A 188,854-nucleotide genomic window follows, 5' to 3' on the forward strand; every position below is an offset into this window, starting at 1 on the left:
AATCAGGTCACGGGAGAGCACTCTTTTCGGATTTTGCATAAACAAGTTCAATAGTTCGAATTCCTTCGCTGTCAGCTCAAGGCGTTTCCCGTCACGCAGCACTTCGCGTGAGTCATTATCCAATATAATATCTTCGTAGACGAGCCGGTTATCCGGCGTTTCTGCAATATCCGATTTACGACGCAGCAAGGCGCGGACACGGGCCAGTAATTCTTCCAGTGCGAATGGCTTCACCAGATAATCATCCGCTCCGGTATCCAGGCCAGTCACCCGGCTCTGAACCTCGTCCTTCGCGGTTAACATGAGCACAGGTACTTTGCTTCCTGCTTCCCTTAAACGGCGACATACTTCGAAACCGTCGATCTGAGGCATCATGACATCCAGCACCACTACATCCGGTTCCTTATCCATCAATTTACTGAGACCCTCAGCCCCATTGGAAGCAGTCTGTACCTCATAACCTTCAAACGCCAGCCCCCGGCGGAGCATGGACACGATTTTTTCATCATCATCCACAATCAAAATAGTTGAGCGCATGGTCTTTCTCCTTTATTCTCACATTTTAATCTCATTGTAACAGCCAAAAGCCCAGTCTGCATCTTGGCCGCATTTTTCGCTTCTCCAAGCCTTGCTTGGTATCATAATCATGCCTTCATTAGGACAAAAAAAGCGAAAGGGCCCTCAAACCCTTCCGCTCTTCTGAATCTCGAACCACCATTCAAGTTATGGTTGTGTTTGTTGCTGTTGATCCGATGTTTGTGAAGTATCATAGTCGTTTTTGTTGCCGATTTTGATTTTGATATCCATCTTCTTGCCATCGCGCACCACATTCAGCGTAACTTCGCTGCCGATTTCCTGGGTTTTGATAAAATCAATCAGGTCTTGGCTTGTGCTGTACGGCGTTCCATTCGCACCCGTGATGATATCATAAGCACGCAGATCGGCTTGGTAAGCCGGAGATTGATAGATGGTGCTGGCTACGACAGAACCTTCAGTAATATCCGTTCCCATTTGTTTCGCTACTTCAGGCGTCAGCGCCATCAGGGACGCACCGATAAACGGTACCGGCTCTTTTGGAACTTCTTTGTTTTCTTTCAGATATTTTACGGCATCCGATATGACGCTTGAAGGGATCGCAAATCCAATACCTTGCGCATCAGCGCTAACAGCTACGTTCATACCGATGACTTCACCGTTAAGGTTAAGCAGCGGACCACCAGAGTTACCTGGGTTAATCGACGCATCGGTTTGCAGAAGATGGCTGTATTCGCGGGTTTTACCTGTTTCTTCGTCCGGAATGCTGATTGTACGTTCTTTGGCACTCAGTACACCTGCAGTAACAGTGTGCTCGAACCCTTCTGGGTTACCAATGGCAACAAGCCATTCACCAACTTGTGTGCTGTTTGAGTCGCCAAGCGGAGCAACAGGGAAATCATCGTCACCGCTGTTTTTCTCGATTTTCAATACGGCAAGGTCAAGATCGAAGCTGCTTCCCAGCAGTTTGGCTTCGTAAGGTTTGCTGTTGTTCTCCAGTGTAACCTGAATGACATCTGCCCCTTGAACAACGTGCTGGTTTGTCAGGATATATCCTTCTTTGTCAAAAATAAATCCGGAACCAATGCCGAGCGGCACAAGCTGATTGCTTCCCTGTTGCTGCTGCTGTTGGCCTTGGTTGCTATCCGTTCCGCCGCTTCCGTTACCTCCATTACCGAAGAAGTATTGATACAACGGATCACTCATCGTGGATCCACCTTGGCTTCCACTGCGTGTGGACTGCTTAGCCAATGTTTCAATCTTAACAACCGCAGGACTTGTACTCGTCACTACAGAAGAGACATCCTCTTTACCTGTTGGCAGAAGCGATGCAGTTACATTATTGCTGCTGCCCGTATTCGTAGAAGTCGATTCCTGATTTGTGCTTTGATTCTCTGCACTTGTTAAGGCTTCTTGCGGAGTAAACATGTTCGTGCGGTCTGCCGTGTACATCAGTACTGTAATGACCAACATCCCTGCTATAAAGGAAAACAATAATGATCTGACCGAGGAGCGAGGCTTACGGTTGTTGTAGTTCCAGTTTCCATTACCGTTTTTGCCACCGTTGCCACCATCTCCACCGTTTCCGGAACCGCTGCCTCCGTTGCCGCGGCCCGCCTGTTCGGAAGATCCGTTATTATAATACATCGGAAGCGGCTTGACAGGATCGGGTCTTGTAATCTGTACATTACCCTCTTCACGCTCGCTAGAGTTCACATGACTGCTTGCTGTATCTTCCTGATTCACGGACTGAAAAGGTCCATAAGAATAATAGTAAGAGGATTCGTCCGTTCCGGATGTATTGCGGTTATCCGCTTGCTTTGTTTGGTCTTCCTCGTCTTGACGGTTCGGTCTGTAATTACGTTCGTCCATGCTTTCTACCTCCCAATCTCTTCTTCACAAGAGATATTCTTTAACTGTCCTTATTTTGTACTTTAAACCTTAACCGTACCTTAAAAACAATTAAAAAGGAGATAAAAGCACGCAATAATAGAACATTTTTCCCGTTAAATCAGCATTTTAATCCTTGTTCTTCACCCAACCCTGACGATGCGCATAAATGGCCAGTTGTGTCCGATCATCCATTTCACATTTCATTAACAGGTTGCTTACATGTGTTTTAACGGTTTTGATACTAATATGTAGTTCTTCTCCAATATCTTTGTTGGTTTTGCCTTCTGCAATGAGCAAAAGAACTTCCTTCTCCCGTTCGGTCAGACCGGATTCGTTCTCTCTCGCCGTGCGCTGCCTGATTCCCCGGGTTAACGCCTGGGACACATCTCCCGTCATGACAGGCATTCCCCGATAGGCTCCCTGAAGCGCATAGATTAGTTCTTCAGCAGATACAGTCTTCAGGACATAGCTAACAGCTCCCGCCTCAATGGCCTGCACCACCAGATCATCCTCGAGAAAACTTGTAAGCATAACTATTTTGGAACCCGGAAATTCACTCATGATGGCTTGCGTAGCCTCGGCCCCGTTCATAACAGGCATCATCAGGTCCATCAATATAAGATCAGGCATCTCACTCTGATCCAGCTTGCGGAGCTGGTTAAGCGCATCCTGTCCATTTCCCGCTTCTCCCATGACATGAAATGTCGGCTCAAGCATCAAGTACGTTTTTAAGCCCATTCTCACCATATCGTGATCGTCCACAATCATTACATTCACTTTTCCGTTCATTCCGTTTCCCCCTCTGGTTCATCCGGGAATTTCGGGATAAGCACCCGTACTGTCGTTCCCGCTCCCGGTTTCGAAATAATCTGGACATCCCCGCCAAGCTTTTCTGCCCGTTCACGCATGGTGGACAATCCATAGGATCCTGGCCGCTCAACTTGCTGCATGAAGCCCTGACCGTCATCGCTTATGCTCATGCTGATCTGATGCTCGCTCTCCCTTATGGACAGACTAACAAGGCCAGCCTCCGCATGTTTCACTACATTGGCAACGGCCTCCTGAATAACAAGAAACAGCTGGTGCTCGATGGCATCGGAGACGCCGCCATCCAGTTCCAGCTCTTTCACTCCCTTTAATCCATTCTGTCTGCAATAATCAGGGAACCATCGATCCAGTGCCTCAGCCAGGTCCCTTCCTTCAAGTTCCACCGGACGAAGCTGTGCAATAAGACCACGCATCTGACGTTGTGCAATATGCGACATTTGGATTAATTGGTCCAGTACTTTGTTTCCGTGCTCCGGATTCATCTCCAGCAGTTTGGGCAGGGAAGACGCTGACATATGAATGGCGAACAACTGCTGGCTGACCGTATCATGCAGGTCCCTCGCCATCCGTCTGCGTTCTTCAAGAACGGCTCGTTCGGAAGCCTGTTCTTTCTCGATCACTTCCTGCTCACCCAGACGCTGGAGCAGTCTCATTTTTTTCTCAATCGAATCCATCATGACGTTAAACTCCTGGTATACCCGGCCGAAAGAGGCATCATCTGCCTCAGGCATGCGAACGGCCAAGTTCCCCTTGGATACTTTCAGCATATTCAGATCAAGCAGGTCGATTTTGCGTTGGAGCCGCAGTGCAGCAATATATCCGGTAACTACAGTTGCCAGCACAACAACAGCCACATACATCCATGCACGCTGTCGTCCTGTTCCCATCAATACCTCTCCGTACAGCAAGTAGAACCCGCCCAGTGTAATCAGCCCCGTCAGGGCAAAATACATCATTAGTTCCCACTTGTTGGCTTTGAGAATCGTTCGAATCATGCGTTAACCCACCTTATTTACTTTGACGTCTCCGATAAATACACTTACTACGATCCGCACCTTTTTTCCTGCTTCGCGGTAATGGGAAGTTTCCGCCTGGGCACTACTGAGGAATCCACCCCGTTTTTGGTTCAACAGCGACATATCTCCTATAAAAGAGTTCGTCGTGACAGTGACTCCCAGATCCATGTCTTCCGGCACGAATACCTTTACATCCCCAATAAATGAGGAAATGTTGATTTTGGTTTCGCCATAAGGGATCTGTGCCTTCGTCAAGTCAATAACCGTATCACCGATAAACGCCGAGATATTCATCGGTTTAAGGGTGAACACTTCCTGTCCCATGTAGAGATCACCGATAAATGCTGATTTGTTAACGGTATTTTTGCTGCCGTAATCTTCATATTCACTACCGTATCCGCCTCCGCCATCACCATAGTGGCTTCCATACCCGTTTCCATCTGGACCATGTGAATGAGTATGGCTATGGGAATGAGAATGATGCTTTTTCTTATGCTGCTGTCCCTGATGCAATTCATCTTCAGCCGCATTGGCGTATGGATCGTAATGGTTGTTTTTTGGCTCCTGTTTGGGTTTCCCAAACGTCTTTTCGAATTGCTCGTCAAAAGAAGAAGGCATTTCCAGGTCCTCGGAAGACAAGGGCTGGTAAGGTTCAGGCGGCGGAGGTGGCTGCATTTTGTCCTGATGTTTGCGATCACGGCGACGAGGCCCAATCAGAACAAACAACCCTCCTCCAATCAACATGATTGGAATGAGATAACGAATGAATTCACCCATGGAATAATCAATCCAGCCGAGATTTCGTGACAGGAAGTATCCGCCTATAGCTAGTACAATGACAGGTCCAATCATGGCATAACCGCCATTGCGACGAATTTCAGTCACTCCTTTTACGCCCCACCAGATAAGAAACAGCGGCCAATATGTTCTAAATATATATCCTATATCAATGTCATAACCCAATTGCCGAAACAAAATGATTGCACCAACGGCAATCAACGGTATGCCAACCCACCAGCGGTCTCGCATAGATCGTTTCATCGCTCATGTCTCCTTCGTCTGTATTCTGTATCCAGTGTACCTCAGACAAGGGTTCGATAACAGCGGCGGCAGGTGGAATTCATCTCGGTCTACAGACTGAGGGCAGAGGATATTTATGTAAAATTTATTGAAAACTAAAAACACCCTGGAGCGCTTGCTCCAGGGTGCCTTGAATCATTATTTATTTTTGAAATTTGCCTGCACGGCCCACTTGGCCTGTTTGTCCAGTGTTTTCTACACCGAACTCTGCATTGTATTTTTCATCAGGTGTTTGGAAATTTTCTTGTACTTTGTTTTGCTCGGATTGTTTCACTTTGCTTGCCGCAGTTTCTTGTCCAAACTCAGCATTGTACTTCTCGTTTGGCGTTTGGTACCCTTGTCCTTGTGTTCTTTTAGCCACAACGAATCACCTCTCTCTTCATATTTACGCTGCACTGCTGCTGCGCGGGGTTCGTCCCCAGTCAATATTATGTGAAGAGAACACTTCAGTTATTCATCCTTAACATCCCAGATTAAACGGCCTTGTCTAACCATGAATCCGGCACGGATTTATACACATCGATTGCTTCAGACAACTCGTCCAGCATCTTTTCCGTCAACTTTCCGTCGCCTTGTTTAATCACCTGTACCTCGACGTCCTTTTTGCCCCATTCCTTATACACTTGCTTCGTGGTCGGAAAATAAAGGTCAATTTTATTACCCTTGATGGCCGAACCTGTGTCCGCCACGATACCGTAACCATACCCGGGAATATAGAGAATGGAACCAAGCGGGAATAATTTGGGGTCAGCAGCAATGGTTGACACCGTCTCTTTGTCTCTTCGCACCTTCACTCCGGAGTAAGTAATACCATACTGAGGATGTTTTGGTCCTTTACCGGTTGACTCTACACCTGCCGTATAACCCGTCGCGGTCACCTTTTGGGTTCCCAGTACCTGTTCTGAGCGCGGCGCCATCACAGGCATGGATGGGTCGAGTACAAGCTGCTTGCCTGGGACATCCGGCTTAGGAATGACAATGGGCTGTGGAGACCACAATAAAGCCATATAGACCATCGTCGTGACCTGTACCTGATCACTGTATTCATAATCATGGATCGATACCTCGGACTGACTTTCAATCTGGCGCGTTGCAGCTTCATCCTGCCGCTTGATTACATACAGCACTTCATTTTCCTCTTCAAATGTATACGCCTCTGCCTGATTCCAGGACAATGCCAACCCAATGGACATGACCATAATTGAAATCAGAACCCGTAATTGTTTTGTTTTCATTGCGTTTTGCTTTTTCATTTTAAAACCTCCCCCTTACTGCAAAGGTTTTCCAAAAAGCAAAATGCTTATACATTTTCTACTCCACTAGGTTCCAGCACGTGAATAATAGCAAAAAAACCGTCCAGGAGCATGGATTAGGCCATGCCCTGACGGTCTTTTTCAAATGCATATATTTATATTGATCTTGTGCTGATTTCTTCTTTCAGTTGAGCTACGATTTCATCCACAGGTTTCATGCCGAGATCGCCTTCTCCGCGTTTACGCACAGACACTGATTCGGCACTGCGCTCATTCTCCCCAACAACAAACATATAAGGCATTTTTTCAAGTTGTGCCTCACGGATTTTGTATCCAAGCTTCTCGTTACGCAAATCAGCCTCAGCAGAAATTCCCGCGCGCTTCAGTTTCGCTTCCACTTCACGTGCGTAATCGTCGAAGTTTCCGGATACCGGAATGACTTTTGCTTGAACAGGAGACAGCCACAGTGGGAATGCTCCCGCAAAGTTCTCCAGCAAGAATGCAGTGAAACGTTCCATTGTACTGATTACGCCGCGGTGAATAACGACCGGCCGATGTTTCTGTCCGTCATCTCCGACATATTCCAGTTCGAATCGTTCTGGAAGCAGGAAGTCCAGTTGTACGGTGGACAATGTTTCTTCCTTGCCCAGTGCTGTTTTGATCTGCACGTCGAGTTTCGGACCATAGAATGCTGCTTCACCCTCTGCTTCATAGAAAGGCAAGTCGAGTTCTTCCACAACTTCACGCAGCATACGTTGGGACATTTCCCACATTTCATCGTTTTGGAAATATTTCTCGGTATCCTGCGGATCACGGTAAGACAGGCGGAAGCGATATTCATGAATACCAAAATCCTTGTAAACCGTTTGGATCAATTCAATAACACGAGCGAATTCTTCCTTGATCTGATCTGGACGACAGAAAATGTGGGAGTCGTTCAAGGTCATCGCACGAACGCGGTGCAAGCCAGTCAGTGCACCAGACATCTCGTACCGGTGCATCATGCCGAGCTCGGCAATCCGGATCGGCAGGTCACGGTAGCTGTGCATGCTGGACTTGTACACCATCATATGGTGCGGGCAGTTCATCGGACGGAGAACGAGTTCTTCGTTATCCATTACCATTTTAGGGAACATGTCCTCTTGGTAGTGCTCCCAGTGTCCGGATGTTTTGTATAATTCCACATTACCGAGAACCGGTGTATATACGTGCTGGTATCCAAGACTTTCTTCCAAATCCACAATGTAACGCTCCAGCGTACGACGCAGTTTGGCGCCGTTTGGCAGCCAGATTGGCAGACCTTGTCCAACCAGTTGGGAGAACGTGAACATTTCAAGCTCTTTACCCAGCTTGCGGTGATCGCGTTTACGTGCTTCCTCCAGGAAGTGCAGATGTTCATCCAGCTGAGCCTTTTTCACAAAAGCTGTACCGTAGATACGCTGCAGCATTTTGTTTTTGCTGTCACCACGCCAATACGCACCAGCGACATTCATCAATTTGAACACTTTGATCTTACCTGTGGAAGGTACGTGAGGTCCACGGCACAGATCGAAGAACTCGCCCTGCTCATAAATGGTAATCACGCTGTCTTCTGGCAGATCACGAATCAATTCGAGTTTGTAAGGATCGCCCACTTCTTCAAACGTTTTGATTGCTTCAGCGCGGCTAACTTCCTTGCGTACAATTGGCAGGTTTTCACTTACGATACGTTCCATTTCCTTCTCGATCTTTTGCAGATCTTCCGGGTTAAGCGGGTGTTCCAGGTCCATATCATAGTAAAATCCGTCTTCGATGACAGGTCCAACGCCAAGGTGAACCTCTTTGCTGCCATATAGGCGTTTCACAGCTTGAGCGAGCAAGTGAGCTGTACTATGGCGCATCACTTCAAGTCCGTCTGGTGAGTCAAAAGTTACGATCTCTACCAATGCTCCCTCGTGAAGTTTGGTCGACAAGTCCACCACAATTCCATCCAGTTTCCCAGCTACGGCGTTTTTACGCAATCCGCTGCTAATGGATGCTGCTACATCCTCAATACTGCTGCCATCGGCGTACTCACGTACTGAACCATCCGGTAGTTTAATGTTAACTGCCATTTGTCTCATTCCTCCTGTAAATGTAACCTTGTCCATCAAAATCATGGACTGATGATCTATTGCTATTCCTGCTGATTGGCAAAGAACGCAAAAAACACCCGTCCCGGCAAAGGGACGAGTGTTGTATACTCGTGGTTCCACCCTAATTCAGCTGCTTCATTTCTTGATTGAAAATACAGCCCTCATTGGCATGACGGTAACGGGCATGACCCGGCATATCCTTACTCACGGAACGATTGCATTCATCTCCGTTTTCAAAACTGCAGCTACAAAGGGGTAAACCAAACGTGGCATCCGGAGGAAATTTCAGCCTGGTTCCCTCTCTCTGCACCGACCGTGCGTATGGTCCTTGTCTTTGTCAACGCTTTTGCTTATTAGTAAAAGTTCATCCATAAAAACATGTTCGTTAATTCATGGATCAACAGTTATTATAATTGCCGAGATCACTTGCGTCAAGGCCTGACAGCAGCCCGGAACGAAGCACTTCACACTCCGGGCAATGATGGCATAATTGAACCTTGTCCTCGAAGATCTGGCGAATCGTCGATATAATCGGCAGATCGGGTGTGTTGGTATGAAGCATCACTTTTTCGGGAGATATCGATATAAGTGTGCTTACAATCATGTCTTCAATATCCATTTCCAGTTCAAGACCAGGCATCTCCACAACGACTTGCTCATCTTTTTGTACAGGGAGCTGGTTAAGCCCTGCATCCAGAACCTGAAATTCATGCGAGCCTTTGTGCACCAGATGAACCAAAGGAACTTTGGCTTCCTGAAAGAACACAAAATATTTTAACAGTCCCATGAATTCTTCGTATTGACGATCCATCCAGAATTCATCCAGTGCATACTCCACCAGTTCGTGCAGTTCCTGTTTGTATTGCTTCATTCGAAAATGAAGAATGCCTTCCAGGTGAAAGAAATGAACCTCCTCCAGATCATGTCTAAGACCATTTGCGAGGGTTAAGCGCCGTTTCTCTCGAAGCCCTGGTTGATCCAGATCACCGTTGAATAACAAGGGCATGCAGATCCGGTGTACCTTCTCAACTTCATATTCATCCATAACGGAACAGGCCTTGGAAATCATGTTTTCTACAATGGAGTGCTCCCGGGTATCCATAATGAAATCAGCCAGTCCTTTGGCAAGCAAATCACTGATCTGAGGCAGCCACTGCTGAAAATCCACGTGATTTTCATTCCCTCTGCAGACCCAGGCTGCTTTGCCGTCATTATGTTTGAAGGTGAGCCGGAAACCTCTTTTGCTTATATGTAAACCTTTGGTTTTATCTTTGATGCAGCGATAAAATTGATCTGCTTCCTCTTGCCCTGACACATCGGTCCATACGGCGAACAGCTCCACAAGAATCACTCCTTTCCTTCCTGTTCAAAGTATATGGCAAGGCCGATGGGGATATACGAAGCGGATTGATGGAAAGCGTGTCATCATTTCTCAGTATATTTGTAAAGAGGTTTGGAGTTCAGACAAAAATGTGTTATTATTTTGATAACAGTATGTTTCACGGAAAAGGGGGGAAGCCAAAATGAGACAACAACCTAGAATGCTCCGCAGTGCTTTTATCATCATTTTGTGTTTGTTCCAAGCTTTGTGCTTTCCTATTCCGATGCAGACCGAATCCGCTGTTGGGGTATCCGTTGATGCCACTTCCAATAAGGAAGTGTTATTGCAAATACCCGAAACTCAGCAAAAACCTGCTATCCGCAAATACTCGCAAGTCATGGTCAAGCTGATTGCAGTGACGAATAACAAGCCTGTATTTTTGGTGCTTGCCTTATTGCTGATGCTGCGAATTCCTACTCCGCGTCTGCCCTTTAAACCGTTGATTTGTCTGTTTAAGCGCAGATTATTTCTGCTACCCATTAAATTCACCAGTATGTATTTGTCCCTCGCCCCTCATGCACCAAGATACGTAAACGCCCTTCACTAGGCGTTGCACCGTATGTTCGGTTGCCATGCATAGAGACATCTCTGTCCAACGGACGGTGTACTTGTGCATAACTTATAACCCTTTAAGCAAACGTTAGTTAACGACAAGGTTAACCGTGTGTCACGATGTTGTATTTGTCATATCCATTTTTATTCAAAATTCAATGTATACGGCTGTGTGTCAGGAGTACCTGGCTCTGTTTGCCCGCATCATTTAATGTTCCTTCCAAATACAGATCATTCTATTTTCGGGAAATAAGCCTGTCTTCTGTGGCCAGCCCCTAATTTAAGGAGGCATACTATCCATGGATGTACGTGAAACAGATTTGCCAGGAATCGGCAAGAAGTTCCAGATTGAAACGAGCAGCGGAGATAAAATTGTGATCATTATTCATGATGATGGACGGCGTGAAATGTACCATTTTGAATACGACGATCCGGATCAAAGCATCTCCATGATTACGCTCGATGATTATGAAGCCAGACAAATTGCCGCTATCGTTGGCGGATTGACCTATAAGCCGAAACAGCTTGAAAATATTGAAGTTACTTTTGACGATCTGATTATCGAATGGTATAAAGTCGAATCCTCTTACGGAAGTATCGGTAAGTCCATCGGTGAATTGGATGTACGTCAAAACTCTGGGGCAACGGTTATTGCCGTTGTAGAGAAAAACCACAAAAAACATATCAGCCCCGGTCCTGAGGTCGTGATTACTGCTGAGTCTACAGTTGTCGCCGTTGGTGAACGCAATCAGCAGAAACTCTTCAAATCCCTCCTCCTGACCGGAAGGGGGTGAGTCGATGGATCATCTGATATTTGAAGTAGGTCTGGCGCTCGTTCTTATTGCAGCCGCTGGCCTCTTATCTGCCAAATTGCGTTTTTCGGTCGTCCCGTTTTACATTCTGATCGGGATGGCCGTCGGACCACATGCCATGAAAATATGGCATCTGGACTTCCGCTTTATTGAAAGTCAGCCATTCATCGAATTTATGGGCCGGATTGGTATCTTGTTCCTGCTCTTCTATCTCGGATTGGAGTTCTCGGTTGGACGACTGATCAAGTCAGGTAAATCGATTGCCGTTGGCGGCTCCATATACATCGGGATTAACTTTACCCTTGGATTGATCTTTGGTTTTGCTGCGGACTTCCCTCCTGCAGAAGCACTTGTTATTGCAGGTATCACAACCATATCCTCCAGTGCCATCGTGGCCAAAGTATTAGTTGATCTGAAACGAACGGCAAATCCGGAGACGGAAATGATCCTAGGTATCATCATGTTTGAAGATGTGTTCCTTGCCGTATATATTTCCATCTTGTCTGGTCTTGTGCTCAGTGATTCATCCTCGATTGGAGGCGTCATTGTATCAGCACTCATTGCACTTGGATTCATGCTCATTGTTATTATACTTGGACGGAAAGCCACACCACTGCTTAACAAGCTACTCAAAATTCGCTCTAATGAATTGTTCTCCCTAGTCGTTTTTGGAGCACTCTTCCTCGTAGCCGGATTCTCGGAAACGATTCATGTTGCTGAAGCAATTGGTGCATTACTTGTTGGTCTGGTCCTGGCAGAGACAGAACATGCCAAACGGATTGAGCATCTAATCCTGCCGTTCCGTGACTTCTTCGGAGCCATCTTCTTCTTCAGCTTCGGTTTGTCCATTGACCCTCTGTCCCTTGGCGGAGATGCCGTATGGCTGGCTTTGATTGCTGTGGTTATTACACTATTTGGTAACTTCCTGGCAGGCATGCTGGCCGGACGCAGTGCAGGACTATCTCCAAAAGCTTCTGCTAATATTGGTTTAACCATTGTATCCCGCGGTGAATTTTCGATCATCATGGCCAACATGGGTAAAGCCGGTGGACTCTTGCCGCTTCTCCAACCTTTTGCCGCGCTGTACGTACTGATTCTGGCCATTCTTGGACCACTATTAACCAAAGAGTCCAAACATGTGTTTAGAATTTTGGATAAAATATTTAAGTTCAAAGATCCCCGGAAGAAGAAAGAAGAACCGAAGGTTTTACAGAAAGAAGGATAAAACCTGTGTCTGTTCACAACAGGCACATGATCGTAACCGCGGCTCTTCGCTGATCTTTCTGTGATGAACCCAGGGAGAATGGCTCGCCAGCCGCACAAAGGAGGATGACGTATGAAAGCACCTCTGATATCGGCTAATCCGGTGCCACAAACCGCTAAAACCAGAATATCATCCACGCGCCGCTTCCTGAATCTTTTGCTGGTGATCGTAGGCGGGATTCTGGCCTCCGTGGGACTTGAATTATTCCTGCATCCCAATAAGATTATTATTGGAGGCATTACAGGCATATCTTCTCTGTTCGCCCATTGGACGGAGATGAGAATTGGATTGTTCCTGTTTTTATTCAATGTTCCATTTATATTTTTATCCTACAGGCTAGTGCAGAAGAAATTCGTACTCGTTACTGTCCTGGGTCTGGTTGTCTTTTCGATTGGTGCCATCGTGCTTCATCCCATGCCGCCTCTGGTTGAACATCCGCTGGCTGCCGCCATGTTCGGCGGACTATGTCTGGGTGTTGGAATCGGACTTGTGGTGCGGTATGGCGGGACACTGGATACGCTGGAAATCGGTGATCCGTCCTCCCGGCCACCTGAAAGGGTATTTAGCGGGAAACGGATGCTTATCGAAAAAATAATCATGCTGCTCAACTTGCTGATTCTGACAGCCGCTGGTGTTGTCTTTGGTTGGGATCAAGCGATGTACTCTGTTATTGCCTATCTTATTGCATATGAAACGGTCTATATCGCGTTCCGCGGATTTACGACCACTCGCAAATTGTACATTCTGACTACCCAAAGCTCGCAGGTTGAAAAAGCCGTTCGCAAGCGTCTGCGACGGGAACCCGGATCTCCTGTACCCTCTTCAGAATCTGCTTCCTTATTGCCTGCTGAAGGATGGATTCATCACATTCCGGGGGCATTGTACTATGAAGTTCACTTTCTGGAGATGATCTGGTTGAAATCCATTGTGCGCCATATTGATCCGCACGCTGGTATTATCACCCATCCGGAGAAATGACCCAACGACTTGAACCCCAAAAACCTCTCTCTAGCCCTGTGATAGAATATCACTTCAGGTTAGAGAGAGGTTTTTTTATTCCTGCTTTTTATTCCTATTTCTTTATTTCCGATACCCTACACTTCTACAGTTCAACTATAGCTTTCACCACATGTGTTTCTGGGAGCAACCACTTGTCCATGGCGAAAGGAAGCTCACTTAAAGGCTCCCGATGCGTAATGTAGCCATCCATGCTGAGCTTTTTCTGCCGCAAAGTCGATATCACTTGCTCAAAATCCGCACGCGTTGCATTACGGCTGCCCAATATGCTCATCTCTCGCTTATGAAACTCAGGATCATGAAACGTAATATCGGCTTTGACCAATCCCACATAGATCAGTTGTCCGCCATGAGCTACATACCGAATGGCCTCATTCATGGACTGTACATTACCTGTTGCATCAAATACGGCAGTAGCGTAATCCCCTCCTGTCACTTCAGCTACCTGCTCCACCACTTGGTCTGTTGCCTGTATTACAACATCTACCCCAGCCCAGGTGCGGCTTAGTTCCAATCGGTCCAGGTTCCGATCAATGGCAATTACTCGAGCCCCTGCCTGTTTCGCAAAAGCCATGACACCAAGTCCGATCGGTCCTGCTCCGATGACTATAATCTGCTCCCCAGGCTGCACACCTGCTCTTCTTACGGCATGAGCACCGATACTGAGCGGTTCAACCATCGCTGTTTCATCCAGGCTCAGTCCTTCTGCCTTAATCAAATGGGAAACAGGCACGCTGATTCTTTCGCGCATACCTCCATCCACATGTACTCCCATAACCTGCATGGATGCACAGCAATTGGTTTTCCCTGTTCGGCAGGCAATACAGTGACCACAGTGCAGATAGGGAATAATGCTAACCGGATCTCCAACTTGAAGGCCAGCAGTATTCGGCCCAATGTCATCAATGATCCCTGACAGTTCATGTCCCAGAATACGAGGATAGGTAAAATAGGGCTGGTTGCCTTTATAAGCATGTAGATCCGTCCCGCAGATGCCAATCCGCTTGATCGATACAATGGCCTCATGTTCAGCTCGAATCGGTTCGTCGGTATCCTGTATTGTCAATTGATTGATCTCTTCACACACCACAGCCTTCATCCCTGTTCCCCCTTCGCTGCTCTCTGTTGTGGATCGTTATACTCGGGACGACCACTTGCCCACGTCACGTTATGAACGGGTGCCAGAATGTGCAGTACCTCTGCCAAAAGCTCTTCATCGAGCGGTTCATCTACCCACTCCGCATTATGACGGATGTTATTTACACTTGCGCTGCTCACCAGTGTGGTTGGGATCTGTTCATTTGCCGTTGCAAATTGCACAGCCAGCTTAGCAATATTCACACCTTGCTCTGCACAGAACTGCGCAGCTTCAAGACAGACTTGTTTGACACGTTCATCTGCCGGATGCCAGGCGGGCGTTCCTCTTGTACCTAATAAGCCCATGGACAGAGGCGAAGCATTAACGAGGCCAACTCCCTCTTTTTCCAATAAAGGCAGCAAGGACAATAATGAGGTATCATTCAATGCATAATGACAATACGAGATGATGGCATCGGCATCAATCTGCGGCAGCACTTTCTCGAACAAGGGCAGGGGCAGACCACAGACTCCCGCATGACGAATTACACCCTGCTCTTTCAGTTCCAGCAAGGCTGGATAGGCTTCTTCAATAATGATCTCTGCTGGTGCAAACTCAATATCATGCAGGAACAGAATATCGATATAATCGGTGTGCAATCGATCCAGACTTTCCTTGACACTGTCCTGAATGCGCTTACGGGAAAAATCAAACTCATTCTCTCCGTATCGTCCCGCCTTGGTTGATAAAATATATGAACTGCGCGGCTGGCTTCGTATCGCTTCTCCCAGTACCGTCTCTGCCTTGGTTAGACCATAATAGGGTGACACATCTATATAGTTCATTCCGGCATCCAGAGCTGCATGTACCGTACGAATACCTTCCTCGCGGTCAATATCGCGAAATACCGAACCTAGGGAAGACGCCCCAAAACTCAACACAGGTACATCGAGACCGGTCCTGCCAAGCATCCTTCTCTTCATTCACTTGCTCCTCTCCAGCATGTCTGTTGCTCCGTTTCTTTCATTTTAACAGTTCAATATCATTATAAAATATCGCCATATGCGTAATATGTACTCTTTCATGACCTCGGAATAGCCCATTAAGGCAAGCATCCAACAAAAAAAACACGGATTACCCTTCAATGGGCAACCCGTGTCTTCATTCTAATATCTAGATATAGATAAATTATTCTCTTATTAGTTCTGCATGACAAAATCTTGCTGCACAGAATTCTCTTCTTCATCAAACATCCGCAGAATATCGTATCTTGTATTACGCTGTGCGGGAATGTAACCCGCCTCACGAATAAGCTGAAGAATCGAGCCAATATTGACTTTGTATGTAGCACCCGCAGCGGATACGACATTCTCTTCAATCATCGTGCTGCCGAAATCATTACAGCCAAATTCAAGCGATTTCTTACCGATTTCAGGACCCATGGTTACCCATGAAGATTGAATGTTTTTGATATTATCAAGTACAAGTCGGCTGATCGCTACCGTCTTCAGATATTCTTCCGGAGTTTGGCGCTCCAGTTTCAGATTCGTATTATCCGGTTGGAATGTCCAAGGAATAAATGCCAGGAACCCTTCTGAGTCATATTTGTTTGCAATACACTCATCCTGGGCTTCACGTACACGAAGCAGGTGAAGTGCACGCTCTTCCATCGATTCGCCCAATCCGATAACCATTGTTGCGGTTGTGTTCATCCCGATCCGGTGAGCTGTCTGCATAACGTCCATCCAGTCGCGCCATGAACCTTTCAGACGGCTGATTTTGCGGCGTGTACGGTCATCCAGAATCTCAGCGCCTCCACCTGGCAAGGAATCCAGTCCTGCTTCGTGAATGGCACGTACAACCTCTTCCAGCGTAAGACCGTCCGAAACTTCTACCATTTTCATAATCTCCGCTGGTGAGAAGGAGTGCATGGTAATGTTCGGGAAACGTTCTTTGATTGCTTTTAACAGATCCGTGTAATAGCTGAAAGGCAGGTTGGGATTCGTTCCGCCTTGCATCAGAATCTCAGTACCATTCACATCTTGTGTTTCCTGAATTTTCTGGAAAATCACTTCGTCCGGCAATACATACCCTTCATCTGATCCAGGTCTGCGATAGAAAGCACAAAAACGGCAGTACACATCACACACGTTGGTGTAGTTGACGTTACGCCCAATGACAAATGTTCTGTATGGCTCAGGGTGCATACGCTTCATAATAACATTGGCAGCTGCCCCGATTTTGTCGACTTCATTCGATTCAAACAGCTGAATTGTGTCTTCCAGGTCTAATCGTTCGCCCCGAAGGGCTTTATCTAAGATACGGTCTACCGTACTCATCGTAAAAAGCCTCCCTCATGAAGAGAAATATGTTCACGATCCGTCCCGACTTGTATATATGCCAGCCTTGTGCATGATTGGTTGGTTCCAAACGATTGCGTAGAAATAGAAATTCTAGATGGATTGGAACCTTTCGATCCATTCTGGGTTATTGAAAAAACGGCTCATTGAATCTATGCATAAGACGCATCGCTTGCAAGTGCTGGTGGCAACATCGCATTTCTGTACTCTGTCTATCGTAACACAGGTTACATGTGAAAAAAAGCACCTTATGGAAAGGTGCCCTAAATTTAAGTAAAAATATTGACATATTCATTCTATTATAATTGCAGCTTTTTTAGACTGATTTATTGATTGTTCGGCTAGCCAAAAAAATGATGATTATGATTCCTGAAGCGCCTGATCCAGATCAGCAATCAGATCGTCGATATCTTCCAGCCCGACTGAGAAGCGCAGTAGCCCATCGGTAATGCCCCGTTCAAGTCTAACCTCTGCAGGCATTGCAGCATGGGACATCATCGCAGGATAGGACAGAATACTCTCCACAGCACCCAGACTGACTGCCACGATTGGCAGTTTCACCCGGTTAAGAACCGCTTTGGCACGGTCACCCGAGCCTACGTCAAATGAGACAACCGCTCCATAACCCGTGGATTGGCGCTCGTGAGCTTCACGACCCGGATGCTCCAGCAATCCAGGATAGTATACTGCGGTAATATCGCTGCGTCCGCTAAGCCAGGCAGCCAGCTTCGCCGTGCTTTGTTCACTGTGTGCCATACGAGCTCCAAGTGTTTTCATGCCGCGCATCAGAAGCCAGGATTCTTGAGCACCGAGTACGGTACCAAGCCCATTTTGAAGCTGTTTGAGTTGTCTCCCCAGCTCTTCGGTACGGGCAACGGCAAGTCCGGCAAGTACGTCACTATGTCCACCAAGAAACTTGGTTGCACTATGTACAACAATGTCCACGCCGAGCTCAATCGGGCGCTGATAATATGGCGTCATAAATGTGTTATCAAGAATGGTGATCAGTTCATGTTCCTGTGCCCAGGATGTGACGGCAGCAATATCCGTGATCCGCAGGGTTGGGTTGGAAGGTGTCTCCATATAGACTGCCTTCGTATTCGGCTTAATGGCCGCCTTCACCTCTTCAATATTGGTCATATCCACAAACGTCGTCTCAATTTGCATTCTGCTAAGAATGGACGTGAGCAGGCGGTATGTTCCTCCATACACATCTTCTGTTACGATCATGTGGTCGCCTGCCGAGAACATCAGGAACACACTGGAGATTGCAGCCATTCCTGAAGAGTAGGCGAATCCTCGAGCTCCACCTTCAAGCAGTGTGATGTAATCCTCCAACGCTTGACGTGTCGGATTACCTGAACGGCTGTAATCATGCTGTGGTGGATTAAAGATATCAAAATGATGGAATGTGGACGCCTGGTAGATCGGTACGCTGGAGGCTCCGGTTGTTTTATCCACTTCATCACCAAAATGCAGCAGCTTGGTATCAAACTTCAATTCGGATTGCTTGTTGTTCTGCTCACTCATGATGTACACCTCCTTCAACTTCACGCTGCGCAGCTTCCAGGGCATTTCCCAAATCCGCAATCAGATCGTCTGCATGCTCAATTCCTACGGAGAATCGCAGCAAGCGGTCATCTACACCTACGGCGTCGCGTATTTCGAGCGGGATATCTGCATGCGTCTGCACCGCAGGATACGTCATCAACGATTCAACGCCGCCAAGACTCTCGGCAAAAGCAATTAACTTGATATGGCGCAGCAAAGGTTCAACTAAACGGGCATCTTTAACTTTGAAAGAGAAGATGCCTGTATTTCCTTTAGATTGTTTCTTCTGCACTTCGTATCCAGGGTGATCTGACAAACCAGGGTGATATACCTCCCCCACGGATGGATGTTCCAGCAGATACTTGGCAATGGTAAGTGAATTATACTCATGACGCTCCATACGAAGCGCGAGTGTCTTCATGCCTTTCATCAACTGATAGGAATCACTTGGAGATAGTACCGCACCAATGGAGTTATGCAGGAATGCCATTTCAGCTGACAATTCCTCGCCCTTGGTGATAATCAATCCGGCAAGCACATCGTTGTGTCCACCCAGGTATTTAGTTGCGCTATGAACAACGATATCTGCTCCGAGCTCGATAGGACGTTGGAAGAACGGCGTCAGCAGTGTATTGTCAACAATCGTCAACAGGTTATGGCTTTTCGCCCAGGAGCTGACCGCTTCAATATCCGTAATCATCATAAGTGGATTGGTTGGCGTTTCGATAAATACAGCTTTGGTGTTCGGCTGACGAATGTCTTCCATGGCCACCAGATCATTCGTGTCCACGTAGCTTGCCGTTACGCCAAAACGGGAGAGGATACGCTCTAGAAGACGATACGTTCCCCCATACAGATCCAGCGAGACAATCAGATGATCTCCCTGTCCAAACATGGCAAAGATCGTTTGCAGCGCTGCCATGCCCGAGCTACAGGCAAAACCGGCATCACCTGATTCCAAAGCGGCTGCAGCTTCTTCCAGTACCTTACGCGTTGGATTGGTCGTACGAATGTAGTCAAAGCCTGTGCTCTGCCCGAGCTTTGGATGGCGGAACGCCGTTGATTGATAGATGGGGAAATTCACGGCACCAGTTCCCGGCTCATTGACGGATCCGATTTGAGCCAAGCGGCTTTCGATTTTCAACTTATTGTCTTCCATTGCAGTATCCTCCTGTAATCTCGATTAGATTTGCGGGCCAATATCGTAAGGCGTCTCCTGATACACATAGTAATTGAGCCAATTAGAGAATAATAAGTTTGCATGTGCCCGCCAGGTTGCCGGAGGAACACGGGATGGATCGTCGTTTGGAAAATAGTGTCTTGGCAGTGCGATGTCCAATCCTTTGGATGCATCGCGGTCGTATTCCCATTTCAAGGACAATGGATCATACTCCGCATGCCCTGTCACAAAAATTTGTTTGCCGTCTTTGGTGGCAACCAGGAAAATGCCAGCTTCCTCCGATTCGGCCAAAATTTCGAGGTTATCGTTCTTCTCAATATCCTCACGCCGAACTTCGGTATGACGGGAATGTGGGACATTGAACACTTCATCAAATCCGCGAAGCAGCTGTACATGAGATTTGTTGATCGTATGTGGAAATACGCCAAAACACTTCTCTTCCAGCGGTACCTTAGGTACACCGAAATGATGGTACAGACCAGCCTGAGAAGCCCAACAGATGTGCATGGTCGATGTGACGTTGGTTTTGGTCCAATCGAAGATCTCCTGGATTTCCTTCCAATAATTTACGTCTTCGAAATCCATTTGCTCAACAGGGGCACCTGTAATGATCATCCCGTCAAAACGGCGGTGTTCAATCTCATCAAAGGTTTTGTAGAAAAGATTCAGATACTCCTGTGATGTGTTCTTCGATGTGTGAGACTTGGGATGAACCAGAACGATATCGACCTGTATTGGGGTGTTCCCCACCAAACGAAGCAGTTGGGTTTCTGTTGTTTCCTTAGTAGGCATCAGGTTTAATATAGCAATGCGTAGTGGACGAATATCCTGCTGGTAAGCATGTGTCTCGTCCATTACGAAGATGTTCTCACCTGCGAGGACTTCCTTGGCAGGCAGTGCGTCTGGAATTTTGATTGGCATGATGTACAACTCCTCCTTGTGCATAGATAGATGCAGCCATCACAGGTTTGATGTTTTCACATCAATACTGTTCTAGACTGCCATGAGCTTGTCTATAGGTGGAGAATTGCAAAAAGCGCAGCGCTCTAACCTGACAAACTCAAGTTCCATAGCGAAAATCAGTGCTGAGAAGTCGGTGCATATAACAAAGACCTTCCTCGGATTCCGAGAAAGGTCATATGTAAATAGATATGCGCCTCTCTCATCTCTCAGTTACAACAGTGCCTCAATGGACACTTAGTCGCTGCAAGAATTAGCACCGTGCGGTATACCGCCGGTTGCCGGGTTTCATCGGGCCAGTCCCTCCACCTACTCTTGATAAGATTTCGCCTTATTCAATTGTGTATTTAGTGTACTTCACCGTCTACTTTAAAACATTAATCCTCTCACGTCAAGCATGTAGTTTTATGTCTGTTCATGTAGACCGGAACCGTTTGTCTATCGCTGTCATACACTGCTTCAGGGCGCGAAATAGACACATTTTTGCGCTTGAAAGCACCATGTACCAGCGGTATACTAAACAAGTGTTGCAAACCCTTATGTGAGAGGTGACATATTCAATGGATGGCGACCCGAGGCCTGACTGTCAGCCGTATTCCGACAAACTGCATAGAGAATTGACATCAGCATGCCGGCAGCGGGACGTTATTTCCGTTTGGTTATAGAGCGAACGCACTCCTGACTTCCAGGCTCCGCTGCCGACCGGCTGATCTGTTCTTTTTGCGCCCATATTGATGAAAATCCGCCTGTTTGGCGGGTGCAGAAGGAGTGGATGAACGATGAAAATCCGGTTGGTAAACAACGGTGTATTTATCCCGGTGGACGATATTGAGCAGGCGCTAACGCCACCAGCTGAGGGATTTTACTGGATTGATGCAGACGTTGATGATCTGGCGGTACTTCAGCCGCTGTTCATGATGCATGATCTGGCTGTAGAGGACTGTTTGAGTGATGAAGAGCAGCGTCCGAAGATTGAAATTTATGAGAGCCATTATTTTATTGTCGTAAACAGCATTCGTTTTGATGATGAAGAGATCTTTTTGCGTGCGGTTAACCTGTTTCTAGGGAGACACTATATCATTAGTGTTACGAAGCAAAAGGTCAGCGAACTGCGGACCTTGAAGCCTATTCTGTGGGAACAGGAAGTCAGCACCCCGGATCGTCTCCTGTATCTGTTGGTCGATTTGATTGTGGATAACTACTTTACCGTCGGCGACCGGATCGAAGCACGCATTGAGAAATTGGAAGAAGATATTTTGATGCATACGAAAAAGTCCCATTTGAATGAAATTATCGGGCTGCGCAGTGAAATTCTGTGGCTCAAAAAAGTGCTCGGACCTCAAAAAGAGGTCATCAACACGCTGAATAAAAAAGACTTGCGTCTGATCGATGATCAACTGCAGAAGTACTTCAGTGACATCTATGAGAATGCTGTGAAAATATCCGAGACATTTGAGACTTATCGAGACCTGATGGGAAACTTGCGAGAAGCTTACCAATCCAGTATCGCCAACCGGGCGAACGAAATCATGCGCGTGTTTACCGCCATTACAACGGTGTTCATGCCCCTGACAGTCATTACCGGCATCTATGGGATGAACTTCAACAACATGCCTGAGCTGGACTGGAAGTATGGATATTTTGTAGTCATTGGCCTGATGGTGACCCTCGGCCTGAGCATGTTCTTTATTTTCCGCAAAAAAGATTGGATCTGAACGTATTCATTCAAAAAGACGAAGCACTCCATCCAGGGAGAAACAGCTTCGTCTTTTTTTCTGTACTCAAAAACTTCTCTCAAAACGATATGGGGTGTCTAGCCGACGTTCTGCTCTGTTTCTAACTGTCTTCGGAATCGAATGCGGATCATGCGCAATCTCTCGTACACTTGCTCCAGATTACCGCTAACCGGTTTATCCCCGCCGTATACTCTATGTAATACAGGTTTCAGGAAACTGTCTCCCAGCTCCTCGTATGCACTCCAGACCGCCTCCTGTTCCTGCTCAGGCATGACCGCAAGCTCTGCATCCAGGAGGCTATCCGTATCATAACCTTCCGTATCGAGTGTCTCCAGCAGTTCAATCAGCTCTCTGCGGGATAGTCCGGAGCGGTTCACAATCTCTTCAAGCGTATACCCTTCCTTCATACCCTCAAGCACCTGCTTGCGAGTGGTGAATTTGTCCAGCTCCTGCTTATACTTCTGTTCTTTTTGCTTGTACAACCAGCTCTCATATTCATCTTCGGACAATACCGTTTGTACCCAATCAAGTGGAAAAGCCGTAGAACGCTCTACTCCGCTTGTTAGCTCCATCCACTCCTGACCGTATTCACTTGCCTTGCTCTCCCCAACACCTGGTAACTGCATGAGTTCATCCATGGTTTGTGGTACGAATGCACTGATCATGCGCAGCAAACGATTCGTTGCAATAAAGTATGGGGCCTTCCGGTCAGACGCAGCCCTTCTTCTCCGCCAAGTGCATAGATCAGCATATAATTCTTCATTGCCGTAGCGTTCACTATAACAATGAAGACGCTGTCCACCATAACTGCGTAATTTCAGATCATCCGTCTCATGAAACAGTCCCTGAATCAATGGCCGGTAACCTTCACTCATTCGAATCGCCAACTGGTGGCGATAAATATGGAGCAGTTCTTCCCATGAGCTCCCCTCATACCAGATGCTGTCTTCGCGATCTCCTTCCTCATAATGGCTCCACCCGAGATGCCAGGCTCCTTCCTCCTCACCAATCCACAACTGAGCGTGTTCTTCATGTTGACCTGACAATTTGGATAATCTGTTCATGAAAATGACTTCCATTGTTTCCCCTCCTTAATATTGCAGCCTATTCACAGTTAGATGAGCCGCCTCCAGGCAACAAAAAAAGCACCTCTCCTGCAAATTCATTGCAAGAGAGGTGCTTCCTCATTAACCGTAGTATGCTGTTGCTCATATCTTACCACAATGGAAAAATTCGTCAACCACTTGTGATCAATTGAATTACTTGTTCAAAGCCAATTTGGCCAAGGCCAGCGATCCGCACAAACCGGCATTGTCACCAAGGCCTGGCGGAACGACATACTCGTCGATCCCCGAGTGAAGGGCCGGATGCTGAACATATCCATTTAACAGCTCCTGCAATTTGCTGCGTACCATAGGGAACAAATGCTCCTGCTTCATGACCCCACCACCCATCACAATTTTTTCCGGAGTGAGAATCAGTACATAATTCATGAGTGCATGCGCCAGATAATGTGCCTCAATCTCCCAGGCTTTGTGATCTGCTGGCAGCTCATATGCCGGCTGGTCCCAACGTTTATTGATAGCTGGTCCCGCTGCGAGCCCTTCCAGACAGTCCCCGTGGTATGGACAAAAACCTTCATATGTATCCTCAGGGTGTCTGCGTACAATAATATGTCCCATCTCTGGATGAGATAAACCGTGAACCATTTTACCGCCTACGACTGCTCCGGCACCAATACCTGTTCCGACAGTGATATACAGACAGCTCTCCAGTCCTTGTGCTGCTCCCCAGGTTGCTTCTCCAAGCGCAGCTCCGTTTACATCCGTATCAAACGTCATCGGCACATCAAAATGTTCCTTGAGTTTACCAATGATATCATATTGCCCCCAATGAGGCTTCGGTGTCGTTGTAATATATCCGTACGTAGGACTTCCTTCAATCGGGTCAATTGGTCCAAAAGAACCTACGCCCAAAGCTTCAATCCCTTTGCCTTCAAAGAAAGCGATAACCTGCGCCATCGTTTCTTCCGGTGTCGTTGTAGGAAAACTTACCCGTTCAAGCACCTCACCATTTTCAGTTCCAATCCCACATACAAATTTGGTTCCCCCAGCTTCAATTGCGCCTAAAATCGTCAAGTTAGTCACACTCCCAAGTTAGTTTAAAGTGAAATTCATCTTTGGTTCTGGACGATGATATGTTGTGAATCTATTGCCCGCTCTCCAGCTTATCCAAACGTTTCAACAACGTTTGCCTCCAGCTATCTGACAGCGATGGAATAGCCAGTAATGCACGCATGCCGGTGGCATCCTTCTTGCCCTGATGCATGACCCGGTTGGCCTCCAGAATGGTCATGGATGCAGGGTCTGTGCGGATACGCCTGAACGGAGAGTCAGGAGCGACTTCTCCCTCCTCCAGCACGCGAAAATAGAAGCCGGTAAAGCCGCTTTCCTGAAAATATACAGGCAGCTCTTTGAAATCATACCGGGCAGCGAGCTTGAAGCAGGGTTGTCTTGGCTGGCTAACCTGAACCAAGGCTCCGCCCAGTTCATATACATCACCAATCCGGACTTGATCCTCGGAGCAGCCTTCCACCGTTAAATTCTCACCACAAGCTCCCCAGTCCAGCTTGCGTTCCATCAGCTGTTCCAGTACGGAATACCGACTGTAATCGTATACACAAACAGCCTTATCCGGTCCGCCGTGATTCTCCAGGTCCGCCTGGCCATCTCCTGTCATTCCAGTGAATGACAGGAAAACCGGGCCGGATACGGGAAGTTTGACAATGCCGCTCAGCACTTCACGTTTCTGGCCAGGCAATGGCTGAGGCTGGCCCACATTAATGGCAAGAACAGATGTATTACGTTCTGCTGACTGTTGATCATGTGCGATTGTCATGTGCTTCATACCTCCCATACGATTAGTACTTTAACGGACTGAGCCGCCAAAAACGAGTGTATTACTTAACAGCCGCCCTGGTGAAGTTAACATCTTCCCACCTGCATACAAGCCCGAGGAAGCTCCACCATCCAGATTCATGGCCTGCTTGGCACCAAGCTTCTGCATGACTGCCGCCCATTCCTTAATGGTGGCTCCCGACACAGTTGCAAGCATTACTGAACCGTCAGCCATGATTGCGATGCCGCTTCTGGCACCCGAGGCATTCAGAATCTTGGTATCCTTGAATCCTTCGCTGGTTGGGTTCACGGCGACTTTACCGTCTTTCACAAGACGAGGACCAGCACCAACAGCAGTTACTACGTCTTCCCAGGGAATCTCTTTGCCTGATGCATTGGTATATTTATAGTTCATTTCTACAGTCGAACCCACGGCGAAGCGATCTGCAGTAGATTTCTGATTGCCTGTAAAGACCAATACAGATCCATTCTTCGGAATCGCTACATTGTTATTGGCTACTTTTTTGGTGACAATCCCTTTCTCCATCACAACTGCAGTACCACCCTTGAATCCAACTTTTGGGCCGCGCTCCGGAGTATAGAGCATTGATATGCTCGCATTCGCAGAAGGTGTACGGTTAATGAATGTTGCGTACCAGCTGCGTGACTTACCTGCTGAATCGGTAACTTTACCTGTAAGACTTACCTGAAGTGAATCCATAATTGCTGTTCCATCTTCCTTGAAACCTATCGTTGTTCCGTATCGTCCAATATGTATTACTTTTCCATTTGCTATCAACATGCCATAAGGATCTGGTGCTCCATTATACGCTTCAAAAAATGCCCCATTAATGGCTGCTTGAGCACCGTATGATTTTACAATGGAAGGCAATGTTGCCGTTTGTCCTACCTGTTTCTTGGCTAACCCTACAGTCACCGGTGTTCCTTTGGGGATGCTTACCGTTTGTACGGTAAAATTTCGTCCTGCTGCTTTTACTTTCTGTACTTTGGTGCTAATTGCCGCTTTTGCATCAGCTGTTTGCGGAGCGCTTACTGCGCCTGATAGTAATACCGGCAAAGCCAGGACGAGGGCCATAGCCCCTGTCCACCACTTTCTACCGGCACGTTTTGTCTGCATGTTGCTCACCCTATTGCCACTCCCATCCAAGAGCCCAGGCTCTTCATCTCAAGTTGTTCGAACTTGTCCATCACCATATCCGGATCAAGACGCAATTCACATACATCCAGTGCACAGGCTACCGGAACAGCGCAGTGAATCTCTGCCAGTTTACGGGACAGATGCAGCATGTCGAGATCATTCTCGATTTTTTTACGTACCGATGGCGTGAGTTTATCCAGATTATCCAGAATACCCTCAATGGTGCCATATTCCTGCACGAGTTTTAGAGCTGTTTTCTCACCGATTCCACGTACTCCAGGGTAATTGTCACTTGCATCCCCCATCAGACCTTTCATATCAATGACTTGACGAGGAGTCAACTGCTTCTCTGCCATGAGAGATTCCGGCGTATACACCATGTAATTGCCGTGACCTTTTTTCATAATAATAATGCTTGTCCGGTCATTGATCAGCTGCAGCATATCATGGTCACCGGTCAGAACCATCACGTTCATATCCGTCTGCTCCGTATAATACTTGGCCAGTGTACCGATGCAATCATCAGCTTCATACCCTTCTGCTCCAATATTCGGAATACCCAGGCTGTCCATGACTTCACGGATCAATGCAAACTGGGGAATCAGATCATTCGGTGCTTCAGGACGATTGCCTTTGTATGCCGCGTACTCTTCACCGCGAAACGTCTTGCCACCCATATCCCAGCAGCATACCACATGACTTGGTCCGAAAGTCTGAACCGCATCCCAGAAATAACGGATAAATCCGTATACCGCGTTGGTTGGCAAGCCTGCCTTTGTCCGTCTGATATATCCGCTTGCAGATGTCGCATAAAATGCACGGAACAACACCGCCATACCGTCTACCAGCAACAAAGTAGGTTCATTACGTTGATTCACTTGATTTTGTTCTCTCCTATCTGTATATAGCAAATAAAATATCGAAACTAATTCTATCATTATAGCATAGTTCCGCCAAGCATCGTTCAGCCAAAAAAGCCCTGAATATTGAACATTTCAGGGCTGCTAATCGGCTTCATTTATGAATGGACAGACACGTCACTCAGCCTATTGCTAAGCGTTCTTCCATTCCTGCTCATACGTCTCTTCCTTGAATCCTACGGTCACCTGTTCCCCATCCGTTACGATTGGACGCTTAATCAGACGGCCATTGGAAGCAAGCAAACGAATCTGTTCTTCAGCAGACATGCCAGGCAGCTTGTCCTTCAACTGCTGCTCCTTGTACACTTCTCCACTTGTATTGAAAAACTTCTTCACTTCAAGTCCGCTCTTCTGAATGAGGTCGGTTAATTCTGCCTCGGACGGGGGTGTGTCAAAAATGGGGAATAACTCCAGCTCATGGCCTTGAGCTTCAAGCCATTTTACTGCTTTGCGACAAGTTCCGCACTTTGCATACTGGTATACTTTCAGTTTACTCATTACATTTCCTCCTAAGTGCTCCGGTTTCAGGTTGCTCCGGTTTCTATTTCTCGCTTTCCTTGGTTTGCTTCGCAAATCCAAAAGTCGCTCAAAATTGATACCATCGCAACGTAGTTGTTGTTAGAGCACATCACTTTTCTCAAAAAGACCCTCAGGCTAACGCTGCATTTCTCTAAGAAATTGCTGTCTTCTACATTATTGAGTAGAGTAGGTTAATTCCATTATCCTTCGTTGATTCATTTAGTTTCCGCATAGCAGCTCTTCCCTTGGCTTTGCCTCGGTATCTAAACGTTTCTCCAGCGCAGCCATATCTGAAGGAAGAGGTGCATGGAACGTCATGCGTTCCTGTGTAAGTGGATGAACAAACGACAGCTCGCAGGCATGCAATGCCTGGCGATCGATCCACGAGTCCCTTTCTTCTCGCATGGCAGCCGTTTGTTCGTCAATCTCATCCTCAGGTAGTGTCTTGTACATTCGATCACCGATCAAGGGACATCCGACAGAAGTCATATGTACACGAATCTGATGCGTTCTGCCACTCTCCAGCTTCAGGCTGACCGCACTAGCAGTCCCTCCGTTCCACCGGGTTACCGTGCTGTACAACGTTCTTGCTGCGTAGCCGTCAGGTGTGACAATACGGCGATGAGGCTCCTCCGGATCACGATCAATAGCGCCATCAACGGACCCCTGTTCAGGAGCAGGACTCCCATGCACAAACGCAATGTATTTTTTATCTACGGTTCCTGCGATCATTTGTTCAGACACATGCTGATGCACATATGGATTTTTGGCAATAGCCAGCACCCCGGAAGTCTCCTGATCCAGACGATGAATGGGTCTAAACCGGAAAAGCTCTCCCTTGGACTTCCAGTAATGAACAACCCCATTCGCCAACGTGCCTGTATAGTGTCCATGTGTCGGATGCACAATTACGCCGGCATCCTTGTTAACAATAAGCAAATGCTCATCTTCATACAAAATGGAAAAAGGAATGGATTCCGGCAAAATGTCATCCGATTCCTCCTGTTCCATCCGAATCTCCACGATATCTCCAGCCGATACCTTCACGCTGATATACACGCGTTCTCCATTTAACATAATTCCCTGCTCCGTGATCTTCAGCCTGGACAAGAGCTTGCGCGATACCTGCAGCCGCCGCTGAAGCACGGTTTTCAGCAGCCAGCCATCTTCATGTTCGGGAACGGTGTAGACAATCGGCGAGTAATAGCCGCTCATTCTTTGCGGCGGAACACTTTTTTGCTCCGTACATATTCAATATCCGACACCTGCTGTCTGGCATTGGCGGTCCGTGCTACAACGAAGAAATAATCAGACAGACGGTTCAAGTAACGTCGTACCGAAGGATTAATATCCGTATGCTGTCCCAATGTTACCGTGCGGCGCTCTGCACGGCGGCACACCGTACGGCACACATGAAGCGCTGAAGACAGCGGGCTGCCTCCCGGGATAATGAACCGTTCCACTTTCGGGTTCTCCGCATCATACTGATCAATCCATTGTTCAAGCCGGGTGACCATGTCATCCCGCACTTTGTATTTGGTTTCGCTGATTTTCACAAATGCCAGGTCCGACCCGCAATCAAACAATTCTTGCTGAACCTCCAGCAAATGTTCGCGCAAATCCTCGAATTTCCCCTCTGTATCATCGATCAGACTGATTGCCTGGCCGACAAAACAATTCAGTTCATCGATGGTACCGTAAGCTTCAACGCGGTCGTCATCTTTGATCACCCGTCCTCCGATGACCGAAGTTTGCCCTTCATCACCTGTTCGTGTATAGATGCCCATTTGCAATCCCTCCAAATGTTTAATTTCATTCACATGGCAAAACATCGGTTAATTATTAACATGCCTGCCCTTCTAATCTCAACTTAACCAGTATACTTGACCTCTGCTTGATACGGAAATGCATTTTTTTCAGAAACCGCTTGTACCCTTTGCGCGTATATATGAATTGGCGTGCTCTGCCCGAGTATACGTCAAATTCAGGTAAATCAAAAGTAGAGGAGACGATTATGCAAAACTGGATAACCGATTTCATGGAACAATACGGCTACATAGGCATCGCACTCATTATTGCGCTCGAAAACGTATTTCCTCCCATTCCTTCGGAGATTATTTTGCCTTTTGGCGGATTTATGACAACGTACACCAGCCTTACTCTTCCAGGTGTTATCATTGCGGCTACTATCGGTTCTGTGCTGGGTGCAGTGATTCTCTATGGAATCGGATTGCTGATTGATGTGGAGCGTCTGGAGAAAATTGTAGATCGCTGGGGACATATTCTGCGAATCAAAAAAGAAGATATCCACCGTGTTGATGCATGGTTTGACAAATATGGAATGTGGACTGTACTATTCTGCCGCATGGTGCCACTTGTTCGCAGTCTCATCTCCATTCCGGCAGGCATGTCCAATATGAAATTCGGTTTATTCGTCCTCTTCACCACCATCGGGACACTCGCCTGGAACATTATTTTGGTCTCGGTTGGGGCCGCGCTTGGCGCTTCTTGGGAAAACATTTTGCACTTTATGGACGTCTATTCATTGGTGGTATATGCGCTGCTCGCCATTATCCTGGTTGGATGCGCAATTTGGTGGATCAGACGTATGAAAAAAAGCAAATAGAACCGGCGTCTCACGCAGCTGAATTGTAATCATACATTTCTAAATATAAATAAGCCTCCGTACCACAGTTTGTGGTACGGAGGCTTTTGTTTTGCCTGTTATCTTGACCTATTATACTCAGATATCGTGGTACCGTACTTCTCGCTTCTTCAAATCAATGGCTAGTCCCGATACCACCATGTACATGCGTTCCGAGTGAGACTGCAGTGCACGATTCACCGAAGCCATCCTTGCGGCAAAAATACGCTCCTCTTCCGATGGATATAGGGAACCCTGCATTTCATTGGTAATGACCAGCAGCTTGCCCTGATAAGATAGTAAAGCATCAAGCAGCTGTTGTGTATGTACGCGTTGTTGATCAAGATCATCCGTTGCTCTAAATCCGGCAGCCATCCACGATGTCAGGCTGTCTACTATGACAATTCGCTGATCAGCCAGAAACAAATTCGATTCCCGATTGATCTGGTGAATGACTTCCGTCAGGTGATGGCCATTTCCGGCTGAAATGGCTCGATAATGAGCGGATGGCAGTTCCGGTATCACCGGATCATGATCGCCTGTGGATAAATAGATTCCTTCCCGGCTGATTTGAGCTGCATAACCTAGGGCAAACCTGGTTTTACCACTACCTATCCCGCCAGTGACCGTAATCAGCAATCCGCTCCCCTCCTTCAGTTACCATACTTATACGCTATTCTGTCAGCGCCTTCAGCACTTTTTTGGATTCTTCAACATTGGCAGCCGATAGCGGAATGGTAGCAAACAGATTTTGGGCGGCATATTCCACATCCTTGAACATCTGCATATCTTCGAGTGGGATGCCATAGAGATGGGTTTCTTGCTTCATATCGGTGCCATTGTCTCCCTGGCCATCCTCAACTAACACCCCGCCCTCAAATACACCACGCTCATACTTCTCAGGATCAAATGTATCATCCAGTGGAATATTGGAACCATTGCTTCCGTATTGTTTCATATCTGCCTCTGGCAAAATAAAAATATCATGACTGCCTGCTGCGTATTCTACCATAATTTTCTGTACATCATACATGGCGCTTGTAATGACTTCCACTTTAGGTTCCTCACCCAGTTTTTGCTGCAGATTGGCCTGTAACTGTTCTCCGATTACCGATGGATTACCTTGATTATCAATGATAAAAATGGTAAATCCGTCTTTATCACCACATCCAGCGAGCAGAAAAATCAATGATACGAGTGCTGTTAGCCCCCAAAATCTCTTCATTCCAGTTCCCCCTTTAGTCTCCTTAGTACAATATATCACAATTGTTCCACGCAAAAAAATAGCCCTTACAAATATGAGATTCTTATTCCCACCAAAAAAAGAAGACCCTAAAGGTCTCCTTTAACATTCATATGGGTAACGTTTTCGTAACTATCAATTTATCTCCCTTTTATCGGGTTAGCTTTCATATATTCATTGATCTTCAGATCCAATAAACTGCTGATTTCAATCACAATTTCAGAAGTAAAGGATTTCTCCTCCATAAAAATCTGTTCCATCTTGCGACGAAGCATGTGGATCTCATCTTCCAAGGAAATGTCATGCAAAGATTCGTGATCTGGTCTCACCGACCATCGGTCGCCTTGATCGCCTTCAGCCAGGTATTGCCCACGATTAGTCGGTAAATCATATTCTACACAAAACAATGCTAACCCCTCCTTGGAAAATTAGTTTCCAAATATATGAAAAACATATTTCAAATTGAAATTATATCACAATATTTTGTAAATGAAAGTTATTTTTTTCTAAGTTGCAAAATGTCCACATTTCCGAGAACGCCTTACTTCTAATTAACCCTCTTTTTGCAGTTTGTAAACAAAATTTCCGATTCGTTCCAAAGCTTCATTCAATTGGGTCACTGAAGTGGCATAAGAACAGCGCAAGAAACCTTCTCCCTGTGGGCCAAACACGTTACCAGGAACAGCAGCAACTTTATTTTCGGTCAGGAGACGTTCGGCAAAAAGATCAGAGTTCAGGCCCGTATTTTGAATACTCGGGAATGCATAGAAGGCTCCCTGAGGTTCATGGCAATCCAGGCCGATGTCTCGGAATCCCTGTACGATAAGACGTCTGCGCTGATTGTAGGATTCGACCATGCGGTCTTTCTCTCCCAGTCCATTCGTTAACGCCTCAAGCGCTGCGACCTGTCCCATCGCTGGAGCACACATTACGGTATACTGGTGGATTTTCAACATGGCTGCGATAAGTTCCGGATGACCGCACATATAACCAATCCGCCAACCCGTCATGGCAAAAGCTTTGGAGAAGCCGCTCACAAGAATCGTCCGCTCCTTCATATCGGGGATTGAAGCGAAGCTGACATGTTTTTGAGTATACGTCAGTTCTGCATAAATTTCGTCAGCAATGACGATCAGGTCATGCTTTTTGATGACTTCTGCGATGGGCAGCCAGTCTTCGTACGTCATAATCGCACCGGTCGGATTGCTTGGATAACACAAAATCACCACTTTGGACTTCGGTGTGATGGATGCTTCCAGCGACTCTGCAGTCAATTTAAATTGGTTTTTGGCATAGGTTTCGACACCCACAGGAACTCCTCCGCCAATTGAAGCAATTGGTGAATAGGCCACATACGAAGGCTCCGGAATGAGAATCTCATCTCCTGGCACAATCAATGCACGCAGAGCAAGGTCAATCGCCTCACTGCCGCCAACCGTAACGATAATTTCATCCTTGGGATCGTACTTGGTATCAAATTGAGTATCCAGGTAATTACTGATGGCCTCTCTCAATTTGGGCATCCCAGCGTTGGATGTATAACTTGTCATACCTCTCTCGAGGGAGTATACGCAAGCTTCACGCATGTGCCAAGGGGTAACAAAGTCAGGTTCTCCGACACCGAGCGTAATTATATCCTTGTTGTCACCAACCAGGTCGAAAAACTTCCGAATCCCGGATGGGGGTATCTGCTGAACCAGAGGTGCCAGATACGAGGTCATCTTCTTGTTGTTCCCTGTTGTCTGTTCATTCACTATCATGACACATCTTCCTTTACGGCGAGATCATGAGACGGTTATCTTCCTGATGGTCTTCAAAAATGATCCCGTCCTGTTTATATTTTTTAAGAATAAAATTGGTTTTGGTTGAAAGCACAGAATCGATTGGAGACAGCTTCTCTGATACAAAGTTAGCGACTTCACGCAGGTTGCCACCTTCTACTTCTACGAGCAGATCGTATGCACCTGACATGAGATAGACGGATTTCACTTGTGGATACAAATAAATGCGTTCGGCGATGCCCTCAAAACCACGACCACGTTCCGGTGTGATCTGTACTTCAATCAGGGCTGTCACTTTCTCATCGTCGATTTTGCTCCAGTTAACCACCGTAGCATACTTTACAATAACGTGGTCCTGTTCGAGCTGGGCCACAGCGTTCTTGATCTTGTCTTCTGACTCCCCAAGCAGTGTAGACAGCAGCGCCGGAGACCTTCTTGCGTCTTCCTTCAACAGATCCAGAACTTTTAATTGCAGATCGTTCAAATCTTTCATGACTTTCCCTCCAGCGTCATCCAGGTTCCTGAAAATGAATTAATACTTATATTACATGAATTTAACGTCTGTGCAAAGCTAAAAACCGCCTGCCCTCAATTCGGGCAAGCGGTGGTATGGTCTGGACAATCTATGCTTCAATCCTTATTTCTCGGTTATGCTTCAACCTGTTCGCAAAAAGGTTACATGTAATAAGGGTTACCGTAATTAGGTTGATGCTGAGGCACATTAGGCGCCTGGCTGTATGGACTGGAAAGGGTATTCTTTTCCTGAATGAACTGATGACACTTCTGCTGCGTTTGTTGTGCAGACTGGATCGATTTGTCCAGCTCGCTCCGAGAGGCTTTGGAAGAAGCAGAATACATGTTGTTCTGCTGCATCAGGTTAAACAGCTCTCCTTGCAATCTAAGGGTATCGTTCGTCAGATCTGTAAACATTCTGCGGGTAACAGGGCAGGAAGATTCAGTCGTTGCTGTAGTGTATTCACGGGAAGTTCGTCTTAAATCCGCAAGAATCGACTTCAGCAGATCCTGCTCCTGCATAAAATTTCCACCAGATGACAAAGATTGAGAGTACACGCGGTTTCCTCCTATACATTTAATATCTTGGGACTACCTAAGACTGTGTTGGTGCAAGGGACTGATGCTGCTGAAGAGCATTGACGAGTGTGTTCAGATGCTGTTCATGTGAACGTACATACTGGTTCAGAGCTTGCTGGATTTGCGGGTTATGTGTGATGGAAGCTGTTGCTGCACACTGTTTGATCAGCATTTCTTCATTGGAGATCGAATCCGCAATGTAGTTCAGTTCCTTGGGGCTAAGCGCCTGCATCTGCGTATTTTGCATGTGCTTTTTTCCTCCTTAACCTAAAGTTTATGCGAATTTATTGTTACCTTGTCCTGCAAAAGTATACTTATTTAACAATCCAAACCGAGGTGATTCATAATGGAACTTATTAATGGTAATACGTTCTGGCCAAGTACCTTTACATCCCCATACAGTTATCCTGTTCTAGAAGACGAGATATCCTGTGACTGTCTCATTATCGGTGGTGGTATGGGAGGAGCACTGTCCGCCAAACTATTAACCGAGAGAGGTGTGCGTACAGTCGTTATTGATAAGAGAGAAATCGGTCATGGCAGCAGTATGGCAAACACCGGACTACTTCAATATTCCAATGACAAAACGCTTACCTCCTGTATACATACCTTTGGCGAACAACGCGGGGTACGTTTTTATGAACTATGCCGTACCGCCATGAAGCAATTAGAAGAGACCGCTTCGAGTCTTGATCTTGATCCTTGGTATATCCCTCGTAACAGTTTGTACTGTGCAAGCCTTGAAGAAGATGTCGCTCTTTTGGAAGAAGAATACCATACACTCAAAACCCATGGCTTCGATGTTGAGCTGTGGAACCGGGACAAAATTAGTGCGAGCTTCCCATTCAGCAAACCGATGGCGCTGTATACCCAAGGAGATGCCGAAGTTAACCCTTATAGGCTAATACACGGCCTCCTTCTGTCCGCTTCAAAAGAAGGAGCTCAAGTTTATGAACGGACTGAGATGATCCATTGTGAATATGGTGAAGAAGGTGTCCTCTGTTACACTCCGAACGGAACAATTCGTGCCAAGCAGGTTATCTTCTCTACCGGTTACGAGACGCAGGAGATCAAAAATGACCGTGGCGCTTATCTAAAGAGCACCTATGCGATTGCAACCAAGCCACTGAAAGATCTTAGCAGCTGGTACAACCGAAGCTTGATATGGGAAACGGCGCGTCCTTATTTATACATGCGGACCACCCCGGATGGCAGAATTATTGCCGGGGGCCTCGATGAGGAAATTCCGCGTGAAGACCAGCGTGCAATTCGGGCCGAGCATAGGGCTGAGGATTTACTTAAAAAGGTAGCTAACTACTTCCCACTTCCGGATCTGGAAATAGACTATGCCTGGGAAGCTGTATTCGGCAGCACCCATGATGGGCTTCCGCTGATTGGCCCTCATCCTGAATACCCGAACTGTTACTTTATCGAAGGATATGGGGGCAACGGAACCGTATACAGCATGATTGCTGCATCCATTCTTGCGGATGTGATTACTGGGAGCCATAACGAAGACATGGAACTGTTCTCTCTGACCAGAACCACTAAACCTTCCCCCGTGTAAAATAGAAAAAGGTGCAGATCAGGAATGGCTTTCCTGATTCTGCACCTTTTTTCTGTTGTGACCAAACGGATCAGGACCCTGGCTTACCCTGCTCCGTCCTTACTAACATTTTACGCATAAATAACCAGCCGACCAATGGGAAAGCTCCCAAAACCACGATGAGCCAGGTTAACGTACGAAGCGAAGGGCCATTCATTACAATAATGATAAACACGGCAAGACCAGCTAGGCGGCCTGTCATCAGACAGAGCTCCCTTAAAACGACAAGTTCAACCCTTTTCTCTACATTTTCGCCGCTCATGCCCATCAAGTCGAATCCTGCCGCAATCATGGGAAGCATGTATAACGGCATGGCGACCGCTGAGCCAACCCCCATAATCAAAAGCGTGCCATAGCTTACTTTACAGATGAGAGGCAGAAGAACGAGAAATAATATAATTGCCCCCGTCAACATACCTTTCGATCTATAATGCGGTTTGAACCACTTGCCCGCCATCCAATAACTGACCAAAGCTACAGCGGATGTAATTAACGAGAATTGACCCAGCTTGTACTCCTGTTCCGTGGCTACATAAACGAGCAATGCAATTAGAAAGGCGAATACGCCCTCCCTTACACCCTGGGCAGCCAACCCTAGCCCCAGCGGTCTCCACTCGCTGCCTGATCTTGATAATTGCTGCCAGGGTTCCGACCAGCGGTAGGTGCCGCTTACTTTTCTCTTTTTCAAGAAAAAGCTGAAGACAACGGCAATCACGTATATCACAAGTGACACGGTAAAAATGAGCCGATAACCTGAATTATCCGCCATTTTCGAGATTATCAATCCCGAGAACCAGGGACCAATGATTCCTGTCATGGAGCCCAATAACCCGACCCATCCATTGAACAGGTCCCGGTTCTCCCGGTCTGTAACTTCAAAGTACACCACATTAAAAGCAATCCAGAACAGACCCAGAGCACATCCGAGCAATATGCCGAGTGGCCATATCCAGTCCACCGCTCTTGGTCCAGCCCACAGAACAAGCATATAAAAAATGCCAGACAATGCTGTGCCTAGACGCAGCGCACTCATTTTATTATGTTCTTTAACCCATTTACCAGCTAACCAGAATGTCAATCCAAGTGCAAGCTGTTGACTTACCGTAAACCATCCCAGCATCGCATAGTCCGGACGACTCTTCCATAGATATACATTCAGAAACGTCCCCGACAAAGCTCCGGCTAACACAAACAATCCATTCACGCCCAGAAGCAGAATGGATTGTCGGCCCAGAGATATCTTCATCTGCTCCCTCCTTATTCCGCTTGAAGTCAGCACTTCGCGGCAAGTCTCAGGGTTAACGTACCCCAAGCAGAGGAAAAACATGACGAATCTCAGGAATATTTCATTTTCAGTGAATGGAAATTACTTCTTGGCGCTCAGATTTTGAATCAGGCGCAGACGATCATCTTCAGACAAGCTATATTGAACTTGGAAACAGCCGGAGCAGACATACATTTGTACTGTAAATGGTGCATCCAGCAGGGAATCCGTTCTTGAAACCGCGTTAGCTACAGGAGTGAATGTGTCCTTCGTGGACGTTTGTGTACCTGCGAGAATCATGAATTCACGGCAATGTGGACATTCCGGTACTTCTTCCTGCAGATCCAGCTGTTTCTCCACACCTTCTTCATATAGGATCAGATCATTGCCATCGTCCGCATATTTGGTTAGTGTTCGCAGTTCAGGCAATTTCAGTTCAACTTCATCTCCCCACAATGCCGCGAGGTCAGTGGTTTGATCGCTGTCCTGAGCATCATCAACATCGTAAATATCGCCGACTTCATCTTCATCCTCTTCTTCTCCAATGTTGATGTTCAGCGTACGGTAACCCTTCAGTTCATTGTGACAATAGGGACACTCTTCTTCAGGGCCCAATTCCTCATCCCATACAATCTCGGTGTGACACCACGGACATACTGTTGTTTCCAATTAAATCAACCTTTCTTTTATACAATCTTATTGTCAGGTGTTCATGACGTATATGACACCGATAGCAAAAAACACAATGGAAGCCGCAAACAAAATTCGTATCAATATCTTCATGCCAGGTCCCCCTACATGATGCTCGCGCCGATGACAAATGACAACGAGACAGAAATAATCATGGATATCAAGCCCACTGCCCGGTTATCCCGCTCAATTTCCTTGTCAATGGAGAATACCGGTGTCAAAAACTCAAACAGAAAATAAGCAATCAGCAGTAGAGCAAAGCCCACAAACGACCATGTCATGGCTTCATAGACAGAAGACTTGGCCTGTATGCAGAATCGAAGCACATTGCAGATTCCGAAGATCTTGCCCCCTGTAGCCATGGCAACAGCCACATTGCCTTTCTTGATCTCATCCCAACATTTGTATTTGGTTACAAGTTCAAAACAAGCCAGAAACACAAGCAGCTCCATTATGGCTACCGAGAAAAACCCGAGTACCATCCCCAAGGGATGAGACAGCAATTGGTCAATCGTCCCTTTCACTCACTGTTCCCCTTCCCTGTTCCACTGCCCCTCTCACCTCGCAGTGGAACACCGTTGTTTCAAGGTCCGGCTATTCCAATTCTGCAACAGTTACGCCGTTTCCGCCTTCTCCGTAATTGCCCAGCCGGTAACTTTTAATATGTTTATGCTTACGCAGATAATCCTGAATACCGGAACGCAAAATTCCCGTCCCTTTACCGTGAATAATATAGATCTGACCCAGATTCGCCAGGAAGGCTTCATCGATAAAACGGTCCGTCTCCATCAATGCTTCCTCCAGATTAGTTCCTCGCAGATCCAGTTCACTCTTCACGTTGTCATCACGTGTACGCTTCATGCTAGTGACCGGTTTCTGCTTAGGCTTGACTTCTGGCGCAGATTGCTTCAGTTCGAGATCATCCAGGGATACTTTCATTTTCATAATCCCCAGCTGTACTACAGCTTCTTTGCTGCCCGATAATTCCACGACATGCCCTTTTTGGTTCAAGCTGTACACATGCACTTCATCCCCTGGGCCGATCGCCCGGGTTTTTGGTGCTGATCCCGTGCGCTTCACTGTCTTTTTACGTCTCTCCGGTTCAGCTTCATCCAGCTGTTTGCGGGCAGCAATCAGCTTATGTTCTTTCACGGATGCGCCTTCCTCCATCGCAAGCTGACGCAGGTCCGCAATAATTTTCTCAGCTTCGGCTCTCGCCTTGTCCACGATGTTACGAGCATCTTCCTCTGCTTTTTCAATCCGTCGTTCACGCTGCTGTTCCAGCTTCTCGAGTTCGGACTGGTGACGGCTCCGCAATTTCTCCATATCCTGACGGAGACGCTCCGCATTTTCCCGTTCCTGCTCAGCTGTAAGCCGGTTTTCTTCCAGAGAAGCAATCATGTGTTCGACACGTTGATCCTCTTCCTTCACTTCACCACGAGCATAATCGAGAATGTATCCGGGCAAACCAAGGCGCTCAGCGATCGCAAACGCGTTGCTTCGTCCCGGAACACCGACCAGTAAACGGTAGGTCGGGCTTAGTGTATTCACATCAAATTCCATGCTGGCGTTAATGACACCTTTGCGTTCATAAGCATAAGCTTTCAGCTCACTGTAGTGTGTTGTCGCTACCATGCGGCATCCTGTCTGATGCATATGTTCCAGAATGGAGATTGCCAGTGCAGATCCTTCAGCAGGATCCGTTCCTGCACCAAGCTCGTCAAGCAGCACCAGACTTTTAGTAGTCATATTTTTCAGAATCCGGATAATGTTCGTCATATGGCTGGAGAACGTACTTAGATTTTGCTCAATGCTCTGCTCGTCCCCAATATCGGCATAAATTGCGTCAAATACACAGAGCTGACTACCATCTTCAGCAGGAACGAACAAGCCGGACATCGCCATCAGGCTTAGTAATCCAATTGTTTTGAGTGTTACGGTTTTACCACCCGTATTCGGCCCCGTCACAATAATGGATGTATAATCATTGCCCAGTTCAATGTCGGTCGGCACCACATTTTCGATAGCAATCAGCGGGTGACGCCCTTTTTTGAGCTTAATAAACCCACGATCATTCATGCGCGGCAAGGTGGCTTTTAATTCACGAGCATGCCGTGCTTTGGCGAAGATAAAGTCCAGAGAGCCCAGCAAATCGACATCATACAACAGCCACTCACCCTGCTCACTGACAAGCGCTGTCAATTTCTGCAAAATCACTTCAATTTCGCGTTCTTCCCGGATTCGGGTCTCACGCAATTTATTGTTCATCGCTACGATGGACTCTGGTTCGATAAACAGCGTGGCTCCTGAACCGGACTGATCGTGTACGATCCCGCCGAAGTAAGAGCGGTATTCCGCTTTTACCGGGATAACGAATCGGTCTCCACGAATGGTGATCAGCTGGTCCTGAAGCATTTTCGATACGGTTGAGGAACGGATCATGGAGTCCAGTTTCTCACGGATTCTGGCTTCTCCCCCGCGCAGTTCACGCCGGATCTGGGCCAAAGTTACACTGGCACTATCCGCCACTTCTGCATTGTCATCAATACAGACGCGAATCGCGTCTTCCAGTGCTTTTTGCTCCGACAGCTGATCGCTGATAAAGAACAGGGACTCAATCTTCTCATCTTCGTGAAGAGCGGCAATCTGGCGTTTCAAGCGGCGAGCAGCCAAGGTTGTATTGGAAATCCCGAGAAGTTCATGCGGATTCAGGGTTCCTCCAATTTCGGCCCGTTTCACGGATGCCGTGATGTCCACAATGCCTCCAAAAGAAGGCGACCCTTTCAGACGATCAAAAGTGAAGGCTTCATCGGTTTGTTGGAGCAACCGTTTTACTTCTTCCAATTCACTGATGGGTTCCAGTTGTTCCGCTTTCTTCTTACCCATGGTTGTTTGGGCATAGCTTTGCAATGTATTTAAAATTTTGCGGTATTCCAGTGTGTGTAAAATTTTCGTGTCCAAGTGTACAACTCCTTCCAAACTATATCTGTATTATAACGAAAGAAACTTTACTGCGCTATTTAACGAATCCTTCCACACATAAGTTTTGACATCATGCCGCAAACTACAGGTGTCAGGATTTTGCAACCTCTCCATGTGTGATGGTTCCAAATGCATAATCCGATCTGAACTTAAAGGAGGTAAACACGTTGAACTTCTTGGGACATGTCGTTCGTTTTATCATCGCTGCAATCGTATTGATGGTTGTCAGCTGGATCGTTCCCGGATTCGCTGTCGGTGGTTTCTGGAGCGCTCTGCTGCTTGCTCTGGTTATTGCGCTGCTCGGCTGGATCATTGAAGGCGTCTTTGGCAAAAGGGTCACTCCTTTTGGCCGCGGAATCGTCGGCTTCATTGTCAGTGCATTGGTGATCTGGCTTGGTCAATATATTGTTGACCATGTCGAAGTTAGTTTGCTTGGCGCTATTCTTGCTGCATTGGTGATTGGGATTATCGATTTGTTCATTCCGGTATCCACACCTTTTGAAGCAGGACGAAGCTCCAAGAATAACAACTAAGAAGCATCTAATCATGCAATTGCATGCAACACCTGCGATTTCTCCTTCAACCTCTGATGGCCATATGCCAGATGAGGTTTTTTCATTTCCATAACCTCTCAATCAATCCTCAAGATTAGAGAGAAAATCCTACTGACTAATCTTCAAAAAAACGACATAGCCTTCATGTACAGGCCTTACCATTTTGCGGTATGATGACTTGAGAAATATTTAAAATTTCATCTATATCATGCTTAAGGAGGCTCATGATGAAAAAGACTATGGCTTGGCTTGCAGCCTGCATGTTAATTCTGGTGCTCGCCGCTTGCGGAGGAAACAAGCAATCAGCAGACTCGGGCAGCAGCGGTGAATCCGATGCAGGCGTAACCGCTAGCGAGGAACTCGTCATTAAAGCGAGCAACTATGAATTTGACCAACCGGAATACCATCTTAAAAAAGGAGTCCCCGTTAACATTGTTTACGAAAACGTCAATGGTAATCATGGCATTCTCGTTCCGGAGCTGAATCTTCAGCTGGACACCAAAAACAGCTCTAAAGTCATTACCCCTGACAAGGTTGGAGAATTCGAGATGTCCTGCTCCGTGTTTTGTGGAAGTGGACATAGCAGCATGATCTCCAAAATTATTGTCGAAGAATAAGCCCCAAGACAATGAGCCCCCGTAATGACGGGAGCTCTTTCTGTATTATAACAAATTGTACAATCGTACGATGCCCATGATTTAGTGATGATCTGATGCCCTTAGGTCTGATCCTGTTCAATCAATTCGATCCATTCGTTATATTCCGTCTGCAATTTCGTATATTCATCCCGCAGCTGGCGATACTCCATGTTCAACTGCTCTGCCTTCTCCTGCTCCATTTCGCGTTCAACCTGCAGCAGTCGAAGCTGATTCGCAGCGAGTTCGTAGCGCTCACCAATCTCCAGCAGTTCATTTTCCATCGTTTGTTTCTCTTCTATAGCTTCGTTACGGAGCTTATCAAGCTGCTCACGGTCCTGTTCTAGCGCCTCTACCTTTTCAACACTGGCTGCACTTTCCTTCTGCCAGACATTCAATTCATTTTCAAGCAGGTTCCAGCGTTCCTGCCAGGATTGCTCCTGTACGGCCCATTCATCTGCACGACGCTGCCAGACCTGGTCCTGCTGCTCGGCTTGTTCCACACGAGAGAGTAACCGAGTTTCCTGCTCCTTTAACTCATCCAGTTGTGAGATAAGCTCTTCCTGTTTTGCAGACAATTCTTCATGCTTAATCTGCCATTCAAGTGCTTCTTCCTCTGTCTGTGCAAGCAAGTTTCTTTGTTCTGCGATTTGCTCAGTTAGCTTGGCAGCATGCTCGCCGGATGTTACAATTGCTTGTTCCAGTGCCTGCTTTTCCTGATCCAGTTCAGCAAGTTTGCGCGTGTGATTTTCCTCCCGCTGCAATGCATCCCCATAATCGTTGCGGATTTGTTTATAGGATTCCTGAAGTTGGTTTAGTTCTTCACGGATCCGGTTCAGCTCCTCTTCAAGCTGTTCGCGCTCCTGCTGCACACGACTTGCCTGCTCGTTATAGCGATTCGCTTCTTCTCTGTACCCGCGAGCTTCTTCCTTAACCACGGTTAATTCATCATGAAGGGACTGTACACCAGACTCCAGTGTTTCATTCTGTTCTGCTGCCTCAAGCACCTGAGTCTCCAGCTCTCCCATTTCGACAAGGCGCTGTTCGGCCAGGTCTTTCCATGATTTTTCGCTTTCGGTAAGCGTACTGATTTCATTTTGCAATGTACGTACGGCAGCATGAGCCTGCTCCAGAACTTTCTGCAATCTACGCTGTTCATTCTCGGACTTCTCTTCGGCTTCACGAAGCTTCTGAATATCTTTTTCAAGCAGTCCATGCTGCTCCTGTACTTTCCGAAGCTGTGCTGCAAGGGAAGTTTCTCTCTCCACCGTCTCGTTGTATTGTCGTTTCCATTCCTGCTCCGTTTCACGAGACTTTTGCAAAGCAATTTCCGTTTCACGCAGCTGCTCTTGGAGCTGGGTACTGTCTTCCTTCAGCTGCCCCAACTGCTGTTCAAGTTCCGTTATGCGACGAGCCTGAACTTCCTGATCCTGTTTGCGCTGCGCTTGTTCCTTGCGCAATGCATCCTGCTCAGCGCGTTCCTGCTGGAGCTGCTGTTCCTGATCGGCAGCCACTTCCTGTGCCTCTTCAAGCTGCTTGCGTATATCATTAAGCTGGTTCTCAATTTCCGCTACACGACTCTCGGCTTGTGTGCGCTCGTTTTCCAGCTGCTGCAGCAGTTTCCCGCGTTCTTCCTGTAGTTTGGCCTCAGCATTAGCTGCGGTTTCTGTGAACTGAGAAGCTGCCTCGGCTTTTACTTGTTGCAATTGCTCCTCATAGGCTGCTTCTTTTTCCATCCATTCCAATTCGGCCTGTTCTGAAGATTCGTGGAAATCGGCTTTCAGCTTTTCGATCTCTATTAAGTGTTCCTCTTTCGTTTGTTGTAGCTGTGATGCCCGCTCTTCCTGGACCTTGCCAAGCTGGAATCTTAATTGCTCGGCTGCCTGCTGCTTCGCCTCTTGTAAACGCTGATCCGTTTGGGATTGAAGTTCACGGTATTGAAGCTCGGCCTCTTCCTGAACCTTCTTCAATTGACTCTCAGCCTGTTCCAATTCGGACAAAATCGCAGCCTCGGCTTCTTCTTTGGCTGCTTGCACCTGCTGTGCGGCTTTTGCCTCGATTTTCTGGCGTTCTGCGACAGCACGACTCTCCGCTTCCTTAATCTGGGCTGCTGTCTTATCCTGCAGTTCCTTGTACTGTCCTGCGGCCTTCGCCTGACTCTGCTGCAATTCGGCTGCAGCCCGTGCTTGTACTTCTTTTAGTTGGGCTGCTGTCTTATCTTGTAGTTCCTTGTATTGTCCCGCTGCCTTCGCCTGGCTCTGCTGCAATTCGGCTGCAGCCCGTGCCTGTACTTCCTTCAGCTCCGCAGCTGCCTGAGCCTGAGCCTGTTTAAGCTGGTTGGCCGCCTTCTCTTCTGCTTCTTTCAGGCGCAATTTCATCTTCTCTTCAGCTTCCTTCAGCTGCGCAGCAGTCTGTGACTGCAACTTTTGTTCACGGGCTGCAGCCTGACTTCGTTCCTGCTCAAGCAATGATTTCAGCTTGTTTACTTCATCCTGCTTCTCGGATTGGAGCTTCGCCACGGCCTGCTCTGCCTCAGTCTTCTGCTTGGTCGCTTCAGCCAGCGCCTGATCACGACGCTCCAGCTCCTGCTGATGTTCACTTTGAATTGCATTTAGCCTGTTCAATTCATTTCGAAGTTCTGTCCGTTCACCAGTCAGCATTTTCAGTTCATTACGGATCTCCTGGGTCTGAAGAGACTGCTCAGCCATATGTACAGCCGCCAGTACCGCAATACGCGGGGTATCCAGACGGGAATGGTTCTTGGAAATTGCGCTCATGCGCTCATCCACCAGATTAGCTACTTGTTTCATATAGTCGGCACTGCTGCCAACCAGTTTATAGGAAGTCCCGTAGATCTCTACGGTGACGCGTGTACGATCAGGTGTAGTCACAGTTGTGCCCTCCTTCAAGTCTGTATGTTGATTCTAAGCTGTAATGACAAAAAAGTCACATCGATCCTCTAATGCTAAGGATTCGATGTGACTTCAAGCAATTCCTGCTAATTGTTGTTCAAAAAATTAGCTTCTGTTCTATTTGCGCAATTCTGCTCCGAATTGCTCCTCCAGACGGGCAACCACACGAGCATGAACCTCGGTGATTTCCTCGTCCGTCAGCGTACGCTCGCGGTTGCGATACACAAGCGCCATCGCCACACTCTTCTTGTCTTCACCCAGTTTGCTGCCTGTGAACACATCGAATACCTGTACGGTTTGCAGCAGCTCTCCTGCAGCCTCACGAATCGAGCTGAGCATGGCTCCTGCTTCAATGTCTTTGCTTACGACTACGGCAATATCGCGTTCAACAGCCGGGAAACGCGGAAGCTCACGGTAACGGATATCCACGTCTGCTTCACTATAGATTGCCTCAAGAGCAATCTCTGCAATATACACATCGTTCAGATCATATTGTTGTTGAAGTTCAGGATGCAATTGACCCATGGTACCGATCAATTTACCTTCACCGCCGTCCTTCCCTTCCAAATACACGGAGGCAGAACGTCCCGGATGGAACCCTTCCGGACTGTTTGCAACAAGACGAATGCGTTGTTCCAATCCAACATAGGAGAACAGGTTCTCAAGTGCACCTTTCAGATCGAAGAAGTCCACTTTTTCTACCCCTACATTCCACTGCTGAGCGGCACGATTACCTGTAAGCAGCAAGCTCAGGACCGGAATTTCATGCGGCTGCTTCGTCAGCTTCTCTTCTTCAGTGAAAAACACGCTGCCCACTTCGAATACAGCAAGTGAATCCTGCTTCCGGTTCATGTTGTACACTGCAGCATCCAGCATTTGCGGCAGGACGCTTGTGCGAAGCACGCTGCGATCCTCACTCATAGGCATAGCCAGCTTCACAGCCTTGCTTCCTTCAGTCAATGCCGGGAACAAGGACGCTTTATCCGGATGTACAAAGGAGTAGCTAATCATTTCCTGCCATCCGCTGCCTGCGAGCAGTCCACGAATGGTACGACGCATTGCCTGTGAGCGTGTGTAGGCTCCTGGTGTTGTTGGTCCTTCAATCAATGTGGTTGGAATGTTGTCATATCCATACAAACGGGCAATTTCTTCAAAGAGATCTACGTCGCGAGTAATATCGCCTCTACGCGTGGGTACTTCCACATCAAGCAATCCCTGTTCAGCATCGCCGCATGCAAAGTGCAGACGAGCAAAAATGGTTTTCACCTCAAGCAGTGAAAGGTCAGTTCCCAGATAACGGTTCAGTCTGTCGAGTGACAGCTGGATAACAACCTTCTCTGCCACCTCGGCTCCAGCTTCCACAATGCCCTGATGTACTTGGCCTTCAGCATAGCGCTGGATCAATTCAGCCGCACGGTCCAATGCCGTGATAACAGCCCCCGGGTCAACTTCCTTCTCAAAACGCATGCTAGCTTCGGAACGCAGCCCCAATTGGCGCGACGTTTTCCGAACCGTTCCGCCGTCGAACTTGGCGGACTCGAGCAGCAGATTGACTGTGCCTTCCGATACCTCGGAATTCTCGCCACCCATAACACCCGCAATGGCTACCGGTTTCACGCCATCGGTAATCAGCAGCATATGCGTTTCCAGCTTACGCTCCTGACCATCCAGGGTCACGATCGTTTCGCCTTCCTTAGCCATGCGTACTTCAATATGACCTTTTTCCAGTTTATCTGCATCAAAGGCGTGCAGCGGTTGACCGTACTCCAGCATCACATAGTTCGTGATATCCACGATGTTGTTAATTGGACGGACACCAGCAGCCATCAGACGGTTTTGCATCCAGAGCGGAGAAGGCCCTAGTTTGATGTCTGTTACATAACGTGCAGCATAGTGACTGCATTGTTCCTGCGCCGTGATTTCCACCGAGATATGATCCGCAGCAGCATCACCGACTTCAACCAGCTGTTCTTTCGGATTAGGCAGCTTCACTTCACGACCCAGAATGGCCCCAACTTCATAAGCTGCACCGCGCATGCTCAGACAATCGGAACGGTTTGGTGTCAGGTCCAGTTCAAGCACATGATCGTCCAGACCAAGCACCTGGCTGATTGGTGTGCCAATTTCCGTTTGCTCCGGCAGGACAAGAATGCCTTCCTGCTGATCTTTAGGAAGCAGCTTGTCGTTCATGCCGAGCTCTTTTGCAGAACAGATCATGCCAAGTGAAACGACGCCGCGCAGCTTGGCTTTTTTGATATCCAAACCGCCAGGGAGCTTCGCTCCAACCAGGGCTACGGCTACCTTTTGACCCGCATCCACATTTTTCGCACCACATACGATCTGAAGATCCTCTTCCTGACCGGCGTCAATGATGCATACGTTCAATTTGTCCGCATCCGGGTGCTTCTCCTTGCTCTTCACATACCCTACAACCACTTTGTTTACGCCCTGGTTGCGGTTCTCCACTACATCAATTTCGATCCCTGCACGTGTAATTTTCTCTGCCAGTTCCTGTGGCGTCACACCTTCAAGGGCAATATAATCAGACAGCCAATCTGTCGATACTCTCATGGACGTTCACTTCCTTAATCTATAAATTGGTTTAGCTAACTTGCCTTTAGCGCTTGCTTATTGTAAAGTTTACAGCCGTCCGAATTGCTTCAGGAATGCCATATCACTGTTATAGAAATGACGAATGTCGTCGATACCGTACTTCAGCATCGCGATACGTTCTACCCCCATACCAAAGGCGAAACCGCTGTACTTCTCAGGATCATATCCACCCATTTCCAGCACCTTCGGATGAACCATTCCGCCGCCCAGAATTTCAAGCCATCCGGTTTGTTTACATACTCGGCAGCCGCTGCCGCCGCATTGTACACAGGTTACATCCACTTCAGCACTTGGCTCGGTGAATGGGAAGAAGCTTGGACGCAGACGAATTTCAGTGTGAGCACCGAACATTTCACGCACAAATTGCAGCAGTGTACCCTTCAAGTCGCTCATGCGAATGTTTTCGCTGATGACCAGACCTTCAACCTGATTGAACTGGAAGGAATGCGTAGCATCATCATCATCACGGCGGTATACTTTACCCGGGCAAATGACTTTGACAGGTACTTCCCCTTTCATGCTTTGCATGGTCCGTACTTGCACCGGAGACGTATGGGTACGCATCAACAGGTCTTCTGTTACATAGAAGGAATCCTGCATATCGCGAGCCGGGTGATTCTTCGGCAGATTCAGTGCTTCAAAGTTATAGTAATCCATTTCCACCTCAGGACCTTCCGCTACGCGATATCCCATGCCGATGAAAATATCTTCGATTTCCTGCACCACTTTAGTTAGTGGATGCAGACCGCCTTGACGTCCACGACGTCCTGGCAGGGTGACATCAATGGTCTCGGACTGAAGACGCTTCGCCGTCTCTTCCTTCTGGAACTGCTCCTGCTTGCTGTCGATGACTTCCTCAATGGCACCGCGAACATCGTTGGCCACTTGCCCGATTACGGGACGTTCCTCTGCACTAAGTGCACCCATGCCACGCAGAATTTCGGTCAATGCACCCTTTTTCCCCAAATACTTCACACGCAGATCACCAAGCGTCTGCGGATCGTTCACGCCGGACAATTGTTCCAGCGCTTCAATCTTCAATGCTTCTAAACGTTCTTTCATGTGTAATTGCCCCCTTTATGTGGTGTTAATGCAACAAAAAAAGGCCTTTTCTCCCCAAAAGGGACGAAAAGACCGTGGTACCACCCTTGTTAGACATCCGGTGCTGACTGGCCCTTCCGGCCTGCAACACGTCTGTCTCACTCTGTACGGAATAACGACCGTTAACCGTTTGCCCCTACTGCTGAGCCTCAGCAATTGCTGCCAAGTCAAGTTCAGGGAACCGCTTCGGAGTGAATTTCGGCAGCCTTGTTCTACAGAAACGCTCTCAATCTACGGCGCTTCCTCCCTGTCCAGAGGCACTGCTTACTTGTCTCCATCATCACGTTTGTTAATGAATTAAACCTATATCGACGTATTTATCGATGATCGTTCATAATTATATGCAAATTCAATCGAAATAGCAAGCCAGTCAATCATCTATTTTTTGCTCACATCCTTCCGCCTAAGCTGAATTAACCGCTCTTGAATGTCACGGATCTCAGCGGCTTCCGCAGCTCGTTCTTCAACAGCTTCCGGATGGGCAAGGATATCTAAGCCCGCATTGCTCATGGGAGATAGCAGTTCGGACAGTCGCATTTCCAGGCGTAATCGTTCATCATCCGATTCCCGCTGGCCAAGTGAAGAATCTCGGAGTTTTCTCGACTCTTCCCAATCCAGAACTCCTCCTTCAAATACCGTAGCCTTCCCTCCTGGCTCCAGATCAAGCAAGCGATTTGCCAGCATTTTGATCAGCATTCGGTCATGAGACACAAGTACCAGAGCACCCGAAGCCTGTTTTAATACATTCTCCATCACTTCCTGGGTATCAATATCCAGATAGTTTGTCGGCTCATCCAGAACCAGCAAGTTCGCACCGCCAAAGTATAATCTCAAAAACGCAACTCTGCATTTCTCTCCCATACTCAGGTTCCCGATGCGCTTGAATACATCCTCTCTGGTAAATAGAAAACATCCCAGAATGGTTCGGGCAGCACTCTGAGTCATGGATGGGAGACGGAGCAAACTGTCCAGCAGAGTCTGATTCTCGGGAAGTCCCTCAAGCTCTTGAGAAAAGTAACCGATCTTCAGCTGTGGATGCCTTCTCACCACCCCCTGCTTCGGTTCAAGTTCACCAATCATCAGCTTCAGCAAGGTCGTTTTCCCCGTACCATTCGGTCCACGTACGGCAAGCCGGTCCCCTCGCCCGACGGCAATTCCCAGATTGTGAAATAACGGATGTCCCTCCGGATATGCGAAGCTGACGTCTCTCATTTCAAGCAGCTGGCGTGCCGCTAACGTGTCAACTTGCAATTCCATGTTTAGCTTGACTGCATCGCGAGGTTTCTCTACCCGCTCATTCTCCAGCCGTTCCAACTGTTTCTGTTTTGCATGGTAACGCGAAATGTTTTTGTTGGCTTTGGCTTTGTAAAAGCTCTGAGTGATCTTAACCTCCACGTCCGTTGCTGAATTGTGGGCCTTATGGAACCACTCCTGATAATTGCGAATGGTCTCTTCAAGCGCTTTGCGTTCCAGTTCCTGTTTGCGGTATAGGGTTTCCTGTTCTCGCCGTTCCCTCTCCTTATGAACTTTGTAGTCAGAATATCCGCCTTTATATTTGTTGAGCGCTTGCGGACTAAACTCAATGACACCTGTTGCTACCTGATCAATAAAGGTCCGGTCATGTGAAACAAAGAGCAGCGTGCCGGTGTAATTGGATAGCCATTCTTCGAGCCATCGCATGCTATCCTCATCCAAATGATTCGTCGGTTCATCCAAAATAAGAAATTTGGGTTTGCTGACCAGCAGTCCTGCCAGCCTTGCCTTGGTTTTTTGTCCACCACTCAAGGAGTGATAGGATCTGTTCCAGTGCTCCGAGCTTAAACCCAGACGGGTCAACACCTTTTCCACCTCGGTCTCCCACATGTAGCCGTTCAGCTGCTCATATTGCTCCATGGCTACGGTATAGGCTTCAAGCAGCCGCTGCTCATCTTCTCTCCCGCTCATGCCCATACGCCGTTCCAGTTCTTCCAACTCACATTTCACTTCATAGATCCGGCCACTTTCCTTCCGTACTGCATCCAGCACCTTCATACCTGGGTCAATTTGAGAGCGTTGACGCATGAATCCCCACTCCTTCTGCGGGACGTGGCGTTCAATATGTCCGCCTCCCTCCTCTTCCCCTAAAATGATGCGTAACAATGTGGTTTTACCGCATCCATTGCGACCGAGAATCGCAAGCCGCTCACCTTCGTTAATTTCCAGATTTAAACCTGCAAACAATTCCATCCCGTTCCATTCTTTTGATACTTCATGTAGGCGTACCAATGTCATCATAAGACTTCATCCTTCCTGCGTTAAAAATCAAATTCATCCCGTGCTTTTTCGAGATGATATTTTTAATCTTGATCACGCAGAGCTGCCTCGGCCCGCAGGAAACCTTAGACATCATTTCCTGAACAAAAAAACCGCTGGCATCCGCCGGCGGTCTGGCAATTCAGGTTTGGATAAAGCGTCAAAAAACAAGCACAAGGTACACCCAGGTATGACAAATAAACACCCAAGAAGGGTACACAAGCCACAATACTCGGCTAGCACACACCTGATCCCATAGCTGAATTTGGACACACGAATCCCCTCATTGCTCAGCCGCTTCGGCTGACTGCGTCATACATCTTCTGCAGTTACTGGGGTTCAATTCTTGTGTCTTACTTCATGGGACGTGTGGTTACCTCTCATTCATGTGTAGTATCAATTTCTCCGTTATTGTACCAGAAGTTGGGGTAATTGCAAAGCTTTGAATGAATGTAAAAAAGAAAATACTGCGCTTTCATCACTTTGAGTAAAAAAAGAAAACCCTCTTGTGATGAACAAGAAGGTTTTCTAAATTAAGCGGGTGATGGGAATCGAACCCACGCTATTAGCTTGGAAGGCTAAAGTTCTACCATTGAACTACACCCGCACGATTGACGATCGGGACGACACGATTTGAACATGCGACCCCCTGGTCCCAAACCAGGTGCTCTACCAAGCTGAGCTACGTCCCGTTAAGTTCCTAAGAATCTTAACACGGTTTTTACAAAAACTAATATAACACGTTCATCCGGTCCTTGCAACTTTTAATTCCCATTTTTTCCTTATGGGTCACAAACGAAAAAGACAGAAGCGACTCCCGCTCCTGTCTAATGGCTATCCTGTAGGTTTATCCACATCACGTAAAAACCGCTTTTCGAAATCAGCCGCCACAATGGGTTTACTGAAAAAGTATCCCTGCGCTTCATGGCAATGCTGATCCCGAAGGAACACCAGCTGCGACTCGTTCTCCACTCCTTCGGCTGTCACCTTCAATTGCAGATGATGAGCCATGGACGTAATGGTGGAGACGATCGCTGCATTATTGCGATCCTCCATGACTTCGTTCACGAATGAACGGTCAATTTTGAGCCGGTCAATCGGCAGATCCTTCAGGTAATGCAGCGAACTGTATCCTGTTCCAAAATCATCAATACTGATTTGCACACCAATCTCTTTAATTTTGCGAAGTTGTTCAAACGCACGATCTTTGTCAAATGTCATACTTTCGGTAATCTCCAGTTCCAGCCAGTCCGGCTCCAATCCTGTTTCCCTCAGTATGCCGTTGATGTTATCCAGCAGATGGGAATGTCTGAATTGTCTCATCGAGAGATTGACAGACACACACAGTTTGCGGTATCCAGCTTCCTGCCATTGCTTGTTCTGCGCACATGCCTCCCGAAGCACCCACTCGCCCAGCGGCACAATTAGTCCGCTCTCTTCTGCCAGTGGGATAAACTCTGCAGGAGAAATTGCGCCGCGCTGCGGATGCTCCCAGCGTACCAGAGCCTCCATACCAACGATTAAACCACTTGCAATATTGATTTGTGGTTGATATACAAGATAAAACTGACCTCGATCCAGCGCTTTGCGCAGATCATTCTCCAGCTGCAGTCGTTCCTGTGCCTTCATCTGCATTGCATGAGCATACCGGTTCAATTCGATCCCCTGTTCCTTGGCGTTATGAAGCGCAGTATCCGCATTTTGAATGATTTCCTCGGGTGATCCCCCGTCATGGGGATATATGGCCATGCCAATTCCAACCGTTATATGATAGTCGTTGCCATCAACCATGACCGGCTTTTCAAACAGCTGCAAAATTGATCTTGTTCGGCGCAGAGCATTCTCTGTATTCCAGAAGTCCGTCATCGTGACCACGAATTCGTCCCGGCCAAGACCATACACTTCTTCGCCCGGCAGAGACGATTGCTTCAGACGCTGCCCCACTTGACGAAGAACACGGTTTGCAGCCTGCTGACCGAGGGAGTCGTTAATCGTTTTGAACCGGTTGATATTCAAAACGAGTACGCCGACGAGCTCGTCCTGTTTCACTGCTTCATCCATCAATCTTTTGAGTCTCTGGGAAAGACGGCGGCGATTTGGCAGACCCGTTACATCGTCATGATGAGCAATATAGTTCATTTTGGCTTCAGCAGCCTGCTGCTTCAGAAACGGGGTATCCACTACCGTTGTATATAGTCCTTTTTGTACAAAGAAATATCCTAGGCAATTCATCCACAATGCAAATAACAGATTCAAGTCGCTGACCTGCGTTGCAGAAATTAAGTAGCACTCTCCGTAGAAGAAACACAGGGCTCCACACAGAATAGAAGGCAAATCTCCCTCTTTCCCCTTCTTCCATTTCAAAAACAACACAAATGCGGTGATCCCGTAAAGAAGACCGACCAAGAAGTGAATTTTCATAAACGTTTCGCTTAACACTTCTTGCTGAGTTAATTTGGGCAGCCAGCTCCATTCCTGAATACCCGCTGTGTACAACAGGACAAACGTACCCAGCGTTCCGCTAAATAGTAAAAATTTACGCGGTAACGCAACTTCTTTTTCTCTCACTGCATAAATAAGCAATAAACCCACTGCACAGACCACGGAGCCCAGCGTCATCATTTTGAGCGAAAATTCCGATTCCAACATCGCGCCACTCGGCATCTCTTCCGCATATGAAACGATATGAATTAATTCAAACAGGCCAATCAATAAAAAAAGCGTTGTAATCATGATTCTGCGCAGGGTTAACTTTTGGGTCTGGAACAACCAGCTTTGGTTGTAAATCCCGATACAGGCTGCAGCTGCAACGAATCCGCCAAGTAGCGTCAGCACAGGGTATCCGGATATGATTAGATCAGAGCTTGCAGAGGAACGGTACCATTGACTTACGAGGAAACATAATAAGCCGCCTAGTGCGACCCAACTTACTTTTCTCTGATCTTGCGAATTTGCCTTCATGCCTTGTTTTTCCTTCCCGGGATCACCTATCCTGAATAACCTTTAGCCCTCACCTGTGACGTTCAGGTTTGAAAACTTTCATTATTACACCATTCGACAATAAATATTTACCAACGTTCAATTCACATGCCAATACATGCTATCTGGTACATAATAACATTTAATTCTACGGACGTGAACTAAAAAATAGTTGAAAATAGGAATATGTATTCATAGCCACGTAGAAAAACAAGGCACTAAGAACTAAAAAAACATGAATCTCCAATTGGAGTCCATGTCCCTTTAGTTTGCAACAGCATATCAGACTATTTTCCATACAAAGTGCATTGCGGGGAATCTGATACGTGACCGTTGCTTTTATGATGTTTACCAAAAATTATTTATCAAAATTCACTTCAGGCGTTGTCAATTTATCATAGAAATCCACGACGTTATCCTTCTCGGCTGACGAACGCAGGGCCATTGCCGAACGCGGATGCTCGTCGAGTGCTCCTGTGATCATATATGGCAGGATGTAGCCCCATTCTTCTTTTTCGCGAAGAGGAACCATCAATTGTTCCAATACGCCAAGTACCGGACGCAAGTTATATTTCGTTCCCTTCAGATGCGCCACAAGAAGTTCAGTCGGGCAATTACCTGCTGCACGGCCCATACCATATACGGAAGCATCCAGTAGTTCAACGCCAAGCTCTGCAGCCACAAGCGTATTGGAGAATGCAAGCTGCATGTTATTGTGAGTGTGAACACCGAGACGTTTGTTTGGCAGATGGGTTTTGAACTTTTCAACGAGGTACTTCACGTCGTTATGGTCAAGACTGCCATAAGAGTCAACGATGTACACAACGTCTACGGAGCTCTCTTTAATCAATTCAAAGGCTTCGAGCAATTCGTTCTCCATGACATTGGACAGAGCCATAATGTTCAGTGTTGTTTCATATCCACGATCATGGAATGTTTGAACAAGTGCCAAAGCCTTGTCCACATCTTTGCTGTAGCAGGCTACACGGATCAGATCCAGCATGCTCTCACTGCGCGGCAAAATGTCATTCTCGTCCACACGTCCGACGTCAACCAGAGCAGACAATTTGGTATTTCCTTTTTGCGGGATCACTTTGCGCAGGAAGTCATCATTCAGGAAACGCCATGGTCCTGCTTCTTCGGCACCTTTCAGCAGTTTCGGCGAGTTTTTATAACCGATTTCCATATAATCAACGCCTGCCTCATTCAATCCAGCATATAGCTGTTGAACGAAGTCCACGCTAAAGTCCCAATTATTTACCAATCCACCATCACGAATGGTGCAATCTACAATTTTGCAATGATTTGTCTTCATTTGTCTGCTCCTTTTCTGACCAACTTGTGTATTCCTCTCATGATACTTGAACGTGACTTGAAAAGTAAAGGGATAAACACGTTATTGGGTCTAATGGTTCTATCGGGACTTCCAGTTCCGATCAATCTCGGACATTTCGGAAGGATTCGGAGCTTTTTTGCCATAACGAACCACGTTATATGTCCTTGTTAACATGTCGGAAAATCTCTGCGTATCTTGCTTGTCTGAAGAAGACTTATGATGAAGGATCTTCTCTGCTGCTTCCAGTGGAGTCTGTGCAGCTTCAATTTCCACCCCTTGCTGTCTGGCTTGATCTATCCATTTTCTGTAGTAGTAACGTACACGCTCCGCCTCCTGTGAGGGAGGTGTTTCTTTTTTCCGGAACCATGGTTTGCGTGGTCTCACGGGTGTTTCCAGCGTTTCACTAATATCGATGTATTCGGTCCGCGGCTCGGCACTACGCTCCCTGGGTTCCATCATCCCCCTCAATCGGTCCATAAGACGGTTTATAGTCTTTCTTCCCAATCTGAATATAAGCCATAGAATCAGCGCAGCAGAAGCACCTAGAACGAACCATCCCAGCATGTCCCAGAAAATAGATGGTTCTGACTGCTCTGTCACTCTGCCTGGAAGCTTTGATGGGTCAATACCAGAGTCTGGTGTCATGGGCAGCTGCGGATCGGAAGACGGGCCTATTAATCCTCTGATCCATGCGAGCAGACGATCCCGCAGTGGAGCGAGCCAGGCGGCTAGACTGGGAAATGCTCCGATACCTGCAATGATTAACAACATCCATATCAAACGCTGATGATTCGCTCTGTTGAATTCCCGAAGCACAATCTTTCTCTTGCCATCATTTAATACGGCTCTATCCAGCTGTGAACTGTAGACATTAAGGAGACAAACAACAAAACTGATGAAGCCTGCTGCATATAATGTTCCTCCATAGGTCTGCAAAGGGAATAAGGGCTCGAACCAACGCGAGAAGATACCTCCTATAATAGATCCGACAACGCCGAAGACCTGCCATCTCCACATCAAGGTGGAGCGAAGCGATGGTTCTGGCGCCAATCCTACAAAGGCTGATAACGCCCCCCACAGAAGAGCTGTGATTAATTCCGGTCCCGTAAATCCGTTTATCCAAGCGACGATAAGGGATACAACCACCCCCAGGAGCAGAGCTCCAACTAGCCGAAGCCACATACGGGTTCCTAATCCTTGAAACCTGTGGCCTAGCAGCACGCCAATGCCGCTTGTCAGAGCATAGATAATCAGCAGAAAATAAGGAAAATGACCGTTTGCATAGAATGAAGTAAGGGTCAACAAGGGAAACACATAAACGCCAATTAGCAGTATCGCGAGCAGAGACATCCCTAGTCTGGATTTACTTTCCCAAGTCGGATCACTCATGCACTCACCGCCTTGTTGTTCTTCGTACCGATGTGATCTGCCTCTACAGGCAGAATGGTTACTCGGTGTCCCTGTTCATGCAGGCGAGCAATCTCATGCTCCATGGCAGTAGAAACGTAAGATGTAATTAAAAGATAGCTTCGTGCCTGATGAGCTTCCTCATTGCGCTTCACTTCATCATTCAGGAACTGTTCCATGGGAACCATGCATTTCAACTCGGTTTCAGCCATTGCCTCCAAAAGAAGCTCCAGATGCGGACTGCCATAATCAGGTTCAATTCGAAGCGGATCACGCCCGCCATTCACCCGATAGCCGTTATGAGCGAATCCGGCAGGGAGTCCTCTGCCAATCGCATCGGCTGCAGCCGTTGCAGCATAGCTCAGTGCACGCTCAATCGGCTCAGGTCGGGTTACTACACTCCACATATCCTCCGACTCCTGAATATTCACAATAATCCAGGACTGTGGATCCGCTGTCCAGCCTTGCTTGTATACCTGCAGCTCGCCTGTACGTGCGCTTGCTTTCCAATGAATTCGGTTCATGGGATCGCCTGCTCCGTAAGGACGTACGCCAAGAATAAGAAATGGATCCTCCACGATCCAGCGGGATACCTCTACCTCCCCCTGCCACACCTGATAAATAGCAGGCAGATCTTCAGCAGCTACCAGCGAAGGATATACGATCATGGACAGATGAACAGGGATCGGTTGGGTACTTCGCCAGACGCCAAACAGATCTCCACCTGTCATGGTCACCGTATTCAACGTGTAGATACCACGTTTACTGCACATAATCGGATGCTTGCGTGTAATTCTCGTAAATGGTTTCAAAGTAAATATACTTTTGTGATTCTGGTAAATATCGCCCTGGCTGATATCCATGCCTGAACCACTGCGAAATACAAAGGATCCGGGCATCATTGCCTCAAGTCTCAGCCAGGGGACTGTGACCCGCTTCTCGTTCGCTATCGTCTCCACCATCTCAAGCTCATCGCCTGCGTAACAGCGCAGTTTGCTGAATTCACGTGTATACTTCAGCCTTCGTAATGCCGGGCGTCCAAACCATACACCTTGTAGGCCAATGATAATGCCCCCTACAATGACAAGCCATAATAGTGCCATAATTACCGTCCACTGCCGGTGCCAATGCTTTCCGTTGGCACCTCTGCCTGGCTCAGAATCTCATGAATGATCCGCTCCGCAGCGCCTTCCTGTTGCCTCACCCTGTTACGGAATACAAGTCGGTGAGCCAGTACAGGTTCAGCCAGAACCTTGATGTCATCTGGTAGAACGTAATCCCTGCCATGCAATGCTGCCCAGGCCTGACACGCCTTCAGTAAGGCTTGCGCTCCCCTCGGACTAACACCAAGCGAAAGCTCAGGATGTCTACGTGTCTCTTCCGCAAGACGAATCATGTATTTAAGCAGGTCTTCTTCGACCTGGACGGACTGGTATGTACGCTGCGCCTCAAGAAGCTGCTCACGACTTAATATGGATGTAAGATCGTTAACCGAACGACCCGCTACAGTCCTTCTCAGAATCTCTACACTTTCATCACTGCTTGGATAACCCATGCGAATCTTCATCATGAATCGATCCATTTGTGCCTCAGGCAGCGGAAAGGTCCCCTGATTATCAATCGGGTTCTGGGTTGCTATTACGATGAATGGACGTTCCAGCTGTCTCGTTGAACCATCAATACTGATCTGTCGCTCTTCCATGCATTCCAGCAAGCTTGATTGGGTTCGCGGTGTAGCACGATTGATCTCGTCGGCCAGCACAAGGTTCGCGAACAACGGACCGGCTCTGAATTCGAAATCACCAGACTTTTGATTGTAGAAATGAATTCCCGTCAGATCAGACGGCAGCAAGTCAGGGGTGAATTGTATGCGTTGAAACGTACAATCCAACGATGAAGCTACCGATTTGGCCAGCATTGTTTTTCCTGTACCTGGTACGTCCTCAAGCAATACATGTCCTGAAGCGATAACTGCGGTCATGATCAGTTCTATGGTTCGCTCCTTGCCTACAATCACCTGTCCCACATGATTCGTCAGATTTTTATTCATCTGTTCCATTTCCTGAATATTCATCATGCACCTTCCTTTCGCAAGCTATGAATATGTATCCGCATTCATTCTAACTATAACCCATAATGCTTCCAAAAAAAAACAAAAGGAATCGGCCAACATGCCGATTCCTGCTCATCCTGCACTATTACACTAATGGGAGCATAATCATAAACCGGGTGCCTTCACCCTTTTTACTGTCAACCGAGATTGTGCCCCCGTGGTTTTTGATGATGCGATAACTTACCGAAAGACCCAGTCCTGTCCCGCTCTCTTTTGTCGTGAAAAATGGATCGAACAAACGTACAAGCGTGTTGTGGTCCATACCCTGACCGTTATCCGTTATGGAGATCTGCACATACTTGTTCTCGGTTTCAGTGGAGATTCGTATGAGACCTGTATGCTCTTCGCCTACGCCATCGATGGCATCCATTGCATTTTTCACCATATTCAGAATAACCTGCTTAATCTGCTTAACATCAATGGAGACGTTCATCGGCGAGTCTGCTTTATCTAGGGTAATCTCGCACCCTTTCATCAAGCCTTCGCTTTCCGTTAGTAAGACCACCTCTTTGAGTAAGGAATCCACCGACATAATGGTCTTCTGCGGTGCTGACGGTTTGGAGGAATTCAGGAATTCATAAATAATATCGTTCGCCCTGTCAATCTCCGTCAATATGATCCTGGCGTATTCATCTTTCCCTAATTGCAGCAAATGTGGGCGCAGCAGCTGTATAAACCCGCGGATCGCTGTCAAAGGATTGCGTATTTCATGCGCGATAGATGCTGAAATGCGTCCCAGCATGGCAAGCTTGTCATTCTGATAAGCAGTCTGTTCTATTTGTTTATAATCAGATACGTCCTTGACACTGAACAAAAAATCTCCATCCATCTGATCTCCGTAGGTTACTGTGACCAGCCAGTGTCTGCCATACTCATCAATCAGTTCATGATAGCGCTTACGGTGAAAGATGGTCTCCCGGTAGATACGTAAAATTTTCTTTTTCTTGAATCGGCTCATCTGTGGATGATGCAGCATTTGCATCAGGGTGCAGCCGCTCAACAGACTTCTGGGAAGCTCCAACAATTTTGCCATTTGAACGTTAATAAACGTCAATACACCGTTGCTGTCAAACAACATAATACCGCTATCCAAATGCTCCAGAACATTTTCATATTTGTTGTAATCCAGATGTACAGGCGGGAAACTGTTCGTTGGGTGAGGCGCTGTATCCTGAAATTCACTAATCATGACAGGTTCCTCCTTTTCACGTAAATGATAAACTTGCCATTCGGACATCATATCATCACAGAAACAGGAAGGGCCGATTTATTTTTCATTACCGGTGCCCTTTCGTTGGGGGGCTGAGCCGAAAATATGGATGGCACGTCCGGAACCTTAGCTGGTCTATTCCCGGTAACCAACAATTGATCCGGAAAATAATATAAGTTTGTTTGTTCCATTCAAAACCTTCTCCTATTTCCAAACACGAACATTTTATTTGCTCCGCCTCTTTTGCAAGTCTGTTTTTATCATAGACAAGTTTATAGAAGAGAGTCAATCAGAGAAAGTGTCGAATGGTAATTATTTTAAGAAAAACCTCGAAATACCCGTTTTTCAAAACACAAAAACGAAGCCTTTTCGCAAATATCGCGAATCAGCTTCGTTCATATCCAAATGATTACATAACAATATAGAGCATAGCAATCAAATTAATCTATAGTCCGCTTTTATTGTGCTGAATTTTAAGTCTGCGCTGGCTCATTACGGCTAATCGGCGTTTGAGTTCGCTCTCCCACTTCTCATCCTTCATTTCCTTGGCCAGTCTCAGGAGATCAAGTGACATGTCAATTTGTCGCTGAACAATGACCATCGCATCCTCGCTCTCGCGGTTGACGCAATTTTCGAAGATTGCATCCTCATCCTCCGTCACGTAATCCTGAAAATCAATCTCGGAAGCTCCGTCGCCATGCGCATATTCAGCCAAAATTTCATATTCATTTTCCACTTTGTAATGCACTTCTACCCGGTGGCATACCGGACAAAACAGCAGGGGAACATTATGAACCTGGGTGCGGTAATGCTTCAGCGTGCCCTTTGTTCCCACCATACTTGCCCCACAACAGTAACTCATTTTTGTTCACCCTCCTTATTACGTGCCGGGACCTTTTATTTAGAGATGGTCTCCCTAGCACCTGCAGCTTTTCTAAAAAAGAAGTTGTTCCATCAGTGTATCTCATTCATTACCATATTATCATGGTGATGGCCCGAAAATATTTACGGGGTTTCCATACCCTATTCGCCTCAAAGGCCTTCAATTCCTCTTTCGGGAGATGTAAAAACCTCTCATTCCTATAATACTTCATTAACACGTTTCTTGCCCTGTCTAAACACCCTAATCCAACTTCCAAATTATATTTGGGAAAAAGGGTGCAAAAAGCCCTCAATCCCGAATGGGATGAGGGCTTGAACCACAAACGTTCAAGTTAATCAGCTTACAGGTTGCTATCGCCTGGTTTCCAGTTCATTGCACACAATCCGCCGGATTGCAGTGCTTGCAGTACGCGAAGTGTTTCTTCAACACTGCGGCCTACATCGTTGTGGTTAACCACTTGATATTTCAATTCGCCTTCTGGATCGATGATGAACAGACCGCGCAATGCAACGCCTTCTTCTTCGATCAGAACGCCGTAATCTTTAGCCACTTGCTTCGTGATATCGGAAGCCAGTGGGAAGTTCAATTGACCCAAGCCATTGCTGTCTTTAGGTGTATTGATCCAAGCTTTGTGGCTGTGTACGGAGTCAACGCTCACGCCAAGAATTTCAGTATCCAAAGCTTTGAATTGCTCGGAAGCATCGCTCAAAGCTGTAATTTCAGTTGGGCACACAAATGTGAAGTCCAAAGGATAAAAGAAGAATACGAGCCATTTGCCACGGTAATCGGACAATTTAACGGAACCAAAATCTTGTCCGTCTCCCGATACTGTTTCCATTGCGAAATCTGGTGCTGGTCTACCAACCAAACGTTCTGCCATAACTAAAAATTCCTCCTTTGGGATTATGTAAGCATCCATATGGATTGCTCATCATCAAGAAAAGCGCGGACGCTTTTCCTGTTATTAAAATGGTTTGATACTTGATAACAAGTACAAGTAAAATGTTATCATTCGGACTTCTCAAAGTCAAGATTATAAACGTTATTTTTTTATAATAATTATAAATAAGAAATTTTCGTGCCAAAATCTAAAGTCCAACATATAAAGGAACAGCCCTCAATCTCTCCTATTGGAAAGCTAAGGGCTGCCCGATCATGATGTCTGAATTATGCCTGTTTACGGATCGCTGCAACGATCAGATCGCCCATTTCCGTAGTACTGATGGCTTTGCTCTTATCTACAGCAATATCACTTGTACGGTGTCCTGCATTCAATACTTCAGCTACAGCAGCTTCAATGGCATCCGCACCTTCTGCATAACCAAAGGTTGTACGGAACATAAGTGCAACGGACAGAATCGTAGCAATTGGATTTGCCAATCCTTGACCAGCGATATCCGGTGCCGAACCGTGTACCGGCTCATACAAGCCGAAGCTTCCTTCGCCCAGTGATGCAGAGGCCAGCATGCCGATTGAACCTGTCAGCATTGCTGCTTCATCACTCAAGATATCTCCGAACATATTTTCCGTTACGATGACGTCAAAGCTGGCTGGCCGACGCAGCAGCTGCATCGCACAGTTGTCAACGAGAACGTGCTCCACTTCAACATCCGGATATTCCGGGGCTACCCGGTTTACCACTTCACGCCAGAGTCTAGATGTCTCCAGTACATTGGCTTTATCCACAGAAGCGAGTTTTTTGCGGCGTCCTTGAGCAATTTCGAATGCTTGACGAACAATCCGCTCTACTTCGGTTACATTATATACACAGGTATCCACAGCTTCTTGCCCCTGTGAGCCTTCACGTCTGAATTTTTCACCAAAGTAAATGCCTCCGGTCAGCTCCCGAACCACCATCAGGTCCGTGCCTTCCAGTACTTCAGGTTTCAATGTGGATGCATCCTTCAAGCAGTCAAACACAACTGCCGGGCGCAAGTTGGAGAACAATCCGAGCGCTTTACGAATTCCCAGCAAGCCCGTTTCCGGACGGAGTTCTTTGCTGTTGTTGTCCCATTTCGGACCGCCAACGGCTCCGAGCAACACTGCATCCGCACTTTTGCATACGGTGAGTGTTTCCTCTGGAAGAGGTGTGCCTTTTTCATCGATCGCAATTCCGCCAAACAGTGCGTGCTCGGTTTCAAAACGATAACCGAATACTTCCTCCGTACGTTTAAGTACTCTCTCTGCTTCCGCTACAACTTCCGGACCGATACCGTCACCTGCGATGACTGCAATTTTTTTTACGTCTGTCATGGGTTGTCCAACTCCTTCATTCATTCTCAATCGAACGTGTCATACTTAACTCTCTCTTTTGTATCATATTCAGTGGTCATTTGACCAAGATATACAATCTATGACTTTAATAGATTTTACCTATAAGAGGTTTGGAGGGCTGTTGTTCTGCTCGTCAGACTGGAGTAAAATAATACGTGAAGTCAAATTCAGGTAACTCAGGAGGGATTGCAAACCATGCAATACACGTACTTGGGAAAATCAGGTCTTAAAGTAAGCCGGATTTGTCTCGGCACCATGAATTTTGGGCCCGCTACAGACGAAAAAGAAGCATTCCGTATCATGGATGCAGCACTCGATGCTGGTGTTAACTTTTTTGATACCGCTAACATTTATGGTTGGGGTGAAAATTCCGGCCTTACCGAGGAGATTATCGGTCGCTGGTTCAGCCAGGGTGGCGGCAGACGTGAAAAAGTGGTGCTTGCGACCAAGGTGTATGGTTCCATGCATGATGAAACGGATGGTCCCAACAACGATGCTGGTCTCTCTGCCTATAAAATCAGACGTCATCTGGAAGGTTCCCTTCGCCGCTTGCAGACAGACCATGTAGAGCTATATCAAATGCACCACGTGGACCCGGCGGTTTCCTGGGACGAGCTATGGGGGGCATTCGAAAATGCTGTCCATCAAGGCAAAATTGGTTATGTCGGATCAAGCAACTTCGCTGCATGGCAGATTGCCATTGCTCAAAGCGAAGCCAAAAACCGCCATTTCCTCGGTTTGGTGTCCGAGCAGCATAAATACAGTCTTAACTGTCGTTTGCCTGAACTCGAAGTGCTGCCTGCAGCCAAAGAGCTGGGCCTCGGCGTAATTCCATGGAGCCCACTTGATGGTGGCTTACTGGGTCGCAATGCACTTCAGAAGCTGGAAGGCACACGCAGCGGCGGCATCGCAGAACGCATTGAACATCATAAAACCCAGCTTGAAGAATTTGCAGCACTGTGCCGCGATCTAGGTGAACCACAGGATACGATTGCTTTGGCTTGGGTTGCAGCCAATCCGGCAGTGACCGCACCAATCATCGGTCCCCGTACGCTGGAGCAGTTCGAGACTGCACTTAAATGTCTTGAAGTCACATTGGATGAAGCGGTACTTAAACGTCTTGATGAGATATTCCCAGGTCCTGGTGGACATGCCCCTAACGCGTATGCGTGGTAATCTGCTCTAATTGCAATTTTCCAGATCCGTCCTACTTGATAAACATATCATTCAAGCTATAGCAAAAAGTCTGACCTTAGATCCATACCTAGGGTCAGACTTTTTTAGCTTGCTCAACAAACAGCAGTGCTGTTCGAGTGCTTTGGATGTTTGCTGCGTCTGTTTACAGATTCACGTTAACACGGTTGGTGTATGTTTTACGTTTCTCAATCAGCTGGTTAAGGCCATCCACATAAGCACGTGCACTTGCACCCAAAATATCAGTGCTTACACCGCGTCCCTGAACGGAAACCTGGTTCTGTGTCAATACAACATGAACCTCACCGAGTGCATCTTTACCATGTGTAACGGACTTGATGGAGTAATCGGACAGCGTAACTTCTTCCCCGCTCACCTTGTCAATTGCATTGTAAATGGCATCAACGGAACCATTACCTTCCGCTTGCTGTTCAACGTTGTTACCATCAAGCGTAGCAATACGGACTTTGGCTGTAGGAGTTGATTCATCCCCATACGTCACGAAGATGGACTCCAGTTTGTACACCTCAGGTGCATCCTGCAGCTTCTCTTCGATCACGGCGAGCAAATCCTCATCAGTGACTTCTTTTTTCTTGTCCGCCAGATCTTTGAATTGGGCAAAAGCACGATTCAGTGCTTCTTCATCCAGTTCATAACCCAGCTCAATCAAGCGCTCACGGAACGCGTGGCGTCCAGAGTGCTTACCCAGTACGAGCTTGCTTTCCTTCAGACCAATCGTCTCTGGTGTCATGATCTCGTACGTTGTTTTTTCTTTCAGCATGCCATCCTGATGAATACCGGATTCATGTGCGAAGGCATTCGCACCAACAATGGCTTTGTTTCCTGGAACAACCATTCCTGTCAAACGGCTAACGAGCCGGCTGGTACGTGCAATTTCCGAAAGCTGCAGAGAAGTTTTTGCCTGGAAGAATTCCTGACGTGTCTCCAGTGCCATGGCAATCTCTTCGATTGCCGTATTTCCTGCACGTTCACCGATTCCGTTAATCGTACCTTCGATCTGATCTGCACCGTTCAAAATGGCAGCCAGTGTATTGGCGGTTGCCATACCCAGGTCATTGTGACAATGTGCACTCAGCTGCACTTTTTCAATACCATGAACATTCTCTTTGAGATGCTTGAAAATGTTACCGTACTCATAAGGACTCAGATACCCTACTGTATCCGGAATGTTAACTACCGAAGCGCCTTCCTCTACGGCCATGTTCACCATTTCAACGAGGAAGTCATACTCAGTACGGCCTGCATCTTCAAGAGAAAACTCAATTTTAGAAAATGACTTCTTCGCATAACGAATGGCAGAACGAGCTGTATCCAGCACCTGCGCTTTGTCCATGCGCAATTTATGCTCGCGGTGAATCGGTGAAGTTGCCAAAAATACGTGAATGCACGGGTCCTGTGCACCTTTCAGCGCTTCTCTAACCGCATCAATATCCTGCTCTCTGGAGCGGGACAAGCCGATAACCGTAATATTTTTAACCGCTTTCGCTACTGCATTTACCGCTGCCAGATCGCCTGGAGATGCTGCCGGAAAGCCGGCTTCCATCCGGTCAATCCCAAGCCGCTCGAGCTGATGGGCAATTTCCACCTTTTCACGAGTGTTCAAATTGACTCCCGGGGATTGTTCTCCATCACGCAGCGTTGTGTCGAATACATAGATTTTACGCACGCCTCGCACCTCCTAGACTGTAATGTATGTTTGCCTCTAAACCAGCAATAGCGGCACACGCATAAGCACGGCCGCTATTTCCGGTTAAAGCTGTAAAATTGCTTATCTTAAAAGTGCATGAACCTCTAAGTGCAAATGCTTACTTCTTGATCCAGTGCATCATCTCACGCAATTGTCCGCCAACCACTTCGATTGGGTGTTCAGCTTCGTTGCGACGAGTTGCTGTCAGGAACGCACGACCGGATTGGTTTTCCAGGATGAAGTCACGTGCGAATTTACCTTGTTGGATATCGGAAAGGACTTCTTTCATCGCTTTCTTCGTATCTTCAGTTACAACGCGAGGTCCAGTTACATAGTCACCGTACTCGGCTGTGTTACTGATGGAATCACGCATGCTTGCAAGTCCGCCTTCATACATCAGGTCAACGATCAGTTTCAATTCGTGCAGACACTCGAAGTACGCCATTTCAGGAGCATAACCAGCTTCTGTCAACGTTTCGAAACCAGCTTTTACCAGGGCACTTACACCGCCACACAGAACAGCTTGTTCACCGAACAGGTCTGTTTCTGTTTCTTCGCGGAAGGATGTTTCGATAACGCCTGCACGTGTGCAGCCAATACCTTTTGCATATGCAAGACCGATGTCTTTTGCTTTACCTGTTGCATCTTGCTCGATCGCGATCAGGCCCGGTACACCGAATCCTTCCACGTAGGTACGACGTACCATGTGGCCAGGGGACTTAGGAGCTACCAGCAGAACATCGCTGTCTTTTGGAGCAACGATTTGACCGAAATGAACGTTGAAACCGTGGGAGAAGAGCAATGCTGCGCCTTTTTTCAGGTTAGGTTCGATTTCGTTTTTGTATACAGAAGCTTGCGTTTCGTCAGGGAGCAAGATTTGAACCACATCTGCACGGCTAGTTGCTTCAGCCGGAGACAATACTTCAAATCCGTCATTTTTTGCAGTGTCAAACGATTTACCTTCACGAAGTCCGATGACTACATTCAAACCGCTATCACGCAAGTTTTGTGCTTGGGCGTGGCCCTGGCTACCGTAACCAATTACGGCAATCGTTTTTCCTTTCAATACGCTAAGCTCTGCATCCTGTTCATAATAAGTAGTTACTGGCATGTTTATAAGTCCTCCTTTGTATTGTAAAGAACCCTTCATTAATGAGCGGGTGTCTCAATGGACCGGCATGCTGGCTGTTCCAGCAACTCTGGTCTGATCCGATCCGTTCAGACACCCGCCCTTTAATGCGGGTGTGTAGCTCTCTTTTCAAGCGTTACATCACTAAAATGTTGAATTGCAGCAGATGCAGGATCACGATGTCATTCAAGGATCACCTGCAGTCTGTTGTACTGCTTCTTCTCGTATCCTTCGTTGCTTACCCGATATGCATATTAGACCATAGATTTAGATCTATTGGCAATTATACGTTTCCACGTACCAGTGCAGTTACTCCAGTCCGCGAGAGTTCGCGAATGCCATACGGCTTAAGCAGCTCGATCATGGCGTCGATTTTGTCGGTATCTCCAACAACCTGAACCATTAGACTACTTGGACCAATATCGACAACCGACGCACGGAACGTTTCAACCACTCCCATGATTTCAGGGCGTTCGGAAGGTTCTGCTTTTACTTTAATCAAAGCGAGTTCACGGGCAACCATCGGCTTGAGGCTGAAATCCACTACTTTGATTACGTCAATGATTTTATAGAGCTGTTTCTCAATCTGCTCCAGTGTTTTGTCGTCACCAATAGTGACAATGACCATACGGGACAAGCCCGCTTCTTCTGACTGACCTACCGTAATGCTCTCAATGTTGAATCCGCGTCGACCGAACAACCCCGATACCCGCTGCAGGACGCCAGGCTGATCGTTGACCAAAATCGAAATCGTATGTCTAATCATTCCTCAGCATCCCCCATCAGCATTTGATCAATTGTTGCTCCTTGCGGAACCATTGGATATACATTTTCTTCTTTGCGAACAACAAATTCTACAACGACCGGTCCAGGTGTATCCAGCGCTTCCTGCCATGCCCGTTCAGCTTCTTCCTTGTTCGTGGCACGCAGTCCTTTTACACCATATGCTTCAGCCAGTTTTACAAAATCCGGGCTTCCTGCCAGATCGATGTGACTGTAACGGTTCTCGTAGATGATTTCCTGCCACTGGCGAACCATTCCAAGCACCTGGTTGTTGATGATAACAATCTTGACCGGGATATTATTGATCGCGCAGATTGCCAGTTCTTGTGAACACATCTGCATTCCGCCATCACCATTAATGGAGATGACCAGTCTGTCCGGATTCGCCATCTGTGCTCCGATTGCCGAAGGGAATCCAAAGCCCATTGTTCCGAGTCCGCCGGAGGTTACCCATGAGCGAGGTTGATTGAACTTGTAGTACTGCGCCGCCCACATCTGATGTTGTCCAACGTCAGTAGTTACGATCGCCTCACCTTTGGTTGTATCATTCAACAACTCAACTACCCATTGTGGTTTCAACTCGTCTTCGGAATCCGTATAGCTGTAAGGTTTCTCTTGCTTCCATTGCTTGATCTGGCCTCTCCAAGCATCCGCACGCTCGGCACGCTGCACTTCCTTGTTGGCTATTTCGAGTACCGTCTTCACGTCCCCAACAATCGGGATATCCGTAGCAATGTTTTTGCCAATTTCTGCTGGATCAATATCGATGTGCACGATTTTGGCATGCGGTGCAAAACCGTCCAGTTTACCTGTAACCCGATCATCAAAACGAGCTCCGATGTTAATCAGCAGATCCGATTGTTGAATCGCCTGGTTGGACGTGTATGTTCCGTGCATACCCGGCATTCCGGTCCAAAGTTCATGTCCGCTTGGGAAAGCACCAAGTCCAAGAAGTGTCGTTGTAATTGGGATGCCTGTTTTCTCAACAAATTCGAACAGTGCTTCGTGTCCACCGGAGTAAACGACCCCGCCACCTGCAAGAATCATCGGACGCTCTGCTTCCTGAATGGCCTGAGCCAAACGATCAACCTGAAGTTTGTTTGGCACCGTCCGAGGGTTATAGCCTCTCAGTGTCACTGGTTCAGTACTTGGTTCAAACAAGGTTTTGTTGGCAGAAACATCCTTTGGAATGTCGATTAACACCGGACCTTTACGTCCTGTATTGGCAATATGGAATGCCTCATGAATGACACGCGGCAGATCTTTAACGTCTTTTACCAGATAGCTGTGTTTGGTAATTGGCATTGTAATACCCGTGATATCCGCTTCCTGGAAAGCATCCGAACCAATCAGGCTGGAAATGACGTTCCCCGTAATGACAACGAGCGGTACAGAATCCATATATGCTGTTGCAATTCCGGTTACAAGATTCGTTGCTCCCGGACCGGATGTTGCGATACAAACACCAACTTTGCCGCTCGCACGTGCATATCCGTCTGCTGCGTGAATCGCACCTTGTTCATGCCGAGTCAGTACATGCTTGAAGTCCTCGAAACCGTACATCGCGTCGTAAATGTACAACACCGCTCCGCCCGGATAACCGAATACGCATTCGACACCTTCCAGCAACAAGCTTCTTAGCAGAATCTCAGAACCGCTAATGACCTCCGGCTTCATCCATTTTTCACGTAATTCATCTGTTGATCGTACTTCTGGAATTTGAGCTCCCATCAGTCATCCTCCTCTCGGAATTTACATCATTCTGACATTTGAAGTTACAAAAAAAACCTTTCATCCCTGCAAACAAGTTAATGCTTGCGAGGGACGAAAGGTTGTTGCTTCCGTGGTACCACCCAACTTTGTCCGAAATTTCGCAATAACGGACCTTACCAGGTACAAAAAACGATAGGTCAAACGGACATAGCCGTCTTCCATACCTGTTGTCTGTAACGCAGACATACGATTTCCCCTAATACGCGAGTGGAGTGACATCCAATGCTTTTCAGGAAAACAGCTCCGAGGTGAGCTCGTATATAAGGGATTATGGTGGTGGTTTCAGCAAATCCATCCACTCTCTGAGCAAAAGAGCCCTTAAAACTTCGTCCTCTTCATAGCCGATTAAATATTCTCGTTAAATGTTAGGAACATTATATGATTCCTCCAACCGATAAGTCAATACCTGATTTGGATAATTTTTTTAAACGCCCTTTATCTCGCTACTACGCTACTTAACGTTACCCTATTCCCTTTACTTCATTCAGTCACCTTTTATCTTGCTCCAGGCATAGGATATACGAGCAGCACGACTAGTCTTGAAAGGAGGATCAGCATGGTGATTCGGCAACGCAATTCGAGGCTGGATGATGGCGCCATCATGAGTTTAATTGACTCGCAACTTGTTCCTCTATCCCATATGAGTGCCAATGAAATCAACAAAATACGCAAAGACATACCCCTGCGTATGAACAGGGGCATGACCTTTGTTGTCTCACCGGACCCGAACAAAGAAGCTGTAGCTTTTATACATTTTCTTATGCACGGCGAGTTGTTATATGTCGATATGATGGCAGTTGCTACAAAGGAACAGCGCAAAAGGTACGGTCAGACTTTGCTGCAAAAAGCCGAAAACTTCGCCGCATCACGAGGCTGCAAAAGATCCAAAGTAATGGTCGACGAAGGCAATACAAAAGGGCTGCAGTTTTATCGAAAAAATGGATATAGTACCGTTCGTTATATTATGATTAGCCGCTGTTACGAAATGGAAAAGAATATTTAGATTCTCCTAGAAAAATCCTGGTGGACGCGGTCCGTACGGTCCGAACCCGGGTCCCGGACCATAGCCTGGACCATATCCGGGGCCGGGTTTTGGTCCAGGTCCGTAGCCTGGTCCATACCCAGGACCTCCATAGCCAGGGCCCCCAAAGCCCGGTCCCGGGCCGTAAGCGTAAGGCAATGTGGCGATTGCAAGCAAATCAAACAAAACCAGTGGAAGAATAGCTTTTGTGCGCACTTTTTTGCCATTCACACGCTTTAGCACTAATTTATTGCCGGATACTTTCAACAGCTTCCCCGTAACCCGAGTGCCGTCTTTTTTCACCGCAACGATATTTTTGCCCACGAATTTCAACGCTTCACGACGCGTAACATGTTGTTTCATACTTTCCCCTCCTCCTCGGATCATTCAAAACAGTGTATTCGTCCATCACCTGCTTCGCCTGTTTCTTTGTCCCTACTTGAAAATATGGGTCTCTACCCTGACACAATGGAAACGTATAAATTGCTGTTTGCATAACAAAAAAAGAGCCCGCACGAAGCGGACCCTTTCTCTGATAAAACTTTTTATATTGTTTAATGAATTGCTTACGTCTACCTTTTCCCCGGATCATACGGTTCACCGAGTGCAGACGGAGCTGATGAACGCCCGACTGCCGCGATAAGAACAATAATCGTGAGCAGGTATGGCAGCATATAAATAATTTCCTGGGGAATACTTTGAGACCATTCGAACAGCTGCACATAGTTTCGAATTGCTTGTGAGAATCCGAAAAATACAGCAGCACCAAATGCTCCGATTGGATTCCATTTACCAAAAATCATCGCTGCAATCGCAATGTATCCTTGACCAGAAACCGTATTATGCGAGAACGTGCCTGTTGTTGTAAGTGTGATAGCAGCTCCACCGATCGCAGCCAGTGCACCACTGATCATTACGCCTACATAACGATAGCGACGAACTTTCACACCTACAGTATCAGCCGCGCTTGGGTGTTCACCCACGGAGCGCAAACGAAGGCCGAATGGCGTCTTGAAGAGAATGTAATACGTCAGGAATACAAGAATGATCGCCAGATATGTTGTGGGGTAAACGTTTTTGAACAACGCTTCCCCAAGCAAAGGAATATCCTTGAGAAGTGGCACATCAAACTTGCTGAAGCCCTGCACCAAAGGTGAGTCCCCGGATCCTTCAAACAACAATTTAACCAAATATAGTGTACTTCCTGCTGCCAGGAAGTTGATAACGATACCACTGATAATCTGATCCGCCTTAAACGTAATCGATGCCACTGCGTGAATAAGAGATACGAGTACACCCAATGCTACGGCAACCAAAACACCCATCCAGGCGGACGTTGTACCACCCATTCCAGCTTCTTGGGCATAGTGCGCCCCAATTCCGGCAGCAAACGCACCAAAGACCATAAAACCTTCAAGTCCCAGGTTGGTGACACCGGATTTTTCAGAGAATATCCCGCCAAGGGAAGCAAAAATCAATGCCGTAGCAAAGACAAGCGTCGTATTGATAATTTGCCCAATTGTCAACAAGTCCATCTACAACACCTTCTCTTTCTTGCGCTTGGAGTAGAACGGTTTAAGAACCCAGCGCACGATGCCTTGTGCCGCAATGAAGAAGATAATCGAACCAATTACAATCCGAATAATCTCTGGCGGTACATCCGCAGCAAAGCTCATACCAGCAGATCCATAGGTAAGCGTACCAAATAGCAACGCCCCCAGGAGCACACCAAACGGATGGTTCAAACCTATCAAGGCAACGGCAATGCCGTCAAAACCTGTTCCTGGAGATCCCGACATGACTGTCTGATACTGGAATACACCAAGTACCTGGAAAGCTCCACCAAGACCCGCAAGCATACCACTGATAAACATGGCTTTTACGATATTGCGATTCACATGCATACCTGCATATTCAGCCGCATTCGGGTTGTAACCTACAGCGCGGATTTCATACCCTTGCTTGGTTTTCCACATATAAATATAAAAGAGAACTGCCATAACCAAAGCGATCAATGTGCCCATGTGAACACGGGAGTTGCCCATTAGTTCAGACAACCAAGTCAAGCTGATTGAAGCTGACTCACTAATATCTACCGAACGGTTTTCCCCTTGAAGCAGCAAAAACTGTCGGACAATCAGATTGGCCAAATACAAACCGATCCAGTTCAACATGATACTGCTGATAACTTCGTTCACGCCGCGAGCGGCCTTCAGGTAACCGGCAATGGCTGCCCACAGACCACCGAATACTGCACCGGCAATCAACGCCAGTGGAGCATGGATGTAAATTGGCAGTCCGGCGAACTTAACCCCCACAAATGTAGCAGCTGTCATACCGACGAGAAATTGTCCCTCTCCACCGATATTAAACAGTCCCGCCCGGGACGCAAACGCAAACGCGAGGCCTGTCATGATCAAAGGTGTCATCTCACGCACAGCTTCACCGAAGTTGTACATGTCACCAAAGACTTTTTTAAACAATGCGCCATATGCCTCAATTGGATTGTATCCTCCAATAAGCATAACGATACCGCCCAGAATTAACCCCATGAGGATTGCAACGATAGGCAGGATAAAGGAATCACGGGTAAACCATTTCAATACTTTACTCATGTACAGTACCTCTCTTTTGGGTGCTGCCCGCCATCATCAAGCCGAGCTCCCTGTCATTCGTTTCTTCCGGCAGGACCTCACCGACAATTTGGCCCTCATAAATGACAGCAATGCGGTCCGAAACGTTAATAATCTCATCGAGCTCGAAGGAAATCAGCAATACCGCTTTTCCTTGGTCACGCTGAGCAATCAACTGTTTCTGGACAAACTCAATAGCACCTACGTCCAAGCCGCGTGTTGGCTGAGCTGCGATAAGCAGTTCCGGGTTCTTATCGACTTCCCGTGCAATGATCGCCTTTTGCTGGTTACCCCCAGAAAGGGACCGTGCTTTGGTTTCAATGCTAGGTGTCCGCACGTCAAACGCCTCAACAAGTCGTTTTGCCTGTTTTTTTATCGCATCGAAATTAAGGAATCCTTTACGCGTGTAAGGAGATTTGTAGTAAGATTCAAGAACAATATTTTCACTGACCGAGAAATCCAAAACCAATCCGTGCTTATGTCGGTCTTCCGGAATATGACCTACTCCCGATTCCGAAATATGACGCGGTGAGTGGTTGGATAATTCTTTTCCTTGCAAACGGATCGATCCGCTATCCACTTTGCGCAGTCCAGTCAGAGCTTCAATCAACTCGCTCTGTCCATTGCCATCTACACCTGCAATACCCAGAATTTCTCCAGCACGAACATTCAAGTTCAGTTCATTCAGAACTGAAATTCCCTCTTTGTTTTTGCTGGTCAATTTGCTGACTTCAAGGACATTGGCTCCAGGCGTTGCCGGCTTTTTATCCACTTTAAACGTGACATTACGACCAACCATCTTTTCAGCAAGCTCATTGGGATTGGTTTCCGATGTCTTTACAGAGTCGATGACTTTCCCTCGGCGAATAATGGTGACCGTATCCGAGATCTCCATAATTTCTTTTAACTTATGTGTAATCAGGATAATGGATTTGCCTTCTGCCACGAGTTTTTTCATGATGACCATCAGTTCTTTGATCTCCTGAGGAGTCAGAACAGCCGTTGGTTCATCAAAGATCAGGATATCAGCGCCGCGGTACAATGTTTTTACGATTTCAACGCGCTGCTGCATACCAACTGAAATGTCATGAATTTTAGCATGCGGATTCACTTTGAGTCCATATTGCTCGGATAAACGCTGCACTTCGGCAGCCGCTTTTTTATAGTTAATATTGAGACCTTTCGTTGGTTCAGATCCCAAAATAATGTTCTCTGTTACCGTGAACGGCTGAACAAGCTTAAAGTGCTGATGCACCATGCCGATCCCAAGCTCGATTGCTTTGTTCGGGCTATCGATCATGACAGGCTTGCCATTCACTTCAATGGAACCTTCATCTGGCTGATAGAGACCAAATACAATATTCATCAACGTTGACTTACCAGCGCCGTTTTCGCCCAGTAGAGCATGAATCTCGCCTTTACGAAGCTGAAGGCTGATAGCGTCGTTGGCAACAATGCCTGGAAAACGCTTCGTGATTTGTTTTAACTCAACGACGGGGGTTGCTGCACCCATGTAATCACCCTTATAACTGATATAGTGTGGTTCCGCAAACGTAAGAAAAACGTCTATCGACGTATGTTCAAGGGAAAAAACCGCTTTGTTGCGGTCATTTGTCTTTTCTTGAGATTATCGAATCCATCCAGCACAGCTGAAATGTATACATTCCATAATCTTAAGAAAAGCTCCTTCCGGAGCGTTATTACCAAAAACATTGATTCTGCATTTGGAAGGTTTCCAGCAGTATCCTGTTAACTAGGTACAAATGTTATGATGGCTTGAGCAAATTTTCCTGTCCTGACAATCATAAGGCCGGTCAAGACCGGCCTCGTGATTATTCAATTCGCAAGCGAAGCAATTACTCTGTAGGTACTTTGATTTCGCCGCTGATGATTTTTTCTTTGTATTCGTCCACTTTAGCAAGGATGTCAGCAGAAACATTTTTGGTAGAAGTATCAGCAATACCTACACCGTTCTCTTTCAGAGTCAGGTTTTCAGAACCGCCAGCAAATGTGCCATCGATAACTTCTTGGTTTACTTTCTTAACTGCTTCGTCAACTTTTTTGATCATGGAAGTCAGTGTAACATCATCACCGAACTCCAGAGATTGGTCTTTATCCACACCAATTACCCAAACATCTTGTCCTTGTTTTTTGCGGGCAATTGCTTCGTTGAACACACCGTTACCTGTAGCACCGGAAGAGTGGAAAATGATGTCCGCGCCTTGGTTGTAGATTGTAGCTGCAGCTGCTTTACCAAGGTCTGGTTTGTCAAATGCGCCTGTATAGTTGGAGATCAATTCAGCATCAGGGTTAACTGCTTTAACCCCTTCTCTGAAACCAACTTCAAATTTCTTGATCAGTGGGCTGTCCATACCGCCAACAAAACCGATTTTGTTCGTTTTTGTAGTCAGACCGGCAACAACGCCAACCAGGAAGGAACCTTGCTCTTCAGCAAATGTAACGGATTTAACGTTAGGAGAATCTACAACACTGTCGATGATCGCCAGTTTGGATTCAGGGTTTTGATCAGCAACCGTTTTGATTGCGTCAGCCAATTGGAAACCGATACCCCAAGTCAGGTCATATCCACCTTTAACGAATTCGTTCAGGTTAGGAATGTACTCTTCATCTGATTTACTTTGCAGGTATTTAACTGCCGTACCTGTTTCAGTTTCAGTAGCTTGCAGGGCTTCCCAAGCGGATTGGTTAAAGGATTTGTCGTTAACGCCACCTACGTCAGTAACCATACCGATCTGCAAATCGGATTTTGCTTCAGTGGATTCACCACCTGTTGTTCCACCGGCATTTGTTTCTTCCTTCGGTTTGCTTCCGCAACCTGCGAGCATTACCGATACTGCCAGCAGCATGACCAAAGACAAGCTGAGCATCTTTTTCATTTCTCTTGTTCCCCCTTAATGATATATACCTAATTCCTACCCGGGTCGATATTGAACGATGAACAGATGTCTGATATGACTTTTATGAGGAATGTATGGTTTCTTCGACATAAAGAGCTCATTCACACCTTATCTTTACCGGATCATCTGCCGAAAAACCGAACATTATGACTAGGAGAGAAAAGTTTAGGACTAGCCTACTAGAGGTGATTATACATTCAACCAGTGTTAAAATCCAGATGTTTCATGACTAAAAATCACATATTTTTAGACTTTTATTGTTGAAAACGCTTAAAATTTTAGCAGTTTAACACGCTAACGTTACAACGATGTAATGTTATATAACAAAAATATACCATCATTATCACCATTAGCCAGTAACTCCTAGTTTTCATTTGCATTATATGAACGTTCGGTTTTTATGTATCTGCCAGAGGCTTGATAGCTGTCAACCGCATCCAATCTAAGTTTGTCCTCCCGGACCCCGGTGTATTCGTCCCACACTTTCTGGCGTAAAAAAAGCCGCCATAAGGTACGGCGGCTTGCATGTTACAATTTAGGCGTTGATTTTGCCTTTAGCTACAGTAGCCAAAGAGTTGAACGCATTGATGTCGTTAACGGCCAAATCAGCCAACATTTTGCGGTTCATGTCCACTCCAGCAAGTTTCAATCCATGGATCAGTTTGTTGTAAGACAAACCGTTTTGACGTGCTGCTGCATTAATACGAACGATCCACAGTCTGCGGAAGTTACGTTTAGTGTTGCGACGGTCACGGTATGCGTAAACCAGGGATTTCATTACTTGCTCGTTAGCTGTTTTAAAAATGCGGTGTTTGGAACCGAAATAACCTCTTGCCAGTTTCAAAACCTTTTTATGACGACGACGTACTACAAAACCGCCTTTTACTCTTGCCATATTAAAGAACCTCCCAAATAAATATAAATGTATCCGTGGTATGTGTACGGCCGCAGCCGATCCCCCATACGGAATGTACTAATTAGAATTAGCCTTTCAAGTTAGCCAAACCTTGTTTCAAACGTCTAACATCCCCGGCAGCCATAACTGGGTTACCGTTCAGAACGCGCTTAGCACGTTTGGATTTGTGGGAAAGCAAGTGGTTTTTGTGTGCTTTGTAACGAAGGACTTTACCGGAACCGGTAATTTTGAAGCGTCCTTTCAAACTGCTGTGTGTTTTCATTTTAGGCATTTTGTGTTTCCTCCTCCAATGTTATCAGGCTTTAGGAGCCAGAATCATGATCATACTGCGGCCTTCCAATTTTGGTTGGCGCTCGATGGTGCACAGTTCTGCCACTTCCACCTTAACGCGCTCCAAAATCCGTTGACCAATGGCGGCATGGGCAATTTCACGTCCGCGATAACGAACAGAACATTTAACCTTGTCGCCTTCTTTCAAAAACTTAACTACATTACGAAGCTTCGTTTGATAATCGTGCTCCTCAATATTGGAACGGAACCATACTTCTTTAATGTCAACAATTTTCTGGTTCTTACGGGCTTCTTTGTCTTTCTTTTGTTGCTCATAGCGGAACTTGCCATAGTCCATGATGCGGCATACCGGCGGTTTAGCCTGTGGTGCCACATTGACCAGATCCAAGTTCAGATCAATCGCCATTTGCAGTGCTTCCCGAATGGGCTTGATCCCAATTTGTTCTCCTTCAGCTCCGACAAGGCGCACTTCCTTCGCCCGAATCTCATCATTAATCATGTGATCTTTACTAATAACCGTCCACCTCCAGGTCATTTTGAATACTGTTAAACAAAAATAAAAGGGATGCCGGTCAAGCTACCGACATCCCTGTAATCAACACAATTCTTCATGAGTATACACTTCATAAATTATTGGGATCGTTGACCAGCCAACGTTAATGTTGGTCAGGTGAGAAGTCGGACTTCTGCTTGTGATTCCATTGCTATTCATTTAACGCACTTGAATACTATAACATCTCCATTAACTATAGTCAATATATTTTAGAATATTTTCTATAATCTTTTTTGTGAAGCTGTTCATCATTACCCTTGCTTGCTCTGTACCTCATCCAAACGTACAACACGTGTATGCTGGGTGTGGCTCCATTGTTTGTTGTTCTGCGTGAAGAACGCATAGAACGTAATTGGATACCAGGATAGCAGATAGATCGGGAATACAATCAGATACAGATACACTTTCGCAAAAGTGACTTTCTCCAGTGCCATCGACAGTAGGAACGTAAGAATGTTCAAACCAATAGCAACGAATCCTACCCACAGCGGGAAATATCCGTAGATGTTAGCAATATGCGGGCCGCTGAATACGGCTGTATCCACCCACATAACAGCGGTCATCAGGAATGTCAACAATACAACGTATACGTTAGCACCATATATGGCAAGGTCGAACTTGACCAGGCTTCTTTCCTTAATACTTTGCCACAGCAGCGGGAAGAAATATCTCCGTGCTACCGTAAAGTGACCTTGCATCCAGCGCAGACGTTGTCTGGCCGAAGCTTTGAATGTCAAAGGCTTCTCATCAAATACTTTTGCATCATAGTTAAACACGGGATACACATTACGCTGCACACTGCGCATCGTAAACTCCAAGTCCTCGACCAGACTAGTCGCACCCCAGCCGATTTCCTTCAGCAAATTCGTTTCAAAGCACATTCCTGTACCACCAAGGAAGTTGGCCATGTTCAGGTTATGACGGGACAACTGCCACAAACGGTTAATGTACCAGTATGATACGCCGTAAGCTGCAGTAATCCAGGAATCTTCCGGATTTTTCGTATCGATATATCCTTGAATAACACGCGAACCGTTACACAAGTCGTTATTCATCTCAAGCAAGAAATTGCGATCAACCAGGTTGTCAGCATCAAACATAACAACGGCGTCATACTGACGAGGCAATTTCCACAGATATTTGAGCATCCACTCAATGGCGTAACCTTTACCTCTGAGATCGGCATTTGTACGCACACATGCATTCAAGCCATGATCTCTGACGATTTGAGCCGTACCATCCGTACAGTTATCACAGATAACGAACACATCGTACAGATCTTCCGGATAATCGAGTTGTTTCAGGTTCTCCATCAACGCTCCGATGACCTGCTCTTCATTGTGTGCTGCAACGAGTACAGCGAAAGATTTTGTGGCAGGATAATGTTTCTTTTTCTTTTTCTTATACAGACCGAACAGCGAAAACGTGAATTGGTACACGGCTAGCAGTGCCAGAATGACCTGCATCGTGACGAATATAGCGTCCAACATCGTTCTCTGTTACCCCCTTTTTTTCAAACCCTGTTTACTTTAGCGTTTCTCTACCTGATTCTGCATCTTTGTTTTTTTGTAATGTGCAGAATATGACCCTGGTCTTTTGTTTACTACGCAAGTATTTCAAGCATGGTTGCTTCCAATTTGGCTGCTTTATCGATTTTGGATGCTTTTCAGCTATTTGTCAAAACCGCAATTTCACTTCCTAAAGCAGAAATGTGAACATTAAACGCTGAATTGGCAGTTCGTGATACTGCACCCTCGCATTCATGCCTGTTATATCTTATTTTCAGCCGTTTGCTTGATTTTTATTTCTAAAGTCCCTGCTTTTTTCATTACCCAGTACTGTCCAACCAGAGGCTATACAAAAAATAACGCAAACGAGCACCAAAAAGTTCAATATAAAACTCACATTTTTTTAACCTCATTTCAGCCATGTTGAATCATTGTATCTTTTTTAGCTCGTCCGAGTCAAAAAGTTAAGTTGGATGATTAACCACTCTTTAACATGAATTTTACGTTGTTCACATGTCTTCTTCTTGAAAAGGACAACATTTAAAAATATGATAAACATATACCTGAAATAACCTGAACTTCACGAAAAACGGTTATATAGTAATCAGGACAACACCGGACACAGGAAACATACCGGAAATACTGCCGCCAATTCGGGCGGCCTGACTGGCAGGAGGCCAATATGAGCCGTTTATTCGTTAAGTTTCAAGCGTACGATCGCAATGTGTTTATGTGGATTAATGGTCGACTTCATAATCGATTTATGAATTTTTGGCTGTACTATCTCACCCATCTGGGCGGAGCAACATTTTCTATTGCCGTATCCTTATTGATATGGCTGCTCGCTCCAGCCCCTTGGAATACGACAGGCCTACAGGCATGTATCGCTCTGGCTGTGAGTCATATTCCTGTAGCAATCGCCAAACGGTTGTATCCTCGCATCCGGCCATATCTGGCCATGCCGGAGACGATCACCTTCCGCAATCCCATGACGGACCACTCATTTCCTTCAGGGCATACAACCGCTGTCTTCTCGGTAACTGTTCCGTTTATGACTATGGAACCTATTTTGCTGCTGACGCTACTGCCGGTTGCACTGATTGTCGGATTCTCTCGAATTTACTTGGGTTTGCACTATCCTTCAGATGTGCTTGCAGGTGCCACAATCGGTACTTTAGTCGCACTTGCGACAGTTGCATTATGGTCCTAAAGCAGATATGTTAGACTAAGGAAAACCTAGCAGGAACAGGTGAAGCAAGCGTGGAAAAAAAACGAGTATTATTACTTTCTGAAGGCTTTGGAGCCGGTCATACACAAGCCGCTTATGCACTGTCCAGCAGTTTGAGAAAGCTCTCTCCGGAAGTACAGACCAAAGTGCTCGAACTGGGTAGTTTCCTTAACCCCAGGGTCGCACCACTTATTATTACGGCATACAAAAAAACGGTAACCAACCAGCCTAAACTTGTCGGATACGTATACAGGCATCAATATAAAAAGTCTTTGAACCGATTGACTACACTCGCATTGCACAAGCTGTTTTACACACATACACGTAGTGTCGTACGACAGCTTCGTCCAAATGCCATTGTATGTACCCATCCCATCCCAAGTGCGGTCATATCAAGATTAAAGCGCCTCGGAGTGCAAGTGCCACTCTGCACGGTCATTACCGATTACGATGCGCATGGCACGTGGATCAGTCCCGAGGTGGACTTGTATCTGGTATCTACAGAAGAGGTCAAGTCCAAATTGATGCTGCGCGGAGTTTCCGTGGACAAAATACGAGTTACCGGCATTCCGGTGCACCCCAACTTTTGGGAGCATCCTGGCCGGGATGAGATTCGTGCCAAGTTTAATCTGAAAGATATGCCCACCGTTCTTGTCATGGGCGGCGGCTGGGGAATGCTCAGCGATGAAGTGGTCAATAAGCTTCTGACTCGCTGGCATAACGACATTCAGATCATCTTCTGTCTCGGACGCAATGACAAAATCCGCATCAGTATGGAACAAAACCCGGAGTACCGGAAAGAAAATATTCACATTATCGGATACACCAAAGAAGTGGATAAGCTAATGGAAGTTTCCGATCTGCTGATAACCAAGCCTGGTGGAATGACATGCACGGAAGGACTCGCCAAAGGTATTCCGATGTTATTCCATAATCCCATTCCGGGTCAGGAGGAAGAGAACGTTCAATATTTTACTGCTAGAGGACTGGGCGAACCGATCACTTCGCTTGATGTCGTGGTTAAATGGATGAATAAATTGTTACATAAATATCCCGACATCGTCCGTAAACGTAAACGCCATTTGGCACAGATCGCCAAATATCGTCCGATGGAAAGTGCACAAAGCATCATTGATCTTCTTGACCTTCGGCCGTTCCAGGCTGATCAGGCCAGATTATGATCAAAAGTTCGATAAACAAGCCGCATACACTTATGCGAAGAAAAAAGGTGCCTTCAACCTGAAGGCACCTTTTTTCTTGTCTAATATAAAATGAAATAAATTCAAACTACTGAATGCCCGCCGATTTCAAATATTCCTGCCATTGTTTGGTATACTCGGCTTGTATTTTCTCCAGCCCTGCCTGCTTAGCTTTTTCCATAAATGTATTCAAGCCTGCTTCAACGTCTTCAACCAAGCCAACGTTCAGTGGATACAGATACTGTTTTTCCACTTGCTCAAGCGCAGCCTTCTCCGCCTGAAATGGTGTCCAATCCTCTGCAAATCCGGTAAAGATATCCGGCTTCTTGATTTTGTCCAGCTCCTCGAACATGACGAGTACGTCGTCGAACGATTTATCATAGAGCATGAATTCCGGATTCCGCCAAGCCCAGCCATTCATGCCCTCACGCGGGAATCCATTGGTCTGAGCATCGCCCACCATTTTGTAGTAACCATCCTGCACTTCAAAGTTCTTCCCTTCTACACCATATTCCGTAAGCCAGTTGTAACGTTTGTCTGTTACCAGCTTTTCATAAAAAGCGAGTGCCTTTTCCGGATTTTTGCTGCTTCGCGGTATGGCGAATCCATTGTGAATCGGATGAACCGGCTGTGCAAAACCTTTGGCATTCGGATAAGCGAAGTATCCCAGCTTCCATTCGGGATGTGTAGATTGGACTTTGATCACATCCGCATTAAACTTGTTCGGGTTCTCGCCTGATAGCACGACAGCCGCCTTGCCATTTTGCAGCAGTGAATTCGATGTGTCCTTTACGTTCAGCACGTTTTTCGGGAAAAACCCTTTATCCATCCAACGTTTGTACGTTTTCAGATCCTCCAGATGCTGGGCTGATCCCCAATAGGACGTGATGGTTGACGGCGAATCGTACATAATATCAAGCCCGTAAGGGAGCTGACCAGCGGTATTCACCAATTTGGAGGTTAATTGACGGATGCCGTGAGTGTGATTGGAATTGTTGTCCGCGATTGGAATCATGTTCGGTTCATTGGCTTTGATTCCTTCAAGATAAGCTTCAAGTGTCTCCAGGGATTCCGGTTTGGGCAAATTATACTTTTCTCGCAGGTCCTCACGGTAAGCGATTCCTTCTGTCACATACTCGATCCAGGTCGAAGGCACGGTATAGATTTTTTCATTGATTTTAACAGCATTCCACATGTCATCGGGTACGTGGGATTGCAATGTTGGTGCAGCCTTTGGCAGCAGCTCATCGAGCGGAAGGAATGCTCCTTTTTTGGCATACGATTGATAGAATGTCCAGTCCGCAGTGAAAATCAAGTCAATCGGCTGGCCAGAAGACAGAAGCAGCTTATATTTTTGATCCCAATCCGTCCAGGAAGTGTAGTTGAATTTTACATTGACGTTCAGATCAGCCTCAGCGAGTTTGTTAATCTCGGATTCAATAACAGGCAAGTCTTTGGGCGCGTCCCCAAGCATGTAAAACTGAAGGGTGACCTTCTCACCTTTGTCTGTCGATGAAGCGCCCTCCTCGCTCCCTTGCACCGATCCCCCAGATCCGTTATTACACGCGGCTAATACCCCGGCAAACATCATCAGGGCCAGCACCAGAGACAGGTGCCGAATTATTTTGTTGCGCATACGCATCCTCCCTTTTGTAGGAAACCTTATATGTTAGCCTAAACCGCCAGGACGCGAGCAGAATTAAACGAATAACTTGCTGGCGACCCGAGCATTTTTACGTTCTAACCTTTTACCGCACCAATCGTAAGACCTTTAACAAAATAGCGCTGTACAAACGGGTATAGGAACAGAATGGGGCCCGTCACCACAATCGCCATGGCCATCTTGGTTGATTCCGTAGGCACATCCTGGCTGAGCGTAATTCCTGTGCCGATGGCCATCTGATTAATGAAAGTAATCGTATTCATCGTGTTATACAGGTAAAACTGCAGCTGGTACATATCCGGGTTGTTAATGAACAGGGACGAAGTAAACCAGTCATTCCAGTACCCCAGAGCCAAAAACAAACCTACAGTTGCGATCCCGGGCATCGCCAGTTTCAATACAATGCTGAAGTAGATGCGGAAGTCATTCGCACCATCCATTTTGGCGGATTCAACCAGCTCATCCGGAACAGCAGAACGGATAAAGTTTTTCATCAAAATGATGAGAAATGGTGTCATCAATCCAGGGAAAATCAGTACGGTATACGTATCCGTCAGGTTGAAATAATTTGCCAGCATAATGTACCAAGGCACCAACCCACCGCCAAAGAGCGTGGTGAAGTAAATGAAGAAAGAGAAGGTATTACGGTATTTAAAATCTTTACGCTGCAGTACGAATCCCGCCATCGTAATAAGGAACAGTCCGAGCGCGGTCCCCACAACCGTTGTAAAGACAGTCACTCCGTATGCTTTTAGCACTTGAGTAGGGAATTTGAACACCATTTGATAGCCTTCCAGGGAAAAGTCTGTTGGAAAGAGATGATATCCATCTCTCACAATCGATTCATTGCTGCTGAACGAGCCGGATAGGATTAGAAGAAAAGGCAGCAGACACATGATGGACAAAATCAGAATGACGCCATAAGCGATGATCTGAAACAGCAAGGTAAATTCTGAATCTCTGGCACGGGTAGTATGCATGATGGTTCTCCCTTCTGCCCGTTGGGCGGTTTAGAACAAGGCGTAATCCTCATTCACTTTTCGAATGATATAGTTCACGGTCATGATCAGAATGAAGCCGAATAGAGACTGGTACAAGCCTGCTGCGGTGGCCATTCCGATATCAAACGTCACTTTCAGGGAACGATACACGTACGTATCAATGATGTCTGTGGCGTTATACAGCACGCCGTTATTGCCAATAAGCTGATAAAAGAGATCAAATTGCCCCTTCATAATGCTCCCCAGAGAGAACAGAAGCAGAATGACAAAGGTCGGTTTCAGCATGGGAACGGTGATATACCAGATACGCTGAAAAATATTCGCTCCATCAATACGGGCAGCTTCATAATATTCGTCACTGATCCCGGTAATGGCCGCCAGATAGATCACCATACTGTAGCCAAGATTCTTCCATAGATAAAAGATGATGATCAGGAACACCCATATCCAGGGCGTGTTATAAATATCAATCGGGCCGGCTTCAAAGCGTTTGAGCACCGTGTTCACAAAACCCGATTCATAGTTGAACATGTTGTAAGCGATTACACTTAATAGTACAAATGAGATGAAATACGGTAAGAACATCACGGATTGCGTAATTTTCTTAAAGAGCTTGCCACGGACTTCACTTAACATAATGGCACAGAAAATGGCGAGTCCGTTTCCCAGAATAATGAAAGCCAGATTATAACCCACCGTATTGGTCGTAAGCTTCAGCAGCATGCCGGACTGCCATAGAAACTTGAAGTTTTCCAGCCCTACGAAAGGACTGCCGAATAATCCGCCTTCAAAGTCATACCGGGTAAACGCATAGTAGATACCCACCATCGGAAAATAGGAGTTAATGAGAAAAAAAATCAGTGTAGGCAGCAGCATCAGAAACATGATTTTGTTTTTGTTCAATTCTTTGAGCATGGCTCGATCCCTCCCGGATTTCTTGCAGCACGGTAGCGCCGTGGAGCTCTGTTTTTAGTGTAGACGCCCTTCTCGCTCCCGGATACTGAAGCTTCCCGCCAGAAAATGAACGATATTGCCAAACCGGACATGAACAATGTGAACCAACACTGAAAAGAACTCCAATACGTTCACAAATGTTGATATCGTGCATAACCTGGGCATCGTGAACAATTCAGCGAAAGTTGAACGATATGTACTGAAACAACCTTTTAAACCTTGTACAATATTGATGTAAACGCATACATGATATATAATTTGAAGGGCTATCCTCATCCAAAGCGACCTGCTGTGAAACAGGGCGCAACGCTGTGAAATGAATTCTTTTTCACCCAAAAATGCAGATGTTCAGGGGGAACTGATTGATGCGCAAACGTTCGGAGGACAGTCAAAATGTATTTTCTCGCATACTGATTGGCATCATCGTCAGTACCGTTGCTACCCTGCTCGTCGCTTCTGCCATTCTCTACGTCAACTACAATCGCATTGCTCTCCGCCAGGTCTATCGTACCGATATGAACAGTCTCACACAGACCAGCCGAGAAGTATCCAAAATGACCGAAACGGCAAAATCCTTGTCTTATCAGATTTATCAGGACTACAGCATCTCTGCACTTCTCCTGTACTCTAAACCAAGCATTTATGAAGTCACTCCAGCCATGGAGCAGCTCGATAACTACCGCATGTCCCTTCCCTTTATCGAATCCATCTATGTATACAACTCCAAAAGCAACGAATTCTATATTAGTTCAGAAACACGTAATGGTCAGCAAACCCTAGCCGAATTAGACGATCAGGGTATTAAGGATATTCTCCAGCGATTTCATGAATACAAACCCTTTGTTCCGATCCCGCGTACTTACCGGGTTGGTTCTACAGAAGAAGTTGAAGTGAATAGTTACACCTATCTCTGCTATGACACCATCAATGATAATGCCGAATTAAACTACGCAGTCGTAGTCAATATCAAGGACGATTGGTTAAGTCCCAACATCAATGCAGCGGATCAGCCGGGCAACACATTTATTATCAACGAAGACGGGCAGCTGCTGTCCGATTTTGGAGATCGGACCTTAATGCAGGATCTCTCCAAGGAAGCCTTCATGCACCCCATTCTGCAAAATACGGAGCAATCTGCCTACTTTACCGCTGATGTTGATGGGGAAAAATCACTTATTACCTATACCACACCTGATAATTTGGGATGGCGTTATGTACGAATTACACCTAATCATCTGATCACTTCTGATATTCGCAGCATGCGCACGCACACCGTCCTGTTTTGTCTGGGCTTGCTTATGGCTGGTCTGCTGCTCTCTTACCTGGTTTCTCGGAAGTTATATCATCCCATTGATAAAGTCATTGTTCGAATGCGAGTTATGGAAGCCGAGCGTCGCGGAAGTCTGCACATCCTGCGTCAGGATTTTTTGCGCGGTGCTCTACAGGGGCGAGAGACGGTCTCCGGGGGGATTTTGGAAGAGCGCATGAAGTTTTATGGTTCGTCTGTCCAGATTCATCGTCCGTCCAGACTGGTATTGCTGCGTATTGATCGTTTTGTAGATTTTTGCGAAACTTACCGGGACGATATCAAGCTTGTAAAATATGCGATGATGAACATTTGCGTGGAATCAGCGGAATTTCGCTACCACACGGAAACCGTCGATATGGGCGGGGACATGATTAGCCTTCTTTTCAATCACAAAAATTCGGATCAGCAAAACGCACAGGATGCAGAGGAAGATATGGAGGAACTACTGCGTATGCTGCAGGATGCGGTAATGCTGCATTTGAAATGCTCCGTTTCGTTCACCGTCGGGCCCGAGGAAGCCTCTTTCGAGGATGCGATCGCCGGCTACCCCCACTCAGCGGAGGCTTCCCTGCACCGATTATTCAGCGGTCCGGGCTGCCTGCTGTACACAACCGACATCATGGCGTATCAGGCCAAGGAATATGCATTTCCGGCAAGTAAAGAGCGGCAGCTCATTGATTGCCTCATGACAGGCAAAACGTGCGAAGCCAAACAAATCTATACGGATATCGTGGATGAAACGGCAGCATACCCTTTTACCGTAATCCAATTGGCTCTATCCCATCTGACGATGACACTGAACCACGTACGCAATACGCTTAAAAAAAATAACCAGCTTACACTGAACACGATCTCGGACGCTGCAATGCTTCCTCTCCATGAAGCGGAGGAACTCCGTGAAGTTCATGCCCACTTCTATCGTCTATTTGATGAATTAGGATTGAAAGTGGAGGAAAAACGAACGCTGAGGCATGAGGAGCTCCTACGCCGAATTAACAGCATTATTGAACGGGACTATGCCGACACCAATCTCTGTCTCACCTCCATTGCTGAGGAACTCACCATGTCGCCCATCTATATCAGCAGGCTGTATAAACAACTCACGTTAAAAGGACTAACGGATGTGATTAACGAGACACGAATTATCAAAGCCCAGCATCTGCTGATTGAGACCGAGAATTCCGTTGCAGATATTGCAGAGAAAACGGGATTCACCAACAGCTCCTACTTTTATCGCATGTTCAAAAAGTTCAATGGGGTGACCCCCAATGATTATCGTCGCAAGGAACTGCGCTCCGAGCAAATGTAACGATATCGATATCTTCTAATGATCATGAAGAAGAACAATCAAAAAAAGCGGCACACGAGGTGATGAGTCTCTCCTCCATGTGCCGCTTATTCATTTTACTCTTGGTCTTCTCCGGAATCATCCGAAGCTTCACGTACTTTGTACTTGTCCAGACGCATCTGCTGATACTCACGCAGCGCCTCTTCACCCACAATGACTTCCACACGGTGAATGTTCATGCCTTTGCCCATGAATTTCTGCTCGTATTCTGTCATGACATGCTCTTCATTCAATCCATCACGGTGAAGGTTCAGGGACAGATTAGTCATCTGCAGACCGTAGTCGGCAATCGCGTTGAGCGAAAACTCGAACAAGGTCTCCGAATCGGTTTTAAAATGAATTTGGCCTTTGGCGTTAAGCAGCTCCGTGTATTTCTTCAAAAACCGCGGATGAGTCAAACGACGGCGTGCATGCTTGGCTTTTGGCCATGGGTCACTGAAGTTCAGATAAATCCGTTCCAGTTCAGCCACTTCGAACACTTCCTCGATCTGTTCAATGTTCGCCAGGACAAGCTTCACATTGGGTGGAGTTTCTACATCTGCCTCACTCCACGCATTACGGGCCTTCTCACTAGCCCGGCGCACCAATTCATCATACATATCGATACCGATAAAATTGTATTGCGGATATTTATAACTCATTTGGCTGATAAATTGACCTTTACCCATACCAAATTCAACAAAGATCGGATGGTCATTACCAAACAGTTCAGACCATTTCCCCTTGTACTGTTTGGGTTCCAGAACAACAAGATCCACTTGCTCCTCCAGATTTTCCCGAATCCCTTTTCTGCCACGTAAACGCATTTTATTCCTCCGTTTGTCCATACTTGTCTCAGACTCATTTTGCCGAAGAACCGGCCAATTGTAAAGAGCAATGAAAAAGGAATCTTCGGATCTGCCACTTGGGGCAAATCTCAAAGATTCCCTCTTCGATTTATTTGGAATTGGGGTCCAACTACTTTAATAGTTCATAGTCTACCTTATCTTGGTGTGAAAAATCAAATGTCTTTTCGAAAGCTGTGCGAACTTTTTGTCTTGCAGCCGCTTCCACTTTCGGATTGCCATTAAAACGAACACCTGTCAAAGCCAGTGCTTCTTCTGCCGTCAGTTCAACTGAAACATGATGAAGGTTATTGTTTTTAACTTGGGAATTCATTCATATCACCTCACGGTTTAGTATGGTCCATGACGTCAATTTTGATTCAAATGCTATGATGAATAGTACCCATTGGATGCTGTCTGACGTTAAGTTAAATATAACACAAGGTGTAAACTATAGCAAGAGAAAAACCTTGATAAACCAGTCTATTTTTGAGTTCGAATTCCCCTTTTTTTGCGTTTTTTGATACAATGGTTAAAGTCCATGGAGACACGGATTTTCACAATCCGTTCTATCACGTGAATAGATAAACATCTGTCTCTCCCGAGAGGGAATGCGGCAGCCAAAGGAGCACCCTGAAGATGAATGCACCTGCAATACAGCCTCCTCTTTCCTGGGGAGATAAACGATTCCACACCTGGAATTATGAAATGCGAAACGAGTTCAACAATAAAGTGTTCAAAGTTATGCTTGACGCAGGATTCACTTGCCCAAACCGTGACGGTTCAATTGCCAAGGGCGGATGTACCTTCTGCAGTGCACGGGGATCAGGAGATTTTGCAGGCAGCCGGCGGGATGATCTGGTTACCCAATTTAATACGATTCGGGACAAACAGCACCTCAAATGGCCTACGGCCCAGTACATCGGCTATTTCCAGGCGTATACGAACACATACGCTCCTGTTGAGGAGCTCCGTGAGTATTTTGAAGTAATTTTACAGCAGCCTGGTGTCGTCGGTCTGTCCATTGCCACTCGCCCCGATTGTTTGCCTGATGATGTTGTGGATTACCTGGCCGAACTGAATGAACGTACCTACCTGTGGGTTGAAATGGGACTTCAAACCATCCACGAGTCGACCTCAACGCTCATCAACCGCGCGCATGATACGAAATGTTATGAAGAGGCCGTAGAGAAGCTGCGGAAACGGAATATACGCGTGTGCACACATATCATCTATGGCTTGCCTCAGGAAACGCATGAAATGATGCTGGATACCGGACGCGCAGTAGCCAATATGGATGTGCAAGGCATTAAGATCCATCTGCTGCACCTCATGCGCAAGACGCCGATGGTCAAACAGTATGAAGCCGGGCTTCTTCGATTCCTGGAACAAGACGAGTACATCAAACTGATTGTCGATACACTCGAGATGCTTCCACCGGAAATGATTGTGCACCGCCTCACCGGTGATGCTCCGCGTGATCTGCTGATTGGACCGATGTGGTCCATGAAAAAGTGGGAAGTGCTGAATTCCATAGACCGCGAATTGCGTTTACGTGATTCATGGCAGGGTAAATATTGGAGGGGAGCATAAGATGGGCTTTCTCTCGGTTCTTAGCTGCGCCCATCAATGGGTATCCTCCCGTTTGCAGCCCGGGGATTTTGCCATTGATGCCACAGTAGGTACAGGTGCAGACACCTTGTTTCTAGCACAGCAGGTTGGGAAACGCGGCCAAGTCATCGGTTTTGATATCCAAAATGAAGCGCTAACTCTGGCCCAAGCCAGAATTCGTAAACAGGAAGACGGCTCAAAGCTCGGTTCCATCTCCCTAATGGAGTTAAGCCATGACCGAATGGCTGAAGCTGTTCCCGAGCAATGGCAAGGCCAAGTTGGCGCAGTCATGTTCAACTTGGGATACCTGCCGGCCGAAGGTGCGGATGCTTCTGTTATTACCCAAACGTACAGTACAATTGGGGCATTGGAAGCAGCACTGGGCCTATTGCGACCACGCGGCATAATTACAGCTGTATTGTATCCAGGCCATGAGGGTGGTGCACAGGAGGCAGATGCAGTACTGTCCTGGTGTTCGGCTTTACCTGTTGACCAGGCACAAGTTGTCATGTACCGCCAGCTGCAGCGTGCAGCCTCTCCATTTCTGATTGGCATTGAGAAAAAGTAATTTCCTTTACTCTCCAAATGCCATAAAATAAACACATTAAATAGCACGACATCGCTGTGCATGAATATGGGCCAAGCTCCAACCTCGGCTCGTTTACAATGACGATGCGTGCTTTACATATTTGGCTGCTGCAACCGTATACAATCCGGGATGCACAGGCATGGATTTGATTAAAGCGATTCACCACTTCATATACTAGAGGAGAGATTACGATGTCTAAGCCATACCCACTACAATTTCAACCCGAGTTTAAGGAACGTGTATGGGGAGGTCGGGCGCTGGAGCAATTCGGTCTGACACCACCTGAAGGACATATTGGAGAAGGATGGATGATTGCAGATCATCCTAACGGTACAACCAAAGTCATTAATGGTGAACTTGCAGGTAAAGGTCTGGATGAAGTGCGGGAACAGCTGGGCACTTCGTGGCTCGGAACAAAAGGTGTATCTGAAAAAGGCGGACGCTTCCCCCTCTTGATCAAACTGCTGGACTGCAATGATGATCTATCCGTACAGGTTCATCCGACAGATGATTATGAAGCCCTTCCTCCAGGCGAACTTGGCAAAACAGAAATGTGGTATGTGCTGGACGCGAAACCGGGAGCGCACATCATCTATGGTCTAAACGAAGGAGTCGATCGTGCGGTACTGAAGGAAGCATTGGAGAATGGCACGGTGATGGATACGCTCCGTCAAGTACCGGTTGAAGCGGGAGATACGTTCTTCATCCCTGCCGGAACGGTACATGCTCTGTGCGCAGGAGTAGTCGTTGCCGAGATCCAGCAAAATTCAGATACAACTTATCGGATCTACGATTATAATCGTCCAGGACTGGATGGAAAACCACGCGAGCTGCATGTTGAGGATTCCTTGAATGTGACTGCCTATGAGGGCGCTGGTGCTACCACAATGAAAACGAATAACGCGACACCAGGCGAATGGCTGAAGCTTGCGGAATGCCCTTATTTTGTTGTAGAAAAAGGAATTGTTACGGATCGGTGGGAACTATCTACGCATGCTGACAGTTTCACCATTCTCGTCGTTTGTGAAGGGAACGGAACCTTGGAATGGGACAATGATACTCAGGAAAAAATTGAATTGAGCGCTGGACAATGCTACCTGCTGCCTGCCAATCTTGGAGCTTATACGCTGGATGGCAATACGACAGTTCTTCGTTCTTATCTACCTTAATCAAACCAGTGAAGGAGGGGTTACACGATGCAGGAATCTACGTTTGCCCTTGTGGGTAATGAAGGTACCCGCATTCATGTCTACCGCTGGCTTCCCGATCCGGAATGCCATATCAGAGGCGTTGTACAAATTGCGCACGGTATGGCCGAGACCGCAGCACGATACGCAGAATTGGCCGAGTGTCTTACCAGTCACGGGTATGCTGTCTACGCCAATGACCACCGAGGGCATGGGAAATCTGTCGAGAATCCGAAACTGCTCGGCAATGCCGGAGCAGACGGCTTTCGCTGGATGGCAAGTGATATGATCAATCTCGGTGAGCTCGCATCCAAGGAACATCCGGGAATCCCCTTGTTTCTTATGGGACATAGTATGGGGTCGTTCCTGGTGCAGCATCTGATGTATGCTGGACATGAACGTTACCATGCATTTATATTGTCCGGAACCAATGGGAAGCGTGGTCTTCTCCGATTTGGTGAAAAACTCGCACTCATGCAATGTGGTATCCAGGGTGCGGCACATCCGAGCATGCTGCTTAACGCCATTGTGTTTGGCGGCTTTAACCGTTCCTTCCGTCCAGCAAACACGCCTTTTGATTGGCTATCGCGTGATGCGGACGAAGTTAAACGATTTATCGACGATCCATTGTGCGGGGCCATCTGTACCGCCGGATTCTTTCGTGATTTTTTCAAACTGTTGTTGGAAATCCATACGCCTGAAAACATGAAGCGGATTCCAAAAGATAAAGCAGTGTATCTGTTCTCCGGAGAAATGGACCCTGTTGGACTTAATGGTAAAGGTGTGTATAACCTTGTCTCCCAGTACAGACAGCTACAGATTCAGGATGTAGAATATCGCCTGTACCCCGAAGGACGGCACGAGATGCTGCACGAGACCAATCGTGAAGAAGTATGCTTGCATGTGGTCAACTGGCTAGAGCGTCACACGCCGGGCTCCGAGCAAGACCGCACGAATGACATTCGTGATACACTCGCTGATACGGTCTGACTATCCTTACAAAGCTATAGCAATACGAAAGCCCCTACCTGGAGCACAGCGCAAACTGTGTCCCTTGGTAGGGGCTCTCTGCTAGGTGAATCTATAATGATTGCTAATGTTGTTTCGGTCCGTGTTACCCTTCGATCAGCAAGGATTCTGGATCTTCCAGCAGTTCCTTCACCGTAACGAGAAAGCGTACTGCCTCGCTACCATCGATAATGCGGTGATCGTAAGACAATGCGATATACATCATTGGGCGATTTTCCATACGCTCTGCATCGATCGCCACCGGACGAAGCTGGATCTTATGCATACCGAGAATACCAACTTGAGGAGTATTCAGGATCGGTGTAGACAACAGGGAACCAAATGTTCCGCCATTGGTAATTGTAAACGTACCGCCTTGCAGGTCGGAGAGCGCAAGAGAGTTGGAGCGAGCTTTGGAAGCCAGGTCCGCAATACTCTTCTCAATCTCAGCGAAGCCCAGTCGATCTGCATCGCGAACGACAGGAACAACAAGACCTTCCTTGGCAGACACTGCGATTCCGATGTCGTAATATTTTTTGAGTACAACATCTTCCCCATCAATCTCAGCATTGATGGTTGGGAATTTTTTCAGTGCGCCAACCACGGCTTTGGTAAAGAAAGACATGAATCCCAGGCCGATATCGTGCTTCTCTTTGAACTTGTCCTTACGACGTTTACGAACATCCATGATTGCAGTCATGTCTACTTCGTTAAAGGTTGTCAGCATTGCCGCCGTTTGCTGTGCTTCTACCAGACGCTTCGCAATGGTAGCCCGGCGACGGGACATGCGTTGGCGTTCAACTGGTTTAGCATAAGTAGAACCTCCAGCTGCCGGAGCACTTGCTGGTGCTGCCGGAGCTTTGCTTGCAGGAGCTGGCGTTGAAGCCGGTGCCTGCGTGTTATGACTTTTTACGTCTTCCTGATACACACGTCCAATCGGATCTTTGCTCTGAACCTGATCCAGCTCAATGCCGCGCTCGCGAGCAAGCTTGCGTGCAGCTGGTGAAGCCGTTTTGGTACCATTCTCGGAAGATTCCGGAGCTGCAGCTGCAGGTGGAGTCGCTACTGCTACTGCCACTGCTTCTGGAGCCGGGGCCGCAGCCTGCTGCTGTTCTGCAGCCGGCTGGGAAGCGGGTGCTCCGCTTCCTCCTCCTGTTCCTGCTCCCAGTGTACCAATCGTTTCTCCGATTTCAACCGTCTCGCCTTCCTGGCGAATAATTTTCTCGAGTACTCCACTCTCTTCGGCACTGATTTCGATATTTACTTTATCGGTTTCCAGCTCCAGAAGAACGTCACCCTGATTTACAGTTTCGCCTTCTTTGACAAGCCATCTGGAAACCGTTCCTTCAGTAATCGATTCACCCATTGCAGGTACTTTAATTTCACTCACAGCTGTTACCTCCCCAGTGGAATATTATTCTTCGTCGTTTGCTTCAACGCGGATGTAATAATCTGTTGCTGTTCCATGCTATGCACACTTTGATAACCGCTGGAAGGACTCGCGTGTTCCGGACGGCCTTCGTATCTCACGGTTGTTCCTTCCGGTGCAATAGCGCGCAAGCGAGGTTCCATGTATGTCCAGGCTCCCATGTTTTTGTTCTCTTCCTGAACCCAAACCAGTTCTTTCAGCTTGCTGAAACGTGCAAGTACGCCCTTGATTTCTTCCGCCGGGAACGGATACAGCTGTTCAACACGAATGATGTGAAGCCAGGACCAGTCGGCTTTGTCTTTCTCAAAAGCATCCTCGAGATCGATGGCGATCTTACCACTGCACAGTATGATGCGTTCTACGCGATCCGGTTTGGTTCCAAGCCCTGCTTGTTCAAGTACTGGCTCAAACTTGCCTTCACTGAACGCTGCAGCGGGAGATGCAACACGCGGATTACGAATGAGACTCTTCGGCGACATCAAGACCAGAGGACGTGCATCTTCTGTTTCAGTCAACGAAGCCTGACGGCGCAGCAGATGGAAATACTGGGATGCACTCGTCAAGTTGGCAACCGTCATATTATCTTCTGCACAGAGCTGCAGGAAACGTTCAAGACGGGCACTTGTATGCTCAGGTCCCTGCCCTTCATTGGCATGAGGGAGCAGCATGACCAGACTCGACTTCTGAGACCATTTGGCACGGCCAGCGGATATGAATTGGTCAAAAATAACCTGTGCACAGTTGGCGAAGTCACCAAATTGAGCTTCCCAGATGACAAGCGTATCCGGAGAGTACACGTTATATCCATACTCGAATCCAAGCACCGACTCTTCCGACAGCGGGCTGTTGTAAATGGCAAACGCTGCACGTGCTTGTGGCAGATGATGCAGCGGGCAAAATGTTGTCCCGTTCTCCGAATCATGCAATACCAGATTCCGGTGAGCGAAGGTTGCACGTTCTGCGTCCTGTCCGCTGATCCGAATTGGCTTGCCGTCAGCCAGAATCGTGGCAAATGCCAATGTCTCGGCAAGACTCCAGTCCACTTTTTCGCCCTCGTTCAGGGAAGTGCTGCGACGCTGCAGAATACGCTGCAACTTCGGATATACATTGAAGTTCTCTGGCCATTTCAACAGATCGGCATTAATACTACGCAGATTCTCCAGCGGCACAGCTGTTGGAATAAGTGACACCGCTTCAGGTTGAGTGGCTTTCAGTTGTGACTGCTCATGAACTTCGTTTTTCTTCATTTGTTCATAAGCTTCTTTCAGACGATTCGTTACGGCATCGCGAATGCTGCCAATGGAGGCATCATCAACAACCGCTTCCTGCTTGAGCTGGTCCTGATACAGATGACTCACTGTAGGGTGACTCTTCACTTTTTCATAGACCTTCGGTTGGGTTGTCTCCGGATCATCCGTTTCATTGTGACCATAGCGGCGATAACCGATCAGATCAATCAGGAAATCCTTTTTGAATTTGTTGCGGTACTCTGCTGCCATGCGAATCGCCGCGATACATGCTTCCGGGTTGTCTGCATTCACATGCACAATCGGAATCTCGTAACCTTTGGCAAGGTCACTCGCGTAATAAGTAGAACGGGAATCACTGCTATCGGTTGTAAACCCGAGACGGTTATTCACGATAATATGAATCGTTCCGCCGTTTTGATAGCCCGGGAGTGCTTTGAAATTGAGCGTTTCCGCCACAATGCCTTCACCAGGGAAGGCTGCATCGCCATGCATCAGAATTGTCGCTGCTTTTGTAACGTCCTGTTTCGGATATCCCGGATCACGCCGATCATCCTGCGCCGCACGTGCAAAGCCTTGAACGACAGGGTTAACGTACTCCAGATGACTCGGATTGTTAGCAAGTGTCAGACGAGCCTGTACTGCTTCTCCATCTTTTACAAAGCGGTTCGCACCAAGGTGGTATTTGACATCCCCTGTCCAGCCGTAATTGATTCCTGTCGATCCTTCAGACGGAACCAGATCCTTGTTCGGGGAATGATGGAATTCAGAGAAAATTTTGCTGTATGGTTTACCAAGGACATGAGCAAGCACGTTCAGGCGTCCCCGGTGAGCCATTCCCATCAAAATGTGGCTTGATCCCGAGTGTGCCATAATGCGTACTGCTTCATCCAACATCGGTACGAGCACGTCGTTTCCTTCAATCGAGAAGCGTTTTTGTCCCACAAACGTTTTGTGAAGGAAATCCTCGAACTGCTCCACCTCAACCAGACGTTCCAGCAGTGCCTTCCGTTCATCCTGATTAAGTGGTGCCGGGGAAGTCCGGGATTCAGCACGGCGGTTAAGCCACTCGCGTTCATGAACTTCATGAACATGGCTGAATTCATAAGCGATCGGACCTGTATAGATCTGGCGCAGACGCTGAATGGCATCCCAGCCGTTGGTCGTCTGTCCATCTGCACCTTCCCAGATCAGGGATGCGGGCAGTGCTTTCAAATCTTCTTCATTCAATTCAAAATGCTTCGGTTCCAATAAAGATGTATCTGAATCTTCACTTATGCCAAGCGGATCAATATCCGCGGCAAGGTGACCATAAGTTCGAATATTCCAAACCAGTTTCCCGGCTGTAACCGCTTTCTGTAATAACTGAATATCCACGCTCCCGGAAGCTGTTTGGGCGTTGCCGGAATAAGTGGCTGTATGTGCATCTCTGCCAGGCATCGGCGGAGCACCCCATTGTTCAAACAATTCCCGATATGCGGGTGTAACCGATTCAGGATCTTGAGAGAATAATTCATATTGTTCTTGTACGTATCCCAAATTGGGTCCATAGTAACTTTCCCAGGGCTTCTTGTTGCCTTCCTCGATCGTCATCGACGTTCCCTCCGTCTTGATTTAGTCGTGTTTTTTGACGGAAATCATTGACTAAGCCGTAATTTGCGTTCGTCCAACATTTTAAGCGAAATTTTTCATGAAGTCCAATCATCGTGATGTTGGGGGTAAATAACGTTGTTCCGACGCTCCCGTCAAGGTTTGTCTGCGTTTTCAAAAACATAATAAGAAATAATTGGATATGCCGCCAACGCAGATGTCGAATCGTGTCCGAATCTGGTCGAGGGTTCCATCTAGCTCAATGTAAATCGAATTCGTTTTCTAATGTCTATTCTATAAACTTTTACGCTCAGGAGCATTTCCTATTTTTAGTTCAATTGATGCATAAATTAGATGAATCAGATAAATGAAGCATAAACTCTGCATATCGCAGATAAATCTGTTCCCACGTTTCCGCATTAACCCCCTTTAATATGAATTGTGGTCCATAATCAGCCAAAACAAACCGTCCAGTTAAACATTAACCATTTGAGAACTGATTCAACAAAAAAAGACCGTGAATCGACAGATTCACAGCCTTAACTTCGGTGTACAGTTTCGAATCGGAGTAGCGGGATTTGAACCCACGACCTCACCCACCCCAAGGGTGCGCGCTACCAGGCTGCGCTATACCCCGATAAATCGCAAATTCACGAATTATAATGTGTAGTCTTTTCATATCACCAAATCACTGAATCCTATTACGGGATCCAATCAACATATATCCAAATTATACCTTACGCTCGCTTCACCTGGCAATATATAACATTTTAACTACCTATGGGTTTCTTTAAAAACGCTACCTTACCAATAACAGGGATCCCGATATCCAACTCCCTCTCTTAACTACGTCCATAAATCATATGTAATGCAAATGGGGTTAAGGATAGCTGCTGAACCTGCTCCATTGCAAACCAGGCCGCACCCAATGAATCTTCCCCATCCGGTCCTTTCCTGATCTCACTTGCCTGCTTGTCCGACTTCAACTGCACATCATACAAAATGCCAATATGATGGAGCTCCTCAGGCACCTCCTGATACATCCAATTCACAACAGTGGATTCCGCAGAACGAATGGTCACCAGCACATCTGTAAGTCCCGTTTCTTCTTCAATTTCGCGGTGCAGGGCAGTCTCCGGCTGTTCTCCGAATTCCAGTCTGCCACCAGGAAGATCCCAACACCCTTTATATGCTCCTCGTGCTTTATGAATTAACAATATCTTGTCGCACCATCGAATGAGACCATATACCCCCAAATGTGTATGTTGATTCATGAATGACCCCTTCCTTCATCCGTGAGGTATCTGACTTGTTCCTCCAATTTTCGTATCCGCTTATTCATCTGATAAAACGATGGAGTGAAGATTAACCCCGTTATAATGACGACCACCCAGAGCATACTCAAGGCTTCACACTCCCCTTTTCAGATTCATTTAGCATACAAGGACAAACGAATATCCAGCTCACTTCCTTCGATCAACATGGCCGTTAACCCATGTTCCGAACCGGAACGATGGTTCTCACCGTCCATCCAGAATGCGGCTTCTCCAGCTTGGATAACTGCACGTTCACCCGTTTCACCTTCAACCCAGCCTTCACCTTCAAGCACCAGAAACACCTGCTCGCCTACAGCCGGATGAAGACCCAATTCTCCGCCGCCAGTGAGTTTGAGATAAGACACAAGGCAACCCGAGGTGTTTCGAAGTATTGGCGTAATTTCTGCTCCGCTACTTCCAAAAGCCGTAACGTTTCGCGCATTTTCAGGTGCTACACGATAAATTCTCACTTGTTGCTTTCCTCCGCTAGAGTATCCAAGTCCACCGCCAGGCGGATCATATCCACGCAGCGAATGCCGTCCTCAATAATCTCTTCATCGTAATGTCTTACAAAATAATCCCGATCAACTCCTATAATGCGAAAACCGCAGCGCTGATACAGCTTCAACTGATGAAAACTGGAATTGCCTGTTCCGATCTCGACAGTACGACAGCCCAGCCTGCCTGCTGCTTCAATCGCTTCCTTAATCATGTGCTTGCCGACACCTTGTCCCTGTAATTCTTCCTGAACGGCAATATTAACAATCTCAACAGTCTCGGGCCGGGTCTTAAGCAAAACAAATTCGCCTACCATCTCGCCTTCATATTCGGCGATAAAACATAGACCACGACTTAAATATTCGTCTACTTTGGCTTTGGAGGGATCAGCCATTAGCAAAAGTTCATAGGGCTTCTCCTCTTCCCAATCCAGTATTCGGAACGTTAGTCTCATGCGGATCTCCACCTTTTCATCGTACAATATTCATTTACGGCCCGTTTGCAGAAGCCTATGTATCAGCTTAAACGCTAAATTTGAGATGATTCTCGTCACACGTTGGCACTAGGATCAATAGCGAAATACATCTTGCCCTCTCTATTAATCTGGTCATATTGAAACATCTTATATTCCTATTTACTATAAGTACGTTGATCCATTCTGATTAGAATAATGGCGGACCATCATGCCGCTGGCTCTGCGCATTCCCTGCTTCTGATAGAAAGGCTGCGTTTCGGTATCACATAACAGATCGATCATGTACAAACCCTGAAGCCTCTTCAGCATCCTCTCTGTTAGCGTTGTCCCAATCCCCTTACCTTGGAACTCCGGCACCACTTCCAGCAATGGAATGTATGCACTAAGTACCCCATCCGAAATAGCTTGAATAAAGCCTATGACCTTCCCTGTCTCATCATCCACTGCAAGCTCGGTTGCATACGATTGCTCCAACAGTCTCAAAAAAGTCGCCTTCGACGGTGGATTAGGCCAGCCATCAAAAAAATGTTCGCTCAGTTGTTCCACGCCTATTCCGTCCAAATTCGATCGGTACGAGATTCTCATCGCTCACCCCTCCCTTCAAAAAAAGCAAACCTCATTATATCACAATATATGGATACGTATACATGAAAATGGATGATACATTCTGTTCTAGTCCCTAGTACGCTCTTAACCCTACCGTATTCATGATTTCTTTTGTGAAGTTTTACCGTTTTTCCCCTGCGCTTAGATGCTCATGAATTAACTTCCATTCTCCATCCGGCCCAGCAGCAAACACATTCGTCGCTCGACCGTTCCCGGAAGCCGGCTTCCCTTGGTAAATACCTTCCCAATGATAGGTGTAAATGCAGACAGCCTGTGTCTCACTCACCGCAATCCAAGAGAGATCTTCTGCTGTATATACTTCTTCTTTTACCATGTCCCAAGCCTGTTCAAAATAGGAACGAATGGCTTCCTTTGTGGTGCAGGAGGTGTCTGTAAACCAATACACCGCATCTGCCGAAACCCATTTGCTCACCTCATCAAAATCATGTGTATTCGTTGCTGCGATATATCCCTCAAGTGCTTCTTGGTATCCCATTATGTCATCTCCCTATGGCACTCATAATCATTTTACTGCTCTCTATCTCAATACCGCATCGGTATACATCATAAACGTTTCTTTTAGCGTACGGTTCGTCGACTTTTCCCAAATCAAGCTTCGTTCGAATGTACCTTCTTGAAAGAAGCGCGGGAATCGTTCTGCAAACCAATCCTGCATAGGCAGTTCAAGCGCCTGTTCCACCGGGATCCACAGCAATTCACCTTCAGGTGGATCCTGCAATAATTCACCTTCAAATGAAGTGGCCAGATAATTAAAAACCATATAGCGCAGTCCCTGCTCGGGATCACAAAACTCATCCAACCCTTTGTATGTAATCTCACGGACCTCGAGTCCCGTTTCTTCCTTCACTTCCCTCATGGCTCCGTCCACAATGCTTTCCGGGAAATCCACCTTGCCCCCCGGCGCAATATATCCTGGAAACCCCTTACGATCAGGTCTGTTCATCAACAAAACCTTGCCATTGTGCTTGTCCCACACCATACACGTCGTAAATATGTCAATTCTGGTACTCATCATTATCCTCCTGCCGCTGTTCTCACTTGGTTGTACATTAACATTTCTGGTCATCCCTTGAATTTTCCTGCCTCTTCGCTAGGATAAAAAAACAAAAGCAAAACAGACCTCGAATTTATCTTCGAGGCCTGCTATTAATCCTTTATGATTCAGTCCATACTTGTAATCAATACTCTGCGTTCTTTCCACTCGGCACGACGATAAGCCTGAAGCAGGCCAAATTTGCGAATACTCGCTTTGGGTACCGACTTGTAAGGCAGACCAACTGTGAATTCCTGAGTAAATGGAAAGTAAGAGAGTCCTACTTTATCACCTGAGATCCATTCAGCCCGAATCGGTTCTCTTCCACAGGCATCGAAGGTGCAGCTTAGTCCCTCTGCAAAAAAATCATAGCGCGATGCGGGGGTTCCCGGCTCCTCCATACAGAGAAAAAGGCTTAGCTGATCACAGAATAACATGATCTCCAGGTCACTTTGCAATCTGCGCTTGAGTTCATCTCCTCCGCCGAGCTGCTGCTGCCAATCTTCCTGAAAACGTTGTTCTTTCTTCAAATATTCCCTGATATCGTCATCATCGATAGGGTTAGCACCCAAGGTGTTCTGAAAAAGCTCCGTGTACATCATGCTGCACAATAGCCCGGCATACAGACTTTTTTCACGGACTTCGTCAATTCCTTTTTGGTAAAATACAAAACGCGGACGTAACGGGAAATCCCGAAACGAATACGGGGACTGGCTGTAATCATTCCAAAAAGGTGCGGAATCCAGCTCAATCCAGCCACGGTCGTGTTCTCTTGCTGCAAGTATAAGCTCCTCCCGGTGACGGGAATCAGCAAGCAGTTCATCTTTCCAGTGGGAAGCCATCACGCCGGCTACTTGTCCATGCTCATGCTGTGCGGTCAAAACAAAGTCATGCTCTCTCTCATATACGATCATTTGCTGTCACCCTTCCGCATGGTATACTTCAACTTTTACATATACTGGTATAAATTGTCCCGTTATCACTTCACTTTTTCTTCTTCGCCCGGACGGCATAACAAATTTGCAAATGTAAAGGTGTTGTCAGTTGCCTGAAATTTGGTACACTAAAGATTGTGTCACTGATTACATTACATACAGAAAGCGGGATCTCATGAATTTATACTCTCCTTACATCGAGTTTAACCGCAAGGAATGGGCTGAACTGAAAGAACATCAGACCACCCTTCCACTGACGGAAGCCGAATTGGAACAACTAAAGGGATTGAATGAAGAAGTATCCATTCAGGAAGTGGAGGATATTTATTTACCACTTACCCACTTTATTGACTTATATGCAAGAGTTTCACGTGAATTGAATCGATTAACGGCTTCTTTTTTGAAAAAGGAACAATCTCCCGCTCCCTACATCATCGGAATTGGGGGCAGTGTTGCCGTGGGCAAAAGTACGACAGCTCGTTTGCTCCAGGCCATGCTCGCCAGAGGTAAAAACAAACCCAAGGTTGACCTCGTTACGACCGACGGTTTTCTATATCCCAATGCCATACTTGAAGAGAAAGGCATCATGAACCGGAAGGGATTCCCCGAAAGTTATGATATCAAATCTCTTATTCAGTTCATGGGCGATGTAAAATCGGGAAAACCTGAAGTAAAAGCTCCAGTGTACTCCCACCTTGCTTATGATGTCATTCAAGGAGAAGAGCAAACGATCTGCCAACCGGACATTCTGATTATTGAAGGCATTAACGTTCTGCAGGTGAAAAAGGAAACACCGCTGCTTGTCAGCGATTTTTTTGACTTTTCCATCTATATTGATGCAGAAGAGGAGCACATCCGTCATTGGTACATTGAACGTTTCAAGCTGCTGCGCAGCACCGCATTTCAGAATGCAGATTCCTTCTTCCATGACCGCTTTGCCAACATTGGTGAAGAGGAAGCTGTACTGACGGCCAGTCAGATCTGGCAGGACATTAACGCCAAGAATCTGCACGAGAACATTTTGCCAACCAAGGGACGTGCCAGACTGATCCTAAGAAAAGAAGCCGACCACTCGATTCAGCACATTAAACTGCGCAAACTTTGATTGCTGTCAGCAAGCTGTATCGATGATCAAACTACCCCTCTACTAAAGGAGACAATAGCCTATGCAAACCTTGGTTGTACTCGGTAGTATCATGATGTTTCTCGCCGTAGCTCTCGGAGCATTCGGTGCTCACGCGCTCAAGCGAAAATTATCTGCAGATATGATCAAAATATACGAAACCGGAGTTCAGTATCACATTGCCCACGGTCTCGGATTGATCCTTCTAGGCTCGATTGCGGACCGCCTGGAACAGTCTTCGCTCATTATGGCAGCCGGATGGCTGCTGTTCGCAGGCATCCTCCTATTTTCGGGCAGTCTCTATGCACTAAGCATAACGGGTGTCCGCAAACTTGGTGCGATCACTCCGCTTGGCGGAGTCGCATTCCTTGCCGGATGGGTCATGGTCATCATTGCCGTTCTGTAATACAGAACGGATTGTAAACGAAAAAGAGTGTTCTAGCCGATGTAGATGATCGCTGGAGCACTCTTTGTTGTTTAATCTGTCCATATTCTGCGAATGGAAGGTGGCCCCTGCTCTCCTCGCTGTCGTTCCAGCACATATACATCGGGATTGGTTAGCAGCCTCCACTCTTCATAACCAAAGGACCTTTGATAATGGCGAAGGAGCAGAGATAGTATGTTGCCATGAGTTATAACAGCCACAGATTGCTCCGGGCGACTCCAGCATTCCTCCAGCACTTCCATCCCACGTGCGGTCGCGATGCTTGACGACTCTCCGCCTTCTTCTGCGAAGTTCTCATCCGTATATGTCCGTTCAAGTACTTCCATCCAGTTCTCCAGATGGCGAGTGCTCAGCACTCTTTCCTGAAGACGCTCATCGGTATGTATATGTTGAGATGCAGCTCTGGCGAGCGGGGCTGCCGTCTGGAGCGCTCTTTTCCACGGACTGGACACAATGTAAGCTATGGAATGAACAGCAAGTTTCTCCGCCAAACGCTCTGCCTGACGAAGACCATCATCTGTAAGTTCTGCATTCGGTTCCTGTCCTGTTGCCTTGGCGTGACGAATGAGGTAGATCGATTGCAGGATTCTCCCCTCCTCTGGTACAGCTCATCCGGACATCGTGTCGAGATACCGAAGAGCAGCCTTCATTTTCTCCTGATCTTCCAATTGTCCTCCTGAACTCAAAAATGTAACCTGCTCCTCCGGTCTCTTCCCATGCTGCTCCGTCAACTCTAGCAAATGCTTCAGACGGTTGACCGTGCCTGCGCTGCCATCAATAATCTGTACATGTTCCGGAAGTACAGTCCGGAGGATATGTGAATAGAACGGATAATGTGTACAACCAAGTACAACCGTACCGTATGAATCCAGATCCAGATCAGCCAGTTTCCGGCGAAAATACGCAGCACTTTTTTCCGGATCAAAATCCAGCTGTTCACACCATTCCACCAGTTCAGGCAGTGGCATGGAATCCACACTGTGATGGTCATCCACGCGGGATACAAGTTCGTTATATTTGCTCTGACTCAAGGTTAATGGCGTTGCAAATACAAGAACTCTCCTCCCGCTTTCACGGTTCATCTCTACAGCCGGCTTCACCGCAGGCTCCATTCCGATGACAGGGATATCATACCTGGCACGCAAATCCTTAACCGCTAGACTTGTCGCCGTGTTGCAGGCAACCACGATAGCTTTTACATGTTCCCGCACGATCGCTTCCGCGCAATCAAAGATATGCCCTCTTACTTCATCAGCCGATTTGGTTCCGTAGGGGACATGAAGCGTATCTGCATAATACAAAAACTGTTCTTCAGGCAGCTGCTGCAAAGCTTCATGCAGGACGGTTAAACCGCCGATGCCCGAGTCAAAAAATGCAATTTTCTTATTCAAGGGTTTCACCTCTATAACGTATTCTTTTGGGTACCAGGTCCAGGAACCTGTATTTCCTGCTCATGATGACTGGAGGTGAGGATTGTTGTTGAGAATTACTATTCTTCACTCATTTTATACTGTCTAAGCCAGTCTTTGCCACTGTTCCACTCGTTCACGGAATTCTGCTCCCCGAGCATCTCCGTACTTGCCTGAGCCATAATCCATTCCCTTAGGCCGTTATCGGAGCTGGACTCCAGTTTCTGTAAAAGAACATCCAGCCCTTCCTCACCGGTGTTCAGGATTAATCCATATGCCTCCCGGTTACCTGCAATATAATCGTTAGGATTACTGCTGCTCATGATTACAGATTCATTAACCATCTCCTGCAGGCTGTGCTCAATCATCCCTGATATACTCTGTTCCTCGGTCTGGACCGAGCACGCTCCCACCACAAATACAATACTCAGGGATACCAGGCTGCGTACCAAATGTTTACGTATCATCGGACCACGCCTTTCAACAAAAGTTTAACGAAACAGGGAGCTGCCATCCATTTCCCAGTATCGCTGCTCCTCTGGCACACGATCCAGGAAATCCACATAGGATCCAATCCAGCCTTGAGGCATGTAATGTTCGAAAGACGCCGGCTCGGGAAACATGGAGCAAAACTGCCTTTGGTCAAAATCCACAAGGAATGACGGTACAAACTTCAACCACTCGTCATCTTCTGGATGATGCTTCCTAAATTCATAGAGACAGTCTTGCAGCTCTGCGGCCGTTACCCGCTCGTCCTGAATGGCATGAAGGAATGCTGCAGCGGTTTCCTCGTTCAGTATTTCGATGCCGAACCGTTCCTCCATCTCCACATTCAAAAACCAGTACTCCCGCTCAGTTACATACCAGCAAAACGTTCCACGAAACTGGACTCCCGTAATGGTATTCTGCGCATATTCAGGTTCTGTCTTCATAATTATACTCCTCCCGGTAAATACGGATATGAGCTTCAATGACATGTTGCAGATCCTTTTGTACATATGTCCGAATCACCGGGTTCACCCTCTATGACGAAGTCGTTATGCTGAAATCCATGCCGTATTGATACAGTCCCAGTTTGCGGGCCACCTGCTGCGAGGAAAGATTGTCCCAGGATGTACTGTAGAGAGGAATGCGTCCGCTCTCTTGCACGTGGTACTGCCAGCATTTGACCGTCTCCACCCCATATCCATGTCCTCGGTACGCAGGAATGGTATGCAGACTCGCTTCTGCGCCCAGCTCCGAAGTTCGGGCAGAGCAGCATACGGCTACGGCGGAATCTCCAATAACATAAGCAACTACAGGTGCTTTTGCATGCAATCGCCCGATGAGATCGGGAAAATGCTCTTCCAGCAAAAACGTTTGATGGCGGTCAATAAGCTGCACACGTGAATGCCACTTGTCCCATTTCTCCCGGAAGACAAATGCAGGTCCCATCCATAGATGCTTGACGGGCTTATAAGCCTCGATCGTCCCTAGCAGCTTCGGAATGTCAAGCGGAAGCTTCGCTTCAGTCGCCAGCTGATCCGTAAGGTTTGGCGGCAGGTGCTCATGGTAATAAGGCAGAAGTCCAGCAGAAGTCATGCCAATAAACAAGGCAGGCGCATGCCCGCCTTCCGGTTCGTTAATACCAGTCAGACGCTGCTGCATGTTCATCGTATATAAGGTCTGTGCCTGTATTTTCATCAAGTCAGACGGTTCAATATTGAATAGGCGATCCATATTATTTAACCAGCCTTAGTAATAACCGCTCGCCTTCACTTCGTTTATGAACGGACTTTTCCAGAAACTCGGGCAGTTGCCGCAATTCAGCCGGACGATATCCGGGCCCGCAGCCACAACTATGGTAGGTGAATCCGTGGCGATAAAGAATCGCTACCTTCTTCCATTGTTTCAGATCGCTTTGCTTCGGTGCTCTAAAATCTTGTCCCATGCTAACCATGGGTGCCGCACACTGCGGGCATTTAAATTCAAGCCTTTCATACACTTCAGGAGCGAGATCATGTCTCGATATTTGCTTAAATGATTTGCGGCAGTCGAAACAGGCATATGTGTCTTTGTATGGTCCTGACATGGCATATCTGCACAAAGAACTGCACCTCCCTCATTAATTTCCATTATACGGTATATTCCAGGGAGATACGAATGCAAACTGGTCATTCCTAATGGGGAATATACTGAACTGAATTTTTTGATCCATCATTCACCAGTAATACATTCATCCTGTCTTACCGCCAGCTTCCAGGCTTCACCGAGTTCCATCACGGATGCAAAGCGACGGGCTCGATCAGGATCTACTGCTCGAATTACAACCTGATATAAGGCTTCTCCAGCATTCCACTTGGCATATGAGCGATCCTTCTCTCCACCAAGCAGTACGAATGCCGCGGCACCCATGTTGAATACATTAGTTACTCCATCAATGGGAGCACCGAGCTCAAACTCCTCAGGAGACATGAAGCGGGATGAGCCCCACATGCGTCCCATGGTATTGGTAAGTGAACCCTTCTGATACAGGTCGATATCACAAATCTTGATCCTATTTTGTTCAAAATCATAGATCAGACTGCCATCGTAGAAATCAACAGCCACATACCCTTTTCGTTCCACCTCAATATGAAAATTCAAGATCTGCTCCATCGCCTGAATCTGCATCTTAATAGGGAGTTGCCTGAAACGATAATACGGTGAATGCGGATCTTCATATTTCGCTGGAGCCGGAAAATACCATTGGGAATGCAGACATTCTCCATCCACCCAATCAAATACACAGACATAACCCCGTTCCGTTGCAAAATGGTCTCTTAGTCGAATCAGGGCGTCATGCTTCAAATCCTCGTAGACTGAAACAGAAGACATCAAACTTCGGATGGCTTCCTGCGGACTATTGAGTGTATTCGCATGAATGGTACGTGCTCCCGCATATTTTACAAAGAGCCTTGTTCCGTCCTGCTGCATGATACCAAAGGATATATTTCCGGAATCCTGCTGATCAAATACGCGAAATACCTTGCCCAGTGGCCGTAACCATTCGAAAGAATGGGACTCTTGTAATACGAAGGCATGCCCGTCTACTTCCAGATGAACTGCCTCTATCATATGGAACTCACAGTTGGATAAACGTATGTCATATGGGCTTCATCATAACCTTGTCCCCCAACTTCAAGAGCATAATTCTCTATGCCATACGTTTCGAATCCGTACTTTTCGTATAACCGTCTGGCTGATTCATTTATCGTAACCACGCTTAGATTAATTTGCCTGATGCCCTCCAATGTCTCTCCCCGCTTCAATACTTCTCGAAGTAACCTTGAAGCAAGTCCATATCCCCGATATTGCGGAGCCACGTATACACCCCAGATGAATCCTTTGTGCCTGAGTTTGAGGCCGTATTCTCTCTTGAAACCCATCATTCCAACCAGTGTTCCTTCTGCGGTATAAGCTCCAAGGATGTAATCATCGGGCTCGTTATGTATGCGATCCTGCACTTCATTCATGGGAAGCTGAACGGACAACTCGTATGATGCTCCGAAGGACTCCGGATGATTTTTCAGCGCCTCCAGACGCAAAGACCAGTATTGATCCGCTTCATCACGCCGAATATTGCGAATAGTGAACATGCTCTGCTTGATATCTTCGCTCATTCTTCGATCACTCCTTGCATCTCGTAAGGATAGTCGATCTGCCACTTCACATTCTCGGCTGCCTCCCGTCCGGCAAGCAATCCCAGTACGTAAATTCCGAGATCAATTGACGTCGCGACACCACCGGCCGTAATGACATTTCCGTCCTTGACAATCCGGGCCTGGATGACCTCGTCTGCGTACGGCTGCAGTAGATCATACACATTAGGATGAGTCGTAGCCTTCTTACCAGAAAGAAAACCAGCCGCACCGAGCAGCAAAGAGCCCGTACATACCGACACCTTCATCGGAACCTTCTCCGCCTGTTTCAGCCATCCCACGAAAGCCTCATCAAACCGAAGTTTGCGCGTACCCATGCCACCAGGAACAAAAACCATATCGTACTCACCCAAGTCCGGCTTCACTCGATCCACCTGGAGCGCTAATCCGGATTCGTCCGTGACCTGATCGGTCATCGCGCATGTTTCCCATGTACTGCCCTTGGTTGGTTCAAAGAAATTCAGCCGGTTGATCACATCATAAAACCCTGCAAAATCAAGAAAAGTTAAACCATCAAACAAAACAAAAGCAATTTTCAACGTGAAAACCTCCCATGTTTTTATTTCGACGCGTCTCGTTCCATCGCTTCCTTCACCCAATCACGATAACTTCGAACAAGCTCAAGCCCTCCTGACTTAAATTTATAAGGTCTGCCCTATTTCAGAGCACGCGCAATAATCCACTCCAACCACTTCCACGGAAGCAGCGTTTTGCCAACAATGAGCACACGAGATCCTTTGCCGAGTGCATAGCGGAGCCGGGGTGCACGCATCCGTGCAATACGGGCGATCAGGTCAGCCACTTCCTGCGGATCGGGCGCAGTCTGACCTGCATGTGCAGAATAACGAAGCACCGCATCCAGTTTTTCTTTATAAGGGGAGTTATCATCGCGGTGAATTTCACCCAGTCCTTTATTCCAAATGGGTGTGCGATACGCTCCCGGCTCAACCAGGACTACCCTTACGCCAAATGAAGCCATTTCATGCCGAAGACTTTCGGTGAAACCCTCCACGGCAAACTTGGAAGCAGCATAAGGCGCATAGCCCGGGAACCCCGACAAACCGCTGACGCTGGAGAGATTGATGATGAGTCCCCGCTTCTGTTCACGCATCACCGGAAGCACCGCACGCGTCACTGCAATGAGACCGAAGAGATTTGTCTCCATTTGCCGCCGCCAATCGTCCATGGTTACTTCCTCAATGAAACCACCAATCGCAAATCCTGCATTGTTTACCAGCATGTCAATTCGCCCATACATCTGAAGCACGGCCGCCACAGCCGCCTGTACCGAATCTGAATCCGTCACATCCAGACACATATAATGCAATCGATCCGCAATGCCTGCTTGTTCTGCCAGCTGGACTAATTGTTCATTCCGGCTCAGATCGCGCATGGTTGCGGCAACCCGGTATCCCTGCTTGGCAAGTGTAATCGCAGTAAGCATGCCGAACCCACTCGAGGTGCCTGTAATTAACGCTACAGGTGCAGTCTCCCCCTTAGTGTTCTGTACCATCTCCCCGTCCACCTTCCTCCATTGAATCGATTAGCTTCTCCATTTCTACCATCACATGACTGAACATAGCGGAATATCCGCTTCACTCAAGTCCAAGTTCAAGCACGCTGTCTCTCCACTCTGCGCAGCTTGGTCATTCCCGGTTCGAATGTATAGGGAACATAATCCGTCTGTGGCACAATACACTCAAGCCGCTCCCCCAGTTTCAGCAGTTGACGCTGCACCTCGGTCTTTACCAGCTCGAGATCATCAATATTCCCCCCAAGTCGAAGAGCGATTTCCAATGATCCGTCCATACGCTGAACGACCCGGTAGTGCTCCAGATCCGAAGAAGCGGCAATGACCGCACGGGTGATGAAGTCCGGAAATACAGGTACTTCCTCGCTTGTATCACGATGTGAAAAATAAAGCGTATCATCACAGCGGCCTTCAATCCGCTCAATGGCAGTAAAGGGAGAGCCGCAGTCACATGGGACGGCCGCCTCGGTTAGAATGTCATTCAGCCGATAGCGGATTATCGGCTGTGATGTTCTGGAGAAGTCCGTAATAATGGGGACAAATCGCCGGGAAGCAGGATCAATAAACTCTTTTTCGATATGGACAATATCTTCATTCAAATGCAGTGTGCCAAGACGGCAGGTCGCACCCAGAAAACCCTCTGTACATTGGTAGACTTGATGAATGGTTTGACCAAAGACACGCGCCAGCACCTTGCGATCGAGCGGATCCAGGACTTCGGCCACAGAGATGATTTTCTCGGGTGACACGGTCAACGAACCCGCTTGATAAGCATCGGCCAGCATTCTCAGCATGGATGGGGGAGCTACCCACACGGTAGGACGATACTCTTCCATACGCTCGACCAAGGTATGCACGGGTTCCAGCAGATCAAAATATCGAAATTGCAGCTTGCCCCGCTGCACCGACTCATACAGATTACTGTTAGCCCGCAGGAAAAAGGCTATCTTGGCAGGCTTCCACAGCCCACCAGGCAGCAGTTTGGCCAGCACTGTCCCCGTCCAGGCGTCCTGCTCCCGCTCACTCACAAGAAATAATCCCCGGTTCCCCGATGTCCCGGAGGAAAGACCAACCGTAATGCCTTGAACGGACGGCTTAAAATCACGTGTGTCCTCACTTTCACCTGCGAGGGTCATGGCTTCGTTCTTCGAAATCCCGACCGTGTTGAGCTGATCGAAATGCTGCATCATGATCGTTTTATCGATTATTGGAAAGCTCCTCCAGGTGGATGTTTCAGCATCTCCCCACCACTCTCGGTAAAACGGAGACTGTACACGAACTCGCCCGATATGCCGAAGGATCTGACGTTCCTGCCAGTGTTCGAGCTCCTTACGTGATTTCCATTTTCGCAGTCCACGTGCCAATGCATAATGATAGACTATACGCATGGTGCTCATATGTAATTCCCTCCCGTCCCCCACGCATTCAGCGCTTCCAGGCAGTGGCTGGGTACAATCCGAATCTCGGGAAACTGCTGGTGCAGCCGAACGAGCTTGTCAAAATTCATTCTGTATTCGGAGCGATCTGACATGATGATGCCTGCCAGTGCATGCGGTCTGCGCTGTTCACGGAAAGCCCGGCTAGACCAAACCGCATCCGCGCACAGGAAGTAGTCCTGTTCCCCCGTGCTGAGCAGGATGCCCATCATGCCTTCTGCATGACCCGATACCTCTACACCAAGCAGGCTGCCATCACCAAAAAGATCGTATACCTCAGAAAAAGGGAAGTCGTCTCCCGCCTTCGTCCATCTCTCAGATTGTCTCATCACGGGCAAAGAACGGTCTGCAAAATCTCCCGGCAAAAGTCCGGATAGAAACCCGGCTTTCACTGCAGCAACCGGGCCGAGTGGTCGCACGGCCTCATACGCTTGGGGCAGATAGATGAACTGCGCCTCCGGGAAGTCACGCACCCCTGCGATATGGTCGCCGTGAAAATGGGAGAGAATAATGAAACGAATATCCACCGCTTTTAAACCTAACCGAGCAAGGAATTGTACCGCACTGTCCTCTTCACGATACACCACAGGTGTAATATGTCGATACAACGCATTGGGCAGATGTGCCGTCTCCTTGAAGAAACGGGAGCTGTATCCCGTGTCCAGCAGCATCGGACCATGCACGGGATGAATAATACAGGCAAAGCCTGCAGGAAAGGGCACTGGCCGTAAACTTCCGCCCCGAATGGTCAGAAACTCCGGATGGGTACAGAGGCCTGCCGCCCCCAGATGAAGTTCTACCTTCGTTGTTGTCAGCATGATTCTGCCCTCCACCAATCTGCAAACTGCTGCAGGCCTTCTTCAATGGTTACTCGCGGTGTATATCCTATCCGCTCTCGGGCTTCATGAATATTCAGCGTTTGCGGAATGGCTAACGAACCCACGGTGTATCTGGTTAGCTGCGGTTCGCCAAGCATAGGCAGGAGACGATGCACACTCTCCAGCAGCGATGCTGCTCCATAAGCAGCTCTGTAGGGAATATTTCGGCGATGCAGCGGCATACCCAGTAATTCAAACAGATGACTCACCAGTTCGCGAAACGGCCTCGGGTCGCCATTGGAAATATTGTATGCCCTCCCCAGCGCTGCAGACGGCGCATTCCAGCATAACAGCAGCGCATCCACGACATTATCCACACAGGTGAGATCAATGACAGCCTGGCCGCCGCCAATCATGGGCACACCTGATTTACGGTTAGCTGCAACGATTCTGGGAAAAAGCGTCTGATCATACGGACCGAAGATGGCTCTCGGGCGAATCATGATGGACGGAAGTCCATTCGCATGGGCATGCAATACCACTTGCTCTGCCATTCTTTTGGTCGCTGCATAATGATTCGCTGGTTTGGCTGGCATGGGGTCATCCTCATGAATGTCATACCGGGGTATATAATTAAAATACACACTGGGCGTTGATACGTGGATGAATCGCTGTACCCCCGCTCGCCTGCAACCATCGACCAAATGCTGCGTCGCTTCCACATTGCTGCTGTAAAAGTCCTGGTATTTGCCCCAAGGCGACGATAGCGCCGCACAGTGGAAGACAGCATCCTGATGGGTACATGCCTCGGCTGCTACTGACTTGTCACGCAGGTCACCTTGATAAAATTGAATACCATGGGCTTCCAGCTGCATACCATATTCTTTTTTTCGGCCCATGCCCGTCACTTTCCAGCCCTGTTCTGCAAGCCTTAGCGCCAGATGTCTGCCCAAACAGCCTGTTGCTCCTGTAACCAATGCTCTATTCATGGTTGTTCACCGTTCCATTCTATGTCGTGAGTCAATGCTTCAGTCAGAGATAGCTTGTACTTGCGTGCAAGACGCCAGGCGGATAGCACAACGGCCACTTGTTCCAGCATGGGGCGTCTATCATTCTGAATGTGTACGACATCTCTAGTACCTCGCCAGGCAGTCATCCATGCTCGCCACTTATCCCGTCGTCCCATCTGCTGCAATCCGCTGCCCAGCATCGGCAGCATGAGCATGGCCCTGCTGTGCTGCTTGGGCGTTATCAGGATACCTTCCTTCACCAGCGACTCAGGCGCAGTGATGGCTCGTACCAATTCATCTCCTGGGTAGAAGAGATGGATTCCACTCGTAGCCCTGGGATTACACTCAATTGCAACCACCCGGCCCTCCGTTCCTTCAATAAAATCAAAACCAATCTGACCACTAAATCCGGTAGCCTCTACAAATTGCTGAACCCACTCATATGTACCCTCGTGTTCCACGTGTTCGAAATAGACACTAGCCCCGACACTGCCTGTGCGATAGCGGCTGTCATACGTGGTATGAGCCACCATGTTCCCTTCATGCGCAACGCTGTATGTGCACAATGCTCGCCCAGAAACGTAAGCCTGAGCTACCCAGGGGAGGGCTGATGATATTTCTGCCTCACTCGGAGGAACGTTCCGTGAGCCCGGCATGCGAACTCTGGCGGCAAATCGGGAATATACCGGCTTCCATACCCACTTCCGGTCCGTTTCCAGAACCGATTGGGTTTGAATCCATTCTTCACGGCTGCGAACCAAACGCGTATCCGGTACAGCAAGGCCCATAGATTGCGCAAGCTGGATAAAATGAAACTTGTGATGCAGCTTATGCAGCTGCTCCAGTGGAGAAACAAGAACGTGGCAATACGGACGCAATCTCTCTGCTCCCTGCGCAATATAGAACACTTCTTCACACATCGGAAGTAGCAGGTCGATCTGCGATGCTTGAATAATCCGTTCGAGCTCAGACAGATATTGCGCCGTTTCATGACGCGGGGATGGTACAACAAAGCATTGCTCCACTGCACCGGACAATCTGCATAGATGACGTGATGCACTCTCCGCAACATACACACGATAACCTGCGCGCTTGAGCATGCGTGCCAGATCTAGTGTAACGGGAGCACGCCCCCCAGTGAGTAATACATTTCGGATTGCAGCAGCGTCATTCGATTCTCTCAATCTAGTAATCAAAAATAAGTCCTCCCAATGACAATCCAGCGGCCGTTCCGATCAGGAGCACCCGATCACCTCGCCGAATACGCTGCTGCTTGATCGCCTCATGCAGTCCCATGGGAATGGATGCGGCAATGGTATTCCCATGGTTTCGTGTAATGTCCATAAAGCGGTCTTCGGAAATATTTAATTTTTTGCGGATCAATCTCATGGCCATGGCACTGCCCTGATGCGGAATGACCAGCTTAAAATCTTCCATCCGGTTTCCGGAGGCCTTCAGCATATCGTCCATGAATCCGGGAAGAAGCCTGGAAGCCATCCGGAAGATCGCCTGCCCATCCATGTGAAAAAGGTAAGGCTCCGGCTGATCGGCCACATAATTGGAGGCATGCAGCCGTGTCCCCCCACCAGCAATTTCCGAGAATCTCGCCCCTCGGCTGTAGGTCTTCAGGGAAGCATGCACAATCCGGGAAGATTGCCCTTCTTCGGAACGTTCGATAATGACCGCAGCGGCTCCATCGCCAAAGAGGGCCGCACTCTCCTTATCCGACCAATTCAAACCTGCAGAGGCAATCTCCGTTGCTACGAGCAGTACCCGGCGATAACGACCCGCATCCACCATATAGGAAATGACGTCCAGACCGTTTAGGAAACTCAAACAGGTTGCATCCATATCGAATGCCGGTATGCCTGATTCCTGTTCTCCCATGGCTTGTTGAATGAATACCGCTGTACTTGGCAAAGGCTGCTCCTTCGTACCGCTGGTGCACACCAGACAGTCGATGTCGGCAAATCGCAGTCCTGCGTCGGCAAGCGCAGCTTCTGCAGCCCTCGCCCCCATGAACGAAGACGTTTCCTGACCGGAAGCATAATGGCGAACACCTACGCCCGTGGCTTTGGACACCCAACCTGCCGGCACATTCAAGCGGATATCCAGCTCCTCGTCCGTTACCTTTTGCTCCGGCAGATACTTGCCCGTTCCGGCAATTCTCACTCTTCTAAGTTGCATTTCCCCAACCTCTTTCTGTTTCATCTGACTGATCAAATGACTTTTACTCTGCACCAGAGATCCCGAAACGCCAGCAGACCCGAATCTCCAGAACATACAGCAGAAGGGCAGATCATCTGCCCTTCCGAATGAAACATTATATTCAATATTGTTATTCCGTAATTCAAACTATTTCAGAATCTCATCTAGTGCAGTGTCGAGCGTATCGTATATAAACGTGAACCCTTCCTGCTCTATCCGCTCTGGGATAACCCAGCGGCTTTTGAGGACCAGCTCCGTTTCGGTCCGAATAAATCGCGCTCCTACTTCAAGCATCCAGCGAGGAGAAGGAAGCCCAATGCGGACGCCCATATGACGTCTCAGGCTCTCCATCAGTTGGCGATTGGTAACCGGATGCGGAGACGAAGCATTAAACACCCCTTCAAGTGCTGGATGCTGCTGAAGATAAAGGACCATGCGAAACAAATCTTCAATATGAATCCAGCTGAACTGCTGTGTTCCGGGTCCCTGTGACCCACCCAAGCCAAAACGCACCAGATTTGTAAGCGGCTCCATGACGCCGCCTTTGCCAAGCACAATCGCAATTCGCAAGGCAATCTGGCGGGTAGAAGGCAGACTGAATTCGAAGAAAGCCTGTTCCCACGCCTTGGCAACATCCACCGAGAATCCGGAGCCAATCTCACCTTCTTTTTCTGTCATGGGGCGATCTTCTGCATGTCTGTATATCGTGGCCGTACTTGAATTGATCCATAGTTTAGGCGGATGTTCACATTCAAGGATAGACTCGCCAAGAATACGTGTCGTGCTGGTCCTGGATTCTAGGATAATCCTGTGATTCTCGTCGGTGTAACGACAGTTTACAGATTTCCCGGCCAGATTAATCAACATTTCGGCACCTTCAAGTGCTTGCCTGATACCATCGGAGTCCTTCCAGGCTATATGACCTGGCTGACGTGAGATGATGAGCACCTCATATCCAAGTTTCCTGAATCTTTGTGCAAAATCCTGACCGACAAATCCCGTACCTCCGGCCAATACAACCTTCTTCACGTGATCCCCTCATTTCCATAAGGATAAGACAATCCCTCATATATGGATAAACACGGTTACTGCACGTTTCGTTCGATGTTATCTGGCACCCATGGCTGCAAACAGCCGATCCCGCTCTTGAATAGCCCAGGTGTTTGACGGATTCTGCTCCAGCTGATAACGGAGTTCATCATAGAAATCATGAATCATAAATCCTTCAGGCAGTGTCCCAAGCATGCTTGCAAAATCATACTCCGGCAGGGCCCTCTGTCCTTCCCCAACCTGCTTCAGCCAGGTCATCCACGAGACAAGATCAAGCACTTCTTCCTGCCACAGTTCTGCCTGTAATCCCAGGGCATCCTGAAGCTGCTCATAGGCAGACGGATCAGGGAACTGGCGACAGGCCTTAACAGCCAGGTCATACAGTTCCATTAGAGCAGGCCGAACTTCATGCTTGACGTCCATGTCCAAGCCTTCCGTGAAATCCTCAACCCGGATGCTTGAGCCGTCATCATATAATAATGGTGCTTGTGCAAGCAGGCGTACAATTTCTTCCATGTCGTTCGTTGAAATCTTCTTTTGCTCATAGAGAGCAGGTAACAAATAAGTGGTAATCGTCATTCACTCCTACATCGTTCATCTATTAATGACGTATATTATAACATGATTTGGCTGAGTATCCTTGAATTCACTTGAACAACGACAAAAAGCAGTCAAGCCAGAATCCATTCTGCTCAACTGCTTTTTGCACCATGTTATGAATTTGAACCTCATGAAACTTTTAAATGAATAGAGAAGATAACTCTACATAAAAGCCTTGACCACCGCAAAATACTCACGGATCATGTTGATCGGTTTCAGGTATCCCGGAGACGGGGCAGAAATGCCGTATTCGGCAGCGTAGCCATTTTTGGCAGCCAAGTACTTGGAACGGAACATATGGTAGTCACTGGTGATAATCATGATCTCGGGGTGCTCCAGCCCCGCTTCGTCTATGATTTTTTTGGAAAAGGCCATATTCTCCTGCGTGCTGGTTGACTTGTCTTCCATAATTACCTGGGCTGGCGTAATCCCCTGTTCTACAAGATAATTTTTCATGGCGAGTGCTTCTGGTATAGACTCCCCTGGCCCCTGGCCTCCGGATACAATAACCGGCGTCTGCGGGTGGTTGCGGATATAGTCCAGACTGGCATCCAGCCTCTGCTTCAGCGTCAGTGATAACTCTCTGCCTTTGATGCCTGACCCCAGGATAATGACATAATCCGCCTGCTCCGGATCATTCGCATTCAGCTGTGTAAATACCAGTGCTTCAATAATGACAAAGGAAACGGCACCAATACCGAACACCGTTAACAAAATACGCTTAAGCACCATGTGCTTCTGGTAGTCAATCCGTCGTAGTATGATAAAAGCCACCGTAAGCAGCCCAAAAAACATCACCGCGAAATTTCGGCCCCAGAGTATCAGAAAAACGATAAAACAGGCTACGAAAACAAGATCAATGATCATGCCTTTATCTTGAATAAACTTTTTCATTAACCGGGTAACACTCCTTCTTAAACCTGCACCGCTCGGTTCTCTACGGATCCCATAACCAGGCTGTTGTATACCAAATAAACAAATGATATGAATGTTCGTTACGACCCAAATCTGCCACCAGGCTCCATGGATCGTATGTAAGCATGTTCGCTAGGAGGTCCATTACGACCCCTGAAACTCATCCCTTCACAATTGTGAGCTTCGGCCATTGCTCCTGCCAGCGCTTCTTCTCTACACGCCGGTTGTACTCCATGACATTCTCGTATAATGGACTGCGGCGAACAGTTAACGCATACAGGTCATCTAATCCATGCGGGGCACAGAACCCAATCTGGTCCTGTTCATCCAGCTGAACGCCTATGGCCGTTACGATCTCAGGCCAGTATCGCAGGGCATCTTCTGTAGACTGATAAGGCACTGTGCCATTGCGCAGATGCATTCTCGCCTGGTTTTTCACAGACCACTTGGGATTGCCTGTCGCCTTCCGCAGCTGCTGCTCCAATTGTACATCGCGCCCTTCATCCAGGTCCTCGGGATCGAAGTATACCACATCAATATCGCTGTGCAGTTCGCGCCGAGTATATCCATGGAGAAGATCCAAATGTAATTACGAATATACCCCACACCGATGTAACACTGAGGCAGCTCCAGGCTCCGAACCTGCCGCAAATCAAGCATTAATTTCTCATGTGCCTTAATGGACTGGATGAATCTCTCCTCAAGCAGCACCTGATCCTCTCCTTACTTCTTTGCTCTTTAGGTTCTATTTGACTCTACCTCTTTGAACTCGTCTGACTCCAATATACCATGCTTAAGTACCTTCGATAAAATAGATAAATCCCCTCAGCCCATACCTGGAAGATCATCTTGGACAGATGCTCCTTAAGGTATGTCTCCACTGAGGGGATTTGAAAGGTTTATTTGGAAGCTTCAGAAGCCCGGAACAGCAGCAAGGACATACACCATGTATCCATGACCTGGAATTGGAATCATCCCCACATGCCGATCAGCAGGATTCCACCAAAAATGATGATGGAGCAGAGAATTCGCTTTTTCCCCTGCTGCTCTTTTAACAATAAAATGCCGAGGAACGCCGCAAATACCGTTCCCACTTCACGCAAAGGGCCCAATCTCGCCATGGGAGCCTGCTCTAAAGCAAACAGGAATAACAGGTACGAACCTGGGTTCAAAAGTGCCCCAAGCATAATGGTGGATCGGTTCACTTTCCACTCCTGGCGTAGTTGCCGGGAAGCCAGGAGCGCCGGTGTCAGTCCGGCAACAAATCCGATGTTTGTCACCTCAAGCAACGATAAGGGCGAGATATGCTGCAGGTTTAATTTGTCCACAAATACATAACTGGTCGTGCATAGTCCCACACATAAAGCCATCAATACTGGCTTCAATCCCTGTGTCCGTGAGCCCTGCTTGGCATCTTTTCCTCCTACCCCGCTTAGTACCAGAAATCCACCGAGCATGCAGGCAATCCCGATCCATCCGAACGAAGACAGGGTTTCTCCCAGGAAAAAGACACCGATCAGAGGCACCAGCAAGGTACTCGTTCCCCGCATAATCGGATAAATCTGAGACAAGTCACCAAGCTCGTAGGTTTGGGATAACAGCCAGGAATATAACGCTTGCAGAGCCATCGACAAAACCAACAGGGCATAAGCTGGCATGGTTAAGGGTTCACGTACCAACTCCACAATGAGTACAGGCAGCAGGATGACGGTAGGAATCATCATAATGGACCACAGAAACACACTTTTATTCAAACTTCGTTTGGTGAACATGCTCCAGACGGCATGAGCCATTCCGGATGCGAGCACCAGAAATATCGGTAAAATCATACGTTATTAATTCCTCTCTAATCGCCTTGCTCTAATGAACTCTATTTCGCTGAAGTGCTCTCAGGTTGATGTTCCGACTGTTCCATGACAAGTGATCCGTCTTCAAGACGAATCCAGGTATCGAAGCTGCGCTGACCTGCCTGCAGCTGAATGACCCTTCCTCCGCGCAGCATACCTTCTCTTCCATAGGTATTGTGCCCGCTCGAGCGCCCGTAACAGAGACGAATGCCGTGTAGTTCGCCGTGAAAATCATTCACGTGATCATGTCCGCAGAACGTCCCCATCACATCTCCCATCTCCAGCAGCGCCGAGAACAGACCGGAGTTGACTTGTGCAGCACAGACCGGTTCGTGCTTGCTGCCGTAACATGTCTGAGTGTCCCACATCACTTGATATTCCGGAATCGGGATATGGAAAAACGCCAAGGCTGGAAGCTTCTCCCCGCGGCTGCGGCCGGGATTCACGCGTGTGGATTCAGACATCAGCCACTGGATCTGATTGGGCTGAACCCAACCATAACCGGGGATCTCCGGGAACGAAGAATAGCTTCCCGAATCAAGAAAATACAACACGGCTGCGGGAGTGCCATCCACTCCTGCAATCTCAAGTGTGTAATTGCCCAGGCCTGCAATTTCTCCCGGACCCGGTTCCGTTACCGTATGGTGATGCTCCTGAATGACATCCATCAGACCAGCCGGTGTAATCCGATTTTCGGTATCATGATTACCATACACAAATGCCCACGGAATCCCACATTCCTCCACAACAGATACGGCTTCGCGGAAGGCCTGTTCTGGATACTCGCACGCCTTTTTCCCTGGATCAACGGGTCCTGTGTAGATTACATCTCCCGTAAATACAACCAGGTTCGGCTGCTCTGTTTCGATGACCGTTTTCATCAACTGACGGGTACGCAAGTCTTCAGGCCGACCATCTTTCCAATGCAGATCCGTGAACTGAACAATTTTGAACGTTTCATCCGCTTGAAATGCAAGCTGACGTCTCATATCGGTTCCCCCTAATGGTTCGTTATGTACATACACCACATCTCTGTGGTTTTTTGTGGTTTCATGTTGATTATTTGATCCGATCTTATCTCCACCTCTTCATCCTGTCAATACATTTATTCCGGTCATGCAACAAGCATACTGTAGCTAGAAGTATAAAAATTAACGTAGAATAGAAAAAGTACGAAATGGAATACGGGAGGACATTGTATGTCATTAACCTACGAAGAACGAAGACAGACCATTCTAGCTCAATTGGCCACCCAGGGAAAAGTTCAGGTGCAGCTGCTGGCTGACCACTTTCAGGTATCAACGGAGACCATCCGGCGCGATTTGGACCGGCTTGAAAAAGAAGGAGAATTGCGTAAAGTCTATGGCGGTGCAGTACGTGTGCGCTCAGGAATGATTGAAGACCCTTTTCAGAAGCGTTCATTATTGCAAATGACCGAAAAACAACGTATCGGCGCTGCTGCAGCATCTCTGATTGAGGATGGGGAAACCGTAATGCTGGACAACGGGACAACGACGCTTGAAATCATGCGCCAGCTGAAAAATCGGTCGCAGATCACGGTTATTACCAACTCTGTGCCCATTCTTGCCTGTGCTCTGGAGGATTTCGCAGGTAAGATCATTTTTGCCGGAGGCGATATCAATCCAGCGGTACAAGCCTCGACGGGTCATCTTGCTCATGAATTGTTGAATCAATTCAAAGTCAATAAAGCCTTCATCTCTGCCGGCGGTATATCGTTAACGGATGGCATCACAGATTATATGCTGGAGGAAGCCCTGATCTCCCGTAAGATGATGGAACGTGCGGAGGAATCCATTCTTGTAGCGGACCACACCAAATTTGGACGCTCCACCTTTGCGCAGATTGCACCCCTGGATCAGATCTCCATGGTCATCACGGACGATGGATGTCCCGCAGAGTGGGTAGACACGCTGCACGGAATGGAGATTGAAATGGTTCACAGAATTTGACAATCGAATTGAATTGTTATAATTTGGGGTATAATGATCGTTCTATCTGATTCTAAAGGGAGAGATTGCAGCTATGAGCAGCAAAAAGGAAATGCTGTTGAACGTGGCAGAAAATTTATTCTATCATCATGGATTTCACTCCATTGGCCTGAAGCGGATTATCACGGATGCAGATATTGCTATCATGACTTTATATAATCACTTTGATTCCAAGGATGACCTCATCGTGGAGGTTCTTCTTCGTAGAGAACAGCGATATCTGGAACAGCTGAGACAGTATGCCGATAACAAGGCACAGCCCCTGTTTCTGAATTTAGCTGAAGGGCATGCACGCTGGCTGATGGAGCACGAGTCCCGGGGTTGTATGTTCTTGCGTGCCAAGGAAGAGTTTGGCGGCGATCCGGAACATGTGATTGTTCAAGCTGTGCATACGCACAAAAAACATGTGATGACCCTGATAAAAAAATTGGATGCGTCCATTACGGATCGGGATATGATCCGATTTTCCCTACTCTTGGAGGGCTCCACCGCGCTCGCTGAGACTCAAGATGTAAGTATTGTCTGCCGGGAACTGCTTGACATGACTCGAAACAGTTTCAAGTTGTCCCACACCGGGTGAGTTATAGTTCAACTCACTTTTTTTATTTCAGCAGAAATATAATGATCGTTCTATCTAAAAAGGCGGTGGATATGTTGAAAAGAATTATTTTTCCCGGAATTGCACTTATTTCGGTATGTTATGCGTTTGGAAGATTCAGTTATGGTCTGTTTATGCCGGAAATTTCGGAATCGCTGCAGCTGAATGATACCCAGTCGGGTGCAATCAATTCGGCTACTTATATTGCCTATTGTCTCTCTTTAATCATTGCACCTTTGATTATTAATCGCATCGGTCACTACCCGGTTATTCAAATGGCAGGCATAAGCGCCATACTTGGTTTACTTGGCATCGCCCTTTCTCCAAATGCCTTGGTCCTAACCATAGCCGTATTTCTCGCCGGACTGAGCACAGGCCTGGCTTCTCCTGCCTTGGGTAACACCGTCTATGCGGAACTTCAGCCTGAGCAGCAGGCCCGAGGTAACAGCTGGATTAACACGGGAACAAGCTTCGGCATTATCGTTTCCGGTCCAATTTATCTATTGTTCAGTGAATACTGGCGCTGGTCCTATATTTTTTTCGCCGTTCTTGGTGTTTTGGTTTTGCTGTGGAACAGACGCGTTCTTTCGCCACGCAAAACCGAACCTTGCACCAAATCACTCTGGGCATGCATGAAACCTACTAGACCTGGTATGGCTCTGCTTATGGCTTCCCTATTGACAGGCTTTAGTTCTGCAATCTATTGGACGTTCGCGCGAAGCTTTCTGACGGACGAAAAAGGGGCCTCCGATTCGGAAGCCGTATTGTTCTGGATTGTGATGGGGATTTTGGGGATTTTGGGCGGATGTGCCGGCCGAATTATCGAACGAATTGGAATCGGGCGTTCCTATCATGTCGGTATCCTGCTGCTCGCCATCTCCCTTGGTGTTATTATTCTGCCATCCATGACCGCGAGCCTGACGTCTGCCGTTATGTTCGGGAGCACCTACATCTTCCTGACCAGCGTGTTTATCGTGTGGGCGACCAGACTATTTCGTCCAAATACGTCGATTGGGATTAGCCTTGCCTTTCTTGCACTGGGTGCGGGGCAGTTCTTTGGCTCTTCCATTGCGGGTTACACGATTGATGCATTCTCCAATACGACAGCATTTATCGCGTTTGCGGTGTTGGGGCTGTTTGGATTGCTGATTCGGGTCAAAGTAGCAGATTGACGTCTAGCAGCTATACGGTCGACACATTCGCGGCACATCGGAAACTGATGTGCCCAGTGGATGTATCCGGTGTGTTTGGAATTCTTGCTGCCACTCGGTAACGATTGCAGTAGGAGCGATGGCATAGGTAGGAACCCCCTTTTAACACCTTGCGGACTTCATCGTACAATTTAGAATCAGCCATTACAGGCTTCTCGTGATTTGTGACGTAGTTGTCCGCACACCATTCCCACACATTGCCTGCCATGTTATACAATCCGTACCCGTTCGGTGGAAATGATCTGGATGGAGCCGTACCCGCGTAACCGTCCGCTGCATTGTTTTTGGTTGGGAAAACGCCCTGCCATATGTTGCAGTAGTGCTGGCCTTCAGGCCGCAAGGTATCTCCCCAAGGGTATTTCTTCTGAATCAATCCCCCACGGGCTGCATATTCCCACTCGGCTTCGGTTGGCAACCGTTTACCAGCCCAGTGACAATAGGCGTTAGCATCATTCCAGGAAATATGGATAACCGGATGGTCACCCCTGTCACGGATATGCGAGTCCGGACCTTCAGGGTGTGCCCAATCTGCACCTTCAACAACCCACCACCAGGGCGTTTGCTGAACTACTGTTCGAACTTGTGCTGCCGTTTGCGAAGGGACGAACGCATGGAACACAAAGGACCAGCCAAATTGTTCAGCCTCAGTCTGATAGCCTGTCTGCCTTACAAATCGTTCAAACTCAGCATTGGTGACCGTACAGGCATCCAGGTAAAAGGAGTCTACCTTGACCTCCCTGACAGGTCCTTCTCCATCGGCTGCAAAGGCCTCGGGGTCATTCGTACCCATCAGGAAACGTCCACCTTCAATTAAGATGCGTCCCGATTCCTTCTCACCAGCCGATGGCGAATCAAGCTCACTGGAAGCCAAAACCTCCGATGTGCTAGAAGGAACGGTCTTCTCCTTCAACTGCCCGCCTCGACTTGCAGCACAGCAGCAGGATGATGTGCTTTGGCGAAGCTGATCATGCATCTGAAACATCTCCTTCCGCGGGATTATGGCCTAGTCCTTATTGTACACAGCTGGACGAATATTCGGATACGGAGGTTCTGACATGCCGTCACCCAGATAATAATCCGTCAGGAGGGATTGCATGTATCCTTTTACAGCCAGGCCATTGCGATATGCCGGATTATGCGGCAGTGTGTAGATGCGGACGTCAGAAGGTATCGTTGTTGTGTACAGGCGCAGCTCCTTGAAGTCACTTGTTTCGTAGAGAACCTCTTCTCTCCAGTCTCCAAGCAGATCACCGTACAGAATGGGAGCATTTCTGGAATTCACACGAATATCATCTGCGGTAAACAGACGTATCGTACCATTCTGATCCCAGTCCCACTTTTCCACAAAATTCTTGTCCAGCAGTTCACCCAGCACATCCCCGTCCCACCAAATTCTGAAATTGGTCGAAGGCTGGACTGAACTGATCACTTCGCCGTCCACGTTGTAAATATTGCCTGAGCTGGACCACATCTCAAGCCCGCGGTGCCGCGGATCAATATCGGCCAGTGTCCCCCGTGCAACGTCCTGCGGAAGTTCTCCTGTGCGAATAATTTCGCCCGTTTTCGCATCGGCATAAAACCAAGGAAATTGATTAACATTTCCATTCTCGGCCTGCTGGATACCGAATTGTTCCAATCCCGGCCGACTTGGATCGATATCCGTGATATGGAAACGATCGCCATGAACTACACCAGGCAGACTGTATAACGTTTCTCCGTTATCATCCAGTGCCCAGCCGCCAAAGGAAACCTCGTCCTTCCCATACTCATCGAGATCTAATATGCGAATCTGGTGGAAAAATTCGCCGTCCGCTCCGGCGTGTCTCCAACGCTCGTTCAATGCTCCACCTGTATAGTCATAAGCTGACGTCATATACTGAAAATTGCGACTAAGTGCACGATTCTTAAGTGCTGTAATTAAGCTGGGATGCTCCCCGTCCAGATAGGCAATGCCGAAGTGGCCGCTGAGCGGACCATCGGCTGCATAATCATTGGCAATGGTTGTGCGTGCTGCCTCTCTACCAGTCAATCCATCCACCACAGACACATATTGCGCACGCTCGGCTGAAGCAGAGATAACCTTGCCATCCGCAAAGATCACACCTTCAAAGGTACGCAGCAGCACTTCGGCCTTCCCGTCACTATTGAGGTCAAACACGGTAATATTGTCGTTATCCCGCCACCCGCCAAGTCCTGCAACCCCGAATTCGCTGACGGAAGCAGGTGGCGCGTTATAGGTATCAATGGTTGTAACACTATAGGGACCGAGATCAATCCGCCAGAGAAAGCCTTCGGTCAGGCTGTACGCCTCCACATATTTGTTGCCTCCATTAACAGGGATCCGGGTCACCACAACTTCGTATTCTCCATCGCCATCCAGATCACCTGGCCAGCCATGCTGCACAAAATAATCGGAAGGATTGGACGTTATGTCTTGCAATGGAATACGGAAGTAATTGCGAATCTCAGGGTCGACTGCGAGCTCCACCTCTGCACTTTTCCCTTGCAAAGTCCCACTCACGTAAGACTTCACAATATACGTATGACTCTGGGTTACATCTACATCCTCATCTGTGTAGTTCGTTCCTTGGGCAAGTGGCTGATCATTCAGCTTGATCTCTTCGGACCCAGTACGGCGATAAATATCAAATGTAACCTGCCGTGGCTCGGTACCCAGCAGACGCCAGCTAAGATATACTTTGTTATCACCCAGATATACGGCAGTAAGACCTCTTCCCAGATCTTCAACCAGGCGCGGCACAGACCCTCCTGCAGCATGTGCCCGAGGTATACTGCCTTCCGGTGAAGTTATACCAGACAACACTATCAATCCACCCAAAAGCCAGGTTAACCATACTCTATTTTTTCTTGCTGCAGTCGTTATGGATTTCATCAACGCTTCCCCTCCATTATTTGGATTAACCTACCACTATACATATCGAAAAAGGCAAAGCCTACTACCTCCTCCCCATGACCCAGTCGAGTGAGATCGACTGATCTGGTTTAGTGATAATCGCTTTGCCTCCGGCTGCCCGGTCAACAGCTATTTCTATCCAACCTGTTCTTACTTGTCAACGGGAGAAGTTTTCATTAGGAAATGTCAGTGAGTATTAGAGCAACTATTGCTCTCACGACTCTAACGGCTTGGTTCCTCCACGATCGTAGAAAAACGGGCCCTTCGCCCAGCTAACCGCCAGATGCATCAGCAGCTCCGTCTTCAACTGCTCCCTGATGCTGGCATGCTGCTGTTCTTCATACAGATTCGTCCATTCATGCGGATCAGCAGTCAGATGATACAATTCGCCCCTGGTTTCATGCACTCTGGAAGCAGACTCCGCGACAGAACCTTCAATGTACAGAATAAGCTTCCACTCCGCTGTCCGCCACATATAAGCTGGCGCTGAATGGGGCGCCGTTACACCTTTGCCATGAAATTCGCAAAATGTTCCGCGGTGCCGGAGATTGCCCAGCAAATCCACCCCCGGTAACATCGGGTTCGCGGCAAGTCCTGCTGCTCGCGTTAACGTCGGTACCAGGTCCACCAGCTCCGCTGGCATCCGGTCCATCGTTCCCCGCTTGTCAGGCGGAATGTAGGTACCCGCCAGGATGAGCGGCACTCTTACGCTGCTGTCATACAGATTATATTTGGTGAAGCGGTACTGCCTCTCTCCCAGCATTTCTCCATGATCCGATACAAATACAATCAGTGCATGGTCCAGCCTTCCCAGTTTCTCCAGCTTCTCCAAAGCCTGTCCAAAATAATGGTCCAGCCAGGAGCAGTTTGCCCAATACCTGAGCGTGGTCCTCCGCCGCTCTTCCGGACTTCGTTCCTCCCACACTCTCTTCTTGTCGAGGTACGCATCACGACTATTCCCGTTCAGATCATCCGAAGCTGCCAGATGCGTTGAAGCTTCATCTTTCCATGGCGGCTGAGGAATATCCGGGATGTCCTCCAGCTTGTAGAGTTCTTCAAACTCCCGAGGTACATTGAATCCCGCATGCGGCTTCAGGAAGGACAGATAAAAAAACAATGGCCTTTCCGGGTCTATTCCCTCATCCAAAAAATGTAGTGCCTGCTCGGCTACCCATCCGTCTCGATGCTGATTCATGGGAATCTGGCTCGTAAGACCCGTGTAGCCGTTGACGTTTTCCTCTCCGCCACCAAAGTCCTTCGTCTCCTGATGGTAAGCTTCAAGCGCTTCAGGATGAGAATCTCCCATCATGGTAGCCCCTTGCTCGTAATGACCGCTCTGCCGGGAGAGGCCGATGAACCTCACTTCGAACCCGCGTGTAGAGGGTTCATCCACGCCTTCGCCATGATTCCAATGGGTTTTCCCGAATCCGGCTGTTTGGTACCCTGCTCGCTGCATCAACTCAGGTAGCGGCTCGGACGGCAATTTGTCTTCCTCAAAGAGACCGCCGTAATTCGTGCGAACTCCAAGCTGTGATGGGTAATATCCCATCATCATCGAACTACGGCTTGGTGCACACATTGGAGATTGGCATACCGCTTCACGGAACGTAATCCCCTCCGAAGCAAGTCGATCCAGATTCGGCGTATGAATATGTTCGTTAAATGTTCCAATGCAGTCCCATCGCTGTTGATCCGTCATCAGAAAAATAATGTTGGGCTTCGCCTGTGACACGTTAAATTCCACTCTCCTTAGTCCAGAAGATTAGACGGAGCAGTTGCCCCGAGTATGCTCACGCTGCTTACGAACGTCCTCCCGATATCGACTGGGCGTCGTTCCCTCGCTTTTCTTGAACAAACGGTTAAAATAACTGGGCTGGTAACCAACCTGCTCTGCAATTTCATTGATTTTGACGTCTGTGGATTCGAGCAGTACCTTAGCCCGACTGAGTCTCACCTCTGTCAAATAGTCCACAAAGTTCTGTCCGAATGCCTGCTTGAATTCCCGGCTTAACGTGTAGGAGTGAATTCCGTGAATGTCTGCGAGTTCATCCAGCGATAACGCTTCTGCATACTCTTGTTCGGCATGCTCCTTGATCTGATGCACAGCCATCTGTATCTGCTTCTCCTCCTTGCCAGTGAATTCCTCCACGCAAACATGCACGATTCGTTCCTTGAACCATGAGAATAACTCATCCAGGTCACCCAGCTGCAGCACCTCTTCATACACCGCCAAACCAAATAGTTGTACCGGATCTTCGCCTAACTGCAAAAGGGTGTGTTGGATCCGGGCGAGCAGTTGAAAAACTGCCTGTCTGGCCTGATTCTCTGTAGCTTCTACATGGGCGTAGCTGCCAATGAACAATCGGAAGCGCTCCATGGCTGTTTCCTGATCGCCGTTACGTAAGGCCGCAATGATGTCCTGTTCCAATTCAAGCGGATACGTTCCCTGTTCCTTCCTATCCTGCTCTGCCTTTTCATTCATATCGATGATGCCTGCACCTGAAGAAAACTGCCTTTGCCTCAAAACAGCTCTCGACTCTCTGACCAGCTGCGGTATATGAGAGGCATCGGATGTGATCTTGCTAATGGAGATCGTCAAACGTACATCCAACTCGGACTGCACGGTCTCCAACCATCGCTGCCCTACTGCAATGAATTGTTCCCGGAATGCAAGAGCCTCCGGTTGGTCATCTGGAGAAATGGCGAGCAGCAGAGCGATCGACATGTCGTGATAATTGAGTATTTCTGAGGGGTAGGGGAAATCTTCGAGCTGTGTTCCCAAAATCTCGGCTGCTGCCAAACTGATCCATTCTGGTGATTCACTCCGATTGATGTAGCCGCCCTCTTGAAGGGTAACAGCACTTGGACGTATATGAGCCAGCATAATCATGAACTGCTCGTCGTGGAGATTCCATCCCACTTGGGACAGACGTTCCCGCCATTCACGGTCACTGGGTAACAGCAGATGACCTAGCGTCAGCTGGATCAGCAGACTCTCCCTCGCGAGTGGTAGATGTTCCTCCAGCCGCCGCTGGAGGGATTCACGTTCCCGATTCACGCCAATCCAGTGCTGTTCGATATGCTTGATTTCATCCAGCTGCACGGCCGAGCTAGACGATGCCGCTCCAATTGTCCATGAAGTCCGAGCAGGAACAGTACCCTCTTCGGCCTCACCGTTTGCAGTAAATATTCGTAGCAATCTCGTGAATGGCTTGTAGAGCTGTAGCGAACCAATCCATGACAGGAGCAGAGCCAGTAACAATCCACCTCCGTTAATGAGCAGAACGATTCGGGGTACTGACACAATCGGAGCTACAATTTCATTCAACGGAACCGCAGATATGTAGGTCCAATCTGTACCCAATCTTCGAAAAGTTCCTGACTGAATCGAATAGGTCATACCCTCGTATTCCATCAGGAAGGAGCTGGGCTTCTCTTCAAGCTTGAGCACATGTTCACGGACAGCACGCTGTAATCCACCCAGATTTTGGTCCTGCGGAAGCAATGGTACTCCCTGTTCATTCAGCAAAAAGGTCGTCCCGCCCTCATACGGAGACAAGGTTTGCAGCATGCTGCCAAACTGTTTGTTATCCAAGGTTATAGTTAACGCACCCAGAGAATCATCACTGCCATTCGGAAGCCGATTCACCATCATCATGGAGGCGCCATCCAAGGAACGGGACCAATAGGTGGCACGCGGCTGTTCAGTCAGGCTGTGGTACGTTTCAATTTCCTTAGGGTCGCTTATAAAATCATATCGCTCCGAATCCATCTTCACCGCTCTGGGTTCTTCAAGATACAGTTGAACCTTGCCAATCAGCGTATTGGAATTCTGAATCATCAGGAGCAATCGATAGAGCTCATGAACCTGCTTGTACTTGTAGACAAAATCAAGTTCCTTCAGACGGTTATCGAACACCGGATCGAAGGCCCACTGTGAGAAAGTCAGTTCAAGCGCATCCAATTGTTCGCCGACCCATGCGGTGCGTTGTTCAAATTGCCGCAGATGCGTTTGCTGCAAAATATGTTCCATTTTGATAGTAATCCATCCATACAGCAGCACTCCCGTAATGACTCCCGGAATGCAGGCGATCAACAGAATCATCATCAGGCTGCGCCTGAAATAACGCCCTTTGGGCATAGGATCTCGTGTACGCTTGAATAACATCTCGCTGTACCTCCTTTCCGGAAATACCCGCCTGAATTCAGATTTATCCTTTCACTGAGCCGACCATGGCTCCTTTTGCAAAATGCTTCTGAATAAACGGGTATACCACCAGCACCGGCAGAATGGCTACAATGATGGCGGCCATCTTCAACATCTCTGTCGGTGGTGTCTCCACCTGCTGTCCAGGTGCAACCAGATCAATATTGGACGCGTTCAGCAGCATGTTTTGCAGCAGCACCTGAATGGGCCACTTCGCAGAATCATTCAAATACAAAAGTGCCGCGAAAAATTGATTCCAGTACCCTACTGCAAAGAACAAGCCAAACGCTGCAAGCGCAGGCATCGACAAGGGGAGCACAAGGGTGTACCAGGTCCGGATTGCACTGCAACCATCGATGGAAGCCGCTTCACTGATCTCCGCAGGCAGGCTGTCGAAGAAATTTTTCATAAGCAGCACCGTCCAGCCATTGGCAAGCGCAGGCAGAATCAATGCCCAAATGTTGTTGATTAGCCCGAGCTCCCTGACCAGCAAGTAGTTCGGGATAATTCCAGGGCTGAACAAAATGGTCAGTACGATCAGAAACATCATTACTTTTCGGAAATAAAACCTCTTCTGGGACAGGGCATAGGCCAGGGAAGAGGATACGGCGAGACTGCACACTGTACCTACAGTTGCTAGAAAGGCACTGTTCCCCAGCGAGCGTGCGAAGGCAGGCGTGGACAGAAGATAGGTATACGCTTCCGCAGACCAGCGCTGCGGGAAGAGTATGATTTTCTTTTGCAGATACTCTCCCGGATCCGTGAACGAAACGACAAAAACATAATACAGCGGAAAAAACATCGCCACCGCCAGCAGTCCAAGGACGATTGCATTCAGAGAATGACCGATCCGCTCACTCCATTTCAAACGGTACATCCCAAAACCTCCTCCCACTAGTTCTTATAGAAACGGACCGAATTAGCTAGGCACTAATAAACCCCTTCTTGACCCATGCGTTTCACCAAACGGTTTGCAATCACTACAAGCGCCAGCCCGACCACTGATTTGAATAGTCCAACCGCCGTACTATAGCTGTAATCTCCCTGCTCAATTCCCGTACGGTATACATAAGTGTCAAACACTTCAGCCACTTCTGATACTGCTCCGTTGTACATCAGGAAGATCTGTTCAAATCCTACCTCCATGATGTCCCCCAGTCTTAAAATGAGAATCACGACGATGACACTCCGGATGGCAGGAAGCGTAATGTGCCAGATCTGACGGAGCCGTCCCGCCCCATCCATTCGTGCTGCCTCATATAGCTGGGTATCCACACTTGCCATGGCAGCGAGAAACACGATCGTTCCCCATCCAGCTTCCTTCCACATTGCCTGCAAGGTGACCATAATCCAGAAGCTGTCCGGGTTCGTCAGAAAGTCCACCCTCGGCCAGCCCCATAAGGCAAATAACTCGTTGACCAGTCCCGTCCCCTTGGCGAACAGAAGGAATGTCAGTCCCGCTATGATGACCCAGGAGAGGAAATGCGGCATATAGATCACCGTCTGAATCAATCGCTTGTACGTCACGTTACGCAGCTCATTGAGCCCCAGCGAGATCAGAATCGGGAATGGAAAAAACAAGATCAGATTCAGCAGGCTGATTGCCAGTGTATTTCGAAACAGCAGGGCAAAGTCTGGATTGGCAAAAAAGGTGGTAAAGTGCTGTAACCCAACCCATTCACTGCCCTGAATCCCCCGGAAGGGGGAGTAGTCCTGAAACGCAATGACGATACCCCACATCGGGATATATTTGAAAACGAGAAAGAACAGGATGCCCGGTAGAGCAAGCAAATATAACGATCGATCGCGCCGCAGTGCGGAGAGCCATTTCGTTCGTCTGTTTCTTTTGGATGAAGTCTGCCTTCCCTTGTGTGTGCTAAGGTGTTGCTCGGTATCGCCCATGGGCTGCAGCTCCTCCCCTCAGATTCATTGTCCGTTTCTTTTCTTATAAGCCTCCGTCATCTCATCACTCATGGCCTGGACATTTGGATCATTTCGCAAAGATTCCACAAAGGTATCCCAAGCTTCGATGGACTCGCGGCCCAGAATGATTTTGGCCTTGAGATCCTGTATCTTCTTGTTTAATTCCGGCAGAATCTTCTGCCCTGTCTCCGATTGAAGACCCGCGGACAGGTCAGCTACACTCGTTTTGTCCCGTTCGGTCTCCACTTTTTTGAATAGTTCATTCGCCTGGGTCTCTTCTTCTGTCTCACCCGTGGTATCCCAAGGAAGATCAATAACGTTAACGATATGGTTAAAATCCGAGGCGTTGTCCGCCGTTAATTTCTCGGTACTTGCTACTTTTTTGCCATCGACCACTTCATAATGGGTACCTTCAATTCCAAACTGCTGAATTTCAAACACTTCCGGGTTCATCCAGGTATCGACGAGTTGGAGAATTCGTTTCATCTTCTCTTCCGGTACGCTTGCAGGAATCGCCAGAATGCCGTTGTAACCCGAGCCTTTTGGGTTGTAGCCATTCAGATTGGTAAGAGGGTAGAAGTCCGTATACTTAAAGGAAGGATCGACTTTCTTCAGATCATCCGCATAGATTTTGCGCATCGTGCCTGTCTTGTCCACAATAATGCCTGCCTGATTGCGCTTGAACAATTCCCTTGCCTGTGTCAGCTTCAGCGACAGAAGATCCTCGGGCATCATGCCGCTGCTGTAGGCTTTCGTCAGATATTGAAGGGATTCCCTGACCTCGGGAAGCAGCTCCCTGTATATCAGTTTCCCCTCGGTTTCATCCCACTTCCAACTGCTGTTGCTTCCGACAAAAGAATTCTCAATGGCACCCAGCACCGGGCCGAGATTGCCACTCCAACCGAGATCATCCGGACTGACATAAGCGGCAAGCGCCGTGGTATCCGGTTGTCCGTTCCCATCAGGATCCTGTTCCACGAATGCCTTCATAACATCGAATAATTCATCTGTTGTCTCAGGCACCTGCAGGTTTAATTTGTCGAGCCAGTCCTTCCGGATAATGAAAAAGGAATCTCCCGTCACCGGCCTAGGGCGCGGTATGCCATAATTGTTGCCGTCTGCTGCCTTGGTTGATTCCCAGGCAATATCGGGAATGCCCTTGCTCAGGTTCGGATATTCCTGGATATATGGCGTGATATCCCAGAACGCTCCTTGCTTGACCATCTTGGTAAAGGTGCTTCCAAACGGATCGTTAATCATGATGAGATCAGGAATATCACCAGAAGCGAGCGTCAGGTTCAGCTTGTCACCATAAATATTGTTCGAAACCCACTGAATGCTCATTTTGGAGTTCGTTGCTTTTTCGATCGCCCGTTTGATTACATTGTCATCAGCCGCAGGAACCGCACTGGGTGTAATGGTCATGATGCTGACTTCCAGTGGATCATTCGCATTGCCGCTGCCGCCACTTCCACTCGTTTGCCCTGCTTCTTGACTCCCACATGCACTAAGCACGACAGACAAGACCAACACAACAGATATGATCCAGATCAAATTACGGGTGTTACGTTTCCCCACGTTTAGCATAGGCTTTCCCATCCTCCTTAGTCTCTTAAACCTATCGTATTAATCGGATTAACGATTAAAAAAGGGGCTTTGACTGACCCTGGAAAAGAGGTTATTCCCGGTCACCTCAAAGCTTTCACTCACTATAACGAACACCCGTATTTCCTGCAATTGCACTTTTTTGCACTGGTAATCATGGCAGTAAATAAACCTCAAATGCCTTGGTACGGTTGGATGATCAGCTCATCCCACACCTGAACTTCTATATAACGTTCCGGGCCCAATTCACCATTCCGGTTCCATTCCTGAGGCCACCCATAGAACTGTATGACCTGAAGGATTTCATCTTTGGTATACACCTGCTTACGATACGGCTTATCATCCGAATAACGCATGGTTGGGAAGAGATCTCCATAGGTAAAACTTACGGTTTCGGGAGGCAGATCACACCAAGAAATGGCGATCCTCTCCGGTTCCGTATACCACGATGTTAGCCACTCACATTTACCCAGAGTCATGTAATGGGGATAGGAGCTTGTCGGTCTCCCACCTTTGGCAGTAAACTGCTCGTACGCTTTTTGTTCGAGCATTCTGCGAATCGTGATGTAATCGGCTGAACGTTGACTGGCAAAATTCCGGCCTTCCTGCCTGAGTTGCTGTGCAACGACTTCCGCATCCTGTTTAGACAAGCTGGAGAGATTGCGGAACGGTCCAATACTTTTCTCAAAATAATGATATGCATTCAGGTCTGTCATACAGATCACACCTTTGTCATTGATACAAATACACACTCTTCTATCAAACTAGCGTTATCTATTCATTATACAGTCTGGCCTTCCGGATGACGGATTGAATAAAAGAAGCTTTGGCTGCGGTGTACCTCACACGGTCATGTCTGAACTGCTGTTCCAGCTTTTTCTTCAACGCGTAGTACTCTTGCATAATTTCCGTGTCTCTCCTGAGAGCATTGCGAAACAGCAAGTTATCCGTCCATTCCAGGCTCCTGTACTTGTAGATATGAAGATGATGCGTACCTGCTCTCCATTGTCCTTTTCGGAAAAACAAACGTTCCGGAAAATCCGACTTGGGCACATACTCGTACCCCAGTTGTCCCAATGCTTCCATATGTACTGCCTTCACATCGTTCAACTCGTGTACTCCTGCCATCATATCGATTAATGGTTTCGCGCCTAGACCCGGCACAGATGTACTCCCAATATGTTTAAAATCCACGCAGATCTCTGCCAGCACCATCATGATTTTATTACGTTCTTCGTGATAATCCTCAACCCATCTTGGGTCATATTCCGATACGACCACTTCTTCTCTCATAGTGATTCAAGCCTTTCTGTACCTTACATTTATTAGTCATAGTGTACATCACGTGAACAATGATGGAAATAACTGTTGTAAATCAATTCGGTCTGGCTTCAAATTGTTTATTTAGCATTATTCGTTATTAACAAGGAAATATTAACCACTTAATGATAAACTGGTATAAAGGTAGTTCACCTTAACTTATCACTGATTAGGAGGACATACGATGTTAGGTGTAAAAGTAGAGCAAGAAAAAGATCAACTGATCATTCGCTGGCAGTTTTCTAAAATTAGTATTCCGATAACAGATATCCAATCCGTTACCCTTGAGGATACCTATGGTGGAAGTGAGCCTTCAGCCATTCGAATCGGCGCAGCGTATGGCGCTTCTGAAACCATTCTAATCCGCACACCCCATCAATCTTACGTCCTGTTCACTTCCAATGAGACTTTATTTCCGAAGATCAATGCTCTGATATCGAGCTCAGCGAGTAACCATTACATTTAATTATCATCCACCATCCATAAAAATCACGATTAAAAAAGCGCTGGCATCCGCATAATTTCTTATGCCATGCTAACGCTTTTTAGGTTCACGATACGCTGAACGCCTTGAACGACTATTTCCAACTCCACTCAGGCAACTGATCCAGAGTTATGACATAGTCGCTGTTGTACACTTCTTTTAAGAAATCCACAGTATTATGCTGGCCACCCCTCAGAAATTCACCTGTCCAGGTACAGAACCAGCTCCAATGAATGCCCTGCTCCTCCATCTGCTGCGGATCAGGAATGGAGCCGTTCTCCGCAAGTGCTATCATTTTGCTGTCACTCACCAAATTCCGCAAGTTCTCGTAGCGTTCTGCAAGTGGATCATGGTCCCCTGCCTTCTGATATACATCCACGCTCACAATGTCCACAACATCATCGCCCGGATACCATTCCGGCTGTTCCGAGTTCCACACCCAGATAAGATTATTTAGCTGATGTTGGTTGACCAATCGATCATACAGCAGACGATACAACTGTTTGGCAGGCTCAGGTCCCTTCGCTCCCCACCAGAACCAACCCCCTTCGGCTTCATGAAGCGGGCGGAATAACACGGGCACGCCTACATCCTTAAGTTCTTGCAGATGCCCGGCGATCACATCGATATCCCGGATCAACAAGGCATACTCATCTGATTCGGGGTGAGCCAGCGCGGAGGCGAGATCGAACGTTGTGGCCTCCGTATAAAATCCCCGCCACCACTCTTTACCAGGTTCATCGATCAGTTGGGACGGTGCATTCCAGTGCCAACACAAGGTCACGATCCCGCCTTGCTGATGCCATGCAATCATATCTCGTATTTCTTCGGAAGTCGCTCCCCGCTCTGTCCTTGAAGGTGAGTATTCCATCAGATCAAACCCAATCACAGCCGGTTTCCGTCCCGTATTCTCATTAATCCAGTTCAAGTTGCTGTATTCCTGCTGACCCGAGAGTACTGCCGTCCCATAACTCTTCACCAAGTACTTCATCAATTCCCTGGCCTCGGAAGTCGCATCTTGATTCACCAAGGTACTGCTTATCTTATTTTCCGTCATTGATAATCCCCCATTCCAAGGCAGGGTACATAGCGACCCAAATATCAAAATCAACCGAATTGCGTATCCTATATGACCACGCCAAACCCGCTTAACCAACAACGCCAGAACGCTCAATACTTTCCACGAAATAACGCTGTACAAACAGATACAAAATAATCAGCGGTGCAATCGCCAGCAAAATGCCCGTATCCACGATCATGGCGACATAGTTCGGATCAGCCTTCATGCCGGAACTCGAACCAAAACCCATCAGTTGGGGAATCAACTGATTCGCCTGAGCAGGTAATGAAGCGACCTTCAGCGAGATCAATGAACTTTCACTCATGAACAGCGCCGAATAGAACGTATCATTGTACTGCCACACAAAGGAAAACAGAATAACTGTGATCAGTGGTGAAATGGCGTTGGGCAGCATGATTCGGGCAAATGTACGGAATCCGCCCGCGCCATCAATCAGCGCAGCTTCTTCGATCTCTTTGGGCATACCCTTGAAGAACTGTCTGAAAATATAAATGAATAGCCCTGCCTTCAGCCCACCGGCCGTCGCTGCAGTAATCATGGAAGGCCAATAGGTATTTAACAGATTGACCCCCTCCCTGCCCGTAAACAGCTGAATAATGCCCAGAAAGTCGAAACTCCGGAAATGCAGGTACATCGGTACCATCAGCGTGCTTGTCGGCACCAGAATGGTGAGAATCACCAGCACAAAGAGGACATTGCTGCCTGGAAAAGTAAAGCGGGCAAATCCATATCCGGCAAGCGCACAGGATATCGCCGTCAAAAGCGTGGTTATGGTAACAAACAGCAAGGTGTTCGCGAGCAAAGGCAGGTAATCCATTACCTGTGCGGCCAGCCTGATATTGTCCAGCGTGAAATGCTGGGGAATCATATAAATGGTTGGATTATAGATGTCTTGTTTATCCTTGAACGCAACCGAGATTTTAAGAAATAACGGATACAGAATAATAAATGAAATGCCGATGATCAATGCATATCTGAATATGGAATACAGGAGGTCCGATGTTTTATTCCGAACTCGCTGCAGTTGATAATTCTGCTTCGGAACCACCACCATGCGATCCGTTCCCGACACAGCCATAGTCTAGTAGCCCTCCTTTTACATGAACCGTCAGTTGTAATGCACCCGCCGTGACAATACCCAGCCGACAACGAGCAGCACAAGGCCGATCACCAGCGTATACAGCCAGGACATTGCCGAGCTCAGGCCAAAATTCTGGGTCTTAAATGCCGTTTGGTAGATGGCTTGTGTAACCGGACTTCCAGCAAATGAATCGATAATCGTATAAATGACATTCGTCAATATCAGCGGACTGACCATTGGAAATGTAATTTTCCAGAATGATTCATAGGCCGTTGCCCCTTCGATTTTGGCTACTTCATACATGGAACCAGGTACGGACTGCAGGGCGGCGAGAAAGATCAGAATCTGAACGCCTGAGCGGCTAATGATCTCGTAAATTCGCATGATGGCTTCCACGATATAATCCACATAGGCCATCGGCAGTCCAACATCGGCCAGCATCCGCACGATGGAAACCACGTTAAACGAAGCTCCTCCATCAGCCGTCGATTCAACGGCGCTGGCGTCGCCCATCAAATTGATCAGACCTGCAGATTCGGCTGCCGCTACCGCACTGGAGGCCAGAATAACGGGCAGGAAGAAGATCGCCCGCGCCATGGTTCTGCCCTTGAACTTCTGATTGAGCAGGGTCGCCGTAAACAGACTGAAAAACAATATCATGGGCACATTTAGCAGCATGGCCCCAACCGAATCAATCAGGATCCGGTTAAAGGTAGCATCCACGAGAAGTGCATCCTTAAAATTTTTCAGTCCGACAAAGTCAAGAACGTATCCTCCTGGAGCCACTGACAAGTTGCTGAAGCTGAACCGAATCGATTGCAGGAGCGGTGTGGCAAAAAGGAAGATGAAACCAAGCAGCCACGGCGAGATAAACGCAAGACCGAGCAGTGCTCTCCGTGATTTCAATGATAAACGCAGAGTTCTCATTGGCTCACTCCTTCCACGGCATAGTCCATTTTGCCAACCGACACTCCGTCTACAGTTACCCGATCGTCAGTGTAGTTTACAAGGATAGTCGTACCGCCGCTGTACGTGACCCGGACCACGCCTTCCTGAATTCGTTCATGCCCGGTCATCTGCTGATTCCCCAACCCTTTCAACACCTCATTTGCTTCCTTGTACAGAACAACCGCGTCATCTATCCAGTCTTCGTACGCGGTAGCATAAGCCGAATCATAATTCGTTAACTTCAGCCTGGATGATGGTTCATGAGTCCATTGGAAATGCGGAGCTGCACCAAGCTCAATACTTCGCAGGAGCTGCTTGCGCAAGTCCTGATCTCCTGACGTATTCATGGGGGATGCTGCGTAGTACATATATCCATGAATGACCATTTCATAAAAAGGAACTTCCTCATCGGTAATGTTGAACCAACTGGAGCCTTGAGGCACATCGACTACATGCTCTGCATATCCCCATGCATAAGCATTAGCCGATGACAACATCATACTCGGATACTCCTGATGCAGCTTGCCAAGCTGCTCCTTCACAATGTTCTTGGCCGTCTCGCGGTGAATGACACGGTTATCCCGATAATCGGAAGTCAGAACCTGCCCGAGATCACGGAGTGATAATCCGCCGAGTTCCAGTTTTGTAAAGTTCCCGGCAAATTCGCTGATCACATAAGGAAGCTTCGCAGCCGAGAGCAGATAATAGCTGTCCTTGCTCTGATCCATTCGGTTGAGAGCAGGACTGTAAGGATACAATTCCGCGGTCTCCTTGGTTACAAACCGGGCCGCATCGGAAGACGGCGCAAAACGCGAGTCATCATGATAGATTCGCTGGAATGCCACATCAGGGAATAGGGCTCCCCCTGACTGCTGCAATCGGGCAGACAGCTCCTGCAGCTCAGAACGACTTCCTACTTCACGATCCAGCTTCACTTGGGTCGGCGTATGGTGGCTGAACCCGCCACCGAACCAGCCCTGATACCGCATCTGTACACGGCTCACACCTTCCTGCTGTAACTTTGCTGCCATGTCGGCAGCCTGTTCATACGTCGTCATGGCTAGTGTGGTCCGATAAGGCACACCCAGAAATGAGGCTTTTTGGTCGACTGCACCGAGTACACTCACATAGAACGGCAGCTCCGTCTGTTCTTCCAGCGGCTTCAGCACATCCCCATCCACCAACTGCTGCTGATACAGGCGAGCCATACCGGAATAACTGGCATCTTCTCCATGCAGGAAATGATATCGGACCTGGATATCTCCGCGAAAAGGCTCTTCACTCAGCAGTTGAATCTCCTGCATTTTCTGCGAGGTATACATCTCCAGTTCATCCTCCCCACGCAGGGAGAAGGTCGCATGTACATGGTTGTAACTGTTCTGCCTGCCTCCGATATCGGCAGAGATGCTGGCCATTCCGTCTCCTTTTTCAATCACGGCAAACCAGGCATGCTCCCCGTTCTTGAGACCAAATACAGGCATATGGGCTGATTCGCTGACCTGGGGCCGACTGAGCGAATTGTCGTTAGGATCTGCACCGTATACACGCTGTACATACTGCTCTTCCTTGACCTTTCCATTATTCAGATGGATCAAGCTGCCTGACCCGTCCGGCACGAACATATACCCTTCGCCCTTTGTATCCGCGGCACCGAAGTAAGCGAGCAAATCCATGTTACGAATACGATATTGACCACTCTCTTCCACTTGACTCAGAGGTACGGTCACCACCAGCGAGCCTTGATCCAGCCGATATTCCACCGGGATGACGAAGCTGGGCTTATCTGATGCCCCACCACCTTCAACCCCATTTTCCTGATTGTCATAAGCAAGATCGTCTGCGGTGTAACCCGCTGTCTCAAAGGCATCCAGCATCTTGTTTAGAACGAGCTGCTTCGAAATCTGTCCATCCAGCCTTTCCAGAACATCCGGATTGTCCTTGGTTGGATAGTAACGGGCAGAAGCATACCTTGCGGCGGTAGCATCCAGTTTCGAAAGAACCTTTTCCTCCAGGCGCTGTTTGCTAATCAATCTGGGCAATGCATCAATACCGAGCGTGGTATCTCCAAGTGTGTAAGTAATCCGGATTCCCCCATCAACATTGGCAGCAACAAATTGTTTGTTGGTAATACTGGTGCTGAAATTCGGAAAGTTCTCCAGTGTACCTATCGCATCCCGGAAGGAGATGTTGAGTTGGGACGACAGAACTTCTTTCTCATAAGCCGAGGCCAGACCATCTTGGGTGCGTTCTTTGGGATTGCTGTACCAGATCTCTCCGCTAGCTCCGTTACGCACGGCGATCTCGGTTGTCTCCTCGTTATAATAAAGCGCCAATCCCTGGTCCTCAGCGACCAATTGCATGCCTGGCACACCCTTCGAGGTATCCGCCAGATACTTCAGTGTCTCCGTTTCGGCTGGTATTCCCTCGGTTGTTGCTTCCAGATAAGCTGCTACTTCTATAGCAGGTACTCCCCTGTTGTTCATATACAGCAGTCCGGCTGTCATTAGAATCACAGCTGTGCCGCTGGCCAGCACCGTATATAATCGTTGCCTTTTGATCACGGATGCCGCCTCCTTTAGGTCCGAAAAATCAACTCGCGGTATATGTTATAACCGAATTCATATAATTGCTGCAGCATACTGAACACGAGCGCTCCGAGGAAAACGATAATCCCCATCACAATGAGCGTCAGCAGCATCGTAATGATCGTTTTGAACACCGTATATTGGTGCACCGTCATCGTGCCAATGAACAGGAGCAGCAGAAACCAGAAGAATGCGATGCTGTTAAACAGATAATAAAAAGCAGTCTCCTCCTGCACCATGAACCGGCTGATCACAATCATCGGGGCATAGATCAAAATAACCGGAATGAGTGAGTATCCTGTCGCCAGAAAGATTTCCCTGAACTTGCCTTCCCCTTCCATCAGCGTCGTCACCGACCAGTTGGCAATACACCATAGAAAGAACGGCACCGCAACCGTCGCGATCTCTACAATACTGTTGATGGTGCGAGGATCAGTAAAATTGACGAGAAATCCCGCGTATTGCTTTTGCAAAGTCATCATGATGATGGTAAGCGCGAGTGCCAAAAAGGCAACAAGCATCCGTCCCCGGTTATCCGACTTGAGGTCCCAGTATGCATCGATAGGGTGAAAAATGAGATGCAGCGGAAACTTAATGTAATCCTGCTTCACGGTCAATCTGCCTCCTCCGTCTCCATTTAACCGCCACCCGGGCCAGGATCAGAATGAAAATCAGGGCAATACCTGCGGTCAGAAACGTGCCGAAATGTTCCTTCATCATCTCCCGCCGGTATCTTTTGAACGCCACCGAATAACTCTTGCGGTCCATCCCAAGCTCGAAGTAACCGAGAGCCTCCTTATTTTTCTTCTCCATGAGCAAGGATTTGCCGATACCGATATAGGCAATATCATAATTGGCATTCAGCTTCAGCACTTCTTGCCAGATATGCACAGCTTCCGTATCCTCACCCTGATAATGAAGGGCAACCGCCTCATTCACATGGGTTCCAAACCGAGTCGGCTCATAGACCACCAGATTGCTCTTCCCCCGATCAAGAACCAGTTGGTGATCGCCGGATTGCTCAATGGCAACGGGTGTTTTGAGTGTGCCCACCTGATTTCCTTTACCACCATAGATATAGAGCAGATGACCCTCGTCGTCGTAAGTGAACACCCGATTCTGTGTCGCATCGAGCACACTGTACATGCCGTTGCCCAGCACTTTCACATCAATGAGCTTGGATGGCCCTGTATTGTTGCGAAACCGGATATCCCCCTTCACGTCAAAATAACCAAACCGCTTCAGCACATCTTCTCCGGACGGATTGAGTCGTTTGATCGGCTCACTCGAACCAGGATCGATGTTGGTAGCGTAGACAAACCCTTTATGGTCGATATCCGCGCTCGAAAACTCGGTCGGTACAAACAGGACCATCTGTGCCCGCTGGGCCTTTGTGGAGAACATGCGCCAGATATATTCGCCGTAGTCCCGCTCCACCTTATTGGTGCCGACGTATCCGATGAACTTCCCCGTCTCGTCAAACTGCATAATTCCTTCGTAAACGCCTTGAGCTACCACATAAACCCGGCCCACATGGTCAACCGTCAACTTCAGCGGCTGGAACTGAAAGTCCGTCGCCAGAACATCCGACTCGGGAGCATTGATAATACGATTCAATTGTCCCTTCGCATTCAGGATCACGACCCGACTGTTTCCTGTATCTGCGACGTAGATTCGCTCCTCTTCATCCACAAACAGTCCACCGGGAGCATTGAATGTTTCCTTGCTGCCTTCTCTCGTGAACCCGTCCATGACCCGAAGAAGCTTATACTCTTCGTCCAATATGACAATCCGGCTGTTGCCGCTATCCAAAATATAGATCTGACCGGATGAAGATACATTCACATCACTGGGATCCTTGAATTCCCCAATGCCCAATTCGCTGCCCGAGATGGTTCGCTTGGGCAGATAGGCATCCGGGGAAGGAACGGCTTCTCTCCAGGAGTTGTAGTTATAACTCTCATACGGCGCCGAAGAAGCTGCCGCAGGCACGGCATTCGCCAGCAGCAGGGATACTGCCGCCAGGAGAACAAGCCATCTTTTCACTGTGCGTGCCATATCGCTCCCCCTCAATCCTTCATGCCCGAGCTCGCCATCGTCTCAATAATGCGGCTCTGCGAGAAAATAAACAGTGTAATCGGCACACTCATCAGAATAAGTGCCACCGCAGCACCTGCTCCTGCCCGGGATATTCCGCCTTGAATAATCTGGCCTGCTGCGTAATGCAGTGTCTTGAGCTGTTCGCTGTAAATGTAGCCATTGCCGTCGCTGCCCCATAACATCTGGAACAGCAGGATGATCAAGGTCAGCCAGGCCGGCTTCACATTCGGCATGACAATCGACCAGAAGATCCGGTATTCACTTGCACCATCAATCTTCGCTGCTTCCAGCAGCGCATCCGGAATCTGCTCCATGAACTGCTTCATCAGATACAGTCCAAGTGAATAGGCAAATGCCGGAATGATAACGGCCCAATACGTGTCGATCCAGCCAAGCCAGGACATGATCATATAATTGGGAATCGCCGTTACGGCAGGGGTGAACATGAGCGATAGCACAACCACCTGGAACATGAACACTTTGCCCGGAAATTTATGCTTGGCAAGTGGATAGGCTGCTGCTGAAGCCAAAAGCACATGGCCCACAATACCAATGCCCGTAATAAAAACGGTATTGAATATATATCGTGAGAAGGGCACCCACGAGTCGCTCAGCAGATTCAGCAAATCCGTAAAATTGCTGAACGTTGGATTTTTGACAAACAACGTCGGTGGAAAGGTAAAAATCTCATCCAGCGGTTTGAATGCATTGTTGATCGCATAGATTAGCGGCAGTACCATGAAGGCACCAAATACGAGCAGAAGGGCAAACAGGGAGAGACTACCGGATAACGAGCGATTCACCCGCTTTTTGCCTGTCGCAATTGCAGCCATAGCTATTCTCCCACCCTTCGCAGCAATTTCTGTACAAGCAGGTTAGTGCCTACCATAATCATGAAGAGTACGGTTGCAATCGCCGAAGCGTAACCCATTTCAAACCGTGTTGTACCAAAGTCGATCAGGTGAGTGACCACCGTCTCAGCTGCATAGTTCACGCTTGGAAACCCAGCCAGTGCGATGGAGACGTCTGCCACGGCAAACGAGGTAGTAAGTTGAATGACTGCACCGAACATCAGCTGCGGCCGCATGGAAGGCAATGTAATATACCAGAGCTCCTGCCAGCGATTTTTGACACCGTCTACCGCACCTGCTTCATATAACGTCCGGTCAACTGTCTGCAATCCGGCGATGAATGCCAGAAACCCTGTACCCAAGCTCAGCCACAGCTGCACAAGGATAAGGATAGGCATGATGTACGCCTCGGTCTTCAGCCACTGAATCGGCTCCAGCAGGAAGCCCCATCGGATCAATAATCCATTGGCAATACCGTAGCGATCGCCCGAGAAGATCATCAACCAGATAAAGTAGACATTCCCGGAAATGGATGGCGCGTAGAAGATCAACGTCATGAATGCCCTCCATTTGGGCGTCAATTCATTAATGATCCAGGCAAACACAAAGCAGGCAATATAACTGATGGGTCCGGTAATAATGGCAAACAGCAGCGTATTCTTGATGGCAATCAGGAATACGTCATCCTCCAAAAACAACCGAGTGTAGTTCTGCCAGCCAATAAAACGCGGAAACTCCAGCATGTTGAAATAGGTGAAGCTGAGAATGATAGAGATAACAACCGGGATCACGGTAAACATGGTGAACAGAATCATGTAGGGAGCCAGCAGGACGTAGGAATGCTTGCTGGCTTTCATCTCCTGGAGCTTCCAGCTCCACCATGATTTCATGCCCATCCTTGAAGCCTTCTCAGGAGGACTGTGTTGACCGTCTCGGAGTGATATTTGTGACACTGTTAACCCTCCCTCTGCTTACGGAAGACCAAATTCATTACGTTTGACCCGAATCTCGTCCTGAATATACTGGGTGTAGTCCATAATGGATTCTCTGGCTTCCACTTGACCAACCACCGTTTTGTAAAAGGCATTGAACAGATGGCGCCCGGTAAAATAACCCCCTGGCACTTCGGGAATGCCCTTCACCGTTTCGAATTGTGCCTTAAGATTGGCATAATCCTCAGCTGGCCACGGCAATGAATCAAGCGCCTTGATGTTGGCCGTTGGATAACGCGCAGCAGCGCCCATCAGTCCTTCCATCTCGCGGCCGAATTCAGCCTGTACCGGTGTGCTGGTCCACCATTTCATGAACTCCCACGCGGCTTCCTTATCCTTGGCGCTCTCCAGCATCATGACTGCGCTGCCTCCGCCGGGCACATCCCGATTCAATGTGCCATCCGCCTGTACCGTACCCGGGACAGGAACGAAGCCCCATAGTCCGCGAATCTCCGGTGCAAATACGGATAGCTGGTTGTACATCGTGTAATCCGTCAAGCCGATCGGCATCTGCCCTGTTCTGAAGCGGTTGGCAAAGTCATATTCCCGCTCCAGCTTGTAATCGGTATAGAACTCTGTCCACTGCTTGAATGTCTCGATCCCGATACGTGAATCCAGATCGGATTCCTTGCCATCGTTGCGGTAGAAGGATCCTCCATTCTGTAGGAGCATCGTTGCGTATTGCGAGTTGGGCGGAATGTTGACACCCTGCATATTGGCCTGAGTCACAACCGGCATGCCGAATTCCATATGGTTTTTGCTCAGAATAGCCAGCAGACTTTCGACGTCTTCCCACGTTTGAGGGACTTCAAGCCCCAGTTCTGCGAGTACGTCTTTTCGGTAAAAGAGCATATTAAAAGTCTGTGTTTCCGGCAGGGCATACACACCCGAATCATAGACATAGGGGACGATCGCACTTTCTCTGAACTCCTGTTCCACTGAGGTATAGTCAGCAAACTTGGTCAGATCCACTGCCGAGTTCCTCATAGCAAAGTTTACCGGCAGGTCATTGCCGATCTGCATCGCTACATCCGGTCCTTCACCAGACAAGGTAGCCGGCAATAATGTCCCCATGTTCACCAGCTTCAGATTGACATTAATGCCGCTCTCCGGCGTAAAGGTCTCATCAATCATTGCCTTCATCGTATTGGCCTGGTCACGTCCACTGCCAATCCAGACCGTCACGGTACGCTGGTCTTTCGAAGTGGCAACATTGCCGATTTGGTTATAGTCAATGAAGAACGAATGATAGAATGTCTTCGCTTCATGGCCGACCTTCGCCAGCGCTCCCATCCCTTTATGTGGGATACTGGTGTCGATGGACGCGACATACATGGCATCAATTTCAAGCGGCTGCTCCCGTGCCTGCTGCACCCATGTTCCGAGCCCACCTGTATTTGTTTTGTAAGCTGCCAGCCGTCTTGGTATGGTATCCGGCTTGTCAATCATCTCGTCCAGCTGCTGTGCCATCGTCTTGATCAACGCTTCCTGATCACTGGACTGGCCAGATAGAAGGCGAAGCTGCGCTGCCACGTCCTTGAGTCGTTTACTCTCCCCGGCAAATACCTCCAGCAGGTTCGGAATTTGCTTCTCCACCCGGTAATCCCGGAATTCATCCGGCTTGGTGCCTGTGATCATCAGAATTCGCCGGTACATGGAGTTCAGGTTATACAGACTATCCTCTACATTGCGTATCAACGGTGCGAAGTCACCTAGGCTGTTCTCCAGCCGTATGACATGTTTGCCTTTTTCCAGCTGAAACTTGTAGGGTTCCTTCCCGCCCATCACATCCACGCGATAGTCGCTTTGGTAGCGGAAGGGTGCTTTCGCCATCTCGGCAAATGGGACCTCACCATCAATGGTCAGTTTGCGCGTGGAATAGATGCCTTTGTCGAAATTCTGCTGTGCAGTAAAGCCGATATGATAAAGTCCTCTCTCCGGCACATCGACCTCCCACTCAATCCACTGTCCCGGCAGACGCCAGTTGTAGCCACCAATCGTATTGACGCGCACTTGGGAAGCACTATACGGGAATACTGCTGAACTTGACCTTTCGCTGGTCGGGTATAGCGTTGGTGAGGATTTGGCAATCGCCGCTTCTCCTTCAATCCGAATGAGTACATCTTTTGGCTGTCCGGAAGAATCCGTCTGCATTGCCCCTGCGGTTTCCGCATAAGGAAGGACATTCTTCTCGTTGAAGAGCCGCAGGGATCGAATGACCATCGGTTCACGCGTAGATTTCAGCGTTAGGGTGTGTTCCCCTTTCTCTAGAAAAAACTTGAATGGTGCCTGCTCGTATCCATCTGAATCCTGGAACGTCTCTTCCATCCAGCGGGGTTTCTCCACCTGTTTCGGACGAAGATCATTTCCCTGATTATCCTGCTCAGCGGCTTCTTTCTCACTGCCCCATACCCGGTCAAATTGCAAATAGGCCGCTTCCGCAAATGGAAGTTCACCGTCAATATAGAGCGCACGCTCAATCGCGGAACTTTTGCCTTCTACAGGAAAATAAACTGCCGAGAGATTGTACATTCCGGTTTCCGGCACATCGACAACCCAATCAACCTCTCCTGTCTCACCGGTATACAAGGAAACCCCTTCCTTGCCTTCATAATCGATCAGTTTGCGGACCTCTTCACCCTCAGCTCGTATGTAGTCCCCCACTTCAATGGTGATATCCACCTCTGGCCGCGATGCTTCACCTGCTTGGATTACATATTGTTCGTATCCCTTCTTCTGCCTGGTCTGCTGCAAGATTGTATCCACCTCAATAGCGGGCAGACTGCCAGGCGGGACATCTGCACTCTCCACATCCGTACCGGAAGTGAAATACAGCAAAATGCCGGCTGCAGCCGCTACGAGTACAGTAGGCAGGATCCATCGGTTTCGTTGTAGAATTCCAGCCATTCTACGAGTCCTCCTCATCAAGGCTGATGCCAGCAACACCCTGGTTGGAATTCAGAAAAACGGGGTTTCGTGCATGATTACAGGCACCGGAACCCCCTCTCTGAATCACTTGCTGGTGTTATTGCTTGCCAAGTTTATCAACTGCAGCTTGTGCCTGAGCCTTATATTTCTCAGCTGTCGCTGTAACGGACGCGTTGTTTTTGATGATGTCGTTCACATAATCTCCGATGGGGTACCCTGCGTAGGCATCATCGAGCAGGATACGTCCCGTTCCGGCAATATGCTCACGAATCATGGCAATGTCTTTCTCGTCGGTATAGCGGCTCTCCAGGTAATCTTGACCCGGATACTCTTCAATCTGCGGGATATCATAGGTCTCTTCATATATCTGGTAGACAATCTTAGGATCCTCTACACCCTTAGGAATGAATTTTGCTGAGGCTGCGTTATTGGCGTACGTTATATCCTTGCTGCCCTGAGGTCCGTTCGGAATGGGAACTACACCAGCGGCAAAGGTGATATCGCCCAGCTGCCATTCAGCGGCAGTGAATAAGGCAACGTCTCCATCCTTGAATGTATTGCTTTCCTCCCAGTTGGTTTTGTCGCCCGTTTTGACCTTCACGACATTCTCCACGTTATACAGGCGTTTAACGAATTCGGCAGCCTCAATGGTTTTTGGATCGGACAATCCTTCTTTTGCATTTTCGTCATCTACGATCGTGCCGCCATTGGCAGCGGTAAAATGACGAAGCACGTCAATCGGCCAGCCGGAGAATCCGTATACGTCAATTTTGCCATCGTTATCCGTATCTTTCGTTGCCTGTTTGGCCAGTTCCATGAATTTGTCCCAATTCCACTCACCCTTGTTATAGAGTTCCTGTGGATCAGGCAGCGACATTTTTTTGAACAGGTCACGGTTATAGTGAAGTCCCAGACCAATGCTGATTGGATTATCGAATGAGTAGTGATCACCGGCGATGGCCGGATATTTGGTAATCAAATTGGCTTCTTGATTGATGTTGTTCTCGGCTGTGGTGAATTCGGAGATCGGCAGCAGCTGCCCTTTGAGGATTGCAGGAAGAGCGGACTTGTATTCCATCTGGACGATGTCTGCGAATGGCTCGCCAGCCAGCGCAGTCGTGGTGAATTTATTCATGTATTCTTCGAATGGGACATTAACAAACTCGATTTTTACGTTATATTTTTTTTCGACTTCAGCAATCTTATCGAGACGGGCCTTATCCGATGCTGTCTCCCCCGCTGGCGTCAGATCCCACCAGGCAGCAACCTTGATGACACGTCCACCGAGATCCGGTACATTTGCTGCCACCTCTTCTGTCCCGCCTTCTGTCTCTGTTCCTGCGGTTTCGGTCGTCGTGCCCGAATTGGCGGTCCCCTCTGGATCCGCGCCATTTTGCACTGTCCCACCTCCACTGCAAGCGGATACAAAAAGCATCACGGCCAGTAACATCAACGGCAGAACGTTCCATTTTCTAATCATGTTTTTTACAACCTCCCCGAATGTGTATGCCTGAAATGGTCATGTCCAATCACTAGCACTCACTCACCTAATAAAATTATCACACCACCACCATTTGTTATTTTAACGTTTGGTTTTAACAAACAAAATTTAACATAGCGAAATGTAAGCGTCAACATTTTATTGTTAACATTTTCTAATTTATCTGGTATTATGCTGATATAACCCATAAAAACGCTGATAATAAGCATGTTCGAAAGATTATCTCGTCCTAATCTTTGTTTTGAGATCTCCACCTCGTTAAAATTTTGTTATTTTATAAAAATAACAAATAGATAATAATGGGTGACATATTCCGATATTTTCTCTCACCAAACTTCATCATTCCAGTTTCTTGTCCAACTTAGAAGGATAGAACCACTAACATTTTTCATTCTGTATCCGTTATTAGATTAGAGGAAATATATCATGATATACTGGAGTCAGTCTCATGCTACATGGTCAAGAATACGGCAGAACTAAGAATGTAAGGATGGTATGATGAAGACGAAGGTAACAATTCAAGAAATTGCACATTTTACGGGTCTGTCAAAATTTGCGGTTTCACGTGCGCTCTCGGGTAAATCCGGTGTGAGCGACCAGACACGTGATATCATCCTCAAGGCCGCTGGCAAACTTGGATATTTCAAAGATAACAGCCTGTTATCTGGCGATATGAACAACAGCAATGAACTTCACGACCCTCAAAACATACGGTGGAGCGGAACGATTCTCATTCTGTTTCCCAATGTCCGTTATCAGAACCAGGAATCCGTCTATTGGGGTCCTATCTTTAACGGGATATCATCCAGACTGAACCAGAAAGGGTTTAATATCCTCACTCTGACGGAGCCTTCTACAGATCAATTATTTACACTGCTCAATCCCGATGCCATTCGGGGCATTATTACAGTCGGTTCAATTACGACACCCATTTTGCTAGAAATCAAACGTCTGGGAATCCCTGTTGTTATGGTGGATCATCTCGATCCAGTCTTCCACAGTGACAGCATTTTTACGGATAACTTTGCTTCCATGCGTGAAATTATGCTATATCTCCTTCGTAAGGGCTTCAAAAGCTTTCAATTTGTCGGAAACACCAGTGACGCTCACAGCTTTTATGAACGTTGGATTGCTTACAGCTCTGTGCTTATGGGTAACGGGATAGAGATGAATCAGATACCTGAATTGTGCAGTCCTGCGGTTGATGATTTCCGGCAAACATTTACCTCTGTGCTCCATGAAGCGAACTTGCCAGAGGTGTTTGTATGTGCCAATGACTTCTTCGCCCTCTACACCATTGAAGCACTGGAGAGTATGGGGATCAGCGTACCTGAACAATGTGTGGTCACCGGTTTTGATAACACGTACGACAATATTCCCGTGCTTGCCACGGTCAATGTGAACAAGGAATTAATCGGTGCACGTGCAGTGGACCAGATGTTGTGGCGCATTATAAACCCCGAAAGTAATGTGGAGAAAAAGCTGATTATGGCTGATGTCCTCATTCGGGAGCAATATGGCCGGCATAGCGGATAAACCAACGCTAACGACAAAAAATCCCCCACGCCAGTGTTTGACTGGCTGGGGGATTTTAAAATCATGCCTACATATCAAAGTCGGCTCTATGCTTATTACGTATCTGTCCGCACGTCGTCCCATTCCTGATCCATATAACAAATCAGCCAATTCAAGGCACGGTGGCGTTCGTAAGCCACGCCTCCATTCAATCCCGCGGGAGGGGTCTGCTCATTAATCCGGCTGTTCACACATACCCAGTTGTAACGGTAGATCAGGTCGGCCGCAGCGAGAATTTCACTTTTGCTGCGCAGGGATGCACCCGCGAGGAAGTCCTCGAAGCTGTCCTTTTGCTGCAAATAACCTACAGCCTGTCCAACGTTACATAGCTCTACTGGAGCTCCCAGCTCATCGACATAACCAAGCGCCCACAGCATGACGTGGTAAGCTTCGTACCCCCACGAAAAGGTGATAACTTCCTGCTGCTGCGCTCCATGCTGCTCGATAAATCTTTTCTCCGCTGGGGAGAAAAATGAGGCTGCATCGTACTTGTCGATGACTTCCTGAACGAGTGCTGCTGTGTCTTCTGGACTTTCTCCTGCACCGAGGCATTCACCCTTGAGTGCTGCGAGACATAAGGCTACCGCTCGTTGTGCCACTTCTTCCACACTTCGAATCGTTGTATGCTCATCTCCAGCCCTTGCGGGTAAGTGCACATTGAATGGAATTCCCTGCGCTGCCATAATGGACTCGGAATTTTCCTTGCGGCGAGTGCCTGACTCGGACGGTGGTCTGACATCATCCAAAAGACTGGTGTGCGCCGTCACTTGGTAATCCTCTACCTCGGATTCCCCATTCACATCCAGCAGCAGCTGTCCTTGTGCGTCCAGCAGGGAGCCACCTCCCCAAAAAATAACCGCATCCAGCCCTTGAGCAAGCTTCAATAATTCTTGGAAGAACTCCTCCGATATATCCTCTTCGGTCTCAATGCCAATGACCATGTTCAGGGTCGAGCATTTGATCAGCACTTTTTCCTGTACTGCCGGTTTACGTCCTTCAATCTGGCTCATGAACCCCATCATGCCGTTTATCATCGAAGCGAATTTATCGGGGTGTGTCTGACTGGTCATGATATTGAAGCCCTTGGTTTTCTTGCTGAGCCACTTCTTGCGGATAACCTGAATATGCGTCTTGTCTTCCTTGCGTATGATCTTATCCTGTGGATAGATGGATTGAATAAGTTCAAACAGCTGGTCCAGGTCAAACTGGGAGCTGTATAATGCGCAGTTTCTCATGGTGCTTACCTTCTTCTATTAAGTTCATATCATTCATAATTAAACAAGAACTCCCGGGACAGAACCTCGTTCACTAGTCCTTATATGGATCAAATTCATTGCCACCAGCCATGGCAACACCAACAGGGCGCAGCACATGATTGATTTTTAGAGTGTCTGCATGAGCATTCAGGACATCCTGCAGCTTTTTATACACAAACGGGCTTTCGTCCGTGCCTGCACCCCTCAGCGCCACGCCATACGCACGAATCGCCGCATGCATCTGTTCTTCACTTATTTCGCCGCCCATGCGAGTGCGCAGCTTATAGTTCATTTTCCCGGCAGCCTGGGTACGACTCATGATCCGTCCAGCCCCATGCACCGTGCTGCGGTAGGACTCCGTGTTCTCCTCGCTGAGGATGCCCTCCACAATCACTGAGATATCTCCCATGCTACCTCCGACAAAACCAAGCTGTCCGGGTGCCAGTGGGGTGGCTCCCTTGCGGACGACGACCACGTCTTCGCCCATATGCTGTTCTTTCCAGGCAAAGTTATGATGGTTATGAACCGAGTACTCTGCACTCGCTCCAAGAATACCAAGCACCTGTTCTATAACATGATCTCGTCCTGCATAGGCATACCGGCCTGCGAGTGTCATTCCGTCCCAATACATTTCGCCCATTTCGCTGTTCAAGTCAAACAACGTTGGTGGCTGATCCATGGATTCTCCAGGCGCTTTCCCACTGAACTCACGACCTGCAGCAAGATTGAGGAAACCACTCGCGACTTTATGACCAAACCCCCGACTGCCGAAATGATTCGCAACCCATACTTTGCCCGTTGATTCCTCTACGAAAATATCCACAAAGTGATTGCCGCTGCCTACCGTACCAAGCTGGTTGCGTGCGAGCGTTTTTAATTTGTGCTGCAGCCCAGGTTCAATCGAATCAAATAGCTTCCAACTCGAATCATCAAACAGCTCGTGATCAATCGGAGTTGGATTATTGCGACCCACCCCAAACGATACATTTGCATTGATATCATCCATAATAACGGCAATCTGGTCCTTGATATCCTCCCACATGAGATTCGTGCGTACTGCCTTGTTTCCGCAGGCAATATCGTACCCAACGCCAGAAGGACTAATCATGTTACGGTAGGCGACAACACCTCCGATTGGTTGCGAGTACCCTTTGTGATGGTCAGCCATCAGTGCAACGCCAAGCACATCTCCATGCAGTGAACACGTCACCGCCTGACTCACTGCATTCTCCAGCGGCTCCCCCCATACTTTGATGTTATCTACGATTCTCATGTTATGTATGACCTCCAGTCTTATCAAACACTTTGTATATATTACCAAAAACTATTCCAAATGGGCAGTACATCAATCCCTATTGGATGAACAAATTGCTGCTCTGATGGCAGCACCTTCTAATGATCGCTGTATGTAATCGGAACAATTTCAAGTTTCCATCCCCATTTCATGCATCTTATATCAAACAAAATGACATATATATATTGCAAAAAGACTCAAATAATATTATCATAAGGCCAATAGGAAATATTCCCCACATTTTCAATTCCTACAAAGGAGAGGGCAATCATGAAATGGTTCAACAAAAAGGGCAATCAGGATGAGCGTATCGTCAATCTCAAAAACAAGGTGTACAAGGAAGCTTACATATTAATTATGTATCTATGCGGCATCTCCATCTTGGTGAAAAGTTTTTTCCAATGGGAAACGTATTCCATGTTGACGGAATTGATCGTCATTCTCGCAGGAAGTATTTATTTCGGAGTTCGATCCGTCATGCTGGGCATTTATTCGGATGAAGTTGAGGTCCACGACCAGACAAGCAAAATGTCGTACAGCCAGCGAAACGTAATTACGGGGCTCATTATCGGTATTTCGATGGCCTTGTTCCTGGGCATAAGAAGCTCGGTTATGTTTGCCGATACGGCGCATGAGAAGTGGTGGTATTTCTTCCTCGTGTTCATATTTTCACTGCTGCTTTACATTCCGCTCTTTGCGGGGTTTAATGTCATCGTTCATCATTTTGCAAACAAGGCGAGTCAAAAGGCAGCAAGTAAAGATCAGTGTGATTCATAGAAAGGATACAAGGGTGAATGGGCATGAAAAATATACGATTGAAAGTCGCCAGGGTAGAAAAAGATCTGTCACAGGATGATCTGGCACGGATTGTTGGTGTATCGAGGCAGACCATTGGTCTCATAGAACTGGGCAAGTATAATCCGTCTCTCAGCTTATGTATCGCCATATGCAAGGCACTCTCCAGAACACTGAATGATCTGTTCTGGGACGATGAGCAGACATAAGCCGGAACGTTCTTTACGGAATCATTATGTTAATTCATAGATGGAGGAGGCGTTATTTTGAGCTATTTCAGAAAACGAAAAACAGGTGCAGTGCTTGCACTGTCTACAGTCATGCTGGTGAATCTGCTCTACCCAACCGGATATGCAGGTGCAGCTTCATCAACCGCTATGGAGACCATTCATGGACAGGTAACCCAGGTGGAAACTGCGAAAACATCGGATGAGAAAATTGCAGAATGGAACAAGTGGGCTAGAGATCACGCATATCGACTGGAGAGCATCCAGCCTGCGAAGACAGGTCAGGAGACCGATTCCTTCTCGGACCTCGAGATGTTGAAACCCCTGCTTCATGACAAGCGAATTGTATTCCTTGGTGAAAGCTCTCATGGGGTTGCCGAGTTTAATCTGGCGAAGACCCTGCTGATCCAGTTTTTGCATCAGGAAATGGGATACAACATTCTTGCATTTGAGAGTGGTCTTTCCAACACGTCGCTGGCTAATGCCACGGCCAACCAGCAGCATCCGGAGCAAACGATGAAAAACGCTATTTTTGGCGTCTGGTGGTCCAAGGAAATGATGCCCTTATTCGATTACCTCAAAACCAATACAAAAACCGAACAGCCCCTCATTCTAACCGGTTTCGACATGCAGCTGCAATTCCCGTTGTTGGATGGTAAGTGGCTGAAGGATAAAGAACTTGCCAATCGGCTCGCACACACGGAACAAAAACTAGCCAGTTTCTCTGCCGGAACGGACCTGAAAGCCTATCTAGCTGAGAAAAATAAAATCATCAAGGTATACCAAGACGTTCTCCAATCCCTGAGATCCGAACCGAACCAGACCTATCTGCAAAAAGAATACCCTGATCAGCCCAGGCTTTCCATGCTGTTAGAGCGAAGCCTCAGTGATCGAATTCGTGTCGCGAAGGAATATGTCGATCTTTCCATCCGGGCTACAAGTGAAATGAATGAGGGCAAATATGAGACATTTCTAGATTCCATGGAGTGGCGCGATCAGGCGATGCATGACAATCTCGTGTGGCTTGCAACCGAAGTTTATCCAAACGAAAAATTTATAGTATGGGGACATAATGATCATATCAGAAAGGCGCAGAGCGAAGTCATGGGCTCGCCCTATCCCATTACCATGATGGGGGAGAAACTTTCGGAAGAAATGAAGAAATCCAGCTATGTTTTGGGATTGTATGCATCAAGTGGTCAAACAGCCGATAACATCGGTGGAATTCATGCCGTTGAGCCAGCAGCACCCGGTTCCATTGAAGGTATTATGTCTGCGACGAACACACCTTATAGCTTCCTGGATCTTCGGTACCAGTCCAGAGAGACCGGGAACTCCTGGATGTTCGAACCACGATTTGCATACAGCTGGGGCATGATCCCTGAGAGCCTCGTCCCACGTGATCAGTATGACGGCATTTTGATGATTGACGACGTACATCCACCGCAATATATCCGCTCCTCCTCATCAGATTCTTAAGAACAAAACAAGGAATAAATACAAAAAGAGAGCTGACAGCTCTCTTTTTTCTTGCGGTTATAACAGTTTTCACTTCTTGCTGATTTTGAATTTGAACTCCCATGTTGCCGTGTTACCCGAATAACGGCCTCTGTTCTCTTTTACAACAACGGAAAGAGTCTTATTGGTTGATTTGGAGAATGAAGATACCTTCACATTCGCGCTCTTGCTTCCGATATCCGGAATCTTATCCTGTTCTTCGGCTTCCGCTTTTAATTTCAGCGTATCGGTTGATTTCAGATTTAATGTAACCGATGAACCCTCCTTCAGGTTTTTACCGTTCACGCTTGCGCCTATCGCCCATTCGTTGCCGACGGAGTTGTTCTCTATCAGTTCGGCGCTGACCAGCGTCACCGTTACCTTAAGCGTTTTGGCAGCGGCGTAGGATGTTGGGGAACATACAGCGAAGATCAAACTCACAATCATCAAGACATTAGCCCATTTTTTGAACACGAGAGTGCCTCCCTCAGATTCATGAAGTTTTCAAGTTGACTATGCCTTATTCGCCTTGCTCCTTAAGTAATCCTTCTGGTCAGTTAAAATGCTTCCGGTACCCTTGAACCTTCTCATCCTTGAATCCAAGCTTTTCATAGAAAAGATGTGCTTCCTTACGCTGATCTCCAGATACCAGAATCATGTACTCGCACCCGAGGTCTCTAGCAATCCGTTCAATCTGTAGCATCAGCTTCTGACCGATTCCCTGTCTCCGCACCTGATCGGATACGATCACATTCTCCACAACCATGAAGGGCTTGCATTGTCCCACGAGGTCCATGCATTCGATCCCCATAACAGATCCGGCCAGCTCGCCATTGAAAAATGCACCAAGCACATGATAATGACCATTTTGCTGTATGTACTTAAACATTTTCTGCATCTGCTCCTCATTGGTGGGGGTCCCCATCAACTCATTGTACAATTTGCTTAAGGCCGGCAAATCCTGAAGTTCAATGGCTTTGATTGTAACCATAGATCGATCCTCCTAAATTCCTATCATGTTGTTCCGTACTCTATATCTTACCCTACGTTAGATCCTTCTTAAAGTAATAATGACGATGTCCTGTTGGCGCGTTCTCAATGGTGGTCATCAATTGGTATCCATGCTTCTTGTAGAAACCCGGTGCCTGGAATGAAAATGTATTAAGCATAATAAAATCACAGCTTTTATCACGTGCAATACGTTCAATCTCGAGCAGCAATTGGGAACCATAGCCCTGGTGCCGCTGCTTCTCATCCACCCAGAGGATATCGAGTTCCAACCAGTTCCAGCACAGCGTGCTGAGGACGCCGGCAACGATATCCCCTGCCTCATTTTTGATATTAAAATTCAATTCCTCATACCGATGCTTCAGATCCTCGCTCAGATGAGCGGCATTAAATGCAATCAGTTGATTACGCACATAGGCTGATTCTTCCGCATTACTTAGATTCAGCGTACCTTCGGACATTGTTCATTCTCCTCCCTTTCACTCTCACCGTTATAAACGGAATTATTCCTGTACATTCCTTGAATATTCTAACATTATTGGACTGCATGCAGCATAAAAAACGCACCTCCATAGGAGATGCGCAGCACCTGATATTATAGGATTGCTTGAATTGAAAAGCCACTAATTATAGAGCAATTCTTCTCTCGTTTTAAGCATGACCTCTACGTATCCTGTGTCCATTCTGCCCAGCGCGTCTCTAGCCTGCACGTGGATTTGAATCGGGGTTTCACTTGATGCAAGAGCTCTGACGTAGAGCTTCTGTCCTTCCACTCTGACTTCAGCTAGCTGCGAGTCCGGTGACTCTGCTGTGAGAATCAGTGTTGAACGATCATCATCTTCATCTTCAAACATGTATGCCAGATCGATCTCGGTCTCTTCGTCACCAACATAAACCGTATTCCCAGCGGGGGCCTCCACCAGAACTGGTGCAGCATCATCGAAATCATACATCGGTAAACGTTCAATTAACCCCATATGCAAAGTAAAGTCAGGCTCGTCTCTGAGCATAATGGAATTGTAACGGATATTTAAGTTTTGCAGTAAAGGTAGGTCAGCAACTCCGGTAGGGAAATGATTCAGTTGGTTATCGCCAACGTCCAACATTTGAAGGGAACTCAGGCCACTTACATCAAGTGATGTCATCTGATTGTAAGATAATACCAGTTCCTCAAGGTTTGAAAGTCCTGATACATGGACCTCTGTAAGTTGATTGCTGAATAAATTCAGCTTCTTCAATTGTGTAAAACCTTCAGCATTCACAAGGCTGATGTTGTTCCCGGATAGGTCAATTTCCGTAACGTTCATGCCTTTGAAAATTTCGTATCCTGTTAGGTCAGAGATGCCCGCATCTCGCGCATACAGTCCTCCGTCCGTCTGTACCAGTGCTTCCACCAGTTCCTGCTTGGTTAACGGATCATTCACATCCTTCTCAAGCCAATAGGCAACAGCTCGCGCTAAATTAGGATCAGGGAATTGCCTGCTGATCGTATTCGCAAGGACTGTGATCTTGAGCTGTGCAGTAACACTGGCACCCTGGTTATCGACAGCCTTGACCGTCAGTACAGCTTCTCCTTCTGACACTGCCGTGAGCTTGATTGTCTGACCATCTACCGCAGTAGAAACAACCGTTTCATCTCCATCTATAATACTAAATTGCAGGACTTCTCCATCCGGATCACTGAAGTAAGAGGATGCCTGAAACTCCAGAGACGCATGATCCAGAATAAGTTCCTGATCGGGTAACCCATCGTTGATCACCACTGGGGCTTGATTTTCCGGTTCAGGGTTGGAAGGAGTTTCTGGATTGGTTGGATTCGTTGGCGTTGATCCGCTGCCTCCTACTGCATTTCCACTTCCACTGCCGGAATTGTTTCCACTCCCATTCGTTGCGTTTCCACCAGAATTCCCTGTAACTCCACTACCTGTAGTCGTCCCTTCCACTTCCGTCACTTGATCTGGCTTATCCGAATCAGAATCTGTAGCAGCATTATCCAGTTCTGATGATTGTTCAAGCGTCTTGATCGCGTCGCTTCCACGCAAAGCAATCACAGCCATTTCTTGTCTTGTCGTGGGACGTTTCGGAGCAAACTGGCCATTCTCACCCTTTAACAAACCCAGTTCAACTGCCTGCTTCACGCTCTCTGCAGCCCATGGACTGATACTGGAAGCATCCTTGAAAGATAGCATGGAGTTCGTACCCCCTGCTTCAGTAAATCCTCTAAAATGAATCAAACGCATCAGAGTCACTGCGAGTTGTTCCCTGGTGACCAATCCGTCCGGACGAAATGTCCCATCAGGATAGCCTTTCATGATTCCTGCAGAGTTTATCAATTCGATAAAAGCAAGGTGATCCGTCCCTGAATTCAGATCCTTGAAAGCTCCGGTTGAATTCTGAACTTCAGACTCCTGGTTCAAATCCGCCATGTGAACCAATATATACGCCAGATCACCGCGTGTAAGACTCCCTCCCGGATGAAACAATCCATCCTGTGTACCTGGGAACATCTGTTGTTCTGTAACAATCTCAATGGCCTGTTTCGCCCAGGACGAGGCTTGCTGTAAGTCATTTGCGCTCCCGGTTCCCGCAGCCGCCCCGACGGTACAAGGAACAGTAAGAGTAGAGACGGACAATAGAACTGCCAGATAAGGTAAGATTCTGTTGTTTTTGTTTAGTGTTTTTCCTTTGGATAGATGTGTTGACATTGTTAAGCTTTACCTCCCACATGACTCTAACCATGCTTCTTCTTAAAAAGCAAAGTTATTAATTGTCTTTATTGTAGGAGAGACTTCCATGAGAAAATAGTCTACAAAACGATAGACAGCTTGCTGCACATTCACAGCCAGCCCTGCTGCTCGGCAATCTGTACGGCATGCGCACGACTACTCGCGCCTAGCTTCGCAAACACCCGCCTGATATGCGTATTAACCGTTCCTGCCGAAATCCCAAACTCCGCTGCGATTTGTTTGCTGGTTAACCCTTCAGCAATGTATCCAAATACTCTTTGCTCCATGAGACTAAGTCGCACGGAGGGAATGCCATCCCGATTTTCTTTTGCAAATGCAGATAGCAGCTCCTTTACATAGGCCAGTTTAATGCCCGAATCTGGTATGGAATGCGTACGACGCAGATGCAGGTAATGCTGCAAAAGGCTCTTGACCGGTTCGCCTTCGTTTACAAAAGAACGAATGTAGCCCTCGGAACTGCCAATCGCTATAGCGCGCAGCAGCGGAGCCATACACTCCTCCTGACGCCCTTGGCGTTGAAGAATCTGAGCCTCAAGCAGTCCGCATTCGACTTGTTCCGTTAACCAGTTCCGGTCTTCAGCAAGCGTACGGATACGTTTCAGCTCATTCAAGGACTCCTCTTCATCCCCTAACAGGACTTTAGCACGCACACGTACAAGCGAGCTGAATACCTGATCACAGCTGATCTCAGGGTTCACGATTTCGATAATGGAGTCATCAACCACAAGTTGTGCTGTTGCTGTAGGTTGAATCTCGAGTTGCAAACGGTATTGATGCGCCTGAATGATCGGCTGCCAGTATTCCAGATCCTTGACAGATAACAGATTGCAGAGCTGCTGCAGCAGCTTCACCCCTTCATTCGGTCTGCCTTGAGCCATTTCTATTCTTGCTTTGAGAACGTAGGCAGGTACTAGAAGTGCAGCGACTTTGATCTGGAGTGCAATTTCAAGAGCACGATCCGCATAATGAATCGCTTCGGACAAGCGGTTTTGCTCCAGCTTTATTTCCGCATAGCCAGTACCATAATAGGAGGTCACATAAGAACTCTCGGCAAACCAACGATTCGTGATTGTACCGAAGCATTGTTCGCCTCGTTGCAGGGAACCGTTCACACCGTGGAAGCTGCGCAGACGCATGCTTTCCCTCCGGTCATAATCCATATACTGAAACGCAATATCATCCGGATAACCTTGATCGATATAAGAGATCAGATGGTCAGACAGCCCTTGTAAATCCCTGTTTAGATAAGCCATATAAGCCCTCATCACACAAACGACCTGCAGCAAGTAACTGCTTATCTCAGGTGGCAACTGGTCCTGTAAATGCACTTGAATCATATGCTCCAGTCCATCAAGCTCTTTCATCATCTCACCATATGGCCGTTCACGAGCGATAAGAAATAAATAGGACATATACAATTTGGGACGAGCCTTCACTACCCCCTGTGGCAGAACATCGAAGTACCTTCGAAGTGTCCACCATTCTCCCATAATAAAATGTGCAAATAACTCCTCCAGCAGCCGGGCCGCATCCTGCACATGCTGTCCATGAATATAATGATCGAGTGCTTCAGCTGCATATCCTTGCTGTTCGTACCACCGCGCTGCCTTGGCATGAAGTGCGTTCACCTGTTCCGTTCCGGAACGAGCAAGCTCACGCCGCAAAAAGGATGAGAACATATGATGATAACGGAACCAGTACGCTCCCCGATCCATTGTAATGAGAAACAGATGCTCCTTCTCCAGATGTCTGAGCAATTGCGGAGCTTCACCTATATCGGTCAGTGCTCTGCATAGATCTCCATTCATCCGCTGTACGACAGAAGTCCTGAGCAAGAAATGCTGCATTCCCGGGGATTGCCGATGAAACACTTCCTCCAGCAAATATTCGGAAACTGACCGATCACTATAGTGATGCTGATCATCCTGGAAAGTTGGAGCCCGTCGATTGGCACTGAGAGATCTTACTTGTTCTGTGCTATCGGTATAGGACAGAGCCAGCAGCTTAAGCCCGGCCACCCACCCTTCCGTCTGCTGCACCCAGTTATGGACATCTGAAATGGTAACGTTGAGGTTTAGAGCATCCTGACAGAACTTTACTCCTTCTTCGGCAGTGAACGCCAGATCCTGAAGCATAACGTGCCTGAGTTCCCCTCGAAGCTTCAGCTTCTCCAGCTTCAACGGCGGAGATGTCCGACTCGATAATACGAGATGAACGGACGGAGGCATATTCTCAACAAAATACTCCATTTGTTCATGAATCTCTGCTTGGGTTACAGCATGGTAATCATCCAAAATAAGTAACACCGGTTGCTCTGCCAAGGCAAGGTGATTCATTAACAACACCAGTGCTGATCGCGGATCCATACTGTAGCCTCGCAAAAAATGCCCTAAGATTTCACGGCAAAAATCCGGCTTAACCCGATCAAGCGCGTGAATAACATACAACCAAAATTGAAGCGGATCCTGATCTTTGTCATCCAGACAAACACAGGCTGCTTGCTCGTGCTGCACCCAGCTGCCTAACAATGTGGACTTCCCGGAGCCCGCCGGAGCAGTAAGCAGCGTGACTTTAAACTTGTATAATTGTTCTCTGGTTGAACTGAGCCTTGGACGATCCAACGTATTTGGAGGCAAAGGAGGCAGTTCCAGTTTGGTCTTTAATATCATGAATTGAATCCAGTTTTCCTCTAGACCCGCGGTATGCTCTTGGTGCATTAATATCCTCCTGAGTCAGCACACTTGTGCCATTTTCCGATATGTATCATGTGGTTTCAGCTACTACTACAAGTATACTCGGGAACGCTGCCAAGGCCCTATATTTTTTTGATTGCTGTTGTGTCATAGAAAAACGGAACCTGCATTTTTCATGCCTGCTCCGTTCTATGTTGTAAACTATTCGGGTAACTCTAATACCCATTTACGCAAAGCATTAATTTCTATAAATCGTTCTTTACCGTCATCTTTGGGTCTTGATATATCGAGCACACTAGGTGGATGGTACTCATGCAACATTTTGATCCATAGGAATTCAATAGATCTCAAAATTTCCAACAGAAACGTCCGGGCATGTATGGTGAACTGTGTGAGTATATGCTGGGGAACTAGCTCCAAACGTATAGCAAACCTAATTTGTCCATTTGCATACTGCTCCATTTCAAGCAAGAGCGGATCAATACCGTAACTCACAGAGACTTTGCCCTGCTCCATCAACATACGAATCGCTTTCAGATAATCGTGCCAAATATTCAAGCCACTTGGGACTTCATATCCGATTAAAGGTTGTCCACGATCATCAAATACATGAATAGACATCTGAAGAGCGTCAAGTCCAAACTTTCTACTCATCATTAACCGTTCTACCTGGTTACGATCATTTACATCGGCATACTGTACCTCCGGCCGTTGTGTCACAGCAATCAGCCAGTTATCTGTCCCCGTTTCCTCCTCTATTAATGACCCAGGTTTAACAAGCAAAACTTTAGCTTCAATCAGTGCTCTCAACCTCCTTCATCTGACATGTAAACTGTATTCCCCTAATTTATTTTCCTAATTGAAGCATCTTATAGTTCACTCGTATGTAATTCATCCCGGATATGAGCGTGACGCCTGCTGCCACCCATAGTAGAGCTATGTCCACCCGGATATTCGTCAGCAGGTGAAATGGATAATTGCCCAGCAATATTGCTATGATTGCAGCAACCTGCAGCACCATTTTGAGCTTGCCATACTGATCGGCCGCGAGAGCAATGCCTTGTTCGGTTGCGACCATTCTTATTGCCGTAATCAAAATCTCACGTCCAATAATGATAACCGCGATCCATGAACCGATCATATTTTCTTGTACCATGACGAGCAGGGCCACGGAAATCAACAGTTTATCGGCAAGCGGATCCAGCAATTTCCCCAGATTGGTCACCTGGTTATACTTTCTGGCTATATAACCATCCAGCTTGTCTGTACCGGCAGCAATAATGAAAATAATTACCCCAAAGGTAGTCCCATGCTGATTCATGAGTTGCAGAATTTCACTTTGCTCCAGAATTGAAGGAGATAACGGAATAAAGCACAGCATAAATAACGGAATCAAAGCCATCCTAGCGAGCGTGATTCGATTAGCCCAATTCATCATATCCCCCCCTTCATGATAACTCATTGGAAAGTACTCTCACTTCTAATCATTTCGTCCAGCATCCATTTATCACCTGTTTTTCCAAGAGGTATTTTTTGAATGTGATATCTACCTACACAAAAAAGACTAGCCAGCATGCGATATGGACATGCAAAACATGTTTATATTGACAGGTTCAGAACAGAGTCGGATTTCCATGTTTGATGGAATGGAGCAACTGCACGGATTCAATTATCCTTCATCTTGATGGCAAAAAGGCCAGGCTGCAGAGACAGCCTGACCTTTTTACGTGATATTTTGCCACATCATTCATTCCGATCTACAACGCTTCCTTAATAACCCGCTTGTAATACCACACCGATAACAGTCCAAAGATGGAATACAGCAGTGTATACAGAATCATGACAATGATTGTTGGTGTCACCAGTTCCGTACCGAAGAAGAACCACCCGGATTTCACCGCAAAATAGCTATGACACAATCCCACCACCAGCGGAATTCCGAAATTGAAGACCTGCTTGAGTTGAATGCCGTGCAGCAGAATGCCCTGTGTGAATCCGAGCTTGCGCAGGATGGTATAGCTCGGTTTTTCTTCTTCACTTTCATTCATTTGTTTAAAGTATAAGATACATCCAGAAGTAATCAGGAAGGTCAGACCAAGGAAACCGACAATGAACATGATCAGCCCCATACTGGTGCGTTGGTTATTTCTGAACTCGATCTGCGAGAAGCTTGGGGCCGTAAGCTGCTGTGCTTGGAAAACGCCATAAGCCTCTTCTGCCTGTTCCTCATTCATAATGCGCACACCATAATAGTCCGTCGGCTCGTCTTCTTGCAATGAAGGATCAAGATCCTTCTGAAGCTGCTGATAGACCGTGTCATCCACCACAGCTACGGGTGTCCCCTTGGTATAGTATACGGGAAGGACTCCCTGTTTGGTTGTACCGACCAACTGTTGATCTAAGGTTTGCTTCAAGCCATGCAGAACGATTGACCCCTTTTCCTGAATGGAAATCATCTGCTTAACAACATTGCCATACCCCATAAAGATCACTTCACCGGGCTTCAGATCCATGTCATCGACCATGCTGTCACTGACCACGCTGCTGAACAGAAGCTCTCCTTTCAATGAATCGTCCATTACTTCGCTGGCATCGATTTCAATATAAATGGGCTGTCTGTGCTTCTCCTCGTATGGAATCTGTTTCTCCTTAAGCTCTGCTACAAACCGATTTTTTACACTTGCTTGAGCAAAAGAGAAATCTTCCGGCAGACTCTCTTTCGCTTGGGCTTCAGCCGAATAGTATGAAATATAACTCAGTGACAGCATGCCGATGGCAAGTGCCGACACCGTCGTAATAATCGTGAGCAGCAGCGCATTCGACTTCATACGGAACATGATGGAGGATAGCGACAAGACTTCATGGATGGAAAGGTAACCGTTTTTGCTTTTGCGAATCAGATTAAATATAAAACTGACTGAACCCTTGTAGAACAGATACGTCCCCAGGATGACCGAAAATAGGATCAGGAGCATCATATACATCAGCTGCTGCATATCCAGTGCTTGGCCGCTGAACATCCTTGCGGATAATACGTATCCGAACACGATCAGGACAATACCCAGGATGCCGATGATGATCTGTGCGATAGACATCTTCTGTACCTGCTGCTCAGCCTTAGCCGTTACCCGGAAAAGCGAGAGAATACTCTGCGCCTTGATAAAGGTATAATTCATCAGCATGATAAGCAAATACAGCACAGCAAACACAATCAGGGTCTGGACCAAGGCCATCGGAGAGAAATACAGTTTCGTCATCGCATCAATGCCAAGGATCTTGAACAAAATCATCAGCACCAGCTTGGAACCAAGGAAACCGATCAGAACACCTACCGCCATGGAGCCAAAATAGAGAATGCAATTTTCCGTACTCAGAATGCCAAAAATTTTTCCTTTCGTCAGCCCAATTAACTGAAATAAACCAATCTCCTTGCTGCGTCTCTTAATAAAGATGGTGTTGGCGTAGAGCAGGAAAATGCCCACGATAACAATCAATAATACGGAAGACGTACCAATCGCCGCCGCTCCTTTGGTCGAGGCCGCCACTTCATCCATGGAAGGATCATACTGCAGCGTCACAAATGAAAAATATAAGGCCACGCTAAAAACAAGCGCAAATACATATAAATAATAACTTTTCAGGTTCTTTCTCAGATTGCGGAAGATGATGTAACGCAAGCTCATTGCTGCACACCACCCAACACGCCTTGGGTTTTGATAATGTCGTTGAAGAAGGACTGACGGGACTCGTCTCCTTTATTCAATTGAGTATAGATCTGCCCGTCCCGGATGAAAATCACCCTGCTGCAATAACTCGCAGCAACCGGATCGTGAGTGACCATCACAATGGTAGCCTGATGCTTGATATTCATTTCGCTTAATTTGCCAAGCAAATCCGAAGCTGATTTGGAGTCCAGTGCGCCTGTCGGCTCATCGGCAAATATGATGCTCGGATCATGAACAAAGGCTCGCGCAGCCGAGGTCCGCTGTTTCTGACCACCCGAAATTTCAGATGGGTATTTGTCTTTTAGTTCATAGATGCCCAGTTCACGGGCAATTTGTTCGAACTTCCGATGTGCTTCCTGCTTCGGCACGCTCGTGATGGAAAGTGGCAGCAGTACATTTTCCTTCACGGTAAGCGTATCAAGCAAGTTATATTCCTGAAAAATAAAACCAAGATGATGTTTGCGGAATTCAGCAAGCTGCTTCTCCTTCATCCCGGTGAACTCCTTGCCTTCAATCTCAATGGACCCCTGACTTACCCGGTCTATCGAAGAGAGCACATTAAGTAATGTCGTTTTCCCTGAACCCGACGGTCCCATGATGCCTACAAATTCTCCTCTGCCAACCCCAAGATCTATCCCTTTCAGCACTTCCTGCTTATTCAGTTTGTTGCCATATACTTTGCTAATTTTTTTGGCTTCCAGTATCCACATATCCCACACACTCTCCTTTGGTATGTCTATATCATAGGCGGGATCTGCCAACTTATCGTGCGATTCACCGAACAAAACGAAAAAGCATGTGACATTGTTGTCACACGCCCGCAAGATGCACCATGTCGTTTTTCCGGGGGAAGGTTAATTTAACGGTTGTGCCTTCGCCGGGAGCAGACTCGACGTGAATGTCCATATGAAGCGTTTGTGCCACCTGCCGGGTCAGGTACAGCCCCATACCGGTAGCCGCACCTTCCAGCCTGCCTCGAGTTGAGGTGAAACCTTTATCGAAGATACGGGGTAAATCCTGCGCTTCAATCCCACGTCCGTGGTCCTGAATCGAGAGAACGTGATGTCCTTCCTGCTCCCAGCTTTCGATGATAATATCCGAGGATTCACTGTATTTCACCGCATTGCTTAGCAGCTGCCTTATCATAAAACTCAGCCATTTACTGTCGGTCAAAACACGCGTAACACCTAGAGATACATCGAAACCGATGCCTTTGGAAATGCACCAGGATTTCAAGGCTCGAATCTCTGCATTCAAAATTGGTTCAAGCTCCGTCTCTTCGATATAGAGATCGTTATGCATAAATGGAATTCGCTTCTGATGCAGCTGTTGATCGAGCAGTTGGTGAATTCGCAGCCACTCGTACGTCATCTGATTCCGCAATTTCTCATCCGGGGAACGCTCAATCATTAACTGCAGTGCCGTGAGCGGTGTCTTCACCTCATGGATCCAGGATAACATCTGGTCCTTCTCCTGCTCGAGCAGAATCAGACTGGATGAGGATTCCTTCCGATAGCGCTCAGTCTGAGAGGTTACGGAATCCTGCACGATAAGCTCATAGGGACTTTCGGCTGAATCCAGATCTGTCAGATCATAGGTATGGTCCCAGGTCGTTAGTTTTTTATAAAAACGGGTTTCCCTCGGATATCTCGCCCAGATAAACACAATGCAAATCACCACATTCAAGATAACAACGTATGCCAAGGATTGAAGAGGGATGGAAGAATCCACATAGGCAACAAACAAAATGATGAGCTGTATGGCTACCAGCAGCAAGATCCAGCTGAGCTTCTCTCTGATGTATTTGCCGATCACGCTTCGGCCTCTTCCGTTGCCATATATCCCTGTCCCACTTTGGTTTCGATATATCCATCCAGCCCAAGTGGTTCGAGCTTCTTGCGAAGCCGATTGACGTTGACCGTCAACGTGTTATCACTTACAAAGTGTTCATGATCCCACAAGCTTCGAATCATTTCCTCACGGGTGACAATCTGATTTTTGTGCTCTACCAGCACTTTGAGAATAAACATCTCGTTTTTGGTCAAAAGAACCGCTTCAGAACCCAGCGTAAGTGTATTTTTCACATACTCTATCGCGGCCCCGCGCCAGGTTCGAAGTTCGATGCGTTCCGTGTTGTAGTTATACACCCTCCGCAATGTGGCCTGGACTTTGGCGATCAAGACGTCGAAATGGAAGGGCTTCTGGATAAAATCATCCGCGCCCAGGTGCATGGACATGACCATATCCGTAGGATGATCCCGTGAAGACAAAAAAATAATGGGCACGTTCGAGTGAGCACGAATCATCCGGCACCAGTGAAAACCGTCATATTTGGGCAATTGTATATCAATGATGACCAGCTGCGGCTGAACGTCACTATACTCCTGCATGACTTTGCCGAAATCCTGTATGCCATATATGTCATAAGACCATTGGGACAGCCTTTCCTTGATCTCGCTGAATAAGGATTCATCGTCCTCAATGAGCATAATTTTAAACAAGTTCCTTCACCACATTTCCGTTCTTCTAAGGCTGGAATAAGTTAATTACAAATGAACTAATCCCATCTCAGTATGTTGTCAGTTTACAGCGAAGTTGAAGTTAGATCAAAGGGATCTTAACATGTTGCAGTAAAATCGAGAAAACGTACTGGGTCATGCTAGCTCTCCATGGTATGTATGACTTTGTTTGTATCACTGATCTCTTCGATCCGTTCAATGAGCTGCTTGGCTACCTCCCGTGGCGACCTTAATTGCTTCGCTTCATATACTTGATTAAATAGACCAGATAGCACAAATTCATCTGCACTCTTGCCTCTTGCCACAGCCTGTAATTCTGTATCTACCATGCCGGGATCGAATGCTATGACCTCTACAGGGTTCATCTTCTCAGACTGTTCCATCGCCACACACGCCGAAAACATGTTAATTCCAGCTTTTGAAGTACAGTATGCAGACATGGAGGGTGCCGGGTAACTACCTGAACCCGAGGTCAGATTCACAATTTTCCGCCGTGCAGCAAGATGATTAGTTTGCCGTATAAAAGAAGAACTCAACATCATCGGGGCTGCCAAACTAATATTCAAATTTTTGCTTATCTCTTCTGCACTGCACTGATCTATCGGTTTCAAGGGTTCCAGCATTGCTGCATTATTAATAAGTCCTATGAACTCGGTTTCCTGTAAAGGAATATGCTCCAGTATTCGTGTCACCAACATCTCTATACCCATCAGATCACTCAGATCATATTTAAAATGCTTATACAGGTCATGGCCATGCAGAAGCTCAGCAGTCTCCCGTGAAACGCCATAGACCCGGTCTCCCTGTTCCAGTAGCAACTGAGCCAGTTGCAAGCCAATCCCCTTGGACGTACCAGTAATAATAAACCCCTTGTTCCCCATGCTTAGTCCTCCTTTTTTTTATCAGTAAGTGGTTTTCTCCATAACGTCACCCACAGGATGGGCAGGCCGAAACGATGATCTTCCTTACCCATCGCCTGCATCGGGCGCAGCTCTACGCATTCAAACGGATCTTCCAGCAAATAACGAAGCTTCTCCTCTGTAAAAGCCAGTCCACCCTTCATTGATCGCTCTTGATACACTTCCCAGTCGTTCATCACGGTCTCAGGTCCGCCCAACCCTCCAAAACCTGGAGCAAAACACGTCATGCCAAAATAGCCCCCAGGCTTGAGTGCATTGGTAATCATCTGAATGTAAGGGATACGCTGGTGTGGCAGCAAGTGGTGCAAGCAGCCGGAATCATAGACAAGGTCATACGCCTGCTGCGGTTCTAGTTCAAATACGGATCGGCATTCAAAGTTCACATCCAACTGCATTTCGCCAGCTCGTTCCTTGGCCCATGCAATCGCTGTTTCGGAAAGGTCATACGCATCGACGCTGTACCCTGCTTGTGTCAAATAGAGTGCATTCCGCCCTGGTCCACAGCCAAGCTCCATTGCTTTTCCGCCCGTAAGTAAGCCCGAATTCACTTGCTCAACCAGATTCTCATCAGGCTTGTTAGGGAAAAAGGGAATCGGACGATCCCGATTTTCATAGAATGGCTCCCAGAATTGCTTCGCTGATCTAAACTCTGCATCCAGCATATCATACAGATCCTGTACATTTTTAATCGTCTTCTCCAACGCAATATCCCTCCTCAAATCCCTCCAAAGGTGTTCCTGCCTGATCTCTATTATGTATGAAACTAATCGTTAGTTATCCATGCAAACCCGTTGATATCCAGCCCTTTTAACTCGTCATATTGCTTCAAAAAGCCTACACTATATTATACCATTTTTGCCGAATATATCTCTATTTTTCTTGTGCGTTTCCATAGATAAAACCTAGTTAATATGAATCAAAAAACAGAACTTATCGCAGGAGAAAAACCTCTGCTCAAGCCCTGTTTTACTGCCACGCTCAAATATATATTATTAATTCTAAACTGTCCTCAATTTCTTCGTTAAATAAAGTACGACGTCATCATCAATGATGGTTTCATCCCCTGGCATAAGGTACCGATCATGCTTGTGAATTCCCTTGCCATCCGGGATATATCCGCGGCGCGCATACAGGATCTGGGCTTTGCCATAATCGGTGAATACGCCAACCCCAATCCCTGCAGTATCCGTGCGCTCTTGAATCAATTCCTCCGCGCGATCCATTAATCGTGAACCTATGCCTTGACGCTGATATTGGATCAGCACATTGAAATCATTAATTTCTGGAATTCCCTGCTCCTTGAACGATGGGTAGGATGAACTCCATAGGATGTTGACATACCCCGCAAATATTCCGTCCAGCTCGGCGATCAATGTGACGCGTTTACCCTCTTCCTGTTCTGCCAGGTAGTGAAGGTACTGTTCCACAGGTTTGACCCAGCCTTGTTCCTGAAATGCCCGAGAGATTAAGGCTGGATCATCCTCATTCAACGTTCGAATATGTATGTTCATCTTGTCTCTCCCTTACAACATCGTTTAGATTTTAGTAACGCACCCGTTAAATCCATATCATACTGGATAGTTCCCTTAGAGGGGTACGCTGTCCATTTATCCAAAAAAGTATAGAACATTTCTCCAAAGCTCATGCCCGAAGACAAGGCATCCACCAATTTTAGCCCTCCAATTTCATGATTCGGAAGCTCTACAGACATGGAGTTGAACTCGTCAACAGAGGCATAATAAACCATACCGAGGTTCTCATTCATTTTGTAAATACCAAAAGGCTCAAGATTGAACCTTATTGCTCCTGTCTCTTCGTAGAGTTCCCTGCCTGCAGCGTTCAGCGGAGTTTCACCTGGTTCACAAGTGCCCCCCGGAAACTCCCATCCTTTGCGTTTATTGTTGTAAACAATGACGTATTTCTCCTGAAACTGTGTAACCATAATCACGAATGCAATTCCTCGTTCAGGTTGCTCCATTTCATTCAAATAAGACCATTTCGGCTCTTTCACAATAGCTGCACCTCTCTGTTAGATCCCCAGCCTTTTTCTCAGCGAAGTGATATGGGCTACATGGTGTCTGCCATGCCAGGAGTAAACCCCCAGGTTGTAATCCAGTCTCGTCGTTTCCTGCGAACCCGGATGATAGAATTGTTTAGCATAATCCTCATCGGATAATGTTTGCAGCAGTGCAACCCAGCGTCGATGGAGCGCATCCAGTATTTGCAGGGAGAACTCAATATCCAAATCCCTTGAATCGTTTAGCTCTGCCCAACGCTCTTCATAATAAGGTCTTATCGTTGGTGTATCCTCGGTGAGAGCCAATTTGAAACGGATCATGCTGTTCATGTGACTGTCTGCCATATGGTGTATAACCTGTTTGAGCATCCACCCACCTTCCCGGTAGGGCAGAATTAATTGCTCGTCACTTAATCCTTTTACAGCTTCTCTTGCACGCTCTGGAAGCTCGGCAATATCCTGAATCCACTGCTCCCTCTGTGCGGCTGTAATTTCGCCGGTATGTTCGAATGTGCCTATCGGATAACGCAAATCCATTCTCCATTCCTCCTTGTCATATTCCATCAACCAACAGTCTCTCATCTGGCCCTCGTGCAGCTCATGTTCCCTCAACAGCTTGATTTTTCTAAAACCGCATTTCTCATAACAAGCGATGGCCCGTACGTTCCATGTCTGGGGATCCATGACTACTTTCCGAGCCAGCTTCTCATCTGTTAAATAGGCTACCATAGATTGCACAAGTTTTGTGCCCATACCTCTATTCCAGTACGCTACATCGCCTATGAATTGATCTGTTCCATAGATCGTCTCATCCGTATCTCCATAGCCATATTCATTTCGTTCATCTTCTTCAAGCTCATAGAATTGAATATAGCCTATAGGCTTACCTTCCACCTCAATCAGGCAACGACTCGTGGCATCCTCCTGTCTGTAAAAATGTTCTCTTACCCGCTCCAGATCATGCGGCTGATCACGGCCCTCGTAATATTGCAGTACTGCCGGGTCAGACAGCCACTGAACGAGATGAACTTCGTCTGCTTTTTCCAACAATCGTACGGCAATCTCATTGGATCGGTATATTGATTTCACTCCAAATTCTCCTTAATCATCACCATGCGCTCCTTCTTGACCCAATTTAGATTTTTTCCGAGTACCTTCTCTTGATGCACATAATAGATCTTGGGATCATCTAGTGAATGAACATTTTCACTCAAAGGAGAGATCGAGAAACGCACTCTGTAAGTACCTGCTTCATCAGGTATGGAGAATCCCGCGAAATGCCCATTTTCGTTACTCGTATTAATCCCCTCATCCTGCAATGCTTGATGAACGAGCTGTTCCAATTCGCCTGAAGTCCCCACGGAAGAAGGTCTGAAATATGAATCGTTCAGTTCCTCATTAAAAGACAGATTGCCCCAACCGAAAATCACGGGGTATACCATGTGAATACCATTGTCTTCTTTGGTACGGGTGATCTGCATATCCACCTCAAACTTATCCGTATCGACCTGACGAATGGTGCCTTTCATGCTGACATCCTGCTCCTTCAGACTGGGGACCAAGTTGTTGTAGGTAAGCAGGATCACAACAACTACAATAGCCATCCCCGTGATCCAAAATATGGTTCGTTTTCGCATGGGTCCATCCCCCTGACTGCTTAGCTGCCTTTTTGCAAAATTTGATGCTCCGATAAGGATTGTGTCAACCGATCCAATTCGGGAGATGCCATCCAGTCACTAGCGGTGTTCATCCCGTATTTGATGGTATGTATTACACTGCCCGCAGACATGTACAGATTGTGATGAACCCCCGGTTGAACAACAATGTGCTGTCCTTCGTAACAATCCGAAGATGTAAAATGGATTGGCCTTCATATGATGCGTAAGCAATCCAGCCCACTTGAACGAGATAATGCTCGGTCACATGCAGATGAAGATGGCTGTTCTGCCATGCTCCTTCACGAGAGGCAACCGTTCTACAATAATAGCTCCCGTCATCTGCTATCATCTTATATTTACATTCTCCATTGTCCATCTGCTCGTAAAGTGCTCTAACCTCGTCCCCAAGCAGCAGTACCTTCGTTTTGTTTCGATTCATATCGTTGCACCTCCAAGCGATAAATTGTTGTTATGTGGCGGTTTTTACAGCCTTCCAGATGTACTTGAGCTCTCGCACAGCAATTCTTCCGTTCATGTGATGCTCCTGGATTTTCACCTGTAATTGTTCGCGATACTCGGGCAGTGTGTAATCTGGATTGCCTGGAACATCGGAGAGAAAGAGTGCAAATTCCTGTTCATTCGGGAAAATCATGAACGCCTCATTGAACGCCTCAATCTCGATCTGCTCGTAACAGTTGCGCAGCAATCGTTCCTTCACCTTGCTTACATCTGTATGTATGCCGAAGATCATGCCGCCACTCCGCAGCACTCTTCCATGTTCAATGATGGAAGTAGGCCCTCTGCGATCATAGATCAGATCAAACTGTCCATTTTCAAAAGGGACTTCGGTCTTCGTTGTGGCATACACAAACTCAATATTGTTCACTACGCTTGCCGCTTCAAGCGCAGCCTGTGCGATATGCAGCAGCTTCTTAGAGTTATCAAAACCCGTAATATGACGGGTATGTGCAGACATTCTCAGTGTAAAATCACCATCACCACAGCCCGCATCGAGCACGGATTGATGCTGAGAGAGCAACCGGATCAACCGTTCTTCAAAAATGTCCTCCGCCGATTGACCTTCCCAGGTATATGCAGATCTCCCCTTATATCCTCCGTTTCGCAGGGCGATCATATCGTACCAATCCATTCCCATCGTTACATCTCCTTCCAGAAGGAAATCCCTAATTAAACAATATTCGACAACTGGAGTTCATTTCTCCTGTCTTTTCACTATCTTATTTTTTGGCTAAGCGAGTGCTTTGTACGTTCTCAACAACCATTCACAACAAATTTGAAACGACTATCTCATCGATTCCGTATTAAGGTCGAAGTCGAATTATTTTCCATGTATAAACCATTATGATCTGGAGGTTGAACGGATGTCTTTTTTCAAGAAAATGTTAGCCAGTGTAGGTGTTGGAGCAGCGAAGGTCAACACGGAACTCGATACACCTGAGGTCGAGCCAGGAGGAGTCCTTTCGGGAACCGTCTATATTCAAGCTGGAGATGTGGAACAAAACGTGGACCGGATCTATCTGACCATCAACACGCATTACATAAGGGAACGTGATGATCGCAAAGTAAAGGAAACAGCTGTTGTCGCCAAATATTTGCTGACCGAAGGATTTACATTGCAACCTGGGACGAAGCTTGAGAAGAAATTCTCGTTCGACCTGCCAGAAAACCTTCCGATCACGCTCCATAGCGCAGAGGTTTGGGTAGAGACCGGCCTGGATATCTCAAGTGCCGTTGACCCTTCAGATCGGGACAGACTTCGCGTTGTGCCCACTCAGGATATGCGTACCGTGCTGGATGCCATCGACATCCTTGGTTTCCGGCTGCGCGAAGTGACCAATGATTATGCTCCAAAACTTGGCGGCAATCTGCCATTTGTACAGGAGTTTGAGTTTGTGCCAACGAACAAGTTCCGTGGATACCTGGATGAACTCGAAGTGCTGTTCTATCCGATGGGCGATTCCATGGAATTGCTGCTGCAGATCGACCGAAGAGCACGTGGTCTTGGCGGCATTTTTGCAGAAGCCATGGGTACGGATGAAAGCTTCGTACGTCTGCATCTGTATGACAGACATTTGGAGCGAGGAGCTCACTCTGTAGCCCAAGGTCTTGAAGAAGTCATTTCCAAGCATCTATAAATTCAATTCTTATAGTAAATCAACAGCTCTCAGGCTGCATTTCATGCGGTCAGAGGGCTGTTTTTTTTCATTTGTTGATTTGATTTATCAATAGCCTCTTACATGATCTTCTTAGCCAGCTTGCCTGCTGGAAATAATGGGTATATTAAATAAAGATAGAGGAGGCGATTTCTATTGAGTACACAACGTGAAAATCAGGAAAAAAACGAAGACCCCACGATTATCATTGGCGCAGGTCTGGCTGGTTTAAGCTGTGCCTTCGAACTTGTGGACCAGGGAAAGCCCGTGCTGATTCTCGAAGCAGCCCCATATGTAGGGGGACGCACAGGCAATTGGGACGAGCGGGGGATGGAAGTCGAATCGGGATTTCATAAATTCATCGGATATTATAAAGAATTGCCAAAATTACTTGAACGGGCAGGCATAGATCTGGATCAAATGCTGGCTTGGGAAACAACCATGCAAGTCCGCCATCCTGACGCAGAAGAGTACGGCGAATTTGGACTGGACATTATCCATGCTCCACTTAAAACATTATCAGGCGTACTAGGTAACAATGATTTTATTACACCTGGCGATAAGGCTTCCCTAGTCCCGTTTCTGGCTGCAGGGTTCAAGGACTGTGTCTCTAGGCCTGAGGAATTGGATGAGATATCGCTGCTTGATTATGCTAAGCAGCACAGAGTAAATGAGCAGGCGCTGGAGCGCATCGTTGAGCCGTTATCTTCCGGCATTTTCTTCATGCCTCTTGAGCAATATTCGGCATACGCCTTCTTCGGCCTCTTTCTTCCGGGCATCCCGCGTATTCATAAAATGCGGATTGGTGCCTTCACCGGGGGCATGACGGATGTGATGTGCGCCCCTCTTGCAGCAGCAATCGAGCAAAAAGGAGGGCACATTCGCACCATCGCACCTGTAACGCGATTGTTAGTGGGAGTGAATGGTTTGGAAGGTGTGGAATTAAAAGATGGTGAACGAATCAAAGCGAATCGTATCGTTGTTGCGGCCAATATCCGTCGTTCCCAGCAATTGCTTGAGGAGCATTTCAGTGAGCATGAATGGTTCCAACCTTTCCTGACCCTGGATGCAATGCCGCATGTTACGGTACAATTCGAATCGGCACTTCCTCTTCTGCCCGAAGACCGGACAACATTTGGACCCGGTACTGATGTTGGTTCATTCGGAGAACAATCCCGCACTACGTTTCGTGGACGACCTGGCAGAGCTTCTATCATTATGGTAAACCCGGATGAGCTAATTGATCTCCCAGATGAGGAAGTCTGGCATCGGGCTCGGAGAGGCCTTGCTGCCCTCGGACTTCATGAAGGGGTTTCATCCGTAACCGAGTATCGTATTGTCCGAGGAAATGAAAACTTTTATCGAATCGCCCCAGGCAATGAACGCAAGCGTCCCGAACAGGTGACTCCTATCCGTGGACTCTATCTTGCTGGTGATTATACCAAACAGCCCATGTTTACCACCATGGAAGGTGCCGTGTTATCTGGGCAGAAGGCAGCAGCTGGCATTCTGGAGGAAGCGACTGAATAGCCATTTGACATCTAATGCCGGTACAACAAAATGGGCAGCCTTCTCCGTCATTACCTGACGAGCCGGGCTGCCCTTGGTGTATAGAAATAATGAGGTAACATGGTTTCTAAGAACGTTGCTTTCTCTTCAAGAGGCCTGAACGGATTCCATAATAAGCGGCGGTAAACAGAATAAAACCAGTGGCATAGAGAAAAATCAACCCGGCATCCCATCGAACGACAGCTCCAAATGTAACTTGGGATTGCAAATTAGCAACAGATGAATAGCTATGTGACATTTCAGGTACGTAAGTCGCTGTCATCCACATGCTTTGAGCCACCTTCCAACCGATCATACCCAAAATCATGAACAGTGTTACCAGTAATGATTCAACGCACAAACGCCTATTGACCCTCATCATTTGGCCCCCTTATACACGGTGTTTTCATTAATCAGTCGGGTTGATATGTGATTCACCACATCATCTGTCGTTAGGCCGTCCGTCATCACATATTCCTCAAACCGAGATCCGTGAAAAGCTTCAGCACACTTCTCTCCTTGTCTGAATGTCCACCCGCCGGGCGTATCCCCGCGTTTTAGCAATCTCTCGTGTAACGTGTCCATTGAAGTCATCAGTGTAAAGTGAAACAGCTCGGAATCGATCTCTCGCAGGCCACGATGGATGTACTCGAATGGTTCGGTTTTATAGATTGTCATTGGCACGATCAGATGTTTGCCATACTTCTGCTTGATTTCACGGGCGACTTGCACGGTAAGGACTTTCCATAGCTCCATATCCTGAAAATCGTCCGTTTTCTCATGTTCCAGCTTCACATCGTCCACAATCACGTTTCTCAGCATATAACCGACTTCTTCCGGATCAAAGATCATACTGTCCCACATGAGTGAGTTCAGCTTATGCGCAGCCGATGTCTTCCCCGAACCAAACGCTCCGTTAATCATCACAATCATGGCAGCTCTCCCCGTGAACTGAATTTAATTCATCAAGATGTGCTCGATTTCCTGTCTTAAGCTGTCTTTGTTATTGTCCACATATTGATACAGAAGATCGAATGCCTCTTCATTATCTTCCTGCATGCTCAAGCTTCCAGCTTGCAATTCTACCCGCTGCAAGACTTCATGAATGTGCGGCCCATGTGTTTTCAGCGACGTGGCTACGTCGTGCTCAGACAATGCATTCACATTCTGCCTCAGTTGCTCGGAAGTGACGCCACTTCCGGATAACTCGTGCTGGATACTCTTCAGGATCTCGGCATCAGCCTCGTTCCCGATCCGCTGCATCGCTGTTATGGTTTCCTGCAGGAACCCTCCGCTTGCATTTTCCAAAAATCCGGACATGCCGTTCATGGACAGCTCGGTATCCAGATCAATAATTAGGATGACGTCACGCAGAACCTGCGGAAGTTCAGGCCCACATTCACGAATGGTTGCAAACTCCGCACGGTATAGATCCATGGCCACACTCCCCACCACTTCTTCCCCAGACATGGCTTCAAGCTGATCCAAAGGCAATAATTGTTGTAATTCTTCCTGTAAAGTATTCATCCATTTCCTCCTATATACACTAGACCCATTTGCGGTCAAAACAACCTCTCAGTCGCTTGAACTTTTATATCATAGCAGAATAACCTATTTTAATTGAATACATTCATCATTTCTCCTGGACAGGCTATCTTCAAATTTACATATAGCGTCTTGAAGTTAACCTTCATTTGACCTGCGGAAAACGATCCATTGTTATGATCTTTACATCAAGAGTCATGGGAGGGGTAATGATGCGCCTGGCCTTGTTTACCGACACCTACATTCCCGAAACCAATGGTGTTGCCGGTACACTGCACCGCCTGAGTAACCACATGAACCGCAGAGGTATCGAACATCTGCTGTTTACTCCGATGTCTGTCATTGATGGCAGCGACTCCGCTTCGGTACGAGCGGTCGCGAATATCCCCTTTTTTCTGTATCCGGAATGTAGGATCGCCTTACCTAACCGGACCTCCATCCATCAACAGCTGCAAGCTTTTGAGCCAGATCTGCTGCACATCGCTACACCTTTCAATATGGGACTTCTCGGTCTCAAGTATGCACTCAAGCATCAGCGGCCACATGTGGTCTCCTACCATACCCACTTCGATCGCTACCTCGAATATTACCGATTAAAAAGCATGATTCCTCTCTATTGGAAGTACATCAAATGGTTCCATCGATCCGCCGATGCCACCCTAATACCGTCCTTGGAAACGCTAAACACACTCCAGTCGCAAGGTATTCAGCGTCTTAAGCTCTGGTCACGCGGAATTGACTGTGATCTGTATACACCAGATAAACGAAGAGATGCGATCCGTACTCGCTACAATATAACAGCCCCTCTTATTTTACTCTACGTTGGACGAATTGCCCCAGAAAAGGATATCGCTACGCTCACGTCTGCCATGCAGAACCTGCCTGAACACATGCAATCCCGTGTACATTGGCTCATTGTAGGGGACGGACCTCTGCTTCCCAAAATGCGTTCTCAATGCCCACCCAATGTGACTTTTACCGGTTATGTGCGTGGCGAAGAGCTTGCTGCTATGTATGCTTCGTCGGATTGGTTTGTGTTTCCTTCCTGCACAGAAACATTTGGAAATGTGGTGCTGGAAGCCATGGCCTCCGGACTGCCTGTTCTTGCTGCAAATGCGGGAGGTGTGAAAGATCTGGTGGCGCATCACCGTAGTGGTGTTTTGTTTGAGCCGGGCAATCCCGAAGCCTTGATTCGTGAGATATGTCTCTGGGGCGATCACATGGATCAGCTTCAAAGGATGGGGCTGGAAGGCAGGAAGCTGGCTCTCCAGCGATCCTGGGAACATATTTTTGACGGATTGGTCAGGGACTATGAAGAAGCCATTGAAAACCGCAGCAGACGCTCGAAGTCTCGAATCATAACAGCCTGAACCTTGTTAGATAGACAATGCTTGAATTTGAGGTCGGTAATGCTAAAAAAGAGTGGGGATGCAGCCAACATCCTCACTCTTTCAACTATTCCTCCCTTATAGCAAGGGCAGCAATTCACGCAGATGCGTGATGGAATGCAGAGGACGGGCCGTGACGCTATCCTGCCAAGGCTGGTTGACTTTCATCCAGATGGTGTTCATGCCTACATTGGCAGCTCCCTCAACATCGTTCCTCGGATGATCTCCGATGTAAATACACTGCTCGGGAGACAGACCGAAATGATCGAGTGCTAGTCGAAATATCTGCGGATCGGGCTTTTTCACCCCAGCTTCTTCCGAAACAATAATCAGGTCAAAATCATCCCGAATTCCAAGCTGATCGATTTTTCCATACTGTATATCTGTTTTGCCATTGGTGATTAATCCGGTTCGATATTTGCTTCGGAGTTGCTGCACCACTTCCCGCGCCTCTTCCATCAGCACCGCGCTTCTTACATACTCCTTGCCATAGAACTCCATAAGCTCTGCATGCAGCGGGTACACGGACCAAGGCAGTTCCTGCAGCAATTCATTGAATAGAAGCGGTTTGTCCTTATAACCGTCCTGATCAAGTTCAATAATTCGTTGGCTGATATTATCGGTAGTCTCCAAATGGCCGAAGTATGTCTTCAATAGGGTTTGGGTAAATCCCTCGAAAGTTCGCGTCCTGTTCAAAATGGTATTGTCCAAGTCAAAAATAATGGCTTTAATCTGGTCCATTGTACTTTTGCCCCCTTAGCTTTGCCTTAAATTACGTGGATCTGTTCCTCGTCAGTCAGGAGTCTTTCTCCAGAAATTGCTCCAGCTTCTGATTTATTCGGGCTTGCTCCTGCATTATTTTTTTGGTTTTCACTTCGATGCTAAGTAATGTGACTGTCATCATCAAGATACACACAAAAAAAATCAATTCTTCGATCTCCCTCACCTCTTTATCTACCATTTTATATTAAAATCCATATTAAGGATATATTTTACATTAGATCCTTCTTGCTCATATCAACTTAAATTTCTTCAATGCATGGGCGACCCCGTCCTCACTCGCTCTAAGAGTAACGTAATCTGCGCTTTGTTTAAGACGTTCTCCCGCGTTTCCCATTGCGATCCCGAGGCCCACAAACTCTAACAAATCAATATCATTCTCTCCATCACCGAAGGCCATGGCTTCCTCTCTGGTCAGATTAAGATAGTCAAGGACTCTCGCAGCAGCTGCAGATTTGGATACTTCGTTTTCTTCCAGCACATTGGACACATACGGATGAAATCTCACAAAGCGCAATGAAGAAAATCTGGCCTGAAATTTCTCAGCCTCTGGCTCATCCGCATATAAGCACATGCAAACCACTTCCTGCTCCAAAGATTCGATTTTCTGCGGAGGATGCATTACGCCAAGGGTTTCCTGCAAGGCATCTAAGACGCGGACATCCGTGGCACGTAAACCATTTATCGCAAATGACTCTGTAAAATAAGAAATGCTGTGATTGTTCAACTCGGCAAATTCACTTAATTCCCGGACCGTCTGTCCAGAGAGCACGGACTTATGTATAATCTCATCCCCGATTTTGATCAATGCCCCGTTGGCCGAAATAATGGTATCAATCCCCAATTCAATGAATTCCTCACACAAACTGTAGGGCCTGCCTGTGACAAGCACCACCCGTATGCCTTTATGTATTAATTCGCGAATGGAATCCGCCGTAGCTGATGATAAACTACGGTCTGTTTCGCTCAACAATGTACCGTCTACATCGAAGAACACAATTCGTATCAAACGTCCTTCCCCCTCTTCTGCGTAAATTGGAATGAATACACTGAGGAAAGCAAACCTCAGCAGAAAGCCCCCTCACATTTTGAATGTTCCACTTAGTAAAAGAGATGACCCCTGTGCAGTTCAGGTTGTCATCTCTTTTGGGCTTTTAATTTGCTGCAAAATCATTCACATTGCATAACCACACCATATGGTCCGTTCCCTCGCCCCAGTAGTTGTGTGCCACGGTGTAGGGTTCTCCAAACTTTCGCTGCCATTTCTTCTGCGCTGTCCGGTAGCCGCTATCCAGGCAAAATTGCTTAATCCCTCGCTTCTGAAGTTCAGTTGCGAGCGCCTGAATGAGCATCGAACCCAGTCCCTGACCTTGAACTTCCGGCAGTATGTATAAGCTACCCAATTCCCCGATATCATTCAGTCGATTCTCACTCAGAATCCGAATCTCCTCGCCGCAGGGCGCATATGAAATCGTCCCAACTACGCTATTTCCGCGTTTAGCCAGCAGAAAAAAAGACCCGTTTTCAGTAGAATCACTAGACTTGTCCGGAAGCAATGTTGATTGAAGCAGCGACTTTTTGTGTTCTATTTCATCCTTAATATCATCCTGAAGCGAACCCAGTCCCTCTTGAGTAAACGCCTCCGTGATGGAACGTTCAAACACCAGGTAGGCACCCTCCACATCTGTTGAATTTAAGGGTTGAATGATAGTCGGTTGATCCATATATAACGGTCTCTCCATTTCATGATGTCTGATTAATCGGTATGCTTCTCAATTAATGCTCTTAGTTGATTTGAATCCTCTAGCGATATGCTATATCCCGTGGTGGTGTCTATCCCGTCTACCAACAGGGCCTTCTTTTTAGGATCAGTTCCTATAGAAAAATCATATTTGGTCACGGATTGATCCGTATTCGTTACACTCATTTTGTATCGTGCTAGGTAATTAAGATTTCCGGGTAAAAGTTCCGCGTTTCCTATCGCATTCATGATCACCCGAACTTCGCTATGCTCATCGAACTGAATATCTTGGCAAGAGTCAAATGTGTAATCGGGGTTACAGGTTAAACTGATGAGCGAAGGAAGATTTTCATCTGAACCAGAAGTATCGTTACGTGTGCAGCTCGCAAGGAAAATAGCGAATAAGCATAAGAGGATTGCTCCTTTTTTCATTAGATACTACCTCCCTAGCTTCCCATGTTCACATTCAGATGCTGCAGCTCAGGGTCCCACGATTGGAATAACAAGTTCAACCGCTGCACATTATCTGTCACAAACGCCTGTACCAAATCATCAGTCAAGTATGTGGGCACGATTCCGGGCTCATTGGCTTGCTCGTTAAAAAATGAAATTGTACGATCCCTCCAGCGCAGAATCTCTTCTGCGGTTAAACGACCCTCAACATCATAACTCTGCGTATTCTTAAGCATATACCATACGTCCCCACTCCAACTGGCATGATGGTAGAGGTTAAAATCAATCTGATCTGTCTCCTGGTAGTACAACCGGCCAAGTTCATCCTTGGTTCGCTTCACATCGTTGGTTTCATCCGTGCTGGTGACTCGTTCCACGAATTCAGGATACAAACTCCGAAACCAGTAATAATCCGTCATGACATGCATGAAATAACCGCGTATAAACCACTTCCAGCCTTCAGCTGAACATTGTTGAATGTAGACGGAGTATAGCTCTTGTAAACGTGCGACATAATTCTCATCACCCTTGGGGTTGAAGTGGGTGTATTCCTTGTCCTCCCTTGTTGTACCTTCACGCATATGAATGGAATCCGGTGCAATATTCCCAAGATAGAACGGACCTCGTTCAACACGTTTTGGATTAGCATCAGCAAATAGCACAGCTACATGTAAGTGAACCATAGGCAGTGGCATGGAATATTCTCCTTTAGATCAGAGTCTGCTGCTCATAGAACCGATAATAACCGTTACTTAACAGCATTTAGCCGAGGAAAAGCAAATTCATCCCTGAACTCGTTCTAACAGAATTGTATTAAACAACTGTTCCAAATCTGTATGAAGAGCCGGCTGTTCACGAACCAACAGACTGATGTACTCCGAACCGCACTCATAGAAAACCAGACGATTATAAGGGGCTGCGTCCCCCAAATGATTCAGTTCCAGCCCGAATTTTTCTCGTATCCGATTCTCGATATATCGCGCATAGCCTTCGTTCCACTCCAGCCAGTTCCAGTACTCTCCTTGTTCCTCTGTTAAAGAGCTGAATAACGCTTTTCTTGCTGATTGTACCTGGACTACATCTCCGCTCTTCAAGGTAGACAACAGTGAATTGATCCGCTGGACCACATTCTCATCCTCATAAGGGAATTCATAATCGAGCTCCCATGTCACACGTTTAATCTTCTCCATCCTATGTTTAATTGGAAGACGATTCCCGATCTCCTCATATTTCTCATAGACATAACAATGAACATACTCGTGAAACAGATACACTTTCTGCTCAAAATTTTGGAAGGCTGAGTCTGTCACAATTGCACACATTCGTTCGTTCATGTGGTGCACTGGCATGGCTGCCAGACACTCGTCAGGGATGTTAAGATCATCCGGAACAGTTTTCACCCATTCATATTGCCCTTTCTCTACCGAATAATCATACATATATAATAGGGCATCAAATGCAACTACCACAGGATAATGCTCTGTAAATAAAGGATGTATGCTGACCAAGTCTTTTTGAAGCTCGTTCAACTCGTTGATTTGTTCTAAAAAAGTATCCACCATGTCATTTGCCCTCTCTTTACTTAATTGATGTGTTAATCATACTAAACCAGTAGAAATAAAACACTGAGAGAAAAATGATAATCTTGTGGTTGGTTGATTCATGAGAGAATTAGAAGCGTCCCCCGCGTTTTTCACTTAGATAGATATCCAATGCTTGGATTCCACGTTGAGCAAGTTTTATAAATAGGATCAGAGCATATACGCCCAATCCGTATAACACCAAGTTAAATATAATTGCAAAGATTGACACAATTGAGAACAATACTTTTTCCTCCTAATCAACCTGATTAAAGCAGAAACGTCTAAGCTACAGGCATGTTATTTTTAGTTATCATTCCTACTTTAGCATATTTTCCCTAAAGTTACTTTTAAATAGATCAATGAGTACATAATCAGGTAGGGTTTCTGACAAAACAAAAAATCCCCAATCCAAAAATAATTGAAGGGAGATTTATAAGATTAATTAAATATTTAGACCGATCTCCAGCCAAAATATTCCTAGTATATGCATTAGAATTTATATTTAGTTCTAAACTATACCTTATTGCCCCGCAGTTCGTTAATCACAGTTGTTCAGGCAGCCCGTACAAATACATATTTATGCAGTCCGTATTATTTTTCAAAGCTTCAATAGTCTTAACATGTGGGGACTTAAATATCGTCATATACTCGGCTTCGTCGTACTCTTTTCGGATCGTAAAGGCAAGTTTTTCTTCATCCAATGAAAACTCTGCTTGGATTCCAGGCTTGTTTCCTCGAGCATCCAATCGGATCCACGAATCTAAATGATGAATATAAACAGCATTTAATGCATGGATACAATAGCCTGTATCTGGAGTGTCCCCGATCGTAAGTCGTTGATAACAGAAGCCAGATGGTATTCCCTCTCTCCGTAATATGGCACATAGAAGATTTGCTTTGGCATAGCAAATACCTTCTTTATAAATCAATGTTTCTGAAGCAGAACATGTGACTCTAGAACTCTTGATATCCCAGGAATGGGCAATTTGATCTCTGACATACATATATGACTGTTTGATATAATCCACCTGATCTTCCGATGATGCTGCTAATTCTGAAGCCAGTCCAGCAACCAGAGGGTGGTCATAATTGACCTCGTCAGTCACGGTCAAATAATCCGCAACGACTTGAGTTTCACAGATTAGATTCATTTTTATCAACCTTTCAATAATTATACTTAATATGCAAGTCTTCAATTAGTTTAATAGCATAATTATACATAGTAAAGAATAATAATCCCTGTTTTCTTTGTTCTGCTGTACTGCTCGTTAGCTTAATAAACTAAAGTGTAGGGAGTTATCATTTAATTTTTAGATAATCAGTAATTAGGTCTAGACCCTTTCACCGATAAACTAAAAAGCCGCTAAAGTAGCGACCTTCCAAGGGAACTGTAAATTGTCATAGTTACTCCATAGAGTTTGAGAAAAAACGAAAAACCCATGAGGAATACTCAAGGGTTTTTGATATTCAGCAGGCACCATCGTCAGTATAGCTTATAACTATGGTACATTTTGATGATTTTAGAAGTTACACGCGGGATGAATAATCCCCCAACATGTACAAAAACAATGAGCCATGAAGGGCTCGAACCTTCGACACCCTGATTAAAAGTCAGGTGCTCTACCAACTGAGCTAATGGCTCATAATAAAATGGCAGGGGCAGCAGGAATTGAACCCACACCAACGGTTTTGGAGACCGTTGTTCTACCTTTAAACTATGCCCCTAAAATGGTGGAGGCTGAGGGGCTCGAACCCCCGACCCTCTGCTTGTAAGGCAGATGCTCTCCCAGCTGAGCTAAGCCTCCGTATCTATGGACCCGTAGGGGATACTCTCACTTCGCTCGAGACTGCGTAGCAGTTGCTAACGATGATGATCCTCCGACGAACCTTTGGAATTCTCATCCCTTGTTGCTTTAAGAAGTAAAGTTATGACCCGTAGGGGATTCGAACCCCTGTTACCTCCGTGAAAGGGAGGTGTCTTAACCCCTTGACCAACGGGCCTTAATAGCTCTCAACAAACAAAAAGCTGTAAACCTACTAAACTGAGCTTATGACTCATAGAGCCAAAAAAAATACCCCAATGGGGTC

At 47.3% G+C, this 188,854-nt stretch carries 177 protein-coding genes, 7 tRNA genes, 1 pseudogene and 1 riboswitch (1 of these 186 cut by a window edge); of the genes and pseudogenes, 31 read left to right on the forward strand and 154 right to left on the reverse strand.

Going from position 1 to position 188,854, the window contains the following annotated elements:
- The 9 genes from CHH60_RS10000 to CHH60_RS10040 form a co-directional block, all read right to left on the reverse strand.
- A protein-coding gene (locus tag CHH60_RS10000; RefSeq protein WP_095288273.1) for a response regulator transcription factor crosses the window boundary here: on the reverse strand, positions 1-537 show its 5' portion. The gene continues 153 nt to the left of window position 1, outside the view; the window shows 537 of its 690 coding nt (coding positions 1-537); its start codon is at positions 535-537; the stop codon falls past the left edge of the window.
- Between the two features lie 186 nt (positions 538-723).
- Positions 724-2,406, reverse strand: a complete 1,683-nt coding sequence (locus CHH60_RS10005; RefSeq protein ID WP_095359078.1) for a S1C family serine protease — start codon at positions 2,404-2,406, stop codon at positions 724-726.
- A 147-nt stretch (positions 2,407-2,553) separates the two neighbouring features.
- A complete protein-coding gene (locus CHH60_RS10010; protein WP_095359079.1) occupies positions 2,554-3,216 on the reverse strand; it encodes a response regulator in 663 nt (220 codons plus the stop codon).
- Entirely contained in the window at positions 3,213-4,250 is a 1,038-nt protein-coding gene (locus CHH60_RS10015; RefSeq protein ID WP_176476025.1) for a HAMP domain-containing sensor histidine kinase, read from the reverse strand. Before CHH60_RS10015 ends, CHH60_RS10010 begins: the two co-directional genes overlap by 4 nt.
- 3 nt (positions 4,251-4,253) lie before the next feature.
- Entirely contained in the window at positions 4,254-5,312 is a 1,059-nt protein-coding gene (gene liaF / locus CHH60_RS10020; protein ID WP_095359080.1) for a cell wall-active antibiotics response protein LiaF, read from the reverse strand.
- A 181-nt stretch (positions 5,313-5,493) separates the two neighbouring features.
- Positions 5,494-5,712: a hypothetical protein gene (locus tag CHH60_RS10025; RefSeq protein ID WP_095288277.1), complete on the reverse strand. Its 219-nt coding sequence runs from the start codon at positions 5,710-5,712 to the stop codon at positions 5,494-5,496.
- A 112-nt stretch (positions 5,713-5,824) separates the two neighbouring features.
- Positions 5,825-6,358: a 3D domain-containing protein gene (locus CHH60_RS30470; protein ID WP_437126863.1), complete on the reverse strand. Its 534-nt coding sequence runs from the start codon at positions 6,356-6,358 to the stop codon at positions 5,825-5,827.
- Positions 6,359-6,759: 401 nt separating this feature from the next.
- Positions 6,760-8,697 (reverse strand): threonine--tRNA ligase, encoded by a 1,938-nt coding sequence (gene thrS / locus CHH60_RS10035; RefSeq protein WP_095359081.1) that lies wholly within the window; start codon positions 8,695-8,697, stop codon positions 6,760-6,762.
- A gap of 418 nt (positions 8,698-9,115) precedes the next feature.
- Positions 9,116-10,069, reverse strand: coding sequence for a putative sporulation protein YtxC (locus CHH60_RS10040; protein WP_095359082.1), 954 nt, complete (start codon positions 10,067-10,069; stop codon positions 9,116-9,118).
- 172 nt (positions 10,070-10,241) lie between these two features.
- On the opposite strand from CHH60_RS10040, the gene CHH60_RS10045 reads away from it, so the two are divergent.
- From CHH60_RS10045 to CHH60_RS10060, 4 genes are all read left to right on the forward strand, one after another.
- Positions 10,242-10,646 (forward strand): hypothetical protein, encoded by a 405-nt coding sequence (locus CHH60_RS10045; protein WP_095359083.1) that lies wholly within the window; start codon positions 10,242-10,244, stop codon positions 10,644-10,646.
- Positions 10,647-10,950: 304 nt separating this feature from the next.
- Positions 10,951-11,445: a cation:proton antiporter regulatory subunit gene (locus CHH60_RS10050; RefSeq protein ID WP_095359084.1), complete on the forward strand. Its 495-nt coding sequence runs from the start codon at positions 10,951-10,953 to the stop codon at positions 11,443-11,445.
- Positions 11,446-11,449: 4 nt separating this feature from the next.
- Entirely contained in the window at positions 11,450-12,688 is a 1,239-nt protein-coding gene (locus CHH60_RS10055) for a cation:proton antiporter (protein ID WP_095359085.1), read from the forward strand.
- A 111-nt stretch (positions 12,689-12,799) separates the two neighbouring features.
- On the forward strand, positions 12,800-13,705 hold the full coding sequence (locus tag CHH60_RS10060) for a YitT family protein (protein WP_095359086.1): 906 nt from the start codon (positions 12,800-12,802) through the stop codon (positions 13,703-13,705).
- Between the two features lie 124 nt (positions 13,706-13,829).
- On the opposite strand, the gene CHH60_RS10065 is transcribed toward CHH60_RS10060, so the two are convergent.
- The 7 genes from CHH60_RS10065 to CHH60_RS29755 form a co-directional block, all read right to left on the reverse strand.
- On the reverse strand, positions 13,830-14,843 hold the full coding sequence (locus CHH60_RS10065) for a zinc-binding alcohol dehydrogenase family protein (RefSeq protein ID WP_095359087.1): 1,014 nt from the start codon (positions 14,841-14,843) through the stop codon (positions 13,830-13,832).
- A complete protein-coding gene (locus CHH60_RS10070; protein WP_095359088.1) occupies positions 14,840-15,805 on the reverse strand; it encodes an aldo/keto reductase in 966 nt (321 codons plus the stop codon). The genes CHH60_RS10065 and CHH60_RS10070 overlap by 4 nt, the downstream gene beginning before the upstream one ends.
- Before the next feature lie 216 nt (positions 15,806-16,021).
- On the reverse strand, positions 16,022-17,161 hold the full coding sequence (gene mqnC, locus CHH60_RS10075; RefSeq protein ID WP_095288286.1) for a cyclic dehypoxanthinyl futalosine synthase: 1,140 nt from the start codon (positions 17,159-17,161) through the stop codon (positions 16,022-16,024).
- 381 nt (positions 17,162-17,542) lie between these two features.
- The gene (locus CHH60_RS10080; protein ID WP_095359089.1) at positions 17,543-18,712 is read right to left on the reverse strand and encodes a trans-sulfuration enzyme family protein; all 1,170 of its coding nucleotides are present in this window, start codon (positions 18,710-18,712) and stop codon (positions 17,543-17,545) included.
- Positions 18,705-19,892 (reverse strand): PLP-dependent transferase, encoded by a 1,188-nt coding sequence (locus CHH60_RS10085; protein WP_095359090.1) that lies wholly within the window; start codon positions 19,890-19,892, stop codon positions 18,705-18,707. The genes CHH60_RS10080 and CHH60_RS10085 overlap by 8 nt, the downstream gene beginning before the upstream one ends.
- A gap of 24 nt (positions 19,893-19,916) precedes the next feature.
- Positions 19,917-20,834 (reverse strand): homoserine O-acetyltransferase MetA, encoded by a 918-nt coding sequence (gene metA / locus CHH60_RS10090; protein ID WP_095359091.1) that lies wholly within the window; start codon positions 20,832-20,834, stop codon positions 19,917-19,919.
- A 238-nt stretch (positions 20,835-21,072) separates the two neighbouring features.
- A riboswitch (SAM riboswitch) is annotated at positions 21,073-21,198 on the reverse strand.
- 261 nt (positions 21,199-21,459) lie between these two features.
- Entirely contained in the window at positions 21,460-21,603 is a 144-nt protein-coding gene (locus CHH60_RS29755; protein WP_176476026.1) for a hypothetical protein, read from the reverse strand.
- A 49-nt stretch (positions 21,604-21,652) separates the two neighbouring features.
- Between CHH60_RS29755 and corA the strand changes: the two genes are divergently transcribed.
- Positions 21,653-22,588: a magnesium/cobalt transporter CorA gene (gene corA / locus CHH60_RS10095; protein WP_095288290.1), complete on the forward strand. Its 936-nt coding sequence runs from the start codon at positions 21,653-21,655 to the stop codon at positions 22,586-22,588.
- 98 nt (positions 22,589-22,686) lie between these two features.
- On the opposite strand, the gene CHH60_RS10100 is transcribed toward corA, so the two are convergent.
- From CHH60_RS10100 to CHH60_RS10135, 8 genes are all read right to left on the reverse strand, one after another.
- Positions 22,687-23,688: an HRDC domain-containing protein gene (locus CHH60_RS10100; RefSeq protein ID WP_095359092.1), complete on the reverse strand. Its 1,002-nt coding sequence runs from the start codon at positions 23,686-23,688 to the stop codon at positions 22,687-22,689.
- Positions 23,689-23,868: 180 nt separating this feature from the next.
- A complete protein-coding gene (locus tag CHH60_RS10105) occupies positions 23,869-24,747 on the reverse strand; it encodes an ROK family protein (protein WP_095359093.1) in 879 nt (292 codons plus the stop codon).
- Between the two features lie 70 nt (positions 24,748-24,817).
- Complete coding sequence (locus CHH60_RS10110; RefSeq protein ID WP_095359094.1) at positions 24,818-25,507, reverse strand: MOSC domain-containing protein; 690 nt, start codon at positions 25,505-25,507, stop codon at positions 24,818-24,820.
- A gap of 30 nt (positions 25,508-25,537) precedes the next feature.
- On the reverse strand, positions 25,538-26,644 hold the full coding sequence (locus CHH60_RS10115; protein ID WP_255247885.1) for a phosphodiester glycosidase family protein: 1,107 nt from the start codon (positions 26,642-26,644) through the stop codon (positions 25,538-25,540).
- A gap of 5 nt (positions 26,645-26,649) precedes the next feature.
- Positions 26,650-27,543: a 5'-3' exonuclease gene (locus CHH60_RS10120; RefSeq protein WP_095359096.1), complete on the reverse strand. Its 894-nt coding sequence runs from the start codon at positions 27,541-27,543 to the stop codon at positions 26,650-26,652.
- Positions 27,544-27,717: 174 nt separating this feature from the next.
- Positions 27,718-28,083, reverse strand: coding sequence for an arsenate reductase family protein (locus CHH60_RS10125; protein WP_095359097.1), 366 nt, complete (start codon positions 28,081-28,083; stop codon positions 27,718-27,720).
- Positions 28,084-28,323: 240 nt separating this feature from the next.
- A complete protein-coding gene (locus CHH60_RS10130; RefSeq protein WP_095359098.1) occupies positions 28,324-29,319 on the reverse strand; it encodes an RluA family pseudouridine synthase in 996 nt (331 codons plus the stop codon).
- Positions 29,316-29,891 carry a cob(I)yrinic acid a,c-diamide adenosyltransferase gene (locus tag CHH60_RS10135; RefSeq protein WP_095359099.1) on the reverse strand — a complete coding sequence of 192 codons (576 nt, stop codon included), beginning with the start codon at positions 29,889-29,891 and terminating at the stop codon, positions 29,316-29,318. Before CHH60_RS10135 ends, CHH60_RS10130 begins: the two co-directional genes overlap by 4 nt.
- Before the next feature lie 227 nt (positions 29,892-30,118).
- On the opposite strand from CHH60_RS10135, the gene CHH60_RS10140 reads away from it, so the two are divergent.
- The gene (locus CHH60_RS10140) at positions 30,119-30,730 is read left to right on the forward strand and encodes a DedA family protein (RefSeq protein ID WP_095359100.1); all 612 of its coding nucleotides are present in this window, start codon (positions 30,119-30,121) and stop codon (positions 30,728-30,730) included.
- Positions 30,731-30,847: 117 nt separating this feature from the next.
- Here CHH60_RS10140 and CHH60_RS10145 read toward each other — a convergent pair whose 3' ends face one another.
- From CHH60_RS10145 to CHH60_RS10175, 7 genes are all read right to left on the reverse strand, one after another.
- Positions 30,848-31,387: a bifunctional adenosylcobinamide kinase/adenosylcobinamide-phosphate guanylyltransferase gene (locus CHH60_RS10145; protein ID WP_176476027.1), complete on the reverse strand. Its 540-nt coding sequence runs from the start codon at positions 31,385-31,387 to the stop codon at positions 30,848-30,850.
- A gap of 34 nt (positions 31,388-31,421) precedes the next feature.
- On the reverse strand, positions 31,422-31,973 hold the full coding sequence (locus CHH60_RS10150) for a hypothetical protein (RefSeq protein WP_095359102.1): 552 nt from the start codon (positions 31,971-31,973) through the stop codon (positions 31,422-31,424).
- 158 nt (positions 31,974-32,131) lie between these two features.
- Complete coding sequence (locus CHH60_RS10155; RefSeq protein WP_307721001.1) at positions 32,132-32,353, reverse strand: aspartyl-phosphate phosphatase Spo0E family protein; 222 nt, start codon at positions 32,351-32,353, stop codon at positions 32,132-32,134.
- A 189-nt stretch (positions 32,354-32,542) separates the two neighbouring features.
- A complete protein-coding gene (locus tag CHH60_RS10160) occupies positions 32,543-33,751 on the reverse strand; it encodes an aminotransferase class I/II-fold pyridoxal phosphate-dependent enzyme (RefSeq protein ID WP_095359104.1) in 1,209 nt (402 codons plus the stop codon).
- Between the two features lie 13 nt (positions 33,752-33,764).
- The gene (locus CHH60_RS10165; RefSeq protein ID WP_095288304.1) at positions 33,765-34,265 is read right to left on the reverse strand and encodes an Lrp/AsnC family transcriptional regulator; all 501 of its coding nucleotides are present in this window, start codon (positions 34,263-34,265) and stop codon (positions 33,765-33,767) included.
- 182 nt (positions 34,266-34,447) lie between these two features.
- On the reverse strand, positions 34,448-34,843 hold the full coding sequence (locus tag CHH60_RS10170; protein WP_095359105.1) for a spore coat protein: 396 nt from the start codon (positions 34,841-34,843) through the stop codon (positions 34,448-34,450).
- A gap of 37 nt (positions 34,844-34,880) precedes the next feature.
- Entirely contained in the window at positions 34,881-35,111 is a 231-nt protein-coding gene (locus CHH60_RS10175) for a hypothetical protein (protein ID WP_095359106.1), read from the reverse strand.
- A 99-nt stretch (positions 35,112-35,210) separates the two neighbouring features.
- Between CHH60_RS10175 and CHH60_RS10180 the strand changes: the two genes are divergently transcribed.
- Positions 35,211-36,431, forward strand: coding sequence for an NAD(P)/FAD-dependent oxidoreductase (locus tag CHH60_RS10180; protein WP_095359107.1), 1,221 nt, complete (start codon positions 35,211-35,213; stop codon positions 36,429-36,431).
- 70 nt (positions 36,432-36,501) lie between these two features.
- Here the strand turns inward: CHH60_RS10180 and CHH60_RS10185 are convergent, their stop codons facing one another.
- The 4 genes from CHH60_RS10185 to CHH60_RS10200 all read right to left on the reverse strand — a co-directional run bounded on the left by CHH60_RS10185 (position 36,502) and on the right by CHH60_RS10200 (position 41,385).
- Complete coding sequence (locus CHH60_RS10185; protein ID WP_095359108.1) at positions 36,502-37,716, reverse strand: MFS transporter; 1,215 nt, start codon at positions 37,714-37,716, stop codon at positions 36,502-36,504.
- 120 nt (positions 37,717-37,836) lie between these two features.
- Positions 37,837-38,403 (reverse strand): hypothetical protein, encoded by a 567-nt coding sequence (locus tag CHH60_RS10190; protein WP_095359109.1) that lies wholly within the window; start codon positions 38,401-38,403, stop codon positions 37,837-37,839.
- A gap of 125 nt (positions 38,404-38,528) precedes the next feature.
- Positions 38,529-38,948 carry a DUF350 domain-containing protein gene (locus tag CHH60_RS10195; RefSeq protein ID WP_164764308.1) on the reverse strand — a complete coding sequence of 140 codons (420 nt, stop codon included), beginning with the start codon at positions 38,946-38,948 and terminating at the stop codon, positions 38,529-38,531.
- A 70-nt stretch (positions 38,949-39,018) separates the two neighbouring features.
- Positions 39,019-41,385, reverse strand: a complete 2,367-nt coding sequence (locus CHH60_RS10200) for an endonuclease MutS2 (protein ID WP_095359110.1) — start codon at positions 41,383-41,385, stop codon at positions 39,019-39,021.
- Between the two features lie 188 nt (positions 41,386-41,573).
- Between CHH60_RS10200 and CHH60_RS10205 the strand changes: the two genes are divergently transcribed.
- Entirely contained in the window at positions 41,574-41,939 is a 366-nt protein-coding gene (locus CHH60_RS10205; protein WP_095288311.1) for a phage holin family protein, read from the forward strand.
- 248 nt (positions 41,940-42,187) lie between these two features.
- Positions 42,188-42,577, forward strand: a complete 390-nt coding sequence (locus CHH60_RS10210) for a cytochrome C oxidase subunit II (protein WP_095359111.1) — start codon at positions 42,188-42,190, stop codon at positions 42,575-42,577.
- A 101-nt stretch (positions 42,578-42,678) separates the two neighbouring features.
- Here CHH60_RS10210 and CHH60_RS10215 read toward each other — a convergent pair whose 3' ends face one another.
- The 15 genes from CHH60_RS10215 to leuB form a co-directional block, all read right to left on the reverse strand.
- Positions 42,679-45,486 carry a hypothetical protein gene (locus tag CHH60_RS10215; RefSeq protein WP_095359112.1) on the reverse strand — a complete coding sequence of 936 codons (2,808 nt, stop codon included), beginning with the start codon at positions 45,484-45,486 and terminating at the stop codon, positions 42,679-42,681.
- A gap of 138 nt (positions 45,487-45,624) precedes the next feature.
- Entirely contained in the window at positions 45,625-48,078 is a 2,454-nt protein-coding gene (gene pheT, locus CHH60_RS10220) for a phenylalanine--tRNA ligase subunit beta (RefSeq protein WP_095359113.1), read from the reverse strand.
- Between the two features lie 69 nt (positions 48,079-48,147).
- Positions 48,148-49,182, reverse strand: a complete 1,035-nt coding sequence (gene pheS, locus CHH60_RS10225) for a phenylalanine--tRNA ligase subunit alpha (protein WP_095288315.1) — start codon at positions 49,180-49,182, stop codon at positions 48,148-48,150.
- A gap of 417 nt (positions 49,183-49,599) precedes the next feature.
- Positions 49,600-51,495, reverse strand: a complete 1,896-nt coding sequence (gene abc-f, locus CHH60_RS10230; protein WP_095359114.1) for a ribosomal protection-like ABC-F family protein — start codon at positions 51,493-51,495, stop codon at positions 49,600-49,602.
- Between the two features lie 554 nt (positions 51,496-52,049).
- Positions 52,050-52,120 (reverse strand) — tRNA-Gly (locus tag CHH60_RS10235).
- A gap of 11 nt (positions 52,121-52,131) precedes the next feature.
- A tRNA-Pro gene (locus CHH60_RS10240) sits at positions 52,132-52,205 on the reverse strand.
- Positions 52,206-52,347: 142 nt separating this feature from the next.
- Positions 52,348-54,474: a bifunctional diguanylate cyclase/phosphodiesterase gene (locus tag CHH60_RS10245; protein ID WP_095359115.1), complete on the reverse strand. Its 2,127-nt coding sequence runs from the start codon at positions 54,472-54,474 to the stop codon at positions 52,348-52,350.
- Between the two features lie 376 nt (positions 54,475-54,850).
- Positions 54,851-55,807: an aldolase catalytic domain-containing protein gene (locus CHH60_RS10250; RefSeq protein ID WP_095288318.1), complete on the reverse strand. Its 957-nt coding sequence runs from the start codon at positions 55,805-55,807 to the stop codon at positions 54,851-54,853.
- Between the two features lie 99 nt (positions 55,808-55,906).
- On the reverse strand, positions 55,907-57,217 hold the full coding sequence (locus tag CHH60_RS10255; RefSeq protein WP_095359116.1) for a DUF4129 domain-containing protein: 1,311 nt from the start codon (positions 57,215-57,217) through the stop codon (positions 55,907-55,909).
- Positions 57,214-58,338, reverse strand: a complete 1,125-nt coding sequence (locus tag CHH60_RS10260) for a DUF58 domain-containing protein (protein ID WP_095359117.1) — start codon at positions 58,336-58,338, stop codon at positions 57,214-57,216. The genes CHH60_RS10255 and CHH60_RS10260 overlap by 4 nt, the downstream gene beginning before the upstream one ends.
- A 2-nt stretch (positions 58,339-58,340) precedes the next feature.
- Positions 58,341-59,309 carry an AAA family ATPase gene (locus tag CHH60_RS10265; RefSeq protein ID WP_095359118.1) on the reverse strand — a complete coding sequence of 323 codons (969 nt, stop codon included), beginning with the start codon at positions 59,307-59,309 and terminating at the stop codon, positions 58,341-58,343.
- 124 nt (positions 59,310-59,433) lie between these two features.
- The gene (locus CHH60_RS10270; protein WP_095359119.1) at positions 59,434-60,537 is read right to left on the reverse strand and encodes an ATP-binding protein; all 1,104 of its coding nucleotides are present in this window, start codon (positions 60,535-60,537) and stop codon (positions 59,434-59,436) included.
- 466 nt (positions 60,538-61,003) lie between these two features.
- Positions 61,004-61,420 carry a hypothetical protein gene (locus tag CHH60_RS10275; protein ID WP_024628323.1) on the reverse strand — a complete coding sequence of 139 codons (417 nt, stop codon included), beginning with the start codon at positions 61,418-61,420 and terminating at the stop codon, positions 61,004-61,006.
- A gap of 361 nt (positions 61,421-61,781) precedes the next feature.
- On the reverse strand, positions 61,782-62,321 hold the full coding sequence (locus CHH60_RS10280; protein ID WP_062320195.1) for a peroxiredoxin: 540 nt from the start codon (positions 62,319-62,321) through the stop codon (positions 61,782-61,784).
- Between the two features lie 287 nt (positions 62,322-62,608).
- The gene (gene leuB / locus CHH60_RS10285; RefSeq protein WP_095288324.1) at positions 62,609-63,694 is read right to left on the reverse strand and encodes a 3-isopropylmalate dehydrogenase; all 1,086 of its coding nucleotides are present in this window, start codon (positions 63,692-63,694) and stop codon (positions 62,609-62,611) included.
- 216 nt (positions 63,695-63,910) lie between these two features.
- Here leuB and CHH60_RS10290 point away from each other — a divergent pair, with 216 nt between their 5' ends.
- Complete coding sequence (locus CHH60_RS10290) at positions 63,911-64,891, forward strand: aldo/keto reductase (protein ID WP_095359120.1); 981 nt, start codon at positions 63,911-63,913, stop codon at positions 64,889-64,891.
- 163 nt (positions 64,892-65,054) lie between these two features.
- Here the strand turns inward: CHH60_RS10290 and CHH60_RS10295 are convergent, their stop codons facing one another.
- From CHH60_RS10295 to ilvB, 4 genes are all read right to left on the reverse strand, one after another.
- A complete protein-coding gene (locus CHH60_RS10295; RefSeq protein ID WP_095359121.1) occupies positions 65,055-66,596 on the reverse strand; it encodes a 2-isopropylmalate synthase in 1,542 nt (513 codons plus the stop codon).
- 139 nt (positions 66,597-66,735) lie between these two features.
- A complete protein-coding gene (ilvC, locus tag CHH60_RS10300; protein WP_095288327.1) occupies positions 66,736-67,728 on the reverse strand; it encodes a ketol-acid reductoisomerase in 993 nt (330 codons plus the stop codon).
- Between the two features lie 301 nt (positions 67,729-68,029).
- Positions 68,030-68,512: an acetolactate synthase small subunit gene (gene ilvN / locus CHH60_RS10305; RefSeq protein ID WP_095288328.1), complete on the reverse strand. Its 483-nt coding sequence runs from the start codon at positions 68,510-68,512 to the stop codon at positions 68,030-68,032.
- Positions 68,509-70,260: a biosynthetic-type acetolactate synthase large subunit gene (gene ilvB / locus CHH60_RS10310; RefSeq protein WP_095359122.1), complete on the reverse strand. Its 1,752-nt coding sequence runs from the start codon at positions 70,258-70,260 to the stop codon at positions 68,509-68,511. Before ilvB ends, ilvN begins: the two co-directional genes overlap by 4 nt.
- 601 nt (positions 70,261-70,861) lie before the next feature.
- Here ilvB and CHH60_RS10315 point away from each other — a divergent pair.
- Positions 70,862-71,305 carry a GNAT family N-acetyltransferase gene (locus CHH60_RS10315; protein WP_375335114.1) on the forward strand — a complete coding sequence of 148 codons (444 nt, stop codon included), beginning with the start codon at positions 70,862-70,864 and terminating at the stop codon, positions 71,303-71,305.
- A 6-nt stretch (positions 71,306-71,311) separates the two neighbouring features.
- Here the strand turns inward: CHH60_RS10315 and CHH60_RS10320 are convergent, their stop codons facing one another.
- The 9 genes from CHH60_RS10320 to CHH60_RS10360 all read right to left on the reverse strand — a co-directional run bounded on the left by CHH60_RS10320 (position 71,312) and on the right by CHH60_RS10360 (position 80,124).
- Positions 71,312-71,686 carry a hypothetical protein gene (locus CHH60_RS10320; RefSeq protein WP_095359124.1) on the reverse strand — a complete coding sequence of 125 codons (375 nt, stop codon included), beginning with the start codon at positions 71,684-71,686 and terminating at the stop codon, positions 71,312-71,314.
- 209 nt (positions 71,687-71,895) lie between these two features.
- Positions 71,896-72,858 carry an ABC transporter permease gene (locus CHH60_RS10325; protein ID WP_095288332.1) on the reverse strand — a complete coding sequence of 321 codons (963 nt, stop codon included), beginning with the start codon at positions 72,856-72,858 and terminating at the stop codon, positions 71,896-71,898.
- A complete protein-coding gene (locus CHH60_RS10330) occupies positions 72,859-73,938 on the reverse strand; it encodes an ABC transporter permease (protein ID WP_095359125.1) in 1,080 nt (359 codons plus the stop codon).
- The gene (locus tag CHH60_RS10335) at positions 73,931-75,469 is read right to left on the reverse strand and encodes an ABC transporter ATP-binding protein (RefSeq protein ID WP_095359126.1); all 1,539 of its coding nucleotides are present in this window, start codon (positions 75,467-75,469) and stop codon (positions 73,931-73,933) included. The genes CHH60_RS10330 and CHH60_RS10335 overlap by 8 nt, the downstream gene beginning before the upstream one ends.
- Before the next feature lie 343 nt (positions 75,470-75,812).
- A complete protein-coding gene (locus tag CHH60_RS10340; protein WP_095288334.1) occupies positions 75,813-76,853 on the reverse strand; it encodes a BMP family lipoprotein in 1,041 nt (346 codons plus the stop codon).
- Positions 76,854-77,409: 556 nt separating this feature from the next.
- Entirely contained in the window at positions 77,410-77,769 is a 360-nt protein-coding gene (gene rplT, locus CHH60_RS10345; RefSeq protein ID WP_095288335.1) for a 50S ribosomal protein L20, read from the reverse strand.
- Between the two features lie 88 nt (positions 77,770-77,857).
- On the reverse strand, positions 77,858-78,061 hold the full coding sequence (gene rpmI, locus CHH60_RS10350; RefSeq protein ID WP_017689665.1) for a 50S ribosomal protein L35: 204 nt from the start codon (positions 78,059-78,061) through the stop codon (positions 77,858-77,860).
- 24 nt (positions 78,062-78,085) lie between these two features.
- Complete coding sequence (gene infC, locus CHH60_RS10355; protein ID WP_110821116.1) at positions 78,086-78,580, reverse strand: translation initiation factor IF-3; 495 nt, start codon at positions 78,578-78,580, stop codon at positions 78,086-78,088.
- 305 nt (positions 78,581-78,885) lie between these two features.
- Positions 78,886-80,124, reverse strand: a complete 1,239-nt coding sequence (locus tag CHH60_RS10360) for a glycosyltransferase family 2 protein (protein WP_095359127.1) — start codon at positions 80,122-80,124, stop codon at positions 78,886-78,888.
- 700 nt (positions 80,125-80,824) lie between these two features.
- Between CHH60_RS10360 and CHH60_RS10365 the strand changes: the two genes are divergently transcribed.
- Together CHH60_RS10365 and CHH60_RS10370 are read left to right on the forward strand one after the other, a co-directional pair.
- Positions 80,825-81,352 carry a phosphatase PAP2 family protein gene (locus tag CHH60_RS10365; protein ID WP_095359128.1) on the forward strand — a complete coding sequence of 176 codons (528 nt, stop codon included), beginning with the start codon at positions 80,825-80,827 and terminating at the stop codon, positions 81,350-81,352.
- A gap of 50 nt (positions 81,353-81,402) precedes the next feature.
- On the forward strand, positions 81,403-82,551 hold the full coding sequence (locus CHH60_RS10370) for an MGDG synthase family glycosyltransferase (RefSeq protein ID WP_095359129.1): 1,149 nt from the start codon (positions 81,403-81,405) through the stop codon (positions 82,549-82,551).
- 106 nt (positions 82,552-82,657) lie between these two features.
- On the opposite strand, the gene CHH60_RS10375 is transcribed toward CHH60_RS10370, so the two are convergent.
- The 3 genes from CHH60_RS10375 to CHH60_RS10385 form a co-directional block, all read right to left on the reverse strand.
- Positions 82,658-84,211 (reverse strand): ABC transporter substrate-binding protein, encoded by a 1,554-nt coding sequence (locus CHH60_RS10375; protein WP_441339388.1) that lies wholly within the window; start codon positions 84,209-84,211, stop codon positions 82,658-82,660.
- Positions 84,212-84,309: 98 nt separating this feature from the next.
- Positions 84,310-85,212: a carbohydrate ABC transporter permease gene (locus CHH60_RS10380; RefSeq protein ID WP_095359131.1), complete on the reverse strand. Its 903-nt coding sequence runs from the start codon at positions 85,210-85,212 to the stop codon at positions 84,310-84,312.
- 30 nt (positions 85,213-85,242) lie between these two features.
- A complete protein-coding gene (locus tag CHH60_RS10385; RefSeq protein ID WP_095359132.1) occupies positions 85,243-86,148 on the reverse strand; it encodes an ABC transporter permease in 906 nt (301 codons plus the stop codon).
- 404 nt (positions 86,149-86,552) lie between these two features.
- Between CHH60_RS10385 and CHH60_RS10390 the strand changes: the two genes are divergently transcribed.
- Positions 86,553-88,805: an AraC family transcriptional regulator gene (locus CHH60_RS10390; protein ID WP_095359133.1), complete on the forward strand. Its 2,253-nt coding sequence runs from the start codon at positions 86,553-86,555 to the stop codon at positions 88,803-88,805.
- 95 nt (positions 88,806-88,900) lie between these two features.
- On the opposite strand, the gene trmB is transcribed toward CHH60_RS10390, so the two are convergent.
- Positions 88,901-89,650, reverse strand: coding sequence for a tRNA (guanosine(46)-N7)-methyltransferase TrmB (gene trmB, locus CHH60_RS10395; protein WP_095359134.1), 750 nt, complete (start codon positions 89,648-89,650; stop codon positions 88,901-88,903).
- A 151-nt stretch (positions 89,651-89,801) separates the two neighbouring features.
- Entirely contained in the window at positions 89,802-90,002 is a 201-nt protein-coding gene (locus CHH60_RS10400; protein ID WP_095288345.1) for a hypothetical protein, read from the reverse strand.
- Between the two features lie 305 nt (positions 90,003-90,307).
- Here CHH60_RS10400 and CHH60_RS10405 point away from each other — a divergent pair, with 305 nt between their 5' ends.
- The 4 genes from CHH60_RS10405 (at position 90,308) to CHH60_RS10420 (ending at position 94,045) form a co-directional block, all read left to right on the forward strand.
- Entirely contained in the window at positions 90,308-91,261 is a 954-nt protein-coding gene (locus CHH60_RS10405) for a TIGR01212 family radical SAM protein (protein ID WP_095359135.1), read from the forward strand.
- Between the two features lies 1 nt (position 91,262).
- The gene (locus tag CHH60_RS10410) at positions 91,263-91,847 is read left to right on the forward strand and encodes a class I SAM-dependent methyltransferase (RefSeq protein WP_095359136.1); all 585 of its coding nucleotides are present in this window, start codon (positions 91,263-91,265) and stop codon (positions 91,845-91,847) included.
- A gap of 212 nt (positions 91,848-92,059) precedes the next feature.
- Positions 92,060-93,037 carry a type I phosphomannose isomerase catalytic subunit gene (locus tag CHH60_RS10415; protein WP_095288348.1) on the forward strand — a complete coding sequence of 326 codons (978 nt, stop codon included), beginning with the start codon at positions 92,060-92,062 and terminating at the stop codon, positions 93,035-93,037.
- 27 nt (positions 93,038-93,064) lie between these two features.
- Complete coding sequence (locus CHH60_RS10420) at positions 93,065-94,045, forward strand: alpha/beta fold hydrolase (protein WP_095359137.1); 981 nt, start codon at positions 93,065-93,067, stop codon at positions 94,043-94,045.
- Between the two features lie 124 nt (positions 94,046-94,169).
- On the opposite strand, the gene odhB is transcribed toward CHH60_RS10420, so the two are convergent.
- The 10 genes from odhB to CHH60_RS10470 form a co-directional block, all read right to left on the reverse strand.
- Entirely contained in the window at positions 94,170-95,453 is a 1,284-nt protein-coding gene (odhB, locus tag CHH60_RS10425) for a 2-oxoglutarate dehydrogenase complex dihydrolipoyllysine-residue succinyltransferase (protein WP_095359138.1), read from the reverse strand.
- 5 nt (positions 95,454-95,458) lie between these two features.
- Entirely contained in the window at positions 95,459-98,332 is a 2,874-nt protein-coding gene (locus CHH60_RS10430) for a 2-oxoglutarate dehydrogenase E1 component (protein ID WP_095359139.1), read from the reverse strand.
- Positions 98,333-98,892: 560 nt separating this feature from the next.
- Positions 98,893-98,966, reverse strand: a tRNA-Pro gene (locus tag CHH60_RS10435).
- 205 nt (positions 98,967-99,171) lie between these two features.
- Positions 99,172-99,603 (reverse strand): NUDIX domain-containing protein, encoded by a 432-nt coding sequence (locus tag CHH60_RS10440; RefSeq protein ID WP_095359140.1) that lies wholly within the window; start codon positions 99,601-99,603, stop codon positions 99,172-99,174.
- Between the two features lie 155 nt (positions 99,604-99,758).
- On the reverse strand, positions 99,759-100,115 hold the full coding sequence (locus tag CHH60_RS10445) for a cupin domain-containing protein (protein ID WP_095359141.1): 357 nt from the start codon (positions 100,113-100,115) through the stop codon (positions 99,759-99,761).
- Positions 100,112-100,597, reverse strand: a complete 486-nt coding sequence (locus tag CHH60_RS10450; protein ID WP_095359142.1) for a GNAT family N-acetyltransferase — start codon at positions 100,595-100,597, stop codon at positions 100,112-100,114. Before CHH60_RS10450 ends, CHH60_RS10445 begins: the two co-directional genes overlap by 4 nt.
- A 183-nt stretch (positions 100,598-100,780) precedes the next feature.
- Positions 100,781-101,203 (reverse strand): GNAT family N-acetyltransferase, encoded by a 423-nt coding sequence (locus CHH60_RS10455; protein ID WP_095359143.1) that lies wholly within the window; start codon positions 101,201-101,203, stop codon positions 100,781-100,783.
- 142 nt (positions 101,204-101,345) lie between these two features.
- The gene (locus CHH60_RS10460) at positions 101,346-101,720 is read right to left on the reverse strand and encodes a YybH family protein (protein WP_095359144.1); all 375 of its coding nucleotides are present in this window, start codon (positions 101,718-101,720) and stop codon (positions 101,346-101,348) included.
- Between the two features lie 42 nt (positions 101,721-101,762).
- Positions 101,763-102,257 carry an 8-oxo-dGTP diphosphatase gene (locus CHH60_RS10465; protein ID WP_095359145.1) on the reverse strand — a complete coding sequence of 165 codons (495 nt, stop codon included), beginning with the start codon at positions 102,255-102,257 and terminating at the stop codon, positions 101,763-101,765.
- Positions 102,258-102,406: 149 nt separating this feature from the next.
- The gene (locus CHH60_RS10470) at positions 102,407-103,192 is read right to left on the reverse strand and encodes a DUF3891 family protein (RefSeq protein ID WP_095359146.1); all 786 of its coding nucleotides are present in this window, start codon (positions 103,190-103,192) and stop codon (positions 102,407-102,409) included.
- Positions 103,193-103,388: 196 nt separating this feature from the next.
- Between CHH60_RS10470 and coaA the strand changes: the two genes are divergently transcribed.
- Both coaA and CHH60_RS10480 read left to right on the forward strand, forming a co-directional pair.
- Positions 103,389-104,318 carry a type I pantothenate kinase gene (gene coaA, locus CHH60_RS10475; protein WP_095359147.1) on the forward strand — a complete coding sequence of 310 codons (930 nt, stop codon included), beginning with the start codon at positions 103,389-103,391 and terminating at the stop codon, positions 104,316-104,318.
- Between the two features lie 61 nt (positions 104,319-104,379).
- Positions 104,380-104,742, forward strand: a complete 363-nt coding sequence (locus CHH60_RS10480; protein ID WP_095359148.1) for a DUF423 domain-containing protein — start codon at positions 104,380-104,382, stop codon at positions 104,740-104,742.
- A gap of 71 nt (positions 104,743-104,813) precedes the next feature.
- Here the strand turns inward: CHH60_RS10480 and CHH60_RS10485 are convergent, their stop codons facing one another.
- The 21 genes from CHH60_RS10485 to CHH60_RS10585 form a co-directional block, all read right to left on the reverse strand.
- Entirely contained in the window at positions 104,814-105,368 is a 555-nt protein-coding gene (locus CHH60_RS10485) for a histidine phosphatase family protein (RefSeq protein WP_369680181.1), read from the reverse strand.
- Positions 105,369-105,389: 21 nt separating this feature from the next.
- On the reverse strand, positions 105,390-106,172 hold the full coding sequence (murI, locus tag CHH60_RS10490; protein ID WP_095359150.1) for a glutamate racemase: 783 nt from the start codon (positions 106,170-106,172) through the stop codon (positions 105,390-105,392).
- 98 nt (positions 106,173-106,270) lie between these two features.
- On the reverse strand, positions 106,271-106,657 hold the full coding sequence (locus CHH60_RS10495) for a hypothetical protein (protein ID WP_095359151.1): 387 nt from the start codon (positions 106,655-106,657) through the stop codon (positions 106,271-106,273).
- A 24-nt stretch (positions 106,658-106,681) separates the two neighbouring features.
- Complete coding sequence (locus CHH60_RS10500; RefSeq protein WP_095359152.1) at positions 106,682-107,122, reverse strand: hypothetical protein; 441 nt, start codon at positions 107,120-107,122, stop codon at positions 106,682-106,684.
- A 91-nt stretch (positions 107,123-107,213) separates the two neighbouring features.
- Complete coding sequence (locus CHH60_RS10505) at positions 107,214-107,909, reverse strand: GNAT family N-acetyltransferase (RefSeq protein ID WP_095359153.1); 696 nt, start codon at positions 107,907-107,909, stop codon at positions 107,214-107,216.
- 1 nt (position 107,910) lies between these two features.
- Positions 107,911-108,276, reverse strand: a complete 366-nt coding sequence (locus CHH60_RS10510; protein ID WP_095359154.1) for a hypothetical protein — start codon at positions 108,274-108,276, stop codon at positions 107,911-107,913.
- Between the two features lie 110 nt (positions 108,277-108,386).
- A complete protein-coding gene (locus tag CHH60_RS10515; RefSeq protein ID WP_095359155.1) occupies positions 108,387-109,286 on the reverse strand; it encodes a serine/threonine-protein kinase in 900 nt (299 codons plus the stop codon).
- Positions 109,283-109,831, reverse strand: a complete 549-nt coding sequence (locus CHH60_RS10520; protein WP_255247886.1) for a GNAT family N-acetyltransferase — start codon at positions 109,829-109,831, stop codon at positions 109,283-109,285. Before CHH60_RS10520 ends, CHH60_RS10515 begins: the two co-directional genes overlap by 4 nt.
- A complete protein-coding gene (locus CHH60_RS10525) occupies positions 109,828-110,409 on the reverse strand; it encodes a DJ-1/PfpI family protein (protein ID WP_095359231.1) in 582 nt (193 codons plus the stop codon). The genes CHH60_RS10520 and CHH60_RS10525 overlap by 4 nt, the downstream gene beginning before the upstream one ends.
- A gap of 116 nt (positions 110,410-110,525) precedes the next feature.
- A complete protein-coding gene (locus tag CHH60_RS10530; protein WP_095359156.1) occupies positions 110,526-111,383 on the reverse strand; it encodes an SDR family oxidoreductase in 858 nt (285 codons plus the stop codon).
- A gap of 98 nt (positions 111,384-111,481) precedes the next feature.
- Positions 111,482-112,798, reverse strand: a complete 1,317-nt coding sequence (locus tag CHH60_RS10535) for a F390 synthetase-related protein (protein ID WP_095359157.1) — start codon at positions 112,796-112,798, stop codon at positions 111,482-111,484.
- A complete protein-coding gene (locus CHH60_RS10540; protein WP_095359158.1) occupies positions 112,795-113,655 on the reverse strand; it encodes an MBL fold metallo-hydrolase in 861 nt (286 codons plus the stop codon). The genes CHH60_RS10535 and CHH60_RS10540 overlap by 4 nt, the downstream gene beginning before the upstream one ends.
- Positions 113,649-114,644: an NAD-dependent epimerase/dehydratase family protein gene (locus CHH60_RS10545; protein ID WP_095359159.1), complete on the reverse strand. Its 996-nt coding sequence runs from the start codon at positions 114,642-114,644 to the stop codon at positions 113,649-113,651. Before CHH60_RS10545 ends, CHH60_RS10540 begins: the two co-directional genes overlap by 7 nt.
- On the reverse strand, positions 114,641-115,861 hold the full coding sequence (locus CHH60_RS10550; protein WP_255247887.1) for an ATP-grasp domain-containing protein: 1,221 nt from the start codon (positions 115,859-115,861) through the stop codon (positions 114,641-114,643). The genes CHH60_RS10545 and CHH60_RS10550 overlap by 4 nt, the downstream gene beginning before the upstream one ends.
- Positions 115,851-116,852, reverse strand: coding sequence for a beta-ketoacyl-ACP synthase III (locus CHH60_RS10555; RefSeq protein WP_095359233.1), 1,002 nt, complete (start codon positions 116,850-116,852; stop codon positions 115,851-115,853). Before CHH60_RS10555 ends, CHH60_RS10550 begins: the two co-directional genes overlap by 11 nt.
- A 168-nt stretch (positions 116,853-117,020) precedes the next feature.
- Positions 117,021-117,902: a TIGR01777 family oxidoreductase gene (locus tag CHH60_RS10560; protein WP_095359160.1), complete on the reverse strand. Its 882-nt coding sequence runs from the start codon at positions 117,900-117,902 to the stop codon at positions 117,021-117,023.
- Positions 117,903-117,980: 78 nt separating this feature from the next.
- Positions 117,981-118,502: a hypothetical protein gene (locus CHH60_RS10565; RefSeq protein WP_095359161.1), complete on the reverse strand. Its 522-nt coding sequence runs from the start codon at positions 118,500-118,502 to the stop codon at positions 117,981-117,983.
- A gap of 183 nt (positions 118,503-118,685) precedes the next feature.
- Complete coding sequence (locus tag CHH60_RS10570; protein WP_095359162.1) at positions 118,686-119,417, reverse strand: YdcF family protein; 732 nt, start codon at positions 119,415-119,417, stop codon at positions 118,686-118,688.
- A 181-nt stretch (positions 119,418-119,598) separates the two neighbouring features.
- Positions 119,599-120,021, reverse strand: coding sequence for a nucleotidyltransferase family protein (locus tag CHH60_RS10575; protein WP_369680179.1), 423 nt, complete (start codon positions 120,019-120,021; stop codon positions 119,599-119,601).
- Positions 120,022-120,409: 388 nt separating this feature from the next.
- Positions 120,410-121,267, reverse strand: a complete 858-nt coding sequence (locus CHH60_RS10580; protein ID WP_095359163.1) for an EamA family transporter — start codon at positions 121,265-121,267, stop codon at positions 120,410-120,412.
- Between the two features lie 41 nt (positions 121,268-121,308).
- Positions 121,309-122,274: a metallophosphoesterase family protein gene (locus CHH60_RS10585; protein WP_095359164.1), complete on the reverse strand. Its 966-nt coding sequence runs from the start codon at positions 122,272-122,274 to the stop codon at positions 121,309-121,311.
- A 210-nt stretch (positions 122,275-122,484) separates the two neighbouring features.
- Between CHH60_RS10585 and CHH60_RS10590 the strand changes: the two genes are divergently transcribed.
- The 3 genes from CHH60_RS10590 (at position 122,485) to CHH60_RS10600 (ending at position 125,064) form a co-directional block, all read left to right on the forward strand.
- The gene (locus tag CHH60_RS10590; protein WP_095359165.1) at positions 122,485-123,255 is read left to right on the forward strand and encodes a DeoR/GlpR family DNA-binding transcription regulator; all 771 of its coding nucleotides are present in this window, start codon (positions 122,485-122,487) and stop codon (positions 123,253-123,255) included.
- A 73-nt stretch (positions 123,256-123,328) separates the two neighbouring features.
- A complete protein-coding gene (locus CHH60_RS10595; RefSeq protein WP_095359166.1) occupies positions 123,329-123,874 on the forward strand; it encodes a TetR/AcrR family transcriptional regulator in 546 nt (181 codons plus the stop codon).
- 74 nt (positions 123,875-123,948) lie between these two features.
- Complete coding sequence (locus tag CHH60_RS10600) at positions 123,949-125,064, forward strand: MFS transporter (protein ID WP_095359234.1); 1,116 nt, start codon at positions 123,949-123,951, stop codon at positions 125,062-125,064.
- Positions 125,065-125,074: 10 nt separating this feature from the next.
- Here CHH60_RS10600 and CHH60_RS10605 read toward each other — a convergent pair whose 3' ends face one another.
- The 9 genes from CHH60_RS10605 to CHH60_RS10645 form a co-directional block, all read right to left on the reverse strand.
- A complete protein-coding gene (locus tag CHH60_RS10605) occupies positions 125,075-126,076 on the reverse strand; it encodes a formylglycine-generating enzyme family protein (RefSeq protein WP_095359167.1) in 1,002 nt (333 codons plus the stop codon).
- Positions 126,077-126,106: 30 nt separating this feature from the next.
- Positions 126,107-127,996: a rhamnogalacturonan lyase family protein gene (locus CHH60_RS10610; RefSeq protein WP_095359168.1), complete on the reverse strand. Its 1,890-nt coding sequence runs from the start codon at positions 127,994-127,996 to the stop codon at positions 126,107-126,109.
- A gap of 235 nt (positions 127,997-128,231) precedes the next feature.
- A complete protein-coding gene (locus CHH60_RS10615; protein ID WP_095359169.1) occupies positions 128,232-129,749 on the reverse strand; it encodes a sulfatase family protein in 1,518 nt (505 codons plus the stop codon).
- Positions 129,750-129,779: 30 nt separating this feature from the next.
- A complete protein-coding gene (locus tag CHH60_RS10620; RefSeq protein WP_095359170.1) occupies positions 129,780-132,185 on the reverse strand; it encodes a helix-turn-helix domain-containing protein in 2,406 nt (801 codons plus the stop codon).
- Positions 132,186-132,228: 43 nt separating this feature from the next.
- Positions 132,229-133,101: a carbohydrate ABC transporter permease gene (locus CHH60_RS10625; protein ID WP_095359171.1), complete on the reverse strand. Its 873-nt coding sequence runs from the start codon at positions 133,099-133,101 to the stop codon at positions 132,229-132,231.
- Between the two features lie 53 nt (positions 133,102-133,154).
- The gene (locus CHH60_RS10630; protein WP_095359172.1) at positions 133,155-134,126 is read right to left on the reverse strand and encodes an ABC transporter permease; all 972 of its coding nucleotides are present in this window, start codon (positions 134,124-134,126) and stop codon (positions 133,155-133,157) included.
- A gap of 24 nt (positions 134,127-134,150) precedes the next feature.
- Complete coding sequence (locus CHH60_RS10635; protein WP_441339389.1) at positions 134,151-135,734, reverse strand: extracellular solute-binding protein; 1,584 nt, start codon at positions 135,732-135,734, stop codon at positions 134,151-134,153.
- Between the two features lie 191 nt (positions 135,735-135,925).
- Positions 135,926-136,468 carry a hypothetical protein gene (locus CHH60_RS10640; RefSeq protein WP_095359174.1) on the reverse strand — a complete coding sequence of 181 codons (543 nt, stop codon included), beginning with the start codon at positions 136,466-136,468 and terminating at the stop codon, positions 135,926-135,928.
- Positions 136,469-136,526: 58 nt separating this feature from the next.
- Positions 136,527-137,045, reverse strand: a complete 519-nt coding sequence (locus CHH60_RS10645) for a GrpB family protein (RefSeq protein ID WP_095359175.1) — start codon at positions 137,043-137,045, stop codon at positions 136,527-136,529.
- Positions 137,046-137,256: 211 nt separating this feature from the next.
- On the opposite strand from CHH60_RS10645, the gene CHH60_RS10650 reads away from it, so the two are divergent.
- A complete protein-coding gene (locus CHH60_RS10650) occupies positions 137,257-137,538 on the forward strand; it encodes a SunI/YnzG family protein (protein ID WP_095359176.1) in 282 nt (93 codons plus the stop codon).
- 112 nt (positions 137,539-137,650) lie between these two features.
- Here the strand turns inward: CHH60_RS10650 and CHH60_RS10655 are convergent, their stop codons facing one another.
- The 10 genes from CHH60_RS10655 to CHH60_RS10700 all read right to left on the reverse strand — a co-directional run bounded on the left by CHH60_RS10655 (position 137,651) and on the right by CHH60_RS10700 (position 151,602).
- Entirely contained in the window at positions 137,651-138,613 is a 963-nt protein-coding gene (locus CHH60_RS10655; protein ID WP_095359177.1) for a glycosyl hydrolase, read from the reverse strand.
- Between the two features lie 91 nt (positions 138,614-138,704).
- On the reverse strand, positions 138,705-139,715 hold the full coding sequence (locus tag CHH60_RS10660; protein WP_095359178.1) for a carbohydrate ABC transporter permease: 1,011 nt from the start codon (positions 139,713-139,715) through the stop codon (positions 138,705-138,707).
- Positions 139,716-139,745: 30 nt separating this feature from the next.
- Positions 139,746-140,645 (reverse strand): carbohydrate ABC transporter permease, encoded by a 900-nt coding sequence (locus CHH60_RS10665; protein WP_095359179.1) that lies wholly within the window; start codon positions 140,643-140,645, stop codon positions 139,746-139,748.
- The gene (locus CHH60_RS10670; protein WP_095359180.1) at positions 140,642-143,227 is read right to left on the reverse strand and encodes a DUF5696 domain-containing protein; all 2,586 of its coding nucleotides are present in this window, start codon (positions 143,225-143,227) and stop codon (positions 140,642-140,644) included. Before CHH60_RS10670 ends, CHH60_RS10665 begins: the two co-directional genes overlap by 4 nt.
- A 14-nt stretch (positions 143,228-143,241) precedes the next feature.
- On the reverse strand, positions 143,242-143,862 hold the full coding sequence (locus CHH60_RS10675) for a YIP1 family protein (RefSeq protein WP_095359181.1): 621 nt from the start codon (positions 143,860-143,862) through the stop codon (positions 143,242-143,244).
- Positions 143,843-145,309 (reverse strand): gluconolactonase, encoded by a 1,467-nt coding sequence (locus CHH60_RS10680; protein WP_095359182.1) that lies wholly within the window; start codon positions 145,307-145,309, stop codon positions 143,843-143,845. Before CHH60_RS10680 ends, CHH60_RS10675 begins: the two co-directional genes overlap by 20 nt.
- Positions 145,310-145,320: 11 nt before the next feature.
- Entirely contained in the window at positions 145,321-146,184 is an 864-nt protein-coding gene (locus CHH60_RS10685) for a carbohydrate ABC transporter permease (protein WP_017689719.1), read from the reverse strand.
- A gap of 2 nt (positions 146,185-146,186) precedes the next feature.
- Complete coding sequence (locus CHH60_RS10690) at positions 146,187-147,098, reverse strand: carbohydrate ABC transporter permease (protein ID WP_095288390.1); 912 nt, start codon at positions 147,096-147,098, stop codon at positions 146,187-146,189.
- Between the two features lie 75 nt (positions 147,099-147,173).
- Positions 147,174-150,101 carry an extracellular solute-binding protein gene (locus tag CHH60_RS10695; protein WP_095359183.1) on the reverse strand — a complete coding sequence of 976 codons (2,928 nt, stop codon included), beginning with the start codon at positions 150,099-150,101 and terminating at the stop codon, positions 147,174-147,176.
- Between the two features lie 118 nt (positions 150,102-150,219).
- Positions 150,220-151,602 (reverse strand): ABC transporter substrate-binding protein, encoded by a 1,383-nt coding sequence (locus CHH60_RS10700; RefSeq protein ID WP_437126815.1) that lies wholly within the window; start codon positions 151,600-151,602, stop codon positions 150,220-150,222.
- Between the two features lie 519 nt (positions 151,603-152,121).
- Here CHH60_RS10700 and CHH60_RS10705 point away from each other — a divergent pair.
- On the forward strand, positions 152,122-153,159 hold the full coding sequence (locus CHH60_RS10705) for a LacI family DNA-binding transcriptional regulator (protein WP_095359184.1): 1,038 nt from the start codon (positions 152,122-152,124) through the stop codon (positions 153,157-153,159).
- Positions 153,160-153,254: 95 nt separating this feature from the next.
- Here CHH60_RS10705 and CHH60_RS10710 read toward each other — a convergent pair whose 3' ends face one another.
- The gene (locus CHH60_RS10710) at positions 153,255-154,433 is read right to left on the reverse strand and encodes a DUF4272 domain-containing protein (protein WP_095359185.1); all 1,179 of its coding nucleotides are present in this window, start codon (positions 154,431-154,433) and stop codon (positions 153,255-153,257) included.
- Between the two features lie 73 nt (positions 154,434-154,506).
- Positions 154,507-155,727 (reverse strand): RtcB family protein, encoded by a 1,221-nt coding sequence (locus CHH60_RS10715; protein ID WP_095359186.1) that lies wholly within the window; start codon positions 155,725-155,727, stop codon positions 154,507-154,509.
- A 291-nt stretch (positions 155,728-156,018) separates the two neighbouring features.
- Between CHH60_RS10715 and CHH60_RS10720 the strand changes: the two genes are divergently transcribed.
- From CHH60_RS10720 to CHH60_RS10730, 3 genes are read left to right on the forward strand one after another with little or no spacing between them, the layout of a single operon-like run.
- Positions 156,019-156,525, forward strand: a complete 507-nt coding sequence (locus CHH60_RS10720; protein ID WP_095359187.1) for a DUF6773 family protein — start codon at positions 156,019-156,021, stop codon at positions 156,523-156,525.
- A gap of 23 nt (positions 156,526-156,548) precedes the next feature.
- On the forward strand, positions 156,549-156,752 hold the full coding sequence (locus CHH60_RS10725) for a helix-turn-helix transcriptional regulator (protein ID WP_095288443.1): 204 nt from the start codon (positions 156,549-156,551) through the stop codon (positions 156,750-156,752).
- A gap of 57 nt (positions 156,753-156,809) precedes the next feature.
- Complete coding sequence (locus CHH60_RS10730) at positions 156,810-158,249, forward strand: erythromycin esterase family protein (RefSeq protein WP_255247889.1); 1,440 nt, start codon at positions 156,810-156,812, stop codon at positions 158,247-158,249.
- 69 nt (positions 158,250-158,318) lie between these two features.
- Here CHH60_RS10730 and CHH60_RS10735 read toward each other — a convergent pair whose 3' ends face one another.
- The 20 genes and pseudogenes from CHH60_RS10735 to CHH60_RS10825 all read right to left on the reverse strand — a co-directional run bounded on the left by CHH60_RS10735 (position 158,319) and on the right by CHH60_RS10825 (position 176,710).
- Positions 158,319-158,741, reverse strand: coding sequence for a hypothetical protein (locus CHH60_RS10735; RefSeq protein WP_255247890.1), 423 nt, complete (start codon positions 158,739-158,741; stop codon positions 158,319-158,321).
- A 79-nt stretch (positions 158,742-158,820) separates the two neighbouring features.
- Positions 158,821-159,258, reverse strand: a complete 438-nt coding sequence (locus tag CHH60_RS10740; RefSeq protein WP_095359188.1) for a GNAT family N-acetyltransferase — start codon at positions 159,256-159,258, stop codon at positions 158,821-158,823.
- A 52-nt stretch (positions 159,259-159,310) separates the two neighbouring features.
- Positions 159,311-159,736 carry a GNAT family N-acetyltransferase gene (locus tag CHH60_RS10745; protein WP_095359189.1) on the reverse strand — a complete coding sequence of 142 codons (426 nt, stop codon included), beginning with the start codon at positions 159,734-159,736 and terminating at the stop codon, positions 159,311-159,313.
- Positions 159,737-159,898: 162 nt separating this feature from the next.
- Positions 159,899-161,980, reverse strand: coding sequence for an S-layer homology domain-containing protein (locus tag CHH60_RS10750; RefSeq protein ID WP_095359190.1), 2,082 nt, complete (start codon positions 161,978-161,980; stop codon positions 159,899-159,901).
- Positions 161,981-162,111: 131 nt separating this feature from the next.
- Complete coding sequence (locus tag CHH60_RS10755) at positions 162,112-164,739, reverse strand: LuxR C-terminal-related transcriptional regulator (protein WP_095359191.1); 2,628 nt, start codon at positions 164,737-164,739, stop codon at positions 162,112-162,114.
- Between the two features lie 177 nt (positions 164,740-164,916).
- Positions 164,917-165,525, reverse strand: a complete 609-nt coding sequence (locus CHH60_RS10760; protein ID WP_095359192.1) for a hypothetical protein — start codon at positions 165,523-165,525, stop codon at positions 164,917-164,919.
- A 37-nt stretch (positions 165,526-165,562) separates the two neighbouring features.
- Complete coding sequence (pgsA, locus tag CHH60_RS10765) at positions 165,563-166,150, reverse strand: CDP-diacylglycerol--glycerol-3-phosphate 3-phosphatidyltransferase (RefSeq protein ID WP_095359193.1); 588 nt, start codon at positions 166,148-166,150, stop codon at positions 165,563-165,565.
- Positions 166,151-166,472: 322 nt separating this feature from the next.
- On the reverse strand, positions 166,473-168,398 hold the full coding sequence (locus CHH60_RS10770; protein ID WP_095359194.1) for an FtsX-like permease family protein: 1,926 nt from the start codon (positions 168,396-168,398) through the stop codon (positions 166,473-166,475).
- Positions 168,395-169,150 (reverse strand): ABC transporter ATP-binding protein, encoded by a 756-nt coding sequence (locus tag CHH60_RS10775; RefSeq protein WP_095288406.1) that lies wholly within the window; start codon positions 169,148-169,150, stop codon positions 168,395-168,397. Before CHH60_RS10775 ends, CHH60_RS10770 begins: the two co-directional genes overlap by 4 nt.
- 100 nt (positions 169,151-169,250) lie before the next feature.
- Entirely contained in the window at positions 169,251-170,255 is a 1,005-nt protein-coding gene (locus CHH60_RS10780) for a sensor histidine kinase (RefSeq protein ID WP_095359195.1), read from the reverse strand.
- A complete protein-coding gene (locus tag CHH60_RS10785) occupies positions 170,252-170,941 on the reverse strand; it encodes a response regulator transcription factor (protein ID WP_095359196.1) in 690 nt (229 codons plus the stop codon). Before CHH60_RS10785 ends, CHH60_RS10780 begins: the two co-directional genes overlap by 4 nt.
- A gap of 158 nt (positions 170,942-171,099) precedes the next feature.
- A complete protein-coding gene (locus CHH60_RS10790; protein WP_095359197.1) occupies positions 171,100-171,840 on the reverse strand; it encodes an SDR family NAD(P)-dependent oxidoreductase in 741 nt (246 codons plus the stop codon).
- Between the two features lie 2 nt (positions 171,841-171,842).
- Complete coding sequence (locus CHH60_RS10795; protein WP_095359198.1) at positions 171,843-172,580, reverse strand: class I SAM-dependent methyltransferase; 738 nt, start codon at positions 172,578-172,580, stop codon at positions 171,843-171,845.
- A 297-nt stretch (positions 172,581-172,877) separates the two neighbouring features.
- Positions 172,878-173,390 carry a GNAT family N-acetyltransferase gene (locus CHH60_RS10800; RefSeq protein ID WP_095359199.1) on the reverse strand — a complete coding sequence of 171 codons (513 nt, stop codon included), beginning with the start codon at positions 173,388-173,390 and terminating at the stop codon, positions 172,878-172,880.
- Positions 173,387-173,890, reverse strand: a complete 504-nt coding sequence (locus CHH60_RS10805) for an NUDIX domain-containing protein (protein ID WP_095359200.1) — start codon at positions 173,888-173,890, stop codon at positions 173,387-173,389. The genes CHH60_RS10800 and CHH60_RS10805 overlap by 4 nt, the downstream gene beginning before the upstream one ends.
- A gap of 18 nt (positions 173,891-173,908) precedes the next feature.
- Positions 173,909-174,433: a YfiT family bacillithiol transferase gene (locus CHH60_RS29760; protein WP_176476029.1), complete on the reverse strand. Its 525-nt coding sequence runs from the start codon at positions 174,431-174,433 to the stop codon at positions 173,909-173,911.
- 90 nt (positions 174,434-174,523) lie between these two features.
- Positions 174,524-174,985: pseudogene (locus tag CHH60_RS29765) on the reverse strand (GNAT family N-acetyltransferase); the annotation flags it as partial.
- A complete protein-coding gene (locus tag CHH60_RS10815) occupies positions 174,982-175,533 on the reverse strand; it encodes a hypothetical protein (RefSeq protein ID WP_095359202.1) in 552 nt (183 codons plus the stop codon). The gene CHH60_RS10815 and the pseudogene CHH60_RS29765, both read right to left, overlap by 4 nt.
- A 133-nt stretch (positions 175,534-175,666) precedes the next feature.
- Positions 175,667-175,993: a hypothetical protein gene (locus CHH60_RS10820; RefSeq protein WP_095359203.1), complete on the reverse strand. Its 327-nt coding sequence runs from the start codon at positions 175,991-175,993 to the stop codon at positions 175,667-175,669.
- A gap of 30 nt (positions 175,994-176,023) precedes the next feature.
- Positions 176,024-176,710 carry a class I SAM-dependent methyltransferase gene (locus CHH60_RS10825; protein WP_095359204.1) on the reverse strand — a complete coding sequence of 229 codons (687 nt, stop codon included), beginning with the start codon at positions 176,708-176,710 and terminating at the stop codon, positions 176,024-176,026.
- A 226-nt stretch (positions 176,711-176,936) separates the two neighbouring features.
- Between CHH60_RS10825 and CHH60_RS10830 the strand changes: the two genes are divergently transcribed.
- Both CHH60_RS10830 and CHH60_RS10835 read left to right on the forward strand, forming a co-directional pair.
- Complete coding sequence (locus CHH60_RS10830) at positions 176,937-177,710, forward strand: sporulation protein (protein ID WP_095359205.1); 774 nt, start codon at positions 176,937-176,939, stop codon at positions 177,708-177,710.
- Between the two features lie 174 nt (positions 177,711-177,884).
- Complete coding sequence (locus tag CHH60_RS10835) at positions 177,885-179,258, forward strand: hydroxysqualene dehydroxylase (protein ID WP_255247891.1); 1,374 nt, start codon at positions 177,885-177,887, stop codon at positions 179,256-179,258.
- A gap of 106 nt (positions 179,259-179,364) precedes the next feature.
- Here the strand turns inward: CHH60_RS10835 and CHH60_RS10840 are convergent, their stop codons facing one another.
- From CHH60_RS10840 to CHH60_RS10850, 3 genes are read right to left on the reverse strand one after another with little or no spacing between them, the layout of a single operon-like run.
- Positions 179,365-179,655, reverse strand: coding sequence for a hypothetical protein (locus CHH60_RS10840; protein WP_095359206.1), 291 nt, complete (start codon positions 179,653-179,655; stop codon positions 179,365-179,367).
- Complete coding sequence (locus CHH60_RS10845; RefSeq protein ID WP_095359207.1) at positions 179,655-180,209, reverse strand: AAA family ATPase; 555 nt, start codon at positions 180,207-180,209, stop codon at positions 179,655-179,657. The genes CHH60_RS10840 and CHH60_RS10845 overlap by 1 nt, the downstream gene beginning before the upstream one ends.
- Before the next feature lie 24 nt (positions 180,210-180,233).
- A complete protein-coding gene (locus CHH60_RS10850; protein ID WP_095359208.1) occupies positions 180,234-180,803 on the reverse strand; it encodes a DMP19 family protein in 570 nt (189 codons plus the stop codon).
- Positions 180,804-181,033: 230 nt separating this feature from the next.
- On the opposite strand from CHH60_RS10850, the gene CHH60_RS10855 reads away from it, so the two are divergent.
- Entirely contained in the window at positions 181,034-182,191 is a 1,158-nt protein-coding gene (locus CHH60_RS10855; RefSeq protein ID WP_095359209.1) for a glycosyltransferase family 4 protein, read from the forward strand.
- Positions 182,192-182,287: 96 nt separating this feature from the next.
- Here the strand turns inward: CHH60_RS10855 and CHH60_RS10860 are convergent, their stop codons facing one another.
- From CHH60_RS10860 to CHH60_RS10910, 11 genes are all read right to left on the reverse strand, one after another.
- The gene (locus CHH60_RS10860) at positions 182,288-182,950 is read right to left on the reverse strand and encodes an HAD family hydrolase (protein WP_095359210.1); all 663 of its coding nucleotides are present in this window, start codon (positions 182,948-182,950) and stop codon (positions 182,288-182,290) included.
- Between the two features lie 271 nt (positions 182,951-183,221).
- Positions 183,222-183,998 carry a Cof-type HAD-IIB family hydrolase gene (locus CHH60_RS10865; RefSeq protein WP_095359211.1) on the reverse strand — a complete coding sequence of 259 codons (777 nt, stop codon included), beginning with the start codon at positions 183,996-183,998 and terminating at the stop codon, positions 183,222-183,224.
- A gap of 145 nt (positions 183,999-184,143) precedes the next feature.
- The gene (locus CHH60_RS10870; RefSeq protein ID WP_095359212.1) at positions 184,144-184,713 is read right to left on the reverse strand and encodes a GNAT family N-acetyltransferase; all 570 of its coding nucleotides are present in this window, start codon (positions 184,711-184,713) and stop codon (positions 184,144-184,146) included.
- A gap of 32 nt (positions 184,714-184,745) precedes the next feature.
- Entirely contained in the window at positions 184,746-185,162 is a 417-nt protein-coding gene (locus CHH60_RS10875; protein WP_095359213.1) for a hypothetical protein, read from the reverse strand.
- A gap of 14 nt (positions 185,163-185,176) precedes the next feature.
- Complete coding sequence (locus CHH60_RS10880; protein ID WP_095359214.1) at positions 185,177-185,878, reverse strand: hypothetical protein; 702 nt, start codon at positions 185,876-185,878, stop codon at positions 185,177-185,179.
- Positions 185,879-185,965: 87 nt separating this feature from the next.
- Positions 185,966-186,745 carry a hypothetical protein gene (locus CHH60_RS10885; RefSeq protein WP_095359215.1) on the reverse strand — a complete coding sequence of 260 codons (780 nt, stop codon included), beginning with the start codon at positions 186,743-186,745 and terminating at the stop codon, positions 185,966-185,968.
- A 563-nt stretch (positions 186,746-187,308) separates the two neighbouring features.
- The gene (locus tag CHH60_RS10890; protein WP_095359216.1) at positions 187,309-187,917 is read right to left on the reverse strand and encodes a transglutaminase-like domain-containing protein; all 609 of its coding nucleotides are present in this window, start codon (positions 187,915-187,917) and stop codon (positions 187,309-187,311) included.
- Between the two features lie 418 nt (positions 187,918-188,335).
- Positions 188,336-188,408: transfer RNA gene (locus CHH60_RS10895), tRNA-Lys, on the reverse strand.
- Between the two features lie 9 nt (positions 188,409-188,417).
- Positions 188,418-188,491, reverse strand: a tRNA-Trp gene (locus CHH60_RS10900).
- A 4-nt stretch (positions 188,492-188,495) separates the two neighbouring features.
- Positions 188,496-188,571 (reverse strand) — tRNA-Val (locus tag CHH60_RS10905).
- Between the two features lie 124 nt (positions 188,572-188,695).
- Positions 188,696-188,767: transfer RNA gene (locus CHH60_RS10910), tRNA-Glu, on the reverse strand.
- Between the last annotated feature and the right edge of the window lie 87 nt (positions 188,768-188,854).

This window comes from Paenibacillus sp. 7523-1 (assembly GCF_002276415.1).
In the GTDB taxonomy this organism is placed as follows: domain Bacteria; phylum Bacillota; class Bacilli; order Paenibacillales; family Paenibacillaceae; genus Paenibacillus; species Paenibacillus illinoisensis_A.

Coding starts and splice junctions, on each gene's coding strand:
- pheS (WP_095288315.1), bottom strand. CDS start 49,182: ATGAAAGAACGTTTAGAAGCATTGAAGATTGAAGCGCTGGAACAATTG.
- CHH60_RS10660 (WP_095359178.1), bottom strand. CDS start 139,715: ATGGCTGTGTCGGGAACGGATCGCATGGTGGTGGTTCCGAAGCAGAAT.
- rplT (WP_095288335.1), bottom strand. CDS start 77,769: ATGGCAAGAGTAAAAGGCGGTTTTGTAGTACGTCGTCGTCATAAAAAG.
- ilvC (WP_095288327.1), bottom strand. CDS start 67,728: ATGCCAGTAACTACTTATTATGAACAGGATGCAGAGCTTAGCGTATTG.
- CHH60_RS10715 (WP_095359186.1), bottom strand. CDS start 155,727: ATGAGAATCGTAGATAACATCAAAGTATGGGGGGAGCCGCTGGAGAAT.
- CHH60_RS10465 (WP_095359145.1), bottom strand. CDS start 102,257: ATGAGTACCAGAATTGACATATTTACGACGTGTATGGTGTGGGACAAG.
- CHH60_RS10185 (WP_095359108.1), bottom strand. CDS start 37,716: ATGAAGATATCTCTGGGCCGACAATCCATTCTGCTTCTGGGCGTGAAT.
- CHH60_RS10245 (WP_095359115.1), bottom strand. CDS start 54,474: ATGAAGGCAAATTCGCAAGATCAGAGAAAAGTAAGTTGGGTCGCACTA.
- CHH60_RS10340 (WP_095288334.1), bottom strand. CDS start 76,853: ATGAAAAAGATGCTCAGCTTGTCTTTGGTCATGCTGCTGGCAGTATCG.
- ilvN (WP_095288328.1), bottom strand. CDS start 68,512: ATGATTAGACATACGATTTCGATTTTGGTCAACGATCAGCCTGGCGTC.
- CHH60_RS10360 (WP_095359127.1), bottom strand. CDS start 80,124: ATGTTGGACGCTATATTCGTCACGATGCAGGTCATTCTGGCACTGCTA.
- CHH60_RS10325 (WP_095288332.1), bottom strand. CDS start 72,858: ATGGACTTGTTGACAATTGGGCAAATTATCAATACGACGCTTGTCTTT.
- CHH60_RS10645 (WP_095359175.1), bottom strand. CDS start 137,045: ATGAGAGAAGAAGTGGTCGTATCGGAATATGACCCAAGATGGGTTGAG.
- CHH60_RS10440 (WP_095359140.1), bottom strand. CDS start 99,603: ATGAATCAACATACACATTTGGGGGTATATGGTCTCATTCGATGGTGC.
- CHH60_RS10885 (WP_095359215.1), bottom strand. CDS start 186,745: ATGGTGGATACTTTTTTAGAACAAATCAACGAGTTGAACGAGCTTCAA.
- pgsA (WP_095359193.1), bottom strand. CDS start 166,150: ATGAATTGGGCTAATCGAATCACGCTCGCTAGGATGGCTTTGATTCCG.
- CHH60_RS10420 (WP_095359137.1), top strand. CDS start 93,065: ATGCAGGAATCTACGTTTGCCCTTGTGGGTAATGAAGGTACCCGCATT.
- CHH60_RS10620 (WP_095359170.1), bottom strand. CDS start 132,185: ATGTTATTCAAGCGTACACGAGATCCTATGCCCAAAGGGCGTTATTTC.
- CHH60_RS10505 (WP_095359153.1), bottom strand. CDS start 107,909: ATGGATCGCCTATTCAATATTGAACCGTCTGACTTGATGAAAATACAG.
- CHH60_RS10530 (WP_095359156.1), bottom strand. CDS start 111,383: ATGGTACAGAACACTAAGGGGGAGACTGCACCTGTAGCGTTAATTACA.
- abc-f (WP_095359114.1), bottom strand. CDS start 51,495: ATGATGACATTGGTACGCCTACATGAAGTATCAAAAGAATGGAACGGG.
- CHH60_RS10635 (WP_441339389.1), bottom strand. CDS start 135,734: ATGCTAAACGTGGGGAAACGTAACACCCGTAATTTGATCTGGATCATA.
- CHH60_RS10680 (WP_095359182.1), bottom strand. CDS start 145,309: ATGGCACGCACAGTGAAAAGATGGCTTGTTCTCCTGGCGGCAGTATCC.
- CHH60_RS10750 (WP_095359190.1), bottom strand. CDS start 161,980: ATGTCAACACATCTATCCAAAGGAAAAACACTAAACAAAAACAACAGA.
- CHH60_RS10580 (WP_095359163.1), bottom strand. CDS start 121,267: ATGATTTTACCGATATTTCTGGTGCTCGCATCCGGAATGGCTCATGCC.
- CHH60_RS10380 (WP_095359131.1), bottom strand. CDS start 85,212: ATGCATACTACCCGTGCCAGAGATTCAGAATTTACCTTGCTGTTTCAG.
- CHH60_RS10055 (WP_095359085.1), top strand. CDS start 11,450: ATGGATCATCTGATATTTGAAGTAGGTCTGGCGCTCGTTCTTATTGCA.
- CHH60_RS10665 (WP_095359179.1), bottom strand. CDS start 140,645: ATGAGAACTCTGCGTTTATCATTGAAATCACGGAGAGCACTGCTCGGT.
- CHH60_RS10455 (WP_095359143.1), bottom strand. CDS start 101,203: ATGAGAATCTCGTACCGATCGAATTTGGACGGAATAGGCGTGGAACAA.
- CHH60_RS10535 (WP_095359157.1), bottom strand. CDS start 112,798: ATGAGCACCATGCGTATAGTCTATCATTATGCATTGGCACGTGGACTG.
- CHH60_RS10840 (WP_095359206.1), bottom strand. CDS start 179,655: ATGAGGGTCAATAGGCGTTTGTGCGTTGAATCATTACTGGTAACACTG.
- CHH60_RS10070 (WP_095359088.1), bottom strand. CDS start 15,805: ATGAAGAGAAGGATGCTTGGCAGGACCGGTCTCGATGTACCTGTGTTG.
- CHH60_RS10515 (WP_095359155.1), bottom strand. CDS start 109,286: ATGATAGAGGCAGTTCATCTGGAAGTAGACGGGCATGCCTTCGTATTA.
- CHH60_RS10175 (WP_095359106.1), bottom strand. CDS start 35,111: ATGCAAAATACGCAGATGCAGGCGCTTAGCCCCAAGGAACTGAACTAC.
- CHH60_RS10685 (WP_017689719.1), bottom strand. CDS start 146,184: ATGGCTGCAATTGCGACAGGCAAAAAGCGGGTGAATCGCTCGTTATCC.
- rpmI (WP_017689665.1), bottom strand. CDS start 78,061: ATGCCTAAAATGAAAACACACAGCAGTTTGAAAGGACGCTTCAAAATT.
- CHH60_RS10260 (WP_095359117.1), bottom strand. CDS start 58,338: ATGGCACTATTATGGCTTGTCATTGTAGGGGGCATTATCATTGGCCTA.
- CHH60_RS10080 (WP_095359089.1), bottom strand. CDS start 18,712: ATGAGTGAGCAGAACAACAAGCAATCCGAATTGAAGTTTGATACCAAG.
- CHH60_RS10585 (WP_095359164.1), bottom strand. CDS start 122,274: ATGAGACGTCAGCTTGCATTTCAAGCGGATGAAACGTTCAAAATTGTT.
- CHH60_RS10725 (WP_095288443.1), top strand. CDS start 156,549: ATGAAAAATATACGATTGAAAGTCGCCAGGGTAGAAAAAGATCTGTCA.
- CHH60_RS10545 (WP_095359159.1), bottom strand. CDS start 114,644: ATGAATAGAGCATTGGTTACAGGAGCAACAGGCTGTTTGGGCAGACAT.
- CHH60_RS10565 (WP_095359161.1), bottom strand. CDS start 118,502: ATGACGATTACCACTTATTTGTTACCTGCTCTCTATGAGCAAAAGAAG.
- CHH60_RS10480 (WP_095359148.1), top strand. CDS start 104,380: ATGCAAACCTTGGTTGTACTCGGTAGTATCATGATGTTTCTCGCCGTA.
- infC (WP_110821116.1), bottom strand. CDS start 78,580: ATGATTAATGATGAGATTCGGGCGAAGGAAGTGCGCCTTGTCGGAGCT.
- CHH60_RS10265 (WP_095359118.1), bottom strand. CDS start 59,309: ATGAATATTCAGGAAATGGAACAGATGAATAAAAATCTGACGAATCAT.
- CHH60_RS10165 (WP_095288304.1), bottom strand. CDS start 34,265: ATGAAAGATTTGAACGATCTGCAATTAAAAGTTCTGGATCTGTTGAAG.
- metA (WP_095359091.1), bottom strand. CDS start 20,834: ATGCCAATCAAAATTCCAGACGCACTGCCTGCCAAGGAAGTCCTCGCA.
- CHH60_RS10280 (WP_062320195.1), bottom strand. CDS start 62,321: ATGGCAGAACGTTTGGTTGGTAGACCAGCACCAGATTTCGCAATGGAA.
- CHH60_RS10015 (WP_176476025.1), bottom strand. CDS start 4,250: ATGATTCGAACGATTCTCAAAGCCAACAAGTGGGAACTAATGATGTAT.
- CHH60_RS10870 (WP_095359212.1), bottom strand. CDS start 184,713: ATGGATCAACCGACTATCATTCAACCCTTAAATTCAACAGATGTGGAG.
- CHH60_RS10390 (WP_095359133.1), top strand. CDS start 86,553: ATGCGCAAACGTTCGGAGGACAGTCAAAATGTATTTTCTCGCATACTG.
- CHH60_RS10855 (WP_095359209.1), top strand. CDS start 181,034: ATGCGCCTGGCCTTGTTTACCGACACCTACATTCCCGAAACCAATGGT.
- CHH60_RS10060 (WP_095359086.1), top strand. CDS start 12,800: ATGAAAGCACCTCTGATATCGGCTAATCCGGTGCCACAAACCGCTAAA.
- CHH60_RS10720 (WP_095359187.1), top strand. CDS start 156,019: ATGAAATGGTTCAACAAAAAGGGCAATCAGGATGAGCGTATCGTCAAT.
- CHH60_RS10320 (WP_095359124.1), bottom strand. CDS start 71,686: ATGAAACAACATGTTACGCGTCGTGAAGCGTTGAAATTCGTGGGCAAA.
- CHH60_RS10210 (WP_095359111.1), top strand. CDS start 42,188: ATGAAAAAGACTATGGCTTGGCTTGCAGCCTGCATGTTAATTCTGGTG.
- CHH60_RS10100 (WP_095359092.1), bottom strand. CDS start 23,688: ATGGAAGTCATTTTCATGAACAGATTATCCAAATTGTCAGGTCAACAT.
- trmB (WP_095359134.1), bottom strand. CDS start 89,650: ATGCGTTTACGTGGCAGAAAAGGGATTCGGGAAAATCTGGAGGAGCAA.
- CHH60_RS10695 (WP_095359183.1), bottom strand. CDS start 150,101: ATGGCTGGAATTCTACAACGAAACCGATGGATCCTGCCTACTGTACTC.
- CHH60_RS10705 (WP_095359184.1), top strand. CDS start 152,122: ATGAAGACGAAGGTAACAATTCAAGAAATTGCACATTTTACGGGTCTG.
- CHH60_RS10850 (WP_095359208.1), bottom strand. CDS start 180,803: ATGAATACTTTACAGGAAGAATTACAACAATTATTGCCTTTGGATCAG.
- corA (WP_095288290.1), top strand. CDS start 21,653: ATGAAAATCCGGTTGGTAAACAACGGTGTATTTATCCCGGTGGACGAT.
- CHH60_RS10745 (WP_095359189.1), bottom strand. CDS start 159,736: ATGTCCGAAGGTACGCTGAATCTAAGTAATGCGGAAGAATCAGCCTAT.
- CHH60_RS10375 (WP_441339388.1), bottom strand. CDS start 84,211: ATGCGTATGCGCAACAAAATAATTCGGCACCTGTCTCTGGTGCTGGCC.
- CHH60_RS10250 (WP_095288318.1), bottom strand. CDS start 55,807: ATGAAGACAAATCATTGCAAAATTGTAGATTGCACCATTCGTGATGGT.
- CHH60_RS10890 (WP_095359216.1), bottom strand. CDS start 187,917: ATGAATCTAATCTGTGAAACTCAAGTCGTTGCGGATTATTTGACCGTG.
- CHH60_RS10605 (WP_095359167.1), bottom strand. CDS start 126,076: ATGCATGATCAGCTTCGCCAAAGCACATCATCCTGCTGCTGTGCTGCA.
- CHH60_RS29760 (WP_176476029.1), bottom strand. CDS start 174,433: ATGGATTTGCGTTATCCGATAGGCACATTCGAACATACCGGCGAAATT.
- CHH60_RS10110 (WP_095359094.1), bottom strand. CDS start 25,507: ATGACAATCGCACATGATCAACAGTCAGCAGAACGTAATACATCTGTT.
- CHH60_RS10460 (WP_095359144.1), bottom strand. CDS start 101,720: ATGGGATACCAAGAAGCACTTGAGGGATATATCGCAGCAACGAATACA.
- CHH60_RS10400 (WP_095288345.1), bottom strand. CDS start 90,002: ATGAATTCCCAAGTTAAAAACAATAACCTTCATCATGTTTCAGTTGAA.
- CHH60_RS10365 (WP_095359128.1), top strand. CDS start 80,825: ATGAGCCGTTTATTCGTTAAGTTTCAAGCGTACGATCGCAATGTGTTT.
- CHH60_RS10135 (WP_095359099.1), bottom strand. CDS start 29,891: ATGGGCATCTATACACGAACAGGTGATGAAGGGCAAACTTCGGTCATC.
- CHH60_RS10150 (WP_095359102.1), bottom strand. CDS start 31,973: ATGAAGAGATTTTGGGGGCTAACAGCACTCGTATCATTGATTTTTCTG.
- CHH60_RS29755 (WP_176476026.1), bottom strand. CDS start 21,603: ATGGGCGCAAAAAGAACAGATCAGCCGGTCGGCAGCGGAGCCTGGAAG.
- CHH60_RS10470 (WP_095359146.1), bottom strand. CDS start 103,192: ATGATCGTATATGAGAGAGAGCATGACTTTGTTTTGACCGCACAGCAT.
- CHH60_RS10775 (WP_095288406.1), bottom strand. CDS start 169,150: ATGTGGATACTGGAAGCCAAAAAAATTAGCAAAGTATATGGCAACAAA.
- CHH60_RS10415 (WP_095288348.1), top strand. CDS start 92,060: ATGTCTAAGCCATACCCACTACAATTTCAACCCGAGTTTAAGGAACGT.
- CHH60_RS10335 (WP_095359126.1), bottom strand. CDS start 75,469: ATGGGTGCAGCAACCCCCGTCGTTGAGTTAAAACAAATCACGAAGCGT.
- CHH60_RS10595 (WP_095359166.1), top strand. CDS start 123,329: ATGAGCAGCAAAAAGGAAATGCTGTTGAACGTGGCAGAAAATTTATTC.
- CHH60_RS10160 (WP_095359104.1), bottom strand. CDS start 33,751: ATGATAGTGAATGAACAGACAACAGGGAACAACAAGAAGATGACCTCG.
- leuB (WP_095288324.1), bottom strand. CDS start 63,694: ATGACAGACGTAAAAAAAATTGCAGTCATCGCAGGTGACGGTATCGGT.
- mqnC (WP_095288286.1), bottom strand. CDS start 17,161: ATGAGTACGGTAGACCGTATCTTAGATAAAGCCCTTCGGGGCGAACGA.
- CHH60_RS10450 (WP_095359142.1), bottom strand. CDS start 100,597: ATGAGACTAACGTTCCGAATACTGGATTGGGAAGAGGAGAAGCCCTAT.
- CHH60_RS10880 (WP_095359214.1), bottom strand. CDS start 185,878: ATGCCACTGCCTATGGTTCACTTACATGTAGCTGTGCTATTTGCTGAT.
- ilvB (WP_095359122.1), bottom strand. CDS start 70,260: ATGGGAGCTCAAATTCCAGAAGTACGATCAACAGATGAATTACGTGAA.
- CHH60_RS10500 (WP_095359152.1), bottom strand. CDS start 107,122: ATGAAGACAGAACCTGAATATGCGCAGAATACCATTACGGGAGTCCAG.
- CHH60_RS10655 (WP_095359177.1), bottom strand. CDS start 138,613: ATGACGGAAAATAAGATAAGCAGTACCTTGGTGAATCAAGATGCGACT.
- CHH60_RS10085 (WP_095359090.1), bottom strand. CDS start 19,892: ATGGAAGACAATAAGTTGAAAATCGAAAGCCGCTTGGCTCAAATCGGA.
- CHH60_RS10005 (WP_095359078.1), bottom strand. CDS start 2,406: ATGGACGAACGTAATTACAGACCGAACCGTCAAGACGAGGAAGACCAA.
- CHH60_RS10815 (WP_095359202.1), bottom strand. CDS start 175,533: ATGCGAAAACGAACCATATTTTGGATCACGGGGATGGCTATTGTAGTT.
- thrS (WP_095359081.1), bottom strand. CDS start 8,697: ATGGCAGTTAACATTAAACTACCGGATGGTTCAGTACGTGAGTACGCC.
- CHH60_RS10275 (WP_024628323.1), bottom strand. CDS start 61,420: ATGAGTTACTGTTGTGGGGCAAGTATGGTGGGAACAAAGGGCACGCTG.
- CHH60_RS10830 (WP_095359205.1), top strand. CDS start 176,937: ATGTCTTTTTTCAAGAAAATGTTAGCCAGTGTAGGTGTTGGAGCAGCG.
- CHH60_RS10130 (WP_095359098.1), bottom strand. CDS start 29,319: ATGAGCGGCTATTACTCGCCGATTGTCTACACCGTTCCCGAACATGAA.
- CHH60_RS10650 (WP_095359176.1), top strand. CDS start 137,257: ATGTTAGGTGTAAAAGTAGAGCAAGAAAAAGATCAACTGATCATTCGC.
- CHH60_RS30470 (WP_437126863.1), bottom strand. CDS start 6,358: ATGGCTTTATTGTGGTCTCCACAGCCCATTGTCATTCCTAAGCCGGAT.
- CHH60_RS10010 (WP_095359079.1), bottom strand. CDS start 3,216: ATGAACGGAAAAGTGAATGTAATGATTGTGGACGATCACGATATGGTG.
- CHH60_RS10520 (WP_255247886.1), bottom strand. CDS start 109,831: ATGAGCGAAGATATCAAGCAGAGCATGTTCACTATTCGCAATATTCGG.
- CHH60_RS10410 (WP_095359136.1), top strand. CDS start 91,263: ATGGGCTTTCTCTCGGTTCTTAGCTGCGCCCATCAATGGGTATCCTCC.
- CHH60_RS10610 (WP_095359168.1), bottom strand. CDS start 127,996: ATGAAATCCATAACGACTGCAGCAAGAAAAAATAGAGTATGGTTAACC.
- CHH60_RS10640 (WP_095359174.1), bottom strand. CDS start 136,468: ATGACAGACCTGAATGCATATCATTATTTTGAGAAAAGTATTGGACCG.
- CHH60_RS10430 (WP_095359139.1), bottom strand. CDS start 98,332: ATGACGATCGAGGAAGGCAACAAGAAGCCCTGGGAAAGTTACTATGGA.
- CHH60_RS10180 (WP_095359107.1), top strand. CDS start 35,211: ATGGAACTTATTAATGGTAATACGTTCTGGCCAAGTACCTTTACATCC.
- CHH60_RS10690 (WP_095288390.1), bottom strand. CDS start 147,098: ATGGGCATGAAATCATGGTGGAGCTGGAAGCTCCAGGAGATGAAAGCC.
- CHH60_RS10125 (WP_095359097.1), bottom strand. CDS start 28,083: ATGAGTAAACTGAAAGTATACCAGTATGCAAAGTGCGGAACTTGTCGC.
- CHH60_RS10590 (WP_095359165.1), top strand. CDS start 122,485: ATGTCATTAACCTACGAAGAACGAAGACAGACCATTCTAGCTCAATTG.
- liaF (WP_095359080.1), bottom strand. CDS start 5,312: ATGAAACGATCTATGCGAGACCGCTGGTGGGTTGGCATACCGTTGATT.
- CHH60_RS10790 (WP_095359197.1), bottom strand. CDS start 171,840: ATGGGGAACAAGGGGTTTATTATTACTGGTACGTCCAAGGGGATTGGC.
- CHH60_RS10540 (WP_095359158.1), bottom strand. CDS start 113,655: ATGCTGACAACAACGAAGGTAGAACTTCATCTGGGGGCGGCAGGCCTC.
- CHH60_RS10405 (WP_095359135.1), top strand. CDS start 90,308: ATGAATGCACCTGCAATACAGCCTCCTCTTTCCTGGGGAGATAAACGA.
- CHH60_RS10820 (WP_095359203.1), bottom strand. CDS start 175,993: ATGAATCGAAACAAAACGAAGGTACTGCTGCTTGGGGACGAGGTTAGA.
- CHH60_RS10710 (WP_095359185.1), bottom strand. CDS start 154,433: ATGAGAAACTGCGCATTATACAGCTCCCAGTTTGACCTGGACCAGCTG.
- CHH60_RS10270 (WP_095359119.1), bottom strand. CDS start 60,537: ATGATTAGTGAATTTCAGGATACAGCGCCTCACCCAACGAACAGTTTC.
- CHH60_RS10770 (WP_095359194.1), bottom strand. CDS start 168,398: ATGAGCTTGCGTTACATCATCTTCCGCAATCTGAGAAAGAACCTGAAA.
- CHH60_RS10740 (WP_095359188.1), bottom strand. CDS start 159,258: ATGGTTACAATCAAAGCCATTGAACTTCAGGATTTGCCGGCCTTAAGC.
- pheT (WP_095359113.1), bottom strand. CDS start 48,078: ATGAGAGTATCGACAGATTGGCTGTCTGATTATATTGCCCTTGAAGGT.
- CHH60_RS10860 (WP_095359210.1), bottom strand. CDS start 182,950: ATGGACCAGATTAAAGCCATTATTTTTGACTTGGACAATACCATTTTG.
- CHH60_RS10700 (WP_437126815.1), bottom strand. CDS start 151,602: ATGATTAGAAAATGGAACGTTCTGCCGTTGATGTTACTGGCCGTGATG.
- CHH60_RS10495 (WP_095359151.1), bottom strand. CDS start 106,657: ATGATACGTAAACATTTGGTACGCAGCCTGGTATCCCTGAGTATTGTA.
- CHH60_RS10330 (WP_095359125.1), bottom strand. CDS start 73,938: ATGAGTAAAGTATTGAAATGGTTTACCCGTGATTCCTTTATCCTGCCT.
- CHH60_RS10570 (WP_095359162.1), bottom strand. CDS start 119,417: ATGAAAAAGTTTATTCAAGATAAAGGCATGATCATTGATCTTGTTTTC.
- CHH60_RS10045 (WP_095359083.1), top strand. CDS start 10,242: ATGAGACAACAACCTAGAATGCTCCGCAGTGCTTTTATCATCATTTTG.
- CHH60_RS10065 (WP_095359087.1), bottom strand. CDS start 14,843: ATGAAGGCTGTGGTGTGTGAAGAGATCAATCAATTGACAATACAGGAT.
- CHH60_RS10255 (WP_095359116.1), bottom strand. CDS start 57,217: ATGAGTGATCCGACTTGGGAAAGTAAATCCAGACTAGGGATGTCTCTG.
- CHH60_RS10825 (WP_095359204.1), bottom strand. CDS start 176,710: ATGGGAATGGATTGGTACGATATGATCGCCCTGCGAAACGGAGGATAT.
- CHH60_RS10115 (WP_255247885.1), bottom strand. CDS start 26,644: ATGCAGACAAAACGTGCCGGTAGAAAGTGGTGGACAGGGGCTATGGCC.
- CHH60_RS10630 (WP_095359172.1), bottom strand. CDS start 134,126: ATGGGCGATACCGAGCAACACCTTAGCACACACAAGGGAAGGCAGACT.
- CHH60_RS10800 (WP_095359199.1), bottom strand. CDS start 173,390: ATGAACATACATATTCGAACGTTGAATGAGGATGATCCAGCCTTAATC.
- CHH60_RS10755 (WP_095359191.1), bottom strand. CDS start 164,739: ATGCACCAAGAGCATACCGCGGGTCTAGAGGAAAACTGGATTCAATTC.
- CHH60_RS10875 (WP_095359213.1), bottom strand. CDS start 185,162: ATGAAAAAAGGAGCAATCCTCTTATGCTTATTCGCTATTTTCCTTGCG.
- CHH60_RS10385 (WP_095359132.1), bottom strand. CDS start 86,148: ATGCTCAAAGAATTGAACAAAAACAAAATCATGTTTCTGATGCTGCTG.
- CHH60_RS10845 (WP_095359207.1), bottom strand. CDS start 180,209: ATGATTGTGATGATTAACGGAGCGTTTGGTTCGGGGAAGACATCGGCT.
- CHH60_RS10290 (WP_095359120.1), top strand. CDS start 63,911: ATGCAATACACGTACTTGGGAAAATCAGGTCTTAAAGTAAGCCGGATT.
- CHH60_RS10050 (WP_095359084.1), top strand. CDS start 10,951: ATGGATGTACGTGAAACAGATTTGCCAGGAATCGGCAAGAAGTTCCAG.
- CHH60_RS10140 (WP_095359100.1), top strand. CDS start 30,119: ATGCAAAACTGGATAACCGATTTCATGGAACAATACGGCTACATAGGC.
- CHH60_RS10625 (WP_095359171.1), bottom strand. CDS start 133,101: ATGTACCGTTTGAAATGGAGTGAGCGGATCGGTCATTCTCTGAATGCA.
- CHH60_RS10555 (WP_095359233.1), bottom strand. CDS start 116,852: ATGCAACTTAGAAGAGTGAGAATTGCCGGAACGGGCAAGTATCTGCCG.
- coaA (WP_095359147.1), top strand. CDS start 103,389: ATGAATTTATACTCTCCTTACATCGAGTTTAACCGCAAGGAATGGGCT.